At 66.8% G+C, this 162319-nt stretch carries 134 protein-coding genes, 1 other RNA gene, 2 pseudogenes and 1 riboswitch; of the genes and pseudogenes, 64 read left to right on the forward strand and 73 right to left on the reverse strand.

Annotation, left to right across the window (positions count from 1 at the left end; genetic code table 11):
- Window positions 1-133: 133 nt before the first annotated feature.
- From PKKP23_RS16925 to cqsA, 3 genes are all read left to right on the forward strand, one after another.
- Window positions 134-1795, forward strand: a complete 1662-nt coding sequence (locus PKKP23_RS16925) for an acyl-CoA synthetase (RefSeq protein ID WP_126877757.1) — start codon at window positions 134-136, stop codon at window positions 1793-1795.
- A 193-nt stretch (window positions 1796-1988) separates the two neighbouring features.
- Entirely contained in the window at window positions 1989-2606 is a 618-nt protein-coding gene (locus tag PKKP23_RS16930) for a lysozyme inhibitor LprI family protein (RefSeq protein WP_126877758.1), read from the forward strand.
- 278 nt (window positions 2607-2884) lie between these two features.
- The gene (gene cqsA, locus PKKP23_RS16935) at window positions 2885-4192 is read left to right on the forward strand and encodes an alpha-hydroxyketone-type quorum-sensing autoinducer synthase (protein WP_126877759.1); all 1308 of its coding nucleotides are present in this window, start codon (window positions 2885-2887) and stop codon (window positions 4190-4192) included.
- A gap of 37 nt (window positions 4193-4229) precedes the next feature.
- On the opposite strand, the gene PKKP23_RS16940 is transcribed toward cqsA, so the two are convergent.
- The gene (locus PKKP23_RS16940) at window positions 4230-5273 is read right to left on the reverse strand and encodes a response regulator (RefSeq protein ID WP_126877760.1); all 1044 of its coding nucleotides are present in this window, start codon (window positions 5271-5273) and stop codon (window positions 4230-4232) included.
- Entirely contained in the window at window positions 5270-6604 is a 1335-nt protein-coding gene (locus tag PKKP23_RS16945; RefSeq protein ID WP_240659040.1) for a sensor histidine kinase, read from the reverse strand. Before PKKP23_RS16945 ends, PKKP23_RS16940 begins: the two co-directional genes overlap by 4 nt.
- 632 nt (window positions 6605-7236) lie before the next feature.
- Between PKKP23_RS16945 and PKKP23_RS16950 the strand changes: the two genes are divergently transcribed.
- From PKKP23_RS16950 to PKKP23_RS16995, 10 genes are all read left to right on the forward strand, one after another.
- Entirely contained in the window at window positions 7237-7635 is a 399-nt protein-coding gene (locus PKKP23_RS16950; protein ID WP_126877761.1) for a hypothetical protein, read from the forward strand.
- Between the two features lie 558 nt (window positions 7636-8193).
- On the forward strand, window positions 8194-10680 hold the full coding sequence (locus PKKP23_RS16955; protein ID WP_126877762.1) for a CHASE2 domain-containing protein: 2487 nt from the start codon (window positions 8194-8196) through the stop codon (window positions 10678-10680).
- A gap of 51 nt (window positions 10681-10731) precedes the next feature.
- A complete protein-coding gene (locus PKKP23_RS16960; RefSeq protein ID WP_161978112.1) occupies window positions 10732-11376 on the forward strand; it encodes a DUF4136 domain-containing protein in 645 nt (214 codons plus the stop codon).
- A gap of 78 nt (window positions 11377-11454) precedes the next feature.
- A complete protein-coding gene (locus tag PKKP23_RS16965; protein WP_126877764.1) occupies window positions 11455-13308 on the forward strand; it encodes a tetratricopeptide repeat-containing glycosyltransferase family protein in 1854 nt (617 codons plus the stop codon).
- A 1021-nt stretch (window positions 13309-14329) separates the two neighbouring features.
- On the forward strand, window positions 14330-15109 hold the full coding sequence (locus tag PKKP23_RS16970; RefSeq protein ID WP_126877765.1) for a response regulator transcription factor: 780 nt from the start codon (window positions 14330-14332) through the stop codon (window positions 15107-15109).
- Window positions 15110-15166: 57 nt separating this feature from the next.
- The gene (locus PKKP23_RS16975) at window positions 15167-17638 is read left to right on the forward strand and encodes a CHASE2 domain-containing protein (RefSeq protein ID WP_126877766.1); all 2472 of its coding nucleotides are present in this window, start codon (window positions 15167-15169) and stop codon (window positions 17636-17638) included.
- A 696-nt stretch (window positions 17639-18334) separates the two neighbouring features.
- On the forward strand, window positions 18335-22321 hold the full coding sequence (locus PKKP23_RS16980) for a YadA-like family protein (protein WP_126877767.1): 3987 nt from the start codon (window positions 18335-18337) through the stop codon (window positions 22319-22321).
- Between the two features lie 85 nt (window positions 22322-22406).
- Window positions 22407-23207 (forward strand): OmpA family protein, encoded by an 801-nt coding sequence (locus tag PKKP23_RS16985; RefSeq protein ID WP_126877768.1) that lies wholly within the window; start codon window positions 22407-22409, stop codon window positions 23205-23207.
- A 422-nt stretch (window positions 23208-23629) separates the two neighbouring features.
- On the forward strand, window positions 23630-23866 hold the full coding sequence (locus PKKP23_RS34145; protein WP_017773087.1) for a hypothetical protein: 237 nt from the start codon (window positions 23630-23632) through the stop codon (window positions 23864-23866).
- 37 nt (window positions 23867-23903) lie between these two features.
- Window positions 23904-25166 (forward strand): phosphatidylserine decarboxylase family protein, encoded by a 1263-nt coding sequence (locus PKKP23_RS16995; protein ID WP_126877769.1) that lies wholly within the window; start codon window positions 23904-23906, stop codon window positions 25164-25166.
- Window positions 25167-25361: 195 nt separating this feature from the next.
- Here the strand turns inward: PKKP23_RS16995 and PKKP23_RS17000 are convergent, their stop codons facing one another.
- Together PKKP23_RS17000 and PKKP23_RS17005 are read right to left on the reverse strand one after the other, a co-directional pair.
- Window positions 25362-26681 carry a DNA topoisomerase IB gene (locus PKKP23_RS17000; protein WP_126877847.1) on the reverse strand — a complete coding sequence of 440 codons (1320 nt, stop codon included), beginning with the start codon at window positions 26679-26681 and terminating at the stop codon, window positions 25362-25364.
- Window positions 26682-27020: 339 nt separating this feature from the next.
- Window positions 27021-27218: a hypothetical protein gene (locus PKKP23_RS17005; RefSeq protein WP_126877770.1), complete on the reverse strand. Its 198-nt coding sequence runs from the start codon at window positions 27216-27218 to the stop codon at window positions 27021-27023.
- A gap of 19 nt (window positions 27219-27237) precedes the next feature.
- On the opposite strand from PKKP23_RS17005, the gene PKKP23_RS17010 reads away from it, so the two are divergent.
- Window positions 27238-27732, forward strand: coding sequence for a YciE/YciF ferroxidase family protein (locus PKKP23_RS17010; protein WP_126877771.1), 495 nt, complete (start codon window positions 27238-27240; stop codon window positions 27730-27732).
- A gap of 374 nt (window positions 27733-28106) precedes the next feature.
- On the opposite strand, the gene PKKP23_RS17015 is transcribed toward PKKP23_RS17010, so the two are convergent.
- From PKKP23_RS17015 to PKKP23_RS17060, 10 genes are all read right to left on the reverse strand, one after another.
- On the reverse strand, window positions 28107-28448 hold the full coding sequence (locus PKKP23_RS17015; RefSeq protein ID WP_126877772.1) for a hypothetical protein: 342 nt from the start codon (window positions 28446-28448) through the stop codon (window positions 28107-28109).
- A 58-nt stretch (window positions 28449-28506) separates the two neighbouring features.
- On the reverse strand, window positions 28507-29067 hold the full coding sequence (locus PKKP23_RS17020) for a hotdog family protein (protein WP_240659041.1): 561 nt from the start codon (window positions 29065-29067) through the stop codon (window positions 28507-28509).
- Window positions 29064-29894, reverse strand: a complete 831-nt coding sequence (locus PKKP23_RS17025) for a beta-ketoacyl synthase chain length factor (protein WP_126877774.1) — start codon at window positions 29892-29894, stop codon at window positions 29064-29066. Before PKKP23_RS17025 ends, PKKP23_RS17020 begins: the two co-directional genes overlap by 4 nt.
- Complete coding sequence (locus tag PKKP23_RS17030) at window positions 29891-31144, reverse strand: beta-ketoacyl-[acyl-carrier-protein] synthase family protein (protein ID WP_126877775.1); 1254 nt, start codon at window positions 31142-31144, stop codon at window positions 29891-29893. Before PKKP23_RS17030 ends, PKKP23_RS17025 begins: the two co-directional genes overlap by 4 nt.
- Before the next feature lie 130 nt (window positions 31145-31274).
- A complete protein-coding gene (locus PKKP23_RS17035) occupies window positions 31275-32138 on the reverse strand; it encodes a polysaccharide deacetylase family protein (protein WP_126877776.1) in 864 nt (287 codons plus the stop codon).
- Window positions 32135-34759 carry an MMPL family transporter gene (locus PKKP23_RS17040; RefSeq protein ID WP_240659042.1) on the reverse strand — a complete coding sequence of 875 codons (2625 nt, stop codon included), beginning with the start codon at window positions 34757-34759 and terminating at the stop codon, window positions 32135-32137. Before PKKP23_RS17040 ends, PKKP23_RS17035 begins: the two co-directional genes overlap by 4 nt.
- Window positions 34759-35307, reverse strand: coding sequence for an outer membrane lipoprotein carrier protein LolA (locus tag PKKP23_RS17045; protein ID WP_126877849.1), 549 nt, complete (start codon window positions 35305-35307; stop codon window positions 34759-34761). The genes PKKP23_RS17040 and PKKP23_RS17045 overlap by 1 nt, the downstream gene beginning before the upstream one ends.
- 186 nt (window positions 35308-35493) lie before the next feature.
- Complete coding sequence (locus tag PKKP23_RS17050; protein ID WP_017773101.1) at window positions 35494-36480, reverse strand: LpxL/LpxP family acyltransferase; 987 nt, start codon at window positions 36478-36480, stop codon at window positions 35494-35496.
- Window positions 36477-38300 carry an AMP-binding protein gene (locus tag PKKP23_RS17055; RefSeq protein WP_126877777.1) on the reverse strand — a complete coding sequence of 608 codons (1824 nt, stop codon included), beginning with the start codon at window positions 38298-38300 and terminating at the stop codon, window positions 36477-36479. The genes PKKP23_RS17050 and PKKP23_RS17055 overlap by 4 nt, the downstream gene beginning before the upstream one ends.
- Before the next feature lie 153 nt (window positions 38301-38453).
- The gene (locus PKKP23_RS17060) at window positions 38454-39131 is read right to left on the reverse strand and encodes a COG4648 family protein (RefSeq protein WP_126877778.1); all 678 of its coding nucleotides are present in this window, start codon (window positions 39129-39131) and stop codon (window positions 38454-38456) included.
- A 737-nt stretch (window positions 39132-39868) separates the two neighbouring features.
- Between PKKP23_RS17060 and PKKP23_RS17065 the strand changes: the two genes are divergently transcribed.
- From PKKP23_RS17065 to PKKP23_RS17075, 3 genes are all read left to right on the forward strand, one after another.
- A complete protein-coding gene (locus tag PKKP23_RS17065; protein WP_126877779.1) occupies window positions 39869-40129 on the forward strand; it encodes a phosphopantetheine-binding protein in 261 nt (86 codons plus the stop codon).
- Window positions 40130-40166: 37 nt separating this feature from the next.
- A complete protein-coding gene (locus tag PKKP23_RS17070) occupies window positions 40167-40952 on the forward strand; it encodes a glycosyltransferase family 2 protein (protein ID WP_126877780.1) in 786 nt (261 codons plus the stop codon).
- Between the two features lie 95 nt (window positions 40953-41047).
- The gene (locus tag PKKP23_RS17075; RefSeq protein ID WP_240659043.1) at window positions 41048-41794 is read left to right on the forward strand and encodes an SAM hydrolase/SAM-dependent halogenase family protein; all 747 of its coding nucleotides are present in this window, start codon (window positions 41048-41050) and stop codon (window positions 41792-41794) included.
- Between the two features lie 37 nt (window positions 41795-41831).
- Here PKKP23_RS17075 and galE read toward each other — a convergent pair whose 3' ends face one another.
- From galE to PKKP23_RS17095, 4 genes are all read right to left on the reverse strand, one after another.
- Complete coding sequence (gene galE / locus PKKP23_RS17080; protein WP_126877781.1) at window positions 41832-42866, reverse strand: UDP-glucose 4-epimerase GalE; 1035 nt, start codon at window positions 42864-42866, stop codon at window positions 41832-41834.
- Between the two features lie 12 nt (window positions 42867-42878).
- A complete protein-coding gene (locus PKKP23_RS17085; RefSeq protein ID WP_240659044.1) occupies window positions 42879-44093 on the reverse strand; it encodes a glycosyltransferase family 4 protein in 1215 nt (404 codons plus the stop codon).
- A gap of 162 nt (window positions 44094-44255) precedes the next feature.
- The gene (locus tag PKKP23_RS17090) at window positions 44256-45092 is read right to left on the reverse strand and encodes a glycosyltransferase (protein WP_126877782.1); all 837 of its coding nucleotides are present in this window, start codon (window positions 45090-45092) and stop codon (window positions 44256-44258) included.
- Window positions 45089-46351, reverse strand: coding sequence for an oligosaccharide flippase family protein (locus PKKP23_RS17095; RefSeq protein WP_126877783.1), 1263 nt, complete (start codon window positions 46349-46351; stop codon window positions 45089-45091). Before PKKP23_RS17095 ends, PKKP23_RS17090 begins: the two co-directional genes overlap by 4 nt.
- Before the next feature lie 297 nt (window positions 46352-46648).
- Here PKKP23_RS17095 and PKKP23_RS17100 point away from each other — a divergent pair, with 297 nt between their 5' ends.
- From PKKP23_RS17100 to waaA, 4 genes are all read left to right on the forward strand, one after another.
- Entirely contained in the window at window positions 46649-48043 is a 1395-nt protein-coding gene (locus tag PKKP23_RS17100; RefSeq protein WP_017773112.1) for a phosphomannomutase/phosphoglucomutase, read from the forward strand.
- Window positions 48044-48504: 461 nt separating this feature from the next.
- Window positions 48505-49506 carry a lipopolysaccharide heptosyltransferase I gene (gene waaC, locus PKKP23_RS17105; RefSeq protein WP_026121110.1) on the forward strand — a complete coding sequence of 334 codons (1002 nt, stop codon included), beginning with the start codon at window positions 48505-48507 and terminating at the stop codon, window positions 49504-49506.
- 93 nt (window positions 49507-49599) lie between these two features.
- Complete coding sequence (locus PKKP23_RS17110) at window positions 49600-50484, forward strand: Kdo hydroxylase KdoO (RefSeq protein ID WP_126877784.1); 885 nt, start codon at window positions 49600-49602, stop codon at window positions 50482-50484.
- Window positions 50485-50641: 157 nt separating this feature from the next.
- Window positions 50642-51982, forward strand: a complete 1341-nt coding sequence (waaA, locus tag PKKP23_RS17115) for a lipid IV(A) 3-deoxy-D-manno-octulosonic acid transferase (protein WP_126877785.1) — start codon at window positions 50642-50644, stop codon at window positions 51980-51982.
- A gap of 59 nt (window positions 51983-52041) precedes the next feature.
- Here the strand turns inward: waaA and ureG are convergent, their stop codons facing one another.
- The 15 genes from ureG to PKKP23_RS17190 all read right to left on the reverse strand — a co-directional run bounded on the left by ureG (window position 52042) and on the right by PKKP23_RS17190 (window position 67284).
- Window positions 52042-52722, reverse strand: coding sequence for an urease accessory protein UreG (gene ureG, locus PKKP23_RS17120; protein WP_026121111.1), 681 nt, complete (start codon window positions 52720-52722; stop codon window positions 52042-52044).
- 88 nt (window positions 52723-52810) lie between these two features.
- Window positions 52811-53491, reverse strand: a complete 681-nt coding sequence (locus tag PKKP23_RS17125) for an urease accessory protein UreF (protein ID WP_126877852.1) — start codon at window positions 53489-53491, stop codon at window positions 52811-52813.
- A complete protein-coding gene (ureE, locus tag PKKP23_RS17130; protein ID WP_126877786.1) occupies window positions 53478-54260 on the reverse strand; it encodes an urease accessory protein UreE in 783 nt (260 codons plus the stop codon). The genes PKKP23_RS17125 and ureE overlap by 14 nt, the downstream gene beginning before the upstream one ends.
- A 1-nt stretch (window position 54261) precedes the next feature.
- On the reverse strand, window positions 54262-55968 hold the full coding sequence (gene ureC / locus PKKP23_RS17135; protein WP_126877787.1) for an urease subunit alpha: 1707 nt from the start codon (window positions 55966-55968) through the stop codon (window positions 54262-54264).
- Window positions 55969-56125: 157 nt separating this feature from the next.
- A complete protein-coding gene (locus PKKP23_RS17140) occupies window positions 56126-56431 on the reverse strand; it encodes an urease subunit beta (protein ID WP_126877788.1) in 306 nt (101 codons plus the stop codon).
- 49 nt (window positions 56432-56480) lie between these two features.
- On the reverse strand, window positions 56481-56783 hold the full coding sequence (gene ureA, locus PKKP23_RS17145; protein ID WP_126877789.1) for an urease subunit gamma: 303 nt from the start codon (window positions 56781-56783) through the stop codon (window positions 56481-56483).
- A gap of 172 nt (window positions 56784-56955) precedes the next feature.
- On the reverse strand, window positions 56956-57885 hold the full coding sequence (locus tag PKKP23_RS17150) for a transporter substrate-binding domain-containing protein (RefSeq protein ID WP_240659045.1): 930 nt from the start codon (window positions 57883-57885) through the stop codon (window positions 56956-56958).
- A 541-nt stretch (window positions 57886-58426) separates the two neighbouring features.
- On the reverse strand, window positions 58427-59341 hold the full coding sequence (locus PKKP23_RS17155; RefSeq protein WP_126877790.1) for an urease accessory protein UreD: 915 nt from the start codon (window positions 59339-59341) through the stop codon (window positions 58427-58429).
- A gap of 285 nt (window positions 59342-59626) precedes the next feature.
- Window positions 59627-60319: an urea ABC transporter ATP-binding subunit UrtE gene (gene urtE, locus PKKP23_RS17160; RefSeq protein ID WP_017773126.1), complete on the reverse strand. Its 693-nt coding sequence runs from the start codon at window positions 60317-60319 to the stop codon at window positions 59627-59629.
- A 99-nt stretch (window positions 60320-60418) separates the two neighbouring features.
- Window positions 60419-61282, reverse strand: a complete 864-nt coding sequence (gene urtD / locus PKKP23_RS17165; protein ID WP_017773128.1) for an urea ABC transporter ATP-binding protein UrtD — start codon at window positions 61280-61282, stop codon at window positions 60419-60421.
- A complete protein-coding gene (gene urtC, locus PKKP23_RS17170; protein ID WP_126877791.1) occupies window positions 61279-62508 on the reverse strand; it encodes an urea ABC transporter permease subunit UrtC in 1230 nt (409 codons plus the stop codon). The genes urtD and urtC overlap by 4 nt, the downstream gene beginning before the upstream one ends.
- A 1-nt stretch (window position 62509) precedes the next feature.
- Window positions 62510-64255 (reverse strand): urea ABC transporter permease subunit UrtB, encoded by a 1746-nt coding sequence (gene urtB, locus PKKP23_RS17175; RefSeq protein WP_240659046.1) that lies wholly within the window; start codon window positions 64253-64255, stop codon window positions 62510-62512.
- Between the two features lie 7 nt (window positions 64256-64262).
- Window positions 64263-65561: an urea ABC transporter substrate-binding protein gene (gene urtA, locus PKKP23_RS17180; protein ID WP_026121114.1), complete on the reverse strand. Its 1299-nt coding sequence runs from the start codon at window positions 65559-65561 to the stop codon at window positions 64263-64265.
- A 684-nt stretch (window positions 65562-66245) separates the two neighbouring features.
- Window positions 66246-66569: a rhodanese-like domain-containing protein gene (locus PKKP23_RS17185; RefSeq protein ID WP_017773132.1), complete on the reverse strand. Its 324-nt coding sequence runs from the start codon at window positions 66567-66569 to the stop codon at window positions 66246-66248.
- A 61-nt stretch (window positions 66570-66630) separates the two neighbouring features.
- The gene (locus PKKP23_RS17190) at window positions 66631-67284 is read right to left on the reverse strand and encodes a protein-L-isoaspartate O-methyltransferase family protein (protein ID WP_017773133.1); all 654 of its coding nucleotides are present in this window, start codon (window positions 67282-67284) and stop codon (window positions 66631-66633) included.
- 264 nt (window positions 67285-67548) lie between these two features.
- On the opposite strand from PKKP23_RS17190, the gene PKKP23_RS17195 reads away from it, so the two are divergent.
- The 6 genes from PKKP23_RS17195 to PKKP23_RS17220 all read left to right on the forward strand — a co-directional run bounded on the left by PKKP23_RS17195 (window position 67549) and on the right by PKKP23_RS17220 (window position 74947).
- A complete protein-coding gene (locus PKKP23_RS17195) occupies window positions 67549-68631 on the forward strand; it encodes a LacI family DNA-binding transcriptional regulator (protein WP_126877792.1) in 1083 nt (360 codons plus the stop codon).
- Between the two features lie 96 nt (window positions 68632-68727).
- Window positions 68728-70236 (forward strand): sugar ABC transporter ATP-binding protein, encoded by a 1509-nt coding sequence (locus tag PKKP23_RS17200; RefSeq protein ID WP_126877793.1) that lies wholly within the window; start codon window positions 68728-68730, stop codon window positions 70234-70236.
- On the forward strand, window positions 70217-71248 hold the full coding sequence (locus tag PKKP23_RS17205; RefSeq protein WP_017773136.1) for an ABC transporter permease: 1032 nt from the start codon (window positions 70217-70219) through the stop codon (window positions 71246-71248). Before PKKP23_RS17200 ends, PKKP23_RS17205 begins: the two co-directional genes overlap by 20 nt.
- Before the next feature lie 200 nt (window positions 71249-71448).
- Window positions 71449-72426 (forward strand): substrate-binding domain-containing protein, encoded by a 978-nt coding sequence (locus PKKP23_RS17210; protein WP_026121115.1) that lies wholly within the window; start codon window positions 71449-71451, stop codon window positions 72424-72426.
- A gap of 207 nt (window positions 72427-72633) precedes the next feature.
- Complete coding sequence (locus tag PKKP23_RS17215) at window positions 72634-73683, forward strand: sugar phosphate isomerase/epimerase family protein (RefSeq protein WP_126877794.1); 1050 nt, start codon at window positions 72634-72636, stop codon at window positions 73681-73683.
- 106 nt (window positions 73684-73789) lie between these two features.
- Window positions 73790-74947, forward strand: coding sequence for a Gfo/Idh/MocA family protein (locus tag PKKP23_RS17220; protein ID WP_126877795.1), 1158 nt, complete (start codon window positions 73790-73792; stop codon window positions 74945-74947).
- Here the strand turns inward: PKKP23_RS17220 and PKKP23_RS17225 are convergent.
- From PKKP23_RS17225 to PKKP23_RS17235, 3 genes are all read right to left on the reverse strand, one after another.
- Entirely contained in the window at window positions 74928-75191 is a 264-nt protein-coding gene (locus PKKP23_RS17225) for a hypothetical protein (RefSeq protein ID WP_126877796.1), read from the reverse strand. The genes PKKP23_RS17220 and PKKP23_RS17225 overlap by 20 nt on opposite strands.
- A gap of 60 nt (window positions 75192-75251) precedes the next feature.
- Entirely contained in the window at window positions 75252-76430 is a 1179-nt protein-coding gene (locus tag PKKP23_RS17230; RefSeq protein WP_017773141.1) for an ABC transporter substrate-binding protein, read from the reverse strand.
- A 147-nt stretch (window positions 76431-76577) separates the two neighbouring features.
- Window positions 76578-77519 (reverse strand): CysB family HTH-type transcriptional regulator, encoded by a 942-nt coding sequence (locus PKKP23_RS17235; RefSeq protein ID WP_017773142.1) that lies wholly within the window; start codon window positions 77517-77519, stop codon window positions 76578-76580.
- A 230-nt stretch (window positions 77520-77749) separates the two neighbouring features.
- On the opposite strand from PKKP23_RS17235, the gene PKKP23_RS17240 reads away from it, so the two are divergent.
- The 6 genes from PKKP23_RS17240 (at window position 77750) to cobA (ending at window position 84040) form a co-directional block, all read left to right on the forward strand.
- On the forward strand, window positions 77750-79429 hold the full coding sequence (locus tag PKKP23_RS17240) for a nitrite/sulfite reductase (protein ID WP_126877797.1): 1680 nt from the start codon (window positions 77750-77752) through the stop codon (window positions 79427-79429).
- Between the two features lie 31 nt (window positions 79430-79460).
- Window positions 79461-80012: a DUF934 domain-containing protein gene (locus PKKP23_RS17245; RefSeq protein ID WP_126877798.1), complete on the forward strand. Its 552-nt coding sequence runs from the start codon at window positions 79461-79463 to the stop codon at window positions 80010-80012.
- Window positions 80009-80788 (forward strand): phosphoadenylyl-sulfate reductase, encoded by a 780-nt coding sequence (locus tag PKKP23_RS17250; RefSeq protein WP_126877799.1) that lies wholly within the window; start codon window positions 80009-80011, stop codon window positions 80786-80788. The genes PKKP23_RS17245 and PKKP23_RS17250 overlap by 4 nt, the downstream gene beginning before the upstream one ends.
- Window positions 80789-80866: 78 nt before the next feature.
- Window positions 80867-81829: a sulfate adenylyltransferase subunit CysD gene (gene cysD, locus PKKP23_RS17255; protein WP_026121116.1), complete on the forward strand. Its 963-nt coding sequence runs from the start codon at window positions 80867-80869 to the stop codon at window positions 81827-81829.
- A gap of 19 nt (window positions 81830-81848) precedes the next feature.
- On the forward strand, window positions 81849-83168 hold the full coding sequence (locus PKKP23_RS17260) for a sulfate adenylyltransferase subunit 1 (RefSeq protein WP_126877800.1): 1320 nt from the start codon (window positions 81849-81851) through the stop codon (window positions 83166-83168).
- Between the two features lie 80 nt (window positions 83169-83248).
- Window positions 83249-84040: a uroporphyrinogen-III C-methyltransferase gene (gene cobA / locus PKKP23_RS17265; RefSeq protein ID WP_114809466.1), complete on the forward strand. Its 792-nt coding sequence runs from the start codon at window positions 83249-83251 to the stop codon at window positions 84038-84040.
- Between the two features lie 3 nt (window positions 84041-84043).
- On the opposite strand, the gene PKKP23_RS17270 is transcribed toward cobA, so the two are convergent.
- The 3 genes from PKKP23_RS17270 to lptF form a co-directional block, all read right to left on the reverse strand.
- Window positions 84044-84445 carry a sirohydrochlorin chelatase gene (locus tag PKKP23_RS17270; RefSeq protein ID WP_126877801.1) on the reverse strand — a complete coding sequence of 134 codons (402 nt, stop codon included), beginning with the start codon at window positions 84443-84445 and terminating at the stop codon, window positions 84044-84046.
- A 76-nt stretch (window positions 84446-84521) separates the two neighbouring features.
- A complete protein-coding gene (gene lptG, locus PKKP23_RS17275) occupies window positions 84522-85670 on the reverse strand; it encodes an LPS export ABC transporter permease LptG (RefSeq protein ID WP_017773150.1) in 1149 nt (382 codons plus the stop codon).
- A gap of 3 nt (window positions 85671-85673) precedes the next feature.
- The gene (gene lptF / locus PKKP23_RS17280; protein WP_017773151.1) at window positions 85674-86780 is read right to left on the reverse strand and encodes an LPS export ABC transporter permease LptF; all 1107 of its coding nucleotides are present in this window, start codon (window positions 86778-86780) and stop codon (window positions 85674-85676) included.
- 134 nt (window positions 86781-86914) lie between these two features.
- Here lptF and PKKP23_RS17285 point away from each other — a divergent pair, with 134 nt between their 5' ends.
- The 3 genes from PKKP23_RS17285 (at window position 86915) to PKKP23_RS17295 (ending at window position 89546) form a co-directional block, all read left to right on the forward strand.
- Window positions 86915-88426 carry a leucyl aminopeptidase gene (locus tag PKKP23_RS17285; protein ID WP_126877802.1) on the forward strand — a complete coding sequence of 504 codons (1512 nt, stop codon included), beginning with the start codon at window positions 86915-86917 and terminating at the stop codon, window positions 88424-88426.
- 70 nt (window positions 88427-88496) lie between these two features.
- A complete protein-coding gene (locus PKKP23_RS17290) occupies window positions 88497-88913 on the forward strand; it encodes a DNA polymerase III subunit chi (protein ID WP_126877803.1) in 417 nt (138 codons plus the stop codon).
- Window positions 88914-89000: 87 nt separating this feature from the next.
- The gene (locus tag PKKP23_RS17295) at window positions 89001-89546 is read left to right on the forward strand and encodes a DUF2486 family protein (RefSeq protein ID WP_161978113.1); all 546 of its coding nucleotides are present in this window, start codon (window positions 89001-89003) and stop codon (window positions 89544-89546) included.
- 120 nt (window positions 89547-89666) lie between these two features.
- Here the strand turns inward: PKKP23_RS17295 and PKKP23_RS17300 are convergent, their stop codons facing one another.
- Both PKKP23_RS17300 and ilvD read right to left on the reverse strand, forming a co-directional pair.
- Window positions 89667-90011, reverse strand: a complete 345-nt coding sequence (locus tag PKKP23_RS17300) for a c-type cytochrome (protein ID WP_126877804.1) — start codon at window positions 90009-90011, stop codon at window positions 89667-89669.
- Window positions 90012-90197: 186 nt separating this feature from the next.
- On the reverse strand, window positions 90198-91871 hold the full coding sequence (gene ilvD / locus PKKP23_RS17305; RefSeq protein ID WP_126877805.1) for a dihydroxy-acid dehydratase: 1674 nt from the start codon (window positions 91869-91871) through the stop codon (window positions 90198-90200).
- A 144-nt stretch (window positions 91872-92015) separates the two neighbouring features.
- Here ilvD and PKKP23_RS17310 point away from each other — a divergent pair, with 144 nt between their 5' ends.
- Complete coding sequence (locus PKKP23_RS17310; RefSeq protein WP_026121118.1) at window positions 92016-92966, forward strand: LysR family transcriptional regulator; 951 nt, start codon at window positions 92016-92018, stop codon at window positions 92964-92966.
- Window positions 92967-93103: 137 nt separating this feature from the next.
- Window positions 93104-94009 (forward strand): prolipoprotein diacylglyceryl transferase, encoded by a 906-nt coding sequence (gene lgt / locus PKKP23_RS17315; RefSeq protein WP_017773158.1) that lies wholly within the window; start codon window positions 93104-93106, stop codon window positions 94007-94009.
- A gap of 98 nt (window positions 94010-94107) precedes the next feature.
- Here lgt and PKKP23_RS17320 read toward each other — a convergent pair whose 3' ends face one another.
- The 5 genes from PKKP23_RS17320 to PKKP23_RS17340 form a co-directional block, all read right to left on the reverse strand.
- Window positions 94108-94836 carry an SIMPL domain-containing protein gene (locus PKKP23_RS17320; protein ID WP_017773159.1) on the reverse strand — a complete coding sequence of 243 codons (729 nt, stop codon included), beginning with the start codon at window positions 94834-94836 and terminating at the stop codon, window positions 94108-94110.
- A gap of 237 nt (window positions 94837-95073) precedes the next feature.
- Window positions 95074-95532, reverse strand: a complete 459-nt coding sequence (locus tag PKKP23_RS17325) for an EVE domain-containing protein (protein ID WP_126877806.1) — start codon at window positions 95530-95532, stop codon at window positions 95074-95076.
- A 117-nt stretch (window positions 95533-95649) separates the two neighbouring features.
- Window positions 95650-95831, reverse strand: a non-coding RNA gene (gene ssrS, locus PKKP23_RS17330) — 6S RNA.
- A 126-nt stretch (window positions 95832-95957) separates the two neighbouring features.
- Window positions 95958-96272, reverse strand: a complete 315-nt coding sequence (locus PKKP23_RS17335) for a cell division protein ZapA (RefSeq protein ID WP_017773161.1) — start codon at window positions 96270-96272, stop codon at window positions 95958-95960.
- Entirely contained in the window at window positions 96269-96661 is a 393-nt protein-coding gene (locus PKKP23_RS17340; RefSeq protein WP_126877807.1) for a coiled-coil domain-containing protein, read from the reverse strand. Before PKKP23_RS17340 ends, PKKP23_RS17335 begins: the two co-directional genes overlap by 4 nt.
- A 348-nt stretch (window positions 96662-97009) precedes the next feature.
- Window positions 97010-97288: riboswitch (cobalamin riboswitch) on the forward strand.
- 124 nt (window positions 97289-97412) lie between these two features.
- Between PKKP23_RS17340 and PKKP23_RS17345 the strand changes: the two genes are divergently transcribed.
- From PKKP23_RS17345 to PKKP23_RS17370, 6 genes are all read left to right on the forward strand, one after another.
- The gene (locus tag PKKP23_RS17345; RefSeq protein ID WP_126877808.1) at window positions 97413-99398 is read left to right on the forward strand and encodes a TonB-dependent receptor domain-containing protein; all 1986 of its coding nucleotides are present in this window, start codon (window positions 97413-97415) and stop codon (window positions 99396-99398) included.
- Window positions 99399-99407: 9 nt separating this feature from the next.
- Window positions 99408-100445 carry a FecCD family ABC transporter permease gene (locus tag PKKP23_RS17350; RefSeq protein WP_126877809.1) on the forward strand — a complete coding sequence of 346 codons (1038 nt, stop codon included), beginning with the start codon at window positions 99408-99410 and terminating at the stop codon, window positions 100443-100445.
- Complete coding sequence (locus PKKP23_RS17355) at window positions 100442-101254, forward strand: ABC transporter ATP-binding protein (RefSeq protein WP_126877810.1); 813 nt, start codon at window positions 100442-100444, stop codon at window positions 101252-101254. Before PKKP23_RS17350 ends, PKKP23_RS17355 begins: the two co-directional genes overlap by 4 nt.
- A 228-nt stretch (window positions 101255-101482) precedes the next feature.
- Window positions 101483-102538, forward strand: a complete 1056-nt coding sequence (gene cobT / locus PKKP23_RS17360; RefSeq protein ID WP_126877811.1) for a nicotinate-nucleotide--dimethylbenzimidazole phosphoribosyltransferase — start codon at window positions 101483-101485, stop codon at window positions 102536-102538.
- 122 nt (window positions 102539-102660) lie between these two features.
- Window positions 102661-103476, forward strand: a complete 816-nt coding sequence (locus PKKP23_RS17365; protein WP_126877812.1) for an adenosylcobinamide-GDP ribazoletransferase — start codon at window positions 102661-102663, stop codon at window positions 103474-103476.
- On the forward strand, window positions 103461-104105 hold the full coding sequence (locus PKKP23_RS17370; RefSeq protein WP_126877813.1) for a histidine phosphatase family protein: 645 nt from the start codon (window positions 103461-103463) through the stop codon (window positions 104103-104105). The genes PKKP23_RS17365 and PKKP23_RS17370 overlap by 16 nt, the downstream gene beginning before the upstream one ends.
- 78 nt (window positions 104106-104183) lie before the next feature.
- On the opposite strand, the gene PKKP23_RS17375 is transcribed toward PKKP23_RS17370, so the two are convergent.
- From PKKP23_RS17375 to cobU, 4 genes are read right to left on the reverse strand one after another with little or no spacing between them, the layout of a single operon-like run.
- Window positions 104184-105158 carry a cobalamin-binding protein gene (locus tag PKKP23_RS17375; protein WP_126877814.1) on the reverse strand — a complete coding sequence of 325 codons (975 nt, stop codon included), beginning with the start codon at window positions 105156-105158 and terminating at the stop codon, window positions 104184-104186.
- 32 nt (window positions 105159-105190) lie between these two features.
- The gene (locus PKKP23_RS17380; RefSeq protein ID WP_126877815.1) at window positions 105191-106324 is read right to left on the reverse strand and encodes a threonine-phosphate decarboxylase; all 1134 of its coding nucleotides are present in this window, start codon (window positions 106322-106324) and stop codon (window positions 105191-105193) included.
- 7 nt (window positions 106325-106331) lie between these two features.
- A complete protein-coding gene (gene cbiB, locus PKKP23_RS17385) occupies window positions 106332-107285 on the reverse strand; it encodes an adenosylcobinamide-phosphate synthase CbiB (protein WP_126877816.1) in 954 nt (317 codons plus the stop codon).
- Window positions 107282-107824, reverse strand: coding sequence for a bifunctional adenosylcobinamide kinase/adenosylcobinamide-phosphate guanylyltransferase (cobU, locus tag PKKP23_RS17390; protein WP_126877817.1), 543 nt, complete (start codon window positions 107822-107824; stop codon window positions 107282-107284). Before cobU ends, cbiB begins: the two co-directional genes overlap by 4 nt.
- Window positions 107825-107974: 150 nt before the next feature.
- Here cobU and PKKP23_RS17395 point away from each other — a divergent pair, with 150 nt between their 5' ends.
- Together PKKP23_RS17395 and PKKP23_RS17400 are read left to right on the forward strand one after the other, a co-directional pair.
- The gene (locus PKKP23_RS17395; RefSeq protein ID WP_420873234.1) at window positions 107975-109504 is read left to right on the forward strand and encodes a cobyric acid synthase; all 1530 of its coding nucleotides are present in this window, start codon (window positions 107975-107977) and stop codon (window positions 109502-109504) included.
- Between the two features lie 117 nt (window positions 109505-109621).
- Window positions 109622-110044 carry a DoxX family protein gene (locus PKKP23_RS17400; protein ID WP_126877818.1) on the forward strand — a complete coding sequence of 141 codons (423 nt, stop codon included), beginning with the start codon at window positions 109622-109624 and terminating at the stop codon, window positions 110042-110044.
- 194 nt (window positions 110045-110238) lie between these two features.
- Here the strand turns inward: PKKP23_RS17400 and PKKP23_RS17405 are convergent, their stop codons facing one another.
- Entirely contained in the window at window positions 110239-110658 is a 420-nt protein-coding gene (locus PKKP23_RS17405; RefSeq protein ID WP_017773175.1) for a PaaI family thioesterase, read from the reverse strand.
- A gap of 250 nt (window positions 110659-110908) precedes the next feature.
- On the opposite strand from PKKP23_RS17405, the gene PKKP23_RS17410 reads away from it, so the two are divergent.
- The gene (locus PKKP23_RS17410) at window positions 110909-111541 is read left to right on the forward strand and encodes a ParA family protein (RefSeq protein WP_026121122.1); all 633 of its coding nucleotides are present in this window, start codon (window positions 110909-110911) and stop codon (window positions 111539-111541) included.
- Window positions 111542-111598: 57 nt separating this feature from the next.
- Here the strand turns inward: PKKP23_RS17410 and panD are convergent, their stop codons facing one another.
- The 4 genes from panD to PKKP23_RS17430 all read right to left on the reverse strand — a co-directional run bounded on the left by panD (window position 111599) and on the right by PKKP23_RS17430 (window position 114166).
- On the reverse strand, window positions 111599-111985 hold the full coding sequence (gene panD, locus PKKP23_RS17415; RefSeq protein ID WP_017773177.1) for an aspartate 1-decarboxylase: 387 nt from the start codon (window positions 111983-111985) through the stop codon (window positions 111599-111601).
- 28 nt (window positions 111986-112013) lie between these two features.
- Entirely contained in the window at window positions 112014-112847 is an 834-nt protein-coding gene (panC, locus tag PKKP23_RS17420; protein WP_126877819.1) for a pantoate--beta-alanine ligase, read from the reverse strand.
- Window positions 112848-113117: 270 nt separating this feature from the next.
- On the reverse strand, window positions 113118-113981 hold the full coding sequence (locus PKKP23_RS17425; RefSeq protein ID WP_017773179.1) for a segregation and condensation protein A: 864 nt from the start codon (window positions 113979-113981) through the stop codon (window positions 113118-113120).
- Window positions 113981-114166: a DUF3460 family protein gene (locus PKKP23_RS17430; protein WP_017773180.1), complete on the reverse strand. Its 186-nt coding sequence runs from the start codon at window positions 114164-114166 to the stop codon at window positions 113981-113983. The genes PKKP23_RS17425 and PKKP23_RS17430 overlap by 1 nt, the downstream gene beginning before the upstream one ends.
- Window positions 114167-114532: 366 nt before the next feature.
- Between PKKP23_RS17430 and PKKP23_RS17435 the strand changes: the two genes are divergently transcribed.
- Together PKKP23_RS17435 and PKKP23_RS17440 are read left to right on the forward strand one after the other, a co-directional pair.
- Window positions 114533-116287: an autotransporter assembly complex protein TamA gene (locus tag PKKP23_RS17435; protein ID WP_240659047.1), complete on the forward strand. Its 1755-nt coding sequence runs from the start codon at window positions 114533-114535 to the stop codon at window positions 116285-116287.
- Between the two features lie 106 nt (window positions 116288-116393).
- Window positions 116394-120707 carry a translocation/assembly module TamB domain-containing protein gene (locus PKKP23_RS17440; RefSeq protein WP_126877821.1) on the forward strand — a complete coding sequence of 1438 codons (4314 nt, stop codon included), beginning with the start codon at window positions 116394-116396 and terminating at the stop codon, window positions 120705-120707.
- A 15-nt stretch (window positions 120708-120722) separates the two neighbouring features.
- On the opposite strand, the gene metG is transcribed toward PKKP23_RS17440, so the two are convergent.
- Together metG and PKKP23_RS17450 are read right to left on the reverse strand one after the other, a co-directional pair.
- Complete coding sequence (metG, locus tag PKKP23_RS17445; protein ID WP_126877822.1) at window positions 120723-122906, reverse strand: methionine--tRNA ligase; 2184 nt, start codon at window positions 122904-122906, stop codon at window positions 120723-120725.
- Between the two features lie 579 nt (window positions 122907-123485).
- Window positions 123486-124136 (reverse strand): YiaD family glycine zipper/OmpA-like lipoprotein, encoded by a 651-nt coding sequence (locus tag PKKP23_RS17450; protein WP_020480654.1) that lies wholly within the window; start codon window positions 124134-124136, stop codon window positions 123486-123488.
- A 325-nt stretch (window positions 124137-124461) separates the two neighbouring features.
- Between PKKP23_RS17450 and apbC the strand changes: the two genes are divergently transcribed.
- The 5 genes from apbC (at window position 124462) to PKKP23_RS17475 (ending at window position 130330) form a co-directional block, all read left to right on the forward strand.
- The gene (gene apbC / locus PKKP23_RS17455) at window positions 124462-125550 is read left to right on the forward strand and encodes an iron-sulfur cluster carrier protein ApbC (protein WP_126877823.1); all 1089 of its coding nucleotides are present in this window, start codon (window positions 124462-124464) and stop codon (window positions 125548-125550) included.
- Between the two features lie 189 nt (window positions 125551-125739).
- Window positions 125740-126276 carry a superoxide dismutase family protein gene (locus PKKP23_RS17460; protein ID WP_017773187.1) on the forward strand — a complete coding sequence of 179 codons (537 nt, stop codon included), beginning with the start codon at window positions 125740-125742 and terminating at the stop codon, window positions 126274-126276.
- 320 nt (window positions 126277-126596) lie between these two features.
- Complete coding sequence (gene dcd, locus PKKP23_RS17465) at window positions 126597-127166, forward strand: dCTP deaminase (RefSeq protein WP_017773188.1); 570 nt, start codon at window positions 126597-126599, stop codon at window positions 127164-127166.
- 81 nt (window positions 127167-127247) lie between these two features.
- Complete coding sequence (locus PKKP23_RS17470) at window positions 127248-129527, forward strand: arginine/lysine/ornithine decarboxylase (protein ID WP_126877824.1); 2280 nt, start codon at window positions 127248-127250, stop codon at window positions 129525-129527.
- Window positions 129527-130330 (forward strand): lysozyme inhibitor LprI family protein, encoded by an 804-nt coding sequence (locus PKKP23_RS17475; RefSeq protein ID WP_126877825.1) that lies wholly within the window; start codon window positions 129527-129529, stop codon window positions 130328-130330. Before PKKP23_RS17470 ends, PKKP23_RS17475 begins: the two co-directional genes overlap by 1 nt.
- A gap of 156 nt (window positions 130331-130486) precedes the next feature.
- Here PKKP23_RS17475 and argH read toward each other — a convergent pair whose 3' ends face one another.
- Together argH and PKKP23_RS17485 are read right to left on the reverse strand one after the other, a co-directional pair.
- Entirely contained in the window at window positions 130487-131896 is a 1410-nt protein-coding gene (gene argH / locus PKKP23_RS17480; RefSeq protein ID WP_126877826.1) for an argininosuccinate lyase, read from the reverse strand.
- A 157-nt stretch (window positions 131897-132053) separates the two neighbouring features.
- Entirely contained in the window at window positions 132054-132887 is an 834-nt protein-coding gene (locus PKKP23_RS17485; RefSeq protein WP_017773193.1) for a helix-turn-helix transcriptional regulator, read from the reverse strand.
- A gap of 219 nt (window positions 132888-133106) precedes the next feature.
- On the opposite strand from PKKP23_RS17485, the gene PKKP23_RS17490 reads away from it, so the two are divergent.
- Complete coding sequence (locus PKKP23_RS17490) at window positions 133107-133868, forward strand: class I SAM-dependent methyltransferase (protein ID WP_126877827.1); 762 nt, start codon at window positions 133107-133109, stop codon at window positions 133866-133868.
- Window positions 133869-134024: 156 nt separating this feature from the next.
- Here the strand turns inward: PKKP23_RS17490 and ppc are convergent, their stop codons facing one another.
- Window positions 134025-137057: a phosphoenolpyruvate carboxylase gene (gene ppc / locus PKKP23_RS17495; RefSeq protein ID WP_126877828.1), complete on the reverse strand. Its 3033-nt coding sequence runs from the start codon at window positions 137055-137057 to the stop codon at window positions 134025-134027.
- 389 nt (window positions 137058-137446) lie between these two features.
- Between ppc and hemC the strand changes: the two genes are divergently transcribed.
- From hemC to PKKP23_RS17510, 3 genes are all read left to right on the forward strand, one after another.
- Entirely contained in the window at window positions 137447-138493 is a 1047-nt protein-coding gene (hemC, locus tag PKKP23_RS17500; protein ID WP_126877829.1) for a hydroxymethylbilane synthase, read from the forward strand.
- 92 nt (window positions 138494-138585) lie between these two features.
- Window positions 138586-140667, forward strand: a complete 2082-nt coding sequence (gene hemDX, locus PKKP23_RS17505; protein WP_126877830.1) for a fused uroporphyrinogen-III synthase HemD/membrane protein HemX — start codon at window positions 138586-138588, stop codon at window positions 140665-140667.
- Window positions 140668-140669: 2 nt separating this feature from the next.
- Window positions 140670-141860 carry a heme biosynthesis protein HemY gene (locus tag PKKP23_RS17510; protein WP_126877831.1) on the forward strand — a complete coding sequence of 397 codons (1191 nt, stop codon included), beginning with the start codon at window positions 140670-140672 and terminating at the stop codon, window positions 141858-141860.
- 66 nt (window positions 141861-141926) lie between these two features.
- Here PKKP23_RS17510 and PKKP23_RS17515 read toward each other — a convergent pair whose 3' ends face one another.
- From PKKP23_RS17515 to PKKP23_RS17525, 3 genes are all read right to left on the reverse strand, one after another.
- Window positions 141927-143246 carry an MFS transporter gene (locus PKKP23_RS17515; protein WP_126877832.1) on the reverse strand — a complete coding sequence of 440 codons (1320 nt, stop codon included), beginning with the start codon at window positions 143244-143246 and terminating at the stop codon, window positions 141927-141929.
- A gap of 121 nt (window positions 143247-143367) precedes the next feature.
- Entirely contained in the window at window positions 143368-144126 is a 759-nt protein-coding gene (locus tag PKKP23_RS17520) for an SDR family oxidoreductase (RefSeq protein ID WP_126877833.1), read from the reverse strand.
- Window positions 144127-144242: 116 nt separating this feature from the next.
- Window positions 144243-145682, reverse strand: coding sequence for an aldehyde dehydrogenase family protein (locus tag PKKP23_RS17525; RefSeq protein WP_126877834.1), 1440 nt, complete (start codon window positions 145680-145682; stop codon window positions 144243-144245).
- Between the two features lie 266 nt (window positions 145683-145948).
- Between PKKP23_RS17525 and ppa the strand changes: the two genes are divergently transcribed.
- Entirely contained in the window at window positions 145949-146476 is a 528-nt protein-coding gene (ppa, locus tag PKKP23_RS17530) for an inorganic diphosphatase (protein WP_017773202.1), read from the forward strand.
- A gap of 88 nt (window positions 146477-146564) precedes the next feature.
- Here ppa and PKKP23_RS17535 read toward each other — a convergent pair.
- Both PKKP23_RS17535 and PKKP23_RS17540 read right to left on the reverse strand, forming a co-directional pair.
- Window positions 146565-146984: pseudogene (locus PKKP23_RS17535) on the reverse strand (GIY-YIG nuclease family protein); the annotation flags it as partial.
- A gap of 74 nt (window positions 146985-147058) precedes the next feature.
- Window positions 147059-148249 carry a GNAT family N-acetyltransferase gene (locus PKKP23_RS17540; protein WP_126877836.1) on the reverse strand — a complete coding sequence of 397 codons (1191 nt, stop codon included), beginning with the start codon at window positions 148247-148249 and terminating at the stop codon, window positions 147059-147061.
- Between the two features lie 110 nt (window positions 148250-148359).
- On the opposite strand from PKKP23_RS17540, the gene PKKP23_RS17545 reads away from it, so the two are divergent.
- Both PKKP23_RS17545 and glnK read left to right on the forward strand, forming a co-directional pair.
- On the forward strand, window positions 148360-150087 hold the full coding sequence (locus tag PKKP23_RS17545) for an NAD+ synthase (RefSeq protein ID WP_126877837.1): 1728 nt from the start codon (window positions 148360-148362) through the stop codon (window positions 150085-150087).
- 72 nt (window positions 150088-150159) lie between these two features.
- Window positions 150160-150498 (forward strand): P-II family nitrogen regulator, encoded by a 339-nt coding sequence (gene glnK, locus PKKP23_RS17550; RefSeq protein ID WP_017773206.1) that lies wholly within the window; start codon window positions 150160-150162, stop codon window positions 150496-150498.
- Window positions 150499-150656: 158 nt separating this feature from the next.
- Here the strand turns inward: glnK and PKKP23_RS17555 are convergent, their stop codons facing one another.
- From PKKP23_RS17555 to PKKP23_RS17580, 6 genes are all read right to left on the reverse strand, one after another.
- Window positions 150657-151769 (reverse strand): porin, encoded by a 1113-nt coding sequence (locus tag PKKP23_RS17555; RefSeq protein WP_126877838.1) that lies wholly within the window; start codon window positions 151767-151769, stop codon window positions 150657-150659.
- A gap of 646 nt (window positions 151770-152415) precedes the next feature.
- Entirely contained in the window at window positions 152416-153204 is a 789-nt protein-coding gene (locus PKKP23_RS17560) for an ABC transporter ATP-binding protein (RefSeq protein ID WP_126877839.1), read from the reverse strand.
- Window positions 153205-153228: 24 nt separating this feature from the next.
- Window positions 153229-153942, reverse strand: coding sequence for an ABC transporter permease (locus PKKP23_RS17565; protein WP_017773209.1), 714 nt, complete (start codon window positions 153940-153942; stop codon window positions 153229-153231).
- Between the two features lie 9 nt (window positions 153943-153951).
- The gene (locus PKKP23_RS17570; RefSeq protein WP_017773210.1) at window positions 153952-154641 is read right to left on the reverse strand and encodes an ABC transporter permease; all 690 of its coding nucleotides are present in this window, start codon (window positions 154639-154641) and stop codon (window positions 153952-153954) included.
- Between the two features lie 167 nt (window positions 154642-154808).
- A complete protein-coding gene (locus PKKP23_RS17575) occupies window positions 154809-155588 on the reverse strand; it encodes an ABC transporter substrate-binding protein (protein ID WP_126877840.1) in 780 nt (259 codons plus the stop codon).
- A 530-nt stretch (window positions 155589-156118) separates the two neighbouring features.
- Window positions 156119-156658, reverse strand: coding sequence for a Spy/CpxP family protein refolding chaperone (locus tag PKKP23_RS17580; protein ID WP_126877841.1), 540 nt, complete (start codon window positions 156656-156658; stop codon window positions 156119-156121).
- A gap of 223 nt (window positions 156659-156881) precedes the next feature.
- Here PKKP23_RS17580 and PKKP23_RS17585 point away from each other — a divergent pair, with 223 nt between their 5' ends.
- Both PKKP23_RS17585 and PKKP23_RS17590 read left to right on the forward strand, forming a co-directional pair.
- A complete protein-coding gene (locus PKKP23_RS17585; protein WP_017773213.1) occupies window positions 156882-157613 on the forward strand; it encodes a response regulator in 732 nt (243 codons plus the stop codon).
- The gene (locus tag PKKP23_RS17590) at window positions 157597-158922 is read left to right on the forward strand and encodes an ATP-binding protein (protein WP_017773214.1); all 1326 of its coding nucleotides are present in this window, start codon (window positions 157597-157599) and stop codon (window positions 158920-158922) included. Before PKKP23_RS17585 ends, PKKP23_RS17590 begins: the two co-directional genes overlap by 17 nt.
- A 129-nt stretch (window positions 158923-159051) precedes the next feature.
- On the opposite strand, the gene PKKP23_RS17595 is transcribed toward PKKP23_RS17590, so the two are convergent.
- The gene (locus PKKP23_RS17595; protein WP_017773215.1) at window positions 159052-159318 is read right to left on the reverse strand and encodes a double-stranded DNA-specific endonuclease; all 267 of its coding nucleotides are present in this window, start codon (window positions 159316-159318) and stop codon (window positions 159052-159054) included.
- Window positions 159319-159525: 207 nt separating this feature from the next.
- Window positions 159526-161214 carry a sensor domain-containing diguanylate cyclase gene (locus PKKP23_RS17600; RefSeq protein ID WP_126877842.1) on the reverse strand — a complete coding sequence of 563 codons (1689 nt, stop codon included), beginning with the start codon at window positions 161212-161214 and terminating at the stop codon, window positions 159526-159528.
- A gap of 750 nt (window positions 161215-161964) precedes the next feature.
- On the opposite strand from PKKP23_RS17600, the pseudogene PKKP23_RS17605 reads away from it, so the two are divergent.
- Window positions 161965-162319, forward strand: a pseudogene (locus PKKP23_RS17605) (ABC transporter permease); the annotation flags it as partial.

Below are 162319 nucleotides of genomic sequence, written 5' to 3' on the forward strand. Positions count from 1 at the left end.
GAATCTGTCGTTTCGATGACAGACTCCAAAAAGGGCGGTGCGGTAGCCTCTACCGCGATAAGAAACCATAACGCCCGAAACTGACGGGAACCTGATGACATATCGGACATCCAGGACACATGGAGACGCTGCAATGACGCACATATTCGAGGAGGGACTCGGCCGCCGTGAGGCCAATTACGTCTCGCTCACGCCGATCGATTTCATTGCGCGCGCCGCCGAAGTCTACGGCGACCGCCCGGCCATCGTCTACGGCGAGACGCGCCGCAACTGGCGCGAGACCTACGAGCGCACGCGGCGCCTTGCCAGCGCGCTTGCCCGCGTGGGCGTGGGCCACGGCGATACGGTCGCCGTGCTGCTGCCGAATATTCCCGAGATGGTGGAGGCGCACTTCGGCGTGCCGATGGTGGGCGCCGTGCTCAATGCGCTGAACACGCGGCTCGATATCGCCTCCATGCTCTTCATGCTGCGTCATGGCGAAGCGAAGGTGCTGATCGTCGATACCGAATTCGGCGACTTCGCGCATCGCGTAGCGCTCGAACTGCCGCACGTGCGCATTGTGAGCGTAGCCGACGTGCAGCCCGCCGAGCCCGGCAAGTTCCCGAACGCGACGGACTACGAGGCCTTCCTCGCCCAGGGCGATCCCGACTTCGTCTGGACGCCGCCCGCCGACGAGTGGGAGGCCATCGCGCTCAACTACACGTCGGGCACCACCGGCGACCCGAAGGGCGTGGTGTACCACCATCGCGGCGCGTACATGAACGCGTTGTCCAACATCCTCGAATGGGACCTGCCCAAGCACTGCGTCTACCTCTGGACGCTGCCCATGTTCCATTGCAACGGCTGGTGCTTCCCGTGGACCGTGGCGGCGCGTGCGGGCGTCAACGTATGTCTGCGGCGCTTCGAAGCACGCTACGTGCTGGACCTGATTCGCCGTGAAGGCATCACGCATTACTGCGGCGCGCCCATCGTGCAGAGCGCCATCGCGAATGCGCCGGCCGAATGGCGCGAAGGCATCACGCAGAAAGTCCACGCCATGGTGGCGGGGGCTGCGCCGGCGCCGGCCGTGATCGCGAAGATGAAGGAAATCGGCTTCGACCTCACGCACGTCTACGGCCTGACCGAGGTGTACGGCCCGGCCGCCGTGTGCGCGAAGCAGGCGCATTGGGATGCGCTCGACGACGACGAACGCGCTCGCCTCAACGCGCGCCAGGGGGTGCGCTATCACCTGCAGGCCGGCGTGACCGTGCTCGATCCCGATACGCTCGAAGCGGTGCCCGCCGACGGCGAAACGCTCGGCGAGATCATGTTCCGCGGCAACATCTGCATGAAGGGCTACCTCAAGAACGAGCAGGCCACCGAGGAAGCCTTCCGTGGCGGCTGGTTCCACACGGGCGACCTCGGCGTGCTGATGCCCGACGGCTACGTGCGCATCAAAGACCGGCGCAAGGACATCATCATTTCGGGCGGCGAGAACATTTCGAGCATCGAGGTGGAAGACGCGCTGTACCGTCATCCCGCCGTGGCGGTGGCGGCCGTGGTCGCGATGCCCGACCCGAAGTGGGGCGAAGTGCCGTGCGCCTTCGTCGAGTTGAGGGAGGGCGCGAGCGTGACCGTGGAGGAGATCATCGCGCACTGCCGTCTGTTCCTCGCGAGCTACAAGCTGCCGAAGGTGGTGCGTTTTGGCGAGCTGCCGAAGACCTCGACCGGCAAGATCCAGAAGTTCCAGCTGCGCACAGCCGTGGGCTCGGACCGCGCCATCGACCTCGCGGGCGATCCGCCGCCTAAAGGTTGATCGGTTGATCGGCTGATCGCTCAGCGGCGCCCGCCTGCGGGAAGGGCGGGAAACGAGGAGGCTGTAGCACTCGAAAGAAGGACTCGAAACACCTCGTAAGCTCCTCGCAAAGACTGTCGCTGTTCGGCGGGCCTCGCCCGGCCCGCTGAACGGATCATTGATCGCAAGTCAACCGCACCGCCTCCGACTTGCGATGAAGATTCTCCGGTATGCCTGCCTTGGCGCGCTGCTGCTGTTCCACATGAACGCCCACGCGACGAGCTTCGACTGCAGCAAGGGCCGCTCGGTTACCGAGCGCATGATCTGCAGCAACGACGACCTCTCCCAACTCGACGACGAACTCGGCAAGCTCTATTGGGCGATACGCCGTCACACCGCGGACCGCCGCGCCTTTCTCGCGGACAGCGACAGCAAGTGGCTTTGGCGCGAGCACAACTGCACGGACCGCGACTGTCTCGTCACCTGGTACCACGGGCGCATCGAGGAACTGCAGCGCAAGGCGGAAAGCCTGAGGGCGGCTCAGGTGCCTCAGATGCCGCCGGTGCCTCAAACGGAGTCCGCGGGTGCGACTACGCGCGCTGCGCCTGCGCTCGTGCCCCTGCCCGCGTCCGCGACGCGTCTTTCGGCGAGCAGGGCCGTGGAACCCGTCGAACCGCTTCAATGCACCGCGACCGACCCTGGCCTCATCGTTCATGCCGGCTGCAGCACGATTCTCGACCGCACCACCGGCTGGCGACGCGAGCGGCACGATGGCGGCACAGACTGGTTCTGCGGACTCGCGATGGCGGTGTCGTCGACGGTTTCGGATTGATGCGGGATTGCTGCGGCTGTTTTATTTCGGACGAAACTCGCACATTACTGTTTCGCGAATGCCGCGCGCGCCGCTGCATTTAATGCGATTGGCATGGGAATTGGCATTTTGGTAATTCAATTGGCATAAATTGAAAGGGCTCGGCGTATTGATAGCCGGTACGCTCAAATAAAAGTTTCTATAGATGGCCAGGAAAACGTTTTTGCCATTCCGGCAGGCTCACTATGTTATGCGCGGCCCGTATGAGGGCCGTGGCCAACATATAAAGGAGCTCAAGAATGGAAAACGTGATCACCCGGCGAGCGCTTCATCCGGCTTTCGGCGCGATCTTGCCGGCGTTCGTCGCCACGCGTGTCGAACGGTACTACAGGGAACGGGTCCAGCAAACCTGGGCGGGCGGACACATCATGCGCGGAAAGGTGCCGGGCCCGGACGCGCTGCATCTTTCGAGTAACGACTATCTTTCTGTTGCGCGACATCCGGAGATTCTTTCGGCCATGTACGAAAGCATCCGGGAGGAGGGCAACGGCCTCTTGATGTCGGCGGTTTTCGTGCACGGCGAGTCTCCGCTGCTGGAGTTCGAAAACCGGCTTGCAGCGTTCATGGGGGCGGAGTCCGGGGTGCTTTGCCAGTCGGGTTACGCTGCCAATACGGGATTGCTCCAATCCATTGCATCGCCGGAAACGACCGTGTATGCCGACATGATGGCGCACATGTCGCTGTGGGAAGGCATCCGCAGTGCCGGAGCGAATCCCGTCAGCTTCATGCACAACGATGCGGGCCATCTGGAACGGCAGATACTGCGCTACGGGCCGGGCATCGTGGTGGTGGACTCGGTGTACAGCACGAACGGCAGCGTCAGTCCATTGCGCGATATCGCCAACGTTTGCACCGCCCATGGATGCGTGCTCGTCGTGGACGAGTCGCATTCTCTCGGCACGCATGGACCGGGCGGTGCCGGGATGGTGGTGGAGCTGGGGCTCACCGATCGCGTGCACTTCCGTACGGCGAGCCTCGCCAAGGCGTTTGCGGGTCGGGCCGGTTTCGTCACGTGCTCGCGCGAGTTTCAGGAGTATTTCAAGTGCGAGTCAAATCCGGCGATTTTCAGCTCGACGCTGCTGCCCCACGAAATCAGGGGGCTTCTGGCCACACTCGACGTGATCTCGCGCGAAGACTGGCGACGCAGGAAGCTCATGTCGAACGCCCGATATCTGCGCGAAGCGCTGACTGCGCTCGGCTATAACCTGAACGGCAGCGAGAGCCAGATCATTGCGCTCGAAGCCGGTCCGGAGCCGCGCACGATGGTATTGCGCGACGCGCTGGAGGCGCACGGCGTTTTTGGGTCGGTCTTCTGCGCGCCCGCTACGGCAAAGAACCGCTCGCTGGTGAGGTTGTCCGTCAACGCCGCGCTGACTCAGGAGCAGCTCGAGAAGATCGTGAGCGTGTGCGGAGCGATTCGCGAGCAGGTGCAACTGCACCTGTGGCCGTCAACGCGGCGTCGCGGCGACACAGGGCTTGCGGTACGTCGCCAGCGCGGTGAGCACGATGAGCACGATGAGCGCGCCGAAATGGCTGTCGCGGCATGAGCCGGGGTATTTCCCTGCAAGTGGCGCGGCGTGGTAGTTAGAGGCTCGAGCCCCATGCCGCCCGGATTTCCTCATCGAGCGATTCCAGGTAGTTGTCGTACGGAACGATCGAACTGAGGTTGAAGCCGGGTGGCTGCTTCACCACCGCATAGACGTAGGAGCGCTCGCCCTCGAATGCCGAGGCCGGATGCATGTAGCGCTGCCAGTTGCTGCATCGCGCCGGATAGTAGCCTTCCGTTTCCCAGAAGTAGGGAAGCGACCGCCGGCTATCGAGTTCCGCGATGAAATCCGCTGGCGCCTGCTGCTCGATGGCGATCTCGCGCACGCCTCGCAGCGTCTCGTCGGTATGCACGATCAGCAGATACGCCGCGCCTGCGCTGTCGAGCATCAGCAGGCCGTTGGGCTGATAGGAAAGGTAGTGCTCGACGATGTTCAGCCGGTGGAAGATTTCATCCACCTTCGCTGCGAACAGCGTGTCTTTCAGAAACGCGTATTCCGTGACGGCCAGCGTGTCGAGCACCGTGCCGCATGCCTTTTCGAAGTACGCGTTCTGCATGTCCTCGACCGCCTGGTTCAGCGTCGCAATGGCTTCGCTGTCCTGCTTGCGGATGAAGCGGTCGATCAACCCTTCGTTGAAGCTCTTCACCGCAAGGTGCTCGTTAGCCTTGCCCGTCAGGATGATTTTCCTGACGGCCGGATTCGCGATGCGCCGGCAAAATTCGAGGCCGTTCATCTCGGGCATGTCGTAGTCCACGACGACGACGGACGTACGGGCGAACCGTCGGCCGTTATGCACTTGCTGTCGAATGGCTTCGAGGCTCATGGCGATGACATGATGCGTGTCGTCTTCGTCGGTTCTGTCCCTGTAGGGCTCAAAAAACGGTTCGACGAAGCGCCCGCCTGCCTCGCTTGGGCTGGGCTTGTCGTTGAGCGATCGCAGCGCCTGAACCGGCGAATTGAACAGCCGGAAGGCGAGCTGCGAACCGAGCTGAAGGCTGAGATTCGAGAGAAACGCCGCGCTGTCGTCGACGAACCCCACGGTGGTGGGGAAGAAGAATGGCTTGATCGTATCGGCGGTCATGGCAGCGGGAATATCAGCACGAATTCGGTGTACTGGCCCTTCACGGAAGAGCATTCGATCGCCCCGCCGAAGGAGCGCATGACATCCCGGCAGAAAGCGAGGCCGATGCCGGTGCTGGGTGAAACGTCGGCTGGCACGGTGTCCGGCGACGTAGCCTGTTCGCTTGCTCCCGACGAGGTGTAGAAGCGGGTGAACACGTGCGGCAATGCATCGGCGTCGATGCCGCGCCCGGTATCGCGGAAGATGAGCCGGTTGTCGCGGCTGGAGGGCAGCAGGCGAATGGTGATGTCGGCGTGGCTTACGCCGCTCATGTGGCGGAAGGCGTTCTTGAGCAGGTTGAAGAGCACGTGGACCATCAGCATTTCCGAGCCTTCGAACTCGAAGCCTGCCGTGAGATCGCAGTGCACGCGTTGCTGTTCGTCGTCACGGAACGGGTAGCGCGCGAGCGCGACGCGTACGCACTCTTCTATCGAGCAGCGCGAGAAAGGTTGCGTATAGCCGCCGGTAAATCGCGCGTTGGCGAGCAGCATGTCGATGATGCCGTTCGAATGCAGGGCTTCCTGCTCCACGCGCGCCAGCACGCCTTGCATCGAGAGAAGGTGGGCGATGCGGATTTTCGGCACAGGAAGCTGGCCACGCTGCGCGATGGCGTAACTGTCGAGCAGCGCGGGCAGGAAGCGTGTGAGGCCTGCTGCTCCGGCACGAATGGCGAGCAGTGGCGTGCGCAGTTCATGCGCGACGCTGCTCGCGGTCGCGAGCATGGCGCGCTCCTGCTCGATGCGCACACGTTCCAGATCGTAGTTGGCCAGCGCACCGATGCCGATGGCGAAAGAAAAGATGGCCAGATGCGCGAGATACCCGAGTTCCACCGGCTGGGTGGTCAGGCAATAGGCGACTACGGCAAGACTGATTCCGACCACGAAATGCAGGACCAGCATCAGCCAGTCCAGCAACAGGACCATGACGAAGACGGCAATCAGTGCGCTTTCGACCCACACTTCCGTGCCGCCGTTCTTCAGCAGCATGAACCCGAAGAAGAAAGGCAGCGCATATAGGGCCGACGCATACCAGTACCACGGCAGGTACTTTTGCAGGCTCGCGGGCCAGCGGTCGTGGAAGATGATCGGCACGAAAAGCACTGAGCCGACCACACGCAACCACAGGTTCTCGTAGGGCTGCGGGAACAGATCGCGCCAGACGTAGTAGTAGAGCGGGAAGCCGATCACCGCGACAACGGCAAGCGGACGCATGCGGCGCTTCGCATACTGCATGTTGTTCAATGCAGGCGCGAATGCACGGTTCGTCCACTGCGATAGTTTCGATAAGTTCATGGGAACCGATGAATCTTGTCTCTGGCGTCGGAATGAACGATCCCTTCGGCGCGAACAGGCGAGCGGTTAGAAGGCGGGTATTCCTGGCCCCATTGTTTGTTTGCGTCGGCATAACGGGGGCGAAGCATCGTCTCCTGCATGGCTTCCTGTTCCCCGAGACCCGCCTACTTTGTTACGACGGGCTAATTTACCATTGCAAAACCGTTCCGTGGCTCATTTCGTGACGCGTGATGCGACTGCTGGCATTGAAATTCTGTTGCCATAGAGTTCGGCGAACTGAAATTGATTCGCCGAACATTTTTTTAATGCGTTATGCATGGTGGCAAATATCGCGGATATTCGATGCAAACCGAATATATCTGTAATGACGCGATAGATACGAACCACCGGTATGCGGAAGCGATTGCTCATTCCGGTTCGCCCAGAACGAATAACCCTCTCCGACCCACCCAAAAATTAAAGACCCTCCGGCGCGAGTTCGAACCTCTCCGAATGGATAGCTACCCCGCGCGTTTTGACCTGGCCTAATATGCGCGTCCCGTCTCCATGGCCCGGTTATGGACGCAACATCGTCTTCTTCCCGATCGCGCCGCAAGGATGTCCGGCGAAGCCCGCCTCGGCTTACCCGGGAGATGTTGCTGCCGCTGCCGGCAGCCACTGTGCGGGCGCTCTCGCTCGAATCCCATACGGCGCTTGCTGCCGTCATCGCCGGACACGCCACAGCGCCGGTGGTGAACCGCCTCTTCAAGACGCTCTATCTCACCTGGTTCCTTCAGCAAGGCATGGGTGAGTTGCCGGAGACGGAGGCGTTTCGCAGCGCAGAAGCCGCGCTCATGCTTTGTTCACGGTGTGTGCGCGAAGGCCGCGAATGGCGGCTCGCGGAGGCCGGTCGCGTTGCGCTGTGCCGCATTCTCGCCCTCAACGACCATTTGCTCGCCTGCGCTCCCGCGCATTGCCATGCCGAGGCCACGCGACGGCTGCGCAAGCTGGCCACATCGCGGGCGTTGGGGGCGTCGTCGGACTTGCCCTGATGTTGGCGTGGTACCCGCCCGCCACTGCTTGCTCCTGATCCCCAACGCCATGAACCAGCCGTCCCCGGCGCTATCCCTTCAGCGCCCCACCTTCATGCAGACGTGACGCCTGGCGCCTGTCGCAGAGCGTCTCGCTCTCCCGGTTACCGGCGCATATTGGGGTACGGTATGCTTGCGTAACGTCGGATGGCACGGCGGTGCCGATCGCACACCTCCTGTGCACGCGGTATCCGGCCTCGCCGGGGCACGCCATTCGACCGCATTGAAGACCGATTCGGTGGTGGAGTGTCATGGGAATGGCGGTTGGGATAGGGGAGCGGGCAAGTGCAGCGAGTCCGCAGAATGAGGCCGCGATTCTGGGCTCTGCATCGGGCCGTGCATCAGGTCTTTTATTGGGCCGGGGCTGGGACGGCCTCTTGAGCCGCACATCGGGCCACGCCCGTATCCAGAGGGCCCTTCGAGCCGAAGCACCTGCGCCTCGGGCCCGGTGCACAGGGCATCCGATCATGTCGTGTGTAACGAGCGGCGTGCAGTCCTTCACGCCTCTGTGGTGAACCCATGCCGACCACCTTGGACCTGCGCGCACGATACGGCCGCTCGGCCGGGCGCCGCTTCCTGTTCGAGTGGCTGGCCACGGGCATTTTCGGCGTGGCGGTGCTTGTCCTCGCGGCGCTGCTGCCCGTCACGGCGAGCCTCGATCACGTCGTCTACGACAGCTATCTCCGGCTGAACGCGCGAACGCCGTCGGCGGACATTGTGATGGTCGAGATCGACAACGCGAGCATCGCGCAGCTCGGCCGCTGGCCGTGGCCGCGCAGCGTCCATACACGTCTTGCCGAGACACTCGCGAAGGCGCATCCCGCCGCGGTGATCTACGACGTCCTGTTCACCGAACCTTCGCCGGACGACCAGGCGCTTGCACGCGCCTTCGCCGATGCGCCCACGTTCCTTCCCGTTCTGCTCTCGCCTGCCGACGAAACCGGCATGCGCGAGGCGCTGCGTCCTGTCGCCCCGCTGGCGGCCGCAGCCGCAGGGCTCGGGCATATCAACCTCGAGGTGGACAGCGACGGCATCGTGCGCAGCGTCGCGCTGTTCGAAGGCGATGCGCATTCGCGCTGGCCGCAGTTGATGGTGCCGGTCTGGCGCGCCATTCGCAGCGGGCGCCTGCCGCTGGCCGACGGCAGCGAGGCCGCGCAGCGTGCGCCCGACATCACGCGCGTGGGCGGCACCGGCAGCGAAGCGCGCTTTCTCGTGCCGTTCAGCCGCGCCGCGCAGCACTACCGCAAGGTGTCGTTCGCGCAGGTGCTGGCGGGCACCGTGCCGCCCGAGTGGTTTCGCGGGCGCATCGTGATCGTGGGCGCCACGGCGTCGGGCCTCTACGATCGTTTTGCCATACCGCTGTCGGGCGCGCTGGGTCCGCTGCCGGGCGCTTATATCCACGCCAACGTGCTCGATACGCTGCTGCGCGGCGACGCGATAGAACCCGTGTCGCGCCCCATCACCATTGCGGCCTCGCTTGTGCCGCTGGCGCTGTTGCTGGCCGGCTTTCTCGTGTTTTCGCCCGTACGTTCGCTGATCCTGACGGCCGTGCTCGCCGTGTGCGCGCTCGTATTCGGCGGCGCGTTGCTTTTCGGCGCGCATCGCTGGATGACGCCCGTGCCGGCCATCCTCGCGCTCGTTTCGCTGTATCCGGCCTGGAGCTGGCGGCGTCTCGAAATGACCATGGCGTACCTGCGCAAGGAACTGCAGCAGCTTGCCGACGAACCGAACCTGCTGCCCGAAGCGCCCCGGCGGCGGCGCGAGTTCAGCGGCGACGTGCTGGAACGGTACATGGCGCTGATGGCGCAGGCGGCCCAGCGCGTGCAGGACATGAAGCGCTTCGTGTGGGACAGCCTCGACAGCGTGCCTGAACCGATCCTCGTGGCCGACCGCCTGGGCGCGGTGCTGATCGCGAATCAGGCGGCGCGCGCGCACTTCGCGCGGCTGGGCGAGGGGCCGCCGGAAGGCCGGCTCATGCGCGACGCGCTGGCGGATCTCGCGTTCGTGAAGACCATCGACGCGAGCCCGGAAGCCGATACCTTCGCGCGTGCCCATTGGCCTGCGCCGCTCGACCCCACGCGGGCCGAGTACGCGACGCTGATGGAAGAGGGCGTGGAGGTGCGCGACCGCGAAGAGCGCGACCACCTGCTGCGCTACGCGAAGTGCACCAACGCCGAAGGCGAGCAGACCGGCTGGATTGCGGGCCTCGTCGACGTAACGGCCCTGCACGAGGCCGAACGTCAGCGCGAAGACGCCTTGCGTCTGCTCTCGCACGACATGCGCTCGCCGCAGGCATCCATCCTTGCGCTCGTGGAGATCGAACGCGCGCGCAACGAGTCGCCGCACGTGCAGGGCTTGATGCAGCGCATCGAGCGCTACGCGCGCCGCGCGCTCGAACTTGCCGACGACTTCGTGCAACTCGCGCGCGCCGAATCGCAACCTTATGACCTGCGTGCCGCGAGCCTCGGCGAACTCGTGATCGATGCGAGCGACGAAGTGTGGCCGCAGGCACATGCGAAGCACATCCAGATCGACCACGCATTCGAGGACGACGGCGAGGCCTGGGTCTGCGCAGACCGTTCGCTCATCACGCGCGCGCTCGTGAATATCCTCAACAACGCGGTGAAGTACAGTCCCGGGAACACGCATATCACCTGCACCGTGGCGCTCGAACCGGCGACGAGTGCCGACCGTCGCGTGGTCTGCACGATCCGCGACCAGGGTTACGGCATTCCGCTTGCGGAGCAGGCGTATCTGTTCGAACGTTTCCGGCGCTTTCATGCCGATGACCGGCCCGAGGTGAACGGCACCGGTCTCGGCATGGCGTTCGTAAAGACCGTGGTGATGCGCCACGGGGGCGATGTCACGGTGCAAAGCGAGCCGGGCAAGGGCACCGCGTTTACCATTTCGCTTCCGCTCTTTCTCGAAGAAGCCGACGATGCCCTGCCGGACGACGCCGGGAACGAGCACGCACACGGCGAAAAGCCGGATGCTCATGCGGGTTAGCCGATCGGGTTAGCCGATACCCATCGAACAGGACGTGGAATGCCATTGCCCATGAAGACCTTCTTGCTGACCTGCGTCGTGCTGGCGGCCGCGAGCCTTGCCGGATGTGCGGGCGTGCGAACCGAAGTGCAGGCCACCGGTATGCATGAGGCGCCGCAGGGCGACCTGCGCTATCGGTTCATGCGCACGCCGGCGCAGCAAGCCGATGTCGGTCAATCGACATGGGAAAGCCAGTTGCGCGACGCACTCGCGCAACACGGTTTCAGCGATGCGAACGATGCAAACGAAGCAAATGCTGCAAGCGGCGCGGCCGACGCAACGCGAGGGTCGCGTTACCTGATCTCCGTGGCGTATGAAACGCGGCCGGTGGGCATCGCGGTGCGCGGGCCCGAGTGCGCGAGCAACGCCGACAACTGCGGCGCAAATGACGCGCCCCGGGAAGCTTCGCCGTTTGCTGGACGCTACCTGCACCGTCTGACGCTGCGCTTCATCGACGCGCGTTCCGGCGAGGAAATCTACAAGGTGACGGGCACGCGCCGCGACCGCGATGCGCATGCGTCGCCGGCGTTCGGGTATCTCGTGAAAAGCGCGCTCGCCCGGTTCCCGTTCGACGGCGGCCGCTGGCAGATCGAGCTGCGCGAAGCGGACGACGGCAGGCAGGCCGACGTCGTCTCCGTGAAGCCGCTCTCGCCTTGATGCGGCGACGCGCGTACCACTGCAGCCGTTTCAGCCGCTTTAGGGCGTGCTCCCCTCAAGCTTCAGACATCGCAGGTCATGACCGTACCCGACACTCCGTTTTTCCGCATCGCGCAGCGTCTTGAGCAGGGCGAATTGATCGAGGCCTCCTACGAAATCGACGCGTGGCTGGCCAATGCGCCCGACGATCCGCACGCGCTTACCGCACGCGCCTGGCTGCTCCGCCTGCTCGGTCGACATGGCGAAGCCGCTCCGCTCGTCGAACGCGCGCATGCGCAGGCGCCGGACTTCGCGCCGACGCTGCTGGAGCGGGCCCGTCTCGCGCGGCTGAGCGATGACTCGCAGCGGGCTCATGCCTCGTATGAGGCCTGGTATAAGGCTTGGCACGAGGCCTGGTGCGAGGCCCGGCACGAGGCCCGGCATGAGGACGCGGCACATCGCACGGCAGAGGACGCCTCCGCAGCGTTCGACGAATGGGTCGCGCTGTTGCACGCCACGGGCCAATACGGTCTCGCTGCCCAGGTTGCCGCGCGATGGTGCGACGCGTGCCCGGAACTCGCGCGGGCCTGGTTCCAGCAAGGGTTCTCGCATCAGATGAACAACGCGCTCCAGCGCGCGCTCGCGGCCTATCAGCGGGCGCAGGCGCTGGACTCCGACTACCCGACGCTGCTCAACAACATCGGCGCACTCCATGAATCGCTCGGCGAGCACGATGTGGCGCTCAGATTCTGCAACGAAGCGATCCGCGTGGATGCCGCCGATTTCCGTGCCTGGACCAACGCATCGAACGCGTGGCTTGCGCTGCGGGAGCCGTATCGAGCATCGATCGCGGCTGCACGCGCCCGCACGCTCGCGCCCGACTATGCACCCGCGCTGCTCGCGCACAGCAACGCGCTGAAGGAGTTTCAGCAATGGGACGCGGCGCTGGAGCCGCTCGTCCATCTCGCGAAAATCGGCGTGGCGGACGCGAAGATCCAGTGGTCCATCGCCATGCTGCAACTGCTGCGCGGCGACTACGAGAACGGTCTCATCAATCACGAGGCGAGATGGCGAGGTTCGAGCGAAATGCAGGCGCTGCAGCCGCTTCCGCCTGAACAGCACTGGAATGGCGAGGACCTCGCGGGCAAGACACTGCTGGTGTGGGGCGAGCAGGGTTTCGGCGACGTGTTTCAGTTCGTGCGCTTCGTGCCGCTCATTGCTGAACGCGTGCGCGCGGCGGGCGGCACGCTCATCTACTGCTGCGTGGCACAACTTCTGCCGCTGCTGTCGCGCAGTCTCGCGCACCTGGGTTTGCAGATCGTCCCGCACGATGCCCCGCAACTTCCGTATTTCGATCGGCACCTGCCGCTCGCAAGCGCGCCGCTCGTGCTCGGCATCACGCTGGACAATCTGCCCGCGCCGCGTGCGTATCTGCAAGCCGATGCGGCCCGCGTTGCAGGTTGGCGTGAGCGGCTGGCGCGCACCGGCGGCCTGAAGGTGGGGCTCGTGTGGAGCGGCAGCCGCGGGCACAAGCGCAATCCGTTGCGCGCCGTGCCGCCCGCCGACTATGCGCACGCCTTCCGGGGGCTGTCGGGCGTCGAATTCGTGAGTCTCCAGGTGGACGGCCGGGACGAGCTGGCCACGATGGCCGCCGAAGGCCTGCCCGTGACGGACTACACCGCCGACCTGCGCTCGTTCGACGACACGGCCGCGCTCATCTCGAGCCTCGATCTCGTCATTACCGTCTGCACGTCCGTGGCGCACCTCTCGGGCGCCCTCGGTGCGCCGACGTGGCTGCTGCTGGACGTGTGCCCGCATTGGGTCTGGATGCTGGAGCGCAGCGACAGCCCGTGGTATCCGTCTGTCACGATTTACCGGCAGCAGGCGTATCGGGAGTGGGGGCCGGTGGTGGAGCGCGTTGCGGCGGATCTGCGAAGGCAGATCGAGGGGTGAGCCGCCGCCTCTTTGCGGCGGCAAGCGTTTGAATGCACGTGTTTGAATGCACACGTTTGAATGCCCTACGCGCGCAGATCGCCGCGACGCTTTTCAGTTGTCCGGCGCACTGGATTTTCGATGCGTCCCTCAATCGCCATACGGGTAGAGCAGACGAATTGGCGTTTTGGGAAATCCGTAATTCTGTTGCAAAAAAATATCGGTGGAAGCCAGTCCGTTTCATACATCGAATTGGCGTGACGAGCGGCTTCATCGTGCCGAAAAATCAGTCAAGAAATTCCAATAGCTGAACGGACTCTCGCGATAGCGAGGCGCACCGCCCCGCCGCTGCCAAGCGATGAACCCTTCCTCGCAACCCCCGTCACGCGGTCATCTCCCTGTCATCCGGCCAATGCTGCCTGTTTCGCTCAGGCCGCAATCCCCGCCCTAATTGTTAAATAAGCAATACGCTTTCTTATTCTGGGGATTTGTGTGGACAAATAAATTCCCTTATGCGAAAGTTCGCCCGAGCACTTGACTTACTAACTGTTACAGCTCGAGCGACGCACATCGCCGCATTGGACAAAGCGTGGTGCTCGTGAAGTTTCCAAAAGAGAAACCGGTGATTGCCGCGGAGAGGGTTCTGCCGCGCGGACGCACCGATAGCGCAATCGACATCAGCGTGGTGAGGCACAGCAATCATGAGCGCCATGAGCGGAAGGGGCCGGCAAAGCGGCCCGAAAGAAGTAAAACGAGCACTTCAATCGCCGGTTTTACGCGCTCAATGCGTGGACGCCGCGCGACAAGACTGCGCCGGGCACCCAGGCCCAGGTCGCAAAGGCCCGCCGTAAACGGCATCTGAGCGCAACACGTGCCGGCTGGGCCATCCGCTTCCAGCCGGCACGTTCCGATTCCTGCCCTTGAAACTTCCTCGCGTGCGAGGACGGGACTTCCTGCGCCTGCGATTTCCCCGCAGGTGCCGCGTCCCTCCTTGTGTTGTATTGGGCCTTGCCGCCCCGTGCTGACGAACGGATGACAGTCTATGCGTGTGTTGATAGTCGAAGATGATCCCGTGCATGCCAAGGCTGCAGCGCGGGTAGTGGCGCCTCTGGGGCACGAGATCGTCGAGGCGGGCGATGGCGAGGAAGCCGTTCGCCTGCTGAGATCGGCGCCCTTCGACCTCGTGATTCTGGATTGGCTGATGCCCAGAATGAGCGGTTTCGAGCTGCTTTACTGGATTCGCCGCACGCTCGGCGCGTCGCCCGCGGTGCTCTTTCTGACGAGCAAGGTGCTCGACGACGACGTGGTGTTCGCCATGGAAGCCGGCGCCGACGACTATCTCGTGAAGCCGTTTCGCGTGGCCGAGCTGGCCTCGCGCGTGAACGCGCTTCTCAGACGCACGAGGCACGACAGCGACCCCGGCGGCCTTGTTTGCGCGGGCGACTACACGCTCAATCCACTTGAGCGCACCGTTTCGCTGCGCGGCGAGCGCATCGAGCTGACGCCCAAGGAGTTCGACCTCACGGCGCTCTTCTTCAACAACCTCGGCAAGCTGCTGTCGCGCAAAGTGGTCAGCATCAGCACCTGGGGGCGCGAACTCGATCCCGCTTCGCGCACGTTGGACACGCACATCTACCGCGTGCGGCAGAAGCTCGCGCTCGCACCCGGGAATGGCCTGCGGCTGAGTTCGGTGTACACGCACGGCTATCGTCTCGACGTGGTGCCGTCAGGCCGGATTCACGCGGCGCCCGGCTCGCATCGTCCGGTTGCGCAGCCGGTGTCGCCGGCTCCGCTCGTGCCTGCCGGATTCGCGTATGAGTGAAAGTGAAGGCGCGCCGCGCAGCGGGCAGCCGGCCCACCGTTTCGCGAGCGCACGCTGATGTACGCCGATGACGCTCCCCTCCCGGCCGGCATGGCGCGCGAATGGCTGGCGCTCGTCGTCTTCCTCGTGCTGCTCTCGTTGACGTTGAATGCCTCGGGCGTATTGCGCCGCGCCGATCTGCTGTTCTTCGACCTCGCGCAGCCGCTGCTCCAGGAGCCGTCGCCCACCCGAATCGTGCTTGCGGCCATCGACGACGCGAGCGTGAAAGCGTTAGGCGGATGGCCGGTGAAACGCAAGGACTACGCAGCGCTCATCGACCGCCTGACGGCGGCGGGCGTTGCCGCCGTGGGACTCGACGTGGCGATGCCGAATCGCGGCAGGCTCCAGCCGTCCGGCGACGAACCGCTCGCGCAAGCCATGACGCGCAATGGCCGCGTGGTGTTGCCTCTGGTGGTTGCCGACGGGAGCGATGCGGCCGGGTTCGCCGGGTCCACTGCCGCGTCCGTTGCAACGCCTGTCGCCACGCCCGCCATCAGGCCCGTGATCAAACCCGCTGCGCCCATGGCCGGCGCGGCGTTCGCCATCGCGCAAGCCAACGCCGCGCCGGACGCCGACGGCGTGGCCCGCAGCTTCTATCTGCAGGAGGGCGCGCCGCCCGAGGTGTACGAGCACATGAGCGTGTCGCTGCTGCGCGCGAGCGGCGTGCCGCTCACGCCATGCGGCAAGCGGCTGGGCCGCGAGGCGCAACGCTGGTCGGGCGCCTGCCGTCGCTACGTTCCGCTCGGGCCGGAGCCTTCTTACGCATCGTTTTCCTTCGTCGATCTGCTGGCTGGCCGCGTGGCGCCTGCTGTGCTGAAGGGCGCGGTTGTGCTCATCGGCCCCACCACGAGTACCGCCGATACCCATCTCGTCACGCCGGGCCGCACGCGGCGTCCGCTCGCGGGCGTCGAATTTCTCGCGGAGGCGACGCACGCGCTCGCGAGCGGCTCGCTCGTGCGCGATGCGCCCTGGGCCGGCCAGCTCCTTTTCAGTCTGTGCGTGTTGCCGTTGCTGTGCGCCGCGCAGTTCGCGCTGGGGCCGCGCGCCGGTCTGCTCGCGGCGTTAGCGCTCGCGCTTGCCGCCTGTCTCGCATCGCTCGTGCTGCTCAAGACCACGCACGTGTTCTTTTTCCCCAGCGCAGCGGTGGCCGCGTGTCTGGTCGCCTGGCCGGCCAGCGCATGGCGCCGCCAGGAGGCGTTATTGCGCTATCTGGGCGAGGCCGCTGCGAGTGCGATGGCCGAGCCGGGCCTGCCTGGCGAGCCCATCACCCGCACGCGCGCAATCGACCCGCTGCATCGGCGCGTACTCGCGATGAGCGCCGTGATCGCGCGGCTACGGCGCTCCGCGCGCTTCATCTCGGAGTGGATGAACAGCCTGCCCGAGGCGACGCTGGTGGTGGCGTCTTCGGGTGTGGTCATGCTCGCGAATCGCAAGGCCCTGGGACTGTACTCGTCCGATGCCGATCTGGCCCATTCGCCGCCACGTCCCGCGGGCCGCCTGGCGACCGACGTACTGCGCGACATGACGGCGTCCGAGCACGCAGTGGAGTACGTCCGCGAGGCGCTGCGGCGGCTGGCCGAGAGCAGCAGCGTGGGCGTAGCGGGGGAAGGGCAGGCAAAGGCGAACGCAAGAACGAACGCAAAAGCGGACGCAAAAACGCAGAACGCCCCACCCGCACCGATGAACAGCGTGGAGATCGTCGACGGAAAACGGCGGTCGCTGCTCATCAAGTGCGCCGTCGTGCCCGCGCCGCACGCGAGCAACGCAGCGCTGATCTTCCACGTGGCCGACGTCACGTCCATGCGCACTGCCGAGCGCCAGCGCGATTCGGCCCTGCGCTTCCTCTCGCACGACATCCGTTCGCCGCAGACAGCGGTGCTCGCGTTGATCGAGCACCGCCGCCGCGCGCCGGCCGATCTGCCCGAGGCGCGGTTCATGGAGCTCGTGGCGCACTATGCGCAGTCGGCGCTGACGCTCGCCGACCAGTTCCTCTTTCTCGCCCGCGCCGAAGGCCGGCCGCCGGCGGCGAGCACCGTCGATCTGGCCTTGCTGCTGGGCGACGCCGTGGACGACCTCTGGCCTCAGGCGAGCGCGAAACACACGGCCGTGCGCCTCACCGCCGAGCCCGGCATGCTGGTAGTGGCCGATGCGCCGCTGCTGCGCCGCGCGTTCGCCAACCTGATCGACAACGCCATCAAGTTCGGCCTGCCGGGCGCGACAGTCAGGGTGGCGGCCGGCGAGCGCGAAGGGCGCTGGGCCGTGACCATCTCGGACACCGGCCGAGGCATTCCCGCCGACCAGATACCGAACCTCTTCACGGAATTCTTCCGGCTTCCTTCCGATCACCCCGCGCCTGGACACGGGCTCGGACTCGCCTTCGTCAAGCACGTCATCGACACGCTGGGCGGGCAGATTCACGTCGAGAGCGACGTGGGGCACGGCTCCGTGTTCACGCTTCTGCTGCCCAAAAAATCCGGCTTGCCTGAATAAAAGGCATCCGTCCGCAGCGGCAAATGCCCGCACCGATATTCCCTGAAGAATCCCGAGTGGATTAAAGAAGCTTTGCGACAGGGCGGGATCGTGTCGCGATACAACTATTTGGCCGTGCATTTAACGAAATTTGTATTTCTAGTTGGCAAACGAATTGCTGAAAAAGCAATCGGGCGGCATTAATTGCGTTTCGCAAAACTATGCCGAATGCGTCATTGGCAAGTCTGCTCAATGTCCGGAATAAGCCGGGCAGACGCACCTGTGGTCGTGCTAGTTCAACTTCGTCACATTCTGGTGACAATTGTTCAACATTGTCCGCTCTCTTTTTAGTCGGCCTATCCCTTACTCTATGTTTCACCGGGTTCTTGCCTGATTCCGGCAATCCAATTTCAACAAGGCGTGCTTAAACAAACGGCAATTCATTTGATTGCCGGTAATTCCGTTCGTCCCTGCCTGGCGTTATTGGTTGGCTGGAAATTATTCGAAGCAAGACCTCGTTCATCGATAAAGAAAGTTATTCATTCGGCTCGACAGACGTTCATCGCACATACGCATTTTCCGGCTGACCCGCTCGTGCCGACCGGTGCCGATCTGTGCCGGCGAGAAACCCGCTCGCATTCAGCCCGGCGTGATGCGTGTGTGAACGGAACATGAACGGAACATGAAGGGAACGCGCCGCTTACAGGCAGAAAATCTATGAATCGAACTTACCGCACTGTGTGGAACGCGGCGCTCGGCGCCTTCGTAGCCGCGTCCGAACTCGATCGGGCCCATGGCAAGGGCAAGTCGGGCGGCGCCCTCAATGTCTGCAACGAAAGCGCAAGCGGCAGCGCCGACGCGGCGCGTCACCACGGGCGAGTCGTGCCGCCGCTTGCCGCCGCGGCATTGGTGCTGCTGGGCGGCGGGCTCACTGCGCAGAGTGCGCACGCGCAATTCGCGCTCGACGGCGGCACCGCGAGCGGGTCCACCAGTGCCATCGCTATCGGTGTGGGGTCTTCGGCCACGCAGCAGAACGCCACGGCGTTGGGCAATCTGGCAGTGGCGACCGGCATTTCGGGCAGCGCGCTGGGACCTGGCGCGACGGCGTCCGGCGACAACTCGACGTCGCTGGGTATCAATTCCACTGCGAGCGGTTACGCTTCGGCGGCGCTCGGCCTGGCGGCGCACAGTTCTGGTGGGTCCGCGATCGCGCTGGGTTCGTCATCGACGGCATCGGGCGATCACGCTACCGCGCTCGGCCCCTTGTCGACCGCCGCAGGCGGCACGTCGGTCGCCATCGGCAATCAGTCCATTACCACGGCAGCCGGCGCGGCCGGCGTGGCCGTAGGTTCGGGCGCTATGGTGAGCGGCGCATCGGGCGTGGCGGTCGGCGTGAACAGCGGCGCGTCGGGCACAGGGGCCATTGCAATCGGCGTGGGCGGTACGGCAGGCGTACCCGGCTCCGGCACGCAGGCCACCGGCAACTTCGCGATCTCGATGGGCCACAACACGATTGCGGGCGGCGCTTCCGCGCAGGCCTACGGCGACGGCGCGACGGCAAGCGGCGACAGTTCCGTTGCCGTGGGCGTGGGCGCGGTGACCTCGGGACTTTCCAGCAGCGCCTTCGGCAATCTCGCCAAGGCGACCGGCACATCGGCCGTCGCGCTGGGCGCGGGCGCCAATGCGACGGTGGACAACACCTCGGCGCTCGGTCTCAACGCCAGCGCCACGGCAACGTCGGCGACAGCGCTGGGCGCAGGCGCGCACGCCACGGCATTGAACGCGACGGGCCTCGGCATCAACGCGCTCGCCACGGCCACGCAGGCCACGGCGCTGGGCGGCTCCACCACGGCCAGCGCCAACAACGCCACCGCCGTGGGCTATACCGCGGTGGCTTCCGCGGCGGGCGCCACGGCCATGGGCATCGGCTCCCAGGCGCTCGCCACGATGACGGTCGCGTTCGGCGCCAACAACACGGTAGCCGCGGCGGCCGGCACCGGCGCGATTGCAGGCGGCCACAGCTCGCAGGTGACGAGCGGCACGGGCGCCGTCGCACTCGGCGAAGGGCAGACGGCGAGCGGCAACGGCGCGGTCGCCATCGGCGATCCGAATTCGGCCATTGGCAACGGCGCCATCGCGATGGGCGCGAACAACACGGCCAACGGCCAGGGCGCCATTGCGCTCGGCAACAGCAACGTGGCGACGGGGCAAGGTTCGGTCGCGCTCGGCAACGCTTCGCAGGCCAACACGGCCGGTTCGGTCGCATTGGGCGATACGGCCGTGGTGCAGGCCGCTGCAACGCGCGGACTCGCGCTCGGTTCGGGCGCCACGACGAGCGTGGCCAACAGCGTCGCGCTGGGCGCCAGTTCCACCACCACCACGGCCACGCCCACCTCGGGCGCGACCATCGGCGGCGTGAGCTACACGTTCGCCGGTGCATCGCCCGCGGGCGTGGTGAGCGTGGGTTCCCTGGGCGCCGAGCGGCAGATCCAGAACGTGGCCGCAGGCCAGTTGAGTCAGTCCAGCACAGACGCCGTGAACGGCTCGCAGCTCTACGCGACGAACCAGCAGGTCACGGCCAACACCACCGCCATCGACAACATCAACAACGGCGGCGGCATCAAGTACTTCCACGCCAATTCGACGCTGGCCGACTCGTCCGCCACTGGCACAGATGCGATTGCCGTGGGCGGCAACACGCAATCCACAGCGGCCAACGCCGTGGCGGTCGGCTCGAACGCCATTGCCAGCGTGGCGAACAGCGTGGCGCTGGGCGCGGGTTCCACCACCACGGCGGCTACGCCCACGCCCAACACGACCATCGGCGGCGTGAGCTATTCGTTCGCCGGCGGTGCGCCCGCGGGCGTGGTGAGCGTGGGCACGGCAGGCTCCACGCGGCAGATCCAGAACGTGTCGGCCGGCCAGTTGAGTCAAACCAGCACAGACGCCGTGAACGGCTCGCAGCTTTACGCCACGAACCAGCAGGTCACGGCCAACACCACCGCCATCGACAACATCAACAACGGCGCGGGCATCAAGTACTTCCACGCGACCTCGACGCTCGCGGACAGCCAGGCCACCGGCACCGACAGCGTCGCCATCGGCCCGGCCGCGGTCTCGGCCGGCACGTCGAGCCTCGCCGCGGGCAACGGGGCGTCGGCGCAAGGCGCGAACTCGCTCGCGCTCGGCACGCAGTCGAGCGTCACGATCGGCGACGGCGTGGCCATCGGTTCGGGCTCCGTATCGGATCGCGCGGTGGTCTCGGGCATCGGCTCCATTGCCAACGGCACGCACTCCATTCCGTTCAACACGTCGGACCGCACGCTGCTCGGCGCCGTGTCGTTCGGCAATGCGTCGACGAACACGTACCGGCAGCTCACCAACGTCGCGGACGGTACGCAGTCGCAAGACGCCGTCACGGTGCGGCAGCTCGCGGGCGCGCTCTCGTCGTTTGCCGTGACGGGGCAGATGTACTTTCACGCGAACTCGACAGCCGCGGACTCGCTCGCCGTGGGCGCGGAATCCATCGCCGTGGGCCCGACGACCGTGGTGAACGGCGACAACGGCGTGGGCATGGGCAACGGGGCGATCGTGGATGCGACGGCGCCTGGCGGCGTGGCGATCGGCCAGGCGTCGAGCGCGGCGCAGGCCGATGCCATCGCGCTCGGCAGCGGCAGCCTCGCGGGTGGCGCGCAGTCCATCGCGCAGGGCGCCAATGCGAGTGCGGCGAATGTGGGCAGCATCGCGATCGGCTCGGGTGCGCGCAGCAGCGCCGTGGACGCCATCGCGTTCGGTTCGGGCGCGAGCGCCACCATGGCGAGCAGCATCGCGCTGGGCGCCGGTTCGCTCACCACGGTCGGCGCGCTCAGCAATTACGTGGCGTATGGCTTGAGCAGCCCGCAGTCGTCGGCGGGTGAAATCAACGTGGGCAACCGGCAGATCACAGGCCTGGCGCCCGGGCGTCTGGGCACCGACGCCGTCAACGTCTCGCAACTCGATGCCGTGGCCTCGCAACTCACGACGCTCATCAACCAGAGCACCTCGAACAGCGGCGGCAGCTACACGTCCACGCCGGGCAGCGGCAACACCACGGGGCCTGCGTCGACGGGCTCGAACTCGTCCGCGGGCGGCTCCGGCGCGGTGGCGTCGGGCTCGAACAGCACCGCAGTGGGCAACGGGTCGCAGGCCACGGGCAACGGTTCGACGGTGGTGGGCACGGGCGCGACGTCGTCGGGCAGCGGGTCGGCGGCTATCGGTGCGGGCAGCGACGACGGCGGCCGCTCGAACGTGGTGGCCGTCGGCTCGACGAACTCGACGCGCCAGGTCATCAACGTCGCCGCGGGCACGGCCTCGACGGACGCCGTGAACGTCGGCCAGTTGAATGCGAGCGTGAGCAACGCGCTTTCGCAGGCGAACAGCTACACGGACAGCCAGGTGGCCGGTCTGCGCAACAGCCTCGACTCGTATCGCCGCGACGCCGACGGCGGCACGGCGACCGCGATGGCCGTGGCGGGCCTGCCGCAGCCGTCCGGCCCCGGCAAGAGCATGGTCTCGATTGCGGGCAGCGTGTACCGCGGCCAGTCGGGCCAGGCGCTCGGCGTCTCGACCATCTCGGAGAACAACCACTGGATCTACAAGGCGGCCGTCTCCACCAATACGCGCGGCACCTATGGCGCCGTAGTGGGCGCGGGCTACCAGTGGTAGGCGGGGAGGCGAGCCGATGCGAAACCTGGAACGGAATGACAGACGAACCAACAAGCGGATCAACAAGCGGACCAACAAGCGAACCATGAAATCTCAACAGGCTGTGCTGCTTTCGGTGTGCCTTGCGGCCGCCGTCGCCATAGAGGGCTGCGCGGTGCCTCATACGCCGCCGCAGTTTCCGGATGCCGCGTCCGCGTCGCCTGCGGGCGGTACGTTCGTGAACGTGGCGAACCTGCGCAACGTGAGTACGGGGCTCAACAAGGACCAGCTCTACGATCTGATCGGGCCGCCGCAGTTTCACGAGTGGTTCGTGGGCAACCACGTGTGGAACTACCTGTTCGACTTCCGCCGCGGCGATCAGGTGGTGTCCTGCCAGTATCAGGTGCAATTCGACAAGAACATGCGCGTGAGCGGCACGTACTGGCGCGACCCGCAGTGCGCCGACTTCGTGCGCGAGGCGGCGGCGCCGACCCCGCCCGCGGCCGACGCAACGAAGCCCGCACCGCTCGATCAGTTCACGATCCAGGGCGAGGCGCTGTTTCCGTTCGGCAAGTCGAGTCTCGATTCGATGCTGCCGGGCGGGCGCGCCGAACTGGACGCGGCGCTGGCGAAGATCCACGCCGAGGACGGCGTGACGCATATCGACGTGGTGGGTCACACCGACCGCATCGGTTCCGAGGAGAGCAACCGTGCGCTCTCGCAGGCGAGAGCCGAAACCGTGAAGCGCTATTTCGTGGCGCACGGGCTCGATGCGCCACGCGTTCGGGCGGAGGGCGTCGGCTCGTCGCAGCCGGTCTCGCATTGCCCGCCTGGAGCGTCGCCTGCCGTGATTGCCTGCCTGCAGGCGGACCGGCGCGTGACGATTTCGGTGTACGGCCAGCGCTAGGCAGCGTTTGCACCGCGTTGCACCGCGGTACCCGGCCCGGGGTTGCTCGCGTGATTGCGCGCGTGATTGCGTGGCTCCGGGCCATTTGTCGTCTGCCATCTGCCATCGCACGGCATGCCGTGGCTTCATCACCGCACACTGAGACCGGACGAAGCGAGCGCACGGGCGGCTCTCGTGCGCTGCGCCAGCGGCTCGCATGCGCGCTCTGGGCGCAGCGCACGAATTCGAACGTCCGTGACTCATGGCAGGAACGAGCACTGCTGAAAAAAACGCATGCGGCGAGGGCGCTGTGCGGGCACGAGGAGCCGGAAGAATTTCCCGCTTCGGCACCGGGTTGGGTGGCGTGCCCGTACGCGGCACGCCGCTTGCGTCGCTTCCCTTCATGTATCCGCCGATCGATCCATGAAGGAGGGACGAGGCCCATGACAGCACGCTCACCCGCAGACGAAGCCGACCCGGCCCGCCGTTCCCCCCGCGAAGGCGACGACGTATCCGTGCACCGCGACGGTCAGGTGAAAGAGAAGCCCCACGGCAACATGGACGAAACCATGATTCCGCAGAAGCCCGAGCCCGGCAAAGGTCCCTACGCGCCGGCACGCGGACACCTCGACGATCCGAAGGCCGTCGAGCCGCCCGGCAAGGGCGACCTGTCCGCGTGAGAGACGTCTGCACGTTTCAACGCACGGAGCACAGCGCATGAGCGAGCAGAAAAAGCCGCCCGTGAAGGCACGCCGGCGCCTGGGCGGCTGGCTGCCTTCGAGCGAAGACGCCGCGAAGGCGTTCAGGCTGGACCTTGCCAGGAAGGCACAGCAGCGCGCGAGTCGCCTGCAAGGCATGCCGCGCGCGAGCGTGGTGAAAGACCTCTCGGAGCTCGTCTCCGGCGACGCCGTGCTGCGCATGAACCTCACGCGCGCCATCGGCGAGGCGCGCGAGGCGGGTTACGAACTCGGCTATACGTCCATCGAGGAACTCACGAGCATCGTCGATTTCCTCATGACGTACGCGCCGCCGTTCGACCCCTCGCTGCCGGTGGCCACGCCCCTGAACGCGGTGCTCGAATGGCCGATGTGCATGCCCTCGGGCTACGCGGTGTTTCGCGACCCCGCATTCAACGAGCAGATGCGCCGCGTGCTCGACTACTGGTGCGGTTTCCTGAGCGGCCCGCATTCGCGCGCGCACCTGAACACGCACGCGCCGCACGGATGGTTCTGCGAAGCGGCGCGGCGCAAGATCGGCATGGACCAGTTCCTCTGCGACCCGGCGCGTCCGTATTGGGGCTTTGTCTCGTGGAACGCGTTCTTCACGCGCGAGTTTCGCGAGGGCGTGCGTCCCGTGGCGGGACACGGCGACCCTCGGATCATCGTGAGCGCGTGCGAGGCATCGCCCTTCGACGTGCGCGAAAACGTGCAACTGCACGACTGCTTCTGGCTCAAGAACCAACCCTATTCGCTGCGCGAGATTCTGACGGAAAGCCAGCAGGATCTCGCGCACCGGTTCGTGGGCGGTGCGGTGTATCAGGGCTATCTCAGTGCGTTCAACTATCACCGCTGGCACGCGCCGGTGGCGGGGCGCATCGTGGCCGCGTACAACGTGGACGGCACCTACTACTCGAATCTGGAAGCCGAAGGCGTGGACCCGGGCGGACTCAACCATTCGCAGGGCTACACCACGGCGGTAGCGGCGCGCGCGGTGATCGTGATCGACTGCGACGAGCCGGCTATTGGCGAAGTGGCGTGCGTGTTCGTGGGGATGGCCGAAGTATCGTCGTGCCGAATCGTCGCGCTGCCGGGCCAGCATGTGGAGAAGGGCGAACAGATCGGCTACTTCCAGTACGGCGGCAGCACGTACTGCCTGATCTTTCGGCCCGGCGTGATCGAGCGCTTCGAACCGAAGCCGCCGTATCACGACGACGTGCCACCCATCAAGGTCAACGCGCATCTGGCTACGGCACGGCGGTGAGCAAGGCGAGCGAGATCCTGGCCGGGTGCTTCGGCACCGCGTTCGCAGCGGGCGTCGTTTCGCGTGTTTCAGCGTTCTCCGGTTTCGTTTTGCCGCAGTGATCGCTCCGATGACCACTACGGCGCGAGCGGGCAAGCGGGCGGAGAGGGCGGAGAGGGCGGAGAAGGACGCGCGCAGCGTTTGCGTCGTTATCGTTCAGGACGCGTAGAGTTCGCGGGCTGCCCGGCTTGAACGATTCGAGCCGGCCGCGTTGCCAGGCCGGCTAGCATCATCCGGGCTGCTGCTGCGCCCTGAACCGCCCGACCTCGGCGTACGCTTGCGCGCCGTCGGGCGCGTGGCTTCTTTCGCTGCCGCGCGCATCGCGCGGGCATGACGCCGCAGCAATTGAGCGAACAGTGCCTCGTCGGCCTTGAGGCCGCGCCGCGTGCGAACCGCGGCGAGTCTATGAAGCTCGCCTTGCTCGAAGGCGTCCACCACGGCCGGGTGGATGTAGCAGCGCCGGCACACGGCGGGCGTGTTGCGCAGCGTCTGCGCGACGTCCTTGATGGTCTGCACGAGATGCCGGTGCATGGCGCCTTTGCGCTTCCTGCTGCCGCTGTGTGCCGAATGTTCCGCAGTGCTTTTTGCCCTGCTTTTTGCCCTGTTGTTTGCCGCATTTTTCGCGGCTTTTTTCAGCGCGACCTTTTTCAGCGTAACGTCTTCCGCCTCTCGCTCGAGTTGTGCCTCGATGCGACGCAACGCGCCGAGCGCGAGCACGCTGCCGGCCCAGGTGCGGTAGTCCTTGGCCGTGAAATCGGCGCCGCTTGCCTCCCGCAGGTAGGTATTGATGTCGGTGGAACTCACGGGCCGCAGCGTGCCGTTTTCATCGACGAACTGGAACAGCTCGTGGCCCGGCAGTCCGAGGCATCGGCGCACGACGCTCGCCACGCGCGGGTCGTCCACCTCGACGTCGTGTGCGACGCCGCTCTTGCCGCGAAAGCGAAAACGCAGCTTGCCCGCCGCGACGGCCGCGTGCTTCTTGCGCAGCGTGGTGAGGCCGTAGGAGCGGTTCTCCTTCGCGTATTCGGGGTTGCCCACGCGCACGAGCGTGATGTCCAGCAGCCGCACGACCGTGGCCACTACCTTGTCCCATGGCATGCCGCGCAGCCTCAGGTCGCGTGCCACACGACGGCGCACGCGCGGCAATGCCTCGCCGAACGCGGCCATGCGCTCGTACTTCGTGGCGTCGCGCACTTCGCGCCAGGCGGGGTGATAGCGGTATTGCTTGCGCCCGCGCGCGTCGCGGCCCGTGGCCTGCAGATAGCCGCGCGGGTCGGCGCAGATCCAGACGTCGGTGTAGGCCGGTGGAATGGCGAGTGCGTCGATGCGCGCGATCTCGCTTGCATCGCGGATGCGGCTGCCCGCGGCGTCGAAGTACGCGAAGCGCTCGCCCATGCGCTTGCGCGTGATGCCGGGGCAGCGGTCGCTCACGTATTGCAGGTCGTGTGCATCGTGGTTGGACGCGACGGCGGCCATGTCTCTCGCCACGCCGTTGCCGCGTTCGATGGCGGCGCCTGTACGTTTGCGCAGCGCACGTGTGTTCCCAGCGTCTCGTTGTGAGGGTGATGGCATGTTGCCGTCCGCCTGTCGTTTTCACCTGCCGTGTCCACATCGTGCGGACTGTAGCCATCACAGCAACGGACATGCCAGTGGGTTGCTTCGGGTTGCTTTTGATTGGCTTCGGATTCGCCTGGTGTGCTCGCGCCGTGCGTTCAGGAGCCCGTTGCGGCGCATTCGCAGCAAGGGGTGTGGCTCTGCGCGTCGCGCGCTGCATCGACACCATGGGTCACGGCACAGGTAAGCGTTACAACGCAGTCATGCCGCGCGGTCTGCCTCGGGCATGCCGACCTCTCGCCTTGCCCGCGCGCCGTTCGACACGCTGCGTGGCACACCCGTTGCGGAGCGTCGCAGGCAGGGGCGCGTGTGCATGTGCAGTCCGTCGGCCCTGCGCGCGCCGTCCACGTCGCAATCGAAGTCGCGATCGAAGTTGCAGTCGAAGTTGAAATCGACCATTCACTCACAGGAGCTACAGATGACCCGCAAGACACTTCAGGATCTTTTCGTCCATTCGCTTTCCGACATCTACAGCGCGGAGAAACAGCTCACGCGCGCGCTCGGCAAGCTATCGCGGACCGCGAGCAACGAGGAACTCTCGAAGGCGTTTCAGACCCATCTGGAAGAAACGCAAGGGCAGATCGAGCGCATCGACAAGGTAGTGGAGTCGTGCGGCATTCGTCTCAAGCGCATCAAGTGCGTGGCGATGGAAGGGTTCGTGGAAGAAGGCGAGGAACTGATCGATGAAATCGAGAAGGGACCGGTGCTGGATGCGGGCCTCGTGGGCGCCGCGCAGAAAGTGGAGCACTACGAGATTGCGGCCTACGGCACGCTGTGCGCGCTTGGCAAGCAGCTTGGCTTCAACGACGCTGTGAAGCTGCTCCAGGAAACGCTGGAAGAAGAAAAGGCTACCGACCTCAAGCTCACGAAGTTCGCGGAAAAGGCCGGCAACGTGCAGGCGAAGGCGGCGTGATGGCTTGTGCGAGGTAGCGGGGCGCGGCGGGGGCGTGGGCGATAAGTGTCTGCAGCGTCTGCGTGGCGTGCTTGCCGGTCATGCGCGCCACGCTCGACGGCGCGGCGTCCGGCTCCATCACGCTCGCATCGTCTGACCGCGTCGGACAGTGAGCGCGGCTGGGCCGCGCTCACCTCGTGGACTGGTTTGCCGACCGCGGTGGCAACCGTGTAGGCATCTGAATGGGCAACCCGGTCCGCAACCAGACCACGAACCAGGCAACCAGGCTGCCAGGGGGGCTGCTAACCCGGCTGCCAACCCGGCTGCCAACCCGGCTGCCAACCCGGCTGCCAACCCGGCTGCCAACCCGGCTGCCAACCCGGCCGCGCACGACTTTACTGTGCCGGCTTGTCGTCGCCCTTCACGGCGCGCTTGGTGGCCTCATAGCCCTTGCGGCTCGTATCGGCGATGCCGTGGCCCACGGCCTTGGCGCCGCTCGCCACGCCGTGACCGACAACTTTCGCACCGCTCGCCACGCCGTGGCCCACCACCTTCGCGCCGCTCGCGATGTCGTGTCCCGCCTCCTTTGCGCCGTGCGCGATGGCGTGGCCGGTGTCCTTGCCGGCGGTCTTCACGTCTTCCTTGAGCGCGTGCGCGTCTTCCGAGAGGTCCGCGTGAGCGAACGGGCTGATAGCGGCAAGGGCAACGGTAAGGGCGAGGAGCTTCGTTTTCTTCATGGCGCGGGTTCTCCCGTGACGGTTGAGTTGGAGTGGTTGAGGTGATTGGGGCGAATCTTCAAGGCCGGTGCGCGGGTTCGCCCGCGTCGGCGTCGAGTATCACGGCGGCGCGGCCGGTCATCAGCAGTTCGCCGCCGCAGTGCAGCGTGAAACGGTAGAGCACGTTGTTGCTGTCGCCGCCCAGGCGCTCGGCTTCGATCTCGAGCGGGCCGCCGAGCGTATCGAGCCGCGCGACGTTGACTTCGAGGTCGCGCAGGCTCGCGAGAAAGCCGGCGCGCGGCGGCGGGTTCGCGTGCGGGTTGGCCGAAGCGAGCGCCGCGCCGTGAACGGCCATGGCCTGGGCTGCGTATTCGACGCCGCAGATGGCCGCGAGCCGTCCGTCCGCGCGCAGCGGGTTGTGCGCATCGAGGTGGCTCGTTGCCGTGCAGCGGATCGAGACGTCGTCCCAGGCGGCCACGGCGTCCAGCAGGCACATCGAGCCGGCATGGGGAATGTGGGCCGCGATCCAGTCCTTCGCGAGCGGCGCAGTGAGCGTTGCGGCTGCCGCCGTCGAGGGCGCAGTACGCGAAGGTTCGGACACGAGCGGGAGCGCCGGAGCAGGCGAAGCGTTGAGCGTCATGAGCGGAATTGGCCGGTTGAATCCGGCCATGTGATGTCGACCCGGCAATTGAGGCCAGGCAGGTAGTCAAGCACGACGCTCGCGTTCTCGCCCGCGGCCAGTGCCGCGCAAAGCGGCAACGCGCGCGCGGCGGGATGGCTTGCGCGCAGCGCTTCGAGCGCGGCGTCGGCAAGCGGGGTGGCGGCGGCGTCAGTGAGTTCGGCTTCGATGCGCGCGACGGTTTTGTCGCCCGGCTGGGCCGCGAACACGAGCGCTACGCCGAACGCGTCCGGTATGGGGCGCACATCGCGCATGGGCAGCGGGTAGTCGGTGTCGAAGGCGATCAGGAGGTTCGGCGCGCCGTCCACTGCGGCCTGGGTCAAGCTTTCGAGCAGGCCCGCGCAGAAGCTGCCGTCGTAGGCGCACAGCACGTTCGACGGCGTCATGCTGCGCGTCGCGATGCTCCAGTAGCCGGCCGGCGCGTTGTGCACGGAGTTGTGAAAGCGCGTGGGCGAGAGTTGCCGGTCGTCGCCCGCCAGCGTTTCGCAGATCGCGTGGCAGTTCTGTCCGTCCCCGCCCGACGACGCGAACACGGTGGCGAGCGTGGACGCGTCGCGCCCGCTCGCGGCCACCGCCTCCAGACCCACGGCAAGCGCGAGCTTCACGCCGGCGCCGGTGCGCCGCCGCTCGGCGGGCGGCAAGGCGGCGGGCGCGGGCAGCACGGTGCGTTCGCGCGGCTCGCTTGCGTAGGCCACGCGGCCCGCGAGCGCCTCGCGCGCCTGCGCCCAGCCGCCGAGTGCCGGGCCAAGCAGCCCGATGCCTTCGATGTATGCGGTGAGCCGGGTCATGATGACTGCCCTCCGCTATCGAGCCGGCCCGCATCGCGCAGCCGGCCCGCGTGGCCGAACAGCAAACTGCAGTTCGTGCCGCCGAAGCCGAACGAGTTGCTGAGCGCCGCGCGCAGCGAAGCCGCTCGGCCTTCCAGCAGATAGCCCGGCGAGAGCGCGGGGTCAGGCCGGGTCGTGTTGACGCCTGCGGGCAGCCATTGCGCGCGCAGCGACCACGCGGCGATCACCGCTTCCAGCGCGCCCGCCGCGCCCAGCGTGTGGCCCGTTGCGCCCTTCGTCGAGCTGCACGGCGTGCCGTCGAAGATCGCATTCACGGCGAGACTTTCGGCGGCGTCGTTGCTCGGCGTCGCGGTGCCGTGCAGGTTGATGTAGTCCACGCTGGCTGCCTCAATGCCGGCCTTGCCCGCCGTACGCAGGGCGTCCTCGATGGCCATGCGCGCACCGAGCCCTTCGGGATGCGGCGACGACATGTGATGCGCGTCGCTCGATTCGCCGATGCCGAGCAGCAGAATTGCGTCGTCGTGCAGCGCAGCGGCCTGCTGCGGCACGCGCTCGATCAGCGCGAACGCACCGGCCTCGCCGATCGAAATGCCGCTGCGCGCCACGTCGAACGGTCTGCACGGTTCGCGCGAGAGCAGTTCGAGCGAGTTGAAGCCGTAGAGCGTGGTGAGGCACAGCGAATCCACGCCGCCCACCACGGCGGCATCGATGAGCCCGGCTTCGATCATGCGGCGCGCCGACCCGAACACCTTCGCGCCCGACGAGCACGCCGACGAAATCGTGGTGGCCGGCCCTTGCAGCCCGAAGTACGTGCGCACGAACGCCGCCGCGGACCACGGATTGTGGGTCTGCGCGTAGCGAAAGCCCGCGGGCAGGGCGCCCGTCTCTCCATCGCGCTGCCGGTAGGCCAGTTCGGTCTCCAGGATGCCGGCCGTGCTGGTGCCGACGAACACGCCAATGCGCGCGGCGCCGTAGCGTGCGGCCGCCTCGCGTACGGCGGCGTCGAAACCGTCCGCGGTGAAGGCCATCTGCGCGAGCCGGTTGTTGCGGCAGTCGAAGTCGGCAAGGTCTGCGCGCACGGGCACGGCATCGACGCCTGCCACCTCGCCCACCCAGGTGTCGAGCGTCGCCCGTTCGAAGCGGCACGGCGCGAGACCGCCGCGCCCTTGACGCAGGGCGTCGCCGAGGGCGTCGAGTCCGCGGCCGAGGCAGCTGGTGGCCGTGAAGTGCGAGACGAGAAGAGGAGTCACGGCTCGGGGGTTCCGTTGCAGGTCATGGGGGCGATGCCGGGGATACAGGGGCGGGCCCGCGGGCTTGCCGGGTCGCGGGCGGCACAATGGTAGCAAAGGGGCTCTATGGCGCGCCTCGACGTTGCGCCGTTCATGGCCGCCCCGCCTGGGTAGCCCATGCCGCCCGCAACGTCATGCAGCGCAACTGCGCTGCCGCTGCGGCCTCCAGCACCTTCGGCAGCACGTCGAGCACGACCGGCCGGTTGTGCGCATCGCGCGCCGCGTGGCCGTCGTGCACGAGCAGGATGTCGCCGGGCGCGAGGCCGTTCAGCAAGCGGTGCGCGACACGCGCGGCGTCGTTCGTGCGGGTGTCGAAGCCGCGCCGCGTCCAGCTGGCGAGGTGAAGGCCCAGCGCGCACAGCGCGGGTTCGAGGAACGGATTGCGCAGCCCCGCGGGCGCGCGGAAAAAGCGCGGCGACGTGCCGGTGATGCCGGCGAGCGTGGTTTGAGCGGCCTCGATCTCGCGCCGCATCGCGGCCGGCCCCAGCAGCGAGAAGCGGTGCAGATGCCGCTGGCTGTGATTCTCCACGGCGTGGCCGCGCGCGACGATCGCTTCCACGCACTTCGGGTAGCGGCGCGCCTCGTCGCCGATGCAGAAGAACGTGGCGCGGGCGCCGTGGCGGTCCAGCACGTCGAGCACGCGCGGCGTGACCTCGGGGTGCGGGCCGTCGTCGATGGTGAGCGCGATGCTGTTGCCGGCGCTGGCGGGCAGGCGCCTCCAGTTCGGCCCGAGTAGCGCGCTGCGCGGCCACAGGCCCGCGGCGGTCAGCGCGAGGTGCGACGCCATCACGCTGCCGAGTGCCCACGGCCACGTGGCAGGCGCCGCACCCACGGCGGTGGCCGCCACGGCATGCAGCCCGGCCGTGCCTGCAATGAAGGGCGACGGCCGCCAGCGTCGCGAGTGCGACGCCAAGGCTGCCGGCATGGCGGGCGGCACGTTGGTCTTGAGCGTCATCGCGCTTCTCCCGCATGAACGACGTGGGCCGCGTGGGTGGCGTGGGCCGTGCCGACCGGCGCGAGCATCGCCGAAAACACCAGCGCGAGCACCGCGCCCGGCCCCACCGTGAGGCCGAATGCCTGCAGCAGCGGCACATGGGCGAAGGCGAGCAGCCCGAAGCCGGCTACCGTCGAAAGATTCGCCACGAGCAGCGACACGAGCGTGATGGGCGCCATGCGCGTGTCTTGCGCGGCACTTGCGTCGGCACTTGCATCGGCGCTGCGCGCCGGCATGTTGAAGAACAGCGCGTAGTTGGAGCCCACCGCGACGATCAGCAGCATGCCGATCAGATGCAGGATAGTGAGCGCCACGCCCGCCAGCGCAAGCGCCGCGCTTACCACGAGCACGGCTGCCGCGAGCGGCGCGAGCGTGCGCACCACACGCAGTGGCGAGCGCAGTGCGACGAGCAGCAGGACCACGATCGCGGCGAGGCCCGCGAGCGAGAGGCGCAGGTCCTCGCCCACGTAGTTCACATAGAGGCGGTCGGCCTCGGACTTCAGATCCACGAACAGGGCGCCCGGCACGTTGGCGCGCGCGACTGCCGCGCTGACGCGGCCGGCATCGAGGCTCGGTTCGTCGGCACGCGCGGCCGGCGCGGCGCTTGCGGGTTGGGTCGTGGTTGGGGCCGCTGGCGCGCGCAGGGCGAGCATCGCGCGCCAGGCGTTGCCGCCTTTGTTGGCGTCGTTGCCTTGATGGCTCAGCAACGCATCCACGGCGAGCGCCATCGACGTGCCGCGCAAGTCGTCGCGGGTGAGCAGGCCGCCGTTGCGCGCGGCCTGCACGTCGGCGATGAACGGTGCGAACACCTGCGGCTTGACGTGCACCGGCTGGTCTTCAACGGCCGTGCGCATGCGTTCGGCGAGTACGTCCGCGGCCGGCAGGCTCGCCAGACGCGCGCGCTGCGTGGCCGCGCTCGGCAGGTACCGCGCGGGGCTCTCGTAGCCCGCGATCACGCCTGCCGCTACGAGCGGCTGCAATTGCGCGCCTACCTTCTCCGCGCCTTCCAGCACGGCTTCCTCGCTGGCGCCCGAGATCACCACGAGGTAGCGGACGTCGGGGGCGCCCACGTCGGCGCGCAGGCTCGCATCGAGCGCCTGGCTTTGCGGCGACACAGGGCTCAACGCGGCCAGCTCGTGGCTCCAGAGATGCCCGCGGTGCGTGACCAGCACCGCGACGGCGGCCACCGTCAGCACCGCCACGAGCCAGCGCAGCCGCGAGGCGGTTTGCGCGAGCCGCGCGAGCACGGCGCCGGCACGCGACACGTCGCGTATGGCGTGATGCGGGCCGCGCAGATGCGGCAGCACGTAACGCGTGACGAGCGCAGCCGTGACGAGTCCCGCAATCGAATAGAGGCCCAGCTGCACGAGCCCCGGAAAACCCGAGAACAGCATCGACGAAAACCCGCACACCGAGGTCAGCACGCCGAGCCGCACCACGGGCCAGTAACGCGCGGTCCATTGGCGCAAGGCGTCTTCACGGCTCACGCGCGGGCCGGGTTCCGCACCCGTCCCCGCGCGCGACGACTGCACGAACAGATAGATCGAATAGTCCACGGCTTCGCCGATCAGCGTCGTGCCGAACCCGAGCGTGAGCCCGTGCACCGTGTGGAACACGACGCTCACCGCCGCGATGCCCGCCGCCACGCCGGACAGCACGGGCAGCAGGCCAAGGGCGAGCGTGAGCGGCGAGCGATAGAGCACGAGCAGCAGCGCCGCGATCAGCACGAGGCTCAGCACCGAAAGCCGCTCGACGTCGTGGCGGATGTTGTCGCGCGTTTCGACGGAAAACACGCCGGTGCCCGTCATTACGAGGCGGCAGGGCGAGGCCTTACTGCCCTGCGTGGCCGCATCGAACGCATGCCGGACGGCGGCGATGGCGCGTGCTTGGGCGTCGGTGTCCGAGCCGGCGGCGCGCGTTTCTACGAGCAGCAGCGCGCGCTGGCCGTCGCGCGACGCCCATACGCCGTCCTGCACGGCAGGCTGCTGGCCGCTTTCGAGCCGCTCGGCGAAAGCCGTGGTTTCGCCGGTCGGGTCGCGCGGCAACAGCGCCTTCGTGAGCAAACCCGCGGACGAACTGAGCAGATCGAGACTTTCGCCGAGCGCGCGATGCAGGCCGTCCGCCGAAAAGCGCTCGGGCGTGACCGTTGGACTCAGCACGTAGCGATGCTCGAAGACGAAGCGCTGGTCGTTCGCCTCGTTCACGGGCTCGCCGTTGTTGACCGCGGCGAACTGCGGGTCGCTGCGCAGCGTCGTCGCCATGCGGCGTGAGAGCGCGGCGCGCGTGGCCGCGTCGCCGCCTTCGATGCCGACGAGGATCAGCCGCGACACGAGCCCCTCGCGCAACTGCTCGACGAGCACCTGTTGCCGCGCGTCGGGCGAGCGCGGCAGGAACGCGGAAAGGTCGGCGGTGAACTGCGCACGGGCAATGGCGACGCCGCACGCGAGAAGAAACAGCAGCCACAGCAGCACGGCGAGCGGCGGCCGGCCGCGGCCAGGGCCAGGGCCAAGCGGCGGTTGCCGTGGCTCGCCCGGCGGCAGCGGTTGCGGCTTGCTCCCCTTGTGCGATGTGGCGGCGCTCATCAGGGCGCTCCGGCGTTTTGCAGTCGCATCAGCGAACGGTCGCCGTCGGCCTGCTGGATCGCCACGCTATGCAGCATGTCGCGCGTGCCGCGCAGCGTGATCTCGCTCACGTTCTTGCGCAGGCGCGAGTCGAGCGGCGTGAGCGTGAGCGTCCAGCCGTCGCCTTCGCCTGCGACCGCCACCTTGTAGACCTGTTCCAGCACGTAGCGGTTGCCCGCCAGCGTGGCGCGAATGCCTTCGATGAACGCGGCCAGCTCCGGGTACTGCGCGAGCGCGAGCGTATAGCGATGGTCGTTGCGCGCGACGGTGAGCTTGTCGCCGTCCACCACGAGGTCTTCGGGCTTCGGGCTCAGCGTGCGTTTTTCGAGGTGGTCAGGCGCGGTGAAACTGAGTTCGCCCGACGAGACCACCGGCTGGTCTGCGATGGCGAGGTACTTGGTTTCGGTGAAAGTGGCGTGCCCCGACTTCTTCTGCGCGAGCGTGGCCATCAGGCGGTCGAGGGTCCACGCGGACGATGACGACGACGTGGCTCGTGCGTCGGTGTGCATCGAGGCGTTCGCAGGGGGAACGGCCTGCGCGGTGACGGATGGCGCATCGGCACTTGCCGCTAACGCTTGCGCGGCGCTCGCGTCGATGCACGTGCAGAGCCCGATCACGCCTGCGCTCACGAGAGCGAGGCATGCCCGGGCGGGCACCACGGCGGCACGAGAGCGGTTACGAAAAACCATCATGCTTCAGCTGTCCCTCATGGTGTTGCCGAGATCCGGATGGCGCGCGAGCGGCCCATGCGCGCACGGCGTTTCGCGTCGGCGTTGCGCGCCCGTCTGCCAGAAATCGAAGAAGTTGAACCAGTTGTAGGGCGCCGCGCGGCAGTAGCGCTCGATCAGCTCGACATAGCGCGCGAGCGCCGCCTGAACCTCGGCCTCGCGCGCGCCGCGCGGCGTGTGCGTGAAGTCCGCGAGCAGGTCGAAGTGGATGTCGTAGCGGTTGCCGCCGCGGTACAGGCCCGTCATGAAGATGACCGGGCGCCTCAGCATGGCGGCCATGCGCAATGGCCCGAGCGGGAACGCGGCAGGCGCGCCGAGGAAGTCGAACTGCCGCACGGCGTCGCCGCCGTCGCGCAGCAGCGTGCGGTCGGCGAGCATGCCGATCATGCTGCCCGTGTCGAGATACTCGCGCACCTTCAGCATCGAATCGATTTGCCCGAGCGGGATCACGTCCTGCTTCGCGGCAGGGTTCACGGTGGCGAGAATCGCGTTGATGTGCCGCGCGTTTTCCTCGTACATCGTGATGGCGACGCGCAGGCTGGGCCGCGAGCGGCCAATCGTGCGGCACACCTCGAAGCTGCCCAGATGCGCGCCCATCAGGAAAGCGCCGCGGCCTTCGGCGAGCGCGGCGCCCACGAGCGTCTGGTCATGCAGATGGAGGTCGAACAGATCGAAGCGGCCGTTGAGCAGATAGATGCGGTCGTGGACCGTGGAAGCGAAGGTCCAGACGTGCCGCCACACGTCGCGCCAGCGTGCCGGGCGGCCCAGCACACGCGCGAGATAGGCGCGCGAGGCGCGGCGCACGTCGGCCGAGAACGCGAGGAAATACGCAGTGATGGGCACGAGCAGCGCGCGGCTTGCGCGCCGGCCCAGGTTCAACGACACCCAGGTCATGGCGCGCAGCAGCTTGAGGTTGCTGCGTTCTTCGCGTTGGGCCCAGTCGCTGCGATTCATGAGCCCTCCTGGCGAAGCGGCGGCGTAGGTGCGCTAGCCGCCAGCGCGCCGCTTGCCACCACGCGGCCGCTCGCCGACACGGTGAAGCGCACCGCGCCGCTGGCCGTGATGTCGTAACGCACGTCGAGCGGTTCGTCGGGCGACGCGGAGCTGGGGAATTTGGCCGAACTCAGACGGTAGGCATCGAGCGGACGGTTCAGCGCCGCGCCGATGGCCGTGAGCGCGCGCTCGAGCAGCACGACGCCCGGCACGATGGGCCGGCCCGGAAAGTGGCCGGGGAACGCAGGGTGATCGGCGGGAATCGTGAAGGTGAGCGGGGCGGCCGGCTCGTGCTTCGTCTGGTGATCCGGCCGCGTTTGGCCGTGTGCTCGCGCGTCCTGCTTCATCCGGGCGAGCGCGCGTGCGTGCTCGCCAAGCAGCGCCTTCAACATCGCCTGCGTCAGCTTGCCGTTCGCATCGCGCGGCAGCGCTTCGACGAACACGAGCGGGCGCGGCATGAAGGCGGTGTCGATACGTTCGCGCAGCGCGCGCTGCAAATCTGCCGCGGCGAGCCCCGGCGCCACGACGAACGCCATGAGCCGCGTGGCGAGATGCGGGTTCAGAGCGTGGGGCGTGCCGGCGGGCGCGAGCGCGGCGCGGCTTTCGTCGGGCATGACGAACACGCCGTCGGTCACGCCGGCAATCGCGTTGAGCTGATGATTCAGGTACGCGAGCGAGGTTCGCTTGCCCGCGATGTTGATGAGGTCGGCCTTGCGTCCGTGCAGCAGAAACCGCGTGTCGTCGAGCGGTTCGAGCGCGTCGCCCATCGCGACCGGTGGTTCGACGTGCGCGCCGTGCGCTTCGAACACCGTGCCGTCCTCGTTCGCTGCGTTCGCTGCGTTCGCCGCGTTTGTTTCCCGCGCACGCAGTTGAACGCCGGGCAGCAGGTGCCAGCTGGCCTCGTGCGCCGTACGCCGTGTGGCGATCTGGCCGGTCTCCGTGCTGCCGTAGATCTCGACGAGCGGCATGCCGAACGCTGCTTGCGCCGCACGCGCGAGTTCGGGCGCAAGCGGCGCGGTGGCCGACAGCGCGAGCGCGACGGGCGGCAGCGTGTGGCCCGCGAGCGTGAGCGCACGCAGATGCACGGGCGACGTGACAAGCACGCGCGGCGCGGGCACGGTGGCAAGTTCGCGGGCGATATCGGCGGGATAGAAGGGCCGCGCGTGGCTGAAGGCGAGGCCGTTCACGAGCGCGAGCAGCACCGTGGTCTCGAAGCCGTACATATGCTGCGCCGGCACCGTGCCGACGAGTGTGCAGGGCGGACCTTCGAGCAGCCCCAGCCGCGCCGCCGACGCGCGCAGGCACGCGACCAGTGCGCCCCAGCGTTTGCCGTGCGGCACCGGCGTGCCCGTGGAACCCGAGGTGAACAGATATGCGACGGTTTGCGAGGCGTCGATCTGCGGCACGCTGAAGGTGGGGTTGGCGGTGGCGTCGTCCGAAGAAGGCGGTTCGGGAAAGCGGAACTGCGGCAGATCGACGGCGCAGTCGTCGCTGTCGTGCAGGCAGAAGGTGTCCGGCGCGAACGCGAGCAACTCGCGCACCGCGGCCGGCGTATGCGAGGGCGGCAGCACGCTGATCCTGCCCGCGACCATCGCCGCGCACAGGCCCACGGCGAAGCGGTAGCGGTCGGTGCACTGGTTGAAGACGTGTCTGCCCGCAGGCAACACGGCGGCAAGCCGCTGCACGTCCGCGAGGAACGTGCGCACGGAACACGGCGCGCCGTCGCGCCACGCGATCGTCTGATCGGGCGACGTGTGGGACACGAGAGGAAGGCTCGACATGACTCTGCGGCTGCTCGGTAAGCTCGATAAGGGTGACGACTCGATACGACGACTACGACGATTACGACCGCTACGAAAGCGCCGGCGGCGAGCGGCGCCACGCCACGGGTTGCGACGGCGTGCGCCAATACCGCCTGCTCGCGCCCGCCGCATTCATTGCGCGCGCTCCGGCATCGCGTGTGCTCTGGCTTCGCTTGCCTCACGATACGCGCGCAGGCTCGCGAGCAGGCCCGCTTGCGGCTCGTGCGGCAGCACGATGCGCCGGCACGCGTATTCGACGACGAACATCGCGCCGGCGAGCGGCAACGTCAGATAGTTGGCGAACGTGGACCACGTGAGCGGCGACGCCGTCGCGAACAGCAACGTGGACACGCTCGCCATCGCGATGAAGAAGAGCGCCCACGCCGCGGTGATGGTGCGCGTGTAGCGCGCGACCTCGGGCGAGAGCGGGCCTTGCATCATCGTTGCGAACTGCGTGCAGAGCGGCGTGCGCGTTTCAACGAGCGTGCGGCCGAACATGCATGCCATCGCCAGATTGAAGCTCGCATGCTCGAGCCAGGCACCCCATTCGAAGTGGCGCGCGAGCGGTTCGCGCGCGGCCCACAGCGTGGCGCAGACGGCCGCCCACAACGCCAGCCACACGGTGCGCCGCGGCGAACGCAGCGCGGCGCCGAGCGTGGCGGCCAGCACGGGCGCGAGCACGAGTGCGAGCCCGAGGCCGCCCATGCCGGGCGTGGCCGCCGCGTAATGCGTGCCGATCTGGCAGGCCATCAACGCCGCGACGACGATGGCGCCGCTGCCGGCGCGAGCAAGACGGACGAGGGCGCTCACGTTCCGTCTCCGTTGCGGGCGGCACAGCGCGCGCGAAGGCGTCGCGTCGCGGTGGAGTGATACGCGCTCGAACATTGGAACGCGAGAAGGGCCGAAAGGCCCGCAAGCGGCGAAAGGTTCGTCAAGGTGTGCTGCATATACGGCGTCGTGCGCGGGCGAGGCGGCGCGCTCCTGTCTCGTTTCGTCACATGAATGACCATGCGCGGTCAGGTCGTTTCTATCGGCGTGTCTGGTTCGCCATGGCGTTCGCGCATCCCGCGCGCCCGGCCGATCTGGCTCGCGCATCTGGCTCGCGAATCTGGCTCGATATGGTGCCGGAAAGGCCCCCTGCCGGGCGTAACGGTTTGCAAGCGGTTTGCAGCCTTCCAGGCTCGTTTGTAACCGATTGTTGGGCGGCCTGCCGGGCCGCCGCGGCGCGCGCCATTCTAGCCTGGCGCCCAGCAGGCGGCCCACCCCGCGTGGGCCGTGGGTTTGCCCGCTCAGGCGGCGCCTTTCCGTCCCCTTTCCATTGCCTGCCGCGGTGCGGCGCCGTACCGTCTGTAACCCTTTCTTCTGTACGCCGCGCGAGCCGATCGTCTAGAATCGCCGGGCTAACAATCTCATATCAGGCGGGCAACAGACCGGTCCGGCAGGGGGATGGAGCGCACGCCGGAGCGCTGGGCTTAAGCGCCCTCGCGCCAGGTACGGTGCTCCGTCGCGCTGCGTCCCAAGGCCGTGAACGCCCGCAGGCAACGACGATGAACCCACTCGAAGCAGAACTGGCCGCGCAGATCATCCGCGACCTGAATCTCGAAGACGTGCAGCCCGACAGCGTGACGGCGGACACGCCGCTGTATGGCGACGGGCTCGGGCTCGATTCCATCGACATTCTCGAAATCGCGCTGATGATCTCGAAGAAATACGGCTTCGAGCTTCGCTCGGACAATCCCGACAATCAGAAGATCTTCGCCTCCATCGGCTCGCTCGCGGCCTACGTGGCGGCGAACCGGACGCGCTGAGCGGCGAGGCGTTGCAGGTCCCAGCGGGCTGTTTTCCATGTTCACGACTCAGGCATCGTCCACGCATCTCGTTCTGATTCCAAGCTACAACCCGGGCACGCGGGTGGACGACACCGTGCGCAGCGCACGTGAGAACTGGAACCCGGTGTGGGTCGTGGTGGACGGCAGCACCGACGGCAGCACCGCACGTCTTCAGGCCATGGCCGAGCGCGATCCGGGCTTGCGCGTGATTGTGCTGCCCGTCAATCGCGGCAAGGGGGCCGCCGTGCTCGCGGGGCTCGACGAAGCCGCCGCCCACGGCTTCACGCATGTGCTCACGATGGACTCCGACGGCCAGCATCCCGCGCATCTCATTCGTAGCTTCATGGCCGCGTCGCAGGCCGACCCCGGCGCGATGGTGCTCGGTCTGCCGCAATTCGGCCCGGACGCGCCGCGCGAGCGCGTGTACTGGCGGCGCCTCTCGAACCTCTGTGCCAATCTGGAAACGCTGTGGGCGGGCATCGGCGATTCGCTCTACGGCTTTCGCGTGTATCCCATCGCGCCGCTGCGCGCCATCATGCACGGCCACGGCTGGATGCGCCGCTTCGACTTCGATCCCGAAGTGGCGGTGCGCCTGTGCTGGGAGGGCGTGCGTCCGGTGCGCATCGCGTCGCCGGTGCGCTACTTCCAGCCGGGCGAGGGCGGCGTGTCGCACTTCAGCTATCTGCGCGACAACGTGCTCTTGACGTGGATGCACTTGCGCCTGCTGGCGCAGTGCGTGCCGCGGCTGCCGAAGCTGATCGCCATGCGCTGGCAGGAACGCTTTTCGACCGCGAAGCCGTGAGGCGCTGGGGCTTTGGCGCGCTTGCGCGTGACCGCAACCCACACGCGTCGTGTAAGGCATGTGTCGTGCAAGGCCAATAGCAAGGAGTCTGAACGATGATGATCGCGCTCTTCACCGACTTCGGTGCCGACGACATCTACGTGGGCCAGATGAAGGCTGCGCTACTGAGCTATGCGGGCTGCGACGTGCACCTCGTGGATGCGCTGCACAACGTGCCCGACTACGATGCACGCGCCGCCGCGCATTTGCTGGCCGCTTTGCACGGCGCGTATCCGGACGGAACGGTGTTTCTCGCAGTGGTGGACCCGGGTGTCGGTAGCGCGCGGGAGCCGGTCGCCGTCATGACGCAGGTGGACGGCAAGACGCAATGGTTCGTCGGTCCCGACAACGGTCTGCTTTCCGTTATCGCTGCGCGTGCTTCACGTGCGAAGACCTTTCGCATCGCGTGGCGTCCCGCTGCACTTTCGGCCTCGTTCCATGGACGCGATCTCTTTGCGCCCGTGGCCGCGTGGCTCGCGAGCGGCGAGGCGCCTGCGGACAAGCTCGAAGAAACCGGCGCACTTCGGGTTCAGCTCGATGCGGGCGACCTGGCCGAGATCATTTACGTCGATCACTACGGCAACGCGTTGACCGGCATGCGAGCCGCGGCCGTTGCGGACGATGCGCGTCTGCGCGTGGCGCAGACGGAAGTGACGCGAGCCCGCGTGTTTTCCGATGTGCCGGAAGGCCAGGCCTTCTGGTACGTGAACTCGATCGGGCTCGTGGAAATTGCCGTGAATCGCGGCAGTGCCACGGCGCAGCTCGGGCTGCGGCCGGGGCACGTGGTCGAGGTATTGGCCTGAGCCTGAACGGCGCTCAGTTCGACGCTCGGTTCAGCATTCAGGCCGCAAAGCCGCGCGGATTGCGTTCCTGCCAGCGCCAATGGTCGGCGCACATGCGTTCGATGCCGAACTGCGCCTTCCAGCCCAGGATCTTTTCGGCCGAGGCCGGATTCGCGTAGCACTGCGCCACGTCGCCGGGGCGGCGCGCCACGATCTCATAGGGCACCGGCCGGCCCGACGCCTTCTCGAACGCCTTCACCACGTCCAGCACGCTGTAGCCCTGGCCCGTGCCCAGGTTCACGACGAAGCTCGCATCGCGTGTGGTCAATGCATCGAGCGCCGCGAGGTGGCCGCGTGCGAGGTCCACCACGTGGATGTAGTCGCGCACGCCGGTGCCGTCGGGCGTGTCGTAGTCGCTGCCGAACACGCGCAGCCGTTCGAGCTTGCCCACGGCGACCTGCGCCACGTAAGGCATCAGGTTGTTCGGAATGCCCGCGGGGTCTTCGCCGATCAAGCCGCTCTCATGCGCGCCCACCGGATTGAAGTAGCGCAGCGTCGCGATGCGCCACGACGGGTCCGACACTTCGACGTCGCGCAGAATCTGCTCCGCAATCAGCTTCGATTGCCCGTAGGGATTCGTGGCCGAGAGCGGGAACGACTCGTCGATAGGCGAGCTTTCCGGCACGCCGTACACCGTGGCCGACGAGCTGAACACGAACTGCTTCACGTTGCGCTGGCGCATGACGTCGAGCAGCACGAGCAGGCTGTCGATGTTGTTGCGGTAGTACTCGATGGGCTTGGCCACCGATTCGCCCACGGCCTTCAGCGCCGCGAAGTGGATGGCGCCCGTCACGGGATGCGCGTCGAACACGCGCTGCAATGCCGCTTCGTCGCGCGCGTCGGCTTCGTAGAACGCGACGGCCTTGCCCGTGATCTGCTCGACGCGCGCGAGCGATTCGCGGCTGCTGTTCACGAGGTTGTCCACCACGACCACGTCGTAGCCGCCTTGCAGCAGTTCGACACAGGTATGCGAACCGATGTACCCCGCACCGCCCGTCACGAGGATGGTGCCCTTCGCCTTCGTTGTTGCCATGCTCAGCTCCAGTTAGAGTGAAACGCCCGTGAGTTGACGCACCAGGTCTTTGTATCGTTCGACGACCACGCGTTCGTCGAATTCCGCCGCGACTTTCTGCCGGCCGCGTTCGCCCATCGCGCGGCGCGCGTCGATGTCGAGTTCGATCATCTGCGCGAGCCGCGTGGCGAGGCTCGCCGCGCTGCGCGCCTCGCACAGGAATCCGTTGACGCCTTCGGCCACCACTTCACGGCAGCCCGGCACGTCTGTCGCCACGATGGGCCGGCCCATCGCGCCCGCTTCCATCAGCGTGCGCGGCACGCCTTCGCGATACGAAGGCAGCACCACGCAGTCGGCGGCGGCGATGAAGGGGCGCACGTCGTGCGCTTCGCCCAGGTATTCGATCACGCCTTCGCGCTGCCACGCCGCCACTTCCTCGTGCGTGATGGCGCTGGGGTTATCCACGCCCGCCGGCCCTAGCAGTTGGAAGCGCGCATGCGGATAGCGCGCCTTCAACTGCCGCGCGGCTTCCACGTACTCGCCCACGCCCTTGTCCCAGAGCAGCCGCCCGATCAGCACGAACACGAAGTCGGTGCGCGCGGCGAGCGGCGTGAACGCGAACTGGTCGAGGTCCACGCCTTCGCCGTGCAACAGCCGCGCGCGCTCGGGATGCACGAGCAGTTTGCGTTCAACGAACGCGGCCTTGTCGTCGCGGTTCAGGAACCACACCTCGCGCGGAAAGCGGAACGCGAAGCGGTAGAGCCTGCGAGCAATCTGCGCGGCGCGGCTCTCCTGGATGAAGACGTAGCCAAGCCCCGTCGTGACGGCCACGGAGGGCACGCCCGCCAGCTTCGCCGCGATTGAACCATAGATATTTGGCTTGATCGTGTAATGGAACACGACGTTGGGCCGAATGGTCCGGTAATGGCGATACAGCGCCGCGAGCGTGCGCAGGTCGTGGAGCGGATTGGTGCCCTTCGAGGCCACCGGCAACTCGATGCAGCGGCAGCCCATGGCGGCGAGCGGCTCGAAGGTGCGGTCTCGCGGCGCGAGCACGACGACTTCGACGCCGGCCGCCACGAGCGTGCGGATCAGCCCTTGCCGGTACGTGTAGATGGCCCACGCCGTGTTGCAGACGAGCGCGATACGGAGCTTTGCCGCGGCTGCGTGCTCGTGGGTGCCCGCTGGGCGGCCCGACGTGCTGCCGGACGCATGCGTTGCCGTCGAAGAGTCAGAAGCAGGTTTCATGCAGAAGTGAATCCACGAACTGATGCACGAAAGAACGCACAAAATGCGCGGGAAAAAAAGCAGAAAAAAATCGTGGGGTGCAGATGGGCTGCAAAGGGGCCGCCAATGAACCGCCAATGAACTGCCGGCAAGCCCCCAAGGCTGGCGAAGCGCCATGCCGGCTCAGCCGCCCGCGCGCGGAGCATACAGTACACGCTTCATCCGTTGCAGCAGCCCGTACGGTGTAACGAAGTGCAACAGGTTCTTTGCGAGGCCAAGCCAGTCGTACGGATTGGCAACGTTGAAGTAGCGCAGTTGCAGCTTGAGCGTGGAGACGATCTGCCGCCGCCGTTTCGTTGCGCTGATGCCGCCTTCGTTGATCTCGTAGAAGAGGCCCTGTTCGGGCAGGTTCGCGCAGTCGTAGCGGTCCATGAGCCGCAGGAACAGATCGAGGTCTTCGGCCGCGCGATAGGCCGCGCGATAGTTGCCCACGGCCTGCACCGCGTCGATGCGCAGCATCATCGACGGGTGCACGAAAGGCGAGCGCACGAAGCGCAGGCGACGAATCGCGGCCGGGTCGGCAGGCGGACTCAGCATGAAGAGCGGGTCGCCGTTGCGCGTCACCACCTGGGCCCACATGCCGAGCGCCGCGACGCCGGCGTGCGCTTCCATGTAGGCGCGTTGCTTTGCGAGCCGGCCCGGCACCGTGAGGTCGCCCGCGTCGATGCGGGCCGCGTAGCGAAAGCCGCGCGCGGCGAGCGCGTCGATGCCCGCCTTCAGCGCGCGCTCGATGCCGCCGTTCTGCGGCATACGCAGAATCTCCACGTTCAGGCCCGGCCGTTGCGGCGCGACGATGGGCGGCGTGCTGCCGTCGTCCACGATCAGCACGTGGATGGGCGCGTCTTCGGCGAAGGAGGCGAGCGTGCGTTCCACGTCGGCCTGGCCGTTGAACGCGGGCATGAGCACGGCGACGTCGTCGAGCGCGCCCGGCACGGTGGAGTTCGCGCGTGCGTTCGTCATGGGCGCAGCCTGAAGCGAAGGTAGTAGAAGTTGACCGAAGCCGCCGCGAGATAGCCCGCGGCGAGCCCGAGCAGCGCGCCGTAAGCACCGAACCGCGCGATGGCGGCGAGGTTCACGGCGAACGCCACGGCGAGGGCGAGGAGCCACTTGGCGAGCAGCACGAATTTCGCCTGGTACTTGAGCACGACGAGATTGCCGATGGCCTCGATGCCGGCCGGCACCGAAAGCCACACGGCCCAGCGGAAGATCGACGTGGCCTCTTCATAGCCCGGCCCGAACACGTGCGAGATGATGAAGCCCGCGAGCAGATCCAGCACGAGCGCGCCAGAAAGCATCAGCAGGGCTGTGAGGCCGAACAGGCGCCACATGTTCCGGCGCAACTGGCCGACGTCCTGCACGCGATAGACGAACGCGGGCGCGATGGTCTGCGCGAGCATCAGCGCGAGCGCGATCCAGTTTTCATTGAGCTGCTGCGCGGCGGAGTAACGGCCCAGATCCGCGAACGAAATGGCGCGTTCCAGCATGAGCCGGTCGAGCTTCAGGAACAGATACATGCAGATCAAGCCGAGCCAGAACACCGTGCCCGCCGTCGCGAAATGGCGAAAGAGCCCACGATCGAGGTGCCAGCCAAGCCGCCCGCCGTGGCGGTGGCGATAGTAGACGAGCAGCACCGCGCCGATCGCAGCGGATTCGAGCGCCCAGAGCCAGCCGAAGCGCGACGGTTCGGCCGCCATGCGCACCAGCAGCCAGACGAGGGCGGCTTTCGCGATGGCCGTCACCATGCTCGCGAGAAGCTGCGGACGGCTGAACGTCATGCTCTGCAGCCACGCGTTGATGACGCCGATGAACGGCTCGCGAAACAGCATCGTCACGGCGAGGCCCGCGAGCATGGCGCCGACGAGCGGGTCTGTCGCGCCGGCCGCGATGCCGGCCCACGTGAGCACGAGCGCAAGTGCGGAAACAGACAGACGCAGTGCGAACGCGCTGCCAATAACGGTACCGAGTTGCGCGGGCGGGCGAGCCACGATGGTGGGCACGAGAATTTCGGCGCCGCACACCCAGGTAAGGGGCGCGAGCACGAGCAGCAGCGTGTTGGCGTACTGCCACTTGCCGAATACGTCGGGCCCGAAATAGCGGGCCAGCACACCGCTGATGACGATCGCCACGGCGATCTGCGTGACGCGTTCAAGCCCGAGCCAGACGATGTTGGCGAATGCGCGCGCGACGTCGGGATTCGCGAAGCCTCTCACCTTCAGCATGGCTTCATGCGTGTGACTTCATGCATGAGGCGCCGGCGGCCCGCTGGAACTGCGCAGTACGCATGGGACCGTGGGACCGGCCGGTCGTGCGGTGCAGCAACTTTATGGGACAAAGGCGTCTAAGCATTTAAAATGGCGGGAACCATGAGCCGGCTTATCGAAAAGCCGCCATTATAAGTTGGAACTGATCCGCCTCCGGGCAGGGCGCAACGGGAAGGCCAAGGGATTCACGCAGGGTTGAAGCCGTGTGCATTGCACGCGCAGTTCCGATTTTCCATCGCACAAGAGAGCTCATTCATGATTTCCCAATCCATCTTCAAGGCTTACGACATTCGCGGCGTAATCGGCAAGACGCTCGACGCCGACGCGGCCCGTTCCATCGGCCGCGCCTTCGGCAGCGAAGTGCGCGCTCAGGGCGGCGATGCGGTGGTGGTCGCGCGCGACGGCCGTCTGTCCGGTCCCGAACTCATCGCGGCGCTTTCCGACGGACTGCGCGCTGCGGGCGTGGATGTGGTGAACGTGGGCATGGTGCCCACGCCCGTGGGCTATTTCGCGGCGAGCGTGCCGCTGGCGCTCGCGGGCGGCGAACGGCGCGTGGACTCATGTATCGTCGTGACGGGCAGCCACAATCCGCCCGACTACAACGGCTTCAAGATGGTCCTGCGCGGCGCGGCCATCTACGGCGAGCAGATCCAGGCGCTCTACCGGCGCATCGTGGACGGCCGCTTCGAGAGCGGCAGCGGCAGCTATGCGGACTACGACATCGCCGACGCCTACATCGATCGCATCGTGAGCGACGTGAAGCTCGCGCGCCCCATGAAGCTCGTGGTGGATACGGGCAACGGCGTGGCGGGCGGCCTTGCGCCGCGCCTCTTCAAGGCGCTGGGCTGCGAGCTGGTCGAACTCTTTACCGAGATCGACGGCAACTTCCCGAACCATCATCCGGACCCGGCGCACCCCGAAAACCTGCAAGACGTGATTCGCGCGCTGAAGGAAACGGACGCCGAAATCGGCTTCGCGTTCGACGGCGACGGCGACCGTCTCGGCGTGGTCACGAAAGATGGCCAGATCATCTATCCGGACCGCCAGCTGATGCTGTTCGCGGAAGAAGTGCTCTCGCGCAACAAGGGCGCGCAGATCATCTACGACGTGAAGTGCACGCGCAATCTCGCGAAGTGGGTGCGCGCGAAGGGCGGCGAGCCGCTCATGTGGAAGACGGGCCACTCGCTCGTGAAGGCGAAGCTGCGCGAGACGGGCGCACCGCTCGCAGGCGAAATGAGCGGCCACGTGTTCTTCAAGGACCGCTGGTACGGCTTCGACGACGGCCTGTACACGGGCGCGCGTCTGCTCGAAATTCTGGCGCGCGTGGCCGACCCGAGCGCGCTGCTCAACGCGCTGCCGAACTCGCACTCCACGCCGGAACTGCAACTGAAGCTGGAAGAAGGCGAGAACTTCGAACTCATCGCGAAGCTGCAAAAGAACGCGAAGTTCACGGGCGCCGACGACGTGATCACCATCGACGGCCTGCGCGTCGAGTATCCCGACGGCTTCGGTCTGGCGCGTTCGTCGAACACCACGCCCGTGGTGGTGATGCGCTTCGAGGCCGACAGCGACGCGGCGCTCGCGCGCATTCAGGACGACTTCCGGCGCGTGATTCTCGCCGAGAAGCCCGACGCGAAGCTGCCGTTCTGACGCGCTTTCGCTCTCGCGATCTATCGCTTTAGCCTTGCGCGCCTCGCTGTTGTGGGCGGGGCGCGCAACGGTTCGCCGAACTGATCTTTAAGGCCGCCGCTACAAGCCGCGCGGCGTGAAGAGGTCCGCGGCTCGCAAATGTCCTCTCGGCTCGAACGGAACCTTGAGCCACGCAAACACGCTCACGTCGTGCTAGCCCGGCGACGTGCGGTAACCCATCCCCGTGCCTGCAATGAGCCATGGCGAGACGAGACCCGCCATCGGCCTTTTGGCCATTCCTTGCCATTGCTTGCACGCTGCCTCCCGTTGACCTCGATCAGAAGAAACCGGAAGAAGCGCCGCCCGGCCAAGGCCGCTTCTTGCGGTTTTCCGGGGCGCCGGCGCCCTGGCGCGATAAAATTGCGGACCTTATCCGTTTGGCATGGGCGGCAAGAGCGCCGCCTTCAATTCCCTGGACCCCCTTGAGTGCGCAAAAGATATTGATCGTGCGCGTGTCGTCGCTGGGCGACGTCGTGCACAACATGCCGGCCGTAACCGACATCCTGCGTCGCCATCCCGGTGCGCAGGTCGACTGGCTCGTGGAAGAGAGCTTCGTCGATCTCGTTCAGCTCGTGAGCGGCGTGCGCCGTGCGATTCCGTTTTCGCTGCGCCGCTGGCGCAAGCGTCTGTTGTCCGCGGCGAACTGGCGCGAGATTGGCGCGTTTCGCCGCGCGCTGGCCGCTGAAAAGTACGACCTCGTGATCGACTGCCAGGGGCTCATCAAGACGGCCTGGGTGGCGAGCTGGGCGCGCGGTCCACTGGTCGGTCTCGGCAATCGCACGGACGGCGCGGGCTACGAATGGCCGGTGCGCTTCTTCTACGACCAGCGCGTGCCCATCGAAGCGCGCACGCACGTCGTGGAGCGCACACGCCAGCTCGTGGCCGCGGCGCTGGGCGATCCGAAGCCCGAGCCCACCGACGAGATCGACTTCGGCCTCGACACGCGGCGCGCGGCGCTCGCCGTCGCCCAGCTTGGTCTGAACCTTCCCGTTCCTTACGTCGTGTTCGTGCATGCGACCTCGCGTGAGGACAAGCAATGGCCCGAGGCGTCGTGGATCGAGCTGGGCCAGGCGCTGGTGCGCCGTGGCGCGTCGCTCGTGCTGCCCTGGGGCAGCGAGGCCGAGCGGGCCACGAGCGAACGGCTCGCGCAGACGTTCGGCGCCGCGGCCATCGTGCCGCCGAAGCTTTCGTTGCCCGCGGTGGTGGGCCTGATCGACGGTGCCGCCGCAACCGTGGGCGTGGACACCGGCCTCGTGCACATTGCCGCAGCGCTGAAGCGGCCAACGGTCGAGTTGTACAATTTCGCGACCGCCTGGCGCACGGGCGGCTACTGGTCGCCCAATGTCGTGAATCTCGGTACGGCAGGGCGGCCGCCGACGCTGCAGGAAGTGAAGGCAGCGCTCGCCGGTTTCGGGCTGCTGTAACTGCGCCGCACGCAACAACGTGCGGCCACACCACGGCAGCGCTACCCGGAGCCATCTCGAATGCCGGTAGCCGCCTTGCTTTGAAGGGCAACCATGAACGAATCCCAGATTATCGAAGTCGCGTCCGCGGACTGGAACGGACAGAACCTTTCGGTGCCGCGCGAAACGCTGCTCGAAGGCGTGGAGCAGGGCAAGGTGCTGTACTTCCCGAACCTGCGTTTCGCCATCGAGAACGGCGAGCGCGCGCTGCTCGACCCCTCGATCGCCGACCCCAAGCGCAAGAACATCAGCCTCGAGCCGAACGGCGGCGCGCTGCACGGCGTGCTGGGCGATACGGTCACGCAGTCGGCGGTGCGCGCGCTCGTGGCGCGCTATCAGTCGAATGCGCGCAAGCTCGTGGACGGCCTCTTTCCCGAATACGGCGGCAAGCTGCGCGTGGCGCCTACGAGCCTGCGCCTGCATCAGGTGGAAACGCGCCAGACCTCATGGCGCAAGGACGACAGCCGCCTGCACGTGGACGCGTTCCCGTCGCGGCCGAATTACGGCGAGCGCATTCTGCGCGTCTTCACGAACGTGAACCCGAACGGCGTGCCGCGCGTGTGGCGCGTGGGCGAGCCCTTCGAAGACATGGCGAAGCGCTTCCTGCCCGCCATCCGGCCGCAATGGCCGGGCTCGGCGTGGCTCTTGAACCTGTTGCACATCACGAAGTCGCCGCGCAGCGAGTACGACCACCTGATGCTGAACCTGCACGACAGCATGAAGGCCGACCTCGACTACCAGAAGACAAGCCCGCAGGAGACCATGCCGTTCCCGCCGGGCTGCGTGTGGATCTGCTTCTCGGACCAGGCCTCGCACGCGGTGATGTCCGGCCAGTTCATGCTCGAACAGACGTTCTTCCTGCCCGTGAAGGCGATGGTGCAGCCGGAATGGGCGCCGCTTGGCATTCTCGAACGCCTGAAGGGCAGGGCGCTGGTTTGAGCGCGACCTCTTTGGCGCAGCCGCGTCGGTGGCGTTTCGGCGCGGCGCAGGCGGCGAGCGCGGTGTGCGCCTTTACCGCAAGCAGCACGCGCGTGCGTGTGCTAGCCGTCTTCTTCGCCGGGCGCACGGTGCATGCCTCGATGCCCGCGGAGGCGCAGTGCTGAGGGTCATCTACCGCGCGGCCTGGTGGCTCATCGCGCCCATCGCGGTGCTGCGTCTGCTGGTGCGCTCGCGTCGCGAGCGCGGCTATCGCGAACACATTGCCGAACGTTTCGGCTACGGCGCGGGCCGCGTGCCCGAGGACGACGCGCCGCTCATCTGGGTGCATGCCGTTTCTGTGGGCGAGACGCGCGCCGCGCAACCACTTGTGGAAGCGCTCATGCATGCGCGCCCCGACGCGCGCATTCTGCTCACGCACATGACGCCGAGCGGCCGCGCAACCGGCGAGCGCATCTTCGACGGCCGCGTGCTGCGCTGCTATCTGCCCTACGACATGCCGCACGCGGTGCGGCGTTTTCTGCGCGCATGGCGCCCTTCGCTCGGACTCGTCATGGAGACCGAAGTGTGGCCCACGCTGATCGACGAATGCCGCCGCGCCGACGTGCCGCTCGTGCTCACGAACGCGCGGATGTCGGAGCGTTCGTACCGGCGCGCCGCGAAGTTCGGCCGCGCCACGCGCGAGGTATTCGGCGGTTTTTCGCGCGTGCTCGCGCAAAGCCCGTCGGATGCCGAGCGGCTCTCCTCGCTCGGCGCGCGCAACATGGCCGTGCTCGGCAATCTGAAGTTCGACATGGCGACGCCGCCCGAGCTTGCGGCGCGCGGTCACGCATGGCGCAAGGCGATCGGGCCGCGGCCGGTGTGGGTGGCGGCGAGCACGCGCGAAGGCGAAGAGGAACTCGTGCTGCAGGCGTTCGCGGCGCTCGCGGCACTTGGTATCGACGACGCCGTGCTGATTCTCGTGCCGCGTCATCCGCAACGTTTCGACGAGGTCGCGGCGCTCGTGGAGCGCAAGGGTCTGCGTGCGGTGCGGCGCTCGGCCTGGGCGCCCGCAGCGGCAGCCGCGGCGGCGAGCACGGACGTGCCGCCGTTACCGGCGGACGTCAGCGTCGTGCTGGGCGATTCGATGGGCGAGATGGGCGCGTACTACGCGGCGGCGGACATCGCGTTCATCGGCGGGAGCTTGTTGCCGTTCGGCGGACAGAACCTGATCGAGGCCTGCGCCATTGGCGTGCCGGTGCTGATCGGCCCGCACGTCTTCAACTTTTCGCAGGCCACGGCCGACGCCGTGGCGACCGGCGCGGCGCTACAGGTGGAGGACCCGGAAGACCTCGCGAAGGCGCTGCGCGAGCTGTTCAAGGACCGCCCGCGCCGCACGGCGATGGGCGCTGCGGCCTCGGCCTTCGCGGCACGTCATCGCGGCGCGACGGCGCGCACGGTTGAGGTGTTGACGACGTTGTTGCCGGAGGTATCGGGAGAGACTGCTCACCCCATGCCGTGAGGCGTTTGCCCAGGCGCGTGCGCGAGTGCCGCAGCCGCTATCGCACGTGCGCTTCGCCCTCACCCCACCAGCAACCCCTTCTTCTCGATGAACCGGATCACCTCGTCGAGCCCCGTCAGCGCTTTCAGATTGCACATCACGAACGGCCGCTCGCCGCGCATCTTCTTCGCGTCCGACGCCATCACGTCGAGGTTCGCGCCCACCAGCGGCGCGAGGTCGGTCTTGTTGATGACGAGCAGGTCCGACTTCGTGATGCCGGGGCCGCCCTTGCGCGGAATCTTTTCGCCACCCGCCACGTCGATCACGTAGATCGTGAGGTCGGACAGCTCGGGGCTGAAGGTGGCCGCGAGGTTGTCGCCGCCGGACTCGATGAACACGATGTCGGCATCGGGAAAGCGCGCGAGCATGCGGTCCACGGCTTCCAGATTGATCGACGCGTCTTCGCGGATCGCCGTATGCGGGCAGCCGCCCGTTTCCACGCCCATGATGCGTTCGGCCGGCAACGCGCCCGCCACCGTGAGCAGGCGCTGGTCTTCCTTCGTGTAGATGTCGTTGGTGATGGCGACGAGGTCGTAGCGTTCGCGCATCGCCTTGCAGAGCATTTCGAGCAGCGTGGTCTTGCCGGAGCCGACCGGGCCGCCCACGCCGACGCGCAGCGGCGGCAGCTTCTTCGTGCGGCGTGCGGCGCCGCTCGATGCGGGTTGCACGGGGTGCGGTGAGGAGTGGTGAGGTGCGTTCATGGTGGTGAGTGCGAGTCTGGCGTGAAAAGCGGACGTGAGAAGCAGACGTGAGAAGCGAGATAGCAACGCAGGCTTGTGATGCGGACGCTCACGAGCGGAACAGCCGCGAATACTGCGATTCGTGTCGCGCCGAGAGCACGCCGAGTTGCGGCGCGAAGGTGTTGATTTCGTCCGCGGCGGTGGCGAGCGCTCGCGCGACGGCGGCTTCGATCGGTTCGCGCAGCGCGACGATGATGCGCTGCCCAGCGAGCTGACCGAGCGGCACGGCTTTGAGTGCCGCGGCGGCCTGGTTCTCGACCCAGCTGAACGCATAGGCCGCGAGCGCGGCGTTGGCGGATGCCTCGTGCGCCACGGCCGCAAACGCGAACGCGGTGGGCTGCGCGACGGGTGCGAGTGCCGCGAGCGTGGCACGTCGTTCTGCATCGCCCCATTCGAGCGACGCACACAGCTGCCGCAGCGACCAGCCCATCTGCTCGGTCTCGCGACGCAGTTCCGCGGACTCGCGGCTCGCAAGGAACTCGCAGTTCGCATCGGCGAGCGCAGCGGCGTCGTGGTCGCGCCAGCGCTGCATCTGATGCGCGACGAACGGCAGTTCGCCAGGCGCCAGCACGTTCGCGAGGCCCGCGGCGATCCAGTTGCGGGCGCTGTCACCGTCGGTGACGAGCCCGGCTTCGATGGCCGCTTCGAGTCCCTGCGAGTAGCTGAACGCGCCGATCGGCAACGCCGGCGACGCGAGATGCAGCAGAGCCGTGAGTTCAGCGATGCGCATGGTGGTGGTGCGGGTCGTGGCATGCATCGCCGCAGTCCGCGTGGTCGTGGTCGGCGTGACTGTGACCGTGACTGTGGCCCTGTGCATGGCTGTGATCGTGACCGCACGCGTGGCCATGCTTGTGCGCATGACCATGATCGTGACCGCAGTCGTGGTCGTGGCTGTGCGAGTGGTCGTGCGAGTGACCGTGGCCAGAGCCGTGCGCATGGTCATGGGCGCGCCCATCATCATGGCCATGCGAATGCTCATGCCCATGATGCTCGCCAAACACCTGCTGTGCGAGCGCGTAGTCCTCGGCGAACGACGCATCGTGCCCATGCCGATGGCCGCCGCCATAGGCGCCCGCCTCGGGCTGGAACGGCAGCGTGGTGCGCTCCACGGCAGCGCCCAGGCGCCGCAGCATGTCTTCGAGCACAGGGTCCGCTTCGAGCTTCAGATAATTCGCGCCCACTTCTACGGGCGTATGCCGGTTGCCGAGGTGATACGCGGCGCGCGTGAGCGTCAGCGTGTCCGCGGCGCGCACGAGCAGCACGGCTTCCGCGGCGGCCACGATGCGCACGAGCCCGCCGTCGTCGGCCACCAGCACGTCGCCGTCGGCGAGCACGGTGCCGCGCGGCAGCACGAGCGCCACTTCTTCGCCGTTATCGAGCGTTGCGGCGAGGCGGCTTTTGCAGCGCGCGTCGTAGGGCAGCGTGAGCGTGGGTGCGCGCTTGACGAGTACGGGCGCGAGCTTCAGATGCGGGGCAAGGCGTTTGTCGAGGGTGCGCATGTCAGAACAGGAAATAGCGTTGCGCCATGGGCAGCACTTTGGCGGGCTCGCAGGTGAGCAGCTGGCCGTCGGCGATCACCTCGTAGGTTTCGGGGTCCACGCTGATCGACGGTTGCCACGCGTTGTGGATCATCTGTGCCTTCGTGACGTTGCGGCAGTTCTTCACGGGCACGATGCGCTTATGCAGCCCGTAGCGCTCGCCGATGCCTGCGTCGGCCGCCAGCTGCGAGACGAACGTGAGCGACGTGCGCGCGAGCGCACCGCCGCGCGTCGCGAACATCTCGCGATAGTGGACCGGCTGCGGCGTGGGAATCGATGCGTTCGGGTCGCCCATCTGCGCGATCGCGATCATGCCGCCCTTCAGGATCAGCGCGGGCTTGATGCCGAAGAACGCGGGCTCCCAGAACACGAGGTCGGCCCACTTGCCGGGCTCAATGGAGCCCACCTCGTGCGCAATGCCGTGCGTGAGCGCCGGGTTGATCGTGTACTTCGCGACATAGCGCTTCGCGCGGAAGTTGTCGTTGCGGCCGCTGTCTTCGGGCAGCGCGCCGCGCTGCGCCTTCATCTTGTGCGCCGTCTGCCACGTGCGGATGATGACCTCGCCCACGCGGCCCATCGCCTGCGAGTCCGACGAGAGCATGGACAGCGCGCCCAGGTCGTGCAGGATGTCTTCGGCGGCGATGGTCTCGCGGCGAATGCGCGATTCGGCGAACGCGATGTCTTCGGCAATCGACGGGTCCAGGTGGTGGCACACCATCAGCATGTCGAGGTGTTCGTCGAGCGTGTTGATGGTGTAGGGGCGCGTCGGGTTCGTGGACGAGGGCAGCACGTTCGCTTCGCCGCACACCTTGATGATGTCGGGCGCGTGGCCGCCGCCCGCGCCTTCGGTGTGATACGTGTGGATCGTGCGGCCCTTGAACGCGGCGATGGTGGCTTCCACGAAGCCTGCTTCGTTTAGTGTGTCGGTGTGGATGGCGACCTGGGTATCGGTGTCGTCGGCCACGGAAAGGCAGTTGTCGATGGCCGCGGGCGTGGAGCCCCAGTCCTCGTGCAGCTTGAGACCGATGGCGCCCGCCGCGATCTGCTCCGTCGCGGGCGCGGGCTGGCTCACGTTGCCCTTGCCGAGAAAGCCCAGGTTGATGGGCCAGCCGTCCGCGGCCTGCAGCATGCGCTCCATGTGCCAGGGGCCGGGTGTGCAGGTGGTCGCGTTGGTGCCCGTGGCGGGGCCCGTGCCGCCGCCGATCATCGTCGTCACGCCGCTTGCGAGCGCCTCGTCGATCTGCTGCGGGCTGATGAAGTGGATGTGCGTGTCGATGCCGCCCGCGGTCACGATCATGCCTTCGCCCGCAATCACCTCCGTCGCGGCGCCGATCGGAATCGTCACGCCGGGCTGGATGTCCGGATTGCCTGCCTTGCCGATGGCGAAGACGCGGCCGTTCTTGATGCCGATGTCGGCCTTCACGATGCCCCAGTGATCGAGAATCACGGCGTTCGTGACGACGGTGTCCACGACGTCGGCCGCGACGCGCTGCGACTGGCCCATGCCGTCGCGAATCACCTTGCCGCCGCCGAACTTCACCTCGTCGCCGTAGACGGTGTAGTCGCGCTCGATCTCGATGAGGAGGTCGGTGTCGGCGAGCCTCACGCGGTCGCCCGTGGTGGGGCCGAACATTTCCGCGTAGGCGCGGCGGTCAATGCGTAGTGTCATGGTGGGTCCGCAAGAATCGGTGATGCCGGATGACGTTGCCAATGAAGTGGCGGGTGATGAAGCTGACGCATACGGAGGGCGCGCGGGGTTGCAGCGAAGTCTGGCCGTGCAGCCTGGCCATCAAGCCTGCATGCCGCGCAGGCCGCCGCCTGTGCGCTTACAGCGGCCCCATCACCTTGCCGTTGAAGCCGTAAACGGTGCGATCGCCCGCCAGCGCGACGAGTTCGACGGTGCGCTCCTGGCCCGGCTCGAAGCGCACGGCCGTGCCCGCCGCGATGTTGAGGCGAAAGCCGCGCGCCGCTTCGCGATCGAACGAAAGCGCCGCGTTCACTTCGTAGAAGTGGTAGTGCGAACCGATCTGCACGGGCCGGTCGCCCGTGTTCGAAACCGTGACGGTGACCGTCTCGCGGCCCGCGTTCAGTTCGATCTGGCCGTCTTCGACAATGAGTTCGCCGGGAATCATGGTGCGTGCCTCAAGAGGAGAATTCGGGAAAGCCTGCGCCCGGCAGACGTCAGGGGATGGGATGGTGCACGGTGACGAGCTTCGTGCCGTCGGGGAACGTGGCTTCCACCTGGATGTCGGGGATCATCTCGGGCACGCCTTCCATCACGTCGTCGCGCGTGAGCAGCGTGGTGCCGTAGTGCATGACTTCGGCCACGGTCCTGCCGTCGCGCGCGGCTTCCATCAGCGCCGCGCTGATGAACGCGACCGCTTCGGGATAGTTCAGTTTCAATCCGCGCGCGCGGCGCCGCTCAGCGAGCAGCGCGGCGGTGAAGATCAGCAGTTTGTCCTTTTCGCGGGGAGTGAGCTTCATCGGCTTGTGTGTGGTGGTTTCGCGGCGAGGGGAGCCTTACGAAGGGCTCACGGGCCGCCCGTGGCGGCCCGCGCCAGTATCTCACGCAGGTGCGGCGCTGAACATATCGGCGCGGGGAGGCGGGACGAACCCGGGACGAACCCAGGAGGAACCCGCGCGAGCCCGTGCGGCATCAGAGGTCGGTCGGCAGGGGCGCGCCGAACCACTTCTTCGACATCGCGTTCAGCTGGCCGTCCTGCTTGGCCTGTTGCAGTGCGCCGTTGACCTTCGCGAGCAGACGCGGCTCGTTCTTGTTGAGGCCCACGAAGCACGGCGAGTTCTTGATGACGAACTTCGGCTCCGGGCGGCGCGGCGGGTTCTTCGCGAGAATCGACGCGGCCACGATGTTGCCCGCCGCGATCAGTTGCACCTGGCCCGAGAGGAACGCGGCGATGGTCGCGTTGTTGTCCTCGAAGCGCTTGATGGTGGCGTTCGGTGCCATCTGCGAAAGGGCGATCTCTTCGAGCGCGCCGCGCGTAGCGCCCACGGTCTTGCCGGTGAGGTCGGCGGGACCCGTCACCTTGATGTCGGCCGGGCCGAACACGCCCTGGTAGTACGGCGCGTAGGCCGTGGAAAAGTCGATCACCTTCTCGCGGTCCGGTGTCTTGCCAAGCGACGAGATGACGAGATCCACCTTGCCCGTCTGCAGATACGGAATGCGGTTCGCGCTGTTCACGGGCACGAGTTGCAGCTTCACGTTCATGGCTTTCGCGAGCAGGGCGGCCGTGTCGATGTCGTAGCCCTGCGGTTGCATGTCGGGCCCAACCGAGCCGAACGGCGGGTAGTCCTCGGGCACGGCGACTTTCAGCACGCCGGCCTTGGCGATGCTGTCGAGCGCATCGGCGTGGGCGGCTTGCGGCACGAGCGCGATCAGCGTGGTGAGCGGCGCGGCCAGCGCGGCGGCGAGCGCGGCGCGGCGCAGGGGACGAAACGCGCGGGCTGCGTGACGAGTGGCAGGAGCGATGGAAAAGGACGTGGCAAGAGAGGTGGAAAGCGCGGCGGCGAAGCGGGTGGCAAGACGGGCGGCAAAGCGGACGGCAAGACGGGCGGCGAGGTGATTCATGAGCGGGAGGTCTCCAGCGGGGCAACGTGTGGTTTCTTTTCGCCGCGTGCCATGGTGGGCGCCCGGTTCAGCACAGGCACGCGAACGTGATGCGATGGCGCGGACCACCCAGGCAGCGGGCGCGGCGAGGCACGATCAAGAGCAAGGGGTATGCCAAACGTGTTGCGGCGGTGCCCGCGCAGATCGATACGCAGCTTTGTGCACCGCTATGGCGCGCGTTGGGCGAGGCGATGTTCGAACGTGGTGCGTAGGCGGTGCCATGAACGCGGGCCGCGCGGCGAACCCATGCGCCAGCGAGTGCGGCGCGGAATGCGGCGTTATGTGCGACGTCGAGTACGGCCGACTGGTACTGACAACGAGTGTGACTGTGGTGCCCGTGAACGCGACCGTAAAACACGGCCATCGAACGCGGCTATCGAACGCGGCTATCGAACGCGGCTATCGAACGCGGCTATCGAACGCGGCCATCGAACGCGGCCATCGAACACGGCCATCGAACACGGCCATCGAACACGGCCATCGAGTGCGGCCCGAACGGACGCTACGTCGTCCAGAGCCGCAGCGGCCTGGCCTCTACGCCGTGCACGAGAGGCCGCAGTTGCATCCAGCAGTCGATCAGCGCGTGCTGAAGCGTTTCCATCGATCGCGCCACCGCCCGCACCACCAGCACGCCAGGACAGATGCACGATGCGCCGGCGCGCAACGCGTCGTCGAAGGGAAGCCGGGCGGTCAGCGACTCCGCGAGCGTGTCGTCGCATGCGGGCCCCAGGGCCCACAGCGTTCCGTAAGCCGGGTAGCCGGCGAGGCCCTGCGGCGCATCGCGCAGCGCGTCATCCGCAGTGAGCCGGGCCCGCTCGAACCACAGAAGCGGGTCTTGCGCCGGTTGAGCGGACGGTGCTGCCGCGGCACTGCGCGCCACGATGCGCGAAACGGCCTGCAACGAGCCCTGCGACCAGCGCTCGCCCGCAGCCTGGCGGCCCAACTGCGTGGCGTCCCAGCCGATGGCGGTGGCGCCGCTCGCGAGCGTCAGCGTGAAGTCGAGTTCCGCGTGCGCGTGGTCGAACACAAGGTTGTTCTGCGGCAGCCAGTCGAGCTTCGCATGCGCGCCCACGTCGATTGCGATGCGCTGGCGCGCGCGGCGTCCGTTCGACTTGTACCACTTGGTCGCGCCCGGCGTGGTCAGCACGGCGTGTGTGCCGGCGTCGAGCGTGATGCCGATGTCGAGCGTGTCGCCGCCCGCAATGCCCGCCGGCGGATGCACGATCACGGCGTGGCAGATCGCATCGCCTTCGGGATAAAGCGGACGCTGCACGCGCAGCGGGCCTTCATGCAACCGATGCGTGAGCGCCGTGCGCGCACCCTGCCGCGCGAAGCCGAGTTCGAGGCGTGCCTGCCATTCGCGGCGACTCGCGGCGGATGGCTGCGCAAGCGCGATGTGATCTTCGTGAAGCGACATGCGTGGAATGCGTGGATGCTTGGGGGTGCGTAGGTTGCGTGCCCGATTGTGCGCCGGGATGCGATGTGCTGCGATGCGCAGTTCGGTTCGATGCGCCGCTCGTGGCCGGCGGCCGATCACGTCCCGTCGTGACACAGCGAGCCGCGGCTGGCGCAACGGTGGCCGAGCATAGCACGCAGCCGCTCCGGCCTTTCTCGCATCGGCGCGTGCCCGTCGCAGGCAAAGCGCGATGCGGACCCAGACCCAGACCCGGCTTCAGACTGGATTCAGCGTCCGCCCGCAGGCCTAAACCGCGATCATCGCCCGCACCCCGTCCGCATCCATGTTCGCGCCTTCGCCGCCCGCCACGATCTCGCCGCGGCTCATCACCCAGTAGTGGTCCGCAATGGCCTTCGCGAAGTCGTAGTACTGCTCGACGAGCAGCACCGTCATGCGCATCTCTTCCACGAGGTGGCGCAGCGTGCGTCCGATGTCCTGGATGATCGATGGCTGAATGCCTTCGGTGGGTTCGTCGAGAATCAGCAGTTGCGGCTCGCTCATCAGCGCGCGGCCAATCGCGAGTTGCTGCTGCTGGCCGCCCGACAGGTCGCCGCCGCGGCGCGCGCGCATGTCCTTCAGCACGGGAAAGAGTTCGTAGATGCTGTCCGGAATCTTCTTCGGCGCCTTCTTGCTGGCCGCGCCGATCAGCAGATTTTCCTCGACGGTGAGCCGCGGAAAGATGTCGCGCCCTTGCGGCACGTAGGCGATGCCCTGCGCCACGCGCGCATGCGGCGGCAGCTTCGTGATGGCTTGCTCGCGCCACTCGATGGTGCCGCTGCGAGGCTGCACCACGCCCATCAGGCAGCGCAGCAGCGTGGTCTTGCCCACGCCGTTGCGGCCCAGCAGCACCGTGAGCTTGCCTTCGGGCACGGTGAGGTTCACGTCGCGCAGGATGTGGCTGCCGCCGTAATACTGGTTGAGGGTCTGGACTTTCAGCATGGGCTCGATGGTGACTCGATGGTTGCTTGACGGTGGCTTGATCGTCTCTGTGCGGACCGTGCGGGTGGAGGTGAACGAGATTGGCGAAGGTCGGCGCCTCTAGCGCCCCAGGTACGACTCGATCACGGTTTCGTCGCGCTTCACTTCGTCGAGCGTGCCCTGCGCGAGCACGCGGCCTTCGGCCATCACCGTCACACGGCCTTTGTCGCCGGCAAGTGCGGCGACGAACTCCATGTCGTGCTCGACCACCATCATCGAGCAACTGCCGCGCAGGCGGTTCAGCAGCGCCGCGAGTTCCATGGTTTCGTCGTCGGTCATGCCGGCCGCGGGTTCGTCGAGCAGCAGCAGCGCGGGCTGTTGCATCAGCAGCATGCCGATTTCGAGCCGCTGTTTCTGGCCGTGCGAAAGCTCGCCCGCGAGCCGCATGGCCTCGTTTTCGAGCCGGATCACTTCGAGCGTCTCTTCGATGCGCGCCTGCGCCGCGCGATCAAGCCGCGCGCGCAGCGACGCCCACCAGCGCTTGTCCGTCTTCATCGCGAGTTCGAGGTTTTCCCACACGGGGTGCTGCTCGAACACCGTGGGCTTCTGGAACTTGCGGCCGATGCCCGAACGCGCGATGGCGGGTTCGTTCAGGCGCGTGAGGTCGATGGTCTGGCCGAGGAACACCTTGCCCGCGTCGGGGCGCGTCTTGCCCGTGATGACGTCCATCATCGTGGTCTTGCCCGCGCCGTTCGGGCCGATCACGCAGCGCAGCTCGCCCGCGTCGATGGAAAGCGAGAGCGCGTTGAGCGCGCGAAAGCCGTCGAAGCTCACGGTCACGTCTTCGAGATAGAGGATCGTGCCGTGCGAGACGTCGATTTCGCCGGGCGTGACAGCGTGGCCCAAGCCAGCCTCGCCCGAGAGCGTGAGCACGTCGTGTTCGTCCGGGTGGGTGAGGTCGGGCGTCATGGCGTTCTCGTTCATTTGCGCACCCTCCGTGCGGCCATGTCGATGAGCCCCATGATGCCGTTGGGTAGCAAGAGCGGCACCAGCACGAAGATCGCGCCGAGGAAGAATAGCCAGTACTCCGCGAACCACGCCGTGAAGACGGTCTTCGCGCCGTTCACGGCGAAGGCGCCGATGATCGGCCCGATCAGCGTGCCGCGTCCGCCCACCGCGACCCAGATCGCCATTTCGATGGAATTGCCCGGCGACATCTCGCTCGGGTTGATGATGCCCACCTGCGGCACGTAAAGCGCGCCGGCAATGCCGCACAGCACGGCCGAGAAGGTCCACACGAAGAGCTTGTAGCCGAGCGGGTTGTAGCCGAGAAACATGAGGCGCGTTTCGCCGTCGCGCACGGCGGTCACCACGCGCCCCAGCTTCGAGGTGACGATGGCGCGCGCCGCGATGAACGCGAGCACGAGCGCGGCGAACGTCACCAGGAAGAGCGCGGTGCGCGTGCCTGCGTGCGTGATGGGAAAACCGGCAATGCGCTTGAAGTCCGTAAAGCCGTTGTTGCCGCCGAAGCCCGTTTCGTTGCGATAGAAGAGCAGCATCGCGGCGAAGGTCATGGCCTGCGTGATGATGGAGAGATACACGCCCTTCACGCGCGAGCGGAACGTGAAGAAGCCGAACACCCACGCCACCACGGCGGGCACGAGCACCACGAGCAGCAGCGCATACGCGAGATGCTGCGTGCCCTGCCAGTACCAGGGCAGCGCGTGCCAGTCGAGAAACACCATGAAGTCGGGCAGGTCGCTGCCGTACTTGCCGTCGTGGCCGATGGCGCGCATCAGGTACATGCCGATGGCGTAGCCGCCCAGCGCGAAGAAGAGCCCGTGGCCGAGGCTCAGAATGCCGCAGTAGCCCCAGACCAGATCGAGCGCGAGCGCCGCGATGGCATAGCACATGAGCTTGCCCACGAGCGTCATCGCGTAGGCGGAGAGGTGCAGCGCGCTGGTTTCGGGAATGACGAGCGCGCTCACAGGCACGCCGATACCCACGGCGAGAATCAGCGCGATGAGCGCAAGCCACGCGCCGCGCGAAAGCAGCGCGGGCCGCGGCGGCAGACCGAGCGCAAAACCTTGCTGAAGGGCGCGCTGGGCGCCTGCGCCTGCCGTGGCCGTTGCGAGACCTGTGCCGGCGGTGCCGGAAGTGGCGTTCGTAGTGGCCCCCGAAGCGGCATTCGAAGAAGAGGCGAGCGTCATGTCACGCCTCCGCGCTGCGGCCCTTGAGGGCAAAGAGCCCCTGCGGACGCTTCTGGATGAAGAGCACGATCAGCACGAGCACCGCGATCTTCGCGAGCACCGCGCCCCAGAACGGCTCGATCGTCTTGCTCACGAGGCCAAGGCCGAAGCCGCCGATCACCGTGCCCGCCAACTGGCCCACGCCGCCCAGCACCACGGCCATGAACGAATCGATGATGTAGCTTTGCCCGAGATCCGGCCCCACGTTGCCGATCTGCGAGAGCGCGCAGCCGCCCAGTCCCGCAATGCCTGCGCCGAACGCGAACGCATACGAATCCACGCGCGCCGTCTTCACGCCCACGCACGCCGCCATGCGGCGGTTCTGCGTGACGGCGCGCACGAAGAGGCCGAGGCGCGTCTTCGTGAGCACGGCCCACGCAATGGCCACGACGATCAGCGAGAACGCGAGAATCGCGAGGCGGTTGTACGGCAGGATCAGGTTCTGCATGACGGTGACGCCGCCGCTCATCCATGAAGGATTGGCGACCTGCACGTTCTGCGCGCCGAACAGCGTGCGCGTGGCCTGAATGAGGATCAGGCTGACGCCGAACGTGGTGAGCAGCGTTTCCAGCGGACGGCCGTACAGATGCCGCAGCACGAGCCGCTCGAGCACGAGCCCGACCACCGCGGCCGAGACGAACGAGGCCGGCACGGCTGCGAGCGGATACCAGTCGAACGCGCCTGGCGCGTGGCTCTGGAAGAAGCTCTGCACGACGTAAGTGGTGTACGCGCCGATCATCAGAAACTCGCCGTGCGCCATGTTGATGACGCCGATCAGCCCGTACGTGATCGCAAGGCCGAGCGCCGCGAGCAGCAGCACGCTGCCGAGCGAAAGCCCCGCGAACACGGTGCCCGCGATCTCGCTGCGGCGCTGGATGGCGTCGAGCGCATCGATGCCCTGTTGCGCGGCGGCGCGCACCTTCGCGTCGCTTTCCACGAAGCTGCCGTCGGGCTTCTTCGCGACGAGCGGGCGCAGCAGTTCGTACATGTCGAGGTCGTGCCGTGCCGCGACGAGCTGCACGGCGTCGAGGCGCTTCGCCGGGTCGCTGTCGTGCAGGGCGGTCATGGCCCAGAGCGTATCGAGGCGTTTCTTGAGCGCAGGGTCGGTTTCCTTCGCGCGGGCCGCGTCGATCATCGGCTTCATCGCGGGGTCGGGGTTTTGCAGCAGCGCGGCAATCGCGGCGCGGCGCGTTTCGAGGTCGGGCGAGGCCAGTTGCAGCCCCGATACGGCGCCGGCCACCTTCGAGCGCAGCAGGTTGTTCAGCGTGATGGGCTGGGCGTCGCTGGCTTCTACGGCTTTGCCCGTCACCGCGTCGTGCAACGTGTCGCCTTCCTGGACCAGCACCTCGCCCGAGTCCGTGGCGAGCACGCTGTCTTCGGCAAGCGCTTTGAGCAGCGCGAGCGAGGGCGCGTCGTGTGCCGCGATCAGTTTGTCGATGGCGGCGGACTTCGCGTCGAAGTCGTCGGCTGCAAGCGGTGCGACGTCTTCGTTCGTCAGCGCAAACGCGCGCACGGGCACGAGCGCCGACGCCGCGGCGAACAGCAGGCACAGCGCGAGCGCCGTGCCGCTGCCTCTGCGTGCCACGCGCACGACGTGCGCCGCGCGGCCCACGTGTGGCACATGTGCGACACGTGCCACATGTGCCGCACGCGCCACGTATTGCGCAAGCGAAGACGCCGCGCGCATCGCGATTGCAATGGCCGTCATTGCAGCGTCAGGCCACGCGCCGGCGGCGCAGGAACTCGGGAATCGAGCTCACCACGTCCGGCTTACCCTGATTGCCCGCGATGTACGGGCTCCACGGCTGCGCGCGAATCGCGGTCTTCGTTTTCCAGACCACGTTGAACTGGCCGTCCGCGCGAACCTCGCCGATCATCACGGGCTTGTGCAGATGGTGGTTGCCGTCCATCTCCAGCACGAAGCCCGATGGTGCGTTGAACTTCTGGCCGATCATCGCCACGCGTACCTTGTCGACGTCGGTGCTCTTCGCTTTCTCCACGGCCTGCTTCCACATGTGGATGCCCACGAAAGTGGCTTCCATCGGGTCGTTCGTCACGCGCTTCGTGCCGCCCGGCAGGTTCTGCGACTTCACCCACTCGGCCCACTGCGCCTTGAACTTCGTGTTGACCGGGTTCTTCACCGACATGAAGTAGTTCCACGCCGCGAGGTTGCCCACGAGCGGTTTGGTGTCGATGCCGCGCAGTTCCTCTTCGCCCACCGAGAACGCGACCACGGGCACGTCCGTCGCCTTCAGCCCCTGGTTGCCGAGCTCCTTGTAGAACGGCACGTTCGAGTCGCCGTTCACCGTCGAGATCACGCAGGTCTTGCCGCCCTGCGCGAAGGTCTTGATGTTCGCGACGATGGTCTGATAGTCGCTGTGGCCGAACGGCGTGTAGACCTCCTGGATGTCGGCGTCCTGCACGCCCTTCGAGTGCAGGAACGCGCGCAGGATCTTGTTGGTGGTGCGCGGGTAGACGTAGTCGGTGCCGAGCAGGAAGAAGCGCTTCGCGCCGCCGCCTTCGGCGCTCATCAGGTACTCGGTGGCGGGGATGGCCTGCTGGTTCGGCGCCGCACCCGTATAGAACACGTTGCGCGACATCTCTTCGCCCTCGTACTGCACGGGGTAGAAGAGCAGGCCGTTGAGTTCCTCGAACACGGGCAGCACGGATTTGCGCGACACCGAAGTCCAGCAGCCGAACACCACGGCCACCTTGTCCTGCGTGATCAGTTGACGGGCCTTTTCGGCGAAGAGCGGCCAGTTCGATGCCGGGTCCACCACGACGGGTTCGAGCTTGCGGCCCATCACGCCGCCGGACGCGTTGATCTCGGCGATCGTCATGAGCGCGGTGTCTTTGAGCGAGGTCTCCGAGATCGCCATCGTGCCGGACAGCGAATGCAGAATGCCGACCTTGATCGGGCCGCTGCCCGTGTCCGCCTTCGCGAACGGTACGCGTGCCGCCAGCGCGAGTGCGCTCGACATGGTGCCCAGCTTCAACAGACTGCGTCGCTTCATGTGGTTCCCCTTGCCAATGGATGGGTGTGAATTCGGAGGTCGGCCCTCGGACGCGAAACGCAGGCCATGACGGTGCCGGCGGTTTTCGCGCGTTGGTTATCTGCGTTATCTGCTTGTCTGGCGGGAGGTGTTACTGCAAGGCATATGCCAAGGCGGTGCTGTCAGCACGAGATCCGCATGAACGCACGTAGCGGCGCGGTTGGATCGCAATGCGCGCAGCGCGTGGGCGAGCGATGCTGGTGCATGCGCGGGCATCGAGGAGCGCGATGCATCGTCGCGGTGCGCGATGTGACGAAAGGGCGGGAAGGCGTGGTGGTCGGCGCGTCGAAGCGGATCGCGAAGGGCGCTATGCGTGCCCGACGATGGAATGCCGAAGCGCAGCGTGCGTGCACTGCAAGCGCTTGCAGTGCACGCACGCTGCGCCGTTGTGCACCCGCTTCGGGCGAGGGCCTATGACCGCGAGAGACCGCGCGTGCGTTCGAGGGATTCGTGCGCGGCTATGAGCGCGGCGTGCTTGCCACGTTCTCGCTGTCGCGCAGCGTGAAGCGGGCGTGGATCGGCGAGACCTGCGGCACGATGGCCGGGTCCATCAGGAAAACGAAGCAGGAAGGAAAGAAGCCGGAGAGGGTTGTCGCCGCCCGTGGCGGGCGGCGGCAGAGAGCAGTGCCTGAAGGGCGCTCAGTCTCAGTAAGTGGGCACCGAAGGGTCCACCTGGCGCGACCAGGCGTCGATGCCGCCTTGCAGGTTGAAGACTTTCGTGAAGCCGCGCGACTCGAGGAACATCGCGACCTGGGCGCTGCGTGCGCCGTGGTGGCACACGCAGACAATCTGCGCTTCGTCGTCCAGTTCCTCGCTGCGCGCGGGAATCTCGCGCATCGGGATCGACACGGCGCCGGCGATCTGCGCTGTCTGGATTTCCCACGGCTCGCGCACGTCGAGCAGCACGGGCGCGGGGCGGGCGGAGTCGGCCAGCCATTCGGCGAGCGCGGGGGCGGTCAGGTTTTGCATGATGGCATGTCGTCGGTTGTCGGCAGTCCGTCGTCGTCGGTTTGCAGGTGGGCAAACCGGCTCAGAACTTGAATCGCGGCGGCTGGACGGCGTTGTGCAGCGGCTCGATGTACGTTTCGAACACGTCGGCAATGCGGTACTGCTTCTCGTCGACGCGCGTAATGATCTGTGCCTTCATCACCGGCGCCACGCCGACGAATGCCGCGAGCCGGCCGCCGATCTTCAGTTGCTCCAGCATTTCCTGCGGCAGCACGGGCAGGCCGCCCGACACGCAGATCACGTCGTAGGGCGCCGCTGCCGGCCAGCCGCGCGCGCCGTCGCCCGTGGCGACTTCCGCGTTCAGCACGCCGTTCGCGGCCAGGTTCGTACGCGCGAGTTCGGCCAGTTCCGGCTTGATGTCCACCGTCAGCACGTGCTGGGCGCGATGCGCGAGCAGCGCCGCCATGTAGCCCGAGCCCGCGCCGATTTCCAGCACGCTTTCGTGCTTCTTCACCGCCAGTTCCTGCAGCACGCGCGCTTCCACGCGCGGGGCCAGCATGTGCTCGCCGCCGGGCAGGGGAATTTCGAGGTCCGCGAAGGCGATGTTCACGTAAGCCGCGGGGACGAAGTTTTCACGCTTGACGACGGAGAGCAGGTTCAGCACGTCCTGGTCCAGCACATCCCAGGGGCGAATCTGCTGCTCGATCATGTTGAAACGCGCTTGTTCGATGTTCATGATGGTTCGGCGATGAGGTTCGGGTACAGCCAGGGGAAAAGTGTTGGACCACGCGCGCGTGGCCCATTTTTAAACTTGCGGAACGGCGGGATTGTACCAAACCGCGCTTTCTTCCCGGGCTGAAGCGGGCGCCGTGGGTCGGTGTTTGTCCCTATGCGAAAGGGCTTGCGCTCGGGCGTACGGGCGACCAAAAATGTAATCGATTACATTTTCCGCGACGTTTTCACGCAGCATCAGTCGCCCCCCCGTGCCACGCACTTGCCCATGTCAGGACGACTCCAACCAGACGCCGCCCCAGCCGCGACCGAACTGACCGAGCCGAACGAACCGAACGAACCGAAAGGCACGCCCGAGCCCGCGCTTTCGATTGCCGGGGTGGCCGAGCGCGCAGGGGTGTCGGTGGCCACGGTCTCGCGCGTGCTCAACGGTCACGCGAACGTGCGGGCCGCCACCCGTGAGCGCGTGATGGCCGCGGTGGAACGCTGTGGCTATCGCGTCAACGAACTCGCGCGCAATCTGCGAACCGCCGAGAGCCGGCTGCTGCTCACCATGGTCCCCGACTTCGGCAATCCGTTTTACGCGGAGATCGTGCGCGGCATCGACAGCGTGGCGCGTCAGCATGGCTACTTCATGCTGCTGTGTGACACCGGCGCGGACCCCGGCCGCGAGCGCAGCTACTTCGACCTGTTGCGCCGCCGACGCGCCGACGGCGCCATCTGCCTCGATCCGGCCACGGTCCAGCAGGCGCTCGCGGACGAATCGATTTCGCTGCCCTGGGTGGCGTGCTGCGAGTTCGATGCCCGCGTGGGCGTGCCCTACGTCGGCATCGACAACTACCGCGCCGCGGGCGACGCCGTGCGGCATCTGCTGGCGCGCGGCCACACGAAGATCGCGCTCATCAATTCCGACGAGCACTACCTGTATGCGCAGCAGCGCGAGCGCGGCTATCTGGATGCGCTCGCCGACGCCGGACTCACGCCGCGCGACGCCTGGCGCGTGAACCTGAACTGCCTCGATTACGAAGCGGGCGCCCGCGCCGCCGCGGCGCTCGCGCAACTGGACGATCCGCCTACGGCGATCTTCGCGGTCTCGGACACGCTCGCCATCGGCGTGCTCAACGGACTGCGCAGCGTGGGCCGGCGCGTGCCCGCCGACATCGCCGTGGTCGGCTTCGACGACATCACGCTGGCCGCGCAGGTGGACCCGCCGCTCACCACCATCGCGCAGCCTATGCGCGAGCTGGGCGAGACGGCGGCGCGGCTGCTGCTCAAACGACTTGCCGAGCCGCAGGCGAGCGTCCCCGGCGTGCTGCTGCCCCATCGGCTCGTGGTGCGGCAAAGCGCTTGAGGGCACGTAGCGGCATGTAGCGGCACATAGAGGTGCCTGGGGGGCACATAAGCGGCAGAGAGCGGCTGAGGCCGCGACTGACGGAGACCCGACGACATGAGCGTCGCTGTGCGATTCGACGATGTCCGCAAAGACTTCGGCCCTGTGCGTGTGCTGCACGGCGTGAGCTTCGAGCTTGCGCCCGCGCGCATACACGGCCTGCTGGGCGAAAACGGCGCGGGCAAGTCGACGCTCATGAAGATTCTCGCGGGCTACGAGACGGCGACTTCGGGCGACATCCAGGTGGATGGCGCACCGTGTCGCTTCGCCGGCTCGCGCGACGCCGAAGCCGCGGGCATCGTCTTGATCCATCAGGAGTTCAATCTCGCCGAGCATCTCTCGATTGCGCAGAACATGTATCTGGGCCACGAGAAGCGGCAGCGCGGCATGGGCGGCTGGCTGCTCGACGACGCAGCCATGCGCGCCGAGGCGCGTCACTACCTCGCGCAGGTGGGCCTCGAGCGCGACCCCGACACGAAAGTGCGCGACCTGATCGTCGCCGAAAAGCAGCTGGTGGAAATTGCCAAGGCGCTGTCGCGGCGGGCGCGCCTGCTCATCATGGACGAGCCCACGGCCACGCTCACGCCCGCCGAAACCGAGCGCCTCTTCGCGTTGATGGCGAAGCTCAAGGCGGAGGGCGTCACACTCGTCTACATCTCGCACAAGCTGGACGAAGTGCAGCGCGTGACCGACGACGTCACCGTGATGCGCGACGGCCGCTTCGTCGCACGCGCGGCCACGGCTGAACTATCGCGGCAGCAGATGGCGAACCTCATGGTGGGCCGCGACGTGTCCGACATGTTTCCGGCGCGCGCGCCCGTTGCCGACAACGCGCCCGTGGCGCTGAAGGTGGAAGGCCTCGTCGTGCCCGGCTGGGTGGGCGCCCTGGGCGGGCTTGCCTTCGAAGTGCGCGCGGGCGAAGTGCTCGGCTTTGCGGGGCTGGTGGGCGCAGGACGCACCGAGGCCTTCGAAGCGATCGTCGGTTTGCGGGCGCGCACGGCCGGCACGATCGACATGGCGGGCCGGCGCGTGACGCTGAAGAACCCGCGCGACGCCATGCGCCACGGCCTCACGTACCTGAGCGAGGACCGCAAGGGCAAGGGTCTGCACGTGGACCTGAACCTGCAGGACAACCTCACGCTGATGACGCTGGAGCGCTACGCGCATCCGCTGCTCGACCTGAAGGCTGGGCGCGATGCGCTCGAAAAGGCCGTGCGCGATTTCGGCATCCGCACCGGCGATCTGGCGAGCCGCGCCCGCATGCTCTCGGGCGGCAATCAGCAGAAGCTCGCGCTTGCCAAGTTCCTGCAACCGGACCCGCGCGTAATCGTGCTCGACGAGCCCACGCGCGGCGTCGACGTGGGCGCAAAGCGCGACATCTATTTCCTGATTCACCGGCTCGCCGCCGAAGGCCGCGCCGTGATCGTGATCTCGTCCGAACTGATCGAGCTGATCGGGCTCTGCCATCGCGTGGCCGTGATGCGCGCGGGGCAGCTCGTCGCCACGCTCGGCATTGGACACCTGACCGAAGAGGAGCTGATCGCCCATGCAACCGGTACACACTGAAGCGCCGGATTCGCGCCGGGCGCGGCTTTCGTGGCGGCTCGCGCGGCGGGCCACGGGGCTTGGGCCCATCGTGGGGCTCGTCGCGCTCTGCGTGCTCGGCACGCTGCTCAACCGCGACTTCGCCACCGTCGACAACCTCATGAACGTGCTCACGCGCACGTCGTTCATCGGCATCATCGCGGTGGGCATGACGTTCGTGATCATCTCGGGCGGCATCGATCTTTCGGTGGGGTCGATGGCCGCGCTCATCGCGGGCGTCATGATCTGGGTAATGAACGCGCTTGCCACAGGCGCCGCGGGTGCCGTGGCGCACGGGCTGCCGCCGCTCGTCATCGTGCTGGCGGGCATCGTGCTCGCGCTCGTGCTGGGCGCCGCGTTCGGCTGCGCGCACGGCCTGCTCATTACGAAGGGGCGCATCGAACCGTTCATCGTGACGCTCGGCACGCTCGGCATCTTTCGCGCGGTGCTCACGTGGCTTGCGGACGGCGGTGCGCTCACGCTCGACAACACGCTCTCCGATCTGTACGGCCCTGTCTATTACGCGAGCCTCTTCGGCGTGCCGGTGCCGGTCTGGGTGTTTCTCGCCATGGCCGCGGGCGGCGCGTTGATTCTCAACCGCACCGCGTTCGGCAGACACGTGCAGGCCATCGGCTCCAACGAACAGGTGGCGCGCTATGCGGCCATTCGCGTGGATACCGTGAAGATCGTGACGTATGCGCTGCTCGGCGTATGCGTGGGCGTGGCGACGGTGCTCTACGTGCCGCGCCTCGGCTCCGCCACGCCCACCACGGGGCTGCTGTGGGAACTCGAAGCAATTGCCTCCGTGGTGGTGGGCGGCACCGCGCTCAAAGGCGGCGAAGGCCGCGTGTTGGGCACCGTGATCGGCGCGGTGCTGCTCTCGGTGATCGCGAACATTCTCAATCTCACCAGCATCATCAGCGTGTATCTGAACGCGGCGGTGCAGGGCGTGGTGATCATCGTCGTTGCGTTCCTGCAGCGCGGGCGGCGGTGAACATGTGTGCCCAGGCAGCACTCATTCGGTAGCACCTTCAGCGACACCTTTCAGCAGCACGATTCGGCAGCATCTTCAGTAGTACCTTCAGCAGCACCTTCAGCAGCACGATTCGGCAGTCTGATCCAGGAGGCAGCACAGGCAACAGTCGATCGACAACAACGGGCATACGCAGGCCCGCACAATCAGGAGACACGACCATGAAGCAGGTTATTCGAGCAATGCGAGGCCTCACCGCCGGCGTGCTGGCAGTGACGGTGGCGGCGGCGCTGGGCACGAGCAGCGCGCACGCCGACGAGAAGGTGACGCTGGGCGTCGCCATTCCCACAGCGGACCACGGCTTTACCGGCGGCATCGTGTGGTGGGCGAACAAGGCAAAGGCGGACCTCGAGAAGGCGCATCCCGATCTCAAGATCATCGTGAAGACGGCAGCCAACGCGCCCGAGCAGGCCAATCAGTTGCAGGACCTCGTCACGGTCAACCATATCAACGCGCTCGTGATCTTCCCGTATGAGTCGGCGTCGCTCACGCAGCCTGTGGCTCAGGTGAAGAAGAAGGGCGTCTACGTCACGGTGGTGGATCGCGGACTCACGGACACCAGCGCGCAAGACGCCTACGTGGCCGGCGACAACACCGCGTTCGGCCGCATTCCCGCCGAGTATCTGGCGAAGGCGCTTAACGGCAAGGGCGACATCGTCGCGCTGCGCGGCATTCCCACCACGCTCGACAACGAACGCTGGACCGCCTTCACGTCGGTGCTGAAGAACTATCCGGGCATTCGCATCCTGGATGCGAAGTACGCGAACTGGAACCGCGACGACGCGTTCAAGGTGACGCAGGACTACCTCACGCGCTTCAAGCACATCGACGCCATCTGGGCCGCGGACGACGACATGGCCGTGGGCGTGCTGAAGGCCATCGATCAGGCGAAGCGCACCGACGTCAAGATCGTGTTCGGCGGCGCGGGATCGAAGGGCATGGTGAAGAACGTGATGGACGGCGCACCGCTCATCAAGGCCGACGTTTCCTATTCGCCCAAGTTCATCTACGACGCGATCAAGCTCACGGCCGAAGCACGCCTGCAGGGCGAGCGGCTGCAAGCCACCACGATCATTCCTTCGGTGCTCATCACGAAGGAGAACGCGCACGACTTTTACTTCCCCGACTCGCCGTTCTGAGGCACAGGGCCGCCGCGCGAAGTGGTTCGCGCGGCCCGCGCTTTGGTCTTTATCCCGTTTCAGGCGATATACAGCCGACATACAGGCGACGTACAGGCGACGTACAGGCGACGTACAGGCGACGTACAGGCGACGTACAGGCGACGTACAGGCGACGTACAGGCGACGTACAGGCGAAATACGACGGAGCACCAAGGAGTTCGCACGATGAAAACCATCAAGGGTCCGGCGATCTTTCTCGCGCAGTTCACCGGCGACGAGGCGCCCTTCGACAGTCTCGCGAATCTGGCCGCGTGGGCCGCGGGGCTCGGCTTCAAGGGCATCCAGGTGCCGGCCGATCCGCGGCTTGTGGACCTTGCGCGCGCGGCGTCGAGCGATGCCTATTGCGACGAACTGCGGCAGACGGCCGACGATGCCGGCGTGGTCATCACGGAACTCACGACGCATCTGCAAGGCCAGCTCGTGGCCGTGCATCCTGCCTACGACGCGCTGTTCGACGGCTTCGCCGCGCCCGAAGTGCGCGGCAATCGCGAGGCGCGCACCGCGTGGGCCATCGACCAGCTCAAGCTCGCGGCGCGCGCCTCGCAGCGCCTGGGTCTTGCCACCCACGTCACGTTTTCGGGCGCGCTCGCGTGGCCCTACGTGTACCCGTGGCCGCAGCGCCCCGCGGGACTCGTGGAAGCAGCCTTCGACGAACTCGCACGCCGCTGGCGCCCCATTCTGGACGCGTTCGACGCGGCCGGCGTGGACGTCTGCTACGAACTGCATCCGGGCGAGGACCTGCACGACGGCGTGACCTTCGAGCGCTTTCTCGCCGCCGTGGACGGCCATGCGCGCGCGAACATCCTCTACGACCCGAGCCACTTCCTGCTGCAACAGCTCGACTACCTCGCGTTCATCGACCTCTATCACGAGCGCATCAAGGCCTTTCACGTGAAGGACGCGGAGTTTCGCCCAACCGGGCGCCAGGGCGTGTACGGCGGCTACAGCGGCTGGCTGGAGCGCGCGGGGCGCTTTCGCTCGCTCGGCGACGGCCAGATCGACTTCGGCGCGATCTTCTCGAAGATGGCGCAGTACGACTACGCGGGCTGGGCGGTGCTCGAATGGGAATGCGCGCTCAAGCACCCGCAGGACGGCGCACGCGAGGGGGCCGAGTTCATCCGGCGGCACATCATCCGCGTGGCCGAACACGCCTTCGACGACTTCGCGGGCAGCGGCGTGGACGCAGCACGCCTGCGGCACGTGCTCGGACTCTAACGCTCTGAGTGCTTTGAACGCTCGGCGGACTCGGGCTCACGCTCAGGCAGCAGGCAGCAGGCAGCAGGCAGGCGCGGCGCCGCAATCACTTACAGGGAACCAGGCGATGACACGAAAACTCAGGCTCGGCATGGTGGGCGGCGGGCAGGGCGCGTTCATCGGCGCGGTGCACCGTATCGCGGCGCGCCTCGACGGCCGCTTTGATCTCGTGGCGGGCGCGCTGTCGTCGGACCCGGCGCGCGCGCGGGCGAGCGCCGCCGAAGTGGGACTCGCGCGCTGCTACACCGACTGGCGCGAGATGGCACATCAGGAAGCCGTGCGCGAAGACGGCATCGACGCCGTCGCCATCGTTACGCCGAACCACCTGCACGCGCCCGTGGCCACGGCGTTTCTGGAAGCCGGCATTCATGTGGTCTGCGACAAGCCGCTCGCGGTGTCGCGCGCCGAGGGCGAGGCGCTTGCAACACTGGCGCGCGACACCGGGCGGCTTTTTGCGCTCACGCACACGTATTCGGGCTATCCGCTCGTGCGGCACGCGCGGCACATGGTGGAGGCGGGCGAACTGGGCGAGATCCGCATCGTGCAGGCCGAGTATGCGCAGGACTGGCTCGCGGAACCCGTCGAGCAGGGCGGCGAGAATCGCCAGGCGGCGTGGCGCACCGACCCGGCGCTCGCGGGGCCGGCGGGATGCCTCGGCGACATCGGCACACACGCGTACCACCTTGCGGCGTTCGTGAGCGGGATGACGCCGGAGTCGGTCTCGGCGGAGGTACATACGTTCGTGCCGGGGCGCCGCATCGACGATCACGTGCAGGCCATGCTGCGTTATGCGAGCGGCGCGCGCGGCATGCTGTGGGCGAGTCAGGTGGCAAGCGGCGCGGAAAACGCCTTGCGGCTGCGTGTGTACGGCACGAAGGCGAGCCTCGCGTTCGACCAGGAGCATCCGAACGAACTGTGGTTCACGCCGCGCAACGGCGAGGCGCAGCGCCTCACGCGCGGCCGCGTGCACGGTGCGGCCGCGGCGCACGCCACGCGTGTGCCGCCGGGGCATCCCGAGGGGTATCTGGAAGCGTCCGCGCAGCTCTATCTGGATGCGGCCCTGCAGATCGAGGCGCTCGACGCAGGCCGCCCCGTGCCGCCCGAAAGCCGGCTGCTCGTCACCGTGGAGGACGGCGTGGCCGGACTGCGTTTCATCGACGCCGTGCTGGCCAGCAGCGCGGCGAATAGCGCGTGGGTGAAGCTGCCTACTTCCGGCTCTTCCTGATCTGCTCTTCGAACGCGAGGTCCAGCTTGCTGGCCTTGCGGACCTTTTGCTGCGGCCCGTAGGCGTCGACGAACGCGACGAAGGCGTCGAGCGCGAGCGGGTCGCAGAGCGGCTGCCCAGCGCCCGCGGTGCGATCCACGAGATAGAACAGCCCGCCCGGCATGCCCACGGCGGCGTACTGCGGATTCCCGCTGCGCGCCTTGAGACGCTCGACGGCGTTGACTGCGCGGGTGGTGCGTGCCATAGGAATCGACTCTCCTGAAAATTGAGCGGGCGGGCGGCGGATGCTTTCGAGGGGCCGCGCTTACTGGCTCAGGTACACGAACTTGCCGCCGCGGACGATACCCATCACGCTTGCGCGCTGATCGAGCCCCACGTGGTCCTTCGCGCTCGTATTCACCACGCCGTTGGGCACCACGAGTTCGTGTGCGTGCTCCAGTTCGTTGCGCAGCGCCACGCGGAATTCGGTGGTGCCGGGTTGGGCCGTTTTCAGTGCGCGCGCCACGGCGTCTTCGAGGCGCGGGTAGACGCCCGCCGCGTCGCCCGCGAACTGCGTTACGGTGCCCGGACCGTACTTCGCCTCGTAGGCGTTCACGAACGCAAGCGCCGCCTTCTTCGCCGGATGATCCGCAGGCAGCGTGCGCGCCACCACCACGGGCTGTGTGGGGAACAGCGTGCCTTCCACGTCCTTGCCGCCCAGCTTGATGAACTCCGGCGTGGCGATGCCGTGCGTCTGATAGATCGGTCCCTTGAAGCCGCGTTCGACAAGCGTGCGCTGCGGCAGCACCGTCGGCGTGCCCGCGCCGGCGATCAGCACGGCGTCCGGCTTCGCCGCCATCAGCTTGAGCACCTGGCCCGTCACGCTGGCGTCCGTGCGGTTGTAGCGTTCCGTTGCCACCACCTGGATGTGGCGCAGCTCCGCGAACTTCGTGAACTCGCTGAGCCAGCTGTCGCCGTAGCTGTCCGCGAAGCCGATGAAGCCCACCGTCTTCACGTTGTGGTTGGCCATGTAGCGCGTCATCACGTCAGCCATGGCGCGGTCGGTCTGCGCCATCTTGTAGGCCCACACGCGCTTGCCTTCTTGCGGCTCCACGACGGAGGCCGAGCCGATCAGCGTGATCATCGGCGTCTGGCTTTCGGCGACGGGGTCGAGCGCCGCAAGCGCGGCCGGCGTGATGTTGGGGCCCACGATCACGTCGACGTGGTCTTCGTTGATGAGCTTGCGGATGTTGCGCACGGCGGCGCCGGGGTCGGAGCCGTCGTCGAGCACGATGTACTGCGCGTTCTGGCCGGCGATGGTCTTCGGCCACATCAGCATGGCGTTCTTGCTCGTGATGCCGATGGCGGCGGCCGGGCCGGTGCTCGAGAGGTCGATGCCGACCTTGATGTCGGCGCGTGCGGCCGGCGCGGCCAATGCGAACGACGCGACACAGGAAACGGCGGCCGCACGGGCCAGCGCGCGCAGGGGCTTGAACGACGTCATGAAGATCTCCAGGCAGGTTTTGGAAGTTATCGATGCGGCGGGTCCAGGCTTTTTAGTGCGATGGCGCCGCTTTTTTTTTGCGTTGTCGTTGAATCTGTCTTGCGATGTCCGGGCGAGTTTACGGGAACGCGCTGCGCAGCCGGAAGCTCATAGTTCATACGTTTCGTGCTCGCCCTTGAGCGCCTGCTCCACGAGCCGGCGGTTCAGGCTGGGCGAGAGCAGTTCCACGAGCGTGTAGACGTAGCTGCGCAGGTACGCGCCCTGTTTGAGCGCCACGCGCGTTACGTTGCCGCCGAACAGGTGCCCCACGGGCATGGCGCGCAACTGGCGGTCGCGCTCGGGGTTGAAGGCGATGTCGGCCATGATGCCCACGCCGAGCCCCAGTTCGACGTAGGTCTTGATGACGTCGGCGTCGATGGCTTCGAGCACGATGTCCGGCGACAGCCCGCGCAGCTGGAACGCCTGGTCGATGCGCGAGCGGCCCGCGAAGGCATTGTCGTAGGTGATGAGCGGAAATTGGGCCAGATCGTCGAGTGAAAGCGACTTGCGGGCGAGCAGCGGGTGGTCGGGCGGCATGACGGCTACGTGATGCCACTGGAAGCATGGCAGCGACACCAGATCCTTGTAGCCGGCGATGGCTTCCGTCGCGATGGCGAGGTCGGCCTGGTCGCGCAGTACCAGTTCGGCCACCTGGGTGGGGCTGCCTTGCAAAATTGAAAGGTGGACCTTCGGAAAGCGCCGCTTGAACTCGGCGATGGCGGCCGGCAGCGAGTAGCGCGCCTGGGTGTGGGTGGCGGCGATGATCAGGTTGCCCTGATCCTGGGCGGCGTAGTCCTTGCCGACGCGTTTCAGGGTCTCCACTTCCTGCAGAATCCGCTCGACCGAGGCGAGTATGATGCGGCCCGGCTCCGTGAGGGAGCGCACCCGCTTGCCGTGGCGCGTGAAGATTTCCACGCCCAGCTCGTCCTCCAGCTCGATGATCGCCTTCGAGACGCCCGGCTGGCTCGTATACAGCGCCTTGGCGGCTTCGGTGAGGTTGAAGTTCTGGCGGACCGCCTCGCGGACGAAGCGGAACTGGTGCAGGTTCATTTATAACCTCTCCGCATATCAAAAGAATTTTTAAGTCGTTTGGAATCTAAGGGCAGTTTATTACGATCTATCAAACTTTTCCAATATGGATATCTGTTTTTGTCATTTGCAAATGAGCCGGCGCCGTGGGCCGGCTTGCAGCGGTGGCAGGCACCATCATCCGGGCGCGGCGTAACCGGAACGTCGCGTTGAGTGCAACTGAGGCAACTGAGCAACCCTGGGGTCCCCGAATGTACCAATACGATCAGTACGACCAGACCATCGTCGACGAGCGCGTCGCGCAGTACCGCGACCAGGTTCGCCGCCGGCTGTCGGGCGAATTGAGCGAAGAAGAGTTCCGCCCGCTGCGGCTGCAGAACGGCCTGTACATGCAGCGCCACGCGTACATGCACCGCATCGCCATTCCCTACGGCAACCTGCGCAGCGACCAGCTGCGCATGCTGGCACGCATCGCGCGCGAGCACGACCGCGGTTACGGCCACTTTTCGACGCGCACCAACATCCAGTACAACTGGATCAAGCTCGAAGAGACGCCGGACCTGCTCGCGAAGCTCGCCTCGGTGCAGATGCACGGCATCCAGACCTCGGGCAACTGCATCCGCAACATCACGGCCGACCAGTTCGCCGGCGTGGCGCCCGACGAGATCGTCGACCCGCGTCCGTGGGCCGAAGTGCTGCGCCAGTGGTCCACGTTCCACCCCGAATTTGCCTGGCTGCCGCGCAAGTTCAAGATCGCCGTGTGCGGCTCGAAGGAAGACCGCATCGCCGTGCAGATCCACGACCTCGGCGTCTATCTGAAGAGGAACGAGGCGGGCGAAGTGGTGGCCAGCATCCTGGCGGGCGGCGGTCTGGGCCGCACGCCGATCGTCGGCGCCATCATCAGGGAAGACCTGCCCTGGCAGCATCTGCTCACGTACTGCGAAGCCGTGCTGCGCGTCTACAACCGCTACGGCCGCCGCGACAACATGTACAAGGCGCGCATCAAGATTCTCGTGAAGGCGCTCTCGCCCGCGAAGTTCGCGCAGCAGGTGGAAGAGGAGTGGCAGCACCTGAAGGACGGCCCGTCCACGCTCACGCGCGAAGAAGTGGAGCGCGTGGCGCAGTACTTCACGCCGCCCGCCTACGAAAAGCTCGCGGATACGGACGCGTCCTACGAAAAGCATCTGCTCGAGAACCGCGCTTTCGCGCGCTGGGTGGAGCGCAACGTGCGCCCGCACCGCGTGCCGGGCTACGCGGCTGTCACGCTGTCGCTCAAGCGCACCGGCACGCCGCCGGGCGACGCCACGGACACGCAGATGGAAGCCGTGGCCGACTGGGCCGACCGCTACGCGTTCGGCCAGGTCCGCGTCTCGCACGAGCAGAACCTGATTCTCGCGGACGTGAAGAAGCATGACCTGTTCGAGCTGTGGACCCTCGCGAAAGAGCAGGGCTTCGCCACGCCGAACATCGGTCTGCTGACCGACATCATCGCGTGCCCGGGCGGCGACTTCTGCTCGCTCGCGAACGCGAAGTCGATTCCGATCGCGCAGGCCATCCAGGAGCGCTTCGACGACCTCGACTACGTGCACGACCTCGGCGACCTGTCGCTCAACATCTCGGGGTGCATGAATTCGTGCGGCCACCATCACGTCGGCAACATCGGCGTGCTGGGCGTCGACAAGGACGGCGCCGAGTGGTACCAGGTGTCGCTCGGCGGCGAACAGGGCATGGGCGCGCAAGGCTCGCGCCTTGGCCGCGTGATCGGCCCGTCGTTCTCGGCCGGCGAAATGCCGGACGTGGTGTCGAGCATCGTCGATACGTTCGTCGACAACCGCATCGACGGCGAGCGTTTCATCGACACCTACAACCGCATCGGCATCGCGCCGTTCAAGGAGCGCGTCTACGCGTCGCGCCAGCCGGCCCACGCGTAAAGCGCAGCACCGAAACGAGGATAGACAGTAAATGGCCTGGATCATCAAGAACCGCGCGGTAACCGAAGACAACTGGACGGTGGTGCGCCCCGCCGAAGACGGCTCGCTGCCTGCCGTAGGCGCGTTGCCCGCCGGCAAGGTGCTCGTGCCGCTCGCGCTGTGGAAGAACGAGCGCGCCGCGCTGAGCGCCGCGCGTCCCGCAGCCGAACTCGGCGTGTGGCTCGCGCCCGATAGCGAACCGGCAGACATCGCCGGCGACTTCGAACACGTGTCGCTCATCGGCATCGACTTTCCGGTGTTTCGCGACGGCCGCGGCTATTCGATCGCGCGGCTCTTGCGCGAGCGCTACGGCTACAAGGGCGAATTGCGCGCCATCGGCGACGTGCTGCGCGACCAGCTCAACTACCTCTCGCGCTGCGGCTTCGATTCGTTCGCGGTGCGCGCCGACAAGGACATCCACGACGCACTGAACGCATTCAAGGAGTTCACGGTGCAGTACCAGTCCGCGGTCGACACCCCGCTGCCGCTGTTCCGTCGCCGCGAGGCCGGTGCCGCGGCCGTGGCGGCCAAGGTGGGCGCATGAGCACCACAACTAACGTCACTAATGTCACCAACGCCGCTGGCGCCGCGCCGCAAGCCGTGACACCCGAACTGGCCGCGAAGATCGCGCGACTCGACGCGCTGCTCGATTCCATCGCCGCGCGCCACGAGCGCGTCAAGTTCGCGAGCAGCCTCGCGGCCGAAGACATGCTGCTCACACACGCCATCCTCTCGCGCGGCGTGTCGATCGGCATCTTCTCGCTCAACACGGGGCGCCTGCATGCGGAAACGCTGGGCATGATCGATCGCGTGCGCGAGCGCTACGGCTACGAGATCGAGCAGTTCCATCCGCAACAGGCCGCCGTCGACGAATACGCGGCCGCGCACGGACTCAACGCCTTCTACGAGAGCGTGGAACTGCGCAAGCGCTGCTGCGAGATTCGCAAGGTGGAGCCGCTTAACCGCGCGCTGGCCGACGTTTCCGCCTGGGTGACGGGCCAGCGCCGCGAGCAGTCGGTGACGCGCGCGGAACTGCACGAGGAAGAGCACGACGGGGCGCGTAATATTGCGAAGTACAACCCGCTTGCGGACTGGACCGAAGCCGACGTCTGGAACTATCTGCGTGCCTTCGACGTGCCGGTGAACCCGCTGCACGCACGCGGCTATCCGAGCATCGGCTGCGAGCCGTGCACGCGCGCCGTGCGCCCCGGCGAAGACAGCCGCGCGGGACGCTGGTGGTGGGAGTCGCGCGACACGAAGGAATGCGGCCTGCACATCACCATTCCGATTGCGGCGGCGAGCGAGAACGCTTCTGCCTGAAGCCGGACCGACGAAAAGATTGAAGACCCTGTGCTGCGGGCCAACCGCCCGCGGCGCGAACGAACGAAGGACCCGAACATGAGCACGACGCTCGATTCCGCTGTTGCCGCACCGATTCCGAATACGGCGAACCGCATGGACCATCTCGACTGGCTCGAAGCCGAGTCGATCCACATCCTGCGCGAGCTGGTTGCCGAGTGCAGCAAGCCGGCGCTGCTGTTCTCGGGCGGCAAGGACTCGGTCGTGGTGCTGCACCTCGCGTTGAAGGCGTTCGGCCTCGGCGCGAACCGCCAGACCTCGCTGCCGTTCCCGCTCGTGCACATCGACACGGGCCACAACTACGACGAAGTGATCGACTTCCGCGACCGCCGCGCGAAGGAAATCGGCGCGCAACTCGTGGTGGGCCACGTCGAAGATTCGATTCGCCGCGGCACGGTGCGTCTGCGCCGCGAAACGGATTCGCGCAACGCGGCGCAGGCCGTCACGCTGCTCGAGACCATTGAAGCGCACGGCTTCACGGCGATGATCGGCGGCGCGCGCCGCGACGAAGAGAAGGCCCGCGCGAAGGAGCGCATCTTCTCGTTCCGCGACGAATTCGGCCAGTGGGACCCGAAGGCGCAGCGCCCGGAACTGTGGAGCCTCTACAACGCGCGCCTGCATGCCGGCGAACACCTGCGCGTGTTCCCCATCTCGAACTGGACCGAACTCGACGTGTGGCAATACATCGCGCGCGAAGGGCTCGAACTGCCGTCCATCTACTACGCGCACCAGCGCGAGATCGTGCGCCGCAACGGCCTGCTCGTGCCTGTCACGCCGCTCACGCCGATGCGCGAGGGCGAAACGAGCGAGACCGCGCTCGTGCGTTTTCGCACCGTGGGCGACATCAGCTGCACGTGCCCCGTGGAAAGCGATGCGGACAACGTCGAGAAGATCATTGCCGAGACGGCGGTAACCGAGATCACCGAACGGGGCGCGACGCGGATGGACGACCAGACCTCCGAAGCCGCGATGGAACAGCGCAAGAAGCAAGGTTATTTCTGAAGCACACGAGGACGAAGCAATGAGCACCGCAATTCACCAGCCTGAAGACCTCGGCGTGCTGCGTTTCATCACGGCAGGCAGCGTCGACGACGGCAAGAGCACGCTGATCGGCCGCCTGCTGTACGACAGCAAGGCCGTGCTGTCGGACCAGCTTTCCGCGCTTTCGCGCGCGAAGAACAAGCGCACCGTGGGCGACGAGATCGACCTCTCGCTGTTGACCGACGGCCTCGAAGCCGAGCGCGAGCAGGGCATCACGATCGACGTCGCGTACCGCTACTTCGCCACGGCCAAGCGCAAGTTCATCATCGCGGACACGCCGGGCCACGAGCAGTACACGCGCAACATGGTGACGGGCGCCTCCACGGCGCACGCTGCCATCATCCTGATCGACGCCACGCGCGTCACGTTCGAAAACGGCGACGCGCAACTGCTGCCGCAAACGAAGCGCCACAGCGCCATCGTGAAGCTGCTCGGTCTGCAGCACGTGATCGTCGCGATCAACAAGATGGACCTCGTGGACTTCAGCGAAGCGCGCTTCAACGAAATCCGCGACGCCTACGTGGCGCTCGCGCGCCAACTGGGTCTTGTCGACGTGCGCTTCGTGCCGGTCTCGGCGCTCAAGGGCGACAACATCGTAACCGCGAGCGAACGCATGCCGTGGTACGCGGGCGAGCCGCTGCTCGACGTGCTGGAAGCGCTGCCGGTGGAACAGGCTACGGGCGATGCCCTGCGTTTCCCGGTGCAGTGGGTGGCGCGTCAGGACGGCAGCAGCGCCGACGACTTCCGTGGCTACATGGGCCGCGTGGAAGCCGGCGAGGTGAAGGTGGGCGATACGATCGTCGTGCTGCCGGCCGGCCGCGAGGCCACTGTGGCCGAGATCATCGCGCCGGTGCCCGGCGGCACGGCGGCGGTGGAGCGCGCGTTCGCGGGCCAGACCGTGACGATTCGCCTTGGCGAAGACGTGGACGTCTCGCGCGGCGACACCTTCGTGCTGCGCGCCGATGCGCCCACGCCGGCGAAGAAGCTCGAAGCGGACCTCTGCTGGTTCGACGAAGAGCCGCTCTCGCCGCAGCGCAAGTACCTGCTCAAGCAGACGACGAGCACCGTGTTCGCGCGCATCGGCGCCGTGAAGCAGGTGCTGGACGTGCATACGCTCTCGCACGCAACCGACCGCGCCGATCTCGCAATGAACGACATCGGCCGCGTGGCGCTTACGCTGCAAAAGCCGATCGTCTGCGATACCTACGACGCGCATCCGGGCACGGGCGCATTCGTGCTGATCGACGAAGCGACGCACCACACCGTGGCCGCTGGCATGATCCGTGCGTTTTCTGCCTGAGTGAAAATGACGGGGCGCGCGGCGGTCTGGACGACGCGCGGCGCGCCACCGAACACGGCCAGACGGAGCTGAAGGAAAACATGGGCAAGGTGTACTTGATTGGTGCAGGGCCGGGTGCGGCAGATCTCATTACGGTGCGCGGGGCGCGGCTTCTGGGCACGGCGGACGTGGTGCTGCACGACGCACTCGTCGAGCCGGCCATGCTCGACTACGCACCGCAGGCGCACAAGATCGCGGTGGGCAAGCGCTGCGGCCAGCGCTCCACGGCCCAGCACTTCATCAACAAGCAGATTGTCGACGCGGCACGCGAGCACGCCGTGGTGGTGCGTCTGAAGGGTGGCGACCCCATGCTGTTCGGCCGCGCCGACGAGGAAATGCGCGCGCTGGACGCGGCCGGCATCGAGTACGAGATCGTGCCCGGCATTACCGCGGCGCTGGCATCGGCGGCGGCGCTGCGTCGTCCGCTGACGCTGCGTGGCGTGGCGCGCAGCGTGGCGCTCGCCACGCACAGCCGCGCGCCGGATACAGAGGCGATCCGCGAGCAGGTCAACGCGGATTCGCTCGTCTTCTATATGGGCCGCGATAGCGGGCCGGACATCGCGCGTGAGCTGATCGATGCGGGCCGCGCAGCCGATACGCCCGTGGCCATCGTGGAAGCGTGCAGCACGGCACGCGAGCGCACCCTCACGCTCACGCTCGAGCGGCTTGCCGCGGGCGAAGCGCAGGCATGGCTCGATCCGCTGCAACCCAGTCTGCTGATGATCGGCGAAGCGTTCGCCGAGCGCGCGGCGTTGTTGCCATCGGTGGAAAAAGAAGGGGACGACGACGGCAGCGAAGGCGGCAGCAAGGGCCGCATGCGCTTTGCGGCGTGATGCTCAGCCGGCGCCGTCTGTGGGCGTGGGCGCGTTCGTGACCGCGAGGCAATAGCGCACGATCGCGTCCAGCACGGCGTCGTCTTCGCCCACCGCGCCCACGCTGCGAATCACCACGCCCGGGTGCGCCGCCCGGCACTGCTCGATGATGGCCGGCAGATCCCGCCTCACATGGCCGCCCTGGCCGAAAAACACCGGCACGACCGTTACTTCGCTGCATCCCGCGGCCACCTGTGCCGCCACGGCGGCGGGCAGGTCCGGCGACATCAATTCCAGAAACGCGAGACTCACCGGCCCCGCCGCGCTGTGCGCAGCGGCGAGCCGCGCCGCGAGCCGCTCGAACGGCTCGGCCCAGCGGGCATCGCGTGCCCCGTGGCCGAATAGAACGATGCCGTGTGCGCTCATGGCAGGGACTCCCGAGGAAAGCTAAGGCGTTCGTCGTACCGCCGCGGTACAGCGGCGGCGGGATGACGATGCGACGTCAGTGCCGATCCACCCACTTCAGCCCGAACAGACCGAGGGCGAGATAGATCAGCCCCGGTGTGGCGGCCGTGATCGGTGCGGGCCACGTGTTCAGCGTACCGATGTGCGAGAACAGCGTATTGAAGAGCTGGAAGCTCATGCCGAGCATGATGCCGCCGAACACCTTCATGCCCACCACGCCCGCGCGCGTGTGCAGATACGCGAACGGCATGGAAAGCACCAGCATCACGAATACCGCGAACGGGTAGAGCAGCTTTTTCCACAGCGCAATTTCGTAGCGCTGCGTGTCCTGATGGTTCTCGGTCAGATGCTGGATGTAGCGGAACAGATTGAACATCGACATGCGGTCTGGCGCGACGAGCAGCACCGAGAGAATCTGCGGCGTGAGCTCCGAGCGCAGCGAGTATTCGGGCAGCGTGATCTGCTGCGCGCGATATACCGGGTTGAGCGCGTCCTTGCTCTGGCCGCTGGGCGACGCGACGTCCACGAGTTGCGTGTCGGTCACATCGGTCAGTTTCCAGTGGCCGGGCGGCTGGTACACGCCGCTCTTCGCGATCCGCACGTTCGAGAGCCGGAACTTCGAGTCGAATTCGTAGATGCGTACGTTGCTGATGGTGGCGTCGGGCTTGAGTTCGCCCACGTTCACGAAGCGCGTGACCTGCTCGCCGTCGGCGCGCGCCGAAAGCGTGTCTTTGACCCACACGCCCGACTCGAAGTTGGTCGACACCGCGGAGCCCAGCGCTTCGAGCCGCACGCGTTCGGACAACTGGTCGGTGTAAGGGCCCACCACTTCGCCGATCAGATACGTGATGAGCACGATCGGAATGCCGATCTTCAACAGCGAGCGCAGCGCCTGACCGGTTGCGAGACCCGAAACGCGGAAGATCGTGTATTCCGAATTCGCGGCCATCTGCGCGAACACGTAGATCGAGCTGATCAGTGCCGCGACCGGAATGATCTCGTAGAAGCGCGACGGCGTTTGCAGCGCGACGCGCAGCACCGCGTAGCCGAACTTGTAGTTGCCGTGCCCGACCGAGTTCAGTTCGTTGATGAGGTCGAAAAAGAAGAACAGACCCGAAAACGCGAACAGGATGAAGACAAACGTCAGGTAGACCTGGCGCGCGAAATACCGCTCGTAGATGCGCATGGGTCAGGCTCCCTGCGCGCGGCTCGCGCGGCTGAACATGGCACGCGAGATCAACGGGCGATTGCGCACCCGCAGCCAGAAGATGAACACCACGAGCGCGGCGACCACGACGTGCAGCGCGACAAGGCCGACGCCGAACGAGACCTTGCCCTGTTCGATCCACGATTGCACGACGTTGAGCAGATTCGAGTAGGTCAGGTAAATGAGCACGGCCATCACGAGATTGATGGTGCGGCCGCGACGCGGATTCTGGTAGGCGAGCGGGATGGCGAGCAGCATCAGGTTGATGGCGATGAGCGGCAGGCCCGCGCGCCACGCGATTTCCGCGAGGTTGTCGCGCGTGGGCTTGCGCAGCAGATCGAGCGTCGAGGTACCCGTGGTGGTGGGCGTCGAGACCACGGGCTGGCTCTGGATCTTCACGCCGTAGCGCTCGAATTCCATGATGCGAAAGTCCGGGTGCCCCGGTTCGCCGTCGTAGCGGCGGCCGTTGTCGAGCACGACGAAGCGGTCGCCGTTCTTCTGCGTTTCCGTGTGGCCGTACTTCGAGACGATCACGTTCACCTTGCCGTTCTCCGTGCTCGTCACGAACACGTTTTCCACCTTGCTCTGGTCCGGCGTCATCTTCTCGATGAAGAACACGCGGTGCGTGGTGGCCGATTCGCGGAACTGGCCCGGCGCGAGCAGCGAAACTTCGTCGCGCTGCTGGAAGCGCTGGCGGATCAGCTTGCTCTGCTGGTTCGACCACGGCCAGCCCACGAACGCGAAGAACACGATGAGGATGATGATGGGCGTGGCGAAGACGCCCACCGGTTTGATGAGGCGCGTGAGACTCACGCCCGAGGCGAGCCACACCACCATCTCGGAGTCTTTGTACCAGCGCGTGAGCACGAACAGGATCGACACGAACAGCGTCACGACGAGCATGACGGCGAGATAACCGATCACGGTGAGCCCGATCAGCACCAGCACGTCGCGCGGGTCGATTTCGCCCGATGCCGCGAAGCCGACGATGCGGATCATCATCGTCGTGAGCATGATCGTGAGCAGCACCATGAACACGGCGCCAGCCGTGTACGCAAGTTCGCGCTGGAGGGAGCGTTCGAAGATCATTCTTGATGAGAAGAGCGGGAGGTTCTGGCACGAGGCCGCGCGTCGTGCGCTAGACCTTGGCAGCCGCCGCGGGAAAAATAGCGGATAATTGCGGCTTTCATCCTAAGCCCAGATTTTATCCGAGGACAAGCGCGATGGACTTTAGCATAAAAGCCTGTGATTGGAGCAAAGGGGCCCAGAGCGGGTTCCTGACCGGAAAATCGGACTGCGTCGTGATCGGCGTGTTCGAGTCGCAAAGTCTTTCGGGCGCCGCGCTCGCCATCGACGAAGCGACCAAGGGGCTCATCACGCGCATCGTCAAGGCCGGCGACATGGAAGGCAAGGCGGGCAGCACGCTGTTCCTGCACGAAGTGCAGGGCATCGGCGCCTCCCGCGTGTTGCTGGTCGGCCTTGGCAAACAGGATGCGTTCACGCAGAAGGCTTACGGCGAAGCGGTCAAGGCGGCGTGGCGCGCCATCCTCGGCACGAAGATCGTGCAGGTCACGTTCACGCTGCCGCAACTGCCCGTCAAGGAGCGTTCGTCGGACTGGGCCGTGCGTGCCGCGCTCCTCGCGCTGCGCAGCGAAACGTACCGCTTCACGCAGATGAAGAGCAAGCCGGACACGACGCCGCGCGCACTCAAGCGCATCGTGTTCTCGGTGGACGCCGCCGACGAGAAAGCAGCGAAGGTGGCTGCGAAGCAAGGCGTTGCGCTCGCCAACGGCATGGACCTCACGCGCGACCTCGGCAATCTGCCGGGCAACGTCTGTACGCCGACCTATCTCGGCAACGTCGCGAAGAAGCTCGCAAAGGACTGGAAGCTCAAGGTCGAGGTGCTCGGCCAGAAGCAGATCGAAGCCCTCAAGATGGGCTCGTTCCTCTCGGTTACGCGCGGCTCGGTCGAGCCGCCGCAGTTCATCGTGCTCCAGTATCAGGGCGCGGGCGCGAAAGAGGCGCCGGTGGTGCTGGCGGGCAAGGGCATCACGTTCGACACGGGCGGCATCTCGCTCAAGCCGGGCGAGGCCATGGACGAGATGAAGTACGACATGTGCGGCGCGGGCTCCGTGCTCGGCACGATGCGCGCGGTTGCCGAAATGGGCCTGAAGCTGAACGTGGTCGCGCTGGTTCCCACCTGCGAGAACATGCCTGCCGGCAACGCGACGAAGCCGGGCGACATCGTGACGAGCATGTCGGGCACGACGATCGAAGTGCTCAATACCGACGCCGAAGGCCGTCTCATTCTGTGCGACGCGCTCACCTACGCGGAGCGCTTCAAGCCCGCCGCCGTGGTGGACGTCGCCACGCTCACGGGCGCCTGCATCATCGCGCTCGGCCATCACAACGCGGGCCTCTTCTCGAAGGACGATGCGCTCGCGGGCGAACTGCTCGACGCGTCGCGCGAAGCCGACGATCCGGCCTGGCGCATGCCGCTCGACGACGAATACCAGGACCAGCTGAAGTCGAACTTCGCGGACGTCGCCAACATCGGCGGCCGTCCCGCGGGCAGCGTGACGGCGGCGTGCTTCCTGTCGCGCTTCACGCAGGCGTACTCGTGGGCGCACCTCGACATCGCCGGCGTGGCCTGGAAGAGCGGCGCCGCCAAGGGCGCGACGGGTCGCCCCGTGCCGCTGCTCACGCAGTTCCTGATCGATCGCGCGGCGCAGTGATCGGCGTGGTATTGCACGCGGCGTGCGGCGCGCTCTGCCGTCCAGCCGCCGCGTGCGCGCGAGGAATGCGATGACGCGAATCGACTTTCATACGAACGTGGGCGATGCGCTGCTGTATGCGTGCCGGCTGCTGCGCAAGGTGTATCAGGCCGGCCACTCGACGGTCGTGCTGGCCGACCCGACGCGGCTGCGTGCTCTCGACGGGCAGCTCTGGACCTTCGCGCCGCTCGAATTCGTACCGCATTGCATGGCGCAGAGCGCGCTGGCCGCCGAGACCCCGGTCGTGCTCGCCTCGGACCTGGAAGGCGTGCCGCACCATCAGGTGCTGGTGAACCTGGGGGGCGACGTGCCGCCGCAGTTCGCACGCTTCGAGCGGCTGCTCGAAGTGGTGGGCAACGCGCCCGAGGACCTGACCGCGGGGCGCGAGCGATATCGCTTCTACCGCGATCGCGGCTATGCGCTGAACAACTACCGGCAGGAAGGCTGAGCGCGGCACGTGCATGCCGGGCTCTGCGCGCCGGCATGCATCGTGCGCGGCTTTGTTTGCCGCCAGCTACAGCGAAGGAGGGTGATCGTGTCCAACCATGACGACACTTCGATTCCGATGCTCGACGACGTTGTCGTGCCGGGCAAGCCGGACCACGCACGGGCCACGCCGCCGTCGCATCACCTGCCCGAAGGGCTCACACCTGCCGCAGTCGTGGACGAACCGCTAGAGCCATCGGCGATGAGCGGCTTCACCACGCATCCCAATGACGCCGTCGAGCCGCGCTTCATGGAACCGTCGCTCGGCGACGTTCCGGTCCTGAGTGAGCGGTTAGACGAACCCCTAGCCGGACCCGCAAGCGCGCAGCCCGACGAAAGCACGGAACATGCGCTGGTCGAGCGGCTGCGGGGGCGCTGCATGGACTATCTGACCGGCGAGGGGCGCGGCCTCATCGAGGCGCGCTGCCGCGAGGCGATGCAGGAGCACGCGAACTGGCTCGTGGGCACGGTCGTGCGTGAAGTCGCGCTGGCGCTCGAAACCGAGATCACAGGCTGGGTGAAAGAAGCGGTGGAGGCGGTGCGCGAGGAGCGCGCGCAGCAACCGGCCCCAGCCGATCCGCCCGTTCGGCACTGAGGCGGATTGATCGGCCAGCTTATGGGCCGACTCAGCGGCTTTGACTCAGCAGCTCTGACTCAACGGCTGACTCAACGGCTGACTCATCGGCTGCAGGGCCCGCTCACGGGCACCCCGCGCTCACTTCAAGGAAAGGATCCAGTTGGCGAGCGTCACGGCCTGGTCCGGCGTGAGCTGCGTGTTCGCCGGCATCGGCACGCGGCCCCATACGCCGCTGCTGCCGTCGGTGATCTTGTGGGCGAGGTAGGTGGCCGCGTCGCTGCGCGACGCGTATTTCAAGGCGATATCGTGGAGCGCGGGCCCCATGAAAGGCCGCGTCATGGCGTGGCAACTCGTGCAGTTCTGCTGCTGCGCAAGCGCAAGACCCTGCGACGCGACCTGTTCCCCGAACACCGCGCCCGGCGCCACCAACAGGCCCGCCAGCGCAGCGGCCAGTGCGGCTACTGCATGCGACTCTCGTTTCATTATGGTCTCCGCCGGGACGATCGCCCGACTGTGGTGGTCGCATTATAAGAGCAAAGGGGCGCCCGGTTTCCCCGGGCGCCCCTTCGTGTATGCCTGTGCTGCGCCTGCCGCAGCCGTGGCGGCGGGCCGGCGTTCCGGGACCGCTCGCTGGTGCTGTGCAAGCGAGACCCCGGTGCGCGACCTGCGTTAGCCCGTCACCGCGCCCTTGTTGGCCGGACGCGCGAGCGCTGCGTACTTCGCGAGCACGCCACGCGTATAGCGCGGCGCCGGCTGCTTCCAGGCCGCGCGGCGACGCGCCAGTTCGGCGTCGTCGATGTTCAGTTGCAGCAGCAGCTGGTGCGCGTCGATGGTGATCGAATCGCCTTCCTGGACGAGCGCGATCGTGCCGCCCACGAAGGCTTCCGGCGCGACGTGACCCACCACCATGCCCCAGGTGCCGCCCGAGAAACGGCCGTCCGTGATGAGACCCACGGATTCGCCCAGCCCCTTGCCGATGATGGCCGAGGTCGGCGCGAGCATTTCGGGCATGCCCGGACCGCCTTGCGGGCCGAGGTAGCGCAGCACGACCACGTCGCCCGCCTTGATCTTGTCGTCGAGAATCGCCTGCAGCGCGCTTTGCTCGTCGTCGAACACGCGTGCCGGGCCCGTGATGACCGGGTTCTTCAGGCCCGTGATCTTGGCCACGGCGCCGTCTTCCGCGAGGTTGCCCTTCAGGATGGCGAGGTGACCTTCCTTGTAGAGCGCCTTGTCGATCGGGTAGATCACCTTCTGGTCCGCGCGCGGCACGGAGGGCACGTTCTTCAGTTCTTCGGCGAGCGTCTTGCCCGTGATGGTGATGCAGTCGCCATGCAGGAGACCCGCGTCGAGCAGGATCTTCATGACCTGCGGAATGCCGCCGGCCTGGTGCAGGTCGGTGGCCACGTACTGGCCCGACGGCTTCAGGTCGCAGATCACGGGCACGCGGCGGCGGATGCGCTCGAAGTCGTCGATGGTCCATTCCACCTCGGCGGCATGCGAGATCGCGAGGTAGTGCAGCACGGCGTTGGTCGAGCCGCCCGTGGCCATGATCACCGAGACCGCGTTTTCGATCGATTTCTTCGTGATGATGTCGCGCGGCTTCAGATCGCGCTTCACGGCTTCAACGAGCACGCGCGCCGATTCGGCGGCGGAGTCGACCTTTTCCTGGTCCGGGTTCGCCATCGTCGACGAATAGAGCAGCGACATGCCGAGTGCTTCGAACGACGAACTCATCGTGTTGGCCGTGTACATGCCGCCGCACGAGCCGGTGGTGGGGCACGCGTTGCGCTCCACGCCTTCGAAGTCCTCTTCGGACATGCGGCCCGCCGTGAATTCGCCGACGGCCTCGAAGGCCGACACGATGGTCAGGTCCTTGCCCTTCCAGTGGCCGGGGCGAATCGTGCCGCCGTACACGTAGATGCCCGGCACGTTCATGCGGGCGAGCGCCATCATGCCGCCCGGCATGTTCTTGTCGCAGCCGCCGATCACGACCACGCCGTCCATCCACTGGCCCTGTACGCAGGTCTCGATGCAGTCCGAGATCACTTCGCGTGACACGAGCGAGTACTTCATGCCTTCGGTGCCCATCGACATGCCGTCCGAAATGGTGGGCGTGCCGAAGGTCTGCGGATTGGCGTCCGCGCCCTTCACGGCGGCCACGGCCGCGTCGGTGAGCTTTTGCAGACCCGCGTTGCACGGCGTGATGGTGGAGTGGCCGTTGGCGATGCCGATCATCGGCTTGTCGAAGTCGGCCTTCTCGTAGCCGATGGCGTAGTACATCGAGCGGTTCGGCGAGCGCGCGACGCCCTGGGTGATGTTCTTCGAACGGCGGTTGTACGACATGGGGAGCTCCGTAGGATGCTGTTATGCGACGCCGGGCGGGCTTGGGCGCCCTGTCACCGGCATGTGGCGAGAAGCATGCAGTTTCGCGAATCGAATGTCCAATATATTATTGATGGCATATTAGGTCGCAAAACATATCAATCGATGCTCTCGACAACACCCGATCTTCGTCAGTTGCGCTACTTTGTGGCCGTGGCCGAGGAAAAGCACTTCGGCCGCGCCGCAGCGCGGCTTTCCATGACGCAGCCGCCGCTTTCCCAGGCTATTCGCGCGCTGGAGGAGACGCTCGGCGTGGAGCTTTTTGCCCGCACGCGCCGCACCGTGGAACTCACCCCGGTGGGCGCGGACCTTTTGCCTGAGGTCCGGCGGCTGCTCGCCGCCGCGGACGGTCTGCGGCCGCTTGCCCAGAGCCTTGCGCGCGGCGAGGCCGGGGTGCTTTCGCTGGCGTTCGTTTCTACCGCGGACTACGGGCTGCTGCCGCTTCTGCTGCGCGACTTCGGCACACGCTATCCGCGCGTGCGGCTGCAGCTCGCCGAGGCGACGAGCGACGTGCAGGTCGAGGAACTGGTAGCGGGACGCATCGACGCCGGTCTCGTGATTGCACCGCTGCCGCCGCGCCATGTCGCGCAGCTTTCGTATCTGCCGATCGCGCGCGAGCCGCTCGTGATCGCGATGCCAACGGAGGTTTCGGTACGCGCGGGCGGTCCCGCTGCCGACGACTGGTGCGACACGCCCGTGAGCCTCGCGGATCTTGCCGACGCGCCGCTCGTGGTCTTCCCAAGGCGTTTGGCGCCAGGCTTTTATGACATCATTATGGATTGCTACGGCGCGGCCGGTCTGACGCCTCGCATCGGCCAGGAGGCCATTCAGATGCAGACCATCGTCAGCCTCGTGTCGGCCGGCATGGGCGTCGCACTGGTGCCGCAATCGCTGCGTAACCTGCGGCGCACGGGCGTGGTCTACCGGCCCTTGCGCGAGGCGGTGCCCGCCATCGAAACGGGGCTGGTGTGGCGCACGGCGCAGGTGAGCCCGGTGCTGGCCGGTTTCATCGATATCGTGCGCGCCCATGCGGCCACGGCGGGGCCGCTGGGCTGAGCGAAGCGCGTTGCGCGACGGCGAACAATGTCGTGCGATGCGGGTCGAACCCGCACGCTGCCGCCCACGCTTTCGTCTGCTGTTGCCCTTTACCCTTTACCTGACACTCACACCGATCGCGGGAAACCGACTCCACGATGCTGATCCACCCGAATTTCGACCCTGTAGCCATTCACCTCGGCCCGCTGGCGGTGCGCTGGTATGGCCTCATGTATCTCGTCGCGTTCATTGCGGCAATCGTCGTGGGCCGCCTGCGGCTGCGGCTGCCGTACGTGGCGGCGCAAGGCTGGACTGCGAAGGACATCGACGACATGCTGTTCTACGGCGTGCTCGGCACGATCCTGGGCGGCCGCCTCGGCTACGTGCTGTTCTATAAGGCGAGCTGGTACTTCGCGCATCCGCTCGACATCTTCAAAGTGTGGGAAGGCGGCATGTCGTTTCACGGCGGTTTTCTCGGCGTGACCTTTGCCATGGTGCTGTTCGCGTGGCAGCGCAAGCGCCACTGGCTCCAGGTGACCGACTTCATCGCGCCGATGGTGCCCACGGGGCTCGCGGCAGGCCGGCTTGGCAACTTCATCAACGGGGAGCTGTGGGGCCGCGTGACGGACCCGTCCGCGCCGTGGGCCATGATGTTCCCGGGCGCTTCCAACGACGACGCGCAGTGGCTCGCCACGCATCCGCAGCAGGCGGCCCAGTGGCACCTGGCCGACGTGTTCGCGCAATACCACATGCTGCCGCGGCATCCGTCGGAGCTCTACGAGATTGCGCTCGAAGGCATCACGCTCTTCTTCGTGATCATCCTGTTTTCGCGCAAGCCGCGGCCGCTCGGCGCCGTGTCGGCGCTGTTCCTGATCGGTTATGGCCTTGCGCGCTTCACGGTGGAGTTCGCGCGGGAACCTGACGACTTCCTTGGCCTGCTTGCCTTGGGCTTTTCGATGGGCCAATGGCTTTCGCTGCCCATGATCCTCGTGGGCTGCGCGATGATGGTGTGGGCTTATCGCCGGCATGGCCGCGAAACGGCGCGGCCGGCCGAGGTGAGTTGAGCCGGGTTGGATTCAGGTGGGCCGAAGCGGCTTCAGGTTCAGCCCCTTCGGCCCACCGGCTCTTGCGCCGTCACGTCGATGCGGTGAACAGCGCAACGTTACTTCATCTGCACTGAACCCGAGACATTGACTGTCACAGTGGACGTGCCGCCTTCCAGCGGCATCGGCGCGGCCTTCGCATCCGCTGCCATGGAGCGTGCGGCCATCATCATGACGGGCCGCGGCTGAATGCCACCGTACCCGACGTTGACCTCGCGAATCGAGTAGCTGCCATAGCCGAACGCGCGCGCGGCCGACGACGCCTGGTCGCGGAACGACGCAATGGCTTCGCCCGAGAGTTTCTGTTCGGCGGCGCGGCGCGCTTCCGGCGAAAGCGAAAACTGCACGTTGCCCACCTGCATGCCGGACGCGAGTTGGCCGGCGAGACGCGAGGCTGCCGCGAAGTCGCGCGACTCCAGCACGATTTCCGTGCGACCGCGCCAGGCCGAGATGCGGCCGTCGCGGTCCGTGGACGGATAGATCGAGAACTGACCCGAGCGCGCGGTTACGCCGGCTGTGCCCTTGGCCTGCTGGAGTGCGCGGTCCGCATGCTGGTTCAGTGTGGTCGTGAGCGAGGCGGGGTCGCTCGCTTCCTGCTCGTAGAACATCGTGATTTCGACGACGTCCTGCGGTACTTCGGCACTCGCCTGCGCAGAAAGCGAGAGCACGCCCGCAGGCTGATAACGCGCGTCGCTTTGCGCCCAGGCGGCCGAAGGGACGAGCGAGAGGCCAAGCGGCGCGGCCGTGGCGAGTGTGATCGCGAAGGCAAGCGCAGTCTTTCTGGTCATTTTTTGACTCCTTCTGAACGGGTTCTTCGCACCTTCGAATGCGTGCGCGGCGCAAGCGCGCAACGGTGCGGCGAGGTCGGCGGCAGATACACATCCGCCGCGCCCCACGCGTGGCATGGCGCTTGCGTGGCCGTTAGGCTTGCATCATATGCGCGTGGTTCCCCGTCTCGACGATTGCGGCGAACAGTCGTGAACCTGAGCGGCACGACGCTTCGCTGCACGGCCCGCGGGTTCGCGTTACATGAGGTGCTTCGTGATGAAGCGCCACTCGGCTTCGGTGACGGGCGTGATGGAGAGCCGGTTGCCTTTCGCGAGCACGCGCATGTCGGCAAGCTCTGGGTGCTCGCGCAGTGCGGCGAGGGGAATCAGCGGCACCTTCTTCTTGAACACCACGTCGACGAGCAGCCAGCGCGGTTCTTCCTGGCTCGACTTCGGGTCGAAGTAGGGGCTCTTCGCGTCGAACTGGGTTGGGTCCGGGTAGGCCGTGGACGACACCTCGGCGAGTCCTGCGATGCCGGGCTCCGGGCAGCTCGAGTGATAGAACAGCACGCCGTCGCCGATGCGCATCGTGTCGCGCATGAAGTTGCGTGCCTGATAGTTGCGAACGCCGGTCCAGGGCAGCGTGTGCCTGGGTGCTTTGGCGAGGTCGTCGATGCTTGCTTCGCCCGGTTCGGACTTCATCAGCCAGTAGCGCATGAGTCGAAGTGAACGTCGAAAGTGAGCGTTGGGGAGAGGGGCTGCACAGCAAAGGAACGGCAAGACAGCAGCCCGCAAAGTAAAACGGCACCGGACTCTCGTCCGGTGCCGTTCGAATAGGTCCCCGCCTTAGCCGCTAGGCCGGCATCCTGAACCTGAGGTTCAGAATTGGTCGCAGTTAGCAGCACTTCGGGTACATCAGACAGAGTGACGCGCACGCCCGTGCTACAAATTTCCGCAACCGTGCACATGGCATTGGTTCAAGGAATATATGACCTTGGCGAACCAGGCAGGGAAGCTGACTAAACCTGTTGAAACCGTTCCTGCTGAAACCGTTTTTTCGCGCCACTGCTGCGCGGCCGGTTTGTTGAAGAGCGCAGTATATATGGATTAAACGCGCTGTGTTCAATCCCGCCGTTCAATCTTTACTGCACGCCGTACTGCTGAATCACAGTACCCAGCTGCTCGTTCATCTGGCGCATTGTACGCCGGATTTCTTCGGCCGGGAAAGCCTCGCCGTGCCGTACGCTCGTCTGCAGGCGCAGCAGTTCGGATGCGAGCGAAAGTGCTGCCATGACCGCGATGCGGTCGGTGCCGCGCACGTTGCTGTGTTCGCGCACCTTCGACATTTCCGCATCCACGCGAGCTGCCGCTTCGATCAGCGCGGGCTCCGTTTCGGGCGAGCAGGCGAGACGATAGTTCTGCCCGAGAATCGAGACTTCGATCAGTTTCGTGCTCATGCGTTTTCTCCGTGGCGCACTTCGTGAGTGCCCGAAGCCGTTTCGCCGTGCGCGTCATGTCCTTCTTCGCGCTCTTCTTCCTGTTGCGACGAAGCGAGCAGGTCGAGCTGGTTGTCCGGTTCGCCCTGGCCTTTGGCGCGCGGCAGCTTTTCGAGGATGGCGTTGAGCCGGACCTGCGCGTCGTCGATCTTTGCCGACAGCGTGTCGCGTTCCGCCTGCAGCGCGTTGCGTTCCTCGCGCAGCTGTTCGATTTCGGCGCGCGAGCCATCCAGTTGCGCGTGCAATTGCGCGACCTGCTCTTCGAGCGCGTGACGCGCCTCGTGGTGCTGCTGATTGATTTCTATCAGCCGCCCGATGTTCTGGGAGAGTGTTTCGAGTTCGTTGAGCATGTGCTGCGTCCTCTAAAGGAGGGCATTTTAGCGCGGAATGCGGACGCTTCTGTCATCTGTGTCGTTTCGAGACGTAACAGCCGGCTTCCTGCTGCGAAGCCCCCTGCAACGCGCGTCCGCGGAACGCGGATTGCGTGCGCGCCCTTGCCGCGAGGCACTTTCGTGCATGGCTGCCCGCTGTCGTGCTCTTTCGTGCTCCCCTATAAACGAGGCAGGCCGCTGCGGATTTGACACTTGCCGCTACCACGTTCTTGACCATCTTTGACAGTTTTCGGGGCGTTTCTTGATGTCTCGCCGCCATGTCCCGGCCGCGTCCAGGGCTTCCTTGACGCTCGTGAGCGCACCTCCTTACACTTGCCGCACTCTGGTGCCCGCGCCTGCGCCCAACGCAAGCGTGGTTAAACGGGAAACAGGGAGCGCAGTCCGTCCCCGGACGCGTCAACCTGTGCTGCCCCCGCAACGGTAAGCGACTGCACGCGCATGACACCGCGTGCCTATCGATTCGACGTGCGCTGCCGACGGTTCCATCCGTCGAGCGGCGCGCCTGCAAGCCACTGCGCACACGTGCGTGGGAAGGCGAATCGATGCGTCGTCAGCCCGGATACCGGCCAGAGGGCGAGGCGCGCCGCTTCGCCAGCATTGCCGGCAGCGGCTGCGGCCCTGGTGGATTGTCTGGCGTGTGTGCGTGCCTCATGACGCGTTGGCTTCGCGGGGAGCGAAGCCGGGCACGCTACCACAGGAAAATCGCTCCATGCTTACCCCTATCGCCCGCGCGACGCTGCTCGCCTTGACGGGCTTGCCGCTGGCCGCCTTTGCGCAGTCCGCCGCGCCCTCGGCCGGGCAGTCGAGTTCGGACATCGGTTCAACCCCTGCCACCCAGTCCACGGACAGCACCACTGACGCGCCACGCGCCGCGCCAGCCGCCGCAAGCGCGGCCACAAAGACACCATCGGCGCAGATCCTCACCGCCGGCGACCGGACCCTCGCTCCCGTCGTCGTCACCGCGGATCGCGCGCCGCAGCGCCTTGCCGACGCGATCCCGCAGACCACGCTGTTCGACGCCCAGGACATCGCCGACACCACCCAACGCGACCTGCCCGGCCTGCTGCAGTTCGCGCCTGGCGCGCAGATCGTGCGCAACGGCGGCCCCGGCTCCACGGCGACGCTCTTCATGCGCGGCGCGGATGCAAGCGAATCGCTCGTGCTGATCGACGGCGTGCGTGTGGATTCAACGAGCCTCGGCAGCGCGCAGATCGCGCAGATTCCACTCGACCAGATCGATCACGTCGAAGTGGTGAACGGCAACGTGTCGGCGCTCTATGGCTCCGGTGCGATTGGCGGTGTCGTGCAGATCTTCACGAAGAACGGCGGCAGCTACCCGCCGCGCTTCAACTTCGAGACCGAATACGGCAGCTATCACGCGCAGCGCCAGCAGGTGGGCGTCTCAGGCGCGCTCGATGCCGAGGGCAAGACGACCTTCAGCGTGTCGCTCGCGCGCGCGAAGGACGACGGCTTTTCGTCGATCAATCCGGCGCTCGTGCCGGCCGTGAATCCGAACGCGAACGGTTACCTGAACGAAAGCGTATCGGCGTCGCTTCGTCATACATTCAACGAGCGCTGGGACGCCGGCGTGCGCTTCTTCCAGTCGAACGGCAACAGCAGCTACGACAACGCATACGGCGTGCCGACCGATCTCAACAACCTCTACACGAAGGTGCAGCAGGCCTCGGTATTCGCGAACGGCAAGGTGACGGACTGGTGGACCACGCACCTCGTTGCCGCAACGGGCAACGACCGCAGCCAGACCGAACTCAACGGCGTCTATACGGACCATTTCAACTCGGACAACCGTCAGTACACCTGGCAGAACGACTTCATGCTCGCGCCGCAGCAGAAGATCCAGGTGGGCTACGAGCATCTGGACCAGACGCTTGACTCGAACCAGTACAGCGCGCCGAACCGCCACGTCGATTCGGGCTTTGCGGGCTATACGGGGCGCTTCGGACGCAGCCAGTTCCAGGCGAATGTGCGGCGCGACCAGTACTCGGATTTCGGCGGCGCGAACAGCTACTACCTCGGTTACGGCTTCGACATCACGGAGCACTGGAAGGCCACGGCGAGCTGGTCCGACGCGTTTCGCGCGCCCACGTTCAATGACCTGTACTACCCGTACTACGGCAATCCGACCATTCGTCCCGAGCGCAGCCATTCGGTCGAAGCGGCGCTGCAATATGCCTCCGACGCGTTCGGCCTCATGCGGCTCACCGCATTTCAGACGCGCTACTCGAACCTGATCCAGTCCGCGCAGGTCACGCCCGGCGTCTACATGGCCGAGAACGTGGGGCACGCCAAAGTGCAGGGGCTCGAGGCATCGTGGAGCGGCCATGTCGGCAAAACCGACGTGCGCGCCGCGCTGACGCTGCAAAATCCCGTGGACGAAGACAAGGACACCGATCTCAACCGGCGTGCGCGCCGTTTCGCCTCGTTCACGGCGAATCGCAGCATCGGCAGCTGGCGGGTGGGCGGCGAATGGCTCGTGAGCGGCGCCCGCAACGACAGCGGCTCGAACCTCGGCGGCTATGGCATCGTGAACCTCTCGGCGCGCTATAACATCACCCGGTCGTGGTACGTTGCCGCGCAGATCCAGAATCTCTTCGACAAGGACTATGAGCTCGCCTACACGTACAACACGCCGCGGCGCAGCGCCTACCTCACGCTGGGTTGGCAGCAGCAGTGAAGGGCGGCCATGAACCGTCTCTTCCTGCCCGCCGCGCCCGGCATGACAGCGAAACGCGCGGTCGTGATCTGGGCCGCGCTGGCAGTGCTCGCCGTCGCGGTGTTCGCGGCCTCGCTGCTGATAGGCAGCGTGCCCGTCACCGTGCGTGATGCGTTGGCGGCGCTGCTGCCCACGCGTTCGCACGGCGCCGACATCGCGGCGGAGATCGTTCGCACGCTGCGGCTGCCGCGCGCGCTGGCGGGCTTCGCGTGCGGCGCGCTGCTTTCGATGGCCGGCGCGCTGCTCCAGGTGCTGTTGCGCAATCCGCTCGCGGAGCCGTACGTGCTCGGCGTTTCCGGTGGCGCGGCGGTGTTCGCGCTGCTCGCGCTGCTCGCGGGCTCGGCGTGGTGGATGGTCAACGCGAGCGCATTCGCGGGCGCGCTGCTGTCGATCCTGCTCGTGCTCGGCCTCGCGCGTCGCGAACTCTGGCGCGGCGAGCCGCAGGACACCTCGCCGCGGCTGCTGCTCACGGGCGCCGTGATCGCGGCGGGATGGGGCGCGGCCATCACGCTGCTGCTTACGCTGGCACCGGACTCGCATTTGCGCGGCATGCTGTTCTGGCTGACCGGCGAGTTGAACGGCGTCGGCATGCCGTGGTTCACGTTGATCGCGCTCGCTGTCGTGCTGGCGGTCGTCGTGCCCGTTGCGCCGCAGCTCAACGTGCTGCTGCGCGGCGACGCCGCCGCCCAGGCGCTGGGCGTGCCCGTCGTGCCGCTGCGCTTGCGTGTGTATCTCACGGCGTCGCTGGCGGCGGCCGCGGCGGTGACGACGGGCGGCACCATTGGCTTCGTCGGCCTCGTGGTGCCGCACGTGCTGCGGCTCGCATTCGGCAACGACCAGCGCATGCTGCTGCCCGCGGCGGCGCTCGCGGGCGGTGTCGCCGTGATGGCCGCCGACCTCGCCGCGCGCACCGTCGTGGCACCGACGCAGTTGCCCGTGGGCGTGGTGACCGCGCTGGCCGGTGTGCCGGTATTTCTGTGGATGCTGTTGAAAAGGCGGCACCGATGAACGCCGCTTTGTCCACCGGCCTCGCACTCACCGCACACGATCTGACCTTGCGCGCGGGAACGCGCACGCTACTCGATGGCTTCACGCAGACTTTCGCTGCCCACGAGATCTGGTGCATTGCCGGGCCGAACGGCGCGGGCAAGACGACACTGATCTCGGCGCTCGCGGGTCTCGTGCAGCCCGCGGCGGGGCACGTCGCGCTGGACGGCGTGCGCCTTGCGGAGTGGCAGCCCGCCCAACTGGCGCAACGTCGCGCGTTGATGCCGCAGGACATTCACGACGCGTTCAGCACGAGCGTGCTCGACGTCGTGCTGTTGAACCGGTATCCGCATCTGGCCGGATGGGGCTGGGAGCGTGAGGCCGACCGCGCCGCGGCGCACGCGGCGCTCGATCTGCTGGGCCTCGGCCACTTCGCCGCGCGCGATGTGCTCTCGCTCTCGGGCGGCGAGCGCCAGCGCGTGGCGCTTGCCGCTGCGCTGTGCCAGGATGCGCCGCTGCTGCTGCTCGACGAACCGCTCTCGCATCTCGACCTGCATCATCAGATCAGCTGTCTCGATGCGCTCCTCGCGTGGGCGCGGCAGTCCGCGCGAACGGTCGTCTTTTCGTCCCACGATCTGAACCTGGCGCGCCGCTTCGCGACCCACGCGCTGCTGCTAAATGGCGACGGCACGTGGCATGCGGGGCCGGCACGCGAGGTGCTGACGCCGGAGCGGGCGAGCCACGCGTTCGGCTACCCGCTCGTGCTGATTCGCGACGGCCCGCACGAAGCATTGATTCCGGCGCTGCCGGCCGGGAATGCGTCCCGATGATGGGGGCTGGCGTTTAGCGCCTCGCTTGGCATCTCGCTTGATGCCTCGCTTGGCGCCTCATTTGGCGCCTCATTTGGCACCTCATTTGATGCCTCGTGTAGCACCTCGTTGCCCAATACGGGCCACGCCCGATTGCCCTGCGCATATCGGCATGGCTTCATTTCGCTCATCCTGTTCGTCTCGACTTGCTCTTTTCGAATGACGCATCACGATTTCTGTTGACCTACCATGACTTCGCCATCTACCGGATTACCGTTCGTCGAGCCGCTTGACCAGTCGCTGCGCGACCGGCTTCAGCATCTCATCGATACCCGCACCAAGCCGCCCGGCAGCCTCGGGCGCCTCGAAACGCTGGCGCGCCAGATCGGCATGATCCAGCGCACCACGCAGCCTTCGGTCACGCGGCCCGCGCTCATCATCTTCGCGGGCGACCACGGCATTGCGCACGAAGGCGTGAGCCCTTATCCGCAGGCCGTTACGGCGCAGATGGTCGCCAATTTTCTCGCGGGCGGTGCGGCGGTCAACGCGTTCAGCGGCGTGGCCGATCTCGCGCTCGAGGTCGTCAACGCCGGCGTGGCGGCGCCGCTCGATACGAGCCCGAACCTCGTCGATATTCCCGTGGCACGCGGCACGCGCAACTTCGCGCACGAGCCCGCCATGACGTGCGACGAAGCGCTGGAAGCAATGCGCGCCGGTGCCTCGCGCGTGCGCCATCACGCGGCGCTCGGCACGAACGTGATCGGCTTCGGCGAGATGGGCATTGCGAATACGTCGTCGGCTGCGTGCTTGATGAGCCGGCTGTGTGGCGTGTCCATCGACGAATGCGTGGGCCGCGGCACCGGCCTCGACAACGCCGGCCTCGCGAAGAAGCGCAACGTGCTGGCGGCGGCGCTCGAACGTCACCCCGTATCGGGTGACCCGCTCGACGTGCTCGCCACCTTCGGCGGCTTCGAGATCGCGATGATGGCCGGCGCGTTTCTCGCCGCGGCCGAAGCGCACATGGTGATTCTCGTCGATGGCTTCATTGCGACAGCGGCGCTCGTCGTGGCCGACGCGATCGCGCCCGACGTGCGCGAGTACTGCGTGTTCGCGCATGCCTCGAACGAGGCGGGCCACCGGCGCATGCTTGACCACTTCGGTGCGCGTCCGTTGCTCGCGCTCGACATGCGGCTCGGCGAGGGCACGGGCGCGGCGCTCGCGGTGCCGCTGTTGCGCGCGGCCGTCGCGTTTCTCAACGAGATGGCGAGCTTCGAGTCGGCCGGTGTGTCGGACCGCGATGCGTAGGCCCGCGAGCGCAGCGGGCATTTGCGGCTTGGGGCGGCGTGCATCGGGTGCGTGCATCGAAGTCCGCATCGACGTACACCACGAATTGAGCACGAGCTGAGCATGAACGGAGCCTCCAGCCGATGAATCCGCTTGCCGAACTGCGCTACTTCTTCACGGCGCTCGGCTACTTCACGCGTGTGCCGGTGCCGCGCTGGGTGGGCTACGAGCCGCAGTGGCTCACCGCTGCGGCGCGCTATTTTCCGCTCGTGGGCGCTTGCGTCGGCGCGCTTGGCGCACTCGTTTATCTGGCTGCGTCGCGCGTGTTCGGGCCTGGCGTGGCCGTGCTGCTTTCGATGACCGCCACCCTCGCCGTGACCGGAGCCTTCCACGAAGACGGCCTCGCCGACTGTTGCGACGCATTCGGCGGCGCGTACCGTCGCGAGGACGTGCTGCGCATCATGCACGACTCGCGCATCGGCGCGTTCGGTGCCATCGCGTTGTTCGTGGCGCTCGCGCTCAAGTGGCAGACGCTCGTGACGCTGACCACGTCGCACGAGGCATCGGCTTCGTCCATGACTTCAGCAGCGTTGAGCCCAGGGCGTTTCGCGATACTGATGATCGCGGCGCACGCGGTGAGCCGCGCCTGCGCCGTGAGCTATCTCGTGACGCTCGACTACGTACGCGACGAAGGCAAGGCGAAGCCCGTGGCGCAACGCATGAGTGTGATCGCGTGGTTCGGTGCGTGCGCGTTTGCGTTGCCGTGGCTTGCCTGGTTCGTCTGGCCCGACTGGCGCGAAGGTGTTGCGATGATCGCGCTGCTCGCCGTGCTGCGTTACGCGCTGGGGCGATACTTCGTGCGCCGCATTGGCGGCTATACCGGCGATTGTCTCGGCTTCGCGCAGCAGGTTTTCGAGATTGCGCTCTACCTGGCGGCGCTCGCGTGGATCTCGTTCTGATCCGTCATCCGGCCGTCGCTGTGGAGCCGGGCGTTTGCTACGGCAACAGCGACGTGCCGCTCGCCGCCGACGCAGCAGCCAGCGCCGCCATGCTGGCGTCGCGCCTCGCTGCGTTGAATGTGCCGCTGCCACACGTGCTGTTCACGAGTCCCCTGTCGCGTTGCGCGCGGGTCGCGCAAGCGCTTGCAGTTGAAGCGCGCTGCGATTTGCATACGGACGCGAGGCTCGCCGAAATGCACTTCGGCGCATGGGAGCTGCAACGCTGGGACGCAATCGATCGCGCCGTGCTCGACGCCTGGGCCGCTGATTTCGAGCACGCGCGCGAGCATGGCGGCGAGAGCGTGGCCCAGTTCGTGGCGCGTGTGAATGCGTGGCTCGATGTGTCGGTCGATTCAGGTGCGCAAGTGGACGCTGTGGCGGCGACTCACGAGCACACCATGCCCCCGGTGGCGCAAAGCACGGCGCTGTGGGCCGTCACGCATGCGGGTGTGATCCGCGCGATTGCGTCGCGTGTGCTCGGGTTGCCGCTCGCGCACTGCATGAAATGGCCGCTCGCGTTGCCGGCCGTGGTGTGGCTCAGGCGTGACGCGTTGGATTCGCCGTGGGCGCTCGTGCGGTGGAATGTTTGAAGCTGGAACGTTTGAAAGCCTGAAAGCGTGGAGCCGTGAGGGCTCACGCTCCGTCTCAAATCACCCGTCTTCTCCTGTTCACTTCCCGCCGCCGGGCCGTCTCGATCGCGCCCGGTCCAGGTCTTCGCAAAGCAGGGCCGCGCCTTGCGCGAGACGCGGCCCTGGCCGGTCGATCAGATCGCCGTCGATGGCAAAGAGGTTGTCGCGCGCCACCGCCATGAGGGTGGGCCACCCGCGCCATCGGTCGAGTCCGGGAAGCCGGCCTTGCGGCGTCGTGGCGCCGGGCGCGGCCGTGACGATGGCTTCCGGGTTCGCCGCGAGCACCGCTTCCGTCGAGACCGTCGGCACCACGGGCGCGAGGTTCGCGAAGACGTTGCGTCCGCCGCAAAGCGCGATGACGTCGCTTACCGTGTCGGTGCCGTTGAGGGTCATCAGCGGCTGGTCCCACACTTGATAGAACACGCTCACGGCGGGCTTCGCGGCATAACGTGCGCGCAGGCCGTCGATCTCCCGCCGGTACGCGTCGGCAGCAGCCTGCGCCGTTGCGCTTGTGCCGAGCAGCGTGCCCAGCTTCACGAGCGTGGCGGGCACGTCGTCCACGTGATGCGGCGCGTTGAAGTAGAGCGGCACATGCAGTTCGCGCAGCCGTTCGATCTGTTGCTGTGCGTTGCCGTGCCGCCAGACCACGATGAGATCGGGCTTCAATGCCGCGATGCGTTCGAGGTCGAGCGCCTTGTTGTCGCCCACGCGCGGCACGGTCTTCGCCTCGGGCGGGTAGTCGCTGTACGACACCGCGCCCACCAGCTTTGCGCCGCCGCCCGCTGCGTAGATCAACTCGGTGACGTGCGGCGCGAGACTCACCACGCGTTGCGCGGGGGTGTCGAGCGTGACGGGCGCGCCGGTGTCGTCGGTGACGGTGATGGCCGCGTTCGCCGTCTGGGCCGCGGCGAGCGCCAGGGTGGTCAGCAGCAAGCCTGCCGCCGTTCGCCGTGAGCTTGTTCTGTGCGACGCGAAGGCGCGGATGGAAACGGAAGCGGTGGCCGCGCAACGCATGCGAGCGACCGCGTGAAGCCTGCGGGAAAAATTCATCGGTTGAGGGCGAGCGCTTCGACGCTCGCGGCGAATTGTTGTTCGAGGCGTTGCCATTCGGCGGCATTGGCAGGCAGGCCGATGCGAATGCTCGGCACGTCGTGCGGACTCGCAGGATGCCTGAATAATCGCGTCCAGATGCCGCGTTGTGCGAGCGCGTGGTGCAGGGCTTCGGCGCGTGGGTCTGCGGCCCAGGCGAAGAGCGGCGTGCCACGCGCTGCGAAACCGTGGGTGTGCAGCAAGGCCGCAAGCTTCGCGCTTTCGTCGGCGAGCTGGGCACGCATGCGCGTCTGCCAGGCCGTATCGGCGAATGCGTGCATGACGGCGTGACGCGCGGGGCCGCTCACGGTCCATGCGCCGAGCTTTGCCGCAAGCTCGCGCAACAGCGCCGGTTGCGCGAGCACGAAGCCGCAGCGTGCGCCCGCGAGTCCGAAGAACTTGCCCGGGGAGCGCAGTACGACAAGCCCCCGTTGCGCGACGTGCCCGGCAAGCGAAGCGCGGCTTCGGTTGGCGCAGGAGGCATTGCCGCAAGCATCGGCACCCGGGTCGGCAGATGAGTGGGCGACGGAATCACCAAACGCATCGGCAAACGCATCAGCAAACGCTTCGTCGACGATCAGCGTGCCGCCCCGCGCGGCGAGTTGCGCGTGCCAGTGAAGCAGCACGGCTGCGTCGAGGCGCGCGGCAGTCGGATTGTTCGGATTGGCGACGATCACGTGACGGATGCCCGCGGGCAGCGTGTCCCACGTTGTGTCGAGCGCGGTCAACTCGTGGCCCGCGCCGGCGAAGGCGGGCGCGTACTCGCCGTAGGTGAGGGTCGCGATCGCCACGCTCGCGCGCGGCAACAGCGCGGGCAGCGCGCGGATGGCGGCCTGGCTGCCGGCCGTGGGCTGCACGTGGGCGGCGTCGGGCGCGCCGTAGTAGCGCGCGGCGCACGCGGCAAAGGCGTGGTCGTCTTCGTCGGGCAGGCGGCGCCAGGCGTCGGCAGGAACGGGTGGCACCGGATAGCCGTGCGGATTGATGCCCGTCGAGAGATCGAGCCACGCGTCGTACGGTACGCCGTAGCGGCGCGCCGCCTCATGCAGATTGCCGCCGTGGACGATGCGCGGCGCGCCCGCGGCGTCTGTCATCTGCGCCTCAGCCATGCGTGCCCACGCTCAGAAAAGCCAGCACGATCAGCACCGCGAGCCATAGCAGCGTGGTGCGTTCGACCAGCGTCAACGCGGCACTCACGTGCGCGGCGCGCGCTGTTTCGCCGTCGCCGAGCGCGGGCCGTTCCTCCATCACGCCGTGATAGACGGCGGGGCCGCCCAGCCTGACGTTAAGGCTGCCTGCTCCCGCCGCCATCACCGGGCCCGCGTTCGGACTGTCCCAACGCGGTGCCTGCTCGCGCCAGCAGCGAATCGCCGTGCGCGTGTCGCCGAGCAGCGCGTAGCTCGCGGCGGTGAGACGTGCGGGAATCCAGTTCAACACGTCGTCGATGCGTGCCGCCGCCCAGCCGAAGCGCAGATAACGCGGCGTGCGGTAACCCCACATCGCGTCGAGCGTATTGGCCAGCCGGAACGCGAGCGCGCCGGGGCCGCCCGCCACCGCGAACCAGAACAGCGCGCCGAAGATCGCGTCGTTGCCGTTTTCGAGCGCGGATTCCACCGCCGCGCGCGAGACTGCCGCTTCGTCGGCCTGCGTGAGATCGCGCGAGACGACGTGCGAGGTGTACACGCGTGCTGTTTCGAGATCGCGTCGTTCGAGGGCGGACGCGATGGGCGCGATGTGGTCGCGCAGGCTGCGCGCGCCGAGCGAGAACCACAGCAGCGCCACATGCAACGCACAGGCGAGCGGCCACGGCAACACGGTCGTGAACCACGCTGCGATGGCCACCGGCGGCACGACCGCCAGCGCCCACGCGAGGATGCCGGCGAGCCGCCCGCGCCAACCCGTGTTGAAGCGCGCTTCGATGCGCATGGCAAGTTTGCCGAACGCGACGAGGGGATGCGCGCGACGCGGCTCGCCGAGCCGCCGGTCGATCACGACGGCGAGCGCGGCAAGCGCGGCGGCGAGAGGTAACGGCAGAGGCAAGGGCAGCATCGTCATTGCCCGGCTTTGAGAACGAGCGGCAGGCCGGCCACCATCAGGGTGGCGTGCGTGGCGAGCGCGGCAATGCGCTGGTTGAGGCGGCCCAGCTCATCGACATAGTGGCGCGTTACCGCGCCGAGCGGCACGACGCCGAGCCCGATCTCGTTGCTGACCACGATCACTTTGCCTGCGGCCTCACCGCACGTCGCGACGAACGCATCGAGGCGCGCTTGGGCGTCGGCGCGCGGCGCGCAGCCATCGGGGGGGCAGAGCAGATTGGCCAGCCAGAGCGTGAGGCAGTCGATCAGCACGCAGCGCTCGGGCTGCGCCGCGGCAGCGAGCGCGCCGGCAAGATCGAGCGACGCTTCCACCACCTCCCACTGCGCGGGCCGCCGCGCGCGATGATGTTCGACGCGTGCGGCGAATTCGTCGTCGGCGATCTGCGCTGTGGCGATGTAGGTGACGGCGAGGCCGCTTGCCGCGGCAAGCCGCTCGGCGTGCGCGCTCTTGCCCGAGCGCGCGCCGCCAACGATGAAGGAAAGGTCGCGCGAAATCATCGCGTGATTGTACCGGCTGTGCCGCGCACGCCGGCGCTGCGGAATTCGCATGTGGCGATGGGATAATGCACGGCGCCGCGGCGCCTTGCGCACCGAATGCGCTATCGCTTCCGCTTCCTTATCCGTCCGCTTCCCGTTCCTGCCATGCCGATGACCGTTTCTCTGCCGCAAGGGCTGCGCGTGCCGCGTGGCACGCTGATGATCCAGGGCACCACGTCCGACGCCGGCAAGAGCACGCTCGTCGCCGCCCTGTGTCGGCTCGCGCGCCACGCGGGCGCACGCGTCGCACCGTTCAAGCCGCAGAACATGGCGCTCAACAGTGCCGTGACCGTGGACGGTGGCGAGATCGGCCGTGCCCAGGCGCTGCAGGCGGTGGCCGCGGGCATCGACGCGCACACGGACCTCAACCCCGTGCTGCTCAAACCCACGAGCGATTGCGGCGCGCAGGTGATCGTGCATGGCCGTGTGCGCATGAATCTCGATGCGCGCGCCTATCACGACTACAAGCCGGTGGCGCGCGAGGCGGTGCTCGCGTCGTATGCACGGCTGTGCGAGCGCTACGACACGATCTTCGTGGAAGGCGCGGGCAGCCCGGCGGAGATCAATCTGCGGCAAGGCGACATCGCCAACATGGGGTTCGCCGAAGCGGTGGATTGCCCGGTGGTGCTCGTGGCCGACATCGATCGCGGCGGCGTATTCGCGCATCTGATCGGCACGCTCGCCTGCTTGTCGGAGAGCGAGCGCGAGCGCGTGCAGGGCTTCGTCATCAACCGCTTTCGCGGCGACGTGAGCCTGCTGCAACCTGGGCTCGACTGGCTGGAGGCGCAGACGGGCAAGCCCGTGCTTGGCGTGCTGCCGTATCTGCACGGGCTCACGCTGGACGCCGAAGACATGCTGCCGCGCGACCTGCACCGTCGCGCGCAGACGGGCGCCGGCGCCGTGCTGCGTGTCGTGGTGCCGGTGCTGCCGCACATCAGCAACCACACCGACTTCGACGCGCTGCGCGCGCATCCGCAGGTCGAGTTCAGCTACGTGCGCGCCGGCAGCCCGCTGCCGGCGGCCGACCTCGTGATTTTGCCGGGCTCGAAGAACGTGCGAAGCGACCTCATGTGGCTGCGTGAGCAAGGCTGGGACGAGGCGCTGCGGCGGCATCTGCGCTATGGCGGACGCGTGATCGGCATTTGCGGCGGCATGCAGATGCTGGGCCGCGAGATTGCCGACCCGCACGGCGTGGAAGGCGTGCCGGGCGCGGACGAAGGTTTGGGCTGGCTCGACTTCGCGACCACGCTTACGCGCGAGAAGACGCTCGCGAACGTCCGCGGCGCGCTCGCGCTGCCCGGCGCGCCGGCGGTGGCGGGCTACGAAATCCACATGGGCGTGACCGAAGGCGCGGCTGTCGGAACGCCGGCGCTGCTGCTCGACACGGGGGAAGGCGGCCAACGTCCCGATGGCGCGCGGTCGGCCGACGGACAGATCTTCACCACCTACGTGCACGGCCTCTTCGATACGCCGGCCGCCTGCCAGGCGCTGCTGGCCTGGGCCGGACTCGCGACGGCCGAAACGGTGGACTATGCCGCGCTGCGGGAGGCCTCGCTGGACCGGCTGGCGGATACGTTGGCCGGCCATCTCGATCTCGAACGGCTGATGGCGGTCATCCGCCAGGCGGCTGGCGCGCGCTGATTCGTTCCTGCTGGGAAACAATCTGCGCCGGAGCAGCGGTTTTTTGTCGCATACGGTTCGAATATAGTGCGGGCATCGACGCCACCCTTTGGCGTCCACCCGTTCAAAGGAACCGCTATGAATTCGACCCGTACTGCCGCCGCCGCCGCGCTGATCCTGCGCCTCGCGCTCGGCGTTCTGTATCTCGCTCACTCGCTCCAAAAGATCTTCGTCTTCACGCTGCCCGGCACGGCCGCATTCTTCGTGTCGCTGGGGCTGCCTGGCTGGCTCGGCTATGTCACGGCGTTCATCGAACTGGCGGGCGGTATCGCGCTGCTCGCCGGCTTCCAGGTGCGCTGGGTCGCGCTCGTGCTGCTGCCTTTCATGCTGGGCGCGATGTCCGCGCACCTGCACAACGGCTGGGGCTTCGCGTCGCCGCACGGCGGCTGGGAATATCCGGCGTTCTGGGCCGTGACGCTGGTCGTGCAGTCGCTGCTGGGGGGCGGGTTGGCGGCGGTGTCCAGCGCGCGGGCCAAGGCTGGGCGGCCCGTCGCTGCCTGAGGCAGCCTGAGGCAGCCTGAGGCAGCCTGAGGGTTTCGATACGCCGAAGTGGCGCCGCCGCGCCGCCTCAAAACGCAAAACGCAAAACGCAAAACGCAAAACGCGAAGGCCGTGTCTCCTAGGAGGGAGCACGGCCTTTCTGTTCCTGGATCACCCATCCACGCGCGTTGCTCGATGCGCGCCGCGCCGCGGCATCAGTACAGAACCATCTGCGTACACCGGAAGAGGGCGATGGTCCGGCCGTCCGCGCCCGTCACCTTCGCGTCCCATACCTGCGTGCTGCGGCCCAGATGCGCCGCCGTGGCTTCGGCGCGGATCGTCCCTTCGGTCGCGGTGCCGAGGAAATTGCTCTTGAGTTCGACCGTGGTGAAGTTGCGCGCCGCTTCCGGCAGATGCGCAAGGCAGGCGTAGCCGCAGGCCGTGTCGGCCAGCCCGATCACCGTGGCGGCGTGCAGAAAGCCGTTGGGCGCGAGCAGCTCGCCGCGCACGTCGAGTTCCGCAACGAGCCGGTCCTGCTCCACCGTCACGGTGCGCACGCCGAGCAGTTCGGGCAGCCGGCCGCGCTGCCGTTCCCGCAGAAAATCGGTGGTCATGTTCGCGCGCAGCGTACTCATCGTGTTGTCTCCGTGTTCGTTGCGGATGGCCGGATGGCCGAATGATCGCCGCAGGGCTTCGGCGCGGCCGATTTTGCCGATATTATCGACGGCTATACGGCAATCCGCTGCAGAATCGGGCCGGTGCAGGCAGGGCGTGTGCGGCCGCGCGGTCCTGGCGGCGGCCACGCAGCACGCGACGCAGCGGCGTGCCGGCGCAGGCGACGGCAAACCGGCTGGCGGCACGCCGGCCTTCTTGACGGGAGTTTTCATGACGGTGATTGTGGTGGCGAATCCCAAGGGCGGCGTGGGCAAGAGCACGCTGTCCACCAATCTGGCGGGCTATTTTGCGGCGCAGGGCGAGTGGGTGGCGCTCGCCGACCTCGACCGGCAGCAGTCGTCGCACGCGTGGCTCGACCTGCGGCCAGCGGGGCTGCCGCCCATCGAAAGCTGGGACGTCGATCTGGACGCGCCGGCCAAGCCGCCGAAGGGGCTCGAGCGCGCAGTCGTGGATACGCCGGCGGGGCTGCACGGAAACCGTCTCGGCGTGGCGCTGGATCTTGCTGACAAGGTCATCGTGCCGCTGCAGCCGTCGCTCTTCGACATTCTCGCGACCCAGGACTTCCTCGAGAAGCTCGCGAAGGAAAAGGCCGTGCGCAAGGGCTCGATCCAGGTTGGCGTGGTGGGCATGCGCGTGGATGCGCGCACGCGCTCCGCGGAACAGCTGCACCGTTTCGTGGAAGGGCTCGACCTGCCGGTGCTCGGCTATCTGCGCGATACGCAGAACTACGTGCAGCTTGCGGCGCACGGCCTCACGCTGTGGGATGTCGCCAAAAGCCGTGTGGAGAAAGATCTGGAGCAGTGGCAGCCGATTCTCGAATGGGTGACCGGCGCCGGCCGCTAATTGAAGGGGCTAACTGAAGGTGCTAGTTGAAGCTATTAAGCGAGGCCGTTATTCGACTCAGCTCCAGCTCTGCGTGGGCACGTGGTCGCGGCTGCCCTTGATGCGGTTGTGCTCGTCGACGAACACGAGATTCGGCTTCCAGCCGGCCTTGAGTTCGGCTTCGTCCACGGCCGCGAACGCCGCGATGATGACGAGGTCGCCCAACTGCGCGCGCCGCGCCGCCGACCCGTTCAGTGAAATCATGCCGCTGCCGCGCTCGCCCTTGATCGCGTAGGTTGAAAAGCGCTCGCCGTTGTTGATGTTCCAGATGTCGATGCGCTCGTTTTCCACGATGTTCGCCGCTTCGAGCAGGTTTTCGTCGATCGCGCACGAACCCTCGTAGTGCAGTTCGCAGTGCGTGACCACGGCGCGGTGGATCTTCGATTTGAGCATGTGGCGTTGCATGTTCGTCTCCCTGCTGCGCGCTGTCGCGTCAGATTTCGAGGTTGTCGATGAGGCGCGTGGCGCCGAGTTTCGCCGCCGAGAGCACGACGAGCGGCGCTTCGGTGTCCGCAGTGCCCGGCGGCAACAGGTCCACGCGCTTGCGCACGGCGATGTAGTCGGGCTGCCAGCCGCGGCTTGCCAGCAGCGCCATCGCTTCGCGCTCGATCTGCGCGAAATCGCGCCGGCCGCCCAGAATAGCTTCGCGCACCTGCTGGAGCGTGGCCGCGAGCTGCGGCGCTTCGGCGCGCTCGGAAGGCGTGAGATAGCGGTTGCGCGAGCTGAGCGCGAGGCCGTCGGCGTCGCGCACCGTTTCTGCCGCGACGATGTCGATGGGCAGCGCGAACTGCTGGCACATGGCCCGCACGATCATGAGCTGCTGATAGTCCTTCTTGCCGAACACGGCCACGCGCGGCTGCACGCACGACATCAGCTTCATCACCACGGTGCAGACGCCCTCGAAGAAACCGGGCCGGAACTCGCCTTCCAGAATGTCGCCGAGGTCGTGCGGCGGACGCACGCGGTATTCCTGCGGCTGCGGGTACATGTCGCGCTCCGTGGGCGCGAACAGCACATACACGTTTTCCTTCTGAAGCTTCTCGATGTCGTCTTGCAGCGTGCGCGGGTACTTGTCGAAGTCCTCGTTCGGGCCGAACTGCAGACGGTTCACGAAGATGCTGGCCACCACCGGATCGCCGTGCTGGCGCGCGAGGCGCATGAGCGAGAGGTGCCCTTCATGCAGGTTGCCCATGGTGGGCACGAAAGCCGTGCGGTTCTGGCCGCGCAGCTGGTCGCGCAATTCCTGGATTGAACTGATGACTTTCATGATCGGACTGAATGGATTCGCGCGATGCGGGTCGGAACGGTGGCTGCAACGGGCGCGCCTCTTGGCCGCCCCGTGTCTGCGGATATCGGCTCCGTGCAGCGCGCGAGGGCGGCGGGACGGCGTCCGAAGGGCCGGATTGTAGTCGATTTGCCTCTCAGGCGCACCGATTCGAGGCATGCCTCGGTTCAGTGCGGCGGTGGTGTAGCGGCGTGGGCAGATCAGGCCGGGGCAACTTCCCTCAGTCGCCCGGAAACTCACCCGGCGCGAGCGTCAAGCCGGCAAATACGCGAGCCGCACGTAGATGGGCGCGAAAGGCTCCGCCTGGGTGATCTCGATCAGCGACTCGCGCGAAAGCTCCAGCATCGCGATGAAGTTGACCACCACCACTGGCACGCCGCGCGTCACGTCGAAGAGTTCCGAGAACTCCATGAACCGCGCGTTTTGCAGCCTGCGCAGAATCACGCTCATGTGCTCGCGCACCGAGAGTTCCTCGCGCGTGATCTTGTGGTGCTGCACGAGCTTCGCGCGCTTGATGACGTCGGCCCACGCGGCGCGCAGGTCGTCGCTGTTCACGTCCGGAAAGCGCGGCGTGATGCTCTGCTCGATGTAGACCTCGGCGCGCAGGAAGTCGCGGCCCAGTTGCGGCAGCTGGTCGAGCCGCTGCGCCGCGAGCTTCATCTGCTCGTATTCGAGCAGACGCCGCACGAGTTCGGCGCGCGGGTCTTCGGCTTCCTCGCCCGTGTCGGCCTTCTTCACCGGCAGCAGCATGCGCGACTTGATCTCGATGAGCATGGCCGCCATCAGCAGATACTCGGCGGCAAGCTCGAGATTGGTGTGGCGCAGCTGATCGACGTAACCGAGGTACTGTGCCGTGACTTCCGCCATCGGAATGTCCAGCACGTTGAAGTTCTGCTTGCGGATCAGGTACAGCAGCAGGTCGAGCGGGCCTTCGAAGGTTTCGAGAAAGACTTCGAGCGCGTCCGGCGGAATGTACAGATCCTGCGGCACCTTGAAGAGCGGCTCGCCGTACAGACGCGCGAACGCCACGCCGTCGACCGTGTCGGGCGTGGAATCCGTAGCGGGTGTGGCGAGCGCGGTGCCTTCGTCCGGCGTGCCGCTGTCCGCGGCCGACATCAGAAGTTCTGGTAGTAGACGTACGGCGTTTGCTTCACGCGCGAGGCCTGCTGGTCGGCGCGCTCTTCGAGGTCGATGGGCTGCTTGTCCCACAAGAGCGCGCGGCCGCGGCGCTGCTCTTCTTCGAGGCTGGGTTTTTGCTGCTTGAGCTGATTCAGGAACTGGGTGATATCCGACTGATACATGGCACGTCGTCCGTCAAGTCCGTCAAAAAGGCTACCGGCGGCCGGTCGGCTCCGGCGTGGCCGGCCGCTGGTGATCCGTCGATTCTCGTGTGGCGCGTAATTTTACCGCAAGCGCCGGGCCGAGGAACAACCGGCGGGCAGGCGCGTCCAATCGCCCGCGTGGGGCGGCGCGAGGCGCACGCGCAGGGGCCTCGACGCGGGCTACAGGCGCGCGGCGATGTGGTCAAATACAGCACTCGTGCCCGGCGTGCCCGTGGCGCGAGCGCGGCAAGTGTGGCGAGCGCTGCCAGTGCCTCAACCGAAACGAATTCAACAACGGCCGCAGGGAGGTCCCGTTTGGCGGGATGTGCAATCGAACCGTCACGCATGCGAAGGGCATGGGCCATGGCCGCGCGGGTCGCGGCGTGTTGTGTGCTTCTCTTCTGGGGCGCGGCGCACGCGGCCTCGCGCGTGTACGACGTCGATGTGGAGGCCTCGCCGCGCGCGGTGCGCAAGCTGCTCGAAGCGCATCTCGACATCGTGCGCTTCGCCACGCGCAAGGACATCTCGGACGACCAGTTCGACTTTCTCGTCACCGCCACGCCGCAGCAGGCGCGCGACCTCGTTGCGACGGACGGCTACTTCTCGCCCGTGGTGCGCACCGACGTGCGCACGGTTGGCGGCAGAAAGCGGGTCACGGTGTTCGTCGATCCGGGCGAGCAGACCACGATCTCGTCGGTTTCGCTGTCATTCAAGGGACCTATCCTCACCGAAGACCCGGCCCAGGAGAACACCGCGCGTTTCGCGTTCTCGCTGCACGAGGGCGATGCGTTCTCGCAGTCGGGCTGGGACGACGCCAAGAAGGCCGCGCTCAAGGCGTTGCAGGCGCGCCGCTATCTTGGCGCGAAGATCTCGCAGTCCGAGGCGCGCATCAATCCGCAGAAGCACGATGCGAAACTCTCGGTCACGTTCGAGAGCGGGCCCACCTTCACGATGGGCCCGCTCGACGTGTCGGGCACGCGCCGCTATCCCGAGCAGATCGTGCGCGACGTGAACCCCGTGTCGCAGGGCGACATTTACGACGCCCAGCGCATTCGTGAACTCCAGCGCCAGTTGCAGAACACGCCGTACTACGCGAGCGTGGCCATCGACGTCGATGACGACACCAGCAAGCCGCTCGACACGCCCATCCACGTGAAGGTGAGCGAGTACCCGTACAACAACTTTCGCGGCAGCGTCGGTTACTCGACCGATACCGGGCCGCACGTGCAGGGCTCCTATTCGTACCTCGACACGTTCGGCCGCGCGTGGCCGTTTTCCGTGGACGGCCGCATCGACCAGATCCAGCAGTACGGCCAGATCGAGCTCGCCATGCCGCCGGGCCCGCGCGCCTGGACCAATAGCGCGCTGGCGTCCTACACCAGCACCGACGTGTCGGACACGCACATCTACAGCGCGCGTGCCGGTTTGCAGCGCACGCGCACGTCGCAGCGCATCGACTACGGCTACTCGATTCTCTACTACCAGGACCGGCTCACGCAGAACACGGGTGCGCCCACCACGAGCCGCGCGCTCGTGCCCGCATGGTCGTGGACGCGCCGCAATGTCGACGACCCGCTCTTTCCGCGCTCGGGCAACCTGATTCGCGCCGAGGCGGGCTTTGCCGTGAAGCACGTGCTCACGGACCAGTCGTTCATTCGCGGTTACGTGCGCGGCCAGCAGTACGTGCCCATCGGCAAGTACGACCTCGTGCTGTTTCGCGCGGAGCTGGGCGGCGTCTTCACGAGCGGCAGTTCGGCGGGCATACCGGCTTCGCTGCTGTTTCGCGCGGGCGGCTCGAATTCGGTGCGCGGCTACAGCTACCAAAGCCTCGGCCGCAATGTGAACGGCTCGATCCTGCCGACCAAGTACCTGATGACGGCGTCCACGGAGTACCAGCACTGGTTCAATCACGACTGGGGCGCCGCGGCGTTCTTCGACATCGGTACCGCCGCGGACTCGTGGCACGAGAAAGCGTTCTATCCGGGCGTGGGCGTAGGCGCCAGGTGGCGCAGCCCGGTGGGGCCGGTGAACGTCGATCTGGCGTACGGCATTCGCAACCACAGCGTGCGGCCGTATCTCACGCTGGGCATCGCGTTCTGATGTTGTTACCGCAGCCTTTGGCGTGTCTTTGGCGTAATCGACCTCGGCATTTCGAGCCCTTCCATCCACCGCAATTGACTGACTGACCTTTGATATCGCAGCGAGCATGACCACGGACCCCTCCACCCAGCCGCCCGCGCCTGAACCCGACGGCCCCGCATCCGCGGGTTCCGGGGGCAACGGCGAGCCGCCGCGCCCGGGCCGCCTTGCGCGCGCCGGCAAGCTGCTGGCGTGGCTGATCGGCGTGCCCGTGGTGCTGGCTGTGCTCGTCGTGGGATTGCTGTACGGCGCGCTCACCACCGAGCGGGGCACCGCCTGGACGTGGCAGGCCGCGGTGAAGCTGCTGGGCGGCAAGCTGACCGGCCAGCTGGACGGCGGCGCATTGGCCACCGGCGTGCGGCTGCGCCGCGTGGAGTGGCGCGGCAGCGACGGCACGGACATCAAGATCGACCGCATCGCGGGCCAATGGGCGCTGTCGCGGCAGCCGTGGCGCTTCACCGTCGATTACCTGCACGTCGGCACGATCGAGGCGCGGCTCGTGCCGTCGCCATCGTCCGGGCCCACGACGTTGCCGCAGGACCTGCAACTGCCGCTCGCACTCGACCTGCGCGACGTGCAGGTGGATCAACTCGTGCTGCACGAGGGCGCCTCGACCACCACCTTCTCGCGCTTCGTCTTTCATGGCCGCAGCGACGGCCGGCATCACGAGGCGTCCGTCGAGCGGCTCGACACGCCGTATGGCGCGGTCACGGCGCATGCGACGCTCGACGGCGTGCGGCCGTTCGCGCTGGCGGGCGACGCCGGTTATTCGGGCAAGGTCAACGACGAAGACGTGCAGGTGCGCGCTCATCTGACCGGCACGCTGGAGGCGCTTGCGGCGGAAGTGGATGCGAGCGGGCTCAAGCTGACCGGCCACGCGCACGTGGAGGCGACGCCCTTTGCCGACGTGCCGCTCAAGCGCGCAACGGTGGCCTTCGATCACGTGAATCCGCAGGCGTTTTCGCCTTCGGCGCCATTCGCGGATCTCGCCGTGCGTGCCGAGTTGCAGCCGGCGACGGCGACCGGCACGGAGCGGGGGCAGGGCGGCATGCCTGCGGGCGGGGCATCGGACGCTGGTGCAAGCGGTGTTTTTGCGCCGGCGGCGAGCGGCGCTTCGGCGGTGTCCGCGCGTACCGATTCGCCCGTGGTTGGCGCGACTGTCGCATCGAGTGCCGCATCGAATAGCGCATCGACGGGTAGCGCAGCCCGAGCCGTGACCGCCGCCAAGCCCGCCACTGCCGCAAAAACCCAGACCTTCGCGGTCACCGGTTCGGTTTCTATCGCCAATGCCAAGCCGGGCGCGCTCGATGCGAAGCTGCTGCCGCTCATCGACGCCCGCGCGGACGTCTGGCTCGACGCGAAGACGCAGCGCGTCTCGAATCTCAATGTGCGGCTCGTGAAGAACGCCACGGTGACAGGTGGCGGTACGCTCGCCGGCAAGCGCGGCCAGCTCGATCTGCGCGTGGCCGGGCTGGACCTGAACGCGCTCGAAGCGAGCGTGCGGCCCACCAACCTGTCCGGCCCCATCGGCATTCGTCTCAACGACGACATCCAGACCATCACGCTCGACCTCGCCGACCCCAAGGCGGCGCTGCGCGCCCAGGGCAAGGTGACGTTTGACCCGGCGCGCACCAGCTTCAACGACGTGCGCGTAAGCGCGGGCCGCGGCCGCGTCGATCTGTCCGGCGCGATCAAGCACGACGCCAGTTCCACCTGGAACCTCAAAGCGACGCTCACGGATTTCGACCCGCTCGCGCTGACCTCGCAGGGGCCGTCGGCTTCGGTGGCGGCCAGCCAGTCGGCAACCAGTAAGGCTGGCGCGGCGAAGCAGACGGCCAGCGCGGGCAAGGGCGCGGTGAAGCCGGTCGCCCGGAAAACGGCCAAACCGGCCGCCGCGACACGTCGCATCGAGGCGCGCGTGAACGGCACGCTCGCTGCCACGGGCGTGCTCGCGCCCACCTTCACGACGCGCGCCGAGTTTCGCCTCGGCCCGAGCGTCTACGACAACCTCCCGATGACCGGCTCGGGCACCGTGCAACTGGCCGGCTCGCGCATCCTGCCGAGCAAGGTGAACCTCTCGGTGGCGGGCAACGACGTCGATCTGCAAGGCAGTTTCGGTGCGCGCGGCGACCGGCTGCGTTTCAGGGTCAACGCACCGCAACTGGAGCGCCTCGGCTTCGGCCTTGCGGGTTTCGTCTCCGCCGACGGCGACGTCACGGGCACGTTCACGCATCCCAATGTCGCGCTCGACTACCAGGCCGACGGCGTCGTGGTGGGCTCGAACCGCGTTGGCCACGCGCAGGGCCATGCCGAGATGCGCGACGGCCCGAACGGCACACTCGCCTTTACGACCGACGCACGCGAGCTCACCACCGCGGGCGTGAACCTCTCGACGCTGACCGCGCGCCTCTCCGGCACGCGGGCGAAGCACACGCTGGAAGCCGCCGCGGTGGGCAAGATCCAGGACCAGTCGGTCGATCTGACGCTCGCCGCCAACGGCCGTCTCACCGACGCGAGCGACGGCACGCATTGGGACGGCACTATCACGCGGCTCGCGAATCGCGGCACACCGCAGGCGAGTCTCGACGTGCCGCTTGCGCTGGCGGTGGCGCCGGGCAAGGTGACGCTGGGCGCGACGCGGCTCACGCTGGAAGGCGCGTCGCTCGATCTCAAGTCGTTCACTTACGATCACGGCCGCATTCGCTCGGCGGGAACGCTAACGGGCGTCTCGCTTGCACGCGTGCTCGAGCTGCGCCACGAGATCACGGGCGCGCCGTCGCCCACGCTGCGCACCGATCTCGTATTCGACAGCGACTGGGACTTCGCGCTCGGCGAGACCGCCACCGGGCACATCGCCGTGAAGCGCCGCTCGGGCGACATCACGCTCGAAGTGTCGCGCGGGCTCGCGCCGCTCGGCATCACCGACATCGCGGCGCGCGCGGACTTCAGTAACGGCAACCGCGTGAACACCACCCTGCATGCGCAGGCAAGCCGCATCGGCGTGATCGACGCCAATGCCGCCACGACGCTCGCGATGCGCGACGGGGTCCTGACCGCGGACGACGCCTCGCCGCTCACCGGGGCTATCAACGCGAACGTGCCGGAACTCAAGACCACGGGCGGACTGTTCGGTCCCGGCTACCTGCTCGACGGGCACCTCGCGTTGAAGCTCGTGCTCGCGGGCACGCTCGGCAAGCCGAACGTCTCGGGCTCGCTGCTGGGCGACGGGCTCTCGGCCACGATGGTGGATCAGGGCGTGCAGTTGAAGGACGGCGTGATCCACATTGCGCTCACGGAAAATCTGGTCGATTTCCAGCAGGTCGAGTTCCACGGCGCGAGCGGTACGTTACGGGCCACGGGGCGCGTGCGGCTGGATAGCGACGAGCCCGATCTCACGGCGAGCATCGTTGCCGACAAGCTCGAGCTCTTCGCGTCACCGGACCGGCGGCTGTCGCTCTCCGGCAGCGCGAGCGTGGCGAACGCCGGGCTCGTCGGCGGCCTCGCGATCAACGGCAAGTTCCGCGTGGATCACGCGCTGTTCGACATGCCCGAACAGTCGGCGCCGGAACTGGGCGACGACGTGGTGATCGTGCGGCCGGACGGCACCACGCGCGGCGGCAAGCCGCCGCCGGTGGCGGGCAGTAACAAGCCGGTGGGGCGCTTTGCGCCGCGCGCCAACATCGACATCGATCTCGGCAACGACTTCCGCTTCCGCGGCGTGGGCGCGGACCTGGGTCTGCGCGGCACCATCACGGCGATGAGCGCGCCGAATCTGCCGCTGCGCGCGGTGGGCAACGTCCGCGTGACCGAAGGCTCCACCTATACGGCGTTCGGCCGTAAGCTCGCTATCGAAAACGGGTTCTTCACGTTCAATGGGCCGGTGGCGAATCCGGGCATCAACATCCTCGCAATGCGGCGCAATCAGCAGGTGGAAGCGGGCGTGCAGGTGACGGGCACGGTGCAGGCGCCCGATGTGAGGCTCGTCTCCGAGCCGAACGTGTCGGACAACGAAAAGCTCTCGTGGCTGCTGTTCGGCCACGGTACGGACCAGGGCAACAACCTCGGGCAGCAAAGCTCGATGACCACAGCGCTCGCGCTGCTGGGCAGCGCGGGCGGCAAGCGCATTGCGCAGACGGTGGGGCTCGACGAAGTCTCGGTGGGACGCAGCGACGTGGGTCTGACCGACCCGCAGGTGGTGCTGGTTTCGAAGGCGATCAGCGAGTGGCTCGTGCTGGGCTACGAGCAGGGCTTGCAGTCCGCCGCCAACGCTATCAAGGCGACCGTGAACCTGACGCGCTACTGGTCGGTGGCCGCCTATGGCGGCACATTCAAGGGCGTGGATCTGTTCTATACGCGGCGCTTCGACCGGATCCGGTGGTAGCGCCGCGTTCGGGGTTTAGCGAACCCGCATGCCCGGCTTCGCCCCGCTGTGCGGTTCGAGCACGTAGAGACCCGGTTCGGCTTTCTCGTCCGCAGCGGAGGCGGCGAGCACCATGCCTTCGGAGAGCCCGAACTTCATCTTGCGCGGCGCGAGGTTGGCCACCATCACCGTGAGCTTGCCCACCAGGTCCTCGGGCTTGTAGGCCGAGCGGATGCCGGAGAACACGTTGCGCGGCTTGTCTTCGCCCACGTCGAGCGTGAGTTGCAGCAGCTTGTCCGAGCCTTCCACCGTGCGGCAATCGACGATGAGCGCCACGCGCAGATCGATCTTCGCGAAGTCGTCGATGGAGATGACTTCGGGCGTTTCGTCTGCCTGCGCGCTCTTGCCGGCCTTCGCGGGCTTGACGGCGGCCGACGTGGCTGCCTTGCCGCCGTTCGCCGCGGCGGTCGCGCTGGTGTTTGCTCCAGCGGCCGAACCCTCGGTCGGCGCAAGCGACGAGCGGTTCGCCGCGAGCAGCGCATCGATCTGCTTCGGCTCGACGCGCGTCATCAGGTGCTTGTAGGCGTTGATCGGCTGCTGCGAGGAGAGCGGCGCGCCAGCATCGGTCCACGTGAGCGGCTTGATCGACAGGAACGCCTCGACTCCTGCAACCAGACCGGGCAGCACCGGCTTGAGCGTAAGCGACAGCAGCCGGAAGGCCTCGAGGCTCACGCTGCAGGTCTCGTGCAGCGCCACCGTATTGGCGGGATCCTTGGCCTGCTCCCAGGGTTTCGCGCCGTCCACGTAGGCGTTCACCGCGTCGGCGAGTTCCATCGTGTGGCGCAGCGCGCGGCTGTACTCGCGTGCCTCGTAGTTCGCCGCGATCTGCGGGATGGCTGCGCGCAGTGTGCCGAGGAGCGGATGCTGCATGGCGCTGTCCTGCACGCGACCCTCGAAGCGCTTGATCAGAAAGCCCGCCGCGCGGCTCGCGATGTTGATGTACTTGCCCACCAGATCGCTGTTCACGCGCGCCTGGAAGTCTTCGAGGCTCAGGTCGATGTCTTCCATCGTGCTGTTGAGCTTGGCCGCGTAGTAGTAGCGCAGCCATTCGGGATTCAACCCCGTGTCGATGTAGCTCTTCGCCGTGATGAACGTGCCGCGCGACTTCGACATCTTCGCGCCGTCCACCGTGAGAAAGCCGTGTGCGAACACGTTGGTGGGCGTGCGGTGGCCCGAGAATTCCAGCATGGCGGGCCAGAACAGCGTGTGGAAGTACAGGATGTCCTTGCCGATGAAGTGGTACTGCTCGGCGGCGGAACCGGCCTTTACCCACGCGTTGAAGTCGAGCCCGAGGCGCTGCGCGAGATTGCTGAAGCTCGCGTAGTAGCCCACGGGGGCGTCGAGCCAGACGTAGAAGTACTTGCCGGGCGCGCCCGGAATCTCGAAGCCGAAATAGGGTGCGTCGCGGGAAATGTCCCAGTCGGCGAGCTTCGCTTCGCCCGGCGCGCCCAGCCATTCGCGCATCTTGTTGGTGGCTTCCGGCTGCGCGAGCCCTTCCACCCAGCCGCGCAGGAAGTTTTCGCAGCGCGGGTCCGACAGCCGAAAGAAGTAGTGTGTCGAGGTCTTGCGCACGGGCGTGGCGCCAGAGACCACCGAGTACGGATTCACGAGGTCCGTGGGCTGGTAGGTCGAGCCGCAGACTTCGCAGCTGTCGCCGTACTGGTCCTTCGCGCCGCACTTCGGGCACTCGCCTTTGATGAAGCGGTCCGGCAGGAACATGTTCTTGACCGGGTCGTACGCCTGTTCGATCTCGCGCGCGTCGATCAGCCCGGCATCTTTGAGCGACAGATACACGGATTCGGAGAGCACGCGGTTCTCTTCCGAATCGGTCGTGTAGTAGTTGTCGAACGAGATGCCGAATGCGTCCATGTCGGCCTTGTGCTCTTGCCAGACGCGGTCGATCAGCGCTTTCGGCGTCAAGCCTTCCTGCTCGGCGCGCAGCATGACGGGCGTGCCGTGCGTGTCATCAGCCCCGACGTAGTAGACCTCGTGCCCGTGCATTCGCAGCGCGCGCACCCAGATGTCCGTCTGGATATATTCGACCAGATGGCCGATATGGATCTGCCCGTTGGCATAGGGCAGGGCAGACGTGACGAGGATCTGGCGGCGGCCCGACGGCGCGCCGGCTGCTGCGGAGAGGTCGGTGACGGGTTCTGACATAGGGATAGGGGATTTCCGGTATTGCCGGTGTTGCGAAGGGGGCGAAGGTTCGATTCTAGCAGGGCGCAAGCGCCCGGCGTGCCGGCCTGGAAGGGCGAAGGGCGCCCCGCGAGGCGCGGGAAGGGCATGCAGGACGCGGCGGGCTCGAATGGCCCGCAAGACGGCCGCAAGACAGCCGCGAGCACGGCGGCGCAAAGGGCGCGCGCAAAAATCGCGGGCAAAAAAAACCGGGGCACTGGCCCCGGAGCAACAACGACAAGAGGAGAATGGTGACGCGGCAGCATCGCAGCCACGTACCGTACAAAGAGACAGCAAACGTTGCGGAGAGTTCGCCGGGTTCCAAAAATTTTTTCGGCTAGCTGTCCGGGTGGCTGACGCCCCTCTTACGTGGGTTACGTGGGTTACGTGTGTTGCCTTCGCACGCGCTGATCCGTCGCCCAATGCGCTCCACCGCCTTGCGATTTCCTGACGGTAATCGTTGCGGCCAGGTTGGGCGCCCGCGCAGAGCAGGGCCGGCCTCCGCCAACCGCGGCGCGGCCGGCGGAGGATCCCGCGATCAACTCTGGCTTTGGACCAGGTTTAGCCTTGGTGCTGCGCCGTCGCGCGCAGGTAGATTTCCACGCGACGGTTCTGTGCACGGCCTGCTTCCGTGTTGTTGTCCGCGACCGGCTGGCTTGCGCCCATGCCCGTTGCCGACAGGCGCTGGCCCGCCACGCCGTGCTGCGCGAGGTAGTTCGCGACGCTTTGTGCGCGATTCACCGAGAGCGTCTGGTTGTATGCCGCCTGGCCAGTGCTGTCCGTGTGACCCACCACCTGGGCGATCACTTCCGGATTCTGGTTCAGCGTCTGCGCCACCTGGTCGAGCACCGGCGCGAACGACGGCTTGATCGCGTAGCTGTTCGTATCGAACGTGACCGAGCTCGGGATGTTGAGCTTGAGCGAGCCATCCGGCTGTTCCGTGATCTGGGTGCCGGTGCCCTTGGTCGCGCCCGAGAGCTTGTTGCGGATGGCTTGCCAGTTGTAGCCGGTGACACCGCCCGCAACCGCGCCCACACCCGCACCGATGGCGGCACCCTTGCCGCCGCCGATCAGCGCGCCGAGCCCGGCGCCCACGCCGGCGCCCACACCCGTGCCGACAGCCGTGTTAGTGCCTTGCTGGGTCGCACAGCCGGCGACGAGCGCGCCAGCAATCGCGAAAACCGACAGCCGGGTCATGATTTTTGTCTTCATTTTCTGGGTCCTTTCTTTGAATGAAACAGATCTCAGCAACGACGAACCTGCTGGCAAGCGCCGACAGCGTAGCAGGGTCTTCGGGGCAGCACGCCGCCCGAGCCACTACAATGACGGCGAGAGGCGTGCACCGGGCCGGAAGGGCCTGGGTGCGAAGACTCAGGACCTCGGGCCATGCCGCGATGCGGACTTCGAGCTAGCAGCCGCCGAAGCGTGCCTCCGGGGTGCGATTCGCGCAATGCCGTCTAACAATCTTTTTCAAATTCCGGCTGTCGGCCAGATGATTCGATCGGGCCGCGCCACCAGTGTTCCCCACGGAGTATCGATGAGCATTGATCGGGCTTTGGTCGACGCCGCGCTCGCGGCCGTCACGGATCCCAACACGGGCCGTCCGTTTGCGGCAGCGAAGGGTTTCAGGAATGTGACCGTGGAGGGCGCAACGGTTGCGCTCGACGTGGTGCTCGGCTATCCGGCAAGAAGCCAGTACGAAGCGATCCGCGCGCTGGTCGCCGGCGCGCTGGCCCATGTGCCGGGCGTCTCGGAGGTGCGCGTCGCGGTGTCGCAGCAAATCGAGACGCATACCGTTCAGCGCGGCGTCAAGCTGCTGCCCAACGTGAAGAACATCGTGGCCGTTGCCTCGGGCAAGGGCGGCGTCGGCAAGAGCACGACGGCCGTGAACCTCGCGCTTGCGCTGGCCGCGGAAGGCGCCTCGGTGGGCATTCTCGATGCCGACATCTACGGCCCCTCGCTGCCCACGATGCTCGGCATCGAAGGTCGTCCGGAGTCGCCGGATGGGCAGTCGATGAACCCGCTCGCGGGCCACGGCGTGCAAGCCAATTCGATCGGCTTCCTGATCGAGCAGGACAACCCGATGGTGTGGCGCGGCCCGATGGCCACCTCGGCGCTCGAACAGTTGCTGCGGCAGACGAACTGGCGCGATCTCGACTATCTCGTGGTGGACATGCCGCCGGGTACGGGCGACATCCAGCTCACGCTCGCGCAGCGCGTTCCGGTGACGGGCGCCGTGATCGTGACGACGCCGCAGGACATCGCGCTGCTCGACGCGAAGAAGGGCCTCAAGATGTTCGAGAAGGTGGGCATTCCGATCCTCGGCATCGTCGAGAACATGAGCACGCATATCTGCTCGAACTGCGGCCACGAAGAGCACATCTTCGGCGCGGGCGGCGGCGAGCGGATGGCGAAGGAGTACGGCGTCGAGGTGCTCGGCAGCCTGCCGCTCGATATCTCGATCCGCGAGCAGGCCGACTCGGGCCACCCTACCGTGGCGGCCGATCCGCAGGGCCGCATTGCCGGCATCTATCGCGAGATTGCCCGCAAGGTCGCCATCCACATTGCGGAGCGCGCCCGCGACATGACGTCGAAGTTTCCGAACATCGTCGTGCAGAACACCTGAGCATCCAGAGGCCGGCGCGGGTGCTCGCGTCGCGCGTTTTCTGGTGCATGGCGCCCACGTCGGCGTTCAGGTGTGTACGCGTGCGCACCTGCCGATGCGTCAATCCGCGTGGGTGTCGCGGTATCATGTGGGCTTCGTCAGGTCCGGTCCGGTGCCGCAGGGGCGGTGTCGCGCCGACAAGAGGATCGCATGAAGAAACGACTCGACGGGCAGGCGGTGCGCGCATTCATCGTCCTGGCTGCGGGCAGCCTGCTTCTCGCCGGCTGCAGCGTATTCCTGAGACCACAGGAAAAGCGTGCCGACGCGCAACTGCTGTCCACCGTGGCCAACCAGGTCCGCGGTACCGTCACATTCCTCGAACACTCGGACGGTGTCCAGGTCACCTACAACCTGGCCGGTCTGCCGCCCAACAGCGACCACGCGCTTCAGGTGCACGAGCGCGGCGACTGCAATGCCGCCGACGGATCGAGCGCCGGTCCGGTGTTCGCGCCCGCCGCCGAGCGGTTGAAGAGCGGTGCGCGCGTGGAAGGCGACCTCGGCAACATCCACGCCGATGCCAACGGCGTGGCCACCGGTTTCATCGTGGCGCCGGACGTTTCGCTCGACGGCATCCGCTCCGTGTTGCAGCGCTCCGTGCTCGTCCATCGCGACGCAGGCGACCCCTACGCGTTTCCGCAGCATGGCGCCGGCCCGGCACTCGCCTGCGGAGTGATCCGCCAGCAATGACGCCGCCGCAAGGCGCGCAATACGGTGCGTACGGTGCGTATGGTGCAGCGCGTCAGTTTCCGTGTGGCGTGCCGTTCGCCGCTTCCGTTTGCCTGTGGTTTGCCTGTACCGGCGGCTCCGCGCTTCGCGGCGATCGCCGCGCAGGGCCACGCATCCGGGCGTTCCCGGCAGCGTCACCCATATCGCGTAAAATAAGCGGCTTTCGTCGGCGGGCACTGAACGGCACGGGGCACAGCATCTGTCAGCGCCTGCGATGCGCCTGTGCGCACCGCCGTATGCCGATCCGCCTTCCATCCTAATTAGTGGCGTAGCGTCCCAACATGACCATCAAATCCGACAAGTGGATTCGGCGCATGGCCGAACAGCACAAGATGATCGAGCCGTTCGTGCCGGACCAGGTCCGCACGTCGCAGGACGGCCGCAAGATCGTGAGCTACGGCACGTCGAGCTACGGCTACGACATCCGCTGCGCGGACGAATTCAAGATCTTCACGAACATCAACTCGACCATCGTCGACCCGAAGAATTTCGACGAAAAGTCGTTCGTCGACTTCAAGGGCGACGTCTGCATCATTCCGCCCAATTCGTTCGCGCTCGCCCGCACCGTGGAGTACTTCCGCATTCCGCGCAACGTGCTGACCGTGTGCCTCGGCAAATCCACTTACGCGCGCTGCGGGATCATCGTGAACGTGACGCCGTTCGAGCCGGAGTGGGAAGGCTACGTCACGCTCGAGTTCTCGAATACGACACCTTTGCCTGCCAAAATCTACGCGAACGAGGGCGTCGCGCAGGTGCTCTTTTTCGAAAGCGACGAGGTTTGCGAGGTGTCGTACGCGGACCGCGGCGGCAAATATCAAGGCCAGCACGGCGTGACGTTGCCCAAGACGTAACGGTTGCGCGCTGACTCACCGGCTTGACGGGTGGCCGCTGCGCAGCACGAGCAGCGGTCGTTCTTTTTGGAGAATCGCCCCATGAAGTTTCGTTTTCCTGTCGTCATCATCGACGAAGATTTCCGCTCCGAGAACATCTCGGGCTCCGGCATACGGGCGCTCGCCGAAGCCATCGAGAAAGAAGGCGTGGAGGTGCTCGGACTCACGAGCTACGGCGATCTCACCTCGTTCGCCCAGCAGTCGAGCCGCGCGTCGTGCTTCATCCTCTCGATCGACGACGACGAACTGATGCTCGGCGAAACGGGCCCGGACGGCGAGTTGCCCGAACTCGCCACGGCCATCATCGAGCTGCGCGCGTTCGTGACCGAAGTGCGCCGCCGCAACGCCGACATTCCGATCTTCCTGTACGGCGAGACGCGTACCTCGCGCCACCTGCCGAACGACATCCTGCGCGAGCTGCACGGCTTCATCCACATGTTCGAGGACACGCCGGAGTTCGTGGCGCGCCACATCATCCGCGAGGCGAAGGTCTATCTCGATTCGCTCGCGCCGCCGTTCTTCAAGGAACTGGTGAAGTACGCGGACGAAGGCTCGTACTCGTGGCACTGCCCGGGTCATTCGGGCGGCGTGGCGTTTCTCAAGAGCCCGCTTGGCCAGATGTTCCACCAGTTCTTCGGCGAGAACATGCTGCGCGCCGACGTCTGCAACGCCGTGGACGAACTGGGCCAGCTGCTCGATCACATCGGCCCTGTTGCGGCCTCCGAACGCAACGCCGCGCGCATCTTCAGCGCCGACCACCTGTTCTTCGTGACCAATGGCACGTCGACCTCGAACAAGATCGTCTGGCACGCCACGGTCGCACCGGGCGACATCGTGCTGGTGGACCGCAACTGTCACAAGTCGATCCTGCACGCCATCATGATGACGGGCTCGATTCCGGTGTTCCTCACGCCCACGCGCAACAACTTCGGCATCATCGGTCCGATTCCGCGCGACGAGTTCAAGCCGGAGAACATCCGCCGCAAGATCGAGGCGAACCCGTTCGCGCGCGAGGCGCTCGCGAAGAATCCGAACCTCAAGCCACGCATCCTGACCATCACGCAGAGCACCTACGACGGCGTGATCTACAACGTCGAGATGATCAAGGACCTGCTCGGCGACATGCTCGACACGCTGCACTTCGACGAAGCCTGGCTGCCGCACGCCGAGTTCCACCCGTTCTACCAGGACATGCACGCCATCGGCGCGGGCCGTCCGCGCACGGGCGCGCTCGTGTTCGCCACGCACTCCACGCACAAGCTGCTCGCGGGCATCTCGCAGGCGTCGCAGATCGTCGTGCAGGACTCCGAGAACAGTACGTTCGACCGCCATCGTTTCAACGAGGCGTATCTGATGCACACGTCCACGAGCCCGCAGTACGCGATCATCGCGTCGTGCGACGTGGCCGCCGCGATGATGGAGCCGCCGGGCGGCACGGCGCTCGTGGAGGAATCGATTGCCGAAGCGCTCGATTTCCGCCGCGCCATGCGCAAAGTGGACGCCGAGTACGGCGACGACTGGTTCTTCAAGGTCTGGGGTCCTGAAGAACTGGCCGAGGAAGGCATCGGCTCGCGCGAAGACTGGATGCTGCGCCCGAACGACCGCTGGCACGGCTTCGGCGCGCTGGCCGAAGGCTTCAACATGCTCGACCCCATCAAGGCGACCATCATCACGCCGGGGCTCGACGTGGACGGCGAGTTCGGCGAGAACGGCATTCCCGCGGCCATCGTCACGCGCTACCTGGCGGAGCACGGCATCATCGTCGAGAAGACGGGGCTCTACTCGTTCTTCATCATGTTCACCATCGGCATCACGAAGGGCCGCTGGAACTCGATGGTGACCGAACTCCAGCAGTTCAAGGACGACTACGACAACAACCAGCCGCTGTGGCGCGTGTTGCCCGAGTTCGTGGCGCAGCATCCCGCGTATGAGCGCATCGGCCTGCGCGACCTGTGCGAGCAGATTCACAGCGTGTACCGCGCCAACGACATCGCCCGCCTCACGACGGAGATGTACCTCTCGAACATGGAGCCCGCGATGAAGCCCTCGGACGCGTTCGCGAAGCTCGCGCACCGCGAGGTGGACCGCGTGCCCATCGACCAGCTCGAAGGCCGCGTCACGACCGTGCTGCTCACGCCGTACCCGCCGGGCATTCCGCTGCTCATTCCGGGCGAGCGCTTCAATCGCACGATCGTCGAGTACCTGCGCTTTGCGCGCGAGTTCAACGAGCGCTTCCCGGGCTTCCATACGGACATTCACGGGTTGGTCGGCGAGATGATCAACGGCCGCATCGAGTACTTCGTGGATTGCGTGCGCGACTGATGGGCGAGCGGAAACACTTCGGCGGTGCAACGACAGGCCGCCTGCTCGACGCGGCCCGGCGGTTCGCCCGCGACGCGCGCCGGCGCGCGAGGCCGGTCGCCGTTGCGGTTGCCGCTACCGGCGGTATCGCGCTCGCCGCCGTGCTGGCTTTGCCGCTGCCCGGTTGGGTCAGTGCCGCCCATGCCGAAGTCGCCGCGGCCGACCCCATCGACGCCGCGATGCGCGCGTGTTCGGCGCGCGCCGACATGTCGTCCACCTCAGGGCAGGTGCAGTGCATGGATACGGCTCGCGCCGCATGGAAGGGCGCGACCGACATCGCGTACCGGCAGCTGACGACCAAAGGACCGGACGCGCGGCGCAAGGGCTGGGAGGACAGCCAGAAGCGCTGGAGTGCCTGGCGCGACGCGGAAAGGCCGCTGTTGCAGGCGGTGTTCGCGACGACGCACGGCACGGCCTACGTGCTGTCGCAAGCCGACATGGAACTGCAGCCGGTGCGCGACCGTGCATTGATGCTGCGTGCGGAAGCTGCGAGAACCGATTCGGTCAACACGCCGCCCGGCTCACCCGGCTGCGGCGGCGACGCGCAGTGCGAACACGCGGAGTTCGATCTGAACCGCTACTATCGCCGGCTCTACGTGCGCATGCCGGCGCGTTCGCGCGCTGTGCTCGTGCGGGCCGAACGCGCGTGGCTTGCGTATCGCGACGCCACGACACCGCTCGTCAATGCACGCAGCCGGCTCGACCTCATCGGCGCGCGGGTGGCTACGCTCAAGCGTTTGTCGGAGACGGTGGGCAACGATTGATTTCGGGTAGCGGGGCGTGACGCCCACAATGCGTCCGTCCATGTGAAAAGGGCGAAGGTGCTGCGTTCGCAGTCCTTCGCCCTTTTCGTTGGCGCGTTTCAGCTTGAGCGCCGCTCGTTCAGCTTCGTGCGCGGCGCGTGACGGGTCTTCTCAACCTCACTTCCCAAGCGCGGCCCGTGCGGCCTTCACTGCCGCCAGCACCTGCGCCGGCGCCGTGCCGCCCGGATGATTGCGGCTCGCCACCGACCCTTCCAGCGTCAACACGTCGAAGACGTCTTCGCCCAGCAGATGCGCGACCGCCGGCAGTTCGCGGCGCATGTCGTCGAGCGACAGGTCCGCCAGATCGCAGTTGCGGTCCACGCAGATGCGCACCGCGTGCGCCACGGCCTCGTGCGCGTCGCGGAACGGCAGGCCGCGCTTGACGAGGTAGTCCGCCAGATCGGTCGCCGTGGAAAAGCCTTGCAGGGCTGCGGCACGCATCGCTTCCGGACGCACGCGAATGCCCGCGGCCATTTCCGAGAAGATGCGCAGCGTGTCGGCTACCGTGTCCACGGTGTCGAAGAGCGGTTCCTTGTCTTCCTGGTTGTCCTTGTTGTAGGCAAGCGGCTGGCCTTTCATGAGCGTGAGCAGCGCCATCAGGTGGCCGTTCACGCGGCCGGTCTTGCCGCGCGCCAGTTCCGGCACGTCGGGGTTCTTCTTCTGCGGCATGATCGACGAGCCCGTGCAGAAGCGGTCCGCCAGATCGATGAAGCCCACGCGCGGGCTCATCCACAGCACGAGTTCTTCGGAGAAGCGCGAGACGTGCGTCATGACGAGCGCGGCGGCGGCGGTGAATTCGATGGCGAAGTCACGGTCCGAGACCGCATCCAGCGAGTTCGCGCAGATACCGTCGAAGCCGAGGGTCTTCGCCACCGCGTGACGGTCGATCGGATAGCTCGTGCCCGCGAGCGCCGCTGCGCCGAGCGGCAGGCGGTTCACGCGCGTGCGGCAGTCGCGCATGCGCTCGGCGTCGCGCGAGAACATTTCGACGTAGGCCAGCAGGTGATGGCCGAACGTGACGGGCTGCGCCACCTGCAGGTGCGTGAAGCCCGGCATGATGGTGGCCGCGTGCTGCTCCGCGAGGTCGATGAGCGCGGTGCGCAGATCGGTGAGCAGCCCGCCGATGCGATCGATCTCGCCGCGCAGCCACAGGCGGATGTCGGTTGCGACCTGATCGTTGCGCGAGCGGCCCGTGTGCAGCCGCTTGCCCGCGTCGCCGATCAGCGCCGTGAGGCGCGCCTCGATGTTCAGGTGCACGTCTTCGAGATCCAGCTGCCATTCGAACTCGCCGCGTTCGATTTCGCCCTTGATCTGCGCCATGCCGCGCTGGATGGCGGCGAGGTCGTCGGCGCCGATGATGCCTTGCGCGGCGAGCATCGACGCATGCGCGAGCGACCCTTCGATGTCGACGAGCGCCAGCCGCTTGTCGAAGAAGACCGACGACGTGTAGCGCTTGACGAGCTCCGACATCGGCTCCGAGAAGCGAGCCGACCAGGCTTCGCCTTTTTTGTGCAGTTGGGACGTCATGATGTTGGCAGTGAACGTGCGGTGCGAGGCCGCGTACAGGGAAGAGCTCGCCGCGGTGGCGCGGTGCGGACTGCGGCGCGAGGAAGTCGCAGATTTTAACATCGCGCGACGCAGCGGCCGGCGGCGGGCCGCCACGCGCACACGGTTGCGCCCACCGTCAACGCGGGGCGCGTGCCACGAGCACCACGAGCTTCAGGTCTTCGCGCTGGGCGGGCTTGAGGGTGATCTGGTCGTAGGCGAGCCGGCCCGCGCGCGGATGGTTGAATTCGCGCAGACCGCCTTCGCGCTCGCCCACGTCCTGCGACGCCCAGAAGCGCGCGAAGTCGTCGCTTGCCGCGGCGAGGGCGTCGATCAGCGCGCGCGTGGGCGCGTCGTTGAGGTGGCGGATGGAATCGGCGCGAAATTCCGCTACGAGGCGCCGCGCGCGCGTTTCCCAGTCGACGATCAACTCGCGTGCAGGCGGCGCCGTGAACGTGAAGCGCAGCAGGTTGCGCGCTTGAGCGTCGGTCGTGCCTTCATCGAGCCAGCCTACGAACAGGTCTGCGGCCTGCCTGTTCCACGCCAGCGCATTCCATTGCCGGTCCAGCACATAGGCCGGCGAATCCACGAGCTTCACCGTTTCGAGCAGCGCGGCGGGCGCGTCCGTCGCGGCCGGGTCCGGCTCGGCAGGGTCGCGCTGCGCGGCCAGTTCGAACAGATAGGCGCGTTCGGCGCGCGAGAGTTGCAGCGCGACGGCGATGCGTGCGAGCGCGTCCGCAGAGGCCGACACCGGCCGGCCCTGTTCGATCCAGGTGTACCAGGTGGGGCTCACCCCGCACAGCTGCGCCACTTCCTCGCGACGCAGCCCGGGCGTGCGCCGGCGCGGACCGGGCGGCAGTCCCACCGCATTCGGCGAGAGCCGTTCGCGGTGGGCGCGGATGAATTCGCCGAGCGCGCGCGCGGGCGTGGGATCGAGCGTTTTGGCCGTGGAGGACGAATGGGAGGAACTCATCGCAGGCAGCGGGTGGTGCATGAAACGGTGAACGAACGTATGACAGGTGCTGGAGATACCAGAATAACTGCTTAACTTGTACTGGTACCAGCCGGCGCCTATTGTAGCGGCAGATGAGGCGTGTGGCGGCCACCGAGTGCACGCCGCGCGCGTTCATCCACAAAAAGCCGTTCTCACACCAACCCTCCGGGAGAGCCAACCCGGGAGAAGGAGCATTCGATGAAGCATCACGACCAGGTGGCCGATGCATTCGGCTCGACCGCCGCCGCCTATCTCACGAGCCACGTGCATGCGACAGGCGCCGATCTCGAAACGCTTGCCGCCACCTTCAAGGCCACCTGCGGCGGGGCCACCGTGCTGGACATGGGGTGCGGCGCGGGGCATGCGAGCTTCGCGGTGGCGCCCCACGTGCGCGAAGTGGTGGCCTACGACATTGCGCCGCCCATGCTGGCCACCGTCGCGGCGGCGGCCAAAGAGCGTGGCCTGTCGACCGTTCGCGTGCAGCAGGGCGCGGCGGAGAGCCTGCCCTTTGCGGACGCGTCGTTCGACTGGGCCATCAGCCGGTTGAGCGCGCACCACTGGCGCGACGTGCGAAAGGCGCTCGCGGAGGTGCATCGCGTGCTGAAGCCGGGCGGCCGCGTGCTGTTCATCGATGTGGCGGGCGTGGACGATCCGCTCTTCGACACGCATTTCCAGGCCGCCGAAGTGCTGCGCGACGGCTCGCATATCCGCAACTACCGCGCCGACGAATGGCTCGCGTTTTTCCGCGACGCGGGCTTCGAGGCGAAGGTGCGCGAGCGCTGGCGCATTCCCATCGAATTCGCGACGTGGATTGCGCGCATGCGCACGCCCGAGGTGCGCGCCGTCGCCATCCGGTCGCTGTGGGCCAGCGCACCCGACGAGGTGCGGCAGTACTTCGAGGTACAGGAGGACGGCTCGTTCAAGCTCGATGCGCTGATGATCGAGGCGCGTAGGCAGTAAGGGCGAAGAGAAGGCGCAGTGAATGCACAGTAAATGCGCAGTGAAGGCTGTGCAGAAAGGCGGGGGCCGTCGTCCGGGCCGCGCGCAAAAAAGCCCGGCGCGCAAACCGCTGCGCACCGGGCTTCGCTGACTGCGCCCCTCCTGCCTTAGGCCGCCTCAACCCGTATTACGCAGCCCCGCCGCAATCCCGTTGATGGTGAGATGGATGCCGCGCCGCACGCGCTCGTTCGTGTCGCCGGCGCGGTGCCGCTTGATCAGCTCCACTTGCAGGTGGTTGAGCGGGTCGAGGTAAGGGAAGCGGTTCTTGATGGAGCGCGCGAGCAGCGGGTTGTCCGCCAGCCGCTCGCCGTGGCCCGTGATCTCCGAGAGCACGCGCGAGGTGCGCTCCCATTCGGCCACGATGCGGTCGAACACGCGCTTGCGCAGCTTCTTGTCGGCGACGAGTTGCGTGTAGCGCGACGCCACGGCGAGGTCGGTCTTCGCGAGCACCATGTCCATGTTCGAGAGCAGGTTCGCAAAGAACGGCCACGTGCGGCTCATCTTCTTGATGAGCGCGAGGCGCCGGGCGCGCTCGGCGTCGCTGCCCGCTTCGTCGAGGTAGGTGCCCACCGCGGCGCCGAAGCCGTACCAGCCCGTAATCAGCAGCCGGCACTGGCCCCACGAGAAGCCCCACGGAATGGCGCGCAGGTCTTCGATTTTGCGGTGCTTCGGGTCTTGCAGCTTGCGCGACGCGGGCCGGCTGCCGATGTTCAGTTCCGCGATTTCTGCGATCGGCGTGGCCGAGAAGAAGTAGTCGGTGAAGCCCGGCGTTTCGTAGACGAGCGCGCGGTACGCGGCCATCGCCGTGTCCGAGAGCTGCTGCATCGTGGCTTCGAACTCGGGCAGCTGCGCGGGCGCATTGCCGTGCGGCAGCAGCGACGCTTCGAGCGTGGCAGCGACCACCGTTTCGAGATTGCGTCGGCCGATGTCGGGGTTGCCGAACTTGCTCGCAATCACCTCGCCCTGTTCGGTGAGGCGGATCTGCCCTTCGACCGTGCCCGGCGGCTGCGAGAGGATGGCCTGGTAGGTCGGGCCGCCGCCGCGTCCCACAGTGCCCCCGCGGCCGTGGAAGAGCCGCAGTTTCACGCCGCGTTCCTTGAAGAGCGACACGAGCGCGAGTTCGGCGCGGTAAAGCTCCCAGTTCGAGGTGAGGAAGCCGCCGTCCTTGTTGCTGTCCGAGTAGCCGAGCATCACCTCCTGCTCGCCGCCCTGGTGCTCGATGAGCGAATCGATGCCGGGCAGCGCGAGCAGGTCGCGCATGATGTGCGGAGCGTTGCGCAGGTCGGCAATGGTTTCGAAGAGCGGAATCACCATCACGCCGCCGCGCGCGGGCTCGTTCACGTGGCCGAGGCGCCCTTGCAGCAAGCCTGTTTCCTTTTGCAGCAGCATCACTTCGAGCAGGTCGCTCACCGTTTCCGTGTGCGAAATGATGTAGTTGCGCACGGCGCGCGCGCCGAACTTTTCGCGTGTCACGCGGGCCATTTCAAGCACGCCCAGTTCGCTCTTCGCCAGCTCCGAGTAGTCGAGATAGGGCGAGCGCAGCGGCCGCACCTGGGCCAGTTCGGCGAGCAGCACGATTAGCTTGTCGTCTTCGGAAAGCGACGCGTAGTCCGCTTCCACGCCCGCGCGCGCGAGCAGCTCGGCGACCACGGCCTCGTGGATGTCGGAGCTTTGGCGCAGGTCGATGCTCGCGAGGTGAAAGCCGAACACTTCCGAGGCGCGCGCGAGCGGCGCGAGCCGCGGCGTGGCGAGCGAGGCGCCGTAGTGCGCGGCGAGCGAGTCCATCAGCACGTGCAGGTCGCGCGTGAACTCGGAGGCGTCCGCGTACGGCGTGGCGCGAATCTGCGGCGCGCCGGGGCCCGCGCTGCGCAAATGCACGACGCCTTCGCCGAGGCGCACGCGCGCGCTCGCGGCAAGCCGCGTGTACATGCCGATGAGCGCGCGGCGATACGGCTCGTCCACGCGATGCGGCGACTGGTCGGGCGAGGCGGCCGCGAGCTTCTTCAGATCGTCGCTGGCACCTGCGAGGAGATTGGACACGGAAAGCTCCGCGCCCAGCTTGTGAACCTGCTCCAGGTAGTGCTCGAAGATCACCGCCGCCTGGCGCGCGATGGCGTGCTCCAGCGTGGGCGCGGTGACGTTCGGATTGCCGTCGCGGTCGCCGCCGATCCAGCTGCCCATCTGGAAGAACGGCGGCAGCCGCGCGGGCAGGCCGTGCTCCTTGAGCGCCAGTTCGATGTCGGCATACAGCGCCGGGATCTCTTCGAGGAACGTGGCGTGGTAGAACGAGAGCGCGTTTTCGATCTCGTCGGCCACGGTCAGGCGCGCGTCGCGCAGCATGCGCGTCTGCCACAGCGAGGTCACGCGCGCGCGCAGCAGTGCCTCGTTCTGCGCGAACTCGCGATGCGTGAGCGGCTGGTCGCGCTCGGCGAGCAGCCGGGCGATGTCGTGCTGCGCATCGAGAATGCTCTTGCGCTGCACCTCGGTGGGGTGGGCCGTGAGCACGGGCACGATGAGCGCCTCGTTGAAGAACTGCTGGAGCATCGGCGTGGCCGCCGCGCCCGCGGCCACGAGACGCTCCAGCGAATGCGCCATCGTGCCCGGCTGCGGCACCGAACCGGCCAGATCGTGGATGCGGTGGCGCCGGTTGCGATGGCGGTCTTCGGCGATGTTCGCGAGGTGCGAGAAGTAGCTGAAGGCGCGCACCACGCTCACCGTCTGTTCCGGCGAGAGCGCGCGCAGCTTCTTTTCCAGGGCCTGGGCGGCGCTGCTGTCGTCTTCGCGGCGAAAGCGCACGGCCGTCTGCCGGATCGTCTCGACCACCTCGAACACCGCGTCGCCTTCCTGTTCCCGCACCACGTCGCCGAGCAGACGGCCCAGAAAGCGGATGTCCTCGAAGAGCGGCTTGTCCTTGTCCTCGCGGGTGCGGCCGTTGCGCTTCGCTGGAACCACCTCGCCGCCGGCCTTGCCGTTCGTCACGTCGTTGAGCGTGGCGGCGTCCGGTTTGGCCTTCTTGCCCGGCTTGGCCGCCTGGGGCGTCTTTGCCGTGCGGACGGCTTTTTTGGGCGCGGGGGCCGCGGCGGTGTTCGGTGAAGCGTTCAGCGATGCAGTGTTGCGGCGCGCGGCGCGCGCCGATCCGGAAGACGTCACGATGGGTTTCCTCGGGAAAGCCAGGGTCTGTTGATGAAAGACTGCCAACTACAGGACAACGACATGCCAACGACATGGCAACGACGGGACAAACTGCGCAACCAACTCAGGACCAACTACGGGAACTACGGGCGGACTGCCATTGCGCTGCGGGAGAGGAGGCCGGGAGCGGCCAGCGGGAGCTTCGCGCGCGTCACGCCGCGACGCATCATCGCAGAGCCCTGGGCACGTTGCGCGAACGGTCGTGCGTGGTGGTCTGCGATGTGCGGCGGAGGTAGGCCGCAGGCGGCAAGGAAGGTCAAGGCGGCGGCAAAGGTACGCAAAGGCGCGTGCTAACATTGCCCGTTATCCGATCTCCCAAGCCACCCCGCCTTGCGATGTCTCCTGCAATGAACTCCGAGCCGTTATCCGTGCAACCGCCCCGCACGCTTGTCATCGCTTCGCGCGAGAGCCGGCTCGCCATGTGGCAGGCCGAACACGTGCGCGGTGCGCTGCACAAATTATATCCATCTTGCGACGTCCGAATCCTCGGAATGACCACGCGCGGCGACCAGATACTCGACCGCACGCTCTCGAAGGTGGGCGGCAAGGGGCTGTTCGTGAAGGAGCTCGAAAATGCGCTCGCGGACGGCCGCGCCGATCTCGCGGTGCACTCGCTCAAGGACGTGCCCATGGAACTGCCGGCCGGCTTCGCGCTGCCCGTCGTCATGGAGCGCGAGGACCCGCGCGACGCCTTTGTTTCGAACGACTACGCATCGCTTGCCGATTTGCCCCCCGGCAGCGTGGTGGGCACATCCAGCCTGCGGCGCGAATCGATGCTGCGCGCCGCCTGGCCGCATCTCACGGTGAAACCGTTGCGCGGCAATCTCGACACGCGGCTTGCCAAGCTCGACCGCGGCGACTACGCCGCGATCATTCTCGCTGCGGCCGGCCTCGTGCGGCTGGGGCTGGCCGACCGTATCCGGGCGCGGCTCGATCCCGAAGACAGCTTGCCCGCGGCGGGGCAGGGCGCGCTCGGCATCGAGATCCGCGCGGATCGCGCCGAACTCGCGGCCTGGCTCGCGCCGCTGCATCACACGCATACGGCGCTCGCCGTGGAGGCGGAACGCATGGTGTCGCGCGCGCTGGGCGGCAGCTGCCAGGTGCCGCTGGCCGCCTACGGGTACTGGCACGACGGCGCGCTGCATCTGCGCGGCAAGGTGGCGACGCCGGATGCGACCCGCGTGGTCGAGGCGCGCGCGTCGGCTTCCGCTGCAACCGTGGATCGTGCCCTCGAACTCGGCCGCGAAGTGGCCGATGCGCTGATCGGACAAGGCGCGCTCGACATCGTGCGTGCGCTGGAAAGCGCGGCGGCGCCGGAAGGCAGCACCGACACCGATGACAAGCGCGGCAATAGCCGTGGCGCTACTGACGGTAAGTCCGGCGGCACGCCCTGAACGCCGCGACGGCCCGAGCCATGACCGCGATCCGTCCGCACCCACGAGGCGCCCACCCATAAGCCGCCAATAAGCCGCAAACAACCAACCCCATGACCGGACCCACCAGCGAACCATCCGAAGGAACCCCGGGCGCGCGGCACGGTGCGCGCTTCACGGCGGTCATCACGCGACCCGCGGGCCAGTCGGCGAGTCTCCTTGTGCGGCTTGCCGAGGAAGGCATCGACGCCCTCGAATTCCCGCTCATCGCAATCGGCCCGGCCGCAGACGAAGCGCCGCTGCGCGAAGCGTTCGCCTCGCTCGACCGTTACGCGCTCGTCGTGTTCGTGTCGCCCAACGCCGTCGACCACGCGTTCGCCCGCTACGGCGCGATCTGGCCGCATGCGCTGCCCATCGGCGTGGTGGGGCCGGGCAGCGTGGCGGCGCTAGCCCGGCACGGCGTGGCGGCGCCCGCTTATCGCGTGATCAGCCCGGCGCAAGCGTCGTCCGACGACGACGCGGCCCGCTTCGATTCCGAAGCGCTCTTCGCCGCGATCGAAACGACCTTGGGCGAGCGCGCGCTCGAAGGAAAACGCGTGCTGATCGTGCGCGGCGACGGTGGCCGCGAGTGGCTCGCGGAGCGGCTGCGCGAGGCAGGCGCCGAGGTTCAGCCGGTCGCGGCCTATCGGCGCATCGTGCCTGAGCCGTCCATCGCCGCGTGGGACCGCGTGCACGCGCTTCTCGCCGGCAAGCCGCACGTGTGGCTCGTCACCAGTTCCGAAGGCGTGCGCAATCTCGACGAACTCGCGCGCGAGCATCTCACCGCAGGCGAGCTTGCCGCGCTCAGGCGTGCGCCGCTCGTCACGCCGCACCCGCGCATTGCCGAGACGGCGCGGGGATTGGGTTTTGATAGCATTACGGTGTCCGGCGCGGGCGACGAGCGCATCGTCCGCGCCCTGCGCGCAGCGGTTCCTGCCGCGGCTCATCCTGCAGCGGAGCCTGCAGTTCATCCCGACGTTAAACCGGTCACGACCAACCCGGCTCACTCACGCATGACTGATTCGAACGACTCGAACAACACTTCGTCCCAGCGAGGCGCAACGGCACCGGTGCAGCCGGGTTCGCCCTCCGCCCCGCCCGTCAACGCACCGTTCACGCCCTATGAAGCCCAGAAGCCGCGGCGCGGCGCAAGCGGGCCGCTGCTGTGGTTTGTCGTCGTCGTGATCGCGTGTGCGGCGGGCGTGGGCGGCTTTGCGCTCAACCGCAAGGTCACGCGCATGGACGAGCGTCTCGTGCAACGCCAGCAGGCCAACGACGCACAAACGGCCGAACTGCGCGTGAAGACGGATCAGGCCGTCGCCACGGTGCATCAGATGGATTCGCAGGTTGCCCAGCTCGAAGGCAAGCTCGCGGATGCGCAGAACGCCCAGCAGGCGCTCGCGCAGCAGTACGCGGACCTCGCGCGCAATCGCGACGACTGGACGCTCGCCGAAGTGGGCCAGATGCTCTCGAGCGCGAGCGAGCAGCTGCAACTCACGGGCAACACGCAGCTCGCGCTTTTCGCGCTGCAAAGCGCCGACCAGCGGCTCGCCGCTTCCGATGGTGCGCAGGCGCTGGCTGTGCGCAAGGCCATTGCGCAGGACATCGACAAGCTGAAGGCCGCGCCTTCCACCGATCTCACTGGCCTCGGCATCAAGCTCGACAACGCCATTGACGCCGTGGATTCGCTGCCGCTCGCGGGCGAAGCGCCCGTCGCGCACGCGAAGCCGCAGGCGCCCAAGCCTGCCGATACGGCGAAACTGGCCGCCGCCACCGGCGAGCCGCGCTGGAAAGTGTGGCTCCAGTCGTTCGCGACCGGCATCGGCCATCAGCTGACGAGCCTCGTGCAGGTGCGCCGCATCGACAACGCCGACGCCATGCTCGTCGCGCCCGACCAGGGTTATTTCGTTCGCCAGAACGTGAAGCTGCGCCTGCTCTCGGCGCGCATCTCGCTGCTCTCGCGCAACCAGGCCGCGCTGAAGTCCGACCTGCATGCCGCGGATGCCGCGCTCGCCCGCTACTTCGACAACGCCTCGAAACAGACCCAGACCGTGCGTGATCTCGTGAAACAGGTGGACGCGGGCTCGCCCGCCGTCGAGCTGCCGAACCTGAACACGAGCCTGCAGGCCGTCCGTCAATACCGGAGCCGGGGGTAATCATGGCGATCCGTGGACTCGTCTGGCTCGCGCTGCTGTTCGCGATCGCCGTGGTGCTCGCGATCGTCGGCCGCTTCGACACGGGGCAAGTGCTGTTCGTCTATCCGCCTTATCGCGTGGACGTTTCGCTCAACCTGTTCGTGGTGGGCGTGGTGGTGCTCTTCATCCTGATCTACACGCTGCTGCGCTTCGTGCGCAGCGTGCTGCACATGCCGCAGCGTGTGGCGGCGTACCGTGCGCGCTCGCGCGCCGCGAAGGCGGCCGCGGCGCTGCGTGAGGCGATCGGCAACCTGTACGCGGGCCGCTTCACGCGCGCCGAAAAGGCCGCGCGCGACTCGCTCACGGATTCGGCGAACAAGGGCGCGGCCGGCTTGATCGCCGCCAACGCCGCGCATCGCATGCATGAGTACGCGCGCCGCGACGAATGGCTCGCGCAGATCGACCATGCGGACTGGCAGGACGCCCGCCTCATGGCCACGGCCGACATGCGCGCCGACGGCCGCGACCCGGACGGCGCGCTCGCCGCGCTCACCGAGATGCAGTCGCAGGGCGGCCGCCGCATCCACGCCCAGCAGATCGCCCTGCGCGCGCAGCAGCAGCTCAAGAACTGGGGCGAAGTGCTCAAGCTCGTGAAGACGCTGGAAAAGCGCGAGGCGCTGCACCCGGCCGTGGCCGTGCGTCTGCGCCAGCTCGCGGCGGAGAACCTGCTGCGCGAGCGCCGGCACAACGCCGACGCGCTGCTCGAACTGTGGCAGTCGCTATCGCCCGTGGAGCGCCATTCGCCGCGCCTCGCGGACCTCGCCGCGGAACTGCTGATCGCGCTGAACCGGCAACAGGACGCGCGGCGCATCGTCGAAGAGGCGCTCGCGCAGAATTGGGATGCGCGGCTCTTGCGCCGCTATCCGGATACGGCGGGCGACGACGCGCTGCCGCTCATCCAGAAGGCCGAGGCCTGGCGCAAGGAACGTCCCGACGACGCGGATCTGCAGTTCGCTCTGGGCCGGCTGTGCTTGCAGCAGCAGCTTTGGGGCAAGGCGCAGTCGTTCCTGGAGGCCGCGCTCAAGCTGGCCGACAACGAACCGCTGAAGATCCGCTCGCACCGCGCGCTCGCGCGTCTGCACGAGCAACTGGGCGACACGCAGAAGGCCGCCGAGCACTACCGGCAAAGCGCGCTCGCGATGAACGTGGTTTGACGCCTGCGCGTGGCTCCGTGCGGCTGCTACGCCGCGCGGAGCACGAGATACATCGCTTCTCTTCCGTTACTTGCTGACGAGCCGTGCCGGCACGGAAAGCGCCAGCAATCCCCCCAGCACCATGAACGCGGCCAGCATGAACATGCCGGAGTCGTTCGCGCCCGTCGCCTGCTTGAGCCAGCCCACGGCATAGGGGCTCAGAAAGCCCGCCAGGTTGCCGATCGAGTTGATCATCGCGATGCCGGCCGCGGCGCCCGTGCCGGCCAGAAACGCCGTCGGCAGGCTCCAGAAGAGCGGCAGCGTGGTCAGAATGCCCATGGTCGCCAGCGTGAGCGAAGCCATGGCGAGCACGGTGCTGTGCGCCCAGATCACCGAAAACACGAGCCCGATGGCGCCGGCCGCCGCGGGCAGCGCCACGTGCCAGCGGCGTTCGCGCCGATGGTCCGCGCTGCGTGCGACCAGCACCATTGCCACGACCGCAGCCGCGAACGGCACGGCGGAAAGCAGGCCGATCGCGAAGGCGTCGGTGACGCCGGTCGACTTGATGATGGTGGGCAGCCAGAAGCTCACGCCGTAGAGGCCCATCACGAACGAGAAATAGATGAGGCTCATGAGCAGCACCCGAGGGCTCGCCAGCACGCGGCCGATGGGCATGTCTTCCTTGGCCGCGTCTTCATGGGCGATGCGGCTTTCGAGCAGTTGCCGCTCCTCGGCCGTGAGCCACTTCGCCTTGCTGATGCCATCGTCCAGCACGAGGAACACCAGCACGCCCACCACGATGGACGGCAGCCCTTCCAGCAGGAACAGCCACTGCCAGCCGTGCCAGCCGTTCACGCCGTCGAAGGACTTCAGGATGAAGCCCGACACCGGCCCGCCGATCACCCCCGAGAGCGCGATGGCGGTCATGAACCAGGTGGTCATGCGGCCGCGACGGTGCGCCGGGTACCAGTAGGTGAGGTAAAGAATGATGCCGGGGAAGAAGCCGGCTTCCGCGAGGCCGAGCAGAAAGCGCATCACGTAGAACATCGTCGGCGTGGTGACGAACATCGTGAGCATCGAGATGATGCCCCACGTCACCATGATCCGCGCGATCCAGACCCGCGCGCCCACGCGGTGCAGGATCACGTTGCTCGGCACCTCGAAGATGAAGTAGCCGAGAAAGAAGATGCCGGCGCCGAAGCCGTAGACCGCGTCGGACAGATGCAGGTCGGTGCTCATCTGGAGCTTGGCGAAGCCGACGTTCACGCGGTCCAGATACGCCACCACGTAGCAGAGCATCAGGAGCGGCGTGAGCCGCCAGGCGACTTTCCGGTACGTGGCCTCCTCGAAGCTGGAGGGCGGCGCGCCGGCGCCGGAATGAGGCAGGGGATTCGCAGGACTGGCCATCTTGTCTCCTCGTTTGTGTTTTGAGTGCGTGGAAAGACTGCGATCTGCGCGCACTATACGCGCGTGATTTCGCCCGCGCTATCGGGGCGCGGCCTCACCCGCGGGCTCACCCACGGCCTCACTACACGCAGCGCCCGCCGTCCACTTCGAGGCACACGCCGGTGATGAACGAGGCTTCGTCCGAAGCCAGATAGAGGCACGCATTGGCCACGTCCTGCGGCGTCGAAAAACGGCCGAGCGGAATGCCCGCGAGAAAGCGCTGGCGGTTTTCGGGCGTGTCTTCCACGCCCATGAATTGCGCGGTGAGCCCCGTGTCGCCGATTACGGGGTTCACGCAGTTCACGCGAATGCGCTCGCCGCCCAGCTCCACGGCGAGCGACTTGCTCGCGACGATCATGGCGCCCTTGCTGCCGTTGTACCAGACGAGCCCCGGGCGCGGCCGCACGCCGGCGGTGGACGCGATGTTGACGAACACGCCGCCGCCCTGCGAGCGGAAGTACGGCACGAACGCCTGCACGCTCCAGAAGAGGCTCTTCACGTTGACGGCGTAGACGCGGTCGAACTCGGCTTCGGTCACGTCGAGCACGGGCTTGTTGCGGTGCGTGGTGCCCGCGTTGTTGACGACGATCTGCACGCTGCCGAAGTCCTCCAGGGCGGCCTCGCGCAGCGCGTGCCAGTCGGCTTCCCGCGTGACGTCGCCCGTCACGGCGATCGCCTTGCCGCCCGCAAGCGCGATCTCGCTCGCCACCCGCTCGGCCGCGGCGCCGTTCAGGTCGTTGACCACGACGTTGGCGCCCTCGCGCGCATACGTCTTCGCAATGCCTTCGCCAAAGCCCGAGCCCGAGCCGGTGACAATGGCCGTCTTGCCTGTGAGTCGCATGTCGTCTCCTTTTGTTGTCTGCATGGTGGTCCGGATGGTCGTCTGCACGAAAGGGCTCGGGGTGGCCCTCGATGCTCGCGCTGCTGTGCGATGCCTTCGCGTGCTCGCCGGGCCGCTCAGCCGTGGCGAATCGCGATGGTTTTCAGCACCGTGAAGCCGTAGAGCGCCTCGAAGCCCTTTTCGCGGCCGTGCCCCGAATGGCCCACGCCGCCGAACGGCAACTCGACGCCGCCGCCCGCGCCGTAGTTGTTGATGAACACCTGACCCGAGCGCACGCGCCGCGCCATGCGCAACTGACGTGCGCCGTCGCGAGTCCAGATGGCGGCCACGAGTCCGTAGGCTGTGCCGTTCGCAAGCGCTACGGCTTCGTCTTCGCTCTCGAAGGGCATCGCCGCCAGCACGGGGCCGAACACTTCCTCGCGCGCGAGACGGTGCGTCGCAGGCACGTCGCGCAGCAGCGTCGGCGCCTGATAGAAGCCGCTTTCGGGCGCATCGGCTACCACTTCGCCGTGCGCGGCCATCGCGATGCCGTCGTGCTGCGCGTCGGAGAGGAAATCCCACACGCGCTGCTGCTGCTTCGCGTTGATGAGCGGGCCGCAGTCGAGGTCGGCATGCCACGGTCCTACCCGCAATGCGTTGAAAGCAGTGGCGAGGCGGTCGAGAAGCGGTTCGTACACGGCGCGTTCGATCAACACCCGGCTGCCCGCGGAGCACGTCTGCCCCGCGTTCTGCACGATGGCCGAAACGAGCACGGGCAGCGCGGCGTCGAGGTCGGCATCGGCGAAGACGATCTGCGGCGACTTGCCGCCCAGCTCCAGCGTGACCGGCACGTGGTTCTCGGCGGCCATCTGCGCGACCAGCTTGCCGGTCTGCGGCGAACCCGTGAACGAGATGTGATGGATGCCCGCGTGGCTCGCGAGCGCCGCGCCGGCCTCGTGGCCGTAGCCCGTCACGATGTTCAGCGCGCCCGCGGGCAGCCCGGCTTCGGCGGCGAGTTCGGCGACGCGCAGCACGGAGAGGCAGGCGTCTTCGGCCGGCTTCACGACGCAGGCGTTGCCCGCCGCGAGCGCCGCGCCCACGCTGCGTCCGAAAATCTGCATCGGATAGTTCCAGGGCACGATGTGCGCCGTCACGCCATGCGGCTCGCGCACCGTGAGCACCGTGTAGCCGGCCTGGTAAGGCAGCGTCTCGCCGTGGAGCTTGTCGGCGGCGCCGGCGTAGAACTCGAAGTAGCGCGCGAGCGCGGCGGCATCCGCGCGGGCTTGCTTCAGCGGCTTGCCGGTGTCGCGCGCCTCGATCTGCGCGAGTTCTTCACCGCAGGCGGCTACGAGCATGGAAAGCCGGTACAGCACGCGCCCGCGTTCGGCGGCGCTCGCCGCACCCCACGCGCCGCCGAACGCGGTCTGGGCCGCCTGTACGGCGCGTTCGACGTCGGCCGCGGTGCCGCGCGCGATGCGCGAGTAAGGCTTGCCATCGGACGGGTCGAGTACGGCGATGGTCTCGCCGTTCGACGGCGGACACCATTCGCCGCCAATGAAGTGCTTCGCTTCGATCATCGTGCGCCTCGCGTTGTTGATCTCGGGTGGATCGTGCGGGTTGGATGCAGGCAGAACCCGACGTGCGGTGGGCCCGGCCGGTCGCTGCATTATCGCCCCGGACCGGCCATGCTTCCTGCTGGGCGCGGCGTCCCGGCCAGCGGCGGGCGCCGCGATCCGATTGGCTATAATGGCGCATTCCCCGACGGTCCGGCTCTCGCGCGGCGTTTGTGCTGCGCAGGAACCGCGCGCCGCGTTCCGGATTTCATCCTCACCAGAGAGCGCTCATGAGCTTCAACAACGTCCCCCCCGGCAAGGATCTGCCGCACGATTTCAATGTGATCATCGAAATTCCGGCGCAAAGCGATCCGGTGAAGTACGAGGCCGACAAGGAACTGGGCCTGCTCGTCGTCGACCGCTTCATCGGCACGGGCATGCGTTACCCGGCGAACTATGGCTTCATTCCGCAGACGCTCTCCGGCGACGGCGACCCCGTCGACGTGCTGGTGATCACGCCGTTTCCGCTGCTGGCCGGCGCCGTGGTGCGCGCCCGCGCGCTCGGCATGCTGCAGATGACCGACGAGTCGGGCGTCGATGCCAAGCTGATCGCCGTGCCGCACGACAAGATCTGTCCGATGACGGCCCACATGAAGTCCGTGGACGACGTGCCGCAATATCTGAAGGACCAGATCAAGCACTTCTTCGAGCAATACAAGGCGCTCGAAAAGGGCAAGTGGGTGAAGGTGGAAGGGTGGGCCGGCGTGGATGCCGCTCACAAGGAAATCAACGACGGCGTGGCGAACTACAAGAAGTAAGCGTAAGCGCTGCCGGACCGGCTGGAGGAAATCCAGCCGCAAGAACCGCGCGAGCCCGCAAGGGCCGCGCGGTTTTTTATTGGGTGCGCCGTTTGCCGCGCGACTGCAGCGGGGTGTTGTCGGGTACTGAAAAGTCGGGCACTGAAGCATCGGGCACGGCGGCTTCCATGGCCATGGCCTCATGCGACGCTGATCCGGTTACGGCGACTTCCGTGAGCGCCGCATCGTCCACCGATACCTGCGGCAGTACCGATTCGAGCGTACGCGCGCCTGCCGCCAGCGCCCGCTTTTCGCGGGCCGGCAGTTGCTTGACCCAATACTCGGCGCGCGAGGCGGCCGCCCGATCAGCCACCTCGAACGATGCCAGCACGCGCAGCGGCTTGCGCGAGCGCGTGTAGCGCGCGCCTGTGCCGCTTGCGTGCTTGTCGAAGCGAGCGGCGACGTCGGTGGCGATGCCGGTGTAGACGCTACCGTCGGCACATTCGATCAGATAGAGGAACCACGGCATGGGGCGCTGACTTTTGTTGTTGTGTGAGCAGGGCGATAGGAGAGGGGCGAGGGCGGCGACCGACGGGCGGCGCATCAGCTTCTGAACGGATTGTGCTCGCGCAGTTCGTCGACGTAGGCGTGAATGGTTTCAGTTTCGCTCGACAGAAAGCGCGCGACGGCGTCGGCGAAAGCGGGATGCGCGAGCCAGTGCGCCGAATGCGTGGCCGTGGGCAGAAAGCCGCGCGCCATCTTGTGCTCGCCTTGCGCGCCGCCTTCGAAGGTGGCGAGTTTTTCCTCGATGCAGAACTCCAGCGGCTGGTAGTACGCGGTCTCGAAGTGCAGGCATGGCACGTGTTCGAGCGCGCCCCAGTAGCGTCCGTACAGCGTGCCGCTCGGGCTTGCGGCGCCGCGTTGGTCCGTTTCGCCGCGCTGGTAGACGACGAGCGAACTCGCGATGGGCTTGCCTTCGCGTTCGGCGATCACGAGCAGCAGGTTCTCGGGCATTGTTTCGCCGATGCGCCGGAAGAAGTCGAGGTTCAGATACGGCGTGGAGAAATGCTCGCGGTAGGTCTGCCGGTAGCAGCGGTTGAAGAAGCGCCATTCGGCGTCTGTCGCGTCCTCGCCGCGCACGCGGCGGAACGTGACGCCGGCCTCGTGCACCTTGCGTCGCTCGGCGCGAATGTTCTTGCGTTTCTTCTGTTCCAGCGTGGAGAGGAAGTCGTCGAAGTCGCGGTAGCCGGCGTTGATCCAGTGGAACTGCACGCCCTCGCGCAGCATCGTGCCGACGTCGGCGAGCGCCTGTGCTTCGTCTGCGGTCGGAAACAGCACGTGCAGCGACGACACGTCGGCCTGTTCCGCAAACGCCACCAGCGTGGCGGCGAGATGGCGGCGGGCGGATTCGTCGGTGGCCAGCAGTCGCGTGCCCTGGACCGGCGTGAACGGAACGGCGCAGAGCAGCTTCGGGTAGTACTCGAGTCCGTTGCGCTTGTACGCGTCGGCCCAGGCCCAGTCGAACACGTACTCGCCGTACGAGTGGCCCTTCAGATAGACCGGCGCCGCAGCGGCGAGGCGGTTCGTGCTGGCGTCGGTGAGCGTCACGAAGCGCGGCGCCCAGCCGGTGTCCGCGACTGCGCAGTGCGTCTCGTGGAGTGCCGCGAGAAACTCGTGACGCAGGAACGGTGTGGGCTGAGCCTGCCGGGCGAGGAGGGCGTTCCATTCGTCGCGTCCCACCTCGAGCGGTGAGTCCAGAATGCCCGTGCGATAATCGAAGCGTTCCTGATTCAATCTTTCTGACCGTCGTTTCACCGTTCGACCCGTTGCGCCTGTGAAGTCCAGGGCGTCCCCGTCGAGCCACCGTGGCGGCGCGCTCGCACTGCGTTGCCCTTGTCCCTGCCATGAAGACCCGAATCGCTCTTGCCCAACTCAATGTCACCGTCGGCGACTTCGCCGGCAACACCGCGAAGATCGTTGCCGCCGCGCGCGCAGCGCACGAGGATGGTGCGCGGCTCGTCGTAGCCCCGGAGCTTGCCCTGTCCGGCTACCCGCCCGAAGACCTGCTGCTGCGCCCCGCGTTCTATGCCGCAAGCGCGGCCGCGCTCGCCCAGCTTGCCCGCGAGCTGAAGCCCTTCAAGGGTCTGCACGTCGTGGTGGGGCATCCGTGGCGCGATAGCGGCGAGGCTCGCGATAGCGTCGGCAGCGCGAAGGGCCATGGTAATGCAAACGCGCCGATCGAGCGCGGCCTTCCGCCTGTCGATACGTTCAACGCAGCATCGCTGCTCGTGGACGGCGAAGTGGTGGGCACCTACCTCAAGCAGGATCTGCCGAACACCGAGGTCTTCGACGAGAAGCGCTACTTCGCGTCTCGTGCGAAGCCGTTCGTGTTCGAACTCGACGGCGTGAAGTACGGCGTGGTGATCTGCGAGGACGCGTGGCACGCCTCGGCCGCGCAAATGGCGAAGGCCGCGGGCGCGCAGGTCGTGCTGATTCCTAACGGCTCGCCGTATCACCTGAACAAGGAGGCCACGCGCGTCGACATTCTGCGTGCGCGGATTCGCGAGACCGGCTTGCCCATGGTCTACGTGAACATGGTGGGCGGCCAGGACGAACTCGTGTTCGACGGCGGATCGTTCGTGCTCGACGCGCAGGGCGAGGTGGTGGCGAGCATGCCGCAGTTCCAGGAAGGGCACGCCATCGTCGAGATCGAAACGGAAGGCGGCGCGCCGCGGCCCTTGCCGGCTGTCGTCGCGCCCGAGACGTCGCTCGAAGCGAAGGTCTACGGTGCGCTCGTAATGGGCGTACGCGACTACATCGGCAAGAACGGGTTTCCGGGCGCGATCATCGGCTTGTCGGGCGGTGTGGATTCGGCGCTCGTGCTCGCGGTGGCATGCGACGCGCTGGGCGCCGACCGCGTGCGCGCCGTGATGATGCCGTCGCGCTACACCGCGGACATCTCGACCACGGACGCCGCCGACATGGCCCGCCGCGTCGGCGTGCGCTACGACGAGATTGCGATTGCGCCCATGTTCGACGCCTTTCGCGGCGCGCTCTCAACGGAATTCGCCGGCCGGCCCGAAGACGCAACGGAAGAGAACATCCAGGCCCGCATTCGCGGCACGCTGCTGATGGCGCTCTCCAACAAGTTCGGCTCCATCGTGCTCACCACGGGCAACAAGAGCGAGATGGCCGTGGGCTACTGCACGCTCTACGGCGACATGGCGGGCGGCTTTGCCGTGATCAAGGACATCGCCAAGACGCTGGTTTATCGGCTTTGCCATTACCGCAATGCTGCGTCTGGGTTTGCCAAGCAGAACATCATCCCGGAGCGCATCCTCACGCGCGCGCCCTCGGCGGAACTACGCGAGAACCAGACCGACCAGGACAGCCTGCCGCCCTACGACGTGCTCGACGCCATCATGCGCATGTACATGGAAGAGGACCGGTCGCTCGCCGAGATCGTGGCGGCCGGCTACGCGCCCGAAGACGTGCAGCGCGTGACGCGGCTCATCAAGATCAACGAGTACAAGCGGCGCCAGGCCCCGATCGGCATTCGCGTGACGCACCGGGCGTTCGGCCGCGACTGGCGCTATCCGATCACGTCGCGCTACACGGAACCGCTGCAATGAACGGGGCGTAGAATCGACGCGCCCTTTCTTTTTTTTCGAACGTTCGAACACTGATACGAGACGAGGTAAGCCATGAAACGCATCACCGCCATCATTAAACCGTTCAAGCTCGATGAAGTGCGCGAAGCGCTGGCCGAAGTGGGGCTCACGGGCCTGACCGTGACCGAGGTGAAAGGCTTCGGTCGCCAGAAAGGGCACACGGAGCTGTACCGCGGCGCCGAATACGTGGTGGACTTCCTGCCGAAGGTGAAGATCGAGGTCGTGGTGGCGAACGAGCAGACCGACCAGGTGATCGACGCGATCATCGGCGCGGCGCGCACCGGCAAGATCGGCGACGGCAAGATTTTCGTGGCGGAAGTGGAGCGCGTGATCCGCATCCGCACCGGCGAGGAGAACGAAGCGGCGGTTTAAGGGCCGCGCACCGGCCAGACGGCGCCCGCAAATAGAACACTCAAAAGCGGCGCCGCAAAATAAAAAACGGTGCGACACCCTTTCGGGTACCGCACCGATACGCGCCTCTCGCAGCAGCGTGAAAGTGTTTCTACAGCTGTTCTGTTCTCACCCGTCGATTAGAACGAGTGCTGGATGCCGGCGTACACGCCCGTCTGGCTGTGGCCAGGCAGCGGGTTCTCGTTGTAGGTCGTCGAGGAAACCGTACCGCCCGCACCTGCCGGGTTGGCATCCAGACCGAAGTTCGCGGTCTTGCTGTTACGCACCGTAGCGATCTGGATGTCGAGCAGCGTGCGCTTCGAGATGTTGTACGAGCCGCCGATCGTGTAGATCGTCGCGTTGCCTTGACCCTTGTTCGCGTTCACGTGATAGACCGCCGCGATCAGGGCTGCAGCCGGCGTGGCTTGCCACGTTACACCGCCCCATTCGTGATCGAGCGAGGTCGGCGCAGCGCCGGCCAGCGTGGCGTCATGCGACGTGCGGATCGCCTGGTACGCGCCCTGGATCTTGAACGGACCGAGGAACACGTTGACCGCAGCCGTGTATTCACGCGAGAAGTTGAACGCGTCGGTGAAGAGGCCGTTGGCGTTGTTGCGGATTTCGTCGTAGATGCCGCGAACCTGGAAGAGCGACGACGTGTAGGTCAGTTGCAGACCGCCTTCACGGCCTTGCGACGTCGTGCCGTTACCGTTCCAGTTCGTCGCGTTCGACAGCGCGTACTGGCCGTACGCGTCAAAGCCGTAGAACTTCGGCGACTGGTACGAAATGTTGTTGCTCGACTGCGGCCAGTTGCGGCCACGCACCAGCGACGCCGACGACCAGTTCGACTGACCAAACGGATCGAAGTCCCACACGCCGTTCGAGATGAAGAGTTCGCGGCCCAAGAGCAGGGTACCGTAGTTGTCGTTCGACATACCGACGGTCGCCCAGCGATTGAAGAGGCCGCCGCCGCCAGGGCCCGTGCCGTTCATCGTGTTGAAGCTGCCTTCCAACTGGAACAGCACCTTGTTGCCGCCACCGATGTCTTCGACGCCCTTCATGCCCCACAGGCTCGTGCCCCAGTCACCGCTCTCCGCGCGCCAGCGCGAGGTCGAACCGGTGTAGCTGTTGTTCGGCAGCCCACTGATGTACTCGAGACCTGCGTCCAGGCGCCCATACAGCGTGACGCTACTCTGTGCGTGCGCAACCACGCCAGCCGACATCAGAGCTGCTGCGAGCAAAGCTTTCTTCATCTTCTCCTCCATACCCTGTCAAGAAGTCAACCCAGTACTGCGAATGGTGTTCGCACGCATCACGCGGCGAACAGGAACCGGAATTTTGGGAGACGGTGCACTGAGGATCGCTGTGGTATGACGCGGCCAGACAACTGGCTCTTATCCCGTCATGCCGATCCTGCGTTGACCGGTGTCTCCTCCGTTTTTGAAGTGAAACTACTTTTAATCAACTTTGTTTTGCTACTTTGGTTACTAATTTAGCAAAAAAGACTCGCCCGGGCGAACAAATTCGCGTGACTTCGGTCAGGTGTCGTCAAATTGCAATAGATCGATGCTGCGGGACGCCTGACAACAGCAGTGAAAATTCCGCCAGGCCTTGTCTGATAAAGGACTCACGGCTTTTGACAGGGGGCGTTCAGGATTCTCTGTATTGACGCCAGAAAACTCCCGGAGTAGTGCGAAAGAACGGCTGTTTGGGCCGGTTTTGGCGGGTTTGCGGCGGCTTTTGGGGTCTTCCTGCGCGGGGAGCGGAAGGGGCGCGGAGCAAAAGAAAAGGCGCCGTAAGCGCCTTGTAAAACTACATTGACTACATTCGCCGCCCCGTATCAAGACAACAAGGACGACGTACGGTCTTCAGACCGGCGACATACCGTCGCGCGGCCCGCTATTTGAGACTGCCCGACAGGAACTGCTTGAGGCGCTCGCTCTTCGTATTGCCGAACACCTCGCTGGGGTGGCCTTCCTCCTCCACGCGACCCTGGTGCAGGAACATCACGTGGTTGGATACGTTGCGCGCGAAGGCCATTTCGTGGGTCACGACGATCATCGTGCGGCCTTCTTCGGCGAGCGTCTGCATCACCTTCAGCACTTCGCCAACGAGCTCCGGGTCGAGCGCCGACGTCGGTTCGTCGAAGAGCATGACGTCGGGCTGCATGGCGAGTGCCCGCGCAATCGCGACGCGCTGTTGCTGGCCGCCCGACAGATGCGAGGGGTACTGCTTCTCGACGCGCGGCGCGAGGCCCACCTTCTCCAGATACGTGCGGGCGCGCTCCTCCGCCTCGCGGCGCGGCACGCCGAGCACGTGCACGGGCGCCTCCACGATGTTTTCGAGCACGTTCATGTGCGCCCACAGATTGAAGTGCTGGAACACCATCGAAAGCTTGGTGCGCACGCGCTGCAGTTGCTTCTGGTCCGACACGCGCAGCGCGCCGGAACGGTTGTCCTGTAGCGTGCGCACTTCTTCGCCGTCCACGAAGATGCGGCCCGCGTTGGGTTGTTCGAGAAAGTTGATGCAGCGAAGCATCGTGCTCTTGCCCGAACCGGACGAGCCGATGATGCTGATCACGTCGCCGGCGTTCGCCTTGAGCGACACGCCTTTCAATACTTCGTTGTCGCCGTACTGTTTGTGCAGCGTATCGACGAAGAGCTTCTGCTTGTGCGTCTGGGAATCCATCGAAGTCCTTGGGCGGGCGCCTGATTACTTGCCTTGCGGCCGCAGGTAAGCGAGCCAGCGGTGCTCGGCGCGGCGGAACAGCCACACGAGCGTGAAAGAGATGGTGAGGTAGAGCAGCGCGGCAATGCCGAACGCGCCGAACGATTGATAGGTCGCCGAATTGACGTCACGCGCGATCTTGAGGATGTCGGGCACCGTGGCCGTGAACGCCACCGTAGTGGCGTGCAGCATCAGGATCACCTCGTTGCTGTAGTAGGGCAACGCGCGGCGCAGCGCCGACGGCAGGATCACGCGCCGGTACAGCGTGAAGGTGGACATGCCGTAGGCGCGGGCCGCCTCGATCTCGCCGTAGGGCGTGGCCTTGATGGCGCCGGCGAAGATTTCCGTCGTGTAGGCGCAGGTGTTGAGCGTGAAAGCGAGCAGCGTGCAATTCATGCCCTCGCGGAAGAACGCGTTGGTGAGCTCGTGCGAGCGGACGATCTCGAGACTGTAGAGGCCCGTATAGCAGAGCAGCAACTGCACGTAGAGGGGCGTGCCGCGAAAGATGTAGGTGTAGAGCCACACGAGGCCCGCGAGCCATTTCTTCTTCGACACACGCGCCACCGCGAGCGGCACCGAAAGGCAGAAGCCGAGTCCGATGGAAACGACGAGCAGCCACAGCGTGATCGCGACGCCGGTGAAGCGGTAGCCGTCGGTGTAGAGATAGTTGCGCCAGTATTGCTGGATCAGCTCGAGCATAGGTTCGCCTTAGAGTTCCGCTTTGCGCACGCCGGTCGAGTAGCGCTTTTCGAGGTAGATGAGCACGAAGTTCGAAACCGTCGTGATGCCGAGGTAGATTGCCCCTGCAAGCAGCGTGAAGAAGAAGAACCGCAGCGTGCCCTTGCCGGCATCCTGCGAGGCCTTCACGACGTCGGCGAGGCCGATGATCGAGACGAGCGCCGTCGATTTCACCAGCACCTGCCAGTTGTTGCCGATGCCGGGCAGCGCGAAGCGCATCATCTGCGGGAACATGATGCGGTGGAATACCTGCCAGCCCGTCATGCCATAGGCGTGGCCGGCTTCCAGCTGGCCGCGCGGCACGGCGAGGAACGCGCCGCGGAACGTCTCGGTGAAATACGCACCGTAGATGAAGCCGAGCACGATGACACCGGCCGCGAAGGGGTCGATGTCGATCTGGTCCCAGCCGAGCATGTCCGTCAGGTTATTGAGCCAGATCTGGATGCCGTAGAAGAGCAGCAACATCAGCACGAGGTCGGGCACGCCGCGAATGAGGGTGGTGTAGAGCGTGCCCACGCCGTGCGAGAGCCGGTTCTTGGAGAGCTTCGCTGCCGCGCCGAGGAGGCCCAGCAAAAACGAAAGCGCCAGCGAAAGAACTGCGAGCTTGACGGTCTGCCATGTGCCGGCGAGGATCAGCGGGCCGTAGCCTTGAAAGAGCATATCGAGGTCCTTGACGGCACGTCAGGCGCGCCGCGAAAGACGCGGCACTTCGCGTGCCGCTGTGCAAATGAAACCAGGGATGCTCCGCCGTTGCCGGCGAAACGGTGTCGTGGACTTTATTACCGCCCCCGCACGAAACACCATCGGTGCTCGCCCGGGCGCGGGTGCTACTGGCTTCCCGGGTAGATGTCGAAGTCGAAGTACTGCTTCGCGAGCTTGCGGAACGTGCCGTCCTGATGGATTTCGGCCAGCGCCGTGTTGAACATCGCCTTCAATTCGATATCTTCGGGACGCAGACCGATCGCCGTACCTTCGCCGATCGTCTTCGGGTCCTTCACTTCGGGACCGGCGAAGGCGAAGCCTTTGCCGCGCGGCGTCTTGAGGAAGCCGGCGTCGGCCTGCACTTCGTCCTGCAGCGTCGCGTCGAGTCGTCCCGAGAGCAGGTCCGCATAGACCTGATCCTGATTCGGATAGGTGACGACCGTCACGCCCTTCGGCTCCCACCAGGCTTTGGCGTACGCCTCCTGAGTCGAGCCTTGCTCGACGCCCACGCGCTTGCCCTTGAGCGATGCGGCCGTGGGCAAAAGCGGCGAGCCGGCTTTGGCGACCATCCGGGCGGGCGCGTCGTACATCTTGTCGGAGAAGGCGATCTGCTGGCGGCGCTGCCCGGTAACGGTGTAGGACGACACGATTGCGTCGAATTTCCTCGCTTTCAGGGCGGGGATCATCCCGTCGAAGTCCTGCTCCACCCAGACGCATTTCACGTTCATCCGCGCACACAGGGCACGTGTGAGATCGACCTCGAAGCCGACCATCTGGCCGTTGGGCGCTTTCGATTCGAACGGCGGGTAGCTGGCATCGACGCCGATGCGCACGGTTTTCCATTCCTTCGCCATGGCCCCCGTGGCCATGACAGTAAGCGCCACGCAAACTGCGAGCTTCTTCATGATTCTCCTGATACTGAGCGGTTGTCGCTGTGGCTGTGCGACACCCTCCCGGCCGGCTCGTGACCGGCCGCCGCTATTCTAGGCGGTCAAAAATTGGCGACACCGCTTTTTTGCCCTGCTGGATGGCCGGCATGCGCGGTCCGGTCATGGGCTGCGGCCTTGCCTCGTGGCGCGGCTTGCGCCCGGTTTTGGGCCCGGCTTCACGGCGCGCCGAAGCGGGCGCTAAACCGGCGTCTCCCGGCTCTGTCCGTCTTGCACCGGTGCCTGCACAAGGCGACGCGAGGCCGGCGCAGGCCGAAAAGCGCGGTATTTTACCTGAACAGGATGGGCGTGCCAGTGCGGCGGCATGGGGCCGGAAGAGGGCGGGCGATGGTGGGGCGGGGACGTGCGCCGATGGATGCCGGCGCAACCGTTGGAGCGCCGAAGCGGCTGGGAAGGAGAAGAACGGAAAGGCGGCCCCCGTCACGAAACCGGGATGCCGCGTCCGTCAGCGGCCGGGCATGCCTTGCGTGCCCGGCCGCGGGACAGCGTTACTGCTGGACCGGCGCCGGCGCGCTCGCCGGGCCGCGGCGATGCTCCCAACGGTCACGCATTTTCTCGCGGTGCGCTTCCATTCGCTCGAAGCGCGTCTTGAGCTCCGTGCTCACCGTCGTCTTCTGCTGGTCGTTCAAGCCGTTGTAGAACGCAAGCCAGGCCTGCGCCGTTTCCTCGCGCAGTTGCACGTTCTGCTGTTCGGCCTGCTGACGTGCCGCATGCAGGGCGTTCAGATCGAGAATGGGCTGCTGCTTCATGGCGTCGAACTGCTGGCGCATCTTCTCGTGAATCGCGCGCTGGGCTTCGTGGTCGCGCTTCATCGTGTCGAGGGCGGCCTGCCACTGCTTTTCCTGGTCGGCATTCAGCTTGAGGCGGTCGTGTACCTGCGTGAGCTCTTTCATGAAATGCTCGTGCATGCCCGGACCGCCAGGGCCGCCAGGACCACCGGGCGGCGGCATCTGGGCGTAAGCGACGCCGAGCGAAAGCGTCAGCGCGGCAGCGGCAACGGCGAGAATGCGAGAGGGCTTCTTGTACATCGTGATGCTCCTTGTGTGATCGTCGGTCGGAGCGGGTGCGCAATAATGGACGCGCATTTCCGCAACCGGTGATGCACAGCGTAGAGAGGCGCACGATGCGTCGTGTTACGGCCCCGTTCGGAGTCGTTACGCGACATTACGCCAGCCTTTCGTAGTAACGCCCCGTAACCCTTTGGGGAAAGTCGGGGGGCAAACGTAACGGGCCGCACGATAAACTTCCGCCATGGCTACTCAAATCCTTGTCGTCGACGACGACGTAGAACTGCGCGACCTGCTGCGCGACTATCTGGTCAAACAGGGCATCGAAGTGTCGGTGCTGCACGACGCCGGCTCGCTGGAGCGCCGGCTCGAACGCGAACGCCCCGACCTCATTGTGCTCGACCTGATGATGCCCGGCGTCGACGGCCTCACGGCGCTGCGCAAGCTGCGCGCCTCGGGCGACGACATCCCGGTGATCATGCTGACCGCGCGCGCCGACGACGTGGACCGCATCGTCGGTCTCGAACTCGGCGCCGACGACTACCTCGGCAAGCCGTTCAATCCGCGCGAACTGCTCGCGCGCGTGCAGGCGGTGCTGCGTCGCCGGCGCACGCTGCCGTCGGCCGCCGCGCCCGAGCAGCGCGAGCCGTTCTCGTTCGGCCGTTTCATGCTGGATTTCCAGTCGCGCGCGCTGCATCAGGAGGGCCGTCCGCTCACGCTGTCGGGCAGTGAATTCGCGCTCCTGAAGATTTTCGTCAATCACCCCATGCGCACGCTCACGCGCGAGCGCCTGCTCGAACTGCTGCACGGTCCCGAATACGACGGCACCGACCGCGGCATCGACGTGCAGGTGTGGCGCCTGCGCCGCATCCTCGAAACGGATCCTTCCACGCCGCGTTTCATCCAGACGGTGCGCGGCCGTGGCTATGTCTTTGTGCCGGACGGAGAGCCAAACGCTCATGCGTCGACCGGTTGATTCACTGTTCGGGCGGCTGGCCCTGCTGTTCATCGGGGTGCTGCTGCTGTCTCACGTGGCCTGGTTCGCGCTCATGCGGCTCGAACGCAACCAGTTGCAGACGCGCTATGCCGTCGAAGAGGCCACCTTTCTCGTCGAGGCGGTGCGGCAGCACGTCGCGCGCTCGCCGGATCAGCCGTTGCCTTCGCGCGTGCGGCTCGTCGACCCCACCAGCCGCGACGTCCCCATCAATCCCGATGACCTCCCGCCGTCGCTGCGCCGCTTCCTTGAAGACGTGCGCGACCGCATGCCGCCCGGCACCGACGTGCGCGTCGGTACGCCGGGACATCCGCCCACGCTGTGGGTGCGCTCGCCGGCCGATCGCAGCTGGATCGTCGTGCCGGTGCAGCCGTTGCGCCTGCTGAGGCCCATCGAAAAGATGGTGCCGTGGTTCATCATCATCTTCTCGGCCGCGCTGATCGCCGCGCTCGTGGCAGCGTGGCAGCTTCAGCAGCCGTTGCGCTCGCTTGCGCAGGCGGTGTCGCGCTTCGGCCGCGGGCTGCCCGTGCCGCCCGTGCCGGAACGCGGTCCGCGCGAACTGCGCCAGCTCACGCACGGCTTCAACCAGATGGTGCAGGAGGTGGCGCGCACGGACAACGATCGCGCCGTCATGCTGGCCGGCGTCGCGCACGATCTGAAGACGCCGCTTGCGCGGCTGCGGTTGCGCGCCGAAATGATGGAGGAAGCCCGCATGCGCGACGGCGTGGTACGCGACGTCGATTCCATGGCGCACATCGTCGACCAGTTCCTCGTTTTTGCGCACGACGGCGCGGACCGCAGCGAACCGGTGGAAGTGGACGAGCAGTGCCGGCGCATGGTGCGCTCGTACCGCGCCGTTGCCCCCGGCGCTGCCGCGATCGAAATGCGGCTGGAAGCAGGCGGCGGCTTCAAGCTTCCGGCGGCCACGCTGGAGCGCATCCTGTCGAACCTGCTCGACAACGCGCATGCCTACGGCGCACCGCCCGTCGTGGTCGCCACGGCGCGCACGGCCGGCGGCTACACGCTTTCGGTCAGCGACAGCGGCAAAGGTATCGCTCCGCAAGATCTCATCAACGCAAGCCGCCCGTTCGTGCGGCTCGACCCCGCGCGCGGCGGCAACGGGCATAGCGGGTTGGGGCTCGCCATCGTGGAGCGGCTGGTGCGGCGTGCAGGCGGTGAGTGGGAAATTGGCAACCACGAAGGCGGCGGCCTGCGTGCACTGATGACGTTTTCGCAGGACGCCATGCCGCGTGGCGAGAAAAAAGAGGAGGCGCAGCAGGGCGCCTGGTGAGGCCGCGGGCCGCGGCTTGCATCCTCTGGTTGTGTGGTACGGCGAGTTGGACGAGTTGGATTGGAAGGTGTCCGATGCAGGCGCCTGAAGTGGGCGCCGCGTGAGAGACCTACGGTGCGCGCGGCGCGACTACTCCGAGAATAGCGAATCGAGCGCAGAGGCGGCGTCGCTGTCCACGGTGTTGTAGGTGACCGTGTCGGCTTCGAAGATGTAGTTCGTCGTGTACTTGCCGAGACGAGCCAGAATTTCCTCCTGAACCACTTCGGGCGCCACGTCGAGCTTCAGATACCACGCTGTCGACGACAGGCGCGTCTGGAACGCTCCGTATTCGGCCATCAACTGGTCGAACGCGTGAGCATCCTGGTCGCGGCAGACGATGACCAGATTCCCCTTCATGCACACCTCCGATAGAACGTATCAACGAGAATCGCGCGAGGGCGCGGCGCCCTCCGCGGCGTCCTCATGTCTAACCGATGATAACCGCTAAAGGCGGCGTGCCGGGTATCGGCGCGGCGCAGCGGGAGGGTGGCGGTCATGTAGTCGTCGGGCCGCGCTGCCGCTCATTGCCGTTGAACTTCACGTGCACCGCCTCGCACGCTCCCGCTACGCTTGCCACGACGCGTTGGCAGCCGTGCGCGGAGACGGCGAGCTGTCGTCGGGCGCGCGTGCCTCGGTCCGGTCGCGTCCGGCCGACTTCGCGGCATAGAGCGCGATGTCCGCGCGGCTGATGAGGCGCTCCGGCGGATCGTCGGGCGCGTACTCCGTAATGCCGATGCTTACCGCGAGCTCGACGTCCTCGGGCAGCTTCGCAGGCTGGGATCCCTTGAACCGTTTGCGCAGCCGCTCCATGACCTCGATGCCTTCGGCAAGCCGCGTCGAGGGCAGGACGATGCCGAACTCCTCGCCGCCCAGGCGCCCCACCGCATCCGTGCCGCGCAGCTCGGCGCGGCACGTGTCGACGAAGTGCTCGAGCGCGTGGTCGCCGGCTGCGTGGCCGTAGCAGTCGTTGATCTGCTTGAAGTGGTCGAGATCCGCGATGGCCATGCAAAGCGGTGTGCCGCTCGCACGGGCCCGGTCGATCTCGTGCCTCAGCAAATCGAGAAAGTAGCGACGCGAGAGCGCGCCCGTCAACGCGTCGTGCCGCGCCTCGGCCGCGAGCAGCGCGTTGGCCGCCTGCAACTGCTCGGCGAGATCGCGTGTGGCGCGATGGTGTCGCAGCTCGCGCGTCCACGACACCGTGATGACCCACGTGAGCGTCACCGTGCCCACGAGCGTGAGGAACACCAGCAGCCGGTCGCGCCCGTGCGAGCGATGCAGCTCGGGCCAGGTGGCGATCGGATCGACGAGATGGGCGGACAGACCGGAGTTGAGTCCGCCGCGCGATTCGTAGAGCGCCGGTGTGCGGTGCCGCGGCATGTCGAACAACTGCGCGGCGGCCGCGGTCGGCACCCAGGGTTCCTCTGCGCGCATGTCCGCACTGAGCGAGCGGATTTCGAGCGGCGGGAACCGGTCGCGCAGATACATGTTGACGCGCTCGCCGGGGTTCATCGTGAGCGCCGCGGCATTCGGCAGCGTGCGACCTTCGAGCCGGTTGTCGTTGGCCATGATGATGACGCCGTTCTGATCCGTCACGAACGACCCGGGATGCGCTACCCAGTGCCGCAGCCGCGAGAGCGACATGCGCGCGACGACCGCGCCGACGAGCATGCCTTCGTCGTAGACCGGCGCGGCGATGAAGATGCCGGGGTCGCCGCTCTGGCGTCCCACGCCGTAGCCTTCCGTGAAGGCGCCAAGACGCGTGCTGACGAAGTAGGGACGGGTGCGCATGTCCTTGCCGATATACGGGTGAGCGCCGGTCGCATTGCTCGATGCCACGCACAAGCCGTTGACGTTGATGAGCCAGATGGCGTCGAGCCCGGAGAAACCCTGTGCGTCGTGAAGGAAGCGATTGATCGCTGCGAGCGCCGGCACGCCCGCAAGCTGCGCCAGCCGTCCGGCATCGGACTTTCCGTCATCCGGCGTGTACTGCCGGACCGCGGTGAGCACGTCCTGCACGGCGTCGAGCTCGGCCATCGTCGATGGAATGGCGCGCGAAAGCGCAAGGTCGCTCGCAATGACCTCGGCCATGTTATCGACGATCGAAGAGGTCACCTGCCGCTGCGCGCGCAGTGCGGCGGCGAGCTCCTGCTGGACCATGCGGTCGGCGATCGCACCGGCGGCGAACCAGCAGAGGATCGCCGCAAGCACGAGGCCAAGCGGTGCGGCCAGCTGGCGCAAGGATGTCCTGTTCATCGGCCTTTCGATCTGTCTGGTATCCGTATGAAGGCGGCTGGGGGAGATCGTCCGCCGCGCGCCGGCCTGCCGGGCCCCGGAAGCGATGACGCCGGAGTGTTCGTGTTGGCGGGCCGCGCTCGCGTGGGTGTCTCCGTCGCCCGGCGGGGCTCGCAGCCCGCTCGGCGATTTTACCTCTGCGATGGCGTACGGGATGGGCGGGGCGCCTCAGCGCGGTTCGGATCGCGCGTCACGCGGCTCCTCGCCGTTTCGGCAAGCGCCCTTTCCATTTGCTTTCGCGTGGCGGTCGAGAGCGACAGTCGAGAACCACGTCGGAGCGCGATGTCGCGGCCATGCGATGTGCCCGCAGTCTGCGTGTGGTTGGTTCCGGGAGCAAGGTTGTGCCTTGAGGTTGTGCCTGTCACACAGGTTGTAGTAGTGTCATGCGGTCCTAAAGAACTGCCGCCGAAGTGCAGCCCCGCAGGCGCTGTCTGGCTCGCGCGAGGGGCCTCGCCGGCAAGGCGCAAGCCGCCGATCGCTGCGAAGGGCGCATGCGTCTCGCGTGCCGTGCGGGCGTGCAACGCCGGCCGGAACGACGTGTTTCTCGAACTGCAACGGATGACGCGCCTATGCGTTTTGCCATGTCTCATTGCTGTTTTCCCGACCGCTTCCCGACGCTTCCTGTCGCAGCATCCCGCTCGATGAACGAGCCGGGGAATTGCACGACCGTGGGCGACCATCACGGTGGTGCATCTGTGGGGGCACGCTGAGATGGACTTCAGCTTCAACCTGAACCGCACGGCGAACGCGTCGGCGTGGCGGCTGCTGCCGAACGGCTGGGACTTTGTGGCGTTCCCGCTGATCCTGTGCCTGATCGCGATGGCGGCGATCGGTTTTCACCAGACGCTCGCGCCGATGTCCACGCTGCAGACCCAGGCGATCATGCTGGAGCCGTCGATGCTGCCCGAGTACGCCATGCGCACCACGCTGCGCATGCTTGCGGCGATGGTGGCGTCGCTGGCGTTCACCTTCACCTACGGCACGCTGGCGGCCAAGAGCCGGCGCGCGGGCATGGTGCTGGTGCCGGTGCTCGACATCCTGCAGTCGGTGCCGGTGCTGGGCTACA

It is taken from the genome of Paraburkholderia kururiensis JCM 10599 = LMG 19447, assembly GCF_003986935.1.
Classification (GTDB): Bacteria; Pseudomonadota; Gammaproteobacteria; order Burkholderiales; family Burkholderiaceae; genus Paraburkholderia; species Paraburkholderia kururiensis.

Coding starts and splice junctions, on each gene's coding strand:
- PKKP23_RS17040 (WP_240659042.1), bottom strand. CDS start 34,759: ATGAGCGCCGCCACATCGCACAAGGGGAGCAAGCCGCAACCGCTGCCG.
- PKKP23_RS17300 (WP_126877804.1), bottom strand. CDS start 90,011: ATGAAACGAGAGTCGCATGCAGTAGCCGCACTGGCCGCTGCGCTGGCG.
- dcd (WP_017773188.1), top strand. CDS start 126,597: ATGACCATCAAATCCGACAAGTGGATTCGGCGCATGGCCGAACAGCAC.
- cobT (WP_126877811.1), top strand. CDS start 101,483: ATGACTTCGCCATCTACCGGATTACCGTTCGTCGAGCCGCTTGACCAG.
- PKKP23_RS17220 (WP_126877795.1), top strand. CDS start 73,790: ATGACACGAAAACTCAGGCTCGGCATGGTGGGCGGCGGGCAGGGCGCG.
- PKKP23_RS17285 (WP_126877802.1), top strand. CDS start 86,915: ATGGACTTTAGCATAAAAGCCTGTGATTGGAGCAAAGGGGCCCAGAGC.
- PKKP23_RS17525 (WP_126877834.1), bottom strand. CDS start 145,682: ATGATCGAAGCGAAGCACTTCATTGGCGGCGAATGGTGTCCGCCGTCG.
- PKKP23_RS17270 (WP_126877801.1), bottom strand. CDS start 84,445: ATGAGCGCACACGGCATCGTTCTATTCGGCCACGGGGCACGCGATGCC.
- PKKP23_RS17195 (WP_126877792.1), top strand. CDS start 67,549: ATGTCAGGACGACTCCAACCAGACGCCGCCCCAGCCGCGACCGAACTG.
- PKKP23_RS17475 (WP_126877825.1), top strand. CDS start 129,527: ATGGGCGAGCGGAAACACTTCGGCGGTGCAACGACAGGCCGCCTGCTC.
- PKKP23_RS17510 (WP_126877831.1), top strand. CDS start 140,670: ATGGCGATCCGTGGACTCGTCTGGCTCGCGCTGCTGTTCGCGATCGCC.
- galE (WP_126877781.1), bottom strand. CDS start 42,866: ATGGCAACAACGAAGGCGAAGGGCACCATCCTCGTGACGGGCGGTGCG.
- PKKP23_RS17125 (WP_126877852.1), bottom strand. CDS start 53,491: ATGCGCATCGCTGAACTCACGGCTCTGCTGCATCTCGCGTCGCCGGCG.
- PKKP23_RS16945 (WP_240659040.1), bottom strand. CDS start 6,604: ATGAACTTATCGAAACTATCGCAGTGGACGAACCGTGCATTCGCGCCT.
- PKKP23_RS17470 (WP_126877824.1), top strand. CDS start 127,248: ATGAAGTTTCGTTTTCCTGTCGTCATCATCGACGAAGATTTCCGCTCC.
- PKKP23_RS17055 (WP_126877777.1), bottom strand. CDS start 38,300: ATGTCGAGCCTTCCTCTCGTGTCCCACACGTCGCCCGATCAGACGATC.
- PKKP23_RS17190 (WP_017773133.1), bottom strand. CDS start 67,284: ATGAACATCGAACAAGCGCGTTTCAACATGATCGAGCAGCAGATTCGC.
- PKKP23_RS17490 (WP_126877827.1), top strand. CDS start 133,107: ATGAAGCATCACGACCAGGTGGCCGATGCATTCGGCTCGACCGCCGCC.
- PKKP23_RS17150 (WP_240659045.1), bottom strand. CDS start 57,885: ATGAATCACCTCGCCGCCCGTCTTGCCGTCCGCTTTGCCGCCCGTCTT.
- PKKP23_RS17570 (WP_017773210.1), bottom strand. CDS start 154,641: ATGCTCTTTCAAGGCTACGGCCCGCTGATCCTCGCCGGCACATGGCAG.
- PKKP23_RS17590 (WP_017773214.1), top strand. CDS start 157,597: ATGCGTCGACCGGTTGATTCACTGTTCGGGCGGCTGGCCCTGCTGTTC.
- PKKP23_RS17520 (WP_126877833.1), bottom strand. CDS start 144,126: ATGCGACTCACAGGCAAGACGGCCATTGTCACCGGCTCGGGCTCGGGC.
- PKKP23_RS17240 (WP_126877797.1), top strand. CDS start 77,750: ATGTACCAATACGATCAGTACGACCAGACCATCGTCGACGAGCGCGTC.
- cysD (WP_026121116.1), top strand. CDS start 80,867: ATGAGCACGACGCTCGATTCCGCTGTTGCCGCACCGATTCCGAATACG.
- PKKP23_RS17085 (WP_240659044.1), bottom strand. CDS start 44,093: ATGAAACCTGCTTCTGACTCTTCGACGGCAACGCATGCGTCCGGCAGC.
- PKKP23_RS17435 (WP_240659047.1), top strand. CDS start 114,533: ATGCGAAGGGCATGGGCCATGGCCGCGCGGGTCGCGGCGTGTTGTGTG.
- PKKP23_RS17400 (WP_126877818.1), top strand. CDS start 109,622: ATGAATTCGACCCGTACTGCCGCCGCCGCCGCGCTGATCCTGCGCCTC.
- PKKP23_RS16985 (WP_126877768.1), top strand. CDS start 22,407: ATGAAATCTCAACAGGCTGTGCTGCTTTCGGTGTGCCTTGCGGCCGCC.
- ureG (WP_026121111.1), bottom strand. CDS start 52,722: ATGAACGCACCTCACCACTCCTCACCGCACCCCGTGCAACCCGCATCG.
- PKKP23_RS16965 (WP_126877764.1), top strand. CDS start 11,455: ATGACCGTACCCGACACTCCGTTTTTCCGCATCGCGCAGCGTCTTGAG.
- PKKP23_RS17235 (WP_017773142.1), bottom strand. CDS start 77,519: ATGAACCTGCACCAGTTCCGCTTCGTCCGCGAGGCGGTCCGCCAGAAC.
- PKKP23_RS16970 (WP_126877765.1), top strand. CDS start 14,330: ATGCGTGTGTTGATAGTCGAAGATGATCCCGTGCATGCCAAGGCTGCA.
- PKKP23_RS17100 (WP_017773112.1), top strand. CDS start 46,649: ATGATTTCCCAATCCATCTTCAAGGCTTACGACATTCGCGGCGTAATC.
- PKKP23_RS17215 (WP_126877794.1), top strand. CDS start 72,634: ATGAAAACCATCAAGGGTCCGGCGATCTTTCTCGCGCAGTTCACCGGC.
- PKKP23_RS17095 (WP_126877783.1), bottom strand. CDS start 46,351: ATGCTGAAGGTGAGAGGCTTCGCGAATCCCGACGTCGCGCGCGCATTC.
- PKKP23_RS17185 (WP_017773132.1), bottom strand. CDS start 66,569: ATGCAAAACCTGACCGCCCCCGCGCTCGCCGAATGGCTGGCCGACTCC.
- PKKP23_RS17310 (WP_026121118.1), top strand. CDS start 92,016: ATGCTCTCGACAACACCCGATCTTCGTCAGTTGCGCTACTTTGTGGCC.
- PKKP23_RS17090 (WP_126877782.1), bottom strand. CDS start 45,092: ATGACGAACGCACGCGCGAACTCCACCGTGCCGGGCGCGCTCGACGAC.
- urtB (WP_240659046.1), bottom strand. CDS start 64,255: ATGACGGCCATTGCAATCGCGATGCGCGCGGCGTCTTCGCTTGCGCAA.
- PKKP23_RS17345 (WP_126877808.1), top strand. CDS start 97,413: ATGCTTACCCCTATCGCCCGCGCGACGCTGCTCGCCTTGACGGGCTTG.
- PKKP23_RS17515 (WP_126877832.1), bottom strand. CDS start 143,246: ATGGCCAGTCCTGCGAATCCCCTGCCTCATTCCGGCGCCGGCGCGCCG.
- PKKP23_RS17485 (WP_017773193.1), bottom strand. CDS start 132,887: ATGAGTTCCTCCCATTCGTCCTCCACGGCCAAAACGCTCGATCCCACG.
- PKKP23_RS17290 (WP_126877803.1), top strand. CDS start 88,497: ATGACGCGAATCGACTTTCATACGAACGTGGGCGATGCGCTGCTGTAT.
- PKKP23_RS17065 (WP_126877779.1), top strand. CDS start 39,869: ATGAACCCACTCGAAGCAGAACTGGCCGCGCAGATCATCCGCGACCTG.
- PKKP23_RS16950 (WP_126877761.1), top strand. CDS start 7,237: ATGTTGCTGCCGCTGCCGGCAGCCACTGTGCGGGCGCTCTCGCTCGAA.
- PKKP23_RS17025 (WP_126877774.1), bottom strand. CDS start 29,894: ATGACCCGGCTCACCGCATACATCGAAGGCATCGGGCTGCTTGGCCCG.
- PKKP23_RS17565 (WP_017773209.1), bottom strand. CDS start 153,942: ATGCTCGAGCTGATCCAGCAATACTGGCGCAACTATCTCTACACCGAC.
- metG (WP_126877822.1), bottom strand. CDS start 122,906: ATGTCAGAACCCGTCACCGACCTCTCCGCAGCAGCCGGCGCGCCGTCG.
- apbC (WP_126877823.1), top strand. CDS start 124,462: ATGAGCATTGATCGGGCTTTGGTCGACGCCGCGCTCGCGGCCGTCACG.
- PKKP23_RS16940 (WP_126877760.1), bottom strand. CDS start 5,273: ATGACCGCCGATACGATCAAGCCATTCTTCTTCCCCACCACCGTGGGG.
- cbiB (WP_126877816.1), bottom strand. CDS start 107,285: ATGACGATGCTGCCCTTGCCTCTGCCGTTACCTCTCGCCGCCGCGCTT.
- cobU (WP_126877817.1), bottom strand. CDS start 107,824: ATGATTTCGCGCGACCTTTCCTTCATCGTTGGCGGCGCGCGCTCGGGC.
- urtC (WP_126877791.1), bottom strand. CDS start 62,508: ATGACGCTCGCCTCTTCTTCGAATGCCGCTTCGGGGGCCACTACGAAC.
- PKKP23_RS17460 (WP_017773187.1), top strand. CDS start 125,740: ATGAAGAAACGACTCGACGGGCAGGCGGTGCGCGCATTCATCGTCCTG.
- PKKP23_RS17355 (WP_126877810.1), top strand. CDS start 100,442: ATGAACGCCGCTTTGTCCACCGGCCTCGCACTCACCGCACACGATCTG.
- PKKP23_RS17325 (WP_126877806.1), bottom strand. CDS start 95,532: ATGCGCTACTGGCTGATGAAGTCCGAACCGGGCGAAGCAAGCATCGAC.
- PKKP23_RS17245 (WP_126877798.1), top strand. CDS start 79,461: ATGGCCTGGATCATCAAGAACCGCGCGGTAACCGAAGACAACTGGACG.
- PKKP23_RS17595 (WP_017773215.1), bottom strand. CDS start 159,318: ATGAAGGGGAATCTGGTCATCGTCTGCCGCGACCAGGATGCTCACGCG.
- PKKP23_RS17560 (WP_126877839.1), bottom strand. CDS start 153,204: ATGGATTCCCAGACGCACAAGCAGAAGCTCTTCGTCGATACGCTGCAC.
- PKKP23_RS17395 (WP_420873234.1), top strand. CDS start 107,975: ATGACCGTTTCTCTGCCGCAAGGGCTGCGCGTGCCGCGTGGCACGCTG.
- PKKP23_RS16925 (WP_126877757.1), top strand. CDS start 134: ATGACGCACATATTCGAGGAGGGACTCGGCCGCCGTGAGGCCAATTAC.
- PKKP23_RS34145 (WP_017773087.1), top strand. CDS start 23,630: ATGACAGCACGCTCACCCGCAGACGAAGCCGACCCGGCCCGCCGTTCC.
- PKKP23_RS17580 (WP_126877841.1), bottom strand. CDS start 156,658: ATGTACAAGAAGCCCTCTCGCATTCTCGCCGTTGCCGCTGCCGCGCTG.
- PKKP23_RS17210 (WP_026121115.1), top strand. CDS start 71,449: ATGAAGCAGGTTATTCGAGCAATGCGAGGCCTCACCGCCGGCGTGCTG.
- PKKP23_RS17260 (WP_126877800.1), top strand. CDS start 81,849: ATGAGCACCGCAATTCACCAGCCTGAAGACCTCGGCGTGCTGCGTTTC.
- cqsA (WP_126877759.1), top strand. CDS start 2,885: ATGGAAAACGTGATCACCCGGCGAGCGCTTCATCCGGCTTTCGGCGCG.
- PKKP23_RS17205 (WP_017773136.1), top strand. CDS start 70,217: ATGCAACCGGTACACACTGAAGCGCCGGATTCGCGCCGGGCGCGGCTT.
- lptG (WP_017773150.1), bottom strand. CDS start 85,670: ATGCGCATCTACGAGCGGTATTTCGCGCGCCAGGTCTACCTGACGTTT.
- lgt (WP_017773158.1), top strand. CDS start 93,104: ATGCTGATCCACCCGAATTTCGACCCTGTAGCCATTCACCTCGGCCCG.
- ureA (WP_126877789.1), bottom strand. CDS start 56,783: ATGAAGCTCACTCCCCGCGAAAAGGACAAACTGCTGATCTTCACCGCC.
- PKKP23_RS17585 (WP_017773213.1), top strand. CDS start 156,882: ATGGCTACTCAAATCCTTGTCGTCGACGACGACGTAGAACTGCGCGAC.
- PKKP23_RS17410 (WP_026121122.1), top strand. CDS start 110,909: ATGACGGTGATTGTGGTGGCGAATCCCAAGGGCGGCGTGGGCAAGAGC.
- PKKP23_RS17555 (WP_126877838.1), bottom strand. CDS start 151,769: ATGAAGAAAGCTTTGCTCGCAGCAGCTCTGATGTCGGCTGGCGTGGTT.
- PKKP23_RS17230 (WP_017773141.1), bottom strand. CDS start 76,430: ATGACGTCGTTCAAGCCCCTGCGCGCGCTGGCCCGTGCGGCCGCCGTT.
- lptF (WP_017773151.1), bottom strand. CDS start 86,780: ATGATCTTCGAACGCTCCCTCCAGCGCGAACTTGCGTACACGGCTGGC.
- PKKP23_RS17335 (WP_017773161.1), bottom strand. CDS start 96,272: ATGAGCACGAAACTGATCGAAGTCTCGATTCTCGGGCAGAACTATCGT.
- PKKP23_RS17450 (WP_020480654.1), bottom strand. CDS start 124,136: ATGAAGACAAAAATCATGACCCGGCTGTCGGTTTTCGCGATTGCTGGC.
- PKKP23_RS17440 (WP_126877821.1), top strand. CDS start 116,394: ATGACCACGGACCCCTCCACCCAGCCGCCCGCGCCTGAACCCGACGGC.
- PKKP23_RS17365 (WP_126877812.1), top strand. CDS start 102,661: ATGAATCCGCTTGCCGAACTGCGCTACTTCTTCACGGCGCTCGGCTAC.
- panC (WP_126877819.1), bottom strand. CDS start 112,847: ATGAAAGTCATCAGTTCAATCCAGGAATTGCGCGACCAGCTGCGCGGC.
- PKKP23_RS17050 (WP_017773101.1), bottom strand. CDS start 36,480: ATGAATCGCAGCGACTGGGCCCAACGCGAAGAACGCAGCAACCTCAAG.
- PKKP23_RS17225 (WP_126877796.1), bottom strand. CDS start 75,191: ATGGCACGCACCACCCGCGCAGTCAACGCCGTCGAGCGTCTCAAGGCG.
- PKKP23_RS17070 (WP_126877780.1), top strand. CDS start 40,167: ATGTTCACGACTCAGGCATCGTCCACGCATCTCGTTCTGATTCCAAGC.
- PKKP23_RS16930 (WP_126877758.1), top strand. CDS start 1,989: ATGAAGATTCTCCGGTATGCCTGCCTTGGCGCGCTGCTGCTGTTCCAC.
- PKKP23_RS17200 (WP_126877793.1), top strand. CDS start 68,728: ATGAGCGTCGCTGTGCGATTCGACGATGTCCGCAAAGACTTCGGCCCT.
- PKKP23_RS17075 (WP_240659043.1), top strand. CDS start 41,048: ATGATGATCGCGCTCTTCACCGACTTCGGTGCCGACGACATCTACGTG.
- PKKP23_RS17005 (WP_126877770.1), bottom strand. CDS start 27,218: ATGGTCGATTTCAACTTCGACTGCAACTTCGATCGCGACTTCGATTGC.
- PKKP23_RS17110 (WP_126877784.1), top strand. CDS start 49,600: ATGAACGAATCCCAGATTATCGAAGTCGCGTCCGCGGACTGGAACGGA.
- PKKP23_RS17545 (WP_126877837.1), top strand. CDS start 148,360: ATGAAGACCCGAATCGCTCTTGCCCAACTCAATGTCACCGTCGGCGAC.
- PKKP23_RS17010 (WP_126877771.1), top strand. CDS start 27,238: ATGACCCGCAAGACACTTCAGGATCTTTTCGTCCATTCGCTTTCCGAC.
- ureE (WP_126877786.1), bottom strand. CDS start 54,260: ATGCGCACCCTCGACAAACGCCTTGCCCCGCATCTGAAGCTCGCGCCC.
- panD (WP_017773177.1), bottom strand. CDS start 111,985: ATGCAACGCCACATGCTCAAATCGAAGATCCACCGCGCCGTGGTCACG.
- PKKP23_RS17140 (WP_126877788.1), bottom strand. CDS start 56,431: ATGATTCCCGGCGAACTCATTGTCGAAGACGGCCAGATCGAACTGAAC.
- PKKP23_RS17320 (WP_017773159.1), bottom strand. CDS start 94,836: ATGACCAGAAAGACTGCGCTTGCCTTCGCGATCACACTCGCCACGGCC.
- PKKP23_RS16980 (WP_126877767.1), top strand. CDS start 18,335: ATGAATCGAACTTACCGCACTGTGTGGAACGCGGCGCTCGGCGCCTTC.
- PKKP23_RS17155 (WP_126877790.1), bottom strand. CDS start 59,341: ATGTCGCTTCACGAAGATCACATCGCGCTTGCGCAGCCATCCGCCGCG.
- ureC (WP_126877787.1), bottom strand. CDS start 55,968: ATGACACTACGCATTGACCGCCGCGCCTACGCGGAAATGTTCGGCCCC.
- ilvD (WP_126877805.1), bottom strand. CDS start 91,871: ATGTCGTACAACCGCCGTTCGAAGAACATCACCCAGGGCGTCGCGCGC.
- PKKP23_RS17250 (WP_126877799.1), top strand. CDS start 80,009: ATGAGCACCACAACTAACGTCACTAATGTCACCAACGCCGCTGGCGCC.
- urtE (WP_017773126.1), bottom strand. CDS start 60,319: ATGCTGAAAGTCCAGACCCTCAACCAGTATTACGGCGGCAGCCACATC.
- PKKP23_RS17380 (WP_126877815.1), bottom strand. CDS start 106,324: ATGACAGACGCCGCGGGCGCGCCGCGCATCGTCCACGGCGGCAATCTG.
- PKKP23_RS17350 (WP_126877809.1), top strand. CDS start 99,408: ATGAACCGTCTCTTCCTGCCCGCCGCGCCCGGCATGACAGCGAAACGC.
- urtA (WP_026121114.1), bottom strand. CDS start 65,561: ATGAAGCGACGCAGTCTGTTGAAGCTGGGCACCATGTCGAGCGCACTC.
- argH (WP_126877826.1), bottom strand. CDS start 131,896: ATGACGTCCCAACTGCACAAAAAAGGCGAAGCCTGGTCGGCTCGCTTC.
- PKKP23_RS17000 (WP_126877847.1), bottom strand. CDS start 26,681: ATGGCCGCCGTCGCGTCCAACCACGATGCACACGACCTGCAATACGTG.
- PKKP23_RS16960 (WP_161978112.1), top strand. CDS start 10,732: ATGAAGACCTTCTTGCTGACCTGCGTCGTGCTGGCGGCCGCGAGCCTT.
- PKKP23_RS17425 (WP_017773179.1), bottom strand. CDS start 113,981: ATGTCGGCCGCGGACAGCGGCACGCCGGACGAAGGCACCGCGCTCGCC.
- PKKP23_RS17375 (WP_126877814.1), bottom strand. CDS start 105,158: ATGCGTTGCGCGGCCACCGCTTCCGTTTCCATCCGCGCCTTCGCGTCG.
- PKKP23_RS16995 (WP_126877769.1), top strand. CDS start 23,904: ATGAGCGAGCAGAAAAAGCCGCCCGTGAAGGCACGCCGGCGCCTGGGC.
- hemDX (WP_126877830.1), top strand. CDS start 138,586: ATGACCGGACCCACCAGCGAACCATCCGAAGGAACCCCGGGCGCGCGG.
- hemC (WP_126877829.1), top strand. CDS start 137,447: ATGAACTCCGAGCCGTTATCCGTGCAACCGCCCCGCACGCTTGTCATC.
- PKKP23_RS17045 (WP_126877849.1), bottom strand. CDS start 35,307: ATGCACACCGACGCACGAGCCACGTCGTCGTCATCGTCCGCGTGGACC.
- cobA (WP_114809466.1), top strand. CDS start 83,249: ATGGGCAAGGTGTACTTGATTGGTGCAGGGCCGGGTGCGGCAGATCTC.
- ppa (WP_017773202.1), top strand. CDS start 145,949: ATGAGCTTCAACAACGTCCCCCCCGGCAAGGATCTGCCGCACGATTTC.
- PKKP23_RS17020 (WP_240659041.1), bottom strand. CDS start 29,067: ATGACGCTCAACGCTTCGCCTGCTCCGGCGCTCCCGCTCGTGTCCGAA.
- PKKP23_RS16975 (WP_126877766.1), top strand. CDS start 15,167: ATGTACGCCGATGACGCTCCCCTCCCGGCCGGCATGGCGCGCGAATGG.
- glnK (WP_017773206.1), top strand. CDS start 150,160: ATGAAACGCATCACCGCCATCATTAAACCGTTCAAGCTCGATGAAGTG.
- PKKP23_RS17430 (WP_017773180.1), bottom strand. CDS start 114,166: ATGTATCAGTCGGATATCACCCAGTTCCTGAATCAGCTCAAGCAGCAA.
- urtD (WP_017773128.1), bottom strand. CDS start 61,282: ATGAACGAGAACGCCATGACGCCCGACCTCACCCACCCGGACGAACAC.
- PKKP23_RS17340 (WP_126877807.1), bottom strand. CDS start 96,661: ATGCTCAACGAACTCGAAACACTCTCCCAGAACATCGGGCGGCTGATA.
- PKKP23_RS17405 (WP_017773175.1), bottom strand. CDS start 110,658: ATGAGTACGCTGCGCGCGAACATGACCACCGATTTTCTGCGGGAACGG.
- PKKP23_RS17575 (WP_126877840.1), bottom strand. CDS start 155,588: ATGAAGAAGCTCGCAGTTTGCGTGGCGCTTACTGTCATGGCCACGGGG.
- PKKP23_RS17015 (WP_126877772.1), bottom strand. CDS start 28,448: ATGAAGAAAACGAAGCTCCTCGCCCTTACCGTTGCCCTTGCCGCTATC.
- PKKP23_RS17035 (WP_126877776.1), bottom strand. CDS start 32,138: ATGACGCTCAAGACCAACGTGCCGCCCGCCATGCCGGCAGCCTTGGCG.
- PKKP23_RS17600 (WP_126877842.1), bottom strand. CDS start 161,214: ATGAACAGGACATCCTTGCGCCAGCTGGCCGCACCGCTTGGCCTCGTG.
- PKKP23_RS16955 (WP_126877762.1), top strand. CDS start 8,194: ATGCCGACCACCTTGGACCTGCGCGCACGATACGGCCGCTCGGCCGGG.